Source organism: Kurthia sp. 11kri321 (assembly GCF_001534765.1).
GTDB classification, from domain to species: Bacteria; Bacillota; Bacilli; order Bacillales_A; family Planococcaceae; genus Kurthia; species Kurthia gibsonii.
The window spans coordinates 1805933-2036618 of record NZ_CP013217.1 but is presented as its reverse complement, the minus strand read 5'-3'; the positions used below and the strand labels follow the sequence as shown (position 1 = coordinate 2036618).

215 protein-coding genes, 1 other RNA gene and 3 riboswitches (2 of these 219 cut by a window edge) are annotated in these 230686 nt (G+C 36.2%); of the genes, 170 read left to right on the top strand and 46 right to left on the bottom strand.

Annotated features, from left to right (window positions below):
• The 25 genes from ASO14_RS10315 to ASO14_RS10195 form a co-directional block, all read left to right on the top strand.
• A protein-coding gene (locus ASO14_RS10315; RefSeq protein ID WP_068454717.1) for a DNA translocase FtsK crosses the window boundary here: on the top strand, positions 1 to 139 show its 3' end. It extends 2222 nt beyond the left edge of the window; the window shows 139 of its 2361 coding nt (coding positions 2223-2361); the start codon falls outside the window, past its left edge; its stop codon occupies positions 137 to 139.
• 339 nt (positions 140 to 478) lie between these two features.
• Complete coding sequence (locus ASO14_RS10310) at positions 479 to 1207, top strand: GntR family transcriptional regulator (protein ID WP_068454714.1); 729 nt, start codon at positions 479 to 481, stop codon at positions 1205 to 1207.
• Between the two features lie 61 nt (positions 1208 to 1268).
• On the top strand, positions 1269 to 2333 hold the full coding sequence (locus ASO14_RS10305) for a BMP family lipoprotein (RefSeq protein ID WP_068454711.1): 1065 nt from the start codon (positions 1269 to 1271) through the stop codon (positions 2331 to 2333).
• 159 nt (positions 2334 to 2492) lie between these two features.
• Positions 2493 to 4031 carry an ABC transporter ATP-binding protein gene (locus ASO14_RS10300; protein ID WP_068454708.1) on the top strand — a complete coding sequence of 513 codons (1539 nt, stop codon included), beginning with the start codon at positions 2493 to 2495 and terminating at the stop codon, positions 4029 to 4031.
• Positions 4031 to 5098 (top strand): ABC transporter permease, encoded by a 1068-nt coding sequence (locus tag ASO14_RS10295; protein ID WP_068454704.1) that lies wholly within the window; start codon positions 4031 to 4033, stop codon positions 5096 to 5098. The genes ASO14_RS10300 and ASO14_RS10295 overlap by 1 nt, the downstream gene beginning before the upstream one ends.
• Position 5099: 1 nt before the next feature.
• Positions 5100 to 6059, top strand: coding sequence for an ABC transporter permease (locus tag ASO14_RS10290; protein WP_068454702.1), 960 nt, complete (start codon positions 5100 to 5102; stop codon positions 6057 to 6059).
• 221 nt (positions 6060 to 6280) lie between these two features.
• Positions 6281 to 7546, top strand: coding sequence for an EF-P 5-aminopentanol modification-associated protein YfmF (yfmF, locus tag ASO14_RS10285; RefSeq protein ID WP_068454699.1), 1266 nt, complete (start codon positions 6281 to 6283; stop codon positions 7544 to 7546).
• Positions 7547 to 8845 (top strand): EF-P 5-aminopentanol modification-associated protein YfmH, encoded by a 1299-nt coding sequence (gene yfmH / locus ASO14_RS10280; RefSeq protein ID WP_068454695.1) that lies wholly within the window; start codon positions 7547 to 7549, stop codon positions 8843 to 8845.
• Positions 8846 to 8849: 4 nt separating this feature from the next.
• Complete coding sequence (gene ymfI / locus ASO14_RS10275) at positions 8850 to 9578, top strand: elongation factor P 5-aminopentanone reductase (protein WP_068454692.1); 729 nt, start codon at positions 8850 to 8852, stop codon at positions 9576 to 9578.
• 194 nt (positions 9579 to 9772) lie between these two features.
• On the top strand, positions 9773 to 10570 hold the full coding sequence (locus ASO14_RS10270; RefSeq protein WP_068457490.1) for a DUF3388 domain-containing protein: 798 nt from the start codon (positions 9773 to 9775) through the stop codon (positions 10568 to 10570).
• Positions 10571 to 10591: 21 nt separating this feature from the next.
• Complete coding sequence (locus tag ASO14_RS10265) at positions 10592 to 11500, top strand: helix-turn-helix domain-containing protein (RefSeq protein ID WP_068454688.1); 909 nt, start codon at positions 10592 to 10594, stop codon at positions 11498 to 11500.
• An 89-nt stretch (positions 11501 to 11589) separates the two neighbouring features.
• Complete coding sequence (gene pgsA, locus ASO14_RS10260; RefSeq protein WP_068454685.1) at positions 11590 to 12168, top strand: CDP-diacylglycerol--glycerol-3-phosphate 3-phosphatidyltransferase; 579 nt, start codon at positions 11590 to 11592, stop codon at positions 12166 to 12168.
• Positions 12169 to 12273: 105 nt separating this feature from the next.
• Positions 12274 to 13530 carry a competence/damage-inducible protein A gene (locus tag ASO14_RS10255; protein WP_068454681.1) on the top strand — a complete coding sequence of 419 codons (1257 nt, stop codon included), beginning with the start codon at positions 12274 to 12276 and terminating at the stop codon, positions 13528 to 13530.
• 159 nt (positions 13531 to 13689) lie between these two features.
• Positions 13690 to 14754, top strand: coding sequence for a recombinase RecA (gene recA / locus ASO14_RS10250; RefSeq protein WP_068454680.1), 1065 nt, complete (start codon positions 13690 to 13692; stop codon positions 14752 to 14754).
• Positions 14755 to 15132: 378 nt separating this feature from the next.
• Complete coding sequence (gene rny, locus ASO14_RS10245; RefSeq protein WP_068454677.1) at positions 15133 to 16689, top strand: ribonuclease Y; 1557 nt, start codon at positions 15133 to 15135, stop codon at positions 16687 to 16689.
• Positions 16690 to 16770: 81 nt separating this feature from the next.
• A complete protein-coding gene (locus tag ASO14_RS10240; RefSeq protein WP_068454674.1) occupies positions 16771 to 17568 on the top strand; it encodes a TIGR00282 family metallophosphoesterase in 798 nt (265 codons plus the stop codon).
• A 392-nt stretch (positions 17569 to 17960) separates the two neighbouring features.
• The gene (locus ASO14_RS10235) at positions 17961 to 18629 is read left to right on the top strand and encodes a response regulator transcription factor (protein ID WP_068454670.1); all 669 of its coding nucleotides are present in this window, start codon (positions 17961 to 17963) and stop codon (positions 18627 to 18629) included.
• Entirely contained in the window at positions 18619 to 19662 is a 1044-nt protein-coding gene (locus ASO14_RS10230; protein WP_068454667.1) for a sensor histidine kinase, read from the top strand. Before ASO14_RS10235 ends, ASO14_RS10230 begins: the two co-directional genes overlap by 11 nt.
• 51 nt (positions 19663 to 19713) lie before the next feature.
• The gene (locus ASO14_RS10225; protein WP_068454664.1) at positions 19714 to 21180 is read left to right on the top strand and encodes a multicopper oxidase family protein; all 1467 of its coding nucleotides are present in this window, start codon (positions 19714 to 19716) and stop codon (positions 21178 to 21180) included.
• 570 nt (positions 21181 to 21750) lie between these two features.
• Complete coding sequence (locus ASO14_RS10220; protein WP_068454661.1) at positions 21751 to 23499, top strand: 2-oxoacid:acceptor oxidoreductase subunit alpha; 1749 nt, start codon at positions 21751 to 21753, stop codon at positions 23497 to 23499.
• Positions 23500 to 24366, top strand: coding sequence for a 2-oxoacid:ferredoxin oxidoreductase subunit beta (locus ASO14_RS10215; RefSeq protein WP_068454657.1), 867 nt, complete (start codon positions 23500 to 23502; stop codon positions 24364 to 24366). It begins immediately after the preceding gene.
• Positions 24367 to 24480: 114 nt separating this feature from the next.
• On the top strand, positions 24481 to 24771 hold the full coding sequence (locus ASO14_RS10210) for a hypothetical protein (RefSeq protein ID WP_068454654.1): 291 nt from the start codon (positions 24481 to 24483) through the stop codon (positions 24769 to 24771).
• 119 nt (positions 24772 to 24890) lie between these two features.
• Complete coding sequence (gene miaB, locus ASO14_RS10205; RefSeq protein ID WP_068454651.1) at positions 24891 to 26429, top strand: tRNA (N6-isopentenyl adenosine(37)-C2)-methylthiotransferase MiaB; 1539 nt, start codon at positions 24891 to 24893, stop codon at positions 26427 to 26429.
• 1 nt (position 26430) lies between these two features.
• Positions 26431 to 26784: a YlbF/YmcA family competence regulator gene (locus tag ASO14_RS10200; protein WP_068454649.1), complete on the top strand. Its 354-nt coding sequence runs from the start codon at positions 26431 to 26433 to the stop codon at positions 26782 to 26784.
• Positions 26785 to 26856: 72 nt separating this feature from the next.
• Entirely contained in the window at positions 26857 to 27597 is a 741-nt protein-coding gene (locus tag ASO14_RS10195) for an alpha/beta fold hydrolase (RefSeq protein WP_068454646.1), read from the top strand.
• Between the two features lie 61 nt (positions 27598 to 27658).
• Here ASO14_RS10195 and ASO14_RS10190 read toward each other — a convergent pair whose 3' ends face one another.
• Entirely contained in the window at positions 27659 to 27925 is a 267-nt protein-coding gene (locus ASO14_RS10190) for a TIGR03643 family protein (protein ID WP_068454643.1), read from the bottom strand.
• Positions 27926 to 28003: 78 nt separating this feature from the next.
• Between ASO14_RS10190 and ASO14_RS10185 the strand changes: the two genes are divergently transcribed.
• On the top strand, positions 28004 to 29443 hold the full coding sequence (locus ASO14_RS10185; RefSeq protein WP_068454641.1) for a DASH family cryptochrome: 1440 nt from the start codon (positions 28004 to 28006) through the stop codon (positions 29441 to 29443).
• A 132-nt stretch (positions 29444 to 29575) separates the two neighbouring features.
• Here ASO14_RS10185 and ASO14_RS10180 read toward each other — a convergent pair whose 3' ends face one another.
• Together ASO14_RS10180 and ASO14_RS10175 are read right to left on the bottom strand one after the other, a co-directional pair.
• Positions 29576 to 30997, bottom strand: coding sequence for a cryptochrome/photolyase family protein (locus tag ASO14_RS10180; protein WP_068454637.1), 1422 nt, complete (start codon positions 30995 to 30997; stop codon positions 29576 to 29578).
• 75 nt (positions 30998 to 31072) lie between these two features.
• On the bottom strand, positions 31073 to 32512 hold the full coding sequence (locus ASO14_RS10175; protein ID WP_068454635.1) for an MFS transporter: 1440 nt from the start codon (positions 32510 to 32512) through the stop codon (positions 31073 to 31075).
• A gap of 140 nt (positions 32513 to 32652) precedes the next feature.
• Between ASO14_RS10175 and mutS the strand changes: the two genes are divergently transcribed.
• The 7 genes from mutS to ASO14_RS10140 all read left to right on the top strand — a co-directional run bounded on the left by mutS (position 32653) and on the right by ASO14_RS10140 (position 41370).
• Entirely contained in the window at positions 32653 to 35268 is a 2616-nt protein-coding gene (gene mutS / locus ASO14_RS10170; protein ID WP_156422370.1) for a DNA mismatch repair protein MutS, read from the top strand.
• Between the two features lie 18 nt (positions 35269 to 35286).
• Entirely contained in the window at positions 35287 to 37137 is a 1851-nt protein-coding gene (gene mutL, locus ASO14_RS10165; RefSeq protein ID WP_068454629.1) for a DNA mismatch repair endonuclease MutL, read from the top strand.
• 19 nt (positions 37138 to 37156) lie between these two features.
• Positions 37157 to 38821 carry a glycerol-3-phosphate dehydrogenase/oxidase gene (locus ASO14_RS10160; RefSeq protein WP_068454626.1) on the top strand — a complete coding sequence of 555 codons (1665 nt, stop codon included), beginning with the start codon at positions 37157 to 37159 and terminating at the stop codon, positions 38819 to 38821.
• A complete protein-coding gene (locus tag ASO14_RS10155; protein WP_231726950.1) occupies positions 38814 to 39758 on the top strand; it encodes an alpha/beta fold hydrolase in 945 nt (314 codons plus the stop codon). The genes ASO14_RS10160 and ASO14_RS10155 overlap by 8 nt, the downstream gene beginning before the upstream one ends.
• Positions 39736 to 40674: a tRNA (adenosine(37)-N6)-dimethylallyltransferase MiaA gene (gene miaA / locus ASO14_RS10150; RefSeq protein WP_068454623.1), complete on the top strand. Its 939-nt coding sequence runs from the start codon at positions 39736 to 39738 to the stop codon at positions 40672 to 40674. Before ASO14_RS10155 ends, miaA begins: the two co-directional genes overlap by 23 nt.
• A 35-nt stretch (positions 40675 to 40709) precedes the next feature.
• Entirely contained in the window at positions 40710 to 40940 is a 231-nt protein-coding gene (hfq, locus tag ASO14_RS10145) for an RNA chaperone Hfq (protein WP_068454620.1), read from the top strand.
• 130 nt (positions 40941 to 41070) lie between these two features.
• Positions 41071 to 41370 (top strand): rhodanese-like domain-containing protein, encoded by a 300-nt coding sequence (locus tag ASO14_RS10140; RefSeq protein WP_068454617.1) that lies wholly within the window; start codon positions 41071 to 41073, stop codon positions 41368 to 41370.
• 110 nt (positions 41371 to 41480) lie between these two features.
• Here the strand turns inward: ASO14_RS10140 and ASO14_RS10135 are convergent, their stop codons facing one another.
• Entirely contained in the window at positions 41481 to 42839 is a 1359-nt protein-coding gene (locus ASO14_RS10135; RefSeq protein WP_068454614.1) for a zinc ribbon domain-containing protein, read from the bottom strand.
• Positions 42826 to 44241: a zinc ribbon domain-containing protein gene (locus tag ASO14_RS10130; protein ID WP_068454612.1), complete on the bottom strand. Its 1416-nt coding sequence runs from the start codon at positions 44239 to 44241 to the stop codon at positions 42826 to 42828. The genes ASO14_RS10135 and ASO14_RS10130 overlap by 14 nt, the downstream gene beginning before the upstream one ends.
• A gap of 124 nt (positions 44242 to 44365) precedes the next feature.
• Here ASO14_RS10130 and ASO14_RS10125 point away from each other — a divergent pair, with 124 nt between their 5' ends.
• Positions 44366 to 45889 (top strand): hypothetical protein, encoded by a 1524-nt coding sequence (locus ASO14_RS10125; protein ID WP_068454609.1) that lies wholly within the window; start codon positions 44366 to 44368, stop codon positions 45887 to 45889.
• 72 nt (positions 45890 to 45961) lie between these two features.
• Positions 45962 to 47212 carry a methionine gamma-lyase family protein gene (locus tag ASO14_RS10120; RefSeq protein WP_068454606.1) on the top strand — a complete coding sequence of 417 codons (1251 nt, stop codon included), beginning with the start codon at positions 45962 to 45964 and terminating at the stop codon, positions 47210 to 47212.
• A gap of 146 nt (positions 47213 to 47358) precedes the next feature.
• On the opposite strand, the gene ASO14_RS10115 is transcribed toward ASO14_RS10120, so the two are convergent.
• Positions 47359 to 48138 carry a MerR family transcriptional regulator gene (locus ASO14_RS10115; protein WP_068454603.1) on the bottom strand — a complete coding sequence of 260 codons (780 nt, stop codon included), beginning with the start codon at positions 48136 to 48138 and terminating at the stop codon, positions 47359 to 47361.
• 106 nt (positions 48139 to 48244) lie between these two features.
• Here ASO14_RS10115 and ASO14_RS10110 point away from each other — a divergent pair, with 106 nt between their 5' ends.
• The 3 genes from ASO14_RS10110 to glnA all read left to right on the top strand — a co-directional run bounded on the left by ASO14_RS10110 (position 48245) and on the right by glnA (position 50862).
• Entirely contained in the window at positions 48245 to 48892 is a 648-nt protein-coding gene (locus tag ASO14_RS10110) for a DUF4097 family beta strand repeat-containing protein (RefSeq protein ID WP_068454600.1), read from the top strand.
• A gap of 206 nt (positions 48893 to 49098) precedes the next feature.
• Positions 49099 to 49476, top strand: a complete 378-nt coding sequence (locus ASO14_RS10105; RefSeq protein WP_068454597.1) for a MerR family transcriptional regulator — start codon at positions 49099 to 49101, stop codon at positions 49474 to 49476.
• 51 nt (positions 49477 to 49527) lie between these two features.
• Complete coding sequence (gene glnA / locus ASO14_RS10100; protein WP_068454595.1) at positions 49528 to 50862, top strand: type I glutamate--ammonia ligase; 1335 nt, start codon at positions 49528 to 49530, stop codon at positions 50860 to 50862.
• A gap of 106 nt (positions 50863 to 50968) precedes the next feature.
• On the opposite strand, the gene ASO14_RS10095 is transcribed toward glnA, so the two are convergent.
• Positions 50969 to 51484, bottom strand: a complete 516-nt coding sequence (locus ASO14_RS10095; protein WP_068454592.1) for a DUF4352 domain-containing protein — start codon at positions 51482 to 51484, stop codon at positions 50969 to 50971.
• Positions 51485 to 51590: 106 nt separating this feature from the next.
• Between ASO14_RS10095 and ASO14_RS10090 the strand changes: the two genes are divergently transcribed.
• From ASO14_RS10090 to ASO14_RS10040, 11 genes are all read left to right on the top strand, one after another.
• Positions 51591 to 52136 carry a hypothetical protein gene (locus ASO14_RS10090; protein ID WP_068454590.1) on the top strand — a complete coding sequence of 182 codons (546 nt, stop codon included), beginning with the start codon at positions 51591 to 51593 and terminating at the stop codon, positions 52134 to 52136.
• Positions 52137 to 52270: 134 nt separating this feature from the next.
• A complete protein-coding gene (locus tag ASO14_RS10085; protein WP_068454587.1) occupies positions 52271 to 53089 on the top strand; it encodes an ABC transporter ATP-binding protein in 819 nt (272 codons plus the stop codon).
• Positions 53090 to 53104: 15 nt separating this feature from the next.
• Positions 53105 to 54013: an iron-hydroxamate ABC transporter substrate-binding protein gene (locus ASO14_RS10080; RefSeq protein ID WP_068454583.1), complete on the top strand. Its 909-nt coding sequence runs from the start codon at positions 53105 to 53107 to the stop codon at positions 54011 to 54013.
• 70 nt (positions 54014 to 54083) lie between these two features.
• Complete coding sequence (locus ASO14_RS10075) at positions 54084 to 55088, top strand: FecCD family ABC transporter permease (RefSeq protein ID WP_068454581.1); 1005 nt, start codon at positions 54084 to 54086, stop codon at positions 55086 to 55088.
• 28 nt (positions 55089 to 55116) lie between these two features.
• The gene (locus ASO14_RS10070) at positions 55117 to 56082 is read left to right on the top strand and encodes a FecCD family ABC transporter permease (protein ID WP_068457485.1); all 966 of its coding nucleotides are present in this window, start codon (positions 55117 to 55119) and stop codon (positions 56080 to 56082) included.
• 37 nt (positions 56083 to 56119) lie between these two features.
• A complete protein-coding gene (locus ASO14_RS10065) occupies positions 56120 to 57211 on the top strand; it encodes a family 20 glycosylhydrolase (RefSeq protein WP_068454578.1) in 1092 nt (363 codons plus the stop codon).
• 31 nt (positions 57212 to 57242) lie between these two features.
• Entirely contained in the window at positions 57243 to 57719 is a 477-nt protein-coding gene (locus ASO14_RS10060) for a glutathione peroxidase (protein ID WP_068454575.1), read from the top strand.
• 40 nt (positions 57720 to 57759) lie between these two features.
• A riboswitch (cobalamin riboswitch) is annotated at positions 57760 to 57954 on the top strand.
• A gap of 367 nt (positions 57955 to 58321) precedes the next feature.
• Positions 58322 to 58960, top strand: coding sequence for a GntR family transcriptional regulator (locus ASO14_RS10055; RefSeq protein WP_068454572.1), 639 nt, complete (start codon positions 58322 to 58324; stop codon positions 58958 to 58960).
• 201 nt (positions 58961 to 59161) lie between these two features.
• Entirely contained in the window at positions 59162 to 60364 is a 1203-nt protein-coding gene (locus tag ASO14_RS10050; protein ID WP_068454569.1) for a quaternary amine ABC transporter ATP-binding protein, read from the top strand.
• On the top strand, positions 60357 to 61208 hold the full coding sequence (locus ASO14_RS10045; protein WP_068454566.1) for an ABC transporter permease: 852 nt from the start codon (positions 60357 to 60359) through the stop codon (positions 61206 to 61208). The genes ASO14_RS10050 and ASO14_RS10045 overlap by 8 nt, the downstream gene beginning before the upstream one ends.
• Before the next feature lie 10 nt (positions 61209 to 61218).
• The gene (locus ASO14_RS10040) at positions 61219 to 62085 is read left to right on the top strand and encodes a glycine betaine ABC transporter substrate-binding protein (protein WP_082701453.1); all 867 of its coding nucleotides are present in this window, start codon (positions 61219 to 61221) and stop codon (positions 62083 to 62085) included.
• Positions 62086 to 62192: 107 nt separating this feature from the next.
• Here ASO14_RS10040 and ASO14_RS10035 read toward each other — a convergent pair whose 3' ends face one another.
• The 3 genes from ASO14_RS10035 to lexA all read right to left on the bottom strand — a co-directional run bounded on the left by ASO14_RS10035 (position 62193) and on the right by lexA (position 65842).
• Positions 62193 to 62912: a YjgB family protein gene (locus ASO14_RS10035; RefSeq protein ID WP_068454563.1), complete on the bottom strand. Its 720-nt coding sequence runs from the start codon at positions 62910 to 62912 to the stop codon at positions 62193 to 62195.
• Between the two features lie 203 nt (positions 62913 to 63115).
• Entirely contained in the window at positions 63116 to 64888 is a 1773-nt protein-coding gene (locus ASO14_RS10030; protein WP_231726949.1) for a bifunctional metallophosphatase/5'-nucleotidase, read from the bottom strand.
• 306 nt (positions 64889 to 65194) lie between these two features.
• On the bottom strand, positions 65195 to 65842 hold the full coding sequence (gene lexA, locus ASO14_RS10025) for a transcriptional repressor LexA (RefSeq protein ID WP_231727006.1): 648 nt from the start codon (positions 65840 to 65842) through the stop codon (positions 65195 to 65197).
• Positions 65843 to 66002: 160 nt separating this feature from the next.
• Here lexA and yneA point away from each other — a divergent pair, with 160 nt between their 5' ends.
• The 5 genes from yneA to ASO14_RS10000 all read left to right on the top strand — a co-directional run bounded on the left by yneA (position 66003) and on the right by ASO14_RS10000 (position 69929).
• Positions 66003 to 66305: a cell division suppressor protein YneA gene (gene yneA / locus ASO14_RS10020; RefSeq protein ID WP_068454557.1), complete on the top strand. Its 303-nt coding sequence runs from the start codon at positions 66003 to 66005 to the stop codon at positions 66303 to 66305.
• The gene (locus ASO14_RS10015; RefSeq protein ID WP_068454555.1) at positions 66305 to 66964 is read left to right on the top strand and encodes a YneB family resolvase-like protein; all 660 of its coding nucleotides are present in this window, start codon (positions 66305 to 66307) and stop codon (positions 66962 to 66964) included. Before yneA ends, ASO14_RS10015 begins: the two co-directional genes overlap by 1 nt.
• A 140-nt stretch (positions 66965 to 67104) precedes the next feature.
• On the top strand, positions 67105 to 67341 hold the full coding sequence (locus ASO14_RS10010) for a DUF896 domain-containing protein (protein ID WP_068454553.1): 237 nt from the start codon (positions 67105 to 67107) through the stop codon (positions 67339 to 67341).
• A 159-nt stretch (positions 67342 to 67500) separates the two neighbouring features.
• Positions 67501 to 69498 (top strand): transketolase, encoded by a 1998-nt coding sequence (tkt, locus tag ASO14_RS10005; RefSeq protein WP_068454551.1) that lies wholly within the window; start codon positions 67501 to 67503, stop codon positions 69496 to 69498.
• 191 nt (positions 69499 to 69689) lie between these two features.
• Positions 69690 to 69929, top strand: coding sequence for a YneF family protein (locus ASO14_RS10000; protein ID WP_068454549.1), 240 nt, complete (start codon positions 69690 to 69692; stop codon positions 69927 to 69929).
• A 61-nt stretch (positions 69930 to 69990) separates the two neighbouring features.
• Here the strand turns inward: ASO14_RS10000 and ASO14_RS09995 are convergent, their stop codons facing one another.
• The gene (locus ASO14_RS09995; protein WP_082701451.1) at positions 69991 to 70977 is read right to left on the bottom strand and encodes an alpha/beta hydrolase; all 987 of its coding nucleotides are present in this window, start codon (positions 70975 to 70977) and stop codon (positions 69991 to 69993) included.
• A 120-nt stretch (positions 70978 to 71097) separates the two neighbouring features.
• Here ASO14_RS09995 and ASO14_RS09990 point away from each other — a divergent pair, with 120 nt between their 5' ends.
• Positions 71098 to 71346: a YqkE family protein gene (locus ASO14_RS09990; protein WP_068454547.1), complete on the top strand. Its 249-nt coding sequence runs from the start codon at positions 71098 to 71100 to the stop codon at positions 71344 to 71346.
• A 129-nt stretch (positions 71347 to 71475) separates the two neighbouring features.
• Here ASO14_RS09990 and ASO14_RS09985 read toward each other — a convergent pair whose 3' ends face one another.
• On the bottom strand, positions 71476 to 72378 hold the full coding sequence (locus ASO14_RS09985; RefSeq protein ID WP_068454545.1) for an aldo/keto reductase: 903 nt from the start codon (positions 72376 to 72378) through the stop codon (positions 71476 to 71478).
• Positions 72379 to 72454: 76 nt separating this feature from the next.
• Here ASO14_RS09985 and ASO14_RS09980 point away from each other — a divergent pair, with 76 nt between their 5' ends.
• The 7 genes from ASO14_RS09980 (at position 72455) to ASO14_RS09950 (ending at position 79328) form a co-directional block, all read left to right on the top strand.
• On the top strand, positions 72455 to 73009 hold the full coding sequence (locus ASO14_RS09980; RefSeq protein WP_068454544.1) for an NUDIX domain-containing protein: 555 nt from the start codon (positions 72455 to 72457) through the stop codon (positions 73007 to 73009).
• Between the two features lie 198 nt (positions 73010 to 73207).
• Positions 73208 to 73675: a ferric iron uptake transcriptional regulator gene (fur, locus tag ASO14_RS09975; protein ID WP_068454541.1), complete on the top strand. Its 468-nt coding sequence runs from the start codon at positions 73208 to 73210 to the stop codon at positions 73673 to 73675.
• A gap of 117 nt (positions 73676 to 73792) precedes the next feature.
• Complete coding sequence (gene xerD / locus ASO14_RS09970) at positions 73793 to 74698, top strand: site-specific tyrosine recombinase XerD (RefSeq protein ID WP_068454538.1); 906 nt, start codon at positions 73793 to 73795, stop codon at positions 74696 to 74698.
• A 123-nt stretch (positions 74699 to 74821) separates the two neighbouring features.
• A complete protein-coding gene (deoB, locus tag ASO14_RS09965; RefSeq protein ID WP_068454535.1) occupies positions 74822 to 76018 on the top strand; it encodes a phosphopentomutase in 1197 nt (398 codons plus the stop codon).
• A 16-nt stretch (positions 76019 to 76034) separates the two neighbouring features.
• Positions 76035 to 77357: a thymidine phosphorylase gene (locus ASO14_RS09960; protein WP_082701450.1), complete on the top strand. Its 1323-nt coding sequence runs from the start codon at positions 76035 to 76037 to the stop codon at positions 77355 to 77357.
• A gap of 180 nt (positions 77358 to 77537) precedes the next feature.
• Positions 77538 to 78851 carry a diaminopimelate decarboxylase gene (gene lysA, locus ASO14_RS09955; RefSeq protein WP_068454533.1) on the top strand — a complete coding sequence of 438 codons (1314 nt, stop codon included), beginning with the start codon at positions 77538 to 77540 and terminating at the stop codon, positions 78849 to 78851.
• A 105-nt stretch (positions 78852 to 78956) separates the two neighbouring features.
• Entirely contained in the window at positions 78957 to 79328 is a 372-nt protein-coding gene (locus tag ASO14_RS09950) for a GNAT family N-acetyltransferase (RefSeq protein ID WP_068454530.1), read from the top strand.
• A gap of 19 nt (positions 79329 to 79347) precedes the next feature.
• Here the strand turns inward: ASO14_RS09950 and ASO14_RS09945 are convergent, their stop codons facing one another.
• Complete coding sequence (locus ASO14_RS09945; RefSeq protein ID WP_068454526.1) at positions 79348 to 79851, bottom strand: DUF309 domain-containing protein; 504 nt, start codon at positions 79849 to 79851, stop codon at positions 79348 to 79350.
• Positions 79852 to 79905: 54 nt separating this feature from the next.
• On the opposite strand from ASO14_RS09945, the gene ASO14_RS09940 reads away from it, so the two are divergent.
• From ASO14_RS09940 to ASO14_RS09900, 9 genes are all read left to right on the top strand, one after another.
• A complete protein-coding gene (locus ASO14_RS09940; RefSeq protein WP_068454523.1) occupies positions 79906 to 80685 on the top strand; it encodes a segregation/condensation protein A in 780 nt (259 codons plus the stop codon).
• Positions 80657 to 81256, top strand: a complete 600-nt coding sequence (gene scpB, locus ASO14_RS09935) for an SMC-Scp complex subunit ScpB (RefSeq protein ID WP_068454519.1) — start codon at positions 80657 to 80659, stop codon at positions 81254 to 81256. Before ASO14_RS09940 ends, scpB begins: the two co-directional genes overlap by 29 nt.
• Before the next feature lie 42 nt (positions 81257 to 81298).
• Complete coding sequence (locus tag ASO14_RS09930; protein WP_068454516.1) at positions 81299 to 82030, top strand: pseudouridine synthase; 732 nt, start codon at positions 81299 to 81301, stop codon at positions 82028 to 82030.
• A 34-nt stretch (positions 82031 to 82064) separates the two neighbouring features.
• Positions 82065 to 82595: a thiol-disulfide oxidoreductase ResA gene (gene resA / locus ASO14_RS09925; RefSeq protein ID WP_068454513.1), complete on the top strand. Its 531-nt coding sequence runs from the start codon at positions 82065 to 82067 to the stop codon at positions 82593 to 82595.
• Between the two features lie 19 nt (positions 82596 to 82614).
• Entirely contained in the window at positions 82615 to 84255 is a 1641-nt protein-coding gene (gene resB / locus ASO14_RS09920; protein ID WP_068454510.1) for a cytochrome c biogenesis protein ResB, read from the top strand.
• The gene (gene ccsB, locus ASO14_RS09915; RefSeq protein WP_068454507.1) at positions 84252 to 85439 is read left to right on the top strand and encodes a c-type cytochrome biogenesis protein CcsB; all 1188 of its coding nucleotides are present in this window, start codon (positions 84252 to 84254) and stop codon (positions 85437 to 85439) included. The genes resB and ccsB overlap by 4 nt, the downstream gene beginning before the upstream one ends.
• A gap of 274 nt (positions 85440 to 85713) precedes the next feature.
• The gene (locus tag ASO14_RS09910; RefSeq protein WP_068454504.1) at positions 85714 to 86430 is read left to right on the top strand and encodes a response regulator transcription factor; all 717 of its coding nucleotides are present in this window, start codon (positions 85714 to 85716) and stop codon (positions 86428 to 86430) included.
• Positions 86423 to 88204 carry an ATP-binding protein gene (locus tag ASO14_RS09905; protein WP_068454500.1) on the top strand — a complete coding sequence of 594 codons (1782 nt, stop codon included), beginning with the start codon at positions 86423 to 86425 and terminating at the stop codon, positions 88202 to 88204. The genes ASO14_RS09910 and ASO14_RS09905 overlap by 8 nt, the downstream gene beginning before the upstream one ends.
• A gap of 92 nt (positions 88205 to 88296) precedes the next feature.
• Positions 88297 to 88432: riboswitch (FMN riboswitch) on the top strand.
• A 160-nt stretch (positions 88433 to 88592) separates the two neighbouring features.
• Positions 88593 to 89174 (top strand): ECF transporter S component, encoded by a 582-nt coding sequence (locus ASO14_RS09900; RefSeq protein ID WP_068454497.1) that lies wholly within the window; start codon positions 88593 to 88595, stop codon positions 89172 to 89174.
• Between the two features lie 52 nt (positions 89175 to 89226).
• Here ASO14_RS09900 and ASO14_RS09895 read toward each other — a convergent pair whose 3' ends face one another.
• Positions 89227 to 89778 carry a biotin transporter BioY gene (locus ASO14_RS09895; protein ID WP_068454494.1) on the bottom strand — a complete coding sequence of 184 codons (552 nt, stop codon included), beginning with the start codon at positions 89776 to 89778 and terminating at the stop codon, positions 89227 to 89229.
• Between the two features lie 282 nt (positions 89779 to 90060).
• On the opposite strand from ASO14_RS09895, the gene ASO14_RS09890 reads away from it, so the two are divergent.
• Together ASO14_RS09890 and ASO14_RS15045 are read left to right on the top strand one after the other, a co-directional pair.
• Positions 90061 to 90468, top strand: coding sequence for a hypothetical protein (locus ASO14_RS09890; RefSeq protein ID WP_068454491.1), 408 nt, complete (start codon positions 90061 to 90063; stop codon positions 90466 to 90468).
• 68 nt (positions 90469 to 90536) lie between these two features.
• Complete coding sequence (locus tag ASO14_RS15045) at positions 90537 to 90701, top strand: hypothetical protein (RefSeq protein WP_156422369.1); 165 nt, start codon at positions 90537 to 90539, stop codon at positions 90699 to 90701.
• On the opposite strand, the gene ASO14_RS09885 is transcribed toward ASO14_RS15045, so the two are convergent.
• Both ASO14_RS09885 and ASO14_RS09880 read right to left on the bottom strand, forming a co-directional pair.
• Positions 90682 to 91569, bottom strand: coding sequence for a LysR family transcriptional regulator (locus tag ASO14_RS09885; RefSeq protein WP_068454488.1), 888 nt, complete (start codon positions 91567 to 91569; stop codon positions 90682 to 90684). The genes ASO14_RS15045 and ASO14_RS09885 overlap by 20 nt on opposite strands.
• 11 nt (positions 91570 to 91580) lie before the next feature.
• Entirely contained in the window at positions 91581 to 92153 is a 573-nt protein-coding gene (locus tag ASO14_RS09880) for a metallophosphoesterase family protein (protein ID WP_068454485.1), read from the bottom strand.
• Positions 92154 to 92345: 192 nt separating this feature from the next.
• Here ASO14_RS09880 and ASO14_RS09875 point away from each other — a divergent pair, with 192 nt between their 5' ends.
• The 3 genes from ASO14_RS09875 (at position 92346) to ASO14_RS09865 (ending at position 95863) form a co-directional block, all read left to right on the top strand.
• Positions 92346 to 93506, top strand: coding sequence for a C40 family peptidase (locus ASO14_RS09875; protein WP_082701572.1), 1161 nt, complete (start codon positions 92346 to 92348; stop codon positions 93504 to 93506).
• 155 nt (positions 93507 to 93661) lie between these two features.
• Positions 93662 to 94831 carry an MFS transporter gene (locus ASO14_RS09870; RefSeq protein ID WP_068454482.1) on the top strand — a complete coding sequence of 390 codons (1170 nt, stop codon included), beginning with the start codon at positions 93662 to 93664 and terminating at the stop codon, positions 94829 to 94831.
• A 12-nt stretch (positions 94832 to 94843) separates the two neighbouring features.
• The gene (locus tag ASO14_RS09865; RefSeq protein WP_068454479.1) at positions 94844 to 95863 is read left to right on the top strand and encodes an NAD(P)H-dependent flavin oxidoreductase; all 1020 of its coding nucleotides are present in this window, start codon (positions 94844 to 94846) and stop codon (positions 95861 to 95863) included.
• Between the two features lie 100 nt (positions 95864 to 95963).
• Here ASO14_RS09865 and ASO14_RS09860 read toward each other — a convergent pair whose 3' ends face one another.
• From ASO14_RS09860 to ASO14_RS09850, 3 genes are all read right to left on the bottom strand, one after another.
• Positions 95964 to 96746, bottom strand: coding sequence for an enoyl-ACP reductase FabI (locus ASO14_RS09860; protein ID WP_068454476.1), 783 nt, complete (start codon positions 96744 to 96746; stop codon positions 95964 to 95966).
• A 75-nt stretch (positions 96747 to 96821) separates the two neighbouring features.
• The gene (locus ASO14_RS09855; RefSeq protein WP_068454473.1) at positions 96822 to 97025 is read right to left on the bottom strand and encodes a hypothetical protein; all 204 of its coding nucleotides are present in this window, start codon (positions 97023 to 97025) and stop codon (positions 96822 to 96824) included.
• Between the two features lie 140 nt (positions 97026 to 97165).
• Positions 97166 to 97414 carry a ferredoxin gene (locus ASO14_RS09850; RefSeq protein WP_068454470.1) on the bottom strand — a complete coding sequence of 83 codons (249 nt, stop codon included), beginning with the start codon at positions 97412 to 97414 and terminating at the stop codon, positions 97166 to 97168.
• Between the two features lie 105 nt (positions 97415 to 97519).
• Between ASO14_RS09850 and ASO14_RS09845 the strand changes: the two genes are divergently transcribed.
• The 4 genes from ASO14_RS09845 (at position 97520) to ASO14_RS09830 (ending at position 101949) form a co-directional block, all read left to right on the top strand.
• Positions 97520 to 98536, top strand: coding sequence for a YpbB family protein (locus ASO14_RS09845; RefSeq protein ID WP_068454467.1), 1017 nt, complete (start codon positions 97520 to 97522; stop codon positions 98534 to 98536).
• Positions 98537 to 99973 (top strand): RecQ family ATP-dependent DNA helicase, encoded by a 1437-nt coding sequence (locus ASO14_RS09840; protein WP_068454464.1) that lies wholly within the window; start codon positions 98537 to 98539, stop codon positions 99971 to 99973.
• 74 nt (positions 99974 to 100047) lie between these two features.
• Positions 100048 to 100797: a LysM peptidoglycan-binding domain-containing protein gene (locus tag ASO14_RS09835; protein ID WP_068454461.1), complete on the top strand. Its 750-nt coding sequence runs from the start codon at positions 100048 to 100050 to the stop codon at positions 100795 to 100797.
• A gap of 189 nt (positions 100798 to 100986) precedes the next feature.
• Positions 100987 to 101949: a YpdA family putative bacillithiol disulfide reductase gene (locus ASO14_RS09830; RefSeq protein ID WP_068454458.1), complete on the top strand. Its 963-nt coding sequence runs from the start codon at positions 100987 to 100989 to the stop codon at positions 101947 to 101949.
• 53 nt (positions 101950 to 102002) lie between these two features.
• Here ASO14_RS09830 and ASO14_RS09825 read toward each other — a convergent pair whose 3' ends face one another.
• Positions 102003 to 102977 (bottom strand): asparaginase, encoded by a 975-nt coding sequence (locus tag ASO14_RS09825; RefSeq protein WP_068454455.1) that lies wholly within the window; start codon positions 102975 to 102977, stop codon positions 102003 to 102005.
• A 74-nt stretch (positions 102978 to 103051) separates the two neighbouring features.
• Here ASO14_RS09825 and prsW point away from each other — a divergent pair, with 74 nt between their 5' ends.
• The 26 genes from prsW (at position 103052) to ASO14_RS09695 (ending at position 127052) form a co-directional block, all read left to right on the top strand.
• Entirely contained in the window at positions 103052 to 103723 is a 672-nt protein-coding gene (prsW, locus tag ASO14_RS09820; RefSeq protein ID WP_068454452.1) for a glutamic-type intramembrane protease PrsW, read from the top strand.
• Between the two features lie 124 nt (positions 103724 to 103847).
• Positions 103848 to 104504 carry a flagellar brake protein gene (locus ASO14_RS09815; protein WP_068454450.1) on the top strand — a complete coding sequence of 219 codons (657 nt, stop codon included), beginning with the start codon at positions 103848 to 103850 and terminating at the stop codon, positions 104502 to 104504.
• A gap of 121 nt (positions 104505 to 104625) precedes the next feature.
• Positions 104626 to 105300, top strand: a complete 675-nt coding sequence (gene cmk / locus ASO14_RS09810) for a (d)CMP kinase (protein ID WP_197409919.1) — start codon at positions 104626 to 104628, stop codon at positions 105298 to 105300.
• A gap of 1 nt (position 105301) precedes the next feature.
• Positions 105302 to 105901 carry a lysophospholipid acyltransferase family protein gene (locus tag ASO14_RS09805; RefSeq protein ID WP_068454446.1) on the top strand — a complete coding sequence of 200 codons (600 nt, stop codon included), beginning with the start codon at positions 105302 to 105304 and terminating at the stop codon, positions 105899 to 105901.
• 69 nt (positions 105902 to 105970) lie between these two features.
• Complete coding sequence (gene rpsA, locus ASO14_RS09800; RefSeq protein ID WP_068454443.1) at positions 105971 to 107149, top strand: 30S ribosomal protein S1; 1179 nt, start codon at positions 105971 to 105973, stop codon at positions 107147 to 107149.
• A 229-nt stretch (positions 107150 to 107378) separates the two neighbouring features.
• Positions 107379 to 108689 carry a ribosome biogenesis GTPase Der gene (gene der / locus ASO14_RS09795; protein WP_068454440.1) on the top strand — a complete coding sequence of 437 codons (1311 nt, stop codon included), beginning with the start codon at positions 107379 to 107381 and terminating at the stop codon, positions 108687 to 108689.
• Positions 108690 to 108705: 16 nt separating this feature from the next.
• Positions 108706 to 109719 (top strand): NAD(P)H-dependent glycerol-3-phosphate dehydrogenase, encoded by a 1014-nt coding sequence (locus ASO14_RS09790; protein WP_068454437.1) that lies wholly within the window; start codon positions 108706 to 108708, stop codon positions 109717 to 109719.
• A 995-nt stretch (positions 109720 to 110714) separates the two neighbouring features.
• Positions 110715 to 110987, top strand: coding sequence for an HU family DNA-binding protein (locus ASO14_RS09785; RefSeq protein ID WP_068454434.1), 273 nt, complete (start codon positions 110715 to 110717; stop codon positions 110985 to 110987).
• Positions 110988 to 111244: 257 nt separating this feature from the next.
• Positions 111245 to 111772 (top strand): GTP cyclohydrolase I FolE, encoded by a 528-nt coding sequence (gene folE, locus ASO14_RS09780; protein WP_068457466.1) that lies wholly within the window; start codon positions 111245 to 111247, stop codon positions 111770 to 111772.
• 61 nt (positions 111773 to 111833) lie between these two features.
• Positions 111834 to 112055 carry a trp RNA-binding attenuation protein MtrB gene (gene mtrB / locus ASO14_RS09775; RefSeq protein WP_068454431.1) on the top strand — a complete coding sequence of 74 codons (222 nt, stop codon included), beginning with the start codon at positions 111834 to 111836 and terminating at the stop codon, positions 112053 to 112055.
• A 61-nt stretch (positions 112056 to 112116) separates the two neighbouring features.
• Positions 112117 to 112881 (top strand): heptaprenyl diphosphate synthase component 1, encoded by a 765-nt coding sequence (locus ASO14_RS09770; protein WP_068454428.1) that lies wholly within the window; start codon positions 112117 to 112119, stop codon positions 112879 to 112881.
• Between the two features lie 20 nt (positions 112882 to 112901).
• Complete coding sequence (locus ASO14_RS09765) at positions 112902 to 113606, top strand: demethylmenaquinone methyltransferase (protein ID WP_068454425.1); 705 nt, start codon at positions 112902 to 112904, stop codon at positions 113604 to 113606.
• A gap of 20 nt (positions 113607 to 113626) precedes the next feature.
• Entirely contained in the window at positions 113627 to 114601 is a 975-nt protein-coding gene (hepT, locus tag ASO14_RS09760; protein ID WP_068454422.1) for a heptaprenyl diphosphate synthase component II, read from the top strand.
• A gap of 100 nt (positions 114602 to 114701) precedes the next feature.
• Complete coding sequence (ndk, locus tag ASO14_RS09755) at positions 114702 to 115124, top strand: nucleoside-diphosphate kinase (RefSeq protein ID WP_068454418.1); 423 nt, start codon at positions 114702 to 114704, stop codon at positions 115122 to 115124.
• A 248-nt stretch (positions 115125 to 115372) separates the two neighbouring features.
• Complete coding sequence (locus ASO14_RS09750; RefSeq protein WP_068454413.1) at positions 115373 to 116146, top strand: CheR family methyltransferase; 774 nt, start codon at positions 115373 to 115375, stop codon at positions 116144 to 116146.
• 179 nt (positions 116147 to 116325) lie between these two features.
• Positions 116326 to 117507: a chorismate synthase gene (gene aroC / locus ASO14_RS09745; RefSeq protein WP_068454410.1), complete on the top strand. Its 1182-nt coding sequence runs from the start codon at positions 116326 to 116328 to the stop codon at positions 117505 to 117507.
• A gap of 2 nt (positions 117508 to 117509) precedes the next feature.
• Positions 117510 to 118583 (top strand): 3-dehydroquinate synthase, encoded by a 1074-nt coding sequence (aroB, locus tag ASO14_RS09740; protein ID WP_068454407.1) that lies wholly within the window; start codon positions 117510 to 117512, stop codon positions 118581 to 118583.
• Between the two features lie 12 nt (positions 118584 to 118595).
• The gene (gene aroH / locus ASO14_RS09735; RefSeq protein ID WP_068454404.1) at positions 118596 to 118958 is read left to right on the top strand and encodes a chorismate mutase; all 363 of its coding nucleotides are present in this window, start codon (positions 118596 to 118598) and stop codon (positions 118956 to 118958) included.
• 30 nt (positions 118959 to 118988) lie between these two features.
• Entirely contained in the window at positions 118989 to 120089 is a 1101-nt protein-coding gene (gene hisC / locus ASO14_RS09730) for a histidinol-phosphate transaminase (protein WP_068454400.1), read from the top strand.
• The gene (locus ASO14_RS09725; protein WP_068454397.1) at positions 120086 to 121186 is read left to right on the top strand and encodes a prephenate dehydrogenase; all 1101 of its coding nucleotides are present in this window, start codon (positions 120086 to 120088) and stop codon (positions 121184 to 121186) included. The genes hisC and ASO14_RS09725 overlap by 4 nt, the downstream gene beginning before the upstream one ends.
• Before the next feature lie 13 nt (positions 121187 to 121199).
• The gene (gene aroA, locus ASO14_RS09720) at positions 121200 to 122486 is read left to right on the top strand and encodes a 3-phosphoshikimate 1-carboxyvinyltransferase (protein WP_068454394.1); all 1287 of its coding nucleotides are present in this window, start codon (positions 121200 to 121202) and stop codon (positions 122484 to 122486) included.
• 192 nt (positions 122487 to 122678) lie between these two features.
• On the top strand, positions 122679 to 123935 hold the full coding sequence (locus ASO14_RS09715) for a tetratricopeptide repeat protein (RefSeq protein WP_068454391.1): 1257 nt from the start codon (positions 122679 to 122681) through the stop codon (positions 123933 to 123935).
• A 57-nt stretch (positions 123936 to 123992) separates the two neighbouring features.
• Positions 123993 to 124532, top strand: a complete 540-nt coding sequence (locus ASO14_RS09710) for a ReoY family proteolytic degradation factor (RefSeq protein ID WP_068454388.1) — start codon at positions 123993 to 123995, stop codon at positions 124530 to 124532.
• A 120-nt stretch (positions 124533 to 124652) separates the two neighbouring features.
• On the top strand, positions 124653 to 125258 hold the full coding sequence (locus tag ASO14_RS09705; protein WP_068454386.1) for a lipoprotein heptaprenylglyceryl N-acetyltransferase LhaT: 606 nt from the start codon (positions 124653 to 124655) through the stop codon (positions 125256 to 125258).
• Positions 125259 to 125308: 50 nt separating this feature from the next.
• Positions 125309 to 125989: a zinc metallopeptidase gene (locus tag ASO14_RS09700; RefSeq protein WP_087680177.1), complete on the top strand. Its 681-nt coding sequence runs from the start codon at positions 125309 to 125311 to the stop codon at positions 125987 to 125989.
• A 355-nt stretch (positions 125990 to 126344) separates the two neighbouring features.
• Positions 126345 to 127052 (top strand): C40 family peptidase, encoded by a 708-nt coding sequence (locus tag ASO14_RS09695; RefSeq protein ID WP_082701448.1) that lies wholly within the window; start codon positions 126345 to 126347, stop codon positions 127050 to 127052.
• 165 nt (positions 127053 to 127217) lie between these two features.
• Here ASO14_RS09695 and ASO14_RS09690 read toward each other — a convergent pair whose 3' ends face one another.
• Complete coding sequence (locus ASO14_RS09690; RefSeq protein WP_068454381.1) at positions 127218 to 127847, bottom strand: nitroreductase family protein; 630 nt, start codon at positions 127845 to 127847, stop codon at positions 127218 to 127220.
• 135 nt (positions 127848 to 127982) lie between these two features.
• On the opposite strand from ASO14_RS09690, the gene ASO14_RS09685 reads away from it, so the two are divergent.
• Positions 127983 to 128342 carry a winged helix-turn-helix transcriptional regulator gene (locus ASO14_RS09685; RefSeq protein ID WP_068454378.1) on the top strand — a complete coding sequence of 120 codons (360 nt, stop codon included), beginning with the start codon at positions 127983 to 127985 and terminating at the stop codon, positions 128340 to 128342.
• Between the two features lie 64 nt (positions 128343 to 128406).
• On the opposite strand, the gene ASO14_RS09680 is transcribed toward ASO14_RS09685, so the two are convergent.
• Positions 128407 to 129276 (bottom strand): YitT family protein, encoded by an 870-nt coding sequence (locus ASO14_RS09680; protein WP_068454375.1) that lies wholly within the window; start codon positions 129274 to 129276, stop codon positions 128407 to 128409.
• Positions 129277 to 129478: 202 nt separating this feature from the next.
• Between ASO14_RS09680 and dapB the strand changes: the two genes are divergently transcribed.
• The 12 genes from dapB (at position 129479) to ASO14_RS09620 (ending at position 142296) form a co-directional block, all read left to right on the top strand.
• Complete coding sequence (dapB, locus tag ASO14_RS09675; RefSeq protein ID WP_409135919.1) at positions 129479 to 130273, top strand: 4-hydroxy-tetrahydrodipicolinate reductase; 795 nt, start codon at positions 129479 to 129481, stop codon at positions 130271 to 130273.
• Between the two features lie 12 nt (positions 130274 to 130285).
• A complete protein-coding gene (mgsA, locus tag ASO14_RS09670) occupies positions 130286 to 130693 on the top strand; it encodes a methylglyoxal synthase (protein ID WP_068454369.1) in 408 nt (135 codons plus the stop codon).
• 19 nt (positions 130694 to 130712) lie between these two features.
• On the top strand, positions 130713 to 131852 hold the full coding sequence (bshA, locus tag ASO14_RS09665; RefSeq protein ID WP_068454366.1) for an N-acetyl-alpha-D-glucosaminyl L-malate synthase BshA: 1140 nt from the start codon (positions 130713 to 130715) through the stop codon (positions 131850 to 131852).
• Entirely contained in the window at positions 131852 to 133021 is a 1170-nt protein-coding gene (locus ASO14_RS09660; RefSeq protein ID WP_068454363.1) for a CCA tRNA nucleotidyltransferase, read from the top strand. Before bshA ends, ASO14_RS09660 begins: the two co-directional genes overlap by 1 nt.
• Complete coding sequence (locus tag ASO14_RS09655; protein WP_068454361.1) at positions 133005 to 133991, top strand: biotin--[acetyl-CoA-carboxylase] ligase; 987 nt, start codon at positions 133005 to 133007, stop codon at positions 133989 to 133991. The genes ASO14_RS09660 and ASO14_RS09655 overlap by 17 nt, the downstream gene beginning before the upstream one ends.
• Positions 133992 to 134035: 44 nt before the next feature.
• The gene (gene panB / locus ASO14_RS09650) at positions 134036 to 134875 is read left to right on the top strand and encodes a 3-methyl-2-oxobutanoate hydroxymethyltransferase (RefSeq protein WP_068454359.1); all 840 of its coding nucleotides are present in this window, start codon (positions 134036 to 134038) and stop codon (positions 134873 to 134875) included.
• On the top strand, positions 134872 to 135702 hold the full coding sequence (gene panC / locus ASO14_RS09645; protein ID WP_068454357.1) for a pantoate--beta-alanine ligase: 831 nt from the start codon (positions 134872 to 134874) through the stop codon (positions 135700 to 135702). The genes panB and panC overlap by 4 nt, the downstream gene beginning before the upstream one ends.
• A gap of 181 nt (positions 135703 to 135883) precedes the next feature.
• Positions 135884 to 138658, top strand: a complete 2775-nt coding sequence (gene dinG / locus ASO14_RS09640) for an ATP-dependent DNA helicase DinG (RefSeq protein ID WP_068454355.1) — start codon at positions 135884 to 135886, stop codon at positions 138656 to 138658.
• A gap of 30 nt (positions 138659 to 138688) precedes the next feature.
• A complete protein-coding gene (locus ASO14_RS09635; protein WP_068454352.1) occupies positions 138689 to 139171 on the top strand; it encodes a cell wall elongation regulator TseB-like domain-containing protein in 483 nt (160 codons plus the stop codon).
• 108 nt (positions 139172 to 139279) lie between these two features.
• Complete coding sequence (gene asnS / locus ASO14_RS09630) at positions 139280 to 140575, top strand: asparagine--tRNA ligase (RefSeq protein ID WP_068454349.1); 1296 nt, start codon at positions 139280 to 139282, stop codon at positions 140573 to 140575.
• Positions 140576 to 140753: 178 nt separating this feature from the next.
• Positions 140754 to 141683, top strand: a complete 930-nt coding sequence (gene epsC, locus ASO14_RS09625; RefSeq protein ID WP_068454346.1) for a serine O-acetyltransferase EpsC — start codon at positions 140754 to 140756, stop codon at positions 141681 to 141683.
• A 64-nt stretch (positions 141684 to 141747) separates the two neighbouring features.
• A complete protein-coding gene (locus tag ASO14_RS09620) occupies positions 141748 to 142296 on the top strand; it encodes an NUDIX hydrolase (RefSeq protein ID WP_068457463.1) in 549 nt (182 codons plus the stop codon).
• A gap of 112 nt (positions 142297 to 142408) precedes the next feature.
• Here the strand turns inward: ASO14_RS09620 and ASO14_RS09615 are convergent, their stop codons facing one another.
• Positions 142409 to 143512: an ABC transporter ATP-binding protein gene (locus ASO14_RS09615; RefSeq protein WP_068454343.1), complete on the bottom strand. Its 1104-nt coding sequence runs from the start codon at positions 143510 to 143512 to the stop codon at positions 142409 to 142411.
• 510 nt (positions 143513 to 144022) lie between these two features.
• Here ASO14_RS09615 and ahpC point away from each other — a divergent pair.
• Both ahpC and ahpF read left to right on the top strand, forming a co-directional pair.
• Positions 144023 to 144586 (top strand): alkyl hydroperoxide reductase subunit C, encoded by a 564-nt coding sequence (gene ahpC / locus ASO14_RS09610; RefSeq protein ID WP_068454340.1) that lies wholly within the window; start codon positions 144023 to 144025, stop codon positions 144584 to 144586.
• A 276-nt stretch (positions 144587 to 144862) separates the two neighbouring features.
• A complete protein-coding gene (gene ahpF, locus ASO14_RS09605) occupies positions 144863 to 146413 on the top strand; it encodes an alkyl hydroperoxide reductase subunit F (protein WP_068457453.1) in 1551 nt (516 codons plus the stop codon).
• 164 nt (positions 146414 to 146577) lie between these two features.
• Here ahpF and ASO14_RS09600 read toward each other — a convergent pair whose 3' ends face one another.
• The 6 genes from ASO14_RS09600 to ASO14_RS09575 all read right to left on the bottom strand — a co-directional run bounded on the left by ASO14_RS09600 (position 146578) and on the right by ASO14_RS09575 (position 158077).
• The gene (locus ASO14_RS09600; RefSeq protein WP_068454337.1) at positions 146578 to 147171 is read right to left on the bottom strand and encodes a 4'-phosphopantetheinyl transferase family protein; all 594 of its coding nucleotides are present in this window, start codon (positions 147169 to 147171) and stop codon (positions 146578 to 146580) included.
• The gene (locus ASO14_RS09595; RefSeq protein WP_068454334.1) at positions 147168 to 150671 is read right to left on the bottom strand and encodes a non-ribosomal peptide synthetase family protein; all 3504 of its coding nucleotides are present in this window, start codon (positions 150669 to 150671) and stop codon (positions 147168 to 147170) included. Before ASO14_RS09595 ends, ASO14_RS09600 begins: the two co-directional genes overlap by 4 nt.
• An 85-nt stretch (positions 150672 to 150756) precedes the next feature.
• Entirely contained in the window at positions 150757 to 152487 is a 1731-nt protein-coding gene (locus tag ASO14_RS09590; RefSeq protein ID WP_068454331.1) for a methyl-accepting chemotaxis protein, read from the bottom strand.
• Between the two features lie 337 nt (positions 152488 to 152824).
• Positions 152825 to 154042, bottom strand: coding sequence for a HAMP domain-containing protein (locus ASO14_RS09585; protein ID WP_165442681.1), 1218 nt, complete (start codon positions 154040 to 154042; stop codon positions 152825 to 152827).
• A gap of 281 nt (positions 154043 to 154323) precedes the next feature.
• Positions 154324 to 156627 carry a 5-methyltetrahydropteroyltriglutamate--homocysteine S-methyltransferase gene (gene metE, locus ASO14_RS09580; protein WP_068454324.1) on the bottom strand — a complete coding sequence of 768 codons (2304 nt, stop codon included), beginning with the start codon at positions 156625 to 156627 and terminating at the stop codon, positions 154324 to 154326.
• A gap of 152 nt (positions 156628 to 156779) precedes the next feature.
• A riboswitch (cobalamin riboswitch) is annotated at positions 156780 to 156959 on the bottom strand.
• Between the two features lie 536 nt (positions 156960 to 157495).
• A complete protein-coding gene (locus ASO14_RS09575) occupies positions 157496 to 158077 on the bottom strand; it encodes a TetR/AcrR family transcriptional regulator (protein ID WP_068454321.1) in 582 nt (193 codons plus the stop codon).
• A 224-nt stretch (positions 158078 to 158301) separates the two neighbouring features.
• Between ASO14_RS09575 and ASO14_RS09570 the strand changes: the two genes are divergently transcribed.
• The 7 genes from ASO14_RS09570 (at position 158302) to ASO14_RS09540 (ending at position 164122) form a co-directional block, all read left to right on the top strand.
• Complete coding sequence (locus ASO14_RS09570) at positions 158302 to 159036, top strand: glucose 1-dehydrogenase (protein ID WP_068454318.1); 735 nt, start codon at positions 158302 to 158304, stop codon at positions 159034 to 159036.
• 204 nt (positions 159037 to 159240) lie between these two features.
• A complete protein-coding gene (locus ASO14_RS09565) occupies positions 159241 to 160209 on the top strand; it encodes a LacI family DNA-binding transcriptional regulator (protein WP_068454315.1) in 969 nt (322 codons plus the stop codon).
• Positions 160210 to 160211: 2 nt separating this feature from the next.
• Positions 160212 to 161090: a ribokinase gene (rbsK, locus tag ASO14_RS09560; RefSeq protein WP_068454312.1), complete on the top strand. Its 879-nt coding sequence runs from the start codon at positions 160212 to 160214 to the stop codon at positions 161088 to 161090.
• Positions 161091 to 161220: 130 nt separating this feature from the next.
• The gene (locus ASO14_RS09555; RefSeq protein WP_082701444.1) at positions 161221 to 162093 is read left to right on the top strand and encodes a G5 domain-containing protein; all 873 of its coding nucleotides are present in this window, start codon (positions 161221 to 161223) and stop codon (positions 162091 to 162093) included.
• Between the two features lie 303 nt (positions 162094 to 162396).
• On the top strand, positions 162397 to 163119 hold the full coding sequence (locus tag ASO14_RS09550; RefSeq protein ID WP_082701443.1) for a DnaD domain-containing protein: 723 nt from the start codon (positions 162397 to 162399) through the stop codon (positions 163117 to 163119).
• Positions 163120 to 163121: 2 nt separating this feature from the next.
• Complete coding sequence (gene nth, locus ASO14_RS09545; RefSeq protein ID WP_068454306.1) at positions 163122 to 163781, top strand: endonuclease III; 660 nt, start codon at positions 163122 to 163124, stop codon at positions 163779 to 163781.
• Positions 163778 to 164122 carry a YpoC family protein gene (locus tag ASO14_RS09540; protein ID WP_068454303.1) on the top strand — a complete coding sequence of 115 codons (345 nt, stop codon included), beginning with the start codon at positions 163778 to 163780 and terminating at the stop codon, positions 164120 to 164122. The genes nth and ASO14_RS09540 overlap by 4 nt, the downstream gene beginning before the upstream one ends.
• Before the next feature lie 201 nt (positions 164123 to 164323).
• On the opposite strand, the gene ASO14_RS09535 is transcribed toward ASO14_RS09540, so the two are convergent.
• On the bottom strand, positions 164324 to 166930 hold the full coding sequence (locus ASO14_RS09535; RefSeq protein WP_068454300.1) for a transglycosylase domain-containing protein: 2607 nt from the start codon (positions 166928 to 166930) through the stop codon (positions 164324 to 164326).
• 28 nt (positions 166931 to 166958) lie between these two features.
• Positions 166959 to 167573 (bottom strand): Holliday junction resolvase RecU, encoded by a 615-nt coding sequence (recU, locus tag ASO14_RS09530; protein WP_068454296.1) that lies wholly within the window; start codon positions 167571 to 167573, stop codon positions 166959 to 166961.
• Between the two features lie 210 nt (positions 167574 to 167783).
• Here recU and ASO14_RS09525 point away from each other — a divergent pair, with 210 nt between their 5' ends.
• The 9 genes from ASO14_RS09525 (at position 167784) to ASO14_RS09485 (ending at position 178224) form a co-directional block, all read left to right on the top strand.
• Complete coding sequence (locus ASO14_RS09525; RefSeq protein WP_068454292.1) at positions 167784 to 168161, top strand: YppE family protein; 378 nt, start codon at positions 167784 to 167786, stop codon at positions 168159 to 168161.
• The gene (locus ASO14_RS09520) at positions 168136 to 170487 is read left to right on the top strand and encodes a DEAD/DEAH box helicase (protein WP_082701442.1); all 2352 of its coding nucleotides are present in this window, start codon (positions 168136 to 168138) and stop codon (positions 170485 to 170487) included. Before ASO14_RS09525 ends, ASO14_RS09520 begins: the two co-directional genes overlap by 26 nt.
• Complete coding sequence (locus tag ASO14_RS09515) at positions 170444 to 171670, top strand: ribonuclease H-like domain-containing protein (protein WP_231726948.1); 1227 nt, start codon at positions 170444 to 170446, stop codon at positions 171668 to 171670. Before ASO14_RS09520 ends, ASO14_RS09515 begins: the two co-directional genes overlap by 44 nt.
• 77 nt (positions 171671 to 171747) lie before the next feature.
• The gene (gene gpsB, locus ASO14_RS09510; RefSeq protein WP_068454286.1) at positions 171748 to 172065 is read left to right on the top strand and encodes a cell division regulator GpsB; all 318 of its coding nucleotides are present in this window, start codon (positions 171748 to 171750) and stop codon (positions 172063 to 172065) included.
• A gap of 78 nt (positions 172066 to 172143) precedes the next feature.
• Positions 172144 to 172532, top strand: an RNA gene (gene rnpB, locus ASO14_RS09505) — RNase P RNA component class B.
• 110 nt (positions 172533 to 172642) lie between these two features.
• Positions 172643 to 174376 carry a putative bifunctional diguanylate cyclase/phosphodiesterase gene (locus ASO14_RS09500; RefSeq protein ID WP_068454283.1) on the top strand — a complete coding sequence of 578 codons (1734 nt, stop codon included), beginning with the start codon at positions 172643 to 172645 and terminating at the stop codon, positions 174374 to 174376.
• A 2-nt stretch (positions 174377 to 174378) separates the two neighbouring features.
• Positions 174379 to 175515, top strand: coding sequence for a THUMP domain-containing class I SAM-dependent RNA methyltransferase (locus tag ASO14_RS09495; RefSeq protein ID WP_068454280.1), 1137 nt, complete (start codon positions 174379 to 174381; stop codon positions 175513 to 175515).
• A gap of 72 nt (positions 175516 to 175587) precedes the next feature.
• Positions 175588 to 177492: an ATP-dependent DNA helicase gene (locus tag ASO14_RS09490; RefSeq protein ID WP_068454277.1), complete on the top strand. Its 1905-nt coding sequence runs from the start codon at positions 175588 to 175590 to the stop codon at positions 177490 to 177492.
• Between the two features lie 183 nt (positions 177493 to 177675).
• Entirely contained in the window at positions 177676 to 178224 is a 549-nt protein-coding gene (locus ASO14_RS09485) for a dihydrofolate reductase family protein (protein ID WP_068454274.1), read from the top strand.
• Between the two features lie 30 nt (positions 178225 to 178254).
• On the opposite strand, the gene ASO14_RS09480 is transcribed toward ASO14_RS09485, so the two are convergent.
• The 4 genes from ASO14_RS09480 to ASO14_RS09465 form a co-directional block, all read right to left on the bottom strand.
• Entirely contained in the window at positions 178255 to 178893 is a 639-nt protein-coding gene (locus ASO14_RS09480) for a hypothetical protein (RefSeq protein ID WP_068454271.1), read from the bottom strand.
• Positions 178894 to 179423: 530 nt separating this feature from the next.
• Entirely contained in the window at positions 179424 to 181067 is a 1644-nt protein-coding gene (locus ASO14_RS09475; RefSeq protein ID WP_068454268.1) for a b(o/a)3-type cytochrome-c oxidase subunit 1, read from the bottom strand.
• Entirely contained in the window at positions 181064 to 181546 is a 483-nt protein-coding gene (locus tag ASO14_RS09470) for a cytochrome c oxidase subunit II (RefSeq protein ID WP_068454265.1), read from the bottom strand. Before ASO14_RS09470 ends, ASO14_RS09475 begins: the two co-directional genes overlap by 4 nt.
• Before the next feature lie 437 nt (positions 181547 to 181983).
• Positions 181984 to 182439 (bottom strand): chemotaxis protein CheX, encoded by a 456-nt coding sequence (locus ASO14_RS09465; protein ID WP_068454262.1) that lies wholly within the window; start codon positions 182437 to 182439, stop codon positions 181984 to 181986.
• 501 nt (positions 182440 to 182940) lie between these two features.
• Here ASO14_RS09465 and ASO14_RS09460 point away from each other — a divergent pair.
• The 4 genes from ASO14_RS09460 to ASO14_RS09445 all read left to right on the top strand — a co-directional run bounded on the left by ASO14_RS09460 (position 182941) and on the right by ASO14_RS09445 (position 189194).
• Positions 182941 to 186555 (top strand): dynamin family protein, encoded by a 3615-nt coding sequence (locus ASO14_RS09460; RefSeq protein WP_068454259.1) that lies wholly within the window; start codon positions 182941 to 182943, stop codon positions 186553 to 186555.
• A gap of 80 nt (positions 186556 to 186635) precedes the next feature.
• Positions 186636 to 187619 (top strand): CAP domain-containing protein, encoded by a 984-nt coding sequence (locus tag ASO14_RS09455; RefSeq protein ID WP_068454257.1) that lies wholly within the window; start codon positions 186636 to 186638, stop codon positions 187617 to 187619.
• 12 nt (positions 187620 to 187631) lie between these two features.
• Positions 187632 to 188447 (top strand): sulfurtransferase, encoded by an 816-nt coding sequence (locus tag ASO14_RS09450; protein ID WP_068454254.1) that lies wholly within the window; start codon positions 187632 to 187634, stop codon positions 188445 to 188447.
• Positions 188448 to 188519: 72 nt separating this feature from the next.
• Positions 188520 to 189194, top strand: a complete 675-nt coding sequence (locus ASO14_RS09445) for a TerC family protein (RefSeq protein WP_068454251.1) — start codon at positions 188520 to 188522, stop codon at positions 189192 to 189194.
• An 89-nt stretch (positions 189195 to 189283) separates the two neighbouring features.
• Here the strand turns inward: ASO14_RS09445 and ASO14_RS09440 are convergent, their stop codons facing one another.
• Complete coding sequence (locus ASO14_RS09440; RefSeq protein WP_068454248.1) at positions 189284 to 190582, bottom strand: helix-turn-helix domain-containing protein; 1299 nt, start codon at positions 190580 to 190582, stop codon at positions 189284 to 189286.
• 307 nt (positions 190583 to 190889) lie between these two features.
• Here ASO14_RS09440 and ASO14_RS09435 point away from each other — a divergent pair, with 307 nt between their 5' ends.
• The 4 genes from ASO14_RS09435 to ASO14_RS09420 all read left to right on the top strand — a co-directional run bounded on the left by ASO14_RS09435 (position 190890) and on the right by ASO14_RS09420 (position 195375).
• Positions 190890 to 192119, top strand: a complete 1230-nt coding sequence (locus ASO14_RS09435) for an MFS transporter (RefSeq protein ID WP_068454245.1) — start codon at positions 190890 to 190892, stop codon at positions 192117 to 192119.
• 15 nt (positions 192120 to 192134) lie between these two features.
• A complete protein-coding gene (locus tag ASO14_RS09430; protein WP_197409918.1) occupies positions 192135 to 193550 on the top strand; it encodes a M20 family metallopeptidase in 1416 nt (471 codons plus the stop codon).
• A gap of 173 nt (positions 193551 to 193723) precedes the next feature.
• On the top strand, positions 193724 to 194839 hold the full coding sequence (locus tag ASO14_RS09425; RefSeq protein WP_068454242.1) for a YhgE/Pip domain-containing protein: 1116 nt from the start codon (positions 193724 to 193726) through the stop codon (positions 194837 to 194839).
• An 8-nt stretch (positions 194840 to 194847) separates the two neighbouring features.
• Positions 194848 to 195375 (top strand): TetR/AcrR family transcriptional regulator, encoded by a 528-nt coding sequence (locus ASO14_RS09420; RefSeq protein ID WP_068454239.1) that lies wholly within the window; start codon positions 194848 to 194850, stop codon positions 195373 to 195375.
• 50 nt (positions 195376 to 195425) lie between these two features.
• Here ASO14_RS09420 and pepF read toward each other — a convergent pair whose 3' ends face one another.
• The 3 genes from pepF to gdhA all read right to left on the bottom strand — a co-directional run bounded on the left by pepF (position 195426) and on the right by gdhA (position 199951).
• On the bottom strand, positions 195426 to 197234 hold the full coding sequence (gene pepF, locus ASO14_RS09415) for an oligoendopeptidase F (protein ID WP_068454236.1): 1809 nt from the start codon (positions 197232 to 197234) through the stop codon (positions 195426 to 195428).
• Positions 197235 to 197358: 124 nt separating this feature from the next.
• Complete coding sequence (locus ASO14_RS09410) at positions 197359 to 198048, bottom strand: phosphoribosylaminoimidazolesuccinocarboxamide synthase (RefSeq protein ID WP_068454233.1); 690 nt, start codon at positions 198046 to 198048, stop codon at positions 197359 to 197361.
• Positions 198049 to 198583: 535 nt separating this feature from the next.
• Positions 198584 to 199951, bottom strand: a complete 1368-nt coding sequence (gene gdhA / locus ASO14_RS09405) for an NADP-specific glutamate dehydrogenase (RefSeq protein WP_068454229.1) — start codon at positions 199949 to 199951, stop codon at positions 198584 to 198586.
• Between the two features lie 194 nt (positions 199952 to 200145).
• Between gdhA and ASO14_RS09400 the strand changes: the two genes are divergently transcribed.
• Complete coding sequence (locus tag ASO14_RS09400; RefSeq protein ID WP_068454226.1) at positions 200146 to 200604, top strand: YaiI/YqxD family protein; 459 nt, start codon at positions 200146 to 200148, stop codon at positions 200602 to 200604.
• A 567-nt stretch (positions 200605 to 201171) separates the two neighbouring features.
• Here ASO14_RS09400 and ASO14_RS09395 read toward each other — a convergent pair.
• On the bottom strand, positions 201172 to 201999 hold the full coding sequence (locus ASO14_RS09395) for a squalene/phytoene synthase family protein (protein WP_197409917.1): 828 nt from the start codon (positions 201997 to 201999) through the stop codon (positions 201172 to 201174).
• Positions 202000 to 202216: 217 nt separating this feature from the next.
• On the opposite strand from ASO14_RS09395, the gene coaW reads away from it, so the two are divergent.
• From coaW to ASO14_RS09380, 3 genes are all read left to right on the top strand, one after another.
• Entirely contained in the window at positions 202217 to 203059 is an 843-nt protein-coding gene (gene coaW, locus ASO14_RS09390) for a type II pantothenate kinase (RefSeq protein ID WP_068454221.1), read from the top strand.
• A gap of 107 nt (positions 203060 to 203166) precedes the next feature.
• Complete coding sequence (locus tag ASO14_RS09385; RefSeq protein ID WP_068454217.1) at positions 203167 to 203565, top strand: MarR family winged helix-turn-helix transcriptional regulator; 399 nt, start codon at positions 203167 to 203169, stop codon at positions 203563 to 203565.
• A gap of 63 nt (positions 203566 to 203628) precedes the next feature.
• Positions 203629 to 204762: an MFS transporter gene (locus ASO14_RS09380; protein WP_068457445.1), complete on the top strand. Its 1134-nt coding sequence runs from the start codon at positions 203629 to 203631 to the stop codon at positions 204760 to 204762.
• A gap of 27 nt (positions 204763 to 204789) precedes the next feature.
• On the opposite strand, the gene ASO14_RS09375 is transcribed toward ASO14_RS09380, so the two are convergent.
• Positions 204790 to 205188, bottom strand: a complete 399-nt coding sequence (locus tag ASO14_RS09375; protein ID WP_068454214.1) for a reverse transcriptase-like protein — start codon at positions 205186 to 205188, stop codon at positions 204790 to 204792.
• 114 nt (positions 205189 to 205302) lie between these two features.
• Between ASO14_RS09375 and ASO14_RS09370 the strand changes: the two genes are divergently transcribed.
• From ASO14_RS09370 to ASO14_RS09360, 3 genes are all read left to right on the top strand, one after another.
• Positions 205303 to 205497 carry a zinc-finger domain-containing protein gene (locus ASO14_RS09370; RefSeq protein WP_068457441.1) on the top strand — a complete coding sequence of 65 codons (195 nt, stop codon included), beginning with the start codon at positions 205303 to 205305 and terminating at the stop codon, positions 205495 to 205497.
• Positions 205498 to 205737: 240 nt separating this feature from the next.
• Positions 205738 to 207099, top strand: a complete 1362-nt coding sequence (locus ASO14_RS09365; protein ID WP_068454211.1) for an aspartate kinase — start codon at positions 205738 to 205740, stop codon at positions 207097 to 207099.
• A 191-nt stretch (positions 207100 to 207290) separates the two neighbouring features.
• Complete coding sequence (locus ASO14_RS09360; protein ID WP_068454208.1) at positions 207291 to 208634, top strand: hemolysin family protein; 1344 nt, start codon at positions 207291 to 207293, stop codon at positions 208632 to 208634.
• Between the two features lie 114 nt (positions 208635 to 208748).
• Here the strand turns inward: ASO14_RS09360 and ASO14_RS09355 are convergent, their stop codons facing one another.
• Positions 208749 to 208955, bottom strand: a complete 207-nt coding sequence (locus ASO14_RS09355) for a cold-shock protein (RefSeq protein ID WP_068454205.1) — start codon at positions 208953 to 208955, stop codon at positions 208749 to 208751.
• Positions 208956 to 209188: 233 nt separating this feature from the next.
• On the opposite strand from ASO14_RS09355, the gene ASO14_RS09350 reads away from it, so the two are divergent.
• The 6 genes from ASO14_RS09350 to ASO14_RS09330 all read left to right on the top strand — a co-directional run bounded on the left by ASO14_RS09350 (position 209189) and on the right by ASO14_RS09330 (position 214348).
• Positions 209189 to 210868, top strand: a complete 1680-nt coding sequence (locus ASO14_RS09350; protein ID WP_068454202.1) for a formate--tetrahydrofolate ligase — start codon at positions 209189 to 209191, stop codon at positions 210866 to 210868.
• Positions 210869 to 211034: 166 nt separating this feature from the next.
• Positions 211035 to 211913, top strand: a complete 879-nt coding sequence (locus tag ASO14_RS09345) for a helix-turn-helix domain-containing protein (RefSeq protein WP_068454199.1) — start codon at positions 211035 to 211037, stop codon at positions 211911 to 211913.
• Between the two features lie 491 nt (positions 211914 to 212404).
• On the top strand, positions 212405 to 212887 hold the full coding sequence (locus ASO14_RS09340; RefSeq protein WP_068454196.1) for a GNAT family N-acetyltransferase: 483 nt from the start codon (positions 212405 to 212407) through the stop codon (positions 212885 to 212887).
• Positions 212888 to 212898: 11 nt separating this feature from the next.
• Entirely contained in the window at positions 212899 to 213186 is a 288-nt protein-coding gene (locus ASO14_RS09335) for a P-loop NTPase family protein (RefSeq protein WP_068454193.1), read from the top strand.
• Positions 213187 to 213234: 48 nt separating this feature from the next.
• On the top strand, positions 213235 to 213405 hold the full coding sequence (locus tag ASO14_RS15040) for a P-loop NTPase family protein (RefSeq protein WP_156422364.1): 171 nt from the start codon (positions 213235 to 213237) through the stop codon (positions 213403 to 213405).
• A 64-nt stretch (positions 213406 to 213469) separates the two neighbouring features.
• On the top strand, positions 213470 to 214348 hold the full coding sequence (locus tag ASO14_RS09330; protein ID WP_068454190.1) for a patatin-like phospholipase family protein: 879 nt from the start codon (positions 213470 to 213472) through the stop codon (positions 214346 to 214348).
• Between the two features lie 3 nt (positions 214349 to 214351).
• Here ASO14_RS09330 and ASO14_RS09325 read toward each other — a convergent pair whose 3' ends face one another.
• A complete protein-coding gene (locus ASO14_RS09325) occupies positions 214352 to 215737 on the bottom strand; it encodes an aminotransferase-like domain-containing protein (protein WP_068454186.1) in 1386 nt (461 codons plus the stop codon).
• 131 nt (positions 215738 to 215868) lie between these two features.
• Here ASO14_RS09325 and ASO14_RS09320 point away from each other — a divergent pair, with 131 nt between their 5' ends.
• The gene (locus ASO14_RS09320; RefSeq protein WP_068454183.1) at positions 215869 to 217257 is read left to right on the top strand and encodes a right-handed parallel beta-helix repeat-containing protein; all 1389 of its coding nucleotides are present in this window, start codon (positions 215869 to 215871) and stop codon (positions 217255 to 217257) included.
• 54 nt (positions 217258 to 217311) lie between these two features.
• On the opposite strand, the gene ASO14_RS09315 is transcribed toward ASO14_RS09320, so the two are convergent.
• Complete coding sequence (locus ASO14_RS09315; protein ID WP_068454180.1) at positions 217312 to 218613, bottom strand: aminotransferase class I/II-fold pyridoxal phosphate-dependent enzyme; 1302 nt, start codon at positions 218611 to 218613, stop codon at positions 217312 to 217314.
• Between the two features lie 188 nt (positions 218614 to 218801).
• Between ASO14_RS09315 and ASO14_RS09310 the strand changes: the two genes are divergently transcribed.
• The 4 genes from ASO14_RS09310 to ASO14_RS09295 all read left to right on the top strand — a co-directional run bounded on the left by ASO14_RS09310 (position 218802) and on the right by ASO14_RS09295 (position 222790).
• On the top strand, positions 218802 to 219431 hold the full coding sequence (locus ASO14_RS09310; RefSeq protein ID WP_068454168.1) for an HD domain-containing protein: 630 nt from the start codon (positions 218802 to 218804) through the stop codon (positions 219429 to 219431).
• A complete protein-coding gene (locus ASO14_RS09305; RefSeq protein WP_068454165.1) occupies positions 219428 to 221317 on the top strand; it encodes an ABC-F family ATP-binding cassette domain-containing protein in 1890 nt (629 codons plus the stop codon). The genes ASO14_RS09310 and ASO14_RS09305 overlap by 4 nt, the downstream gene beginning before the upstream one ends.
• A gap of 15 nt (positions 221318 to 221332) precedes the next feature.
• Complete coding sequence (locus ASO14_RS09300) at positions 221333 to 222463, top strand: conserved virulence factor C family protein (protein WP_068454162.1); 1131 nt, start codon at positions 221333 to 221335, stop codon at positions 222461 to 222463.
• Positions 222464 to 222574: 111 nt separating this feature from the next.
• Positions 222575 to 222790: a hypothetical protein gene (locus tag ASO14_RS09295; protein ID WP_131004899.1), complete on the top strand. Its 216-nt coding sequence runs from the start codon at positions 222575 to 222577 to the stop codon at positions 222788 to 222790.
• 225 nt (positions 222791 to 223015) lie between these two features.
• On the opposite strand, the gene ASO14_RS09290 is transcribed toward ASO14_RS09295, so the two are convergent.
• Together ASO14_RS09290 and ASO14_RS09285 are read right to left on the bottom strand one after the other, a co-directional pair.
• The gene (locus tag ASO14_RS09290; protein ID WP_068454156.1) at positions 223016 to 223297 is read right to left on the bottom strand and encodes a hypothetical protein; all 282 of its coding nucleotides are present in this window, start codon (positions 223295 to 223297) and stop codon (positions 223016 to 223018) included.
• A gap of 283 nt (positions 223298 to 223580) precedes the next feature.
• A complete protein-coding gene (locus ASO14_RS09285; RefSeq protein ID WP_082701441.1) occupies positions 223581 to 224222 on the bottom strand; it encodes an HAD family hydrolase in 642 nt (213 codons plus the stop codon).
• Between the two features lie 355 nt (positions 224223 to 224577).
• Between ASO14_RS09285 and ASO14_RS09280 the strand changes: the two genes are divergently transcribed.
• From ASO14_RS09280 to ASO14_RS09250, 7 genes are all read left to right on the top strand, one after another.
• Positions 224578 to 225138 (top strand): GNAT family N-acetyltransferase, encoded by a 561-nt coding sequence (locus ASO14_RS09280; RefSeq protein WP_068454153.1) that lies wholly within the window; start codon positions 224578 to 224580, stop codon positions 225136 to 225138.
• Positions 225139 to 225228: 90 nt separating this feature from the next.
• Entirely contained in the window at positions 225229 to 226401 is a 1173-nt protein-coding gene (locus tag ASO14_RS09275) for a hypothetical protein (RefSeq protein WP_068454150.1), read from the top strand.
• 63 nt (positions 226402 to 226464) lie between these two features.
• On the top strand, positions 226465 to 227049 hold the full coding sequence (locus ASO14_RS09270) for a hypothetical protein (protein ID WP_068454147.1): 585 nt from the start codon (positions 226465 to 226467) through the stop codon (positions 227047 to 227049).
• A gap of 65 nt (positions 227050 to 227114) precedes the next feature.
• Positions 227115 to 228305: a DUF4272 domain-containing protein gene (locus ASO14_RS09265; protein WP_068454144.1), complete on the top strand. Its 1191-nt coding sequence runs from the start codon at positions 227115 to 227117 to the stop codon at positions 228303 to 228305.
• A gap of 292 nt (positions 228306 to 228597) precedes the next feature.
• Entirely contained in the window at positions 228598 to 229602 is a 1005-nt protein-coding gene (locus tag ASO14_RS09260) for an ABC transporter ATP-binding protein (RefSeq protein WP_068454142.1), read from the top strand.
• The gene (locus tag ASO14_RS09255; RefSeq protein ID WP_068454139.1) at positions 229595 to 230587 is read left to right on the top strand and encodes an ABC transporter ATP-binding protein; all 993 of its coding nucleotides are present in this window, start codon (positions 229595 to 229597) and stop codon (positions 230585 to 230587) included. Before ASO14_RS09260 ends, ASO14_RS09255 begins: the two co-directional genes overlap by 8 nt.
• Positions 230588 to 230608: 21 nt before the next feature.
• Positions 230609 to 230686, top strand: the 5' portion of a protein-coding gene (locus ASO14_RS09250) for an ABC transporter substrate-binding protein (protein WP_068454136.1). It continues 1515 nt past the right edge of the window; the window shows 78 of its 1593 coding nt (coding positions 1-78); the start codon lies at positions 230609 to 230611; the stop codon falls past the right edge of the window.

The following is a 230686-nucleotide window of genomic DNA, read 5'->3' as shown; positions in this document are numbered from 1 at the left end:
AAGCGTCTCATTCCTACAACGTAAATTAAAAGTAGGTTATGCACGTGCAGCACGTATCATGGATCAAATGGAAGAGCGAGGCATCGTTGGACCAGCTGAAAAAAGTAAGCCGAGACAAGTATTGCAAAATCGATATTAATACAGATATTTGTATGTAATATGCGAGATGTATGGTTAAGGAAAATAAAAAATCAAAAAATCGAGTAAGTATTTTCGAGCATAAACGGAACTTTAAGCAAGGAAACGCGTAGTGAGAGTGAGTAGTATAGATGTATAAAAAGTGAATTATAAATAACTAAAAATATACATCTGTGACAAATAAATAGTAAAACCATGACAGTTTTAAGAAAAAAACGACTGTTTTAACACAGATTTTTTTGAAATCTATTTATTTCATGTTTTAAAAATGGTATAGTAATGTCTGATTAGCAGGAATGTTTTACGTCTGATGTCTGATGTCTAATTGGTGGTGATTTGAATGTCTATAAAATCAGATCATCGTCATTTGTATCTACAAGTGATTGATCACTTGAAGGCTGATATAGAAAATGGAGTTTTTAAAGAGAATGAAAAACTACCATCTGAATTTGAGCTTTCAAAATCACTTGGAGTCAGTCGTGCAACACTCCGTGAAGCACTGAGACTGTTGGAAGAGGAAAATATCATTGTTCGTCGACACGGAGTTGGTACGTTCGTCAATCCTAAGCCAGTATTCACTTCCGGCATTGAACAACTTAGAAGTATTTCATCCATGATTCAAGATGCAGGAATGGAACCAGGGACCATTTATTTGAATTCAACAAAGACCCTTTCGAATGAAGAAGATATTAAACGCTTTCAATGCGATGAAGGTGATTATGTATTAACGATTAAACGTGTTCGTACTGCAAATGACGAGCCAGTCGTTTACTGTGTAGATCAAGTACCTAGTCAACATATGCCTAGGGATTTTGAGAACCGACATGATTCTTCCATTTTTTCAGCTTTAGAAGAAACAGGGGAAATTCATGTAGCCTATGCGGTAACATATATTAACCCAGTCGGAGCACATCCAGAAGTATCTGCAATACTCAAGAGTGGACAAGACGTTCCACTGCTCTTATTAACACAGCTCCATTACGATGATAACGATCGTGTGGTACTGTATTCTAAAAACTACTTTAGAGCTGATAAATTCAGTTTCCACGTAGTTCGAAAACGCGTTTAACATCAACTATTCGTTCCTGCTATCGAAAATACAACTAATTACTTTTTGGGAGGACACCAAAATGAAAAAGCGTAACTTAGGTTTAGCATTAACAGCTGTTTTAGCTTCAAGTACTTTATTAGCTGCTTGTGGTTCAGATGATGCAAAAAAAGGCGATACAAAAAAAGAGGACAAAGACAACTTCACAGTTGCTATGGTAACTGATACAGGCGGTATTGACGATAAGTCATTCAACCAATCTACTTGGGATGGTATCCAAGAGTACGGTAAAGAAAACGGCCTAACAAAAGGTGACGGTGGAATTGACTACCTACAATCGAACCAAGATTCAGAATTTACTACAAATCTTCAAAAATTAGTTCGTCGTGACTTCGACTTAATTTTCGCTGTAGGTTATAAACTACACGATTCAGTATCACAAGTTGCAAAACAACAAAAAGATTCTAAATTTGCAATCATTGATGAAGTTGTTGAAGGTCAAGATAACGTAGCATCAATTATGTTTAAAGCAAACGAAGCTTCATTCTTAGCAGGTGTTGCAGCAGCATTACAAACAAAAACAGATAAAGTTGGATTCATCGGCGGTATTAAGAGTGAAGTAATCGACGGTTTCCAAGCTGGTTTTGAAGCTGGTGTTAAAGCAGCTAACCCGAAAGTAAAAGTTGACGTTCAATACGCTGGTTCATTCGGTGATGCAGCAAAAGGTCAAACAATTGCAAAACGTATGTATGATTCAGGTGCAGATATTATCTTCCACGCAGCTGGTGGTACAGGTACAGGTCTATTCACTGAAGCAAAAGAACGTAAGAAAAAAGATCCTAATGCAGACGTATGGGCAATCGGTGTAGACCGTGACCAATACGACGAAGGTAAAGTTGGCGACAAAAACATCGTATTAACTTCAGTGTTAAAACGTGTTGATATCGCTGCAAAAGACGTTTCTAACTTAGGTAAAGACGGTAAATTCCCTGGCGGTAAAACAATCACTTACGGTCTAAAAGACGATGGTGTTGGTTTAGCTGATTCTCACGGTGCAATCACTGCAGAAACACAAAAGAAAATTGACGAATATAAAGAAAAAATCATCAAAGGCGAAATCACAGTTCCTGAAAAACCAGGTAAATAATTTTGCATTACTGCATCATGGAGGAATACTCCTCCATGATGTTTTTAACATTAAAATTAATAGAGGGAAAAATATACTTTTCTGTATTTTTCGTTGTGTTAATTTTTTAACCTTTGTTAACTTATTTATTACTATATAGAGCCTGAAGGAGTGAGCACATTGGAATATGTGATTGAGATGCTGGGAATTCGCAAGCAGTTTGGGGATTTCGTTGCAAATGATGATATCACCCTTCAACTGCAAAAAGGTGAGATCCATGCCTTACTTGGTGAGAATGGAGCAGGTAAATCAACTTTGATGAACGTACTTTTTGGTTTATACCAACCAGAAGCGGGCCAAATCAAAGTAAACGGTAAAGAAGTTCAAATTACCGACCCGAATAAAGCTAATGAACTTGGCATCGGGATGGTTCACCAACACTTTATGTTAGTTGAAAATTTTACGGTGACGGAAAACATCATTTTAGGTAGTGAACCTACGAAGATGGGGTTAATCAATATTCGCAAAGCTGCGAAAAAAGTAAAAGCCCTATCGGAGCAATATGGATTGAATGTTGATCCATACGCAAAAATTGAAGATATTTCGGTTGGTATGCAACAACGTGTTGAGATTTTAAAAACGTTGTATCGTGGCGCTGAGATGTTAATCTTTGATGAACCAACCGCTTCTCTTACACCACAAGAGATTGAAGAGTTGATTCAAATCATGAAGCGTTTAATCGCTGAAGGTAAGTCAATTATCTTAATCACACATAAATTAAAAGAAATCATGGAAGTATCAGATCGCGTAACGATTATTCGTAAAGGTAAGGGAATTGGAACAGTAACAACTGCTGAGACGAACCCAGACCAATTAGCTGAGATGATGGTTGGACGACAAGTTGTTTTCAAAACTGAAAAAACACCTGCACATCCAAAAGAAGTGATTTTACAAGTGGAAAATTTAACTGTAACTGATAACCGTAATATTGAGCGCGTTAAAAACTTAAACTTATCCGTTCGAGCTGGGGAAATTGTGGGGATTGCCGGAATTGATGGAAATGGTCAATCTGAGCTAATCGAAGCAATTACCGGTCTTCGCAAGGTATCAAGTGGTAAAGTTACCTTAAAAGGAAAAGATTTAACGAATTTAAAACCGCGTAAAATTACTGAAACGGGTGTTGGACATATTCCACAAGATCGTCATAAACATGGTCTTGTACTTGATTATCCAATTAGCTATAACATTGCATTACAAACATACTATCAAAAGCCAATTTCGAAAGCCGGCATTATTGATTACAAAGAAGTAAACAAGTTAGCAAAAGCAATTATCGAAGAATATGATGTGCGTACACCAAGTCCTTCAACAGAAGCACGTGCGTTATCTGGTGGTAACCAACAAAAAGCAATTATTGGTCGTGAAGTAAATCGTGACCCAGAATTATTAATTGCGGCACTACCAACGCGTGGTCTAGATGTAGGTGCGATTGAATTTATTCACAGACGTTTAATTGAACAACGTGATAAAGGAAAAGCAGTATTACTTATTTCATTTGAATTAGATGAGGTTATGAACGTATCGGATAGCATTGCAGTTATTCATGATGGTTCAATCATCGATACAGTAAAACCACAAGAAACAACAGAACAAAAGCTTGGTTTATTAATGGCTGGTCAGTCACTACATGCTGAGCAAGATAAGGTAGGTGACGAATAATGTCTAGTCGTTTTACTGCGATTATGATTCCAATTATCTCGATTATTTTAGGTTTAATCGTTGGGGCAATCGTTATGGCTTCTACAGGCTTTAACCCAGTCGACGGTTACCTAGCATTATGGGAAGGTATTTTTGGTGACACATATAACATGGGTGAAACTGTTCGTACAATCATCCCATATGTATTTGCCGGTTTAGCGGTTGCATTTGCATTCCGTACAGGTATGTTCAACATCGGTGTTGAAGGTCAATTAATCATGGGTTGGTTAGCAGCAGCATATGTAGGGTATGCATTCAACTTACCAACAGGTTTACATGCAGTTGTGGCTATCTTAGCAGCAGCAGTAGCAGGTGGTTTATGGGCATTCATTCCAGGTCTATTAAAAGCAAAATTACAAGTGCATGAAGTAATCGTAACAATTATGATGAACTACATCGCACTTCATGTAGTCAATGCGGCGATTAGTGCAATGTCAAATGGTGGCGAAAAGACGCCAGATATTCATGATTCAGCTCGTATTTCTTCTGAATTTTTATCAAGTATTACACAATATTCACGTTTACACTGGGGCTTCATTGTCGCAATTTTAGCCGTTATTATTATGTGGTTCATTCTAGAAAAAACAAAGACAGGTTACGAATTAAAAGCAGTTGGATTCAACAAGAATGCTTCTGAATATGCAGGTATGAATGTAAGTCGTAATATCATCATGGCAATGGTTATCTCAGGTGCCTTTGCTGGTTTAGGTGGAGCGATGGAAGCGCTAGGTACATTCGGAAATATCTCACGTATGACAGCCTTCACAGGAATTGGATTTGACGGGATCGCGGTTGCATTATTAGGTGCAAACCAACCATTCGGTGTATTGCTTGGCGCAATCTTATTCGGTGGTTTGAAAAATGGTGGTACAAACATGCCAAGTGCAGCAGGTATCCCAGACGAAATCGTAACAATTGTTATTGCATTAATTATTTTCTTCGTAGCTTCAGGCTACATCATCCAATTAGCTTTATCTAAAATTGCAAAAAATAAAGCTGCTAAGAAGACTGTAAAGGAGGAGAAATAATATGAGCTTTTTAGATGTGTTGGAGTTCATTATTCCTTCTGCGATTCTATATGCTTCTCCATTAATTATCACAGCAATCGGTGGCGTATTCACTGAGCGTTCTGGTGTTGTAAATATCGGTCTTGAAGGTATTATGGTAATCGGAGCATTTATCAGTATTGTGTTCAACTTAAGTTTTGCAGATCAACTAGGTACGTGGACCCCGTGGGTAGGTCTACTTGTAGCAATGGTTGTTGGTTTACTTTTCTCATTAATTTTAGCAGTCGCAGCTGTATCACTTCGAGCTGACCAGACCGTATCTGGGGTAGCGCTGAATATGCTAGCTTTAGCAGTTGCAGTGTTTTCAACAAAATTAATTTATGAAAAAGGTCAAACAGATTCGATTAGTCAACGTTTTTCACGTTTTGATATCCCAGTATTAAGCGATATCCCTGTTTTAGGGAAGATGTTCTTTACAGACGTATATGGTACATCGATTTTAGCAATCGTCGTAGCGATTCTAGCATGGTTTGTTCTATTTAAAACACCATTTGGTTTACGTATTCGTTCTGTAGGTGAACATCCAATGGCAGCAGATACAATGGGTGTTAAAGTAACACGTATTCGTTACTATGCGGTTATGATTTCAGGCGCATTAGGTGGTATTGGCGGTGCGATTTATGCACAAGCAATCACTGGTAACTTTGCAGCTAACACTATTAGTGGTCAAGGTTTCATCGCGATTGCAGCGATGATCTTTGGTAAGTGGCATCCACTAGGTGCATTAGGAGCAGCTCTATTCTTCGGTTTAGCGCAATCACTAAGTATTGTTGGAACGTCGATTCCATATGTAAGAGATGTACCAGAAGTAGTATTATTCATCCTTCCATACGTATTAACAATCTTAGCTTTAGCTGGATTCGTTGGAAAAGCGACAGCACCAAAAGCATCAGGTAAGCCTTACATTAAAGGTAAAAGATAATAGTTGAATGACTAATTATTCTATGAAGCGTAACGATTCAAGACGAGTCGTTACGCTTTATTTTGTTTTAAAATAAAAATCATCCATAATATTTTCCTATTTAATATGAAAGGCTTACAATAAACATTATATAACTATATTTTTAAATACAATTAGTTGCCAAATAGGGAATTAGACAGGTATGATGAAAATAGCGCTTTATTTACGACAGGAGGGTTTTTATGTTTAACACAACCGAAATTGCTAAAGGTGTTAACGTTTTTACGAGAAAGACAGACCAATTTAAAACGGTGAATTTTTCAATTAAATTTAAAAAAGAATTATCAACAAAAGATACAGCCGTACGAACGGTTTTAACAAATGTTTTACAACATAGTAATGCGGTATATCAAACTGCTGCATCACTTCGTATGTATTTAGATGATTTATATGGAACGGTCATGTATTTAGATACAACGAAAAAAGGTAACGAACAAATTGTTTTATTGAATGTAGAAACTGTAAACGATCACTATTTAAAAAGTGGTGACGTATTAAATAAAGTACTAGATTTAGTGCATACAGTATTGTTTAAACCAAACTTTACAAACGATTTATTCCAATCGAGTATTGTAGAGCGTGAAAAGGCGATGGTTATTGATCGTATTCAGTCTATTTTCGATGAAAAATCACGCTATGCACAAACGCAATTACAAAAAATCTTCCGTCCAAATCACCCAGCTTCTATTTCAGTAAACGGAACAGTCGCGGATGTAGAGGCGATTACACCTCAAACTTTGAAAGATGCGTATGAAGCGATGCTTCAATATGATGATGTGGATATTTTCGTTGTAGGTGATATCAATGAAGAACAGATGGTGGCGTCATTAAAAGAAGCGTTACCTCTTGTTGACCGCCCAAACCCATATGAAAAGGTAACATTCAAAGATACAGAGCCACTAACAGATTATAAAAAAGAACAGGTAGAAATGCGTCAGGCGAAACTTCATATTGGCTATAAAGCACCTGTACGTTTTGACAATCCGAAATTCTTTACAATGCAAATTTTTAACGGTATTTTCGGTGGCTATCCACATTCAAAGTTATTTATGAATGTACGTGAAAAAGAAAGCCTAGCATACTACTGTGGAAGTTCGTATGTGTCACAGTATGGTGTATTATATGTGACGTCAGGAATTGAAGCAGAGAATGAGGAAAAGGCAGTTCGTTTAATTGATGAGCAATTACAAGCGATTCAACAAGGGGATATTTCAGATATGGAATTGAATCAAACGAAAGCCATGTTAAAAAACCAATTAAAAGAGGCATTGGATTCTGCACGTGGACAGATTGAAGTATTTGATCAATATCGTGAGTTACCAATTCCATTTACTGTAGAGGCATTAAGTGAGCAGTGGGATGCTGTTACAAAAGAAGACGTACAAGAAATAGCAAACCAAGTTGAAAAACAAACGGTATTCTTCTTAACAGGAATGGAGGAAGCATAGATGGAAAAAGTACAATTTGAACAATTAGGTGAAGAACTTTATTATGAAAAGTTAGACAATGGCTTAGACGTATATATTTTACCGAAAAAAGGCTTCTCAAAGACTTTTGTAACCTTTACAACGAAGTATGGTTCAGTTGACCGTACCTTTGTGCCACTAGGCGAAACAGAGCCTGTAACTGTACCAGATGGCATTGCGCATTTTTTAGAGCATAAAATGTTCGAAAAAGAAGATGGTGATGTATTTCAAAAGTTCTCGCAATATGGAGCATCAGCAAATGCTTTTACATCATTTACGCGTACAGCGTATTTATTCTCAGCAACGAATCATATTTACGAAAGTACAACTACTTTATTAGACTTTGTTCAGCAACCATACTTTACAGAGCAAACGGTCAATAAGGAAAAAGGGATTATTGGTCAGGAAATTACGATGTATGACGACCAACCAGACTGGCGTGCATACTTCGGTTCGATTGAAAATCTATATAAAAATCATCCTGTGAAAATTGATATTGCTGGTACGATTGAAACGATTGATGAGATTACAGCTGAACATTTATATACGTGTTACAACACATTCTATCATCCTTCAAATATGCTGTTATTCGTCATTGGCTCAGTAGAACCTGAAAAAATGATGGCGCATATTCGTGAGAACCAAGCACAAAAAACATTTGCAGAAGCGACACCGATTCAACGCATCGAAGTTGATGAGCCATTAGAAGTGAACTGTGTAGCAAATGAGTTACGTATGGATATTCAAAAACCAAAAGCATATGTATCGTTCAAAGCGCGTGAAACACATTTACAAGGGCGCGAAATGTTAAAACAAGAGTTAGCCATTCAATTAGCTTTAGACCTCATGTACGGACGTTCATCAGCGTTTTATGAAGAAATGTATGAAAAAGGATGGATTGACGAATCTTATTCATATGATTTCTCTTTAGAAAAAGGGTTTGGCTTTGCGATGGTTGGGTCAGATACGAATCATCCAGTTGAATTAGAGAATGCCATTAAAACAGTTATGAATGAGTCAGAAGTGGCACTACCGTTCGATGCAGAAAAGTTAGAACGTGTAAAACGACGCAAAATCGGTTTCTTCTTACGTGCGATGAATTCAATTGAGTTTATTGCGAATCAATTCACACGTTATAAATTTAATGATATGAATTTATTCGATGCAGTTCCAGTTATTGAAGAATTAACAATGGAAGATGTCGAACAAGCAATGAAATCCATTCAAGGCATTACACAACAGTCGACATTTACAGTGAAACCATTGAAAGAAGCGAAATAAAAGAATGAAGAAGTTTAGTTTAATACTTGGGTCTTCAGGTGCAATTGGTTCAGCGATTGCACAAAAGTTAGCCGCAGATGGTTGGTCGCTCTATTTACAATATAATTCGCAAGTAGAACCAGTTAAAGCATTGCTAAAAGAATTAGAAATGATGTATCCACAACAAGAATTTTTAATTATACAAGCTAATTTACTAGAAGAAGGTGCAGCTGAACGGATTGCACAATCTGTTTTTTCGCTGCAATCCATTGTCGTAGCAAGTGGCCAATCTCTTTATAAATTAGTAGAAGATACAACACCAGAAGATATGCAAGCACTTTGGCGTGTACATGTTCAAACGCCAATCGAATTAATTACAAAATTAGGGTATAAGTTAAGACAACATGAAACATCCTACGTTACGATGATTGGTTCAATTTGGGGCGAAGCGGGTGGTGCTGGTGAAGTACTTTACTCTACAGTAAAAGGTGCCGTTCACGCATTTGTGAAAGCTTATGCGCAAGAAGTAGCGTATAACGGAATTCATGTAAATGCTGTAGCACCTGGACTTATTGATACGAAGATGAATGGACATTTGTCGCATGAAGAACTAGCGAGTGTATTAGCAGAGATTCCGATGGAACGTGCTGGAAAGCCAGAAGAAGTAGCCGATTTAGTTCAGTTTTTACAATCAGGAAAAGCAGATTATATGACGGGACAAGTATTACGTTTGAATGGTGGCTGGTATATTTAATATTTCCTGGGGAATGATTTTTTGTTTTTTTACGATAATAAATAAGTCATTTGTTTATTTTTCAAAATAAAGGATAAAAAAACAGTGAATTCATTGTACACATTCCCCATTTCCCCTTTAAATGTAAGCGAAAATCAGCTATCATGGAACATAGAAATGTTTTATTCGTTGTATAAGAGAAGGGATCGTTGTATGTGAAAGAATGGTATTTTGAATACGAAATTCAAGTCAATCGTCCAGGGTTATTAGGAGATATTTCTTCATTGTTAGGTATGCTGCGAGTAAATATTGTTACAATCAATGGTGTAGACCAAGTACGTCGAGGCATGTTACTACGTGCAGAAAAAGAAGAACAAATCGAACGCTTTATGAATATCGTTTCCATTATGGAGATGATTAAAGTAACAAAGTTTAGACCACCAACAACGCGTGATCGTTTAGCGATTCGTCATGGGCGTTATATTCAACGAGAAGCAGACGAAAAGAAAACGTTTCGCTTTGTACGCGATGAACTAGGTATTTTAGTGGACTTCATGGCTGAGATTTTTAAAAAAGAAGGACATAAATTAATTGGTATTCGTGGTATGCCGCGTGTCGGTAAAACGGAATCAATTGTAGCTGCAAGTGTTTGTGCGAACAAAAAGTGGTTATTTGTATCTTCAACAATGATTAAACAAACAGCTCGTAATCGATTACATGGAGATGAGTACGGCGATCAAAATATTTTTGTGTTAGATGGTGCTGTAACACGTCGTTCAAACGATGAACGTCATCATCAGCTTGTACGAGAAATCATGAAGTTACCGACAATTAAAGTCGTGGAGCATCCGGACATCTTCGTACAACATTCGGAATACACAATTGATGATTTCGATTATATGATTGAATTAAGACATCATCCAGATGAAGAAATCACATATGAATTATTGGAACGTGAAAATAGTTTTCAAGATTCAGACGGTTTTGGCGGTTTTGGAGGATTTAATTTTTAAGAGATAGGTAGGTGTGTAAAATTGACTGAATTAGGTGCGCGCTTGAAAGAAGCGAGAATAGCTAAAGGTTATAGTCTGGATGATTTACAAGAAAAAACAAAGATTCAAAAAAGATATCTTTCTGCAATTGAAGAAGGTAATTACGGCGTGATGCCAGGTACGTTCTATGTAAGAGCGTTCATTAAACAATATGCAGAAGCAGTCGATTTAGATGCAACGGAACTTTTGGAAACGTATAAAACGGAGCTCCCTACTAACAAGACTGCAGAAACACTAGGTTCAGGTGTATCAATACAAAAAGGGGACCAAGTGTCTGGAAATAAACGTCGCTCGAATGTTGCACGTTCTTCAGGTCCAAATAAGAAATTTGGAGATGTAATGCCCAAATTTGTTGTTGCTCTATTTATCGTTGTGATTATTGCTGGTTTTGCATTCTTAATGTTAAAACAACCGAGTAATACCGTCGAAGAGCCAAAAGAGACACCAAAAACACAAGAAAATACAAATGTAGATACAAGTAAAAATAATGCAACAGATGCTACAGACAAAAAAGAAGAAACTAAAAAAGAAGAAACGAAAAAAGAAGAGCAACCAAAACAGAAATTATCAGATGGTGAAGTAAGTGCTGATAATATTACAACAACATATACTTTATCAGGTACGAAGAAGTTTAGTATTCGCGTGGACGTAACAGGTGAAAACTGGGTGGGCATTACAGATGAAAATGGAACAACACTTGGAGAATCTGGTATGTTCGCAGCAGGCGACCAAATTAAAGAGAATGCAAAAGGTAAGAAAAGTGTTCGTATTCGACTTGGAGCAGCTGCAAATGGTAAAGTATTTGTAAATGGTGAAGAAGTGAAGTTTGTTACATCACCATCGGAACAACCGACACAAAATATTGTAATCAAATTGGCTGAAGAAGAGTAACAGCGAATAACAGGAGCCTAGTATGATAGAACTATGCTCCTGTTGTTGTGCTTATAAAACGAACGTCAGCGTTAAGAAGGGTGAAAAATATGAACATTCCTAATAGAATTACACTATCCCGCATCGCCTTAATACCTGTATTTGTCATCTTAATGGTCGTGAATTTTGGGTGGGGGAATATGACACTATTAGGTGCTACATTACCAGTAGAACATTTTGTAGGTGCAATGATTTTCATTGTGGCTTCATTAACAGACTGGATTGATGGTCACTATGCACGCAAACATAATTTAGTTACAAATATGGGTAAGTTTTTAGACCCATTGGCTGATAAGCTACTTGTATCAGCAGCTTTTATTTTACTTGTAGAGTTAGACAAGGCACCAGCATGGATTATTATTATCATTATTAGTCGTGAATTTGCAGTAACAGGTTTACGTTTAATTTGTGCAGAACAAGGTGAAGTTGTGGCAGCCAACCAATTGGGCAAAATCAAAACGTGGGCACAGATTTTAGCGATTGTATTATTATTGCTAAATAATATGATTTTTGACATGTGGCATATACCAGCTGATATCATCATGTTATGGGTAGCTCTTGTATTTACTGTTTGGTCAGGAATCGAGTATTTCTGGTTGAATCGTCGCGTGCTATTAGAATCAAAATAAATTATGTATGACTCATTTTGTGACGAATTTTCACAACCTTTTAAAAGGCGCTTTTGCGAATGAGTCTTTTTTTGTCGATTAACTATGGAAATGGGAGTGTATGAAATGAATGCAGAAATTATTGCAGTAGGGTCAGAATTATTATTAGGACAAATTGTAAATACGAATGCTCGTTTTATCTCGAGTCAATTATCAGAGTTAGGCATTAATGTGTTTTATCATACTGTTGTAGGTGATAACCCAAAACGTTTAGAAGAAGTAATTGAACATGCTGAAAAACGCGCAGATTTAATTGTTTTTTCAGGAGGACTTGGGCCAACGAAAGATGATTTAACAAAAGAAACGATTGCAAAACATTTAGGCGTACCACTTGAACAAAATGATGATGCGATGGAATACATTACGACTTTCTTTGAAAAGCGTAATCGCAAAATGACAGAGAACAATCGTAAGCAAGCTCTTGTATTAAAGGGTTGTGAAGTACTGCGAAATGAAAATGGTATGGCTCCGGGGATGCTTTTTGAAAATGATACACATACGTACATTTTATTACCAGGACCACCAAAAGAGATGCAACCAATGTTTCAATTCGAAGCGAAACCAAAGTTAGCAAAACGTGTATCTGATGGTGGGTTAATCGTGTCACATGTACTGCGTTTTTACGGTATTGGCGAAGCGGAGTTAGAAGATCGCGTACAGCATTTATTAGATGCACAAACAAATCCAACAATTGCCCCATTAGCAGGTGATGGGGAAGTAACACTTCGTATTACAGCAAAAGCAGATACAGAAGAAGAAGCTTGGGGACTGATTACACCAACACGCCAAGAAATTTTAGATTTAGTAGGCGAGTATTTATATGGTGTAAATGATGACTCGCTTTCTTCTAAATTGGCAGACATGTTAATCGAAAATAAGATTACGATTTCTGCTGCTGAGAGCTTAACAGCTGGTTTATTCCAATCAGAACTAGCTGCTAACCCAGGAATTAGTGAAGTCTTATATGGTGGTATGGTCACATATAATGAAGATGTGAAAGTGAATCAACTAGGCGTATCGCGTGAGTTAATCGATAAATATTCTGTTGTCAGTGCGGAATGTGCAGCAGAAATGGCTGTTCGTATTAAAGAGAAGTTTGGGACGGATTTAGGGGTTGGTTTAACAGGCGCAGCTGGTCCAGCAGAACATGGTGGGCGTGCAGTTGGCACAGTATGGATTGGGATTGCGTATGGTCAAGATGAGCCACTTACGTATCAATTGAATTTACAAGGTATGCGTAATACGAATCGAATTCGCGCCGTTAAAACGGCAATTCACCATATTATTCAATTATTAAGTTCAAAAGGCTACCGTAAAATCTAATAATAAAAATGAGAATGTATATGTTTTTTGAAAATATATATTAAAAATAGCTTAAAATAAAAAAACGAATAAATGTTCCCTTTTTACTTGAGCTTTTCTCAAAAATAAAGTATAGTTATGATATAAAAAGAGAACGTACTTTCTGGAGGAGGAAATGATTTGAACGAACGTAAAGCGGCATTAGATAATGCTTTAAAGCAAATCGAAAAACAATTTGGTAAAGGATCTGTTATGAAGTTAGGCGAACAGGCAGACCGCAAAATCCAAACATCACCAAGTGGCTCTTTAGCACTTGATACAGCACTTGGGGTAGGTGGCTATCCTAAAGGACGTGTAGTAGAGATTTATGGGCCTGAGAGTTCAGGTAAAACAACAGTAACACTACATGCAATTGCTGAAATTCAAAAAGCAGGCGGTCAAGCAGCTTTCATTGATGCAGAGCATGCGCTAGATCCTGTATATGCACAAAAATTAGGTGTTAATATTGATGAATTATTACTTTCACAACCTGATACAGGTGAACAAGCACTTGAAATTACAGAAGCGCTTGTACGTAGTGGCGCAATTGACATTATTGTTATTGACTCTGTAGCAGCACTTGTACCAAAAGCTGAAATTGAAGGCGAGATGGGTGACTCACACATGGGTCTACAAGCGCGTTTAATGTCTCAAGCTTTACGTAAATTATCAGGTATTATTAATAAATCAAACTGTATCGCAATCTTCATTAACCAAGTACGTGAAAAAATTGGTGTTATGTTCGGTAACCCTGAAACAACAACAGGTGGACGTGCATTAAAATTCTATTCTTCTGTACGTTTAGAAGTTCGTCGTGCTGAATCAATTAAGCAAGGTAATGATATCGTTGGTAACCGTACAAAAATTAAAGTTGTTAAAAACAAAGTAGCTCCACCATTTAAAACAGCTGAAGTAGATATTATGTACGGTGAAGGGATTTCAAAAGAAGGCGAAATCATTGATATTGGTGTTGAAAAAGAGATTGTTCAAAAATCAGGTTCTTGGTATGCATATGGCGATGAGCGTTTAGGTCAAGGTCGTGAAAATGCAAAAGAATTCTTAAAAGAAAATCCAGAAGTTCAAGCTGAAATCGCACAAAAAATCCGCGAAAAATCAGGTATTGCAACAACTGAGTTCGTAGCAGCTCCTGAAGAAGATGAAGTAATGGATGAAGAGTTAACACTATTATTAGACGAAGAAAAATAATAATTAGATTGTATGAAAAGAATTGTGTCATTATGGCACAATTCTTTTTTATATTTAATTTATGTGAAAAGAAAATAAATACGAATAAACGGATAATTGTACATACCTTAAAAAAACTTTGATGTTAAAAAATGTATGTGAATAAGTAGCTAAATATCTCTATAAAAGTCTTATAAAGCGAGAGATGAAAAGGGTTAGAAGCCAGTGAATAAAAGGCTTACAATAACTGTGAAACCTTGACATCGTTACATGACATCTATACAATTAAGGATGTATTCTTTTAAATTTCTAAAATCGAAATGAAATAGGCAGTATATTGTCAAAACAATTCACAGCCGACTAAAAATCACAAACATTAGAGCTAGAGGAGGTGTTCGAATGAGTAGTTACATCATCCCCGCTTTGATTGGTCTGATCGTCGGTGCCGTTGTTAGCTATGTCATAATTAAACGAGTGAATGATTCAAAAGTGACTGGTGCAAAAAGCTCCGCAGAACTAATCGTTGAAGAAGCGAAACGAGAAGCGGAAGCCTTGAAAAAGGAAGCTATCCTAGAAGCAAAAGATGAAACTCACGTACTTCGAACTGAAGCAGAGAATGACATTCGTGATCGTCGTTCTGAACTTCAGAAACAAGAGAACCGTTTATTACAAAAAGAAGAAAATCTAGATCGTAAAGATGACGCTCTTAATAAAAGGGAAGCTGGTTTAGAACGCAAAGAAAGCGGTCTAGCTGATCGACAACAGCATATTGAACAGATGGAAAGCAAAGTGGATGAACTTCTACAAAAGCAGGAGTCAGAGTTAGAGCGAATTTCGGCATTAACACGTGATGAAGCACGTACGATCATCTTAAAAGAAGTAGAAGATGAACTGACAACAGATGTTGCAGTGATGACGAAAGAAGCAGAACTTCGTGCAAAAGAAGAATCGAACAAAAGAGCACGTGAAATTTTATCACTTGCGGTACAACGCTTTGCTGCAGATCATGTCGCAGAAACGACAGTATCTGTTGTAAACTTACCAAATGATGAAATGAAGGGCCGTATTATTGGTCGTGAAGGTCGAAATATTCGAACACTCGAAACATTAACAGGTATTGATTTAATTATTGATGATACACCTGAAGCGGTTATTTTATCAGGCTTTGATCCAATTCGTCGTGAAACAGCACGTTTAGCACTTGAAAAATTAGTACAAGACGGTCGTATTCACCCAGCACGAATTGAAGAAATGGTCGAAAAATCACGTCGTGAAGTAGATGAACAAATTCGCGAAACAGGCGAACAAACAACATTTGAATTAGGTATTCATAATTTACATCCAGATTTAATGAAAATTTTAGGACGTATGAAATATCGTACAAGTTACGGTCAAAATGTGTTGAAACACTCAATCGAGGTAGCACATTTAGCAGGCTTGCTTGCAGCTGAACTTGGTGAAGATGTGACGCTTGCGAAGCGTGCAGGTTTATTACATGATATCGGTAAAGCAATTGACCACGAAGTAGAAGGTAGTCACGTTGAGATTGGCGTAGAGCTTGCGACAAAATATAAAGAACATCCTGTTGTCATTAACAGTATTGCTTCTCACCACGGTGATACAGAAGCAACATCAGTTATTGCGGTATTAGTAGCAGCAGCAGATGCTCTATCAGCAGCTCGCCCAGGTGCTCGTAGTGAAACACTTGAAAACTATATTCGTCGTTTAGAGAAGTTAGAGGAAATCTCAGAGTCTTATGAAGGCGTTGAAAAATCATTTGCGATTCAAGCAGGTCGTGAAGTACGTATTATCGTTCGTCCGGATGCAGTAGATGATTTAACAGCCCATCGTTTAGCGAGAGATATTCGTAAGCGTATTGAAGAAGAACTGGATTATCCAGGGCATATTAAAGTAACGGTAATCCGTGAAACACGTGCAGTAGAATACGCAAAATAACTATAAAATAAGAGGAGAGGGTATTTCTTAAAGTGATTACTTCTAAGAAACCCTCTTTTTTTCATAGAAAAGGGAGTTCAAATGAAAGTATTATTTATTGGTGACATTGTAGGCGATTTAGGAATTGATGCGGTTGAAAAGTATTTACCGCGTTTAAAGAAGAAATATCAAATTGATGTAGTTATTGCAAATGGTGAAAATGCAGCGAAGGGTCGCGGTATTACAAAGCGTATTTATCAAGACTTATTAATGATGGGTGTTGATGTAATTACAATGGGGAATCATACATGGGATCAGCGCGAGATCTATGATTTCATCGATGATACGGATTATTTAATTCGTCCAGCTAATTTCTCAAAGGAAGCACCAGGTAAAGGAATGACAACGATTACGAAAAATGGACAGGCAATCTCTGTAATCAATTTACATGGTCGTGTATTCTTACCGGCACATGATGAACCATTTGCGATGGCGGAAGAATTAATTGCAGAAGCGAAGAAACAGTCACCGATTGTTTTCGTTGATTTCCATGCAGAAACAACATCTGAAAAAATTGCACTCGGTTGGCACTTAGCAGGACAAGCGTCTGTTGTTGTCGGTACACATACACATGTACAAACAGCTGACGAACGTATTTTACCAGGTGGCACAGCATATATTTCAGATGTAGGTATGACAGGGCCGTATGATGAAGTGCTAGGTATGAAAAAAGAAAGTGTCATCTATCGTTTTAAAACGAATATGCCCGTACGCTTTGAAGTACCAGAAAGAGGCGCGGAAGTACTCAGTGCATTCTTTGTAGAGATTGATGATAAGAATGGTCAAGCAACGCACTGTGAGCGTATTTTAATTAATAAGGATCATCCGTTTAAAGGCTAATGAAATGACCGGATTCTTAATATAGGTAATAGGCTTGAACATAAGTATAAAAACACAATATTATATTCACGAAAAAACGAAATTGCGCTATTGCGTGGTTTCGTTTTTTCGTTACGAACACTTAAAAAGAAATGTTTTGTCCGAGTCTGTTTTGAAAATATATTGAACTTAAATTCGTATATTTTCTATTCAAAATACTTTTTACGACAAGCTATTTTGTCCAATGTATGTTTAATACGATTCAGAGTTAAATTTTATGAAGAACAATTTTGTTAAATAAAGTATTATGTTACATCCTATTAATATGAAATATCTTCCTTTTTCCTGAGAAATAAATAGCGTATAGTATAGATATAATTGTAATGAAGCTAGAAAAGCAGGTGAATGGAACGATGAATGTATTAATTGTAGATGATGAAGAAAAAATTACAGAAATTTTAGCTTTGTATTTTAAGAAAAATGGTGACACTCCTTATATTTCTCATACAGGTGAAAAGGCAATTCAAATTATAGAAGAAACATCGATAGACCTTATTATTTTAGATTTGATGTTACCAGATATGGATGGAGAAGATATTTGTGAGTATGTCAAACGGTATTATAATATTCCGATAATCATGTTAACTGCCAAAATAGCAATTGATGATAAATTAAAAGGTTTTCGCATGGGTGCAGATGATTATGTTGTGAAACCTTTTCATCCAAAAGAAGTGGTCGTGAGAGCAGAGAGATTACGACCAAATCAATCTCAAAAAGAAATACTTCAATTTGGAGATATAAAAATATATACAAATGAAAACAACATATGTTTAAAAGGTAAAACTATACACTTAACACAACATGAATTTATCATTATATGCTTATTAATTGAAAATCCAAGACAGGTGTTTAGTCGAGAAGATTTAATTAACAAAATAGAGGGGATTGATTCAGAAACGAATCCACGAGTTATTGATCAACATATTAAGAATATAAGAAAAAAAGTGGGCGCTGATGTAATTCAAACGGTTTTTGGTCTGGGTTATAAAATGAATGAAAAGGTTATGAAAAATGAAATTTAATATAAAAATAGCGTTTATTGTTGCTGCCTTTACAATGAGTATGTTGTTCATTATTACAGTGATTTTATTATATAAAGGTCATGAGCACTTAATGATGCTCAACATTACAAACTCCCAAGAAGTAATTCATCATTTCGATTTAGCGTTAAGAGAAACAGCACTTTGGTCTATTGCACTCTTATTAATCGTGATTATGATTTCAAGCCTATTAATTGCAAGAATTTTGACCAAGCCCATACATGAAATGAATAAATTTGCTCTGTCATTAGTAAAAGGAAAGCGAAATTTAAAAATCAACTATACAATTGATGACCAAATCGGACAACTAGGACAATCTCTATTAAAGTTAGACCAGACGTTAACAGTTTATGAGAGACGTCGAAAAGAGATGACGCAAGAACTTGCTCATGAGATTAGGAATCCGTTGGCATCTGTGAAAAGTTATCTAAGTGCATTTCAAGACGGTATCTTGAATCCGACTACTAAAAATTTACAAGCTTGTACAGAGGAAATGGACCGATTAATCACTTTGATTGGTGAGTTAGATACATTAAATGATATTAATCATCCGACATTTAAAATTTCGAAAAATGACTGTAATATAGCTAAACTCATTGAAAAAGCTGTTACAGGAGTAGCAAGTGAATTATTAGAAAAAGAAATTCATTTAAAATTAGAAGTAGATGAAACAATCTATGCAGAAGTTGATGAGTTAAGAATTAACCAAGTTCTCCATAATATTATTAAAAATGCCATGTATCATGTGAGCAAAGAAGGAACCATTAAAATTACATTATTTCGTGAGGAAACGCATTTTTGCATTTTGATTTATGATAACGGTGTAGGCATGGATTTAGAAATAAAGAATCGAATTTTTGAATGGAATTATAGAGGGAAAAATGCATATGAAGGTAGAGGGATTGGTATGACCATCACGAAAAAATTAGTTGAAGCACATGGAGGAGAAATTACAGTTAAAAGTAACTTAAACGAAGGTACAACGTTTCATATACAAATACCGTTTTCTACATAATTTCTACATAACTATTCTGTATGATTATTTATACAGAAAGGACGTGTTTATATGAAGAAAATGAGAATAGTAGGTATTTTGATTCTTTTAGGGTTACTGACTGCTTGCAGTATGGATAATCGTAATAATTCTTCTATGAATAGTACAGAGATGAATCATTCAAATCATCGCATGGACGAGGAGATGGGTCACGAGACAACTGCTAATTTAAAAAGTAGTAAGGGCGAACATGAATTAACGTTTCCAAAAGTACTAAAACCCGATAGCCTGACAGATAATGCGGTTGTATATACCATAAAAGCGCAACAAGGAAAAACAAAATTTTTGAATGGGTTTGAAACGGAAACATATGGATATAATGGTCGTTTTCTTGGACCCGTCGTACGGATGGAAAAAGGAATGAATGTTACAATCCATTTAGTTAATGAGTTGAAAGAAGATACTACTTTTCATTGGCATGGACTCGAAGTACCAGGGAATGAAGATGGTGGACCGCACAAGGTGTTAAAAGCAGGGGAAAAAGAAACCATTCAATTCAACGTAAAACAGGATGCTGCTACACTCTGGTTTCATCCACATCCAATGCATCAAACTGCAAAACAAGTATTTAAAGGTTTGACGGGATTACTTTATATTGACGATAAAAATCTAAATTTACCAGATCGCTATGGTGTAGATGATTTGCCGATTATTTTACAAGATAAAAAATTTACTGATGAAAATCAACTTGATTATGACCAAGTAATGAATGCAGATGGTACAACAGGAGATATTTTGTTAATTAATGGTGTCATTGATCCAAAACTAACTGTCGATAGAAAAAAAGTTCGTCTACGAATTTTAAACGGTTCAAATGCGAGAAACTATATACTACGCTTTAACAATGATATGGAATTTCAACAGATTGCAAGTGATGGGGGTTTACTGAATAGACCATATAATACTAAGACGATTCAGCTTTCCCCCTCAGAACGAGCAGAAATAATTGTAGATTTTACGAAAGTAAAAACAAATGAGGTAACACTCATAAATGAAGATGGTGTCAATGTTTTGCCAATTCATGTAAAAGAAGAAAAATTACCTTCTAAACAAATAAAACAGAACTTAAATCAACTTCAAGTGTCAGATGAAATAAAAAATAAAAAAGTTACAAAGAAAATCAAATTGGCTGGTATGATGCAGCATGTAACGATTAACAATAAAAAATTTGATCCTAATCGCATTGATTTTACCCAAAAGCAAAATAAAATGGAAGTTTGGGAAATCGAAAACGTAAAAGACGCTATGGGTGGAATGAGACATCCTTTCCATATTCATGGGACACAGTTTCAAGTCGTATCAATTGATGGTAAAGAACCACCTGCCAATTTATCAGGTTTGAAAGATACAATTTCATTAGAGCCTGGGCAAAAGGCAAAAATAGCAGTTAAATTCAAAGGAAAAGGTATATATATGTATCATTGTCATATTCTTGAACATGAAGATAATGGCATGATGGGGCAAATTGAAGTGAATTAATAGTCATATAGATGAGTGAAGTAAAGAGGCTGGGACAGAACAAAATAATATGGCTCAAATGCGAATAATCAAATCAATTGAATGCGTAGAAAACGACTCCTGCGGGAATAGCATGAGCTGAAAACCCCACAGGAACGTAGTGACGAGGAGTTTGAAGCCATGCCCGCGGAAAGCGTTTTTCGAAGCGAAAATTGATCTGAACGAACAAATCCCGTATGATTTTTAAAAATCATACGGGATTTGTTATGTTGAAAATACTTTTGTCTCAGGCTCTTTACTTTCTATTTTTTCGTCCAAATGAATAAATAACCATTTTTAAACGAACTTTATCTTTTTAATATTATAAAACGTTCGTTTTTATGTTTCTTTTATTGGTTTAAAAGGCGTATAAAAATACGATTTCAGCAGAAAAGACCGAAATGTTTTGAATTCTGTCAATTTTTATTCCGTCAAAGGTCTGAAATTCCTAAAAAAGTATGATTAACAATAGTGAAACGATAGCCTTCATGATAAACTGATGAAGTAGAAATGAATTTAAAAAATAACCTGTTTTTAAGGAGATGTTTATATATGTTACATCAGCTTTCATGGAAAGTCGGTGGGCAACAAGGGGAAGGTATTGAAAGTACCGGCGAAATGTTCTCTACTGCCATGAACCGTCTAGGATACCACTTATACGGATACCGTCACTTTTCTTCACGTATTAAAGGTGGTCACACAAACAATAAAATCAATGTTCGTACAACAGCCGTTCATACAATTCCAGATGATTTGAATATTTTAGTTGCATTCGATCAAGAAACAATCGACGTCAACTATAAGGAATTAGATGAAACAGGTGTTATTTTAGCGGACGCAAAATTCAAGCCAGTGAATCCAGAAGATTCAAAAGCAACATTATATATTGTACCGTTCACAGAGATAGCAAAAGAACTAGGTACAACATTAATGAAAAACATGGTAGCGATCGGTGCAACTGCGGCATTAATGAACTTAAAGGATGAAGTATTCCAAAGTGTTGTAAGTGAAATCTTCGGACGTAAAGGTGAAGAAGTTGTCGCGAAAAACATGGAAGCAATCGCACAGGGACATCAAATTATGCACGACTTACTTGTGGAAGCAGGTTTAGAAGAAGGTCAATTTGAATTAGCACCTGGTGATGGAAAACATCGTATGTTTATGATTGGGAATGAAGCATTAGCGATGGGGGCGCTTGCAGCAGGCGTTCGACTAATGGCAGCATATCCAATTACACCAGCAACAGAAATTATGGAATATCTAACGAAGAAGTTACCAAAATTCGGTGGCGCTGTTATTCAAACAGAAGATGAGATTGCAGCAGCAACAATGGCAATCGGCGCAAACTACGGTGGTATTCGTGCATTCACAGCATCAGCTGGCCCTGGTCTTTCATTAATGGTGGAAGCACTTGGTCTTGCAGGTATGACAGAAACACCGCTTGTTGTAGTAGACACACAACGTGGTGGTCCATCAACAGGTTTACCAACAAAACAAGAACAATCGGACTTAATGGCGATGTTATATGGTACGCATGGTGAAATTCCAAAAGTAGTCATCGCACCATCAACAGGTGAAGAAGCTTTCTATGATATGATCCAAGCATTCAATATCGCAGAAGAGTTACAATTACCTGTTATTGTCTTATCAGATTTACAATTATCACTTGGTAAACAAACAGTTGAACCATTTGACTTTAATAAAATTGAAATTAAGCGTGGTAAACTGAACTTAGGTGAGTTACCAGAAGCAGAAGATAAAGCATACTTCAAACGTTATGAAGTAACAGAAGACGGCGTATCACCTCGTGTTGTACCAGGTCAAAAACATGGTATTCACCATGTAACAGGTGTAGAACATAGTGAGATTGGTACACCATCTGAATCAGCATCAAATCGTCAAACACAAATGGATAAACGTATGCGCAAGTTAGAGCATGTACACTTTGATACACCTGTATTTACAGATGCACCGCATGACGAAGCAGATGTATTAATCCTCGGTTTCGGTTCAACAAAAGGTGCAATCGAAGAAGTGCGTCCATTATTAGACGAAGCAGGAATTAAAGCGAATCATGCACATATTCGTCTGATTCATCCGTTCCCAACAGAAGAATTACAACCACTTGTTGACGGTGCGAAAAAAGTAATCGTTGTAGAAAATAATGCAACAGGTCAATTAGCAAGTATCTTAAAAATGAACATGGGTGCACATCATAAAGTAGTCAACTTAGTGAAATATGATGGTACACCATTCTTACCACTAGAGCTTTTAAATCGCGTAAAGGAGTTGCTAAAATAAATGGGAACATTTAAAGATTTTCGTAATACAATCAAACCAAACTGGTGCCCAGGATGTGGCGATTTCTCTGTACAAGCAGCGATTCAACGTGCCGCAGCAAACCGCGGTATTGAACCACATGAATTAGCAGTAGTTTCAGGAATTGGCTGTTCAGGTCGTTTATCGGGTTACATTAATGCATTTGGTTTACATGGTATTCATGGTCGTGCATTACCAATCGCACAAGGTTTAAAAATGGCAAATCGCGATTTAAATGTTATCGCAACAGGCGGTGACGGTGACGGTTTCGCAATTGGTATGGGACATACTGTACACTCAATTCGTCGTAATATCGATGTCACATATGTTGTTATGGATAACCAAATCTATGGTTTAACAAAAGGGCAAACGTCACCACGTTCAGCTGCTGGTTTTGTCACAAAATCAACACCAGGTGGCGCAATTGAACCATCATTAAAACCATTAGAAGTAGCTTTATCTTCAGGAGCAACATTTGTCGCACAAAGCTTCTCTACAGATTTAAAAGAATTAACAGCGATTATTGAAGCAGGTATGGCACATAAAGGTTTTGCGTTCATCAACGTATTCAGCCCATGTGTAACATATAATAAAGTAAACACATATGACTGGTTCAAAGAGAACTTAACGAAGTTAGCTGATATCGAAGGCTATGACCCTTCAGACCGTCAAATGGCGATGAAAACAGTTATGGAGCATGAAAGCCTTGTAACAGGAATCATCTACCAAGATACAGAAACAACTTCTTACCAAGACAAAGTAATCGGCTATGATGAAGCACCACTTCACGAAGCAGATATTAACTTAAAAGAAACAGACTTAGACAGCTTAATGAAGGAATTCATGTAAGTAACAGTTTTACAGAAACATCACATGCCTATTGCATGTGATGTTTTTTGGTTGAAATTGGAACTTTCATACAATCACTCCGTATAACTAAAGATAAAAGGAGTGATCGAATCAATGAACAGATGGTTAATCGAAACGTATTATAAACTGTACACAAAACTGCATTTATTAGGTATGGCAGTATTAGTTGAAGTCTTTTTAGCATTAGATGTATCACTATTTTTAGCTTTTCCTCAGTTACTCATTATGTTCGCTATGATTGCTTTATATCGGAAATTTAGTGAAGCTATGCTAGAAAAAGCATATGAATGGGCAGGGAAATACCGTCCACTCTTTTACATCATGTTATTTCTGATTGCTTCCAACTACGCATTTTATACAGGAATCAATCTCGACGTATTTTAATGGATGAAATCAGTGAGTATTCGTTCGATTTTTGGTATGATAGATTAGATATGTTCAAATTGAAAGAACATCTAACTGATGGAAAGATCAGTGCGTAGATGAGGGGAGTTATACCGAAGATGAACGAAGAACAACGATTACAAGGCCAACAAGTGAAGCCTTTTAAACCATTACAACCAGTGAAAGAAAAAGATTATAGTCAATTTTTCCAAAAGACACCTTCTTTAAAAGACGCGAAAAAGCGTGGTAAAGAAGAAATTGAATATCATGCAGATTTCAAAATTGATGAGCGTTTTGCGGAGATGGGTAGAGGACGTAAATTCTATATTCGCACATATGGCTGTCAAATGAATGAACATGATACAGAAGTAATGGCAGGTATTTTTGAGCAATTAGGCTACGAAGCGACAGATGAAGTGACAGAGGCGAATGTCATTTTAATGAATACATGTGCAATTCGTGAAAATGCTGAAAATAAAGTGTTTGGTGAACTAGGACACTTCAAGCCTTTAAAATTACAAAATCCAGATTTATTAATCGGTGTTTGTGGCTGCATGTCGCAAGAAGAAGCCGTTGTTAATAAAATTTTAAAAACATATGATCAAGTAGATATGGTATTTGGTACACATAATATTCACCGTCTACCAGAAATTTTAAATGAAGCGTACTTATCAAAAGAGACAGTCATTGATGTATGGTCTAAAGAAGGCGATGTCATCGAAAACTTACCGAAAGTGCGTAAAGGACAAACAAAAGCTTGGGTTAATATTATGTATGGCTGTGATAAATTCTGCACATATTGTATCGTTCCTTACACACGCGGGAAAGAGCGTAGTCGCTTACCACAAGACATTATTCAAGAAGTACGTGAGTTAGCAGCAGCAGGATATCAAGAGATTACATTACTTGGACAAAACGTGAATGCATACGGTAAAGACTTACCTGATTCATCTATTGGTTTAGGCGATTTAATGGATGAACTGCGTAAGATTGATATTCCGCGTATTCGTTTTACAACAAGTCACCCACGTGATTTCGATGATTATTTAATCGAAGTATTAGCGAAAAAAGGAAACTTAGTTGAACATATTCACCTACCTGTTCAATCAGGTTCAAGCGATATGTTAAAAATTATGGCACGTAAATATACGCGCGAAAGCTATTTAGAATTAGTGCGTAAAATTCGTACAGCAATTCCAGATGTCGCATTAACAACAGATATTATTGTTGGTTTCCCGAATGAAACAGAAGAACAATTTGAAGAAACATTATCTCTTTATAGAGAAGTAGGCTTTGAAATGGCATTCACATATATTTATTCACCACGTGAAGGTACACCGGCAGCGAAAATGACGGATAATGTACCAGCAGAAGTGAAGAAACAACGTCTACATCGCTTGAATGAAGTTGTTGCTGAATATTCAGCAAAAGCGTTGAAAAAGTTAGAAGGCGAAATTGTTGAAGTACTTGTCGAAGGTGAAAGTAAACGAAATGATCAAGTATTAGCAGGTTATACACGTAAAAACCGTTTAGTGAATTTTGTTGCACCGAAAGAAGTCATTGGACAATATGTACATGTACGTATTACAGAAGCAAAAACACACTCATTAGCAGGAGAATTCGTTGAGGTTGTGTCAAAAACCGCTGAGGTGAAATAATATGAGCCACACAAAAGAAGAAGTATTAGCAAAAGCACGTCAAATTGCACAGATGATGGAAGAAACAGAAGAAGTTGAATTTTTCAAACGTGCAGAAAAGCAAATTGATGCCAATGGTAAAGTAAGTGAAATTATTGCACAGATGAAAGCTTTACAGAAGCAAGCAGTCAACTTACAACATTTTGGTAAGAAGCAAGCTTTAGCAGAAGTAGAAGCAAAAATTGAAGCATTAGAAAGTACATTATATGCGATGCCAATTGTTGAAGAATTTCAAGTTGTGCAGCAAGAAGTGAATGAATTGTTGCAAATGGTTTCGCAAACAATCGTTCAACGAGTTGATGAAACAACAAAATAATTAAATTACCAAACAATACCATGTTTTAGAAAGCTCTTTTTTGGAAATTAAATGAAAAAGGAGATGTTTCTATTGTTAGCATATAAAAAACAAGGAACTGGTCCAGCAATTGTTTTTGTACATGGATTTTTAAGCGGCGGTCATAGTTTTGATTTTATTATTGAAGACTTAGCTGCAACACATACTGTATATGTTGTTGATTTACCAGGTATTGGCGAGAGTCAAATTGAAAAATCAGATTATCAAGTTGAAGATTATGCAAAAGAAGTAGCCGAAGTATTAGAGAAAGAAGGTGTAGAGGAAGCTATCTGGGTAGGGCATTCAATGGGTGGCTACGTTGCCTTAGCAGCTGTAGATGAAAAGATTGCACCTGTTTCACAACTTGTTCTATTATTCTCATCAGATTTAGCTGATGGAGAAGAAGCGCGTGAAAAGCGTGAAAAACAAAAAGGTGAGATTCGTGAAAAAGGAGTCGACGTCTTTGTTGATTCTATGATTGAAAATTTCTTCCCAGAAGGTTCTTCAGAAGAGTCAATTGATTACATGCGAAAAGTGGCGAAGTATGCGACACCTGAAGGGATGGTCTATCAATTAACAGCGATGCAGCAAAGACCTGAACGTACAACGGTTATTACTGAAGGGTCGATACCTGTTGCAATCATTGAAGGGACAAATGATTCAATTATGAAACCAATTGAAACGGATGGACCGAATGTACAAAAAGTGCGTATTCCAACAGGACATATGGGCATGGTTGAAAAGCCAGCGCTTGTCATTGATGCGATTCGTATGGTTTTGACAAAAGATGATTAGAATAAGATAGACACACTAAAATTCCGTATGATTTTTCGAAATCATACGGAATTTTCTATGTCTAAAAAGTATATGTTTTTTGCATTGGTGAACGGAAGCGTTTTGTATCTGGTGTGCGAAAAGCTACGTGTTTTGGCTTTCGGTTATGCATGCGTTTACGCCACATTTTAAATGAAGAAGCTTTCATCTCTTTACGCATGAGTTGGACGACATCTTTTTCCTTTAAACCGAATTGAATTTCAATCGCTTCAAAAGGTGTACGATCTTCCCATGCCATCTCAATAATACGGTCAATTTCATCTACTGTTAATGGTTGACTTGTCGTCATATTCATTCTCCTTTAGACGTGAAGTTATTTGAGCATATTGTATAATGAAGAAGAATGAAAGTACAGGGAGATGAATTTATGGATTATTCAGTTGTATGGTTTCGCCATGATTTGCGTGTGACAGATCACGAACCACTCGTACAAGCAGTTGCTTCAGGTCTTGAAGTGATGGGTGTCTATTGTTTTGATCCACGTGAATTTACAAAAACGAAATATGGATTTTTAAAAACTGGTGTACACCGTGCGCAGTTTTTACGAGAAAGTATCGCTGATTTACAAAATAGTTTAGCAAAACTTGGCTACCCACTACACATTGAAATAGGCGAGCCAGAAGTCGTGCTAAAAAAGTTAGCTAAAGTGCATACGATTAAAAAAATATTTTATTCTGTTGAAGTAGCAAGTGAAGAAATGGCAGTAGAAAATGCAGTGAAAAAACAATTACCTCACGTGACATTCCATGCGTATGATACGCATAATTTAATTCATCCAGCCGATTTGCCTTTTTCAATTTCACAGTTACCAGACGTATTTACGCAGTTCCGAAAAATAGTAGAGAAGCAGTGTGTTGTGCGTACGCCACTCGACTGTCCAAAAGGTTCTACTAAAGAAGTTGAGAAAATACCAATCCCAACATTACAGGAATTAGGGATTCACGAAACACCACCTGCACAACCAATTGAACATGGTGGCGAGCAAGCAGGGCTACAACGCATTCAATCTTATTTCTTTGATCAAGATGCATTATGTGTCTATAAAGAAACACGTAACGGCATGTTACGTCGCGATGATTCATCCAAACTTTCCTCTTACTTAGCATATGGTTGTTTATCACCACGAACGATTTATGCAGAAATTCAGCGCTATGAAAAATCCCGTATAAAGAATCGCTCAACATATTGGCTATTCTTTGAATTATTATGGCGCGATTATTTCTCTCTTGTTCATCGTAAATATGGCAATCGTTTATTTCAAGCAGGTGGAATTGATGATTTAGCCATTCCTTGGTCACAAGATGAAGGTTTATTTGAAAAATGGTTACAAGGTGAAACAGGTTATCCGTTAGTAGATGCCAATATGAAAGAACTACAACAAACAGGATATATGTCGAATCGAGGTCGTCAAAATGTCGCAAGCTTCTTAACGAAAAATTTAGGAATCGACTGGCGTATGGGAGCAGCTTGGTTTGAATCACAGCTCATTGATTATGATGTGTCAAGTAACTATGGTAATTGGTGTTATGTTGCGGGCGTGGGGAATGATGCACGCGAGTTCCGTGTATTCAATGTAGCAAAACAAGGAAAAGATTATGATCCAAAAGCGCAATACGCGAAACGATGGTTACCAATTTTGAAAGACGTTCCAGCGCATCGAGTTTACACAACAGAGCCTTTAACAGATGATGAGCAAAAGCAGTATGGTGTGATATTAGGCATCGATTATGCAGCACCAATCGTTGACTTATTTTCCTCTGCAAATGAACAAAAACAGAAGTACTTACGTGCAGTGAAAAAAGATTAGTTATACGTAAACTATAGATTTTACATCATCTATTATTATATGATGAACAAAAGTTCAGCTTATTATAAACCAATATCGGAGACATAAAAAAGTCCTGCCACATCAATGAATGCGGAAGGACTTTTTCTCATATTATTTACTTTTCTTAATCACATCATACGCTTCAAGCGCACGCTTTCGTCCTGCTTTATGATCAACAATCGGGAATGGATAATTACGTCCAAGTTCCACGCCAGCTTCTTCTAGTACACGCTCAGGTGCTTCGAATGGTGCGTGAATATATTTGTCTGGTACATTTTCTAGTTCGGGTAACCATTTACGAATATAATCGCCTTTTCCATCAAATTTTTCTGATTGTAAAATCGGATTAAAGACGCGGAAGTAAGGAGCAGCATCTGCGCCACAACCAGCAACCCACTGCCATCCCATGCCATTATTCGCTATATTAAAGTCTACAAGCGTCTCTTTAAACCATTCATATCCTTTTTGCCATTCAATCAATAGATGTTTGACTAAGAAAGATGCACTAACCATTCGCACACGATTGTGCATAAAGCCTGTCGCATATAATTCACGCATGCCCGCATCAATTAATGGATAGCCTGTTTGTCCTTTTTGCCATTCCACAAATGCTTGGTCATTATTTAACCAAGGGAATGCTTCGAATTCTTTTCTTAGCGGGACAGCATCTAAATCAGGGTTGTAATGCAGTTGATAATACGAGAATTCCCGCCATACGAGTTGGCGTAAGAAACTATCAATTTCATCGCTTTTTGCTGTATATTGTTCAGATTGCATCATACTACGACCTGAAGCCCATAAAGCACGTGCGCTAATACTACCGCAAGCAAGATGTGGTGAGAGTAAAGATGTACTCATTTTTGCAGGGAAATCGCGATCTTCTGCATAGTTTGCAATTGGTTCTTCTCTAAAATGAAGCCATTGGTCAATCGCAGCACGCTCACCAATCTTCCAATGCGCAAGTACATCATCATACCAATTAACAGAGTCGAGTAGACCAAGGTCATCTACAGAGAGTGAAGGCGCTGATTCACCTTGCTCAATTGTTTCAGGCTCTGGTAGAGAAGAAGGAATATGTTCACCGCGATATCGTTTCCAAAATGGTGTAAACACTTGATAATGTTCTTTTTTGCCGTTCACGATTTCTTCAGGTTGTAATAAGAGCGTTCCTTCAAATTCATGCACGTGTACGCCTTTTTGTTCAAGTGCTTGACGTAATTTTTGCAGTACCTCGATACGTTCTTTTTCATATGAACGATGCCAATGAACTGCATCGCATTTCAGTTCATCTATTAACTTTAGCACCTCATCAACGAAGTCACCTTGTCGTAAAATAAGCGTTTGATTTTTTTTCTTTAAGGATTGTTGTAAATCAAGTAGTGCATGGTGTCGCCACACATCTGAAGCTGTTGGACGACTTTTTAGTGGTTGAGCAATATAAGCAGTCGCTACACGACCGTTTTCTGCGGCATGAAAAAGCGCAGGATGGTCATGTAGACGAAGGTCTTGTTGAAAAAGCACCAATGTAAACATCTCAGATCATCTCCTACATAAATTCAATCTAACTTATCGTATAATGCACTATAAGACTTGTCAAAAATAGTGAATTTAACCTTTTCTCTCACGTAAAAAAAATACGACGATACTAAAAGCAAGTAGTGAAACACCTGTAAATAAAAATCCTGGTTGATTAATTAAGTCGAGTGAACCAAGTACAAAAGAGCCAGCAACGGTTCCGATGGAGAAGAACGCATAAAAATAGCCGTAAGCTTTTCCTCGAATCTCTTTTTCAGTTGCTTCAGCAAGTAATTTATTAATGGCTGGGAATGTAAATGAAAAACCAATTCCATAAAGCGATAGTACACCATATAGTGGAATCGTCGTCGTCGCTTCACCTAATAAGATTTGACTGACACCAAGTAAGACAATTCCGATTAATAAAGACGTAGATGCTGATAGATAATCGAAAATTCGATTGAGCGGTGTAATGAAAATGATGACAGCAACAATCCCGAACATACTTAATAAAGTTCCCGACATGCGTGAAGTATAACCTAACTCTTGTACATAAATAGGTAATAAATAAGCAAGGCTACCTTGTGAAAACATTAAAAAGAATGCACCGACATAAGACTGAACGAGCTTTTTAGACCAAATAAGTGGGACACGTTCTTTCATTACATTTTGACTGCGCTGCTGTTTTGTTCGTTGTAAAAATAACAGTGCAATTAATAGAAGTGCTCCAATTCCACCAACGATACTTAAGACGTTTGGAACAGACATTTTCGTCGCTAAAATACCACCTGTTGCAGGTCCGATAATCGCTGCAAGTCCGACGAATGCACCTGTAAATGCACTACCACTACCTTGTGTATCTTCTCTGCGTAAATTCGCGAGTAACGCAAAGGCAGCGGGAGTAATAAAGCCACTACTAAAGCCATGAAGTGAGCGAACGATTAATAACATGGTTGGATCTTCAATGAATTGATAACTAAAAAGAGATGCGACAGATAAAAGCAGTCCGAGCATGAGCATTTTATATGCGCCAATTTTATCTGTAAAAACACCTGAAAAAATATTACCGAATGTATTCGTAAATGAGTACAGACCCACAACAATCCCGACAACGAATGTCGAAGCGCCGAGTGAAAGTGCATATGTACTCATAACAGGTAGTTGTACAAATAAATCAAAGAATGAGAAGAAGATAATCCCATACACAATCCAAATTCTTTGGAATGGTTGCGTCGTTGTTGTGTGTTCCATCTTTTTTAATTGCCGGTCGAGCGCAAAGTTTCCAAGCGGGATAAAAGCAGCAAGGAATGATAAGAACGTCCAATGACCGCGCCATTGAATACGTATTTGAACATATAAAATCGCTAAACAGTAGAGAATGAAAATTCCACCGTGAAGCGCACCATTGATCGTAACAAATTGTGGATGGTCCCATATATATTTGAGCGGCATGGAGATGCAAAGTAAAACAAGTAAAGACAAACCGTCAAGAATGCCCATGATACGTAAAATTCTAATTGGATGAGCTTGCATAAAGAGACTCCTTTGTTCATAGTAATCTAATTCTAAGTGTAACATATTCAAAGCCTGAAACAATTCAATTGCTTAGAACGATTTATGAACATATTTTTGTTATAATAGAATGAAATGAAAAGCACGAATGTGAGGTTTTAATAATGGCATATACGCCCATGATTCAACAATATTTAGCTGTAAAAGCAGATTATAAAGATGCCTTTCTTTTTTATCGTTTAGGTGATTTTTACGAGATGTTTTTTGATGATGCAACACGTGCATCACAAATTTTAGAGATTACATTAACAAGCCGCGATGCAGGAATGAAAGAACGTATTCCAATGTGTGGTGTACCCCACCATTCGGCTAAGAATTATATTGATACATTAATTCAAAAAGGATATAAAGTAGCGATTTGTGAGCAAACAGAAGATCCAAAGCAGGCAAAAGGTGTTGTAAAGCGAGAAGTTGTACAAGTGGTTACACCAGGTACTGTAATGGAAGGGAAAAATGTTGACCAGAAGAGTAATGTGTACATTGCAGCCGTTGAACAACTAGCGCAACAATATGGTTTTGTATATTTAGATTTATCGACAGGGGAAGCAGTTGCTACATATATTGATGGTGACGTGAAGGATGTATTCCAACAACTCCAATCACTCCAAATTCGTGAAGTTGTCGTTAGTCCTGAACTATATGATGAATGGTTGGAGTTAGCAGACCGTTATGCGATTGTTTTATCCATTGCTGAAAAACAAGTTGCTGATGCCAAAGAATATATAGAAGATATTCCAACGCATTTACATGCAGTAGCCAAGCGTTTACTCCATTATTTAGAGGAAACACAATTGCGCGCTCTATCACATATTCAGCCATTTACGTTTATTGAAGTGCAGTCGATTTTAAAAATTGATGCCAATTCAAAACGTAATTTAGAGTTGATTCAAACGTTGCGTGGTGAGCTAAAAGGCTCGTTATTATGGCTTTTAGATGAGACGGTCACAGCGATGGGTGGACGTAAACTCAAACAATGGATTCACCAACCATTAGCGAACCGTACTGCGATTGAGAAAAGACTGCAAACTGTTTCTCATTTAATGGACAGTTACTTTATTCGTCTAGAATTACAAACCTTATTAAAAGAAGTGTATGATTTAGAGCGTTTAGCAGGACGTATTGCGTTCGGTAGTGTGGGTGGACGTGATTTAGCACAGCTACGTGCATCACTGCGCCAAATTCCGTTCATTCGTGAACAATTAGAAGAATCAGGGCATGAGCAACTGATTACACTTAGTCGTCAAATGGATGATTGCCAAGACATCGAAGCCTTCTTAAGCCAAGCCATTACAGATCATCCGCCGATTTCGATTAAAGAAGGCGATGTCATTCGAGAAGGATATAACGCGCAATTAGACGATTATCGCTACGCTTCTCGTAACGGAAAAGATTGGATTGCCCAATTAGAACAAAAAGAACGTGAACGAACAGGTGTTAAAAATTTAAAAATTGGTTATAATCGCGTCTTTGGTTATTACATTGAAATGACAAAATCGAATGTCCATTTAGCTGATTTAACACGCTATGAACGTAAGCAAACATTAGCAAATGCTGAGCGATTTATTACAGAAGAATTAAAAGAAAAAGAGGCAATCATTTTAAATGCGGAAGAAAAAAGTTTAGAGTTAGAATATACATTATTCACTGAAATACGTGAAAAAATTAAACCATTTATTCCGCGTATTCAGCAACTCGCTTCTCAAATTAGTGAACTCGATGTATTCGCAAGCTTTGCGACGGTGGCAGAGAACTATCAGTTTGTACAACCAACATTCCATGATGAGCAAGCATTAAAAATTGTGAATGGTCGTCACCCAGTCGTTGAAAAAATGATGAATAAATCACTCTATGTACCGAATGATTGTATCTTAACAACGGATGAAAATATGTTGTTAATTACAGGACCGAATATGTCTGGTAAATCAACTTTCATGCGTCAAGTGGCATTGATTACAATCATGGCGCAAATGGGCTGTTATGTGCCAGCAGATGAAGCGGTATTACCTGTAACCGACCAAATCTTTACACGTATTGGTGCAGCGGATGATTTAGCAGGCGGGCAAAGTACATTCATGGTAGAGATGATGGAATCACAACATGCGATCATGCATGCGACAGAGCGTAGTTTATTACTGTTTGATGAGATTGGTCGTGGCACATCCACATATGATGGGATGTCTTTAGCACAAGCAATGATGGAATATATTCATAATGAAATCGGAGCGAACACGTTATTTTCAACACATTATCACGAACTAACAACACTTGAACAAGCACTACCTCGTTTACGTAATGTCCATGTAGCTGCCACAGAGCAAGACGGCAAAGTCGTATTTTTACACAAAGTAAAAGAAGGACCTGCTGACCAATCATATGGTATTCACGTAGCTGAACTGGCTGAATTACCAAAAGCAATTATTTCACGTTCACGTGAGTTACTTGCGAATTTTGAGTCAAATACTCAAAGTGGCGAAGTGCAAGTGATTGAAAAAATTGTAGAGAAGATTGTCGAAGTACCAGTTGAAGTGCCTGTAAAAGAGCAGGTCAAAGAAAGTTCAGATCAACTTTCATTCTTTGAAGCGCAGGAAGTTGTACCAGCATTAACACAAGAAGAACAAGAAGCGTTAAATAAGCTTCGTTCACTGAATGTATCTGGTACAACACCGATGGATGCACTGCAACTTGTGTATCAACTACAGCAAACATTATTAAAATAAAAAAAGGAGGTCTTTTGCATGGGGCAAATTCAAATAATGGATGATTTTTTATCAAATAAAATTGCAGCGGGTGAAGTAGTAGAGAGACCAACATCTGTTGTCAAAGAGCTTGTTGAAAATGCCATCGATGCAGGTAGTACCTCCATTGAAGTCATTTTAGAAGAAGCAGGCCTAACATCCATTCAAGTCATCGATAATGGGCATGGTATGGACGAGGAAGATGCGCTCATCTCATTCCAACGTCATGCGACAAGTAAGATTCATCATGAACACGACTTGTTTCGTATTCGTACATTAGGTTTTAGGGGAGAGGCACTCGCGTCCATTTCATCTGTTTCAAAAGTGCATCTCATGACTTCAAATGGTGAAACAGGTTTAGAAGTGTATTTAGAAGGTGGACATGTGAAAGAGAAAAAGCCAGGACCACTTCGTCGTGGAACGGACTTGCAAGTGAAGCAACTTTTTTATAATACACCCGCACGTTTAAAATATATGAAAACCATTCAAACAGAGTTGGGACATACAATTGATTTGATGAACCGTTTAGCGCTCTGCTATCCGAATATCGCATTTAAATTGCGTCATCACGATCATATGCTACTTCAAACAAATGGTCGTGGCGATTTACAACATGTTTTGGCGGCAATTTACGGTGTATCCAACGCGAAAAAAATGGTCGCATTTGAAGGTGAGTCACAGGACTATAAGATTTACGGTTTTACAACAATCCCGGAAATTACGCGCGCATCTAAAAATTATATGTCCATCTTTGTGAATGGGCGTTGGGTGAAGCATTATACAATTCAAAAAGCGATTTTAGAAGCATACCATACGTATTTACCCATTGGACGTGCGCCGATTACGGTTATTCATATTGAAGGGGACCCTCACTTAACAGATGTGAATGTGCATCCAGCAAAGCAACAAATTCGTCTTAGTAAAGAAGGCGAATTGATGCAGTTAATTGAAAAAACAATCCATGAAGCCATTCGTTCACATATGCATGTACCTGAAATTGCTAAGCCGAAAAAGAAGTTAGCTCCTTCAACAGAACAAGTGAATTTTTGGAAACAAATAGACTATGCGAATACAAAAATCGAACAGTTTGGTGAGTTGCCAAGAAAAGCACAGCAAGTCCAAGAGAAAGTTGAAGAGCCTTTTGTTGATTCAGTAAGTTTGGACGCCACAGAAACGTGGGAAGATATAATAGATACACCTTTTGAAAACCTCGATGTAAAAGAGGTTGAAAAAGATGAATTGGTGGAAAAAGAAGTAGAGAAAGAACCTTTTCCAGAATTAGAAATGATTGGACAAATTCATGGGACGTATATTGTGGCACAAAGTGAAGATGGTTTTTACTTAATTGACCAACATGCAGCGCAGGAGCGTATTAAGTATGAATTCTTCAAGGAAAAAGTAGGTGAAGTTCATGCAAATGAGCGTCAAGCACTTTTACTACCACTGACTTTTCATTATTCAGCAGATGAGGCACTTACGCTTCGTTCTGCGAAAGATGAACTCGAACAAGTTGGCGTATTTTTAGAAGAATTTGGTCAACATTCATTTGTGGTAAGAGAATATCCCACATGGTTTCCAAAAGATTTAGAACAAGAGATTATTGAAGATTTAATTGAACAAGTATTAAATGAAGGCAAAGCAAATGTAAAAAAGTTAAGAGAAGATGCAGCAATTATGATGAGTTGTAAAAAATCCATTAAAGCGAATCATTATCTCAATCACGCACAAATGGTCCGATTAATTGCTGACCTAAAACAATGCCATCAACCATTCACTTGCCCTCATGGCCGACCTGTAATTGTCCATTTTAGAACGTATGAAATCGAAAAGATGTTTAAACGTGTGATGTAATTAAAAGGAGGACGACAGAATGTTTTCAGCAGCTCGTAGACAAGATCAAATTGATCAATTGAACCGACAAAGTTTTGATGTAGTTATTATTGGTGGAGGAATCACAGGAGCAGGTATTGCACTGGATGCCATATCACGTGGTTTAAGTGTAGCAATTATTGATATGCAAGATTTTGCAGGAGGAACATCGAGTCGTTCAACGAAGTTAGTACATGGAGGACTTCGTTATTTAAAACAAGCACAAGTAGGAATTGTAGCAGAAGTGGGGCGTGAACGAAAAATCGTTTATGAAAATGGTGTGCATATTACAACACCACTTGGCATGCTACTCCCTTTCTATAAAGGTGGGCAATTTGGTCCTACAACAACTTCAATTGGACTGAAGGTTTATGATAGTTTAGCAGGTGTAAAAAAGTCAGAGCGTCGCGTTATGCTTAGTCCAGAAGAAACGCTTCAAAAAGAACCACTTTTAAAGAAAGATGGCTTACGCGGTGGTGGTTTATATGTAGAGTACCGTACAGATGATGCACGTCTAACAATTGAAGTATTAAAAAGAGCTGTTGAGCTAGGTGCAGTGGCTTTGAATTATGTAAAAGCTTTATCATTCATTTACGATGACAATAAAAAAGTAGCAGGTATTTATGCAATTGATCAAATAACAAAGCGTGAAATAACAATTCGTGGAAAAGCAGTTGTCAATGCAGCGGGCCCATGGGTGAATGAAGTAATGGAACGTGATCCATTAGCATCAAGTAAAAAAGCACTGTTACGTACAAAAGGTGTTCATATCGTAATTGATCAATCTATTTTCCCATTAAAACAATCTGTGTATTTTGATACGGAAGATGGACGTATGATTTTTGCCATTCCACGAGAAGGAAAAGCCTACGTAGGGACAACTGATACGATTTATCATGATGATCCAGTTGAGCCCGTCGCTACAAGTGAAGATGTAGCCTATATTTTAGACGCAGTTCACTATATATTCCCAGATGTTGATGTTTCATTCAAAGACGTAGAATCTACTTGGTCTGGGGTACGTCCGTTAATTTATGAAAAAGGTAAAGATCCTTCTGAAGTATCACGAAAAGATGAAGTATGGGAGTCTGAATCGGGTCTCTTAACAATGGCAGGCGGAAAGTTAACAGGTTACCGTCGAATGGCGGAAGAAGTAGTAGACCGTTTGGCGAAACGTAAAGAGTTTAGAGGTACAGGTCCTTGTGTTACGAAAGAGTTATCTTTATCAGGTGCAACTATGCTAACACCAGAAAATTTTGACGCATATGTCGCGTTTAAAGGCGATGAAGGTGTGCAGTATGGCTTGACGAAAAAAGTTGCAGAAGAACTTGTACACAAATATGGTACAAACATTGAAGACATCTACCGTATTTTACGTGTAACCAAAAATGACTACAAAGACCGCGGTCTACCTGTCGATTTATATTTAGAAGTGATTTATGGTATGCAGTTTGAAATGGCTTATACACCAGCCGATGTATTCATTCGTCGTACAGGTAAATTGTATTTCGATATTCAACAAGTGCGTAAGTATAAAGATGAAGTCATCTCTTTAATGAGTGATTACTTGGAATATACAGATCATGAAAAAGTACTTCATCAACAAGAGTTAGAACAACTTCTTGAAGATGCGACGCATTTTGCAAAGGAAGGTTCACATGGATAAAATACAAAAAGAAATTCGCGTACAACATGACCATATCATTGTAGCGAATGTCTACATGCCCGAAAAAGAAATACGCGGGCATGTACATATTTTTCATGGTATGGCGGAACACCAAGAACGTTATGAAAAGTTCGCCCGCTTTTTAAATGAACATGGATACGTCGTATCTACCCATGACCATCGTGGACATGGTCAGACAGCTAGTAAAAATAATGCGCCTTATGGTTTCTTTGCCGAAGAAGATGGTTTTGAAGTTGTCGTACAAGATGCTCATGATGTCATTCAAGCGATTCGACAAGAGCATGATTGGCCAATGCCAATTTTAATTGGTCATAGTATGGGGTCGTTTATTTTAAGACGTTATATCGAATTTTATAGTCATGAAGTGAAAAAAGTAATTTTGATTGGTACAGGTGCTTTTTCTTCATTACATCGTGTGGGGCTTTATACTGCTCGTTTATTAGCAAGTCAAAAAGGCAAAATGAAGCCCGCAAAATTACTTGAACAGATGTCGTTCGGTTCGTATAATGCCAAAGTAGAAAATAGTAAGACATCTTCGGATTGGCTCTCAACAGATTCAAGAGAAGTGCGAAAATATATTGAAGATGACTTATGTGGATTCACATGCACCAATCAATTTTATGTCGATTTATTAACGGGGCTTGCGACATTATCAAAAGAAGCCGAAGTGAATCGAATTCGTAAAGACTTACCAATTCTACTGATTAGCGGTAAAGAAGACCCTGTTGGTGATTATGGTAAAGGCGTATGGCGCGTTGCACGCCAATACTATCATGCTGGTTTTACACATGTGACTGTACACTTATTCGAACATAAGCGACATGAGATTTTAAATGAACAAAATAATACAATGGTTTATAAAACAATATTAAAATGGTTGGAGAAAAAAAGTCATGAACGAGCAACAGCAGTATGATGTATTGGCGATTGTGGGGCCTACAGCAGTAGGGAAAACAGCGCTTAGCATCGAACTTGCCAAACAATTAAATGGTGAGATTATTAACGGTGATTCCATGCAAGTCTATAAAGATTTAGATATTGGAACTGCTAAAATACGAGAAGATGAAAAAGAGGGGATCGTGCATCATCTCATTGATATTAAAGAGGCAACAGATGAATTTTCAGTTGCAGAATACCAGCAGTTAGTACGTGAAAAAATTGAAGAAATTCAACACCGAGGTAAGATGCCTATTATCGTTGGTGGAACAGGTTTATATGTGCAATCGGTGTTATATGATTTCCGTTTTACCGATGAGAAGATTGATGATACTGCTCGTAAAGCCTATTACGAGGAGCTTGAAAAAGTAGGTCCTGAGAAGATGCATGAAAAATTGATGGCTGTTGATCCTGAAACAGCGAAAACCATTCATCCGAATAATACGCGTCGTGTTATTCGTGCGCTTGAAATGGCGGAACATAGTGAGCAAAAGAAGTCAGATGAAGCGTCGAAACAAGGGAATAAACCACTATATCATCATTTTATTATTGGTTTAAATATGGACCGCGATACACTCTATGAACGCATTAATCTTCGTGTGGATATCATGCTAGAGCAAGGTTTAGAAGAAGAAGTACGAGGACTTTATGAGCGCGGTGTACGCGATTGTCAATCGATTAAAGCGATTGGCTATAAAGAACTCTATCAATATTTTGATGGGAGTGTGACGAAAGAAGAAGCGATAGAGAATTTAAAGCAAAATTCACGTCGCTACGCAAAACGTCAATTAACGTACTTCCGAAATAAGTTGGATGTGAACTGGTTTGATGCGAAAGAAGAAAAAAGTAGTTTAGTTAGTAATATTTTGAAAAAAACAGGGTATAAAGATTGGTAGTTAGAAAAGTTTAGCCAAATCTAAGGGGGATCTATATGAAATCGATGAATTTACAAGATTTATATTTAAATCAACTCCGCAAAAACTCTATTTTTTTAACCGTATTCTTATTGAACGGTTTCCAGTTAAAGGGAACGGTTAAATCATTCGATAACTTTACGGTATTACTAGAAGCAGATGGTAAGCAACATTTAATTTTCAAGCATGCCATCTCAACCTTCTCACCTTCAAAATCAGTTGGCTTAGAAGGCCCAACAGAAGAATAAGAGAAAGAGGAATTGTGCAGTCGTACAATTCCTCTTTGTTTTTACTAGAATTTAAGTCAATCGACTATTCAATCGCTATAAAAAACTTTATACTGAAGAAAGGTAAAATCAAAGGAGGATTTTTTAAGACATGAAATCAATTACAACAGATGAAGTACTTGCATTACTAGATGCAAATGAAGATTTACATATTATTGACGTGCGCGAAGATGAAGAAGTGGCAAATGGCATCATTCCAGGTGCGGTTCATATTCCACTAGGTCAAATTCCAGAACGTTTTGAAGAGTTAGATCCAGAAACACCATACATTATTGTTTGCCATGCAGGTGGACGTAGCTTTAGCGCTTGCACATACCTAGAAGGAAAAGGCTATGATGTAACGAACCTTGAAGGCGGTATGAGTGTTTGGGATGGCGAATTAGAGTTCTAATTTAGTTGCATATAAAATGGCTGGGATATACGTGTAAAAATACTCCCCCATATGAGCATAAGAAAAACTGGAATCACGCTTTGACGTGGTTCCAGTTTGTTTTTTTGTGCTTAAAAATAAAAATCTTTTTTTGCTTGTACGCGCTTCTTTTTACTTTCATCGAAGTACGAATACCATGTGACGTAATGGAAATCTCGTTGGTTTTCATCCTTCTTTACATGTTTAACTTTCTCGACTTTCTCAATTTTCAATGTAGGAAGAATGGTATCTAATTGAATTTCATTTGAGTCGAATCCTACTACACCACCAGGATGCAAAATCATATACGTTTGTAATTCCTGTTGGGATAATTGATCTAGATGTATTCCGCTTTGTAGATACATTTTTGTGAGGTCATGTGAGCTAGAAGCGACTTCCTTTACATCAAATTTTTTAGTTTGTTGATTATAGTCGAATCGAACGCCCAACATTTTCTCGTTCTTTAACGACATATACAAACAGATGCCTGTAATCTCATTTTGATCATTGTAGTAAAGCATTTTCGTCGTTTCTTCTAAGTTATGAATCGGTACCTTTTGTTTTGCCGTTTTGTTATATGCTTTGAGATGATTTTTTAGTTCTTTTAGTTGTTTAGGAGTTACCAAGTAGTTCCCGTAAAAAAATGCATCTTCTTTATGCAATTGACTCTGTGTTTTTCGTACATCTTTCCAAGGATAATGGATTGTATAAATGAATTCATTATCGTCGTATACAGGTAGTGCTACCGCATGATTCGATACAAATTCAGTCAGAGGTGCGGTCTTTTTGCCAAGTGTAATCTCTGTTTGTAATAACGGAACTTCTCTCTCTGGTAAAAGATAATTTGCAGAAATAGTAGAAGACAGTTCGGTTTGCGCTGCTGAAATTTCTCGACTCATCGTCTTTTTTTCATCTAAATACGTTGGTGCAATATTCACATCGATTTTATAAATACCTGGAATTAAATTATTTATATCGGTATTTTTAATCGAAAGTTCAATATTTGCTGTTGGTTGAACGAGAGCCGTCTTTTTCGCACGTATTTGATAAGGTTTGAAGTAAGAATTATTTTTCACCGCTTTAAAATACGGCAATACATATACCTCTCCCTTTTTCTTCACAAGTTCAATTAATGCATTCACTTCTTCTTCTGAAATAGATGTGCCATCATGATGTGTTATGATCTTTTGTAGTTCACCTTCATCTCGTTCATCGAGTGCCTGTTCAAAGCGTTCAACCATTTTATCTTTTGAATGATTCGCACGATTTGCAGAAACGATTAAAAAAGTACTCGATAGTGCAAGACATAGACCAGTAAAAATCATTGTAAAAAGTAAAATTCTTTTAGTATAAGGAGAATGTACTTTTTCACCACATACGTTACATCGCAATGTATTGTTTGGTAGTTCATGTAGACATTTAGGACAATGTGTAGGTTTATTCTTTAACAATTTCAGCTACCTCCCAGCTATAGTCTCTTTTTTTAAGGTCAACTTTTAATTGTAAATTATATGAAGATAGGTGCAAGATGACGCGATTTTCATTTTTTACGTCAATGGATTTAATTTTTTGTTGTGGATAGTTGAATAAATAAGCATATTCGGATGAAATTTCGGCAAATAACGCGTTTTGTAGATGCATGTTAAAAAGTGCTTTTAAATCTTCTTGCGATAAGTAAAGTGGGTTTAAAGTTAAATAGCGCATCCACTTATTTGCTTTTTCATCACTTTCAAATACAGCGTGATTGTTTTGATAATAGGATAAATTGTGTAATTCAAAATGATGTTTAGATGACTTAAATAAGAAATGTGCTGTTAGATGCGTTTTTTTTGCATCATTTACATAATACTGTGCAATTACACCATTCAATTCATTTTTCTTGTTCAGAGCAGGTATGACGGAAATAAGAGAAAAATCTTCATTTATAATGGGAATCCTATTCATTTTCTTTTTGAAAGACATAGTTGTAAATGCTTGTTCATCTTTTAACAAAGCTTTTTTTAGTGTTGCCTCTAGTTGTTTTTGTTGTTTCACTGTTAAAAATCTTAGGTTTATAAAATCAGTAAACTGCTCTATACTCGATTCCTTCTGATGTAAATCTCCCCAAGGTGCATGAAAAGTATATTCCACTCGAAATGGTTCTTGTGCATAAACTGAAATGGGGCTATTCATCATTAAGTGAGAAAGTGATGTTTGTACATTTTGCTTTTTGACAGTTATAAACGGTAAAATCGATTCAAAAATAGAATTAAATTTGAATGAAACCGTTGTTTCTGTGATTTCAGGTATCGTATCTGGACTTGATAGTGGAGCACTTACAACTGTGCTTGAAGGAAAAGAATCAGATAGCATTGTTACGCGAACTGGGTAGACTCCTGGGATTAATGGTTCTTTTACTTGATGAAAAGCATAGCTCATGTTACGTCTCTTTTTGATTAATGAAACAGAAGGTGCCGTTACGCGATAGGGTTTTATATGTGAATTTGTTTTAATAGGGCGAAATAAAGCGACTGTTTGCACTTCACCAAGCGTTGAAATTAATTGGATGAGTGCTTTTGCTTCATGTGCTTGAACTTTTGTTTGATCTTCATGAATTAATAATTTTTGTAAAGTACGTTCATCTCGTTCGCTAATCGCTTTTTCAAACTGCGACATGACATTTTCTTTTGAATAATTCGCTCGTTGCAATGAAAAAAATAAAAAAGAAGTAGAGCAGAGTAAACATAAACAAATAAAAGCGGTTGTAATACGAATGATTTTCTTTTTATTTATGGGTTGTTTCGTATGACAAATTGGACATGTTTTTTTATTTTTTTGAAGTATATGTAAACATTTCACGCAAATTTTTTCCATAATCATCCACTCCTTCTAATTAGAAGTATAGCGAATTCAAATTTCCTTTACAATCAATGTTTTACAAAAATCGGTTACGGGAAAAGTTCAAAGACATAAATGAAATAGTAGGAGGAGATAACTTTTGAAACAACCTAAGATGGTACTCCTATTTACGCTCTTTTTTTGTTGTTCTATTTTTTATGTACAGCAAACAAAAGCAGCAAGTGAACCTGTTGTTCGTGCTAATGAAATCGAACGGGGCATTTGGCAAGTCGACACACCACGACCTACAGCTAAACAATTAATGAAATTATATGCAATTGAAGTAATTGGAAGTACAAAACGTGTCATTGTAGATGATGCCTCAGTTAATTATCATCAAACAGGAACGTACACAATTCGTTTTTTAATAGATGGTCAAGTTCTTGCGACTGTGCCGATGATTATACAAGAACAAACACCTCTCCCAGTCCCTTATGATTTGTTATTCGAACGTGACCTTGATGAAAAAGAGTCACTCAAAACATTTATGATGACGGCACTTTTTGGTGAAAAAATGGCTGATTATACACTTGAATGGCTTGCACAACCACCTGTATTGAATGAAGTTGGAACCTACATAGCGCCACTTCGCCTGATAGATTCCTATGGACGACAAGTACAAAAAACTGCAACGATTCGCGTACTTAACCGGAAAAAGCCACAATTCACAATTGATCGTAAGCATGTTTACTATCATCAAGGAGAGCGCATGACACAAGACCAAGTAATAAAGGATGCAAATATTACAGTACAAGAACGTTCCACTGTAACAGAGGTTCAAATTGATTTATCACAGGTGAATCGTTTTAAAGAGGGACGATATACGGCAATGGTCACAGCAAAAGATACAGCAGGAAATGAAGCAACACCTCAAGAAATGTTCATTCATATCGGGCGAAAAGAGATGAATGAATTACAATATGAGTTAGGCGAGCCAATCTCGATACAGAAATTAAAGCGTGATTTAGCTCCTTTATCAATTCAAGGAATGGACTTAACACAAGTCGACTTTAAAAAAATTGGACATTATGAATTACCTGTCTATTTAAATAACCGCCAAACTAAACAAATTCCTCTCACAATTCTAGATACAACCCCTCCAACTATTTCAATCCAAAAGAAAAAATATGTGTATGAACAAGGTGATGACATAACTGTAGAAAAAATTTTAAAAGACTTACAAGCGACAATTCGTGACTATGACCGAAAGGATTTAACATTAGAATTATCAAAACCAATTGAAGAAATTCGTCGATCAGGGAAGCATAAAATACAACTAATCGGACGTGACAGAAGTGGAAATGAAACCTTTATCCCTGTTCAAGTCGATGTCTTAGAACATGCATGGATTAGTTCGGGACAACGTGGAGATTCGAAAAATACAAACAAATTATTTAAAACAAAAACGATTACAGCTGAAGCGAATCAAGTAGGGCAAGAAACAGAAATTTTAAAAGCGAATCATCATACAACAACGGTGAAAACGAGTGACTCGCCTATTCTGCCCATTAAAAAGTGGCTACCCATTGGAGTTTTTCTTTTATTAATTGGTATGCTCGTATTTCTTCGCACGAAGCGAGTATTTCGAAAAAATACGTTCTTTCATCGTCGCTCTTTAAAATGAGAAACCTGCTTTTTTCAAGTTTCCACATGTGATACTATATGAAAGGAAATAAAGAACGGAGATGAAGCAAATATGGCATTTATGTCAACATTACACACCGATACAATGGAGTTTGCTAAAAAAGTAGAGGCGAAAATCAAACCTCAATTTGAACGAGTAGAAGAATTGGCTTTTTATAATCAACAAAAAGTACTACATGCATTTGCTAAAAATCATGTGAGTGAAAACCACTTTGCAGGAACAACAGGTTATGGTTACGATGACGAAGGTCGCGATAATTTAGAACGTGTTTATGCAGATGTTTTTGGTACAGAAGCAGCGCTCGTACGCCAACAAATTATTTCAGGTACACATGCCATCACATTAAGTTTATTTGGCGTATTACGTCCAGGAGATGAATTAATGTATGTTACAGGGCAACCGTATGATACATTACAATCTATTGTAGATGGCGGTGATCAAGATACAGGGTCATTAAAAGACTTTGGTATTGACTATCAACATATTGATTTAACAGCAGATAACAAAGTAGACTGGACAGCTGTAGAACAAGCTGTATCAAGTAAAACACGCGTTATGGCGATTCAGCGCTCAAAAGGTTATGCAGAACGTCCTTCATTTACAATTGATGAAGTAGGCGAAATCATTCGAAAAATTCGTGCAATTAAAGAAGATGTCATTATTTTCGTCGATAATTGCTACGGTGAATTTGTAGAAGCAATGGAACCAACAGAGTTAGGTGCCGATTTAATGGCAGGTTCATTAATTAAAAATCCTGGCGGTGGCTTAGCAAAAGTGGGTGGCTATATTGCAGGGAAAGCGAAATACGTCGAGCAATGTGCCTACCGTATGACAACACCAGGGATTGGTGCAGAAGCAGGTCCATCATTGAATACATTGACAGATATGTATCAAGGCTTCTTCTTGGCTCCACACGTCGTATCGCAAGCAGTAAAGGGTGCTATTTTTGCAGCAGCTGCATTAGAAGAGATTGGGATGGTAGCGGAACCGAAGTTTGATGCAAAACGTACAGATTTAATTCAATCTGTGCAATTCCAAACACCAGAGCAAATGATTCAGTTCTGTCAAACAGTTCAAAAGAACTCACCTGTCAATGCACAGTTCGCACCAGAGCCAGCATTATTACCAGGTTATACGGATGATGTGATTATGGCAGCAGGAACATTTGTACAAGGTGCCAGTATTGAGTTTTCAGCAGATGGACCGATTCGCGCACCTTATACGGTGTATATGCAAGGTGGATTAACATATGAACATGTAAAATTCGCCATTTTAAGTGCGGTACAGGAATTACAAGCATAAAATAGTGTGTTTAGAGGCTGGGACAGAACAAATCCCGTATGATTTCGAAAAAAATCATACGGGATTTGCTCTGTTTAAATTACTTTTGTCTCGGTCTCTTTTTGTTGTAAAGTTTAATAGTGAGAAATATTTTGATTTAAAACTAGTTATTTTATTAATAGTTGAATTTCATATTTCCAATTTAAAATTCCTGACACTACAATAACTTCAACTATAAATTGAGGTTCTATTTCATATTGTTCTTTTGCTTTCTTAATTAAATTGTTTGTCGCAATTACTTTTTCTTCCTCTGTACAGTGTATACATAGATAAGTTCCGGATGGTAACTTTTTTAGACCTTGTATATTAGCATATTTCTTACATAATGCAAAAAGGCTAGATTTATTATTTTCCTTATATACACCTGCCAAATCTTCAAAAGAAAAATTTTCTTGCATAGAAGAAGGGATTTGATTATAAAAATGGCGCAGATAATCCCATAGATTATCTACAGTAGGTGTTTCTAGATAATCAGACAATAGGATTGTACGTTCAGAAATATCTTTTAAGAAAAAACCGTCAACATCTTTGTTGTTTTTTAGTTTCTTTTTATAATCTGATTTTGCTAATTGAATTTTCGATTTACTAAACTGTAAATCTGCAATTTTTTCTTCTGCCTTTTTTTCTGCCATTTCTAAAAATTGTACAATTTCTTCTAAATTATCGTATTCTAAAACAGTTTTGATTTCTTGAAGAGGTAAATCCATCGTTTGTAAAGCTTTTATAGTTTGAATTCGTACAATATCTTGCGCGGTATAGTAACGATAGTTAGTAAATTCGTCTTTTTTGCTTGGTTTTATTAAACCAATACGATCGTAGTGACGAAGTGTCTCTTTTGTAACATTGACTGATTTAGCAGTTTCACCGATTGAAAAATAGTTACTCAAATTATTCATCTCCTTGACCTTTGTGTAACACAAAGGTTTAAAATCTATTTTAAGTAAAAAATAGTTAGTAATCAAATACTTGTACTTAAATTTATGGAGGGATAGAATGAAGAAAATATTTATTTTTATTTTCACAATAGTTATTTTAGTAGGTTGTTCAAATGGAGAGGATACATTTGAAGAAAAAAATTATACGCCAGATGCAGATGATATAACATCTATTGATGTAAAGGTAATAGATCGAGATATTGAAATCGTATTATCAAAAGATAATGCGATGCATGTTCACTATTTTGAAAGCAAACAAGAAAAATACGCTATATCTACAAAAGATAAAGCATTCACATTAACAACTGATAATCAAAAAAAATGGAGCGATTATATAGGTTTTAAGCCGTCATCTAAATATCGAAAAATTATTATTCAAGTACCTACTAGACTAATAGAAAAAATGCACATATCGACTACAAATGGAGATATTCAAGTACCCCAAATGAATATTCAAGAAATGAGTTTATCTTCAAATGGTGGTAATCTTTTATTTGAAAAACTAAATGTAAGAAAAAAACTTAATCTAGAAAATAAAAATGGTACTGTAAAAGGAAGTATTATTGGTAATGAATCGGATTTTTCTATTCATTCCAAAGTTAAGAAGAGCAAGAGCAATATAAAAAGTAATAATGGAAATAAAGAAAAGCAGCTTCATTTAATAGGGAATAATAGTAAAGTAAATGTTGAATTTACTAAAGAATAAAATAAACTAGCTATTTCATAATTCAAACTTAAAAAAAGACTAAGGTGCAAATAAATATAACCTTAGTCTTTTTTTATAAGAATTTGTATTCATCTATATAAAAGAATGAATTGTTCGAAAAAAGTTATGTTAGTTTTTCTAACATGTAATTGACAATAAAGCTAACATCTAATAAAATAAAAGACATGGAAGGCGTGGTGAAGTACATGAATCGCGAAATCAGACGAACAATGCCGCTGTTGCCAATTAGTATTGTCATGCAATTAACTGATTTAACAGCACGTCAAATTCGTTACTATGAAGAGCATGAATTGGTTCAGCCTGCCCGCACTGAAGGTAATCGCCGTATGTTCTCATTGAATGACGTCGATATACTTTTAGAAATTAAAGATTTATTAGATCAAGGTATTAACATGGCAGGTATTAAAAAAGTATTTGCAATGAAGAATCAACCTTTAGAGCAACAGAAAAAAGATATTACGGATGCCGATTTAAGAAGAATCTTACGAGAAGAAATGCAACAAGCACAGCGTATGCAACGAACATCCATTAGACAAGGTGATTTATCTCGATTCTTCCAATAAGTAAGTCGAGTTTGTCAATAAAAATGAAAACAATTAGGAGTGTGGAGAAACATGGGGAAATATACGAAAGATGATATTCGTCGATTAGTACAAGAAAAAGAAGTGAAATTTATTCGTTTACAATTCACAGACATTTTAGGAACAATCAAAAACGTTGAAATTCCTGTATCACAATTAGAAAAAGCATTAGACAATAAAATGATGTTTGATGGTTCTTCAATTGAAGGGTTTGTACGTATTGAAGAATCAGATATGTATCTATTCCCAGATTTAGATACATTCATGATTTTCCCTTGGACAGTGGACAAAGGTGCTGTATGTCGTTTTATCTGTGATGTTTATAATCCAGATGGTACACCGTTTGCAGGAGACCCACGTAATAACTTACGCCGCATTATTAAACGCATGGAAGACATGGGCTTCACAGATTTCAACTTAGGACCAGAACCAGAATTCTTCCTATTTAAATTAGATGAAAAAGGCGAACCAACTCTAGAGTTAAATGACCACGGCGGTTATTTCGACTTAGCACCAACAGATCTTGGTGAAAACTGTCGTCGTGATATCGTATTAGAATTAGAAGAGATGGGCTTTGAAATTGAAGCTTCTCACCATGAAGTGGCACCAGGGCAACATGAGATTGACTTCAAATATGCGGATGTATTAACAGCTTGTGATAACATTCAAACATTCAAATTAGTTGTAAAAACAATTGCACGTAAACATGGTTTACACGCAACATTCATGCCAAAACCAATCTTTGGTTTAAGTGGTTCAGGTATGCACTGTAACGTTTCACTATTTACAGATGGTAAAAACATGTTCGTAGACGAAGAAGCACCAATGCAATTATCAGAAACAGCAATGCAATTCATGGCTGGCGTATTAAAACACGTTGAAGGTTTTACAGCGGTGACAAACCCAACAGTAAACTCTTACAAACGTCTTGTACCAGGTTATGAAGCACCTTGCTATATCGCATGGTCAGGTCAAAACCGTTCACCATTAGTTCGTATTCCAGCTTCACGTGGTTTATCTACACGTATCGAAGTGCGTTCAGTAGACCCTGCAGCAAACCCATATTTAGCACTTGCTGTTATTTTAGAATCAGGTCTAAACGGAATCGAAAACAAATTAACACCACCACCAGCAGTAGATCGTAACATCTATGTGATGAGTGCAGAAGAACGCGAAGAAGCAGGTATTGGTAACTTACCAGTTAACTTAGATGATGCATTGCAAGCACTTGCTAAAGACCCAGTTGTACAAGGGGCTCTAGGTTCTCACATTTATGAAAACTTTAGAGAAGCAAAAGAAATCGAGTTCGATATGTTCCGTACACAAGTTCACCAATGGGAACGCGATCAATATTTAAAAACGTATTAATTCAGGTAGAACCCAACTCTATCTAACTACAATAAAAGCCGGAATTACGCTGTGACGTGATTCCGGCTTTTTGCTTTGAGCTAAAAAGATAATATTTTTTACCTAATTATTCACTGCTCGCTGTAGAGGTAGGTGCTGGAATATCAAAATGAATTTCTGTTTGGTCTGCTGTAAAATTTGGTTTATATACGAGTTTATATGAACTGGCTGGCTTCACATCAAAATATAATTTGCCATCTGCTTGTTCCCCGCGATTGAGTTCTTCTGATAAAGGCAATTCTTCATAACCATGATAGCCGACTGCTTTTTCACCTTTTGAAACGAGAGCGAAATCATGTCGATCGATAAAAATAGAATCTTTACTATTATTTCGTACGTCCACATCAATCGTCACGATTTTACCTTTTTTCGATTTTGTAAATTGTATGGGATCTGTCTGTTTTGCTTCTGTAATTTTGACAATGACATCATCAATTTTTAATGTATCACCTAATTGATAGGCCTCATCTGTTTTTGTTGAACTGCTTCGCTCCTCACCACTCACTTTTTCAACAGAAGTCTGGCTGCAAGCTGTTAATAGTAAAAGAACTGTAATCGGTAATGTATAAAATGCTTTTTTCATGCCAAGTCCCCTTTCACTCAATTGTCGTCATTAACCATACCCGAATGCGTTTTAATCTATGCACAAGACGGGTATGGAGATTTGAAAAGGGAGTGTGGAAATGTAGATGAAAAAAAGTCTTATTCTATTATTTGTATGTATTTTAGGATTTACGTCATTTCAAATAGAAGGAAGTGCTACGAAAACTAAAAATAGTCCACGAAAAAACTATGTGGTATTCATCGATCAACCAACTCCTTACTATAAAAAAATGAATGGTAAAAAGTTAGGAACTATCCCAGATAGTTTTACAAATAAAAAAGGAGTCTATACACCGAATGTTTTAAAAATAACACACTATGTCAATACGAAATGGGCAAAAATCCATTTTTCAAAAACACTAAATGGAAAAAAGAGTACAGCCTATATTCCAACTAAGTATATACGCGCAAATACATTTTCATTAGAGTATGGAATTATTAAAAATTCTAAAACTGCATTGAAAGCAGGTATTACAAAAAAATCAAAAACCATTCATATCATTCCATACGGAACACGGTTATCCATTATACAAGCACGCACATTAGGAATGCGAACATTTTATCATGTAACATATTATAAAAATGGAAAATCATACAAAGGGTATATAACGGAAAAATCCATCCAATTATAAGGAGGAGAAGGAGATATTGAATGTATCTGTTCAATACTCCTTTTATTTTTTAAAAATAGCAATTGACAATCAACTAAGATAATCTATAATAAAGCAGTAATGATTATCATTCTCATTTGAAAGGAGGCGCACATATGCGATTACAAGTAAATCAAATTCGTGTGGGGTATGACGAAAAAACAATCGTTCATGATTTAACGATTACGATTCCAGATGGAAAAGTAACCACAATTATTGGTGCCAATGGTTGCGGAAAGTCAACCCTTTTAAAAGCGATTACACGTATCATCCCCTATCAATCTGGTGCAGTGATTTTAGACGGTGAAAATATTCAAAAGACGAATACAAAAAAGCTAGCGCAAGAATTAGCGATTTTACCGCAAAGTCCTGAAAGTGCTAGCGGATTATTAGTTGAAGAGCTCGTATCCTATGGACGTTATCCATATCAAAAAGGATTTGGAAATCTAACAGAAAAAGATCGTAGCGTGATTGAATGGGCACTTCAAGCAACTAATACAGCGATGTTTCGAAAACAGACTGTGGACGCACTCTCTGGTGGGCAAAGACAACGTGTATGGATTGCGATGGCACTCGCACAAGAAACCGACATCATCTTTTTAGATGAGCCAACTACCTACTTAGATATGGCACATCAGTTAGAAGTACTTGAATTGCTTCAGGAATTAAATGAAAAAGAAGGACGTACAATCGTCATGGTATTACATGATCTCAATCAAGCTGCACGCTTTTCAGATTATATGATTGCTTTGAATCAAGGGCACTTAATCAAAGAAGGAACGCCTGAAGAAGTCATGACGCACGATACATTAGAGCGTGTATTCCAAATTGATGCTGTTATTGGTGAAGATCCACGTACGAAAAAGCCAATGTGTGTCACTTATAATCTAATTGAAACGACAGTGGACGAAAAAATCCCATCTATTCAACGATAAAAAAGGAGCTTATTTATGAAAAAATTAATAATTGCATTCATTGCATTAATGGTTTTAGCATTAGCTGCATGTGGTGGAAAAGAAGAAACAAAAGATAAAAAAGAAGATTCAGGTACATTCACGTATAAAGCTGTAAATGGTGATATTAAGGTACCAAAAAATCCGAAGCGTGTAGTAGTTCTAGCAGGCTATACAGGTGATTTAATTAAATTAGGTATTCCAGTTGTAGGAGCAGATCAGTGGTCAATGGATAACCCACAATTTAAAGATGCTTTAAAAGATGCGAAATTAATTTCCGATGAGGACGTTGAAAAAATTGCAGAATTAAAACCAGACTTAATCATCGGATATGATACAGTTAAAAATAAAGAGAAAATCGAAAAAATCGCGCCAACTGTATTATTCACATATAATGCATACGATTATTTACAACAAGCTGTAGAAATCGGTAAAGTAGTCAATAAAGAAAAAGAAGCACAAGCATGGGTGGATGACTTTAAAACACGTGCAGCAGATACTGGAAAAGAAATTAAAGCAAAAATTGGTGAAGATGCTACAGTATCGGTCATCGAATCATTCGGTAAAGAAATCTACGTTTACGGTAATAACTGGGGACGTGGTACAGAAATTTTATATCAAGCAATGAAATTAAACATGCCAGAAGCTGTTAAAAAAGATGCTTTAAAACAGGGGTATTATGCTGTATCAAGTGAAGTATTAAAAAAATATGCAGGCGATTACATGATTTTATCTGTATTCGGTGATCAAGATCCAGCATTCACAAAAACAAAATACTATAAAGAAATTCCAGCCGTTAAAAATAATCGCGTATTCCGTGTCAATGCAAATGAATTTTATTTCAATGACATGATGACACTTGATTTCCAATTAGATTTCTTTAAAAAGTCATTTTTAGGAAAGTAAAATGATGATAATAAAAAGAGGTTATCCATAGCTGGGTAACCTTTTTTACATAGAAAGGACGGAGGAAAATATGCTGAAATTATTTCGATCATGGTCACTTTGGCTCCAATTGCTTATCGCCTTCGTACTCTTACTCATTACTATATTTTTTGCGATTTCACTCGGAGCGGCCGTCATACCACTTCAAGATGTATGGCATGCAATTTGGTCGAGTGAGGGTGGCGAGAAAATTGATATTTTACGAGAAATACGATTCCCTCGTGTGGTTGCAGCAGTCTTTGTAGGGGCGGCTTTAGCAGTAGCAGGTGCAATTATGCAAGGTGTAACACGTAATCCATTAGCAGACCCAGGTTTACTGGGGCTTACTTCAGGAGCAAATGCCGCATTAGCCATTGGTCTCGTTCTTGTTCCAAAACTCGATTATATGGGTTCTGTTATTGCCTGTTTAATCGGCGCTGCTGTTGGTATGGGGATTGTGTACGGTATTAGTGCCACAAGTAGAAAAGGAATGTCTCCTTTAAAATTAGTATTAGCAGGGGCTGCTGTTTCGATGTTTTTACAAGCAGTAGCAGATGGTACAGGTCTATTATTCAAAATTTCAAAGAATGTTTCGATGTGGACATCAGGTGGTTTACAAGGTATTACATGGAGTGCTTATATCGTTATGCCACTTATCATCATTGCATTAATCGGTAGTATTCTTATTAGTCGACAACTAACGATTCTAAGTTTAAATGAAGAACTAGCTGTAGGACTTGGACAAAAAACGATGCAAATTAAGACGATTATGTTCATCATTGTCGTGTTACTAGCAGGGAGTGCGGTTGCGTTAATCGGTAACTTAGCCTTCGTCGGTTTAATGATTCCGCATATTGTTCGTACATTCGTTGGTGGTGATTACCGAGCAGTTATTCCAATGTCGATGATTGTAGGCGGTATGTTTATGGTCATCGTTGATTTGATTGGACGCACGATGAATGCACCATATGAAACACCTGTTGTGGCACTCGTTGCTGTGATTGGTCTACCATTCTTCTTAATTTTAGTGAAGAGGGGAGGACGTTTCTTTGCTTAAAAAGAGTACGTATACATTTTATTTAGCGATGGGTGTCTTTTTAGTTATTTGTTGTGCTTTTTTAGGGTTATCTGTTGGTTATTCTTCAATGGGTTTTCGAAGTGTGATTGCTACATTCTTCGGTTACGGTGAAGTGTCAGATGAATTTATTTTATTCTCTATTCGTTTACCACGTATTTTAATTTTAATTTTAGCAGGTGTTGCGTTAGCAGTGGCTGGTGCAGTACTTCAAACATTGACAAAGAACGACCTAGCAGACCCTGGGATTATCGGGATTAATGCAGGTGCAGGTGTTGGAATTACGGTACTTTACTTATTTGCAAAAGGAGAGCTAACGAATTTTTCATATGCATTACCGATTGTTGGGTTTGTCAGTGCGATTATAACAGCTCTCCTCATCTATAGTTTTTCTTATGAACGAAATCGTGGGATTCAACCATTCCGATTAATTCTTGTCGGTGTTGGATTTGCAGCGGCTTTATCGGGCATCATGGTCATGCTGATTTCTTCAGCAAATCGCTCAGATGTCGACTTTATTGCAGGGTGGTTAGCAGGGAATGTTTGGGGAGCCGATTGGCCGTTTGTATGGGCTCTACTTCCATGGGTACTCATTCTCGTTCCATTTACTATAATGCGTTCGAACCATTTGAACATTTTAGGGCTAAGTGAGCCGATGGCAGTAGGATTAGGTGCTTCATTGAACAAACAGCGTATGTACTTCTTATTATTAGCAGTTGGTCTAGCAGCAGCTGCAGTATCTGTGACAGGCGGAATTGGCTTTATCGGTTTAATGGCCCCTCATATTGCCCGTTCACTTGTTGGACCACGCCATCAACGTTTTTTACCGATGACGATTGTCATTGGCCCGATTCTCTTATTAGTGGCAGATGCGATTGGTCGCTCGATTTTAACAGAATCGAGTATTCCAGTTGGGATTGTTGTCGCTATTATTGGTGCACCATACTTCTTATATTTATTAAAAAAACAAGTATAATAGATAGTAGAAGTAAGGAAACATCAGGAGGATTTTTATGAAAAAGTGGCTATTTGGTTTATCTATTTGTATGCTTATAGGCTTAACAGGGTGTAGTGAACAAAATGTAGCACAGGCGCAGGAGCAAAAATACGGTATGAATTTAGACGTAGCGCGTCGATCTTATACAGTTGATGTCTTAAAAAAATATATAGATGATGTGAAAAAATCAGGCGGGAACTATGTACATCTTCATTTAACCGATGATGAAAACTATGCATTAGAGAGTCGACTTTTAGGACAGCCAGCAAAGAAATCATGGCAGCAAAAAGACGGACTCTATCGCAATCCATTAACGAAGCAAACCTTTTTATCGATGAAGCAGATGCGCTCTTTAGAAGCGTATGCGGCGAAGAAGAAGATTGAATTAATCCCCGAGATTGATACACCTAGTCATATGGGAGCTATTTTAAAACTGTATGAAAAAGCGAATCCGAAGGCAGCGAAAAAGTTGGTGCGTGATGAGTGGAATCAAATTGCACCGAATCAGTCGAGTATAAGATTCGTACAAGCATTATATCGTGAAGTTTTACAAGCTTTACCGAAAACAAAAACGATGCATATTGGTGGAGACGAGATTGCCTATGATGAAGAAGATCATGTGAAATACATCCATTACTTCAATCAAATGAATCGTTATTTGCAAAAGAAGCATGTGCGTACATGGATTTGGAATGATTCTTTATTGAAGGCAGATTTAAAAAAGTTAAATCAAACGATTGCGATTACATTTTGGAGTTGGACGGGTGAACCCGAAAGTACAACTGAAAAGAAGTATCGTGAAAAAGTTCGTCCCAGTGCGCCACAGTTAATAAAAGCAGGACACACAGTGTATAATTATAATGATTACTACTTATATGTAGATTTTACATCAAAAGGTTCAATTCGTTCGGATCTGCAGTATATGAAACGAGATATTAAAAAGAACTGGACGTTAGGGAGATGGAATTCATCTCATCAGCAAACTACGTCAAAAATTTCTGGTGCAGCCATCTCTATATGGGGAGAGGGTTCAAAGAAATATACAGCCGACCAAGTTTACAACTATACAAAAGAATTGTTTCCGATAATGATGAAAAAGGTAAAGTAGTAGTAATACATTATTTTTGAGGGGTGTTTCGATGTCTATTTATGATTTAGACGTTACATTAGAAGATGGAAAAACGTATTCAATGAAAGAGTACGAAGGAAAAGTATTATTGATTGTGAATACAGCATCAAAATGTGGTTTTACACCGCAATTCAAAGAACTCGAAGAATTGTATCAAAAGTATAAAGACAAAGGATTAGTCGTACTCGGCTTCCCATCAAATCAGTTCAAGCAAGAATTAGATTCAGGTGAAGCGGCAGCAGAACAGTGTCGTTTACAATATGGTGTTACGTTCCCGATGCATGAATTAGTTCATGTAAATGGTAAAGATGAGCATCCATTATTCACGTATTTAAAAGAACATTCAAAAGGGTTTTTAGGTAGTAGCATTAAGTGGAATTTCACAAAGTTCCTTGTAGATCGCGACGGTCATGTCGTGGCGCGCTATGCATCGAAAGATAAGCCAAGTCAGTTTGAGGAAGATATTGTCAAATATTTAGAAATTTGATTGACAATTTAGACATTTTAAGATAATATATAAATTGTAAATCAATAGTGCTTGAATTGGTGTGAGGGAATCCTTGAATTCGCCTCGCTTAAAAGGGAAGCTGGTGTGACTCCAGCGCTGTCCCGCAACTGTAAATGTGAGTGTAGTAAGCATATCCACTGTCTTTAAATAGATGGGAAGGGGCTGTTACACAGTGACCATGAGCCAGGAGACCTGCCAATTCTACTGTGCATCTTTATTTACCTACGAGGATAGGTTGATGTTAGCTACTTATGTTTTTAGTAGATGACAGCTTTCCTGTGGGGGAAGCTGTTTTTTGTGCTCTCGTTACGATTCCCATTCAATGATTCAATACGACTATTTAGAACTCCCCAACTTCCGAATAGTATAATACAAAATTTGTTTCGTTACGGGACCTAACAGAACTAAACTCTAGAGAAGAAGGAATTGCGTGTTTATACGTGATTCCTTCTTTTTAATACAGTAAAATGTTTCGTTTACTTTAAAAATGTATAAATTATTTGTAAAGATATAGAAAAGCAATGTATTTAGTGCTACTATATGGACTATATATTTTGAGATGGAGAGTGAGGTTTCGGTAAATGACCGAACATGAGAAAAAAACAAAAATAAAGCAGGCGCGTTATCAAATTATTGCGGCTGACCTTGCCTCTAAGATTGTAGATCGAGAATATGAGGTTGGGCAAAAGCTATATGCACGTTCCTCATTAGCGAGTAAATATGGTGTTTCATCTGAAACGGCGCGCCGTGCCATTGCAGTACTACAAGATTTAGGAATCGTTCAAGCTACAAAGGGGAGTGGCGTCTTCATCAAGTCTTATGAAGAAGCTGCAAAATTTGTACATCAATTAAAAGATGTGCAATCAGTCAATGAAATTCAGCATGATGTCTTTCAATCCATCGCCAAACAAAAAGAAGAATTAGAGCGCTTGGAACAACTGTCACAAGAGTTAGTGTCGCGAACAAATCGTTTTCATTCGCTCAATCCATTTGCACCATTCAACGTGACTGTAACATCGGAATGCCTGTATTTAGATATGACCATTCAAGAATTAAATTTCTGGCAAAATACGACAGCTACAATTGTCGGGATTCGTCGCGGTGAAACGATTTTATTATCACCTGGACCATATGCATCAATTAAAGAAAATGATGTACTATACTTTATTGGAAATGAAGCATCTTTCGATATTGTAAAAAATTTTTTATACAAAGGATAAATCGACTTTTTAAAAGGTATATAAACCTTGTTGTGACAAGGATTCATAAACATAAAATAATGATAGGAAATGCCATGTTTCTCCCAGGGGAAACATGGCATTTTGATGCTTACATTTGACATAAGTAACAACTTTTTGTTAGGGTTAAGTTGTTACTTATTTTGTAACAAACTGATATCGCAACGAATTGAGGTGTAGCTCTTGGCTAAAATAAGAGTGGAAAACGTAAGTAAAATTTTCGGAAAAAAAATTACACAAGCAGAAGAGCTTGTAAAGAAGGGAAAAAGTAAATCAACTATTTTAAAAGAAACAGGTGCAACTGTTGGTGTTTATGATGCAAGCTTTGAAGTAAAAGAAGGTGAAATCTTCGTTATTATGGGTTTATCAGGTAGTGGTAAATCAACACTTGTACGATTACTTAATCGTTTAATCGAACCAACAACAGGGCAAATTTACATTAACGATGCAGATGTATCGAAAATGAATAAAACACAATTACGACAAGTGCGAAGAAATTCAATTAATATGGTCTTTCAGAATTTTGGGTTATTCCCACATCAAACGATTTTAAAAAATACCGAATATGGATTAAAGGTTCGAGGGGTTCCAAAGGAAGAGCGTAAAGTCAAAGCTGAAAAAGCACTTGAGAACGCGGGACTCATTGATTTCAAAGATCAATATCCAAAGCAATTATCCGGTGGTATGCAGCAACGTGTAGGTCTTGCACGGGCACTCGCAAACGATGCCGAAATTGTTCTAATGGATGAAGCCTTTTCAGCCCTCGACCCTTTAATACGGAAAGAGATGCAAGATGAGTTGTTAGAACTTCAACAAAATATGAAGAAGACAATTATCTTTATTACGCATGATTTGAATGAAGCACTACGCATTGGTGACCGAATCGCCATTATGAAAGATGGACAAATCATTCAAATCGGTACGGGTGAAGAAATTCTAACAAATCCAGCTGATGAATATGTAAGTAGCTTCATTGAAGACATCGACCGTTCTAAAGTATTAACAGCTGAAAACATCATGGTGAAACCAGTAACGATTAATCCGGCACATGATGGACCAAAAATGGCATTAAAACGTATGAAAGATGAACAAGTGAGTATGGTATTAGCAGTGACACCGCCAAAACAATTAGTTGGCTACATAACTGCAGACGACGCATTACGTTGTGCAAAAGAAGGCCAAACAAATTTAATCAATTGTGTACAACAAGATATTTTAACAGTGCCACACGATTTACTATTAGAAGAAGTGTTGCCAATTATTTCAGACTCAAAAACACCAGTAGCTGTTATGAAAAATGATCAGCTAGTTGGGGTTCTTATTCGCGGTGTAGTGATTGAAGCTCTCGCAAAAGAAACATCTGCGGAGGTGACGGCACATGAATAATTTACTCGATCAAATTCCGATGATGCCACTTGCAAAATGGACGAATAATGCAATGGATTATATTACGGAACACGGACAAGGTTTCTTTGATGCAATTCAAGAGAATACAGAAAGCATGATGCTTGCCGTTACAGATTTCTTACTTATGGTTCCAGCAATTGTATTTATTTTATTAGTTGCAGTATTAGCATTTTTTGCAACGAAGAAAAAACTCGGTTTAACGATTTTCGCAGTACTTGGTTTACTGTTTATTTATAACCAAGGATTATGGAGTGACTTAATGAATACGGTCACGCTTGTACTATTTGCGAGTTTAATTTCGATTATTATCGGGATTCCTGTTGGTATTTGTATGTCAAAAAGTAGAGTATTTGAAAGTATTATGAAGCCGGTTTTAGACTTCATGCAAACAATGCCAGGTTTTGTGTACTTAATTCCAGCTGTTGCATTCTTCGGTATTGGTTTAGTACCAGGGGTGTTTGCTTCCATTATTTTCTCAATCCCACCAACGATTCGTTTTACGAATTTAGGGATTCAGCAAGTACCAAAAGAATTAATTGAGGCATCAGAATCTTTCGGTAGTACAGGACCACAGAAATTATTCAACGTAGAACTACCATTAGCAAAATCAACAATTATGGCTGGTGTAAACCAAACGGTTATGCTATCGCTATCAATGGTTGTTATTGCATCGATGATTGGTGCAGAAGGTTTAGGTCAAAAAGTATTAACAGCTGTACAAAGAGCAGACGTTGGACCAGGTTTTGTAGCTGGTTTAGCACTTGTTATTTTTGCAATCTTAATTGATCGTTTAACACAAAGTTTCAATACTAAAAAAGGGTAGGGTGAATTAGATGAAATTTTCAAAAACAATGAAAGCAGCAGGACTAGCTTTAGGTCTTGGTCTATCAGCAGTCCTTGCTGGATGCGGTAACTCTTCAAGTTCAGATAAGTCAGATCCAACTGTTGAACTTGCATATGTAGAATGGGATACAGAAGTAGCTTCAACAAATGTTATTGCTGAAGTTTTAAAAGAAGAAGGCATTAAAGTCAAAACAACTTCACTTGATAATGCAGTGATGTGGGAAGCTGTCGCAAATAACAAAGCAGATGCAATGGTAGCTGGATGGCTACCACATACACATGGTGCGCAATATGATAAGTATAAAGACCAAGTAGAGGATTTAGGTGTTAACTTAAAAGGTGCTAAAATTGGTTTAGTTGTACCAGATTATATGAAGGTTGATTCAATTGAAGATTTAAAAGACCAAGCGAAAAAAGAAATCACAGGTATTGAGCCAGGAGCAGGCATCATGGGTGCTACAGAAAAGGCTTTAAAAGATTATAAAAACTTAAGTGATTGGAAACTAAAACAATCTTCTTCAGGTGCGATGACTGTAGCACTTGGTCAAGCTATCAAGAAGAAAGAAGATATCGTTATTACAGGATGGGCACCACACTGGATGTTCCAAAAATATGATTTAAAATTCTTAAAAGATACGAAAAAAGTATATGGTGGCGAAGAACAAATTCATACATTCGCTTCTAAAAAGCTAAAAGAGAAATCACCAGATGCTTATAAAATTTTGAAAAACTTTAACTGGACAACAGATGATATCGAATCAGTTATGTTAGATATTCATGATGGTACACCACCAGAACAAGCTGCAAAAACTTGGATTAAAGAAAACCAAACAAAAGTAGCAGAGTGGACAAAATAATCGTGTAATAAATAAATCCTATGTAGTGAACATATGAAAGTTCACGCATAGGATTTTTTACATTAAAAAACGAGGTCTACGCACGGTAAGACCTCGTTTTTAATCAATTAACCACGTCCGCCCATTGGCTCTGAAGCACGTTGATTAAATATGGAAATATGATCTAATTTTTTTGTTTTTGTTGGACCAACAAATTTCAGCGTATTTTTTCCGACTTTATAATTTAAAATCGTATCTTTACCATTATAGGTTGTTGATGAGGGCTTACCACCAATAGCTATAATATCTGAAAATGTAATATCCGATAGTTTAAATGAACTGTCAGGTGCTACGAAAGTACGCACATCATAAACACGATCTCCGCGCCCAATGGCAAAAGCATAGGTTACTTTTCCTTTCTTTTTATATTCAATATAATTCGTATTATTAGAGAATGTTGTAGCGGGTTTTCCCCATTTCTTTGTAATGTCTTCATAAACCGATTTTCCACTCTCAAATGGAACACCTTCTGTCATACCATTTTTCGCTGTTTTGAATTGGTTTTGTAAAAAATCACGTAAGATAGGTTTTACCGTGTCTTTTGATTTTGTTTCGATTTTTTTAGAAGAAGTAGATGTTACAGTAGTGTCTTCTTTTTTACTAGCCTCTGTTTGTACATCTTCTGTTTGTACATCTTCTGCTTGTACATCTTCTGTTTTCGCTGTCGTGTTTTCAGCTGCCTGTGTTTTCGGCACTTCCTTTTCAGGAGTTGCTTCTGGCTCTCCGCAAGCAACAAGTAGCAGTGAAGAAGCTGCAAGTAAACTAGCTAGTTTTGTATAAGTTTTCATCGAATCTCCTCCTTTTAATCGTTTATATTCTCTATTAAATTATACCAAATAAAAAGAATACAACTACTACAAATAGCAGCAAAAATTGTTAAGAAGTTTCAATATTTGTTATCTTTTTGTTATATTCATAAAATAAAGAGATAGAATGGTCAAAGTATAAAACCCGAAATTGCAATATATGGCGCAATTTCGGGTTTTAAAATTTATTGTACTTCTTTTAAACGAGGTTCTACAACAGAAGAAGCATCTACTGTTTTTAAGTTTGTAATATATTGAATGAATGCATCTGTATCTAAACCAAGATCATCAATTACTTTTGCTTCTTTAAATGTAGGGAATTGGTCACCGCCACCTACTAAGAAGTCATTGATTACTGCTTTATATGTTTTCGCTTCATCAATCTTTTCGCCATTTACGAATACATCAACTACTGCTTTATCTTTATATGTGTATGTTAAACCAGAAACTTCTAAACCATATCCACCTGTAAATTGATTATTAATTGCAGATTTAACTTGAGCGCCTGTTAATTCAACGATTTTTAAAATGTTACCGAAAGGTTGAACGCCTTGTGCAGCGCCACGTGAAATTACAAATGAATCGCCAGAAGCAGTTGCATCTAAGTCAGAGCGAACGCCACCAGAGTTTGTGAAAGCAAAGTCAACTGAAGCATCTTTTGCTTTTGCAAATGCTAACTGTCCATCTGTTACAAGATTCCCTACAGGTGAGCCGCCTAGTGGGTAGGCTACACGTTCACGTGAGATTTTTGCTGCATTCATATTTGCGATTGGTTGGTCCATCACTTTCCCAACAATACCTTTTGCTTCTTGAATAATACCATTTACTTTTTTAGATACTTTATTTTTCATAATTGTTGTTTCTGTTTGTGTGTAGTTATATTTAATTTTAGCTGCTGGTGTCTTCATAAAGTCTTTTGTTTTTGAACTTAGTGTACCTGTTACAACTGAATAAGCAGATGCATAGTTATAGGCTTCAACTACACGAACACCTTTGTACGTTCCGTTAGCATAGCCATGATTATGACCAGCAAAAACAACATCAATTGAGTTCGATGGATCAAGTTTGTTTGCTGTTTTTAACATATCAATTACATCGCCTGTTAAACGTGAATTTTCTTGTGTTTCAATAGAAGAATTTGCTTCTTTATCGACTTCGACAGACGAGTGAGCGACAACGGCGATTGCTTTTACGCCTTGTTTACGTAATTCTTTTGTATATTTTGCAACAGCTTGACCAGGGTCCACTACATCAATATCTTTTGTATGTTGTGCTAAAACGACTTCTTTAATACGTGGTGTTACAATGCCGATGAAGCCGACTTTTACACCGCCGATTGTTTTAACTGTATAAGGTTTGAAGCCTTTAACTAATTTTTTTGTCTTTTTATCAACTACATTTGCTGAAAGAATCTCCATTTTAGAAGTTGTTTGTTTATAATCTTTTACGAATTCATAGTTTTGTGTTACACCTTTGATGGGTTTTTTACCTTTCCAAATACGTTGGAATTCGTCTAAACCTTCATCGAATTCATGGTTTCCAAGTGCCCCAATCGAGAAATTCATTGCATTTAAAATATTCATTGTTGGTTCATCTTGTAAAAGACTTGAGATAGCAGGAGAGCCACCTACTGTATCACCAGCATGAATTGAAAGTGAATTAGAAGTTGTTGATTTCAACTTATTTGCTTTTGCAAAAGCAGCTTTTTCTTGCTCAAAGTTATACGCTAAAGAAGCCATCCCACCGACTGGCGTACCTACACTATCTTTTTTGTTATTCCCGTCAATATAACCATGTAAGTCGTTCATACTTAAAAGTTGTACAGGGATTTTTTTCTCTACTACTTTTTTACTTGTTGTTTTAGCTGTTGCATTGATTCCTGCACCGAAAGAAAATGGTACGGCAGTTAGTAATGCAGCAACGCTTAATGAAGTAATAATCTTCGATTTAAACATCATTTCGCCACCCCTTAAAATAGAATTGTTTCCTCCTAAATATAAGAATTACATCCTGAAATAGCAATATATTATTGAATTATTCTATTTAACAGAAAATAAAGATTATTTAGATATTGTCATAAAAATACAATAAGTATAAATTGAAAATAATCTAAAAGTAATAAGTCAGACATTAGACGTTAGTCATTTGAACATCTACTAGCAAGTGATTAATTAAGAAGTCTATAGTAAAAAAATAAATTTAAACAAAATAAAAAAACTAGTAATGAATGTGGAAAAACACATCCTTTACTAGTTGAAATGTATTTAAAATGAATGAATATTTCTGTATAGCCCGACTACTTTACCTAAAATCGATACATTTTGAACAATAATTGGTTCCATTGAAGAATTCTCAGGTTGCAAACGGAAATAGCCGTCTTCTTTATAGAAACGTTTTACCGTTGCTTCGTCGTCTTCAGTCATTGCCACAACGATCTCACCGTTATTTGCAGAAGACTGTTGTTTCACAATGACATAGTCGCCATCTAGAATACCTGCTTCAATCATCGACTCACCCATAATTTCTAGCATAAAAATATGGTCATCAGATGTACCATATGTATGTGGAATTGGGAAGTACTCTTCAATATTTTCAATTGCTGTGATGGGCATACCTGCTGTTACTTTACCAAGAAGTGGAACATGCATCACACCTTGTTTTGTAGCCGTAGTCGATTCAAAGGGATTTAAAATTTCAATTGCACGAGGTTTCGTTTTATCACGACGGATATAACCCTTACTTTCTAAACGTTCTAAATGCCCATGTACAGTTGAACTGGAAGCTAATCCAACAGCCAATCCAATCTCACGCACAGAAGGCGGATAACCCTTACTTTGTACCTCATCTTTAATAAAATTTAAAATCGCTTCTTGACGCTTTGAAAGTTTTGTTTTTTTCAATGCAGTATTCACAACCTTCACCTCAACTTCCTACTATATTTTGTATTTTGAGTATAACATCGTAGAAAATCAAATGCAAACAATTGTTCTGAAAAAACCGTTGACAAAAACAAGTGTTCGAGTTTATGATGGGAACAAACATTCTAGTAAAAAGTTGGAAGGGGAAATTCAGATGAAGTGGATCAAAAATAATGTGATGGTGATTTGTTTTTCGGTAGTTGTATTATTGTTTGTTGGTAATGTTGTGCGTGATACAATAGCGAAGACGCATGTAACTGAAATTCGAATTACAGAAGGTGATACATTATGGTCTTTAGCTCAAAAATATAGCGGAGATATGAAACCACAAAAATGGATGAACCAAGTTATTAATGAAAACAATTTAGTTGATGGGCAAATTATGGCGGGAGAGAAATTAACCGTACCGATTACCAATCATGAATTACAACAAATAGAATTAGCGAGTGATCAATAATGAAATCAAAAAAAGCTGTGGCTTACTGTCGCGTAAGTACAGAAAAAGAAACACAAGACCAGTCTTTAGAGAGACAAAGAATTGAATTAACTGCCTATGCTAAAGAAAAAGGGTACACATTAGATTGTATTTTTGAAGACCGCCATAGTGGTTATGATATTGAGCGTGAAGGATTATTAGAATTGTTAGATTTCTTAAAACAATATCCGCAATCTGCTCTATTTATTCAAGATGAGACACGTATTGGACGTGGGAATGGTCGAATGGCTGTTTTACATCTTTTACAAAAATACGATACAACGATTTATTCTATGTCATCAGATGGTGAAATGAAATTAAACGATATGGATTCGATGTTACTGGAGATTTTAGCAATTGTAGAGGAGTACCAACGCAAAATACATAATGCAAAAATCAAACGAGGGATGCGTCGTGCTGTTGAAAATGGCTATCGTCCAGAATTAAATATTAGTAATCGTGGTAATCCAGAAGGACGCGAAAGAATTGATGTGCCACTTGACCAGATTGTTGCATTAAGAAAAAAAGGGCTTACTTATGAAGAAATAGCTGCTACGTTAAAGATTGCCGGTTTTCATGTGAGTAAAGCAACTGTGCATCGTCGTTATACAGAGTATGTGCAAGAACAACAAAATCAATAGAATTTTTTCTTTAAAATGTCTTTTTAAGTCTTTAAATCGTTATTTTTAAGCTTTTTTCAGGATTTTTGAGCTGAATACTTGCTAAATTGCTGTATTTTTCATACCTTTAATGTAGTGACTAGGTCGAAAGGATGAAAATTATGCTATCAAAAGAAAAACTAGCGCGTATTAGTGAATTATCAAAAAAGAAAAAAGCAGGTACATTAACTGTTGAAGAAGCAAAAGAACAGACGGCACTGCGCCAAGAATATTTAGATACATTCCGTAAAACAATGCGTAATACGATCGAAAACGTTCGTATTTTCGATCCAAATGGTGAAGAAGTAACGCCAGATAAAATTCGTGAAAAGCAAAAAACAAACGGACGTCTAAATTAACAAGTAAAAACGCACACAATTATGACGAAAATCCACAATTGTGTGCGTTTTTTCATGGATAATCGTCTAACGTCAATTATAACCATTGTTTTATAGTCGATTCTTGACTAAACTAGAGATAGTAATACATTTTGTATAGAAGAAAGGATGTCAACTTTAATGACGCAACAAGCAGATCAGTTAGCAATTAATGCGATTCGTACTTTATCAATTGATGCAATTGAAAAAGCAAATTCAGGACACCCAGGTTTACCAATGGGCGCAGCACCAATGGCGTACACGCTATGGACAAAACAACTACAACATAATCCTCAAAATCCATCATGGTTCAACCGTGATCGTTTTATCCTTTCAGCGGGTCATGGCTCAATGCTTTTATATAGCCTACTTCACTTAGGTGGTTACGGCTTACCAATGGAAGAAATTAAAAACTTCCGTCAATGGGGTTCTTTGACACCAGGTCACCCTGAATTTGGACATACAGTCGGTGTAGAAGCTACTACAGGTCCATTAGGTCAAGGTATTTCAATGGCAGTAGGTATGGCAATGGCTGAATCTCATTTAGCAGCAGTATATAACAAACCAGAACACAATATTATCAATCACTATACATACGTGTTATGTGGTGATGGTGATTTAATGGAAGGTGTTTCTGCCGAAGCTGCGTCATTAGCAGGTCATCTACAATTAGAAAAATTAATCGTATTATACGATAGTAACGATATTTCATTAGATGGTGATTTAAACAAATCATTCTCAGATGATACAGCTGCACGTTATAAATCATATGGTTGGAACTACTTATTAGTAGAAGACGGTACAGATGTGGCAGCAATCAATCAAGCAATCGAAAATGCAAAAACATCAAATAAACCAACATTAATTGAGATTAAAACAATTATTGGTCATGGTTCACCGAATAAATCGGGTAAATCAGATTCTCACGGTGCACCATTAGGTACAGAAGAAGTTGCATTAACAAAAGCGAATTACGACTGGACATATGAGCCATTCGAAATTCCAGAAGAAGTATATGAAACATTCAAGGAAGCAGCTGAAACACATGGTGTAAAAGCAGAAGCAGCTTGGAATGATGCGTTTGCAGCATATAAAGTAGAATTCCCAGAATTAGCAGCTCAATTAGAGAAAGCAATCAAAGGTGAATTCCCTGAAAACTTCGATGCAGAATTCCCAGTATATGAAGCAGGTAAATCAGTTGCGACACGTTCATCTTCTGGTGATATGATTAATGCAATTGCTAAAACTGTTCCTTCATTCTTCGGTGGTAGTGCCGATTTAGCTGGTTCAAACAAAACAACAATCAAAGGTGCTGGTGATTTCTCAGCACATGACCGCGCTGGTCGTAACATTTGGTTTGGTGTACGTGAATTTGCAATGGGCGCAGCATTAAACGGTATGGCACTTCATGGTGGATTGAACGTCTTCGGTGGTACGTTCTTCGTATTCTCTGATTATGTACGTCCAGCAGTTCGTCTGTCTGCATTAATGGGATTACCTGTAACATATGTATTCACACATGACTCAGTAGCTGTTGGTGAAGATGGTCCAACACACGAACCAATCGAGCATTTAGCCGCTTTACGTGCAATGCCGAATTTATCAGTAATTCGTCCAGCAGATGCAAATGAATCAGTAGCAGCTTGGAAGTTAGCATTAACTTCTAAAAACCGTCCAACTGCACTTGTTTTATCACGTCAAAACCTACCTGTTCTTGATGTAGATCAAACTGTATTACATGCAGGTGTTGAAAAAGGTGCTTACGTTGTAGCGAAAGCTTCAAAAGAAGTAGCAGATGCATTATTAATCGCAACAGGTTCAGAAGTGCAACTAGCAGTAGCTGCAAAAGAAGCATTAGCAAAAGAAGGTATTGAAGTATCTGTTATCTCAATGCCTGATACAGCACGCTTTGATGAGCAAGATGCTGCATACAAAGAATCTGTATTACCAAAAGCAGTAACAAAACGACTTGCAATCGAAATGGCTTCATCATTCGGTTGGCATAAATATACTGGTTTCGAAGGTGATGTTCTTGCAATCGATACATTCGGCGCAAGTGCACCTGGAGATACAGTGATTGAAAAATACGGTTTCACAGTTGAAAATGTTGTTGCGAAAGTGAAAGCATTATTTAATTAATCCGTACACAATAAAATCCCGAAATGTTTGACGTTTCGGGGTTTTTTTATTCAACAAACGATTTCTCATATGTAGCATAATTAATTAATTTTTTATGAAATCTACGACAAATGTAGATAGGCTATGTTTTTTATTGTATAATCCTTCATGGAGAGTATTATCTCGTATGTGAAAATAGAGGAGGAACACAAGTGAGTACAGGTCTTGCCATTACATTCATCATCCTTGCGTTAATCGTTGGTCTTGTGGGTGGATTTTTCATCGCACGCCAATACATGATGAAGTATTTAAAAGAAAACCCGCCAATCAACGAAGATATGCTTCGTATGATGATGACTCAAATGGGACGCAAACCATCTGAGAAACAGGTTCGCCAAGTGATGAGCCAAATGAGTAAAGCAACAGATAAAATGGATAAAAAGAAGAAATAATTTATTCGTTAAGATAAACCAAAAAAGTGAGGCCTCATTAGTAGGTCTCACTTTTTGTATGTTATGCAGGTTGAATAATACGTGTGCGACGTTTCTTCTGTGGGAATTGATAATCTTGTGGTAAATAACTAATATGAAAGTCTACTAAAAATTTAATAATTTCTTTTTCATAATCAAAAGGTTGTTCATTAAATGATTGCGCATGCTCACCTTTTTCGAATAACACAAGTCGTGTATTTTCAGGTTTTGCCGCATGTAGCGCTTCTGACATTGTATGTGGAATATACGTATCTTCTAAACTATGAATATATAAAATCGGTTTTGAAATCTTTTGAACAGCTTCAATCGGTGCGACTTCACGCAGTGTATAACCATCACGTTTTTGAATAAAGAAGTCAGCTAATTTTACCGCGTAAGCAGTTTTAATCGGTGTATCGCGCATGAGTACATGGTGGAGTTGTTTTTCAAATGTTGAGAATGCGCAATCTGCAATAATAAAATCAAATAATGTATCATCTAATCCACCATATTGAAGAGTTGTAGCAGCACCCATTGATTCACCTTGAATTCCTAACAGCGCATCATGTGTCATCTGTGAACGAACAGCTTCTACAACAGCTTGTAAATCATACTTTTCATAAAAGCCATAACTTGTCGTTTTGCCATCTGTTTTTCCGTGGCGCCGTTGATCGTAAACAATAATATTATAACCGAGACGAGCAAATACTTGTGCGTATTTTAAGGAATTGATATGTGTTTCAGTTACTCCGTGTAAAATAATGATTGTATTAAGACTTGTCGTACTCTGAATTTTATGGCATGTAATGGGGTAACCATTTGGTGATTGTACAATGAAACTTTCTTTAGCTACATGTGTAAACCAGTCTTCATCAAGCCGATTGGATTGTACTTCGCGATTCCAGATGAACTGCTCATCTTTTTGTTTCATATACATAACACGATTGGAAATGGTATAGCCAAGGGCAGCGATGGAAGCGCTCGCAGCACTTGCAACTACAGAAGCAAGTAAAGGCCATTTCTTTTTCAAATTCATCACCTCATGTTCATCATAATTAAATATATTAAAAAAATCCATAGCCATTTCAAAACCTTACAAATGATTTACTTTCTGCTAAAATAAATATAAATCAAATACGAGGTGACAGAAATGGCGAAAAAGAAAAAACAAATGACTCAACCGAAGTCGACTTCAGATGACGGATTGACATTAAAAGATCAATTAAATGCAGATGTCTTAAGTCAATTAAAGTTAGCGAAACAAAGCTTAGTTGCACAAGAAAAAGAACAAGAAGAAGAGCGTCGTGCAAAAGCGCTATTTGAGAAAAAACAACGCGAGAAAAATATGAGTTTTGAAGAATTGTTAGAACAATACGGCGATCAAGGTTCAAAATTTTAATCGTACATTTTTAAAACAGACACTATCAGTGCAATTCCCATAAATAAGAGAATCTAAACAAAAAACTGAAGCCGCGACACAGCGCGATTTCAGTTTTTTTAATCTTTATATATTTTTTCAGCCATACATTTATTTCATACGATGTTCTTCGTATCGATTTGCTTTTGTCATGTTCATCCATTGTTCTAAAACATCCTGTGAAGCAGGATGATGATAAGCGTCGATAATTTCATATAATTGTGGCAAACTGCTAACACCTAAAACTGTACTCGCAATGACATCTTGTTTTAAATTATAGCCAATGGCACCGTTTAACATATAATCTGTAGATTGTTCAAGTTGTTTCAGTGTATGTGCTAATTCTTCTTTTGAATAGTCTAGAAAACCATTGTCTGTCATTCGTTGTTCCCATTCATTTGTTAAAAGACCTTTCGCAATTGTACCACGTGAAATAACCGATATACGTCGTTCTTTCATCCACTCAAACCATTCCTCAGGACGACGGTCTAATGCGCTATATTGCATCATGATAGCGCTTGGACGACCCATTGTTGCCATTTGTTCAATAACATTTGGGCGAATAGAAGAAATACCATATTGACGAATGACGCCTTCACGTTTTAAATCCTCAAATGCTTCTGCAATTTCTTCGAAGTTATCTTCTAATGTTCCACCATGTAGCTGATATAAATCGATATAGTCTGTACCTAAACGGACGAGGCTTTTCTTAACGGCCTCCATGATATATTTTTTTGACGCATCCCAATGCCAGCTGTCACCAGAAGCATCCCATACGTTTCCGACCTTTGTTGAAATGATAACATCTTGGCGTTTTTTACGTAAAATATCTCCTACAATAATTTCGTTACGTCCATGATTATATAAGTCTGCTGTATCAAAAAAGTTAATGCCAGCGTCTACTGCTGCGTCAATGATATTACGCGCCTCTTGTAATTCCATCGGTAGTGACATGCAACCTAAACTTAATTCTGACACGCGTAAATCACTTGGACCTAAGTTTCTATACTCCATATATAACGCCTCCTCATACTTAATGGTACAATGTAAGTGGAAAAATAATCAATCTTAAAAGCATGGAGTGAATAAGATGAACAAAAAATTTGAAGAAGTAACGATTTCATCTGAAACAATTTATGAAGGACGCATTATTGATGTAAAAAAAGATCAAGTACGTCTGCCAAATGGAAAAAATGGAACGCGCGAATTAGTGAAACACCCTGGAGCAGTAGGTATTATTCCAATTACAGCAGATGATCGTTTAATTGTTGTTGAACAATATCGCAAGCCTTTAGAGCGTAGTATTGTTGAAATTCCAGCTGGTAAACTAGAGCCGGGTGAAGAACCAGCCATAACAGCAGTTCGAGAATTAGAAGAAGAAACTGGGTATGGCGCGCATGACTTTACGTATCTTCAAACGATTGCAACATCACCAGGCTTTGCAGATGAAGTCATTCACCTCTATATTGCAAAAGACTTATATAAAATCGAGCAACCGGCAAGTCCAGATGAAGATGAATTTGTCGAATTAATGGACATTTCTTTAGAAGAAGCAGAAGAAATGATGCAAGATGGTCGAATTTATGATGCGAAAACAGTCATTGCTGTCATGTGGATGCGTCAAAATATGTCGGTAAACAAATAAATTTGTATAGATGAAGTAAAAAAGGTTTTCTTTTTGAGAAAATATGTTTATCATAGTTGCTGTGAACAATATTCTCAATTGACTTGTTATTTAATAATAATTATTATAAAAAGATAGTCATTCCATTTAAATTCCACTATTTGTTGTCAATCAAACATGGGTTTTGGTATAATGTGAATAGTTTAGGAGGGCGTCACTATGGAAAGCCGTATAGATCGAATAAAGAAGCAATTGCATGGTGCGAGCTATAAACTGACGCCACAACGTGAGGCGACAGTGCGCGTACTACTAGAGAACGAAGAAGATCATCTGAGTGCTGAAGATGTCTATTTATTAGTAAAAGAAAAAGCGCCAGAGATTGGTTTAGCAACAGTGTATCGTACACTTGAGTTGTTAACAGAATTAAAAATTGTCGATAAAATTAATTTTGGTGATGGTGTATCACGCTACGATTTACGCCAAGAAGGTGCTGCACATTTCCACCACCATCTTGTATGTATCGAGTGTGGTGCAGTCGATGAAATCCAAGAAGATTTATTAGAAGATGTGGAAGCAATTGTTGAAAAGCGTTGGAATTTCCAAGTGAAAGACCACCGTTTAACATTCCACGGGATTTGCTGGCGTTGTTCAAGTAAAAAAGATCAATCACCAAATGACCAAAACTAGAAGGGTTGTCCCTAAAGTTTAAAAAGCAGCTTAAATCAATTACTTGATTCTAAACTGCGCGCTTAAACTGATGTGGACAGCCTTTTTTCTATCTTGAATAGAGAAGGAGAGAAAACGATGAATCCAGAAGTACGAGATGCAGTAGAAGAATACATACACTTTTTACGTGTAGAGAGACAACTTGCGCAGAATACATTAACATCGTATGACAAAGATATTCGGGCATATGTCCATTCGATTTTTGAAAAGCAACAATTAGCAACTTTTGATGAAATTGAGCGGTATCATATTTTACAACATTTAAAAGTACTGCAAGAAGACGGGAAAACAGCGCGTACGATTTCACGACATATTTCATCTATTCGTTCATTCCATCAGTTTTTATTGCGTGAAAAACGCTGTCAACAAGACCCGACAGTTCATTTGGAGATGCCGAAATTAGAACAGAAGTTACCACAGATTCTATCAATTGAAGAAGTCGACAGATTGATGGAAGCGCCGAATACACAAAAGCCAGCAGGTAAAAGAGACCGCGCAATGTTAGAGCTTTTATACGCTACAGGTATGCGCATAAGTGAATGTATTGAGTTGAATGTAGAAGATGTCCATCTTTCTATGGGGTTCATTCGTGTATTTGGCAAGGGAGGAAAGGAACGTATTATTCCACTTGGACGAGCAGCGATTGAAACATGTACGGTTTACATTAATCAAGCTAGACGTGAATTAGAAAGTACAAAAGGACGAAGTGAAGCGTTATTTTTGAATCAGAGAGGGAACAGATTAACAAGGCAGGGCGTATGGAAATTGTTAAAAGGCTATGCACAAAAAGCACATATTCAGCATGAATTAACACCACATATTTTACGACATTCATTTGCGACTCATCTAATTGAGAATGGCGCAGATTTGCGTGCTGTACAAGAATTATTAGGTCATGCGGATATTTCAACAACACAAATTTATACGCATGTCAGTAAAACACGTCTATCTGATGTCTATAAACAATACCATCCGCGTGCATAAATTTTAAAATGTCAGATGTCTGACGTTTATTTTTCTAAAAAATTTGTTAAAATAAAGAAGAACAATCAACGACTGACTTTTTTCGGGAATCAGTAATGAAATCGATTGTAGGAGGAACTAAAAATGAAACCATTTAAACGTATACATTTAATTGTGATGGACTCAGTAGGTATTGGTGAGGCACCAGATGCAGCTGCTTTTAACGATGTAGGTGCAGATACACTTGGACATATTGCAGAGGAAATGAACGGGCTGAATATGCCACATATGGAGAGCTTAGGCTATTCAAATATTCGTCGTATGATTGACTTAGAGCCACTTAAAGGCATTCAAGAAGTTGAAAAACCAAAAGCTTACTATGGTCGCATGCAAGAAGCCTCTGTAGGAAAAGATACAATGACAGGTCACTGGGAGATTATGGGTTTAAATATCGACAAACCTTTTAAAGTTTATCCAGAAGGCTTCCCACAAGAATTATTAGATGAGTTAGAAGAAAAAACAGGTCGTAAAGTATTATGTAATCAACCATACAGTGGTACAGCAGTTATTGAGGACTTTGGTAAAGAACATATGGAGACGGGCGCTCTGATTGTTTATACATCAGCAGATCCAGTATTACAAATTGCAGCACATGAAGATATTGTGCCGCTAGAAGAACTATATAAAATTTGTGAAATTGCACGTGAGATTACAAAACGCCCTGAGTACTTAGTCGGTCGTGTCATTGCGCGTCCATTCGTAGGCGAGCCAGGAAACTTTACACGTACTGCAAATCGTCACGACTATGCCCTAACACCATTCGGTCGTACAGTAATGAATGAGATGAAGGATGCGGGGCTTGATGTCATCGCGATCGGTAAAATCTCAGATATTTATAACGGTGAAGGTGTAACGGAAGCGATTCGTACGAAAAGTAATATGGACGGAATGGATCAATTAGTCAATGTCATGAAACGTGATTTCCACGGACTATCATTCGTCAACTTAGTAGATTTTGATGCAAACTTTGGTCACCGTCGTGACCCACAAGGTTATGGTGAAGCACTAGAAGCGTTTGATGCGCGCTTACCAGAAGTATTTGAAAATATGCATGAAGATGATTTACTACTAATTACAGCAGACCACGGGAATGATCCAACATTTGAAGGAACAGACCATACGCGTGAATATGTGCCTTTAATTGCGTACTCACCACGCTTTAAAGAAGGTAAAGCGCTTGACCACATGCAAACTTTTGCAAGTCTTGGTGCGACAGTTGCAGATAATTTTGATGTGAAGTTACCAGAGTACGGTGAAAGTTTCTTATCCCAATTGAAATAAGGAAGGACAGACGTATATGCATATTTTAGATGTCATTGAAAAAAAGAAAAACAATCAACCTTTAACAAAAGAAGATATTCAATTTTTTATTGATGGTTATGTCAATGATACAATTGAAGATTATCAAGCATCTGCTTTACTAATGGCAATTCGTATTAATGGTTTAGATTTTGAGGAAACATTAGCATTAACGAATGCGATGCTACATTCAGGTGACATTATTGATCTATCTGCTATTGATGGTTATAAAGTCGATAAACATTCAACAGGTGGCGTTGGCGATAAGGTGACACTAATTGTTGCGCCGATTGTTGCCGCATTAGGTGTAAAAGTAGCGAAGTTATCGGGTCGCGGTCTTGGTATTACGGGCGGTACACTTGATAAATTAGAAGCGATTGATGGTGTAAGTATTGATTTAACAGAAGAACAATTTTTAAATCAAGTGAATGAGATTGGTTTTGCGTTAGCAGGACAAACACAAAACTTAGTACCAGCAGACAAAAAGCTCTATGCATTACGTGATGTGACAGGTACAGTCGATTCACTGCCACTGATTGCAAGTTCTATCATGAGTAAAAAGTTAGCAAGTGGTGCTGATGGTATGGTACTTGATGTGAAGTATGGTTCAGGTGCATTTTGTAAAACGAAAGAAGTCGCAACTGAGTTAGCTAAAATTATGATTCAAATTGCAGAAGGCTCGGATAAATCAATCGTGACGGTATTATCTTCAATGGATAATCCATTAGGTCGTGCAATTGGGAATAAAAACGAAGTAAAAGAAGCATATGATTTATTAAAAAATCCAGATGAAGCAGATCCAAATCTTTTAAATACAAGTATTGAAGTATCTGCTTATATGTATGAAATCGCAACGAAGAAAACACATGAAGAAGCAAAGCAAGCTGTACTCGATGTGCTACATTCAGGTGAACCAGTGAAGAAGTTTGAAGAGATGGTGAGAGCGCAGCGCTTGAACGATTCAAATGAAGAAATTGATTTGAACTTTGAACCAGCATATCGTGTAGCTGTAAAAGCGCCGAAAGAAGCGCATGGCTATATTGAAAAAATTGATGCACAAACAATTGGACAAATTTCATTAGATTTAGGTGCAGGTCGTCATACAAAAGCAGATGAGCTCGATTACTTTGCAGGTGTAGAATTACACAAAGTAAAAGGTGACGCTGTAAAGCCAGATGATGTCGTGATGGAACTGTATGCAAGTAAACCAATTGATGAAGCATTTGCAGTGCGTGCACAACAGGCAATCACGTATAGTGAGCAGCCAGTCGATGCAATTGATGCGAAAAGTGTTTTGAAAAGTAAAGATTTAAGTCAATAATTGAAAACATCTTGAGGTTTAAAAAATCTCAAGATGTTTTTTTGTCTTTTAAGAAGAATTTTAAAATAAAAACGTTTTCATAGAAAAACAATGATTGGCACAATTCCCCATCCTATGATAAAGTTTTTAATAAAGAAAATTCCGACCATTCACACAATGGCGGGTTCAGGGGGATTTGACATGCATTTATATGGCACACAAGCAGTAAATGAAAAAGGGCATTTAACAATTGGGGGAGTCGATACAACAGAACTAGCCGCTACATACGGAACACCACAATTTGTATACGATCTAGCGCTATTTAGAGAACGTGCGCGTGGTTTTGTAGATACATTTGAAAAAGCAGGTGTGAAAGCACAGGTAGCCTATGCTTCAAAAGCTTTCTCATCAGTAGCGATTTATCAAGTGGCTGCACAGGAAGGTTTATCGGTGGATGTCGTGTCAGGTGGAGAACTATATACAGCTTTAAAAGCTGGATTCCCAAGTGCTAAAATCCATTTCCATGGCAATAACAAATCACTAGAGGAATTACATCAAGCATTCGATTCAAAAATCGGTTGTATCGTCATTGATAACTTCTATGAAATTGAACAATTAAAAGAATTAGCAACAGTAAAGCAACAGAAGATGGATGTATTAATTCGTGTAACACCAGGTGTTGAAGCACATACACATGATTTTATTACAACAGGTCAAGCTGATTCGAAATTCGGATTTGACTTAAGTAATGGTCAAGCAGATGAAGCTTTTCAACAGCTTTATCAACATGACTTCCTTCAATTAAAAGGCATGCACTGTCATATTGGCTCGCAAATCTTTGAAACAGAAGCATTTAGCTTAGCTGCACAAAAAGTAGTAGCGAAAATGGCTGAGTGGGAAAAAACAACAGGATTCAAAGCGACAGTATTAAATCTTGGTGGTGGATTCGGTATTCGTTACACAGAAGAAGATGCACCTCTTGAGCCAGCTGTTTATGTAGATGATATGATTCAAGCTGTGAAAAAAGAAGCAGCGGCACACGAAGTCGCTTTACCTGAAATTTGGATCGAACCAGGTCGTTCATTAGTAGGAGATGCTGGAACGACACTTTACACAATTGGTTCAAGTAAAGTAGTACCAGATGTACGCAACTATATCGCAATCGATGGTGGCATGAGTGATAACATTCGTCCAGCATTATATGATGCAAAATATGAAGGTGTACTTGCAAATAAGATGAATGAAAAAGCAGATACGGTTTATACAATTGCAGGAAAGTTATGTGAATCAGGCGATAAAATTATCGAAGATTTAAAATTACCAAAAGCAGAAGCACATGATTTACTTGCGACATTCTGTACAGGTGCTTATGGTTATGCGATGGCAAGTAATTATAATCGTATGCCGCGTCCAGCAGTTGTTTTCGTTGAAAATGGCCAACATCAATTAGTTGTAAAAAGAGAAACAATGGAAGATTTAGTGAAATTAGATTTACCATTCACGCTAGGTGAATAATTCTGTTTTATCCTAAAAAATGGCAAAAAAGTTGCGAGATAGTAAAATTTCGTGTAGTATAGCCAAGTATATAGTTTAGGTTTAAAAAAAGAGGGATTATAATCTATGTTAAATCGATATAAAAAAACATACGAAAAAATCGCAATGGGGCTACTTTCTTTTATGCCAGATGAAAAAGATTTAAAAGTATTGCAACAAACGATTCAAAAGTATGATACCGAACAAGATTGGGAATTATATTTGTATAAGCTAGATGCCGACTATATTGGTTTAATCGGTGTGGAACGATTCGATACAGAATTGATTGTCCGTCATATCTCAGTTGACCCTTCTCATAGAGGAGAAGGAATTGGGACAACGATGGTACAAGAGTTAGCAGAGCAAAATCCTACTTGTCGTGTAAGTGCTTGTCAATTGACTAAGCCATTTATCGAAAAATGTCTTCATACAAAAGAAGAAGCAGACATTCACGTATAATGTCTGCTTCTTTTCATGTTTAGCGTTGTTTTGTAGCGAGTGCCAACTCACGCGCTTCAATGACTTCTGTTCGGTCACGTAAGCAGTGTTTATTCAGTAAATAGTCTGGGTCAATTACAGGAAGCTGTTCTATCTCATTTTGAACCATTTCTTTTAATAGATGATCGGTTATACCAATTGAAAAAGTTTCAAAACGAGCACCTTCAGTAATAGCAAGTCTTGTCTGTTCAATTTGATGTAGCAAGTCATCATAGTCGATTTTTTCAGCGAAAGGCGTAGTTCGTGCTGCATGCAATAACGCATGACTTCGTACCAATAACGTTTTCGCACCGCGGCTATTTCCTCGGCGCCAATGATATAAACCCGTCGCAAGTTGAATATAACCTACAAGTGGATGTTTACGCTCTCTTTCTGCAATCTCCTTCCAATAATCTTCTAATACTTCATGGCATTCAAAAAAATCTTGATTCCCGTTGAAATATGTGAGAAATTGGACGAATGCAGGATGGTTCATCGGGTGCATTTTATTCACCTTTCCTCTATACTAAATTTGATATGAATGTTAGGTGGTTATCATATGTCTTATGAAGTGAAAGTAGAGGCCTTTGAAGGACCTCTCGATTTATTATTACACTTAATTCATCGTTTGGAAATTGATATATATGATATTCCAATGCGTGAGATTACAGCTCAGTATATGGAACATATTCGTGCAATGCAAGTACTTGAATTAAATGAAGCAAGTGAATATTTAGTGATGGCAGCAACATTGCTTGAAATTAAAAGTAAAATGCTCTTGCCTGTTCATGAAGGTGAACTTGATGAAATTGATATCGACGATGATTTTACCGATCCTCGTGACGAATTAGTGGCAAAACTGATTGAATATCGCAAATATAAGGAAGCTGCTTTAAAATTAAAAGAAAAAGAAGAAGAACGCGTTCAAATTTATACGCGTCCACCAAGTGACCTATCCGACTATATGCAAGATGAACAGATGCAATTATTTGATACAAGTGTGAACGTTTATGATTTAGTCGCGGCTTTTCAAAAAATGTTACGTCGAAAACGTTTAAAAGCACCACTAAGTACACGAGTAGCTAAACAAGGTGTATCGATTCGACAACAAATGCAGTCGATTGTGGAACGACTAAAACAAGCAAAACAACCGCTTGATTTTTATGATTTATTTGAATCAGATGATAAACCGACGCTTGTTTTAACGTTTTTATCACTACTTGAATTAATGAAGCGTCAAATGGTCATGGTGGAACAACAACAAAATTTTGAACAACTATTTGTCATTTTAAAAGAAGGAGATGTCGATGATGCAACATTCGAATCCATTGATGAGTAAAATTGAAAGTCTTCTCTTTGTCATTGGTGAAGATGGCTTAACTATTTCACAACTAAGCCAATTAACAGAGTCGACAGAACAAGAATTAACAGAAGCACTTCAATTCATGATGAATCAATATGAATTAGATGCTTCAAGAGGAATTACATTAAAAGAGATTGCAGGTACATATCAACTCGTATCGAAGCTTGAAAATGTCGAAGTGATTGAAAAGTTGGTTGAAAATCCACCAGCACAATCACTTTCGCAAGCAGCGCTCGAAGTGTTAGCGATTGTTGCTTATAAACAGCCCATTCCTCGCGTTGAAGTAGAAGAATTACGTGGTGTAAAGTGTGAACGTGCACTGCACACGCTTAATCAAAAAGGACTTATTCAAGAAGTAGGTCGTGTCGAGGGAACAGGTCGCGCCATTTTATATGGTACGACGAAAGAGTTCCTAAATTACTTTGGTCTAAAAAATATAGAGGAATTACCTCCTTTAGAAGAACAAGATCAACTACCGGAAGATGGACAAGATTTATTCATGTCAAAATTCCAAGAAGCTTTTTTAGAAGAAGAAAATCAATCATAAAATATAAACAAAATCAGGATGAATTCCTATGAGGTGAATAGAATGGAAAGACTACAAAAAGTAATTGCACACGCAGGTGTTGCATCAAGAAGAAAAGCAGAACAACTAATTTTAGAAGGTAAAGTAAAAGTGAACGGTGTCGTTGTACGTGAACTAGGTACAAAAGTGACAAGCTCAGACCAAGTAGAAGTTGAAAACGTAAAAATCGAATCAGAGAAAAAAGTATATTATTTACTATATAAACCACGTGGTGTCATCTCAGCTGTATCAGATGATCGTGGCCGTAAAACAGTTGTCGATTTATTCCCAGAAGTAGAAGAACGTATCTTCCCAGTCGGTCGTCTAGATTACGATACATCGGGTGTTCTGTTATTAACGAATGATGGGGATTTTGCGAATAAATTAACGCACCCTCGTTATAACATTGATAAGACATATGTAGCAAAAATTAAAGGTGTTTTACGTCGCGAAGAAATTCGCCAATTAGAAAAAGGCGTGATGCTAGAAGATGGGAAAACAGCTCCTGCTCGCGTACGTGTTATTTCTTCAGATGTAAAATTAGATAAATCAATTGTCGCAATTACAATCCACGAAGGACGCAACCGTCAAGTTCGTCGTATGTTTGAAGCAGTAGGGCACCCTGTAAGTAAATTAAAGCGTGAAGAATTTGCATTCTTAACACCAATTGGTCTAAATGCAGGGGAATCACGTGAATTAACAGCACATGAAGTAAAGCAACTTCGCGTGTTAGCTGAAACAGGTAAAATCGGGTAATCATCAATTCGTCTATAAGGAGGTAATGGAATAAATGCAACGAAAGAGAAAAAGATTATTCATTCGTTCCATTATTTTAGCCGTCCTCGTAGCAGCAATTGGTTATACAGTGTATGTCACCGCTACGGGTGGTTCAAAAAAAGTCGTCAAAGAAGGCGACCAAGCACCAAACTTCGTATTAACAGATTTAAACGGGAAAAAACATCAACTGTCTGATTATAAAGGGCAGGGCGTTCTTCTGAATTTTTGGGGAACGTGGTGTCCTCCTTGTAAAAAAGAAATGCCTGCTTTAAATGAAGCGTATAAAGCATTTGAAGATAAGGGTGTCCAAGTAATTAGTATTAATATTGCGCAATCTGATTTTGAAGTACGTGATTTTGTGTCTTCTTATGGACTGGATTTTCCAATGACGATTGATCAGACAAAATCCGTTATGCGTGCGTACAATGTAGACCAATTACCTGCTACATTTTTAATTGATTCTAAGGGGAAAATTAAGCGCATTCTAACATATGGAATTACAGAAAAAGAATTTAAACAGTATATGGAGAGCATTCAACCTTAAATAAGGGAGTTTTCTAAATATGAAAAAAATTGTGTGTGCGTGTGGTTATGAAAATCCAGAAGGGACACATCTCTGTGCACAGTGCGGTAGACCGCTAACAAAAGAAGATGAAGAAAAAAAGGTCGTTGATATGCGTTATGATGGAACAGCCATTCGTTCTAAAACGTATAAAACATCTTTTATAGATCGAATTTGGAATTTCTTTTCAAGCGTCAAAGTAGGCGTATCGCTCATCGTTATTACGCTCGTTCTTGCTGCCATTGGTACATTTTTACCGCAAATCATGTTTGTATCCGTCCCACCAGGTATGGAAACAATCGATGTTTATGAAGAAAAGTATGGTTTTTTCGGTAAAATCTATTATGTATTAGGATTTTCAAATATTTATGCTTCTTGGTGGTTCCAAACAATTGTCGGGATGTTAGCTGTCTCGATTATTATCGCTAGTCTTGATCGTGGTATTCCACTTTATAAAGCTCTAAAACACCAACGTGTGCGTCGCCATGCGTCGTTTATGAAGCGTCAGCGCCTTGTATCTGAAACAGGAGAAGATGAAAAGCAAGCTGTTGAAACATTTGAATTAGCAGAGCAAACGCTAAAATCAATGCGCTATCATGTTAGAAGAGAACAAGGTGCATTACTGGCTGAAAAAGGACGTTTTTCTCGTTTTGGACCGTATATCAATCATGTTGGGTTAATTATTTTCATAACAGGTGTCATGTTACGCTTGATGCCTGGTTTTTATGTAGATGAAAGCCTCTGGGTGCGTGAAGGTGAAACAACTGCCATTCCAGGTGTAGAAGGTTATTACATAAAAAATAATCAATTTATTTTAGAAACATATGATGAAAAAGATTTAAAAGGACAAGATTCTGAGCGAGTAGAACAAGCGATTAATACACGCGCTAAAAACTATCAGACAGATGTGACCTTGTATAAAGAAGATGGTACACCTTTAGCTGGTGATACAGCCGATTTACAAAAAATCGGTCAATATAGCATTCAAGTAAACAAACCATTAAAATATGATGATTTTGCTCTATATCAAACAGACTTCAAACAAGATGAATTGAAGACGATGACGTTTGATTTAGTTAATAAAACAAGTGAAAAATCTTTAGGACAAATTACGATTGATTTACGTAACCCGAAAAAAGAATATGTAATTAACAAACAAACAAAAGTAGAACTACAAAAATACTATCCAGATTTTACGGAATTTAAAGATGGTGAACCTCAAACAGCTTCATCTATTCCAAACAATCCAGCTTTTATTTTTAAGATGGTAACACCTGAACAGCCAAAGGGTGAAACAAGTTTTGTAGCAATTCGCCAAACATTAGAGCCATTTGGAGAAACGACATATAAAATGAAGTTCCAATCTGTTGAAACGCGAGATGCTTCGAATCTAACCGTTCGAAAAGATAAAACATTACCGATTTTGTTAGTCGGAGGTATTATTTTTATGATTGGTGTAACAATGGGTTCTTATTGGAGTCATCGTCGTATCTGGTTGCAACGAACAGAAGATGGTCGTGTGTTACTTGCAGCGCATACGAATAAAAATTGGTTTAGCATGAAAAAAGACGTAAGTGAAGTATGCACATCTGCGCATTTAACAGACTATCATGATCAGCTAGAGGAGAGAGAGAAACAATGAATCTATTAGATCTTAGTGGGACATTACTATTAATCGCTTTCATCGCTTATTTACTTGCTATTTTATTATTTGGTGGTGCGATTCGCCATAAACAACGCGATGTTTCTACCTCAAATAAACATTGGGGTAATGCTGCGATGGTTGTAACGATCATGGGGTTTATAAGCAATGTAGGGTATTTTATTACACGTTGGGTTTATGCAGAACATGCGCCTGTTAGTAATATGTTCGAATTCGCTACAGCCTTTGGTATGTTTATTGTTGGTGCGTTTTTAATTATGTATTGGATGTACCGTTTAGCAACACTTGGTATCGTAGCTCTATCAATTGCAGTGCTGCTCATCGCATTTGCAAGTATGTTCCCAAGTGACGTGACGCCTTTAATTCCAGCATTAAAATCATATTGGTTAACCATTCATGTTATTACGACGGTAATTGGCGAAGCTATCTTAGCGATGAGTGCTATAGCAGGTCTCGTTTACTTACTTAAAACAGTATCATTTAAAAAGCCAGGTAAGGAGCGTTTCTGGTTAGAAGTTGTGATGTATAGTTTAGTAGTCGTGATTGGTTTTGTTGTTGTAACCGCAACTTTTAGTAGTATGCACTATGAGGCGAAGTTTAGTTATATCGACAAAGAGCAACAACAAGCGGAAATTACGTATAACACACCACCGCTATTCGGTATGCATGAAAGTAAGGCATTAAAGCCTGAGCACATGCAACCACTTATGGACATGCCCGCTAGCATTAATGCGAAAAAGTTAACAACCGTCGTTTGGTCATTTATTGTCGGTACGATTTTATATGGATTATTGCGTTTATTCTGCCGAAAACCTTTGGCGCAAGTCGTACAACCACTTGTGAAACAGACGAATATTACGCTGATGGATGAAATCGGCTACCGAGCTGTATTAATCGGATTCCCTGTTTTCACGCTAGGTGCACTTGTCTTTGCAATGATTTGGGCACAAGAGGCGTGGACGCGTTTCTGGGCGTGGGATCCAAAAGAAGTTTGGGCGCTCATTACATGGTTGTTCTATGCGGCTTTCTTACACCTTCGTCTATCGAAAGGGTGGGAAGGGAAAAAATCTGCTTGGTTAGCTGTGATTGGTTTTGCAATTATTATGTTTAACTTTGTCGCAGTGAATTTAATTATTGCAGGCTTGCATTCATACGCAGAATAGTAAAAATAAAAGAGAGTAGTATTCGCTTCGAGAGGAGAGAAGCTGCTCTTTTTTACTCGAAAAGTAACTGTGGCATAATCAGAAAAAGTCATTTAAAATAGAATTTGTATGGTAAAAAAAGGATGATTTATTCCGTTTTCCTGTTTAATTTGAACAAACGGTGGATAAAAGCGTCAAAATCGTGTCAATCCTGTGTACACTAGATGTGGTTTCCTTTTCATTTATATGACGGGGTTGTACAATAAGACTATAAGAGTCCGGGGAGGAATTATTTGTGAGTGAACAAATTTCAATTTTAGTTGTAGATGATGAAGATCGTATTCGTCGTCTCATTCGAATGTACTTAGAACGTGAAGGATACTTAGTAGAAGAAGCAGAGAATGGTGTAGAAGCCGTAGAGAAAGCTTTAGAAAATGACTACCACTGTATCATTTTAGATATCATGATGCCAGAGATGGACGGCTTACAAGCGGCAGAAAATATTCGTGAGAAAAAGACAACACCAATTGTCTTATTAACAGCAAAAGGCGAAGAAGCGAATCGTGTACAAGGGTTTGAAATTGGTGCAGATGACTATATTGTAAAACCATTTAGTCCACGTGAAGTTGTATTGCGTATTAAAGCGATTTTACGTCGCTCAGCTGCTTACTCACCTATTTCATCTACATCGGCTTCAAAAGATTTAGTAGTCTTCCCGCATCTAACAATTGACCATGATGCGCACCGCGTTTCAGCAGATGGGGAAGAAGTGAACTTAACGCCGAAAGAATACGAATTACTTTATTTCTTAGCGAAGTCACCAGATAAAGTATTTGACCGTGAGCAGCTATTAAAAGAAGTATGGCATTATGATTTCTTCGGTGATTTACGTACAGTAGATACGCATGTAAAGCGTTTACGTGAAAAGTTAAATCGCGTATCAGAAGATGCGGCGAAGATGATTGTAACGGTTTGGGGCGTAGGTTATAAATTCGAGGTCGTAAATGACTAGAATATGGAATAGTGTTGTCGGGAAGCTATGGGTAACCATATTGCTTCTCGTTTCATTTGTACTGTTTATTTTCACAGTACTCATGCTCGAATTTTTATCGAATTTTAATACACAACAAGCAGAAAAAACATTACGCCAAGAAGCTACAACCATTGCACGAATTGTGAATGAACATGATTCGCTCGCTGCTACAGAATCCATTATTAACGATATTTTAGGAGAAGAAACGAATGCTTTAATTTCTTCTAAGCAAGGGAAGATTCAATATTCACTTCAAGAAGGGTTAAACCAAAAAGAAATTCGTGAAAAAATCATTCAAAATCATGCTTTTGACAAGGTCTATGAATCAGATGAACCGATTGTAAAAGAGATGTTATTACCATCTACAACAGATAAAGAACATATGGAGAATTATATTGTACTCGCGTCGCCGATTAATGTAGACCAAAAAGTGCATGGTGCAGTTTTCATCTATCAAAGCCCAGATGCTGTTCATCGTACGACAAAAGAGACAACAAAAATCGTCTTTTTATCTGCTGCAATTGCTTTAGTGTTAACGACATTCTTTGCGTTCTTCTTATCAAGTCGTATTACTTCACCGCTTCGTAAAATGCGTGAAGCTGCATTTGAAGTCGCAAAAGGCAAGTTCGATTCAAAAGTACCTGTATTGAGTCGTGATGAGATTGGACAGCTTGCAACAGCCTTCAATCAAATGGGTAGACAGTTAAAGCACCATGTGGAAGTCATTAATCAAGAGAAAGAACAGTTATCAAGTATTTTAACGTCTATGACAGATGCAGTAATTACGTTTAATCGTGATCGTACGATTTTGTTAAGTAATCCACCAGCAGAGTTGTTATTACAAAAATGGTTCTTATCGAAAGAAGATCAGTCAAAACCATTGCCAATAGCTATCTATCATATGCTAGAACATGTACTTGATTTAGAAGAAGAACTAGAGGAAGAATTAGAAATTGATGGTGCATATTATGTCATTTCAATCAGTCCTTTATATAGCGCTGAATCAGTACGTGGTGCAGTAGCTGTTTTACGAGATAAGACAGAAGAACACCGCCTTGATAAATTACGTTCAGACTTTATTGCGAATGTATCACATGAACTACGCACGCCGATTTCGATGCTTCAAGGATATAGTGAAGCGATTTTAGATGGTGTTGTATCATCTGAAGAAGAACGAAATGAAATGATGCGTATTATTTATGATGAATCACAGCGTATGAGCCGATTAGTAACCGATTTACTCGATTTAGCGCGTATGGAATCTGGGAAGATGCGTTTATATCTTGATGACTTAAGTATTAATCAAGTATTTGAACGTATGACACAGAAGTTCGTACAGCGCGGGAAAGAAAAAGGAATCGAAGTAAGTTATGAAACAGAGTTCTCAGATGATGCGCGCGTTCAGATTGATGAAGACCGCATCGAACAAGTTGTAACGAATTTAGTGGATAACGCAATTCGTCATACAGCAAGTGGCGGCCATGTAAAAGTGCTAGCAGACCAATATGCAGGACAAGTGCGCATTCGTATTCAAGACGATGGTGCTGGTATTCCGAAAGAAGACCTTGCATATGTCTTTGAACGCTTTTATAAAGCAGATAAAGCACGAACAAGAGGTAAGGGTGGCACAGGTTTAGGTTTAGCTATTGCGAGTAATATTATTAATGCACATCGAGGTCGTATTACAGTAGAAAGTGAAGTAGATGTAGGTACAACCTTTACATTCTTCCTACCACTACCAGATGAAATTTAATGAATAAAGAAAAAGTCTTGAATTCGAGAGAAACTTCTCTTTACAATTCAAGACTTTTTTTGTATGATGAATGTGTGAAAAAAATAAATACGGTTCATCTTCGGGGCAGGGTGTAATTCCCGACCGGCGGTAATGAAGTGTTTAACATTTCTCAGCCCGCGAACCTTAACAGGTTGATTTGGTGCAACTCCAAAGCCGACAGTATAGTCTGGATGGGAGAAGGTGAAGGTACAGCGTTGTGTTCAAAAAAAATGAGTGAACAACGTTTATTTAATGTTGCCTAATTCTCCCGCGTAGAAGTACTTCTACGTGGGATTTCTATTTTAAATAAGCACACGCAGCCTTACCTCTTTTTGAAGTGATCCGCAACAAAAGGAGAAAACAGAATATGAAGAACAAGAAGTTACGTCGCATGATTGCAATTGGGATGCTAAGTAGTATTGCATTTTTACTACACTTAATTAATTTCCCAATTCCGCCATTCCCGAATTTTTTAGAGGTAGATTTCGGTGATATCCCAGCGTTAGTCGCAATGATTATTATGGGACCACTTGCAGGGATTTTAGTCGAGTTACTAAAGAATGTCATTGACTGGGTATACACAGGCAGTCCAACGGGTGTACCAGTAGGGCATATGGCAAACTTTGTAACAGGCTTATTATTTATCCTTCCAACGTACTTTGTTTATAAAAAATTAAGTACAAAAAAAGGATTGGGAATTGGTCTTGTTGTAGGTACAATCTCTATGGCAGTAGGTATGAGTGTATTAAATTACTTCGTCTTTATGCCAATGTATAATTACTTCTTAAACATGCCTGTTGAAACAGGGGCTGCATTACGTGCTACAATCGTAGCGGGTGTGCTACCATTCAATATTATTAAAGGTGTTCTTGTAACAATTGTCTTCCTACTATTATTTAATGTAATGGGTAAGTGGATGACGAAAGAACGCAGAAGTTTCCAAGCATAACGATAAAAAAGCTTTGGCATTTTCTTAAATGCCAAAGCTTTTTGTATGAGTTTTAATGTTGTACACGTAGTAATTGCGCATGTAATAAGCGATTTCGTACAACAATACCTGCTAATGCAGATAAAATGGCTTTAATCACACCAACAAGTAAGAATGGATAGACACCACCCATAAATGCACCAGTCCAAGATAAATCAGCACTGAATTTTAGCCAGATTGTACCGAAAGCAAGTGTTACAATCATTCCGATAATATTAGCAATGATTGCTTGTACCTTTGTAAAACCGAATCTTTCAAGGTATAAACCGATTGCTACAGCTGCTGGTAAGAAGCCGATAATATAGCCACCAGTTGGTCCTGCAACAACGCCTAGACCACCTGACATACCACTGAAGACTGGAATCCCAATTGCGCCTAGTAATATGTAAATAAACACAGATAGTGAGCCATAACGAAGTCCTAGAATTGTAACAGCTAAACCAATTGCAAATGTTTGTCCTGTAATTGGAATGAGTGGCAGTGGAATCGTAACCTGTGCAAAAATCCCGATAATTGCTGCGAATAATGCGGAAAGAATCCACATCTTCAATTGTTCATTTCTCATAAAAATCCCCTTTGTGTAAACTTATTTTAAAAGTAGTTAACCAAAATATAATGAAAAAATGAAAAAAGGTCAACACTTTTTTTCGTGACAACAACGTAAAGTATGCGACGAATATGACAGAAAAATATCATTTTAAAGTAACAACTTACAATAAATGTCAGAGAATTTGCAAAAAGATTAGAAATATGTATAATAAGACAAAGACGATTGAACAAATTAAAAAATAAGAAATTTGCTTCAATATGAGAAAAAATGACTGATAAAATAGAGAGGGGAAGCTTTGTGACCGAAAGGAAACTACTCAGTGCTTTCATTACATCTCTTGCTGCGTTTTTTATATTACCGATGCTATATAGTAATCAGCAAGATGATTTTTTGACTTCGGCATTAAACATTAGTATGTATTCATTTCCTTTGATTTTTACATATGGATTGATCATATCCTATGTATCGGACTTTTTTGCTTCATCCAAACGAAATATTTCAGGTGTATCTTTTTTATTCCATTCTTTACTAGGTTCAACAGTAGCTGTACCGATTTTTATTTATAGTTGGATGAATGATGAAGTCGAAACGGCGATGCAACCAGAAATTTGGACAGCAGGCTTTACATTAGGCGCGGTATTTTTCACAGCCGATGTTTCGTTAAAGTATTTAGGGAAGTATTTAGTATTAAATAGAGGAGCTTAGTTCATTCGAATGAATTGGGCTTTACGTAATTTGAAACATACATAACTAAAAGTATAGAAGTATAACATATGAAAACAGGTTGGGATATACGTGTAAAAAACATTATCCCACATAAGCATAAGAAAAACTGGAATCGCGCTGTGGCGCGGTTCCAGTTTTTCATTGCGAACGCTAAAAAGGAAAGTGAAATATTTGCTCAGCCTTTTCTTACGATTATTGGGAAGGTGATTTAAAGTAGTCAAAGATAAACTGTTGGAATTTTTGAGCAGCAGGTGATAAATAACGTCCTTCAGACCAAGCCATACCAATAATACGCTCAGCATTGACATCTGTTAGTGGGATTTTGGTAATACGTTTTTGATTAATTTCATCACCTTCAGGCAGAATTGATACACCGAGTCCAGCAGCTACAAAACCAGCAACGGTTGCTACTTCATCGCCTTCGAATGTAATACGTGGTTCAATATTTTTCTCTTGGAATAATTCATCCATTTGAATACGAAGAGCATAACCTTTTTTTAATAAGATGAAAGATTCTTGACCAAGTTCTGTTAATGTAATCGACTCTTTATTTGCTAGCTCATGGCTGCTTGGTACAATCGCAACTAATTGCTCCCGCCATAACTCCCGCCATTCAATTGGCTTCTCTACTTCCATTTCTGCAAGTAAACAAAGATCTAAATCACCAGACTTCAATTCGAGTAATTGTAAATGCGTATGGTTTTGTTTTAAAGAGAAGTGGATTTGTTCATTTTTTTTACGGAAATGTCGAATTAAATCAGGTACCACATTCGTTCCGAGGGTGTGCAAAAAACCGAGTGATACTTCACCATGATTGGGGTCAACAATTTGTTGAATCTCCTGTAAACCAGCCTGATATTCTCGCATAATATTATGTACACGTTTTACAAATAGTTCGCCGTAGCGATTGAGGCGAATTGAGCGTCCTTGACGTTCGAATAACGGGACCCCAAGCTCGTCTTCTAATCTGGCAATAGAGCGACTAAGAGCAGGTTGAGAAATGGATAATTGTTCTGCTGCTTTTGTCATATGCTGAATTTTTGCGAGCATTTGAAAATACTCCAGTTGTTGCCATTCCATCTGTTTTCCCCCTAAACTTTCATAAATGTAATCGTTCTTTGATCCGCGTCATATAAACACCATTCGCGATGAAAGATGACAGAACCGACATTGATGGCATAACGTTTTTTTGTTAAATGAATAGGTTCATTCCATTTGAAAGGTTGTGTAATTCCCTTATGGAAAAGTGCAGAATGATGACTATGCCCCAAAAAAGTAAGTGGCTCACTATTTTTTTTAATGACAGGTGTAACATCATCTAACCATTCAAATTGATGCCCGTGAATTAATAGAGCGCCTTCAATCTCCATTGTTTCAGGTAAAGATTCAAAAAGTGTTTGCCCAGTTACTTGCATGATGCGCAATTCTTGGTTTCCGATAATAGAAGGGAAATCAAGTAGTTGAATGAAATCATATGGTAATTTAGCAGCCACATGTAAAGGAAGTGACTGTTTTTTATGTGCCTTCTTTTTACTAATCGTACATTCAAATAAATCACCCAAGCCGATACGAATAGCAGAAGAAGCTGTTGCATCAATATGTTCTAAAACGGATTGTGTATCCTCTTTATGGGAATGTAAATCCCCTAATAAAGCATATTTCATAAAATAACTCCTTTTAATCCTCAATTAATAATAGTTTACCAAATAATTAGGTCACTTTATATAAACATGTATTTTTAAAAAAGCATAATATGGGTAAATGAGTAAAAAATAGTATAAAGAACTTGTATCAATGATATGATAGAAGTCATTCTATGGGGAAAAGGACGTGTATCTGTGAAAGATTTAAATAGAATGAAGCAATCAATAGTACTCGCTATTGGTATTCTTTTAGCGAGCGCCTCTTTTACACCAATAATATTAGTACATGCGAAAATGACTTCACAAGAATTAATACAGAAAAAGTTAATAATCGATAAGAAAATTATACAACTAGAACGTGAAACAGAAAGACTCCAAGCGAATCTACAATATAAAATCAAAGAATTTCGTCAAACACAATCGGATATTGCAGATACAGAAAAAGAGTTAAAAGAAGTAGGAGGACGTATGCAAGATCGCTCAAAAATAATTGATGAGCGCATGGTTGCCTATCAAAGTCAAAAATCAACGATTAATTTATACGTCGATGTGTTATTAGAGTCAGAGAGCTTATCTGATTTATTAACAAAATCAATATCAATTAAAACATTATTAGATGCAGATCGTTCATTACTAAATCAACAAACAGAAGATCGAGATGAATTAAAGACATTGCAAATAACGCTACAAATGAAAAAAGAAAAGTTGCAAAAACAATTTCAAGCGATGCAAGAACAAGAAAAAGATTTAGAAGTGAAAAAAGTAGAAAATAATGCTAAATCTTTAAAATTAAAAGAACAAATTGCAACAAAGAAGAAAAAAGAGAAATTAGAACGTGAACGAATCGTCAAAGAAAAAGAAGCAGCTCGTTTGAAAGCTTTAGCAGAAAAAGAATTTTTAGCACAACAAGTAGCTGGAGAGTCAGAAGAAGTAGGAGCAGCGATGAATGCAGGGAATGGTACAAATGGAGCGAAGGTAACAGATGCGAACCAGCAAGTACCTACTGTCGAAGGTTCAGCAAAAGTTAAGACAATTATAGAAGAAGCAAGTAAATATCTAGGAACATCTTATGTATGGGGAGGTTCTAATCCAGCAACGGGCTTTGATTGTTCAGGTTTAACCCATTGGTCATTTAAAAAAGCAGGTATATCTATTCCTAGAACTTCTGCAGCACAGTATTTAGCATCTAAAAAAGTTAGTGCCACAGAAGCACGAGCAGGAGATTTAATCTTCTTTAGTTATGGAAGCGGCGTAGCGCATGTAGGGATTTATCTAGGGGATGGACGCATGTTAAATGCTCAAAATAACGGTGTCGTTGTTGAGTCATTAGATTGGTGGAATCAATATTTAGTAGGATATGGACGCTTCATATAAACGATTTATCAAAATCTAGAATTGCCTTAGCAAGAATAGATTTTGATAAATTTTTCATGGTACACTAGTATAGGCAATTATGTACATAGAATAAGGTATTTTCATAATTGTGTAAAATGGTTACAATAAAATACACAGAAGGGAGCTTTTCTTGTTTGAATAATAAACTAAATCCAAAGATTTGGTTTGTATTATCAAACTTATTGATTGTTTTTTTAGGAATTGGATTAATTGTTCCAGTTATGCCGACGATTATGCGTGAAATGGGATTAGACGGAAAAACAATGGGATATCTCGTTGCCGCTTTTTCATTGACGCAATTACTCGTTTCACCTATTGCTGGAAAATGGGTAGATCGTTTTGGGCGTAAACGCATGATTGTTATCGGGATGTTCATCTTCGGATTATCTGAGTTACTATTTGCAGTAGGTCATGTTGTTGAGTTGCTTTATTTATCACGTTTTATTGGTGGGATAAGTGCTGCTTTTGTCATGCCAGCCATTACAGCATATGTAGCCGATGTTACAGATATCAAACAACGTCCAAGAGCGATGGGCTATGTATCAGCCGCAATTAATACAGGATTTATCTTAGGGCCAGGAATTGGCGGTTTTTTAGCGGAAATTAATATTCGCGCACCATTCTTCACAGCAGCTCTTTTAGGGTTTATTGGTGCTGTTTTTTCGATTCTGTTTTTAAAAGAACCAGAACGAGAACAAGTGCACTCTGAAAAACCAATAAAAACAGAAGCAACAAGTTTGAAAATTTTACTACAACCAATTTTCTTTATACCTTTTTTAATTATTTTTATTTCTTCTTTTGGACTTTCGGCATACGAAACTATCTATGGGTTATTTTTAGATCGACAATTCCAATTCACAGCGAAAGATATTGCGATCTTATTAATTTTGAGTGGTGTACTTGGTACGGTATTCCAAGTCTTTTTATTCGACAGTTTAACACGGAAATTAGGAGAAATTAATTTAATTCGTATCTGTATTTTTGTAGCCGCAATAATGATGATTTTTATGATGAATGTATCATCATTTATATCAATTTTACTTGTGACATTAATGGTCTTTTTGACTTTCGATTTAATTCGTCCGGCCTTAACAACATATTTATCTAAAGTTGCTGGTCAACAACAGGGATACATTAGTGGATTAAATTCGTCATTTACAAGTGTAGGGAACATTATTGGACCAATTATTGCAGGTGCATTATTTGATTACCAAGCATATTCACCCTATGTTTTTTCGATGGCTGTGCTGTTAATTAGTTTAGTAATCGCTATGTTTTGGAGACAACCAAAAAAGTTATTGTAGGGGGCGTGTAACATGCATTTACACAAAAAACTTTCAATGAACTACCCAATTATACAAGCACCAATGGCTGGTGTGACAACACCTGAAATGGTCATCGCAAGTCTAGAGACAGGAATTTTAGGCTCGATTGGTGCAGGGTATATGTCTGCAGATGCAACACGAGATTTTATTCGCCAAGTAAAAAAATATTCATCTAAACCATTTTTAATTAATCTTTTTGCACATGAAGTACCACCAGTTGTACAACACGAGATTACCATTGCAAAACAAGCATTGATTGATGCGAAAATTGACAATCAAATTAAAAGGGATGAGGTGAAATTGTCTAAATCCCAATATGATGAGCAATTAGCTGTTGTTTTGGAAGAAGGTGTTGCCGCTTGTTCGTTTACATTTGGCGTACCTACACCTTTACAAATTCGTCTTTTAAGAGAAAAAGGTATTCTCGTTTTCATTACAGCTACTTCACTTGAAGAAGTTCATGTAGCGAGTCAATTGGGTGTAGACGGTATATTCTTGCAAGGAATGGAAGCAGGAGGTCATCGTGGTTCGTTTATTGAGCCATTTCAGTATATACCGTTAAAAGATTTATTTACACAGGCAAAAGATATAACGAATATTCCGTTAATTGTTGCAGGTGGGATTGCAACAAAAGAACAAATGGATTGGTATTTAAAACAAGGGGCAGAAGCGATTACATTAGGAACTGCTCTATTAGTAAGTGACGAAAGTGGCGCTCCTTCAGCACATAAAGAACGTATTTTATGTGCTGAAACAGATGAAACCGTTCTCACAAAAATGTTTTCTGGAAAACCAGCTCGAGGTATTATGAATGGTTTTATTGAAAAGATGGAAATGATGCCTGTTGCTCCTTTTCCATATCAAAATGATTTAACAAAAGGGATTCGTGCAAGAGCAGCTTTTGCAAATAATTCCGAGAATATGTCTTTATGGGCAGGAACAAATTTACACCATGCAACGAAAGGAACAATTCGAGAGATTATTGAACGATTTGTTCATGCAGATTTATAAAATAAAGCGAGAATCGTACGTGAACAGTACGTTTCTCTTTTTTTATGTATGAAGCATAAAAAAAGAAGCAGGAATAAGATCCCTACTTCTTCGCTTATTATTAAATACCTAGAATATTATAGCCAGAATCTACATAAATAACTTCGCCTGTTACACCGCTTGAAAGTTGGCTTAACATAACAATTGTCATATTCGCTACTTCTTCTTGTGTAATGTTGCGACGCATTGGTGCAGCTTCTTCGATTTTATTTAGAATTTGATTAAATGATGGAACAGCTTTCGCTGAAATTGTTTTGATTGGTCCTGCTGAAATGGCATTTACACGAATGTTGTCTTGACCGATATCTGCTGCTAGATAACGTACAGATGCTTCAAGAGCTGCTTTTGCGATACCCATTACATTGTAGCCTTCTAACACACGGTCAGCGCCTAAGTAACTCATCGTTACAATCGAACCGTTCTCTGTCATATAAGGATGTGCAGCTTTTGCAACAGCGATTAATGAATAAGCACTTGTATCTTGTGCGAAAGCATAACCATCACGAGATGTTTCAAGGAAGCGGTTTTTTAAATCCTCTGTTAAAGATGAAGCAACAGAGTGTACGATACCATGAATAACACCACGTTTTTTACCGATTTCATCAAATGCTTGTTGGATACTCTCATCACTGTTAACATCACATTGAATGACATCATAAGTAGACGCATCAACATCTGCTAATAGCTTTTGTAATTTTGCTAGTGAACGATCTTTACGGTATGTAAATGTAACGTGTGCACCAATTGAGAATAATGATTTTGCAATACCCCATGCAATACTACGGTCGTTGGCAACACCCATTACGACGATATTTTTATCTTTAAAGTTTAATAAATTTTCCATAATAGCCCCCTACATATAGTTACTATTAGTACCTGATACTAAAATTTTAACGTACTCATAGCGCGAATGCAACTATTATTTTGCAACAAAGCCAAATACATTTTTAATAAGATGAACAGAGGCAAGGCTTAAAATGCTCGCTACTATGAGTAATAATACATGTCGAACATTCTCAGAGAAAAAATAAAGAGGCGTAAAATGTGTCATAAATTGAGCGTATGCAGCACCTAAAATAATAAATAACACGAGTTGAATGGAATAGTTGATAAAATATTTCATTTTAAACCTCCTTATAATCATAGCAGTATGTATATAACACGATACCCATTTAAAGTAAGTATAAACTAAATTGAGAGAAAATTGAAACATTTAATAACAAAAGAAAAGAGACTAAAGCAAAGGCTCAGTCTCTTATCGTATTATTCGTATTTTAATGCATCGCCGTCGAAAGTTTCATCGGCAACCTTAATTGAGTCAGTTGGACAACCTTCAAACGCGTCCTCCATGTCCTCCATTAAGTCTTCTGGTACTTCAGTTGTCCCTGTGTTATTATCTAAAATAACGAAGGCAATACCTTCATCATCGTAGTCATAAATATCAGGTGCAGCAGCGCCACAAGCGCCACAAGCGATACAAGTATCTTGGTCTACAATTGTAAACTTAGCCATATATTTTACCTCTCCTTTTGTGTCGTTCCCAATAGCTTCATTCTTATTCTAAAGTGCTTTGCATTTCATTTCAACCATAATCAACGAAACGAGGAGGAATTTGGCTTGTTTTTTGAACAATTATTATTACATATACTTCAAAAGTATGATGGACAACGAACAGTGTTTTCTGCATATCATTTATTAAAAGGGAAAAAGTCAGGTCAAACTATTCAAGATGTAGGGTTATTTCAATTACAGCCATACTTTAATTTATTCCCTCGTTTAACAAAAGAGAAATTTTATACACAAATTCAACATCTAGAACAAAAAAATAAAATTACGATTTCAGAAGATGAACATGTACACGTTCTAGTTGCACCTCACCTCACATTTGATGGTTTAGATGGTTGGCATTTACGCGGTGGTGAACATGTTTTTTTTGACCGATTCCAATTAGTTGTGCAAACGATTTCTAATCTACGTATGCAAGAGTCGCGCTTTTTACCGATTGTACGAGATGAACGTGTGCAACAGTTTGTTCGTCAGTATTTGACGTGGCTACATTATCAAGAAGAAAAGCAACAACATGCTTTTATTGAAGCTTTCCATCAATTGCTAGAAGAACTTCCTGTGACTGAACAAGAAAAAAATATCTTCATGTATCGCTTGAGCGGGTTTCAACAAATTGGTTGGACATGGCAACAATTAAAAGAACAAACGAATAGTTCGGAACTTGATTTACAATTACAATATGTACATACACTCCATCATATGATTCGTTTTATTGAAGAACATGTTATCGCTTTGTTTGAACCACTTTTATATCAAGTGCGTGTACAAACAGTGTTAACAGCTTCTACACAACAAACAGCTAATTTATTGATGCAGGGAATGAACATGGAACAAATTGCACAGATTAGACGTTTGAAGATGAGTACAATTGAAGATCATATTGCAGAAATTGCAATGAATGTGCAAACTTTTCCGATTGAGCAATTTGTACCAAATGAGATGCGTTTAGCAATTGAAGCAGTTGTATCTGAAGTAGGGAGTAAAAAACTTAGACCAATCAAAGAAAAGATACCAGAAGCGAGTTATTTTCAAATTCGCTTAGTTTTAGCATGGGCAGGGGGTGTTTAAATGTTAGAAAAAGCATTAAAAAAATACTTTCATTACGATACATTTCGTCCAGGTCAAAGAGAAGTGATTGAAGCTGTTTTACAAGAAAAGGATGTGATTGCACTTCTTCCAACAGGGAGTGGAAAATCACTATGTTATCAATTGAGTGGTTATCTTTTAAATGGAGCGGTAGTCATCGTTTCGCCATTACTATCACTCATGCAAGATCAAGTAGAGCAGATGAAGCGGTTTGGTGAAAAACGCGTAGTTGCCATCAATTCATTTTTACAAGGCGAACAACGTGAACGTGTGTTAGCGAATTTACAAGCGTATCGCTATATTTTTGTATCGCCTGAAATGTTAGGACAAAAAAGTTTTAAGCGAGCTCTTTCGCGTGTTCATATTGCATTAATTGCAGTAGACGAAGCACACTGTATTTCTCAGTGGGGGTTTGATTTTCGACCAGAATATTTAAATATTGGTGATACTATTCGTACATTTTCACGTGTACCAGTTTTAGCATTAACAGCTACTGCAACGAATCGTGTGAAAGAAGATATTCGAAAATATTTACATATGGAAAATCCTTATGAATGGATTTCAGCTGTGGATCGCCCGAATATTTGCTACCAAGTAGTACCTATTCAAAAACATTATGAGAAAATAGGTTGGTTAGTTGCGCATGTACAACATACGACTTCACCTGGCATTATTTATACACAATCACGTAAGAAAACAGAAGAATATGCAGAAGCTTTACGTGAATCTGGCGTGCGTGTAGCAGCCTATCATGCAGGGATACAACAAGATGAACGGCAATTGATACAACATCAATTTATTGCAGGTGAGCTTGATTGGATTGTTGCGACGAATGCTTTTGGTATGGGTGTTCATAAAGAAAATATTCGTCAAATTATTCATGACCATCTACCAAGTTCGATGGGGAATTATTTACAAGAAGTAGGTAGAGCTGGACGAGATGGTGAACAGTCTTTTGCAACATTATTATTTACAGAAGAAGATGATCGTATTACAAAATCAGTGAGTGTAATGGATTACCCTCAAGAATTTCATATTGATGAATATGAGCGGTTAGCGAATCAAGGCGTTAATCCTTTTATTATGGTAGAAGAAAGTAGAATCACTGAAACAAGTTATCGTATTTTACATTATTGGATGCATAAATTACCAAAAATAGAGGTAATAGAACAAATAAATCAAATGAAATTTGAAAAAGTGAAAGAAGTCGACCAATTGCAACAAATTTTAACAGGGAAAGACTGTATAAGAGAAGAAATTAGCCGATATTTTGAACAGGAACTCCTAACGAAGCCTGTGTTATGTTGTTCCGTATGTGGTCTACCAGAAGACGTAATACCGAAGAAGCGATTAATAAAAGAAGCATCAGCTCAACTTTTTTCATGGCAAGAACGTTTTAAACAAATATTTCCAAATTAAATTGAGATTCATTTACTTTTATTAAAATTTTAGTCATAATAGTATTATGATTATATAGAAAAAGGGGGATACACATGTCTCAAAATGATTATAAAGAGCGCGTAGAGGCGCATCGCCAATCCATCCAAGTAGAAGGTAATGGGACAAGTGAGAAGCCTACACGCATGTCACGTAAGCAGCAAAGAGAAGCAAAGGGTGGTGGGAAACCGCCGAAAAAAAATAAGAATAATTCTCTTTTGACAGTGTTAGCAGTTGTCTTTGTTATGATTCCAGCCGCTATTTTAATTTATACATTCGTTATTAAATCGGATACACCTACTAAAGAAGCTCCGAAAGCAGCAGGCACTGAACATGTAGAGATTGAAACAAATCAAAATGACGAAAAAGACACAAAAGAAACACAGAAAAAAGAAACACAAACAAAAGATTCAACAGCTAAAGCTGATGATGTAACAAAAGAAGAAAAGCAAGCAGCAAAAGAAAAAGAACAACAAAAGCTAGCAGAGGAAAAGGCAGCAAAAGAAAAAGAAGCGAAACAAAAGGCTGAACGAGAAAAAGTAGAGCAAGAAAAACGAGCTGCTGAGAAGAAAAAAGAAGAAGAGAAAAAGAAACAACCAGTTGAAACTGTAAAACCTTCTTCAGCTTATACAGCAGCAATTCAAGGCGGATATTTACACAATGCTGTAGAAGGCGACACGATTCAAAGTATTTCAATTAAATACTATGGTAGTGAAGCATATGTGAATCAAATTAAACAACTAAATGGAATTACGGCGGATCGCGTACCAGCAGGGACAAAAGTAGCTTTAATTAAAACACAATAAAAATAATCGTTCTTATATTTCAAAAGTCATAGGTGTCACATAATATGGAGAGGAATCGTTTTGTAAAATGATTCCTCTTTTATTTTGGTGGAAAAGGGAAGAGTACACGTAATTCAAATACTGTTTTTTAAAAAAGAGAAGCGTATAATATGATAGAAGAGTTTTTTAGAAATAAAAGGAGTGACAGATATGCGTCGAGAAGAAGCTATTATTGTTGGAGGAGGTCCTTGTGGATTATCAGCAGCAATTGCTTTGCAAAACATTGGTTTGAAGCCGATTGTAATTGAAAAGGGGAATATTGTGAATTCAATTTATAATTATCCCACCCACCAAACATTTTTTAGTTCAAGTGAAAAATTAGCCATTGGCGACGTTCCTTTTATCGTAGAAGCACAAAAACCTAAAAGAAATGAAGCGCTTGTCTACTATCGTGAAGTGGTTAAAATGAAAAATTTAGATATTCATCGTTTTGAAGAAGTACGTCATGTAGAAAAAGACGGTGAGGAGTTTGTTGTCGAGACATCAAAAGAAGTGTACCGCACACCATATGTAGTCATCGCGACAGGGTACTACGACCATCCAAACTATATGAATATCCCTGGTGAAGAATTACCAAAAGTGATGCATTACTTTAAAGAAGGGCATCCCTATTTTGATACAGATGTATTAATTATTGGCGGTAAAAACTCTGCGATTGATGCAGCGCTTGCACTTCATAAAGCAGGTGCGCGTGTAACAGTTGCTTATCGTGGCAGTGTTTATTCGCCAAGTATTAAACCGTGGGTGTTACCTGACTTTGATGCACTCGTACGTACAGGTGAAATTATCATGCATTTTAATACAGTTGTAACAGAAATTCGTCCGCATGAAGTCGTTCTTGTTGAAGAAGGTGTAGAAAAAACAATTGAAAATGATTTTGTTTTCGCTATGACTGGATATCATCCGGACCATCGTTTTATTAAAGAGATGGGTGTTGAACAAGATGTAGCGACAGGACGACCTGTTTTTGATGCTGAAACGATGGAAACGAATGTACCAGGACTTTTCATTGCAGGTGTTATTGCTGCTGGAAATAACGCGAATGAAATCTTTATTGAAAATGGACGATTCCATGGAGAGCAGATTGCCAAATGTATTGAACAAAAAAAGTAAAATCTTAAAAAAGAGGGAACGCTTAACTGGCTGTTCCCTCTTTTCATATTTTATTAGTTTCGATAGAAAAACTCAGCAATTGAGATTTTAGGGTTTTGTTCATTTAATGCGACCAATAATTTTAAACGCGCTTTTTGCCCGTTAATCCCATTTGTATAGATAGCGCCTAAATCCTCAAGCATCTTCCCACCGCCTACATAACCATAAACACCTTGAGCAATCCCATTAAAGCAACGTGACACAATGACAACAGGAATACCGTCATCTAATAGTTTTTGAATACTGGGTACAATCGAAGGTGGAACATTTCCTTGCCCAAAACCTTCGATAACTAAGCCATCGTATTTAGCTAATCGAATGGCTTCAACGATATCTGCTTCCATTCCTGCATATGTTTTGAGTAATGCAACACGTTTTTTAAAATCATGCACTTCTGCAAATTCGCGAAGAACAGGTGAATGATGAAAATGAATATTTTTGTTTGTAATCAGACCGATTGGGCCATATTGAGGTGATTGGAAAGTAGCAACATTACTTGTCGATGTTTTTGTAACATTTGCTGCAGCATGAATTTCATCATTCATGACAACTAAAACACCTAATCCATGTGCTTTTTCTTCACTAGCAACACGAATAGCAGCTACTAAATTATAAATACCATCTGAACCAATTTCATTAGATGAACGCATTGCACCTGTTAAAATAATGGGGATGTCCGTATGAATAGTTAAATCTAAGAAATAAGCTGTTTCTTCTAATGTATCAGTACCATGTGTAATGACAATACCATCATAAGCTGCTTTTTTTAGTTGTTCTTCAATTATTTTACGTAGTGTCAACATGTGCTCAGGGGTCATATGTGGAGAAGGAAGATTGAAGGCATCAATCTCTGTAATATGTGCAAACTGTTCTAATTTTTCACGCTCTTTTGTTAAGGGATTGACTTCATCAGGGACAACCGCACCATTTTCTTCAACATGCATTGAAATTGTACCACCTGTATGAATTAATAAAATTTGTTTTTTCAATATGAATACCTCCTATTAATATCGCGTTCGCTAATGCTATAATAAGCAGTAATAAAGGTGAGAGGAGCTTAATTATGTTCATCTTATTATCTGTTGCGATTGCACCAGGACTTGCTTTGTTTAGCTTTTTTTATTTACGCAATCAAATGGCAACAGAACCTAGAAAAACATTGCTACAGTCATTTATCTATGGCGCAATTTTAACATTTCCAATCATGTTTTTACAGTATGTATTTAAAGAAGAACAAGTCTTTCAACATATAATTGTGCAAGATGTCTTTTTTACAGGCGTTATTGAAGAATTTTTTAAGTGGATTTTTCTGATTTTAGTTATTTATCATCATGTTGAATTTGACGACCCCTATGATGGCGTATTGTACGGGGCAGCTGTATCTTTAGGTTTTGCAACGGTTGAAAATGTGATTTATTTAATGTCTTATGGCATGGACACAGCGTTTTTACGCGCAATTTTACCTGTTTCAAGTCATGCTCTATTTGGGGTTGTGATGGGTTATTATCTCGGTAAAGCAAAATTCCAGTCTTCTCAAGCGAGTTTACGATACAGGGCACTTGCCTTATTTGCCCCGATGACCTTACATATTTTATACAATGCGATTTTCATTTCTCAAAATCACTGGGTATACTATATGGTTCCATTTATGCTGTTTTTATGGTGGTTTAGTTTACGAAAAGTAAAGCAAGCACATAAAGCGCTGGTTCAATTATTGATTCAAAAAGCGAATTAGTTCAAAGGTTGTGTATCTGTATTATGATATGTGTAAATTGAAATATTTTTTTGAAAGAATTGTGGAAAAAGTTGTGTTATAATGCCATAATATACATATAATTAAACAGATATGGGTGAAAAGTATGGAGATTAAATTAGGTACAAACTTACTGTTAGCGCCTTATGATGAAGAAACAGATGAAAAGTTTAAATGTAAAGTAGTTGATCAACAAGGAGATATCTTATTTATCGATTATCCTGTTAGCACACTGACACATCGTACAGCTTTTTTAATGGAAGGAACTCGTTTTCGTGCATCTTATATTGATGAAGCGAAGATTGGGTTCAGTTTTAAAACAACAATTATGGGACGCGAAAAGGGAAATATTCCAACATTAAAGCTTGCTCTTCCATCAGATGAAGAATTTGAAAAAGTACAAAGGCGAGAATATGTACGCGTCGAGACACCAGTTGATGTTGCAATCTATCGTAATGAACATTATAGTCAATATGTATCAGAAGATATTAGTGCAGGTGGATTAGCGATTATTGCTTCACAAGCAGATCAATTTAAGCCATTAGAACAAGTTGAGCTTACGATTGCACTTCCCTTTGAAAACCGAGAAGAAGGTGTAAAATACGTACAGACTTCAGCTGAAGTAATTCGTGTCATTGATCAAGAAGGTGTTATTATTGTACCGCTTAAATTTATGAATACAGACGAAATTGACAAGCAGCATATCTTACGTTTTTGTTTTGAACGTCAGTTGTTAATTCGAAAAAAAGAAACAAAAATTTAATTTTAAAAATGACATTTCATGGACAAATTCGTCGTGTTGAAATGTCATTTTTTCATGTTCTCAAGTGGTACAGTTACGCATTTTTTATGGTACAATGTTACGAAAGAAAGGGTTGAACAAAGTGACAAAGAAAATTCAAATTGCAATCGATGGACCAGCTGGAGCTGGTAAAAGTACAATCGCAAAAATTGCGGCTGAAAAATTAGGTTATACGTATATTGATACAGGTGCGATGTATCGTGCTTTAACATATAAAGCATTACAACATCAAATTGATTTATCAAGTGAAGAAGCAGTAACAACATTACTAAAACAAACAGTAATCGAACTACAACCGTCTCCAAATGGCCAACTTGTATTTTTAGATGGGCAAAACGTATCAAGTGAAATTCGCTCAAATGAAGTAACAAGTCAAGTTTCAACTGTTGCAGCTCATGGCACAATGCGTGAAATTATGGTTGAACGTCAATATGAGATGGCTGAAAAAGGCGGCGTCATTATGGACGGTCGTGATATTGGAACAGCTGTATTACCGAATGCAGAGTTAAAAGTATTCATGTCTGCAACAGTAGAAGAACGTGCGCGTCGACGTTATGAAGATAATAAACAACGTGGTATTGACTCGTCATTTGAAGCGTTAAAAGAAGAAATCGCACTTCGTGACAAGATGGATAGTGAACGAGAAGCTTCTCCGCTTGTACAAGCAGAAGATGCTATTTATTTAGATACGACAGAATTATCAATTGATGAAGCGGCAAACGCAATTTTAAAATTAGCGAGTGAAAGGATGGCATAAGATGGACTTTTACCATTTTGCACGATCAGTTGTTTATGCAGCATTAAAACCACTCTACCGTATTCAAATTATCGGACAAGAAAATTTCCCTAAAGAGGGTGGTGTCCTACTTTGTTCAAATCACATTGACGAATTAGACCCACCAGTTGTTGGTGTAACAGCTCCTCGACCAGTTAATTTTATGGCGAAAGAAGAATTGTTTAAACTACCAATCCTTAAGGGTATATTACCAAAGGTACACGCTTTCCCTGTAAAACGTGGTTTAAGTGACCGTCAAGCATTACGAACAGCAATCTCTTTATTAAAAGAGGGGCAAGTTGTCGGTTTATTCCCAGAAGGAACGCGAAACCGCACAGGACAATTAGGAAAAGGTTTCTCAGGTGCAGGCTTTTTTGCACTACGTGGTGGTGATGCGGTCGTCATGCCATGTGCAGTTATTGGACCTTATAAGATGTTCCGTAAAGTAACGGTAGTTTATGGTCAACCAATCGATATGACACCTTATCGTGAAAATAAGGCAAAACCTGAGGAAGTAACTGAAGTAATTATGGCGAGTATTCAAAAATTGTTAGATGAATATCACCCAGATAATAAAAAATAAAGGGTAATTTTTGTCTTTCTGTTAGAAATCTACTAAAATAAAGGTAACTGAGGCGAAGGAGGATTACATATGTCTGAAGAGATGAATGTGAATGAATTACCAGAAATTCAAGAAGGTACGGTTGTAAAGGTAAAAGTTGAAACGGTTGAAGATAATCGTGTCATTGTTTCGATTCCAAATGCAAAGTACGATGGTATTATCCCTATTAGCGAGTTATCCAGTTTACATGTGGAAAAGGCATCAGACGCTGTATCAGTAGGTGATGAATTTGAAGCTGTAGTTACAAAAGTGGAAGACCCAGCGACAGATGCAGATGAAAAAACAGGTAACTATGTTTTATCAAAAAGAAAAGTAGACGCAGAACATGCGTGGGAAAAACTTGAAAAGCAATTTGAAGCGGGAGAAATTCTTGAAGCAGAAGTAAAAGATGTTGTTAAAGGTGGCCTAGTTGTTGATTTAGGCGTTCGCGGTTTTGTACCGGCTTCTTTAGTAGAAGATCACTTTGTTGAATCATTTGAAGACTACAAAGGAAAAATGATTTCATTTAAGATTGTTGAAATGGACCGAGAAAAAAATCGTTTAATCTTATCACATCGCGCAGTTGTTCAAGAACAAAAAGAAGAACAAAAAGGCGAAATTATTCAAAACTTACAAGCTGGCGATGTCGTAGATGGTGTCGTACAACGTCTTGCAACATTTGGTGCGTTTGTTGATTTAGGTGGCGTAGATGGTCTTGTACACATCTCACAACTATCATATGAACATATCGAAAATGTGGAAGATGTACTAGAAGAAGGTCAAAAAGTAAAAGTGAAAATCTTAGCTGTTGACCCAGACGAAGGACGCATCTCATTATCAATTAAAGATACACTACCAGGACCATGGGAAAATATTCAAGAAAAAGTACAGAAAGATGCCATTCTTGACGGTGTTGTACGTCGTCTTGTAACTTTTGGTGCATTTGTTGAAATTTTACCTGGTATTGAAGGGCTTGTGCATATCTCACAAATTTCTCATAAGCATATCAACACACCGCATGAGGCTTTAAAAGAAGGTCAAGATGTGCAAGTGAAGGTACTTGAAGTGAATGAGAATGAAAAACGTATTGCATTGAGCATTAAAGCGTTACTTGAAGATGATACAGTAGTTGAAGAAGTAGTTGAGTATGAACTACCTGAACAAGAAACTGGCTTCTCATTCGGGGATTTACTAGGTGATAAATTAAAAGACTTCAATAAAAAAGACTAATAATAGAGCGTGTATAACATCCTATAAAGAGATGTTATGCACGCTTCTTTTTATCATGTAATGAGATATGAAAAAGCAGAAAGTTCCTTTATATACGGTTTTCCTTTTCATAGTGCTTTATTTTTGATAAAATAGAAGCACTGTAAACAATGAGTGGTTAGGTGATGGAACCCCCATCATCTTTTTTATTGTATAATAAGTAATTTTGAAAGTGGAAGGATGAAACAAAATGACGAAACCAGTTATAGCAATCGTCGGCCGTCCTAATGTCGGAAAATCGACAATCTTTAACCGAATTGTAGGCGAGCGTATATCAATCGTTGAAGATGTTGCGGGCGTAACACGTGACCGTATCTATAGTTCAGCGGATTGGTTAACACATGAATTTAATATTATTGACACAGGCGGTATTGATATTGGTGATGAACCATTCTTAGATCAAATCCGTGAACAAGCTGAAATTGCCATGGATGAAGCAGACGTGATTATCTTTATGACAAATGGTCGTGAAGGTGTAACATTAGCAGATGAGCAAGTAGCGAAAATTTTATATAAAACAAAAAAACCAGTTGTCTTAGCGGTTAACAAAATTGATAACCCTGATATGAGAGATATGATTTATGATTTCTATTCATTAGGGTTTGGCGATCCATTCCCAATCTCTGGTTCACACGGTTTAGGACTGGGTGATTTATTAGATGAAGCAGCAAAACATTTCCCAGAACAAGATGAAGTAGAGTATGACGAAAATGTCATTAAATTCTCTTTAATCGGTCGTCCAAATGTAGGGAAATCATCTTTAGTAAATGCATTCTTAGGTGATGATCGTGTTATCGTAAGTGACGTTGCAGGCACAACACGTGACGCAATTGATTCAGAATACGAATACGACGGTCAAGAGTATGTCATCATTGATACTGCAGGTATGCGTAAGAAAGGTAAAGTGTACGAGAGCACAGAAAAGTATAGTGTATTACGTGCATTACGTGCAATCGAACGTTCCGACGTTGTTTTAGTCGTTTTAAACGGTGAAGAAGGTATTCAAGAACAAGATAAAAAGATTGCTGGTTACGCGCATCAAGCAGGTAAAGCAGTCATCATTGTTATGAATAAATGGGATGCTGTTGATAAAGACGAAAAGACAATGAACGAAAAAACAAAAGAAATTCGTGAGCAATTCCAATTCTTGGATTATGCACCGATTGTTTTCACATCTGCTAAAACAGGTAAACGCGTACACAATTTACTACCTGTAATTAATCGTGTAAGTGAAAATCATGCAATGCGTATTCAATCAAGTATTCTAAATGAAGTTATTTCAGATGCAGTTGCACGTAACCCTGCTCCAACGGATAAAGGGCGTCGTCTACGCATTTACTATGCAACACAAGTGGCAATCAAGCCACCGACATTCGTTGTGTTCGTAAATGATCCAGAATTAATGCACTTCACATACGAACGTTTCTTAGAGAATCGTATTCGTGATACGTTTGAATTTGAAGGTACGCCAATTCGAATTATTACTAGAGCGCGCGATTAGAGGAGGAAATGGACAGATGAGTAAAGTTACAGTATTTGGAGCTGGCTCATGGGGAACAGCATTAGCGACTGTTCTTGCCGAAAATGGACATGATACATTATTATGGTCTCATCGAGAGGACCAAGCACAAGAAATTCAACAGCAACATACAAATGAAAAGTATTTGCCAGGAACAGTATTACCGCAAAATCTTTGTGCAACTTCAGATGTAGCATCTGCAGTGGAGCATGCTGAAGTTATTGTGATGGCTGTGCCTACTAAGGGAATTCGTGAAACGTGCCAAAAAATTATGAAGACGTTAAACCGTCAAATTATTTTTGTACATGTTTCAAAAGGAATTGAACCAGATTCATTAATTCGTATTTCTGAAATTATGAAAGAAGAATTAGCAGAAGAAGTTGTAAAAGATATTGTGGTCTTATCTGGACCAAGTCATGCGGAAGAAGTTGTTAAAAAACATCCAACAACAGTTGCATCTTCTTGTGAAAACTTGGAATCAGCTGTCGTTGTACAAGATTTATTTATGAATCATTATTTCCGTGTTTACACGAATGAAGATGTTGTTGGTGTAGAACTAGGTGGCGCATTAAAGAATGTTATTGCTCTTGCGGCAGGTGTTTCAGATGGTATTGGCTTTGGTGACAATGCAAAAGCTGCACTCATTACACGTGGTTTAGCTGAAATTTCACGTTTAGGTATTAAAATGGGTGCAAATCCAATGACATTCATGGGCTTAGCTGGTATGGGTGACTTAATTGTAACGTGTACTTCTGTTCATTCTCGTAACTGGCGAGCAGGTAATTTATTAGGTAAAGGTTTGAAACTAGAAGAAGTATTAGAGCAAATGGGTATGGTTGTAGAAGGCGTTCGTACAACAAAAGCAGCACACCAACTTGCTGATAAATACGAAGTTTCAATGCCGATTGTTCAAGCCTTATACGCAGTATTATTTGAAGATCAATCTGCAAAAGAGATGGTTGAGAAACTTATGTTGCGTATGAAAAAGTCAGAAATGGACGGACAATACTAAAAAATTTCTACTATTATATAGTAATTTACAAATTAACACATAATGTTACAAGTTATATGTAATGTTATGTGTTTTTTAGATTTTAAATTCCTTTTTAAAAAGTACCTAAGATATTTGTATTCAAATATCTTAGGTACTTTTGTGCAAATGATATAAAAACTTATCATTTCAGAAAAAAATTTTAACGAAAAAAATAGCAATATTACAAAGAAAATAAGCTGTAGAAAATATATAATTTTAAAAAAAGGGGTATTTTTTTATAGTTATCTTAAGAGAAAATATATACTTAGAAAATAAAAAGAAGTGGAAAAAGCTTTAAAAGATAACTCTTTTTTTGAGATAAAAAGTCTATTTACTTACAAAAAATAAAAAGAAATATATGTATTTAAAACGCATATTCGAGTGTATGAAAGTGATTAAGAGAAAGAATAATTTTTTGAGAAATTCACTTTGTTGTATTTAAGAAAAAATAATCTTTTCTAATATATATACATTTCTATAAAAGAAATAAAAATATACAAGTTAAAATGGTATGAAAAGGTATTTTTTGCGCTTTAAACCCTTGCAAAATCAATATTTTCAAATAGAAATAAAAAAATAAAGTAAATGTGTTTAAAAGTTCTAAAGAACGGTAATCTATAAGGTGTGGAACGGTAATATGTGGTAAATGTTGGTGTAGCAATGTTTTAGAAAAAAATAAAATTATTTTTATTCATATATTTGAATAAAAAACCGATTTATTGAAACTTTAATTTTTTTCTGAAAAATGATGTGGTTTGTAAAATAAAGTTATTTTTGTTTCAATGAATGTTATGAGAAGTTATTTTATGCTTATTTGAAATCTATATTTACTTTGAACTGGCATGAAGTAACTAAATAGTTTACAGTTGATAAAAGTTGGTAAAAGAAGTATAAATATTATTGCGAAGTAAATCGTGTTTATGATACTCTTTTACATGATTTAAAACAAAAGTCTTTGAGAGGAGGTGAATGGTGTGAACAAAACAGAATTAGTAAACTCAGTAGCAGAAGCTGCAGAACTTTCTAAGAAGGATGCTGCGAAAGCAGTTGAATCTGTATTTGAAACAATCCAAGAGGCTCTAGCTAAAGGTGATAAAGTACAGTTAATCGGTTTCGGTAACTTCGAAGTTCGTGAACGTGCTGCTCGTAAAGGACGTAACCCTCAAACAGGTGAAGAAATCCAAATCGATGCAAGTAAAGTACCTGCTTTCAAACCAGGTAAAGCACTTAAAGACGCGATTAAATAATCGAATCGAATGCGGTACATAAGAGTAGTTAATCTTTTGATTAGCTGCTCTTTTTGTATGCACTTTTATACAAATCGAAAAAATTGCATATTTTCACAGAAATAATAAGTCTTAGCCCTTTGCCTTGCATGGTCGTATATGCTAACATCAAAAAGAGAATTTAACAGGCAGATTGATTAAGTGATAATGGGGGAGTAATTTTGACAAAGGAAATCAGTTCACAAGTTGACATAAATAAAATTCAAACAGCTGTAAAAATGATTTTAGAAGCTGTAGGAGAAAATCCGTCACGCGAAGGATTACTTGATACACCAAAACGTGTAGCTAAAATGTATGCAGAAATGTTTGAAGGTTTACATAAAGATCCAAAAGAGTATTTTGAAACGGTATTTCATGAAGGACATGATGAAGTCGTTCTTGTAAAAGATATTCCATTCTTTTCAATGTGCGAACATCATCTTGTACCGTTCTATGGTAAAGCACATGTAGCATACATACCAAAAGACGGTGTTGTAGCTGGATTGAGTAAATTAGCGCGTACCGTTGAAACAGTCGCACGTCGCCCACAACTACAAGAACGTATTACAGATACAGTTGCACAAACACTGATGGATATGCTATCTCCACAAGGTGTATATGTAGTCGTAGAAGCAGAGCATATGTGTATGACGATGCGTGGCATTAAAAAGCCGGGTGCTAAAACGATTACATCCGTTGCTAAAGGTGTATTTGAGGAAGATTCTGTAAAAAGAAATGAAATTCTCTCGTTCATTCAAATGCCTTAATTTTAATAGGCTTTTGTGGTATGATAGAATGAGAAAATTCGAATGATAGGAGAGCTGTCTTATGTCTCAAAATGATTTTATTGTAATTAAAGCAGAAGAAGATGGTGTACACGTAATAGGCCTTACACGAGGCGATGACACAAAATTCCATCATTCTGAAAAATTAGATCAAGGCGAAGTTATGATTGCGCAATTTACCGAACATACATCTGCGATGAAAATTCGTGGTAAAGCGATTATTCAATCTGCAAATGGTACAATTGAAAGTGACGCAAAGAAGTAACAAGTATTAAACATCGTGTTGATTGAAACATCAGGAAATGAATTGAATGGAGATTTTTTTTATGAATGCAGCTAACATGGAGCAACTTGTAACAGAATTAAAAGATGAAATTTACAATAAATTGCATCATAGAACCCTCCTAGCATATACAGGTCAGCCACCAATTTGGGATGATCAATTGTTTTATTTATTGCTACCAAGAGTAAACGGTGAACAGTGGACGAAACAACATCAAGTAGCTGCTCAAAGTGTTGCCATGATTCAGACGGCTTTAACAACGCATGATTTGGTAAAAGAACAACAAGCGACGTCAAAAGCACAACAATTGATGGTATTAGCTGGAGATTACTATAGTGGCATGTACTATGACACCTTAGCAAAACTACCAGATATTCAGTTTGTACAAAAATTATCAAATGCCGTAGCAGAAATCAGTGAGCAAAAAACCGCATTCTATGAACCGAAAGAGTGTACACTAGAAGAGTTGCTCCTTCGCTATGAAACCATCGTTAGTAGAGCAGTAGAACAATTTATGGGGCATTTTGGCTTTACAGTATATATTGAATTGATGAAAAAGGGCATGTTACTCAGTCGTTTATCAGCAGAACTCAAAAAAGTAATAAATGATACAAGTACAATACGTCTTTTTCGTGTGATTTCAGAAAGATTTTCTTCAAAGGATGAAGCCATCCAAGCAATCCAACAAGAAATTACCACACGAGCTACAAAGCTAACAGAAGAAATTCATACTATGGGATTTTTAACGAATGTTGCAAAAACTGCCATTTTAAGTCGAATTGAGGCGCTTAATCACAGTGCAACGTAGGAAGAGGGAAGGTTGAAAAATTGGCACAATCAAAATCAGAACGCGTACATGAAGTCTTTGAGAATATTTCAGGTGACTATGACAAAATGAACTCGGTGATTAGTTTCCAGATGCACAAAAGCTGGCGTAAAGATACGATGCAGCAAATGAACATCCAACCAGGAACTAAAGCATTAGATGTTTGTTGCGGTACAGCAGATTGGACAATTGCGCTTGGTGAGGCAGTTGGTAAAGATGGCGATGTTATTGGTTTAGACTTTAGTCAAAATATGCTGAATGTCGGCATCGATAAAACAAAAGATATGGACAATGTGAATTTAATTCAAGGGAACGCAATGGAACTACCTTTTGAAGATAATTCGTTTGACTATGTAACAATTGGATTTGGTTTACGTAATGTACCGGATTATATGCAAGTATTACGTGAAATGAATCGTGTTGCAAAACCAGGCGCAAAAATCGTTTGTCTTGAAACGTCACAATCAGAGATCCCTGTCTACAAACAGCTATTTAAATTTTACTTTAAATATATTATGCCGATCTTTGGTAAATTATTAGCTAAAAGTTACAAAGAGTATTCTTGGTTACAAGAGTCGGCAGATACGTTCCCAGGACGTAAAGAGTTGAAAAAAATGTTTGAACAAGCAGGTATGGTGAATGTATCTTATACCTCTTATAGCGGTGGGGCAGCTGCAACACATATTGGCTATAAAAAAGAAAAATAGGCGGGAGAAGGTTTATTCACGTGGAAAAGATGAAGCTAAAGATGCTCTACTCTGGTATGAAATCAGAGATTGACATCATCGAAAAAGAATTAGAAACGGCGCTGAATTCCTCTTCACACTTTTTGAATGAAGCTTCTTTGCATCTTTTAAAAGCTGGGGGAAAACGCATTCGCCCAGTTTTTGTTTTGCTCGCTGCAAAATTTGGACAATATGATATTCAACAAATCAAAAATGTTGCTGTGCCACTCGAATTAATTCATATGGCATCACTTGTTCATGATGATGTAATTGATAATGCGGAATTACGTAGAGGTCGCGAAACAGTAAAAGCACAGTATAATAACCGAGTAGCAATGTATGCAGGCGATTTTATTTTTGCAAAAGCATTAGAATATATGACGCAAATAAAAAAACAACAAGCGCATCAAGTATTATCAAATACAATGGTTGAGATTTGTGTGGGAGAAATTATTCAAATTGAAGATAAACAGGTACTCAAGCAAAACTTACGTGATTACTTCCGTCGGATTAAGCGTAAAACAGCTGTTTTAATTTCTTCAAGTTGTGAGCTAGGAGCAATCGCTTCAGGCGCATCGCCAGAAGTTGTACGTCATATGCGCCGTTTTGGATATTATGTAGGGATGTCATTCCAAATTATTGATGATATTTTAGATTTTACGGCAACGGATAAGCAGCTAGGTAAACCAGCAGGAAGCGATTTAATGCAAGGGAACGTTACATTACCAGCGTTATATGCTTTAGAAGATGACCAAATTCGTCCAATGATTGAAAAAGTGATTGAAGGGCCGATTACTGAAGGCGAACGTCAACAACTATTGAAGGCGATTCGAAAATCTGACGCAATTCAAAAAGCAAATCATATAAGTGATTTATATTTACAGAAGGCGTTAAAAGAAGTAGACAAGTTACCGAATCATCCAGTGAATAAATCACTTGTAGATATTGCAAATTTCATGGGGAAACGTAAATTTTAACCAAATTGTCATAGTATTTGTTGAACATTATGGCATTCAATGATAGAATTTTACGGTAGGTAAAATACCTGTAGATATTATTAAGGAGTGTAATTTAAACATGGCTATCCAACAAACATTTTTAATGGTTAAACCTGACGGCGTAAAACGTCAAGTAGTAGGTGATATCGTAGACCGCTTCGAACGTCGTGGCTTCGAATTAAAAGGCGCTAAACTAATGAACATCACAAAAGAATTAGCAGAAAAACACTATGCAGAGCATGCAGAACGTCCATTCTTTGGTGAATTAGTAGAATTCATCACTTCTGGTCCTGTATTCGCAATGGTATGGGAAGGCGAGAACGTAATCGCTTTAGCTCGTCTTATGATGGGTGCTACAAACCCAGCTGAATCTGCTCCAGGAACAATCCGTGGTGACTACGCTACAACTGTAGCTGAAAACATCATTCACGGTTCTGATTCTTTAGCATCTGCTGAACGCGAAATCGGTCTATTCTTCGGTGAAGAAGGTTTAGTAAAATAATTTTCATCTCGTAGATGAAAATTATAAGTAAAGTAAAAACATCTTTACTAACCGTAAAAATGATTTGATACTTTGAATGAAAGAGTTGCACATCTGTGTGGCTCTTTTTTTATTGTGCTTCAGATTATGTCCGTTTTTTAAAAATAAATGAATGAAAGCGCTCTGATAAACATCTTTTCACGTTACACTATTTCAGAATATGAAAAAATGTTTTATAATGGTAAGTATGAATAGAGGGAGGAAAAGGTATGACAGATTATGAAATGTTCGTTGAACGTGTAAAGACGAAAACCGGCATTGATTTAGCTCTTTACAAAGAGGCACAAATGAAACGACGCTTAACGTCTTTATATGAGAAAAAAGGTTTTAGTAATTTTGTAGACTTTTTCAAAGAGATGGATGTTAATCGTGAACTTATGGACGAATTTTTAGATCGTATGACGATTAATGTATCTGAATTTTATCGTAATGGTAAACGATGGGAAGTTTTGGAGAAAAAGATTTTACCACGTCTCTTGAAAGCAAGCCCACGCTTAAAAGTATGGAGTGCAGCTTGTTCAACAGGTGAAGAACCGTATTCACTTGCGATGGTACTATCAAATCATCAGCCATTATCTCAAGTATCTATTTCAGCTACAGATTTAGATGAGAATGCAATTGCTAAAGCAAAAGCAGCCATCTATCCGGAGCGCTCCCTTGCCGAAGTTCCAGCACAAATGAAACAAAAATATTTTGAGCAAGAAGGTTCTTTTTATAAAGTAACGCCTGATATTAAAAGAACGGTTACATTTAAAAAACATAACTTATTAAATGATCGATATGAACAAAATCATGATTTAATCGTTTGTCGTAATGTCATGATTTATTTTACAGAAGAAGCGAAAGATCAAATTTATCATAACTTCAGTAAAGCTTTGAAACCAGGCGGTGTACTATTTGTTGGAAGCACTGAACAAATTTTTAATCCAGCACAATATGATTTTGAAGTAGAAGATACATTTTTCTATCGTAAAAAAGGTTAACTATAAGAGGAATGCGCTTTTCGCATATGTGAAAAGCGGTTTTTTATAAATAAAAATAAATTCAAAAAACATCAAAATTTCAGTTAATTTATTTTTATTATAAAATCAACTGAAATTTATAAAAATATATGTTATAGTGAAAAACATATACTTTAGCGATGTGAAGGGGGAAAGCGTAAATGAGATACTTAACAGCGGGTGAATCACATGGCCCACAATTAACAACAATTATTGAAGGACTTCCTTCATTACTACCAATTACAGCAGAACAGATTAATCATGAACTGAAAAGACGCCAAGGAGGACATGGTCGAGGTCGACGTATGCAAATCGAAACCGATACGGTAGAAATTACATCAGGTATTCGTCATGGTAAAACGCTCGGCTCACCTGTTGCGCTTGTGGTAACGAATGATGATTGGAAACACTGGACAAAAATTATGGGTGCAGAGCCACTTCCAGAAGATGTTGACCCGAATGAGATCAAACGTCAAATCTCGCGTCCACGTCCAGGACATGCCGATTTAGTAGGCGGTATGAAATATGGTCACCGCGACTTACGAAACGTCTTAGAACGCTCATCAGCACGTGAAACAACTGTACGTGTAGCTGTTGGTGCAGTAGCTAAAATTCTTTTAGAACAATTAGATATTCGTATCGTAGCGCATGTTGTAGAAATCGGTGGTATTACAATCGACCGACAAGCAGTTGAAGGAAAATCAGTAGAAGAAATTCGTACAATCGTAGAAGAAGATCCATGTTACTGCGTGGACCCAGAAGCTTCAGCAAAAATGGTTGCACTAATCGATGAAACGAAAAAAGCAGGCGATACAATTGGTGGCGTTGTTGAAGTCATCGTAGAAGGTATGCCAGCAGGTGTCGGTTCATATGTACATTACGACCGCAAGTTAGATGGTAAACTGGCACAAGCGATGCTTAGTATCAATGCTTTTAAGGGTGTTGAATTTGGTATTGGCTTTGATGCAGCACATGTACCTGGGTCACAAGTCCATGATGAAATCATTTGGGATGAGGAGCAAGGTTATACACGCCGCACAAATCGCCTAGGCGGTTTAGAAGGCGGTATGTCTACAGGTATGCCAATTGTTGTACGTGGCGTTATGAAGCCGATTCCAACACTTTATAAGCCATTACAAAGTGTGGATATCGAAACAAAAGAGGCATTTAAGGCTTCTGTAGAACGTTCAGACGCATGTGCAGTACCAGCTGCATCAGTCGTAGCAGAACATGCGATTGCTTTTGAAATTGCGAATGCAATTTTAGACCAATTCCATGCAGACCAGTTACCACAACTGCAACAACAAATCGAGCAAATGAAACAACAAGCGAAGGAGTTTTAATGATGCGTATTCCCGTACAAACACCATCTCACGCCTATGAAGTCGTGATTGGTTCACATCATTTAACAGAAGCTATTACATCACTTGCTAGCAAAATCGAAACAGCCGATCAATTGGTTGTATTTACAGATGAACACGTTTGGGCGCTTCATGGAGAACATTTTTCAAAAGCTTTTCCACATCCATTCAAATTGCATATTTTAGCTGCAGGTGAAGCATGCAAGACATTTGACAGTTATTACGCAGCGCAAACATTCCTTTTAGAACAAAAATGCACACGTAAATCAATGCTTTTTGCATTCGGTGGTGGAGCAGTAGGCGATTTAACTGGTTTTGTAGCAGCTACTTTTATGCGTGGTATCCCATTTGTTCAAATTCCAACAACTATTTTGGCGCATGACTCAGCTGTAGGTGGAAAAACAGCCATCAATCATCCACTAGGTAAAAATATGATTGGTGCGTTTTATCAACCTGAAGCTGTTTTATATGATATTGCATTTTTAGCTTCATTACCTGAAAAAGAAGTACGTTCAGGTATGGCAGAAGCGATTAAACATGCCCTCATCTCGGATGAACAGTGGTATGAAGAATTTTTAACGCAAGATATTCAGCGTTTATCAGAAGAGCAATTAGCGCACTATTTAGAGCGTGGAATCACAGTAAAGGCAGACATTGTTTCACAAGATGAACAAGAACATTCCGTACGTAAATACTTAAACTTCGGTCATACGTATGGTCATGCAATTGAAGCTGCTTCTGGATTTGGAAAGTTAGCACATGGTGAGGCGATTATGATTGGTATGGTCTATGCCTTATTGTTAAGTGAAAAGTATGGTCAACTAAATCGTGCGAATACGTTAGAGTTCTTAGCTTTCGCTCAAAAGAATGGCTATACATTCAAACCAGTACATGATTTTACGTTTGATACGTTATTACCATACTTAATGACAGATAAAAAAGCAGAGTACGGTATTTTACAATTCGTTCTATTAGATGAAATTGGTAAGCCGTTTGTTCAAAAAGTAACAGTAGAAGAGTGTCGCGAAATCGATACACTACTACGCACAATTGTTTAGGAGGTGTCCCATATGATTCGAGGTATTCGAGGTGCAACAACGATTACAGTAAATGATGCTGTACAAGTAGAGATTGAAACAACGAGATTATTAAAAGAAATCATTGAGCGCAATGAAGTAAAAGCAGAAGATGTATCATCCGTTATTGCAACAACGACGCCAGATATTACATCTGCTTTTCCAGCAAAAACTGTACGCACGTATGAGGGATGGGATTATGTTCCAGTTATGTGTATGCACGAAATGAATGTCGCGGGTGCGTTACCACTTTGTATCCGTCTACTTGTGAATGTAGAAACGCAAAAAGCACAGAAAGAAATTGCCCATGTCTATTTGAATGAGGCAATGAAATTAAGACCAGACTTAGTAAAATAATGAGATGAGGAAGAAAGAGGCGACTTAACGATGAAGTGGAAAGAATCAGTAAAAGGGTTGAAAGCATACCAACCTGGAAAATCAATTGAAGCAGTGAAGAAAGAATTCGGGTTATCGGAGATTGTAAAATTAGCATCGAATGAAAATCCATTAGGATGCTCACCAAAAGTAACGGCTTATTTAGAGAATGCAGTGCATAACTTTGCATTATATCCAGACGGTTATGGTACAGCGATGCGTGAAGCAGTTGCAAAACATTTAGGTGTAAACGGTGACGAATTGATTTTTGGTAACGGCTCAGATGAACTGATTAGTATCGTGACACGCGCGTTACTTCAACCAGGTGTAAATACAGTTATGGCAACACCAACATTCTCACAATATAAATTAAATGCACTGATTGAAGGTGCGGAAATTCGTGAAATTCCATTGAAGAATCGCACACATGATTTAGATGCGATGCTTGATGCAATTGACGAAAATACAGCAGTTGTATGGGTATGTAGCCCGAACAATCCAACAGGTGTGGTCATTGAAGATGCACCACTACAAGCATTCCTGAAAAAAGTACCGAAAGATGTACTTGTCGTTTTAGATGAAGCATACTTTGAATATGTAACAAATTCAAATTGCACAGATTCACTACCATTATTAAAACAATACGACAACTTAATCATTATGCGTACGTTCTCAAAAGCATACGGTTTAGCAGCTTTCCGTGTAGGCTACGGTATTGCCAATAAAGAATTGATTGCGCGACTTGATCCTGTGCGTGGTCCATTTAATAATACGGTATTAAGTCAGGCGATTGTTCCGGTAGCAATAGCGGATCAAGCATATATTGAGTCATGTCGTGAAATCAATGAAGCCGGTAAAAAACAATATATTGCATTTTGTGAAAAACACCAATTAGATTATTACCCAACCGATACAAACTTCATCTTATTTGAAGTGAAGATGGATAGTGATGTCGTATTCCAAGAGTTAATGTCACGAGGTTATATTATTCGTAGTGGTAATCCACTGGGTGTTCCAAACTATATTCGTGTGACAATTGGCACGAAAGAACAAAATGAAGGCTTACTCGCACAGCTAGAAGAAGTGTTACAAAAACATGGGGTATTCGCTTGAGTAAAAAGCGAATTCTCATCGTAGGCTTAGGCTTAATTGGCGGTTCGATTGCGCTTGCTTTACAACGCTCTCCAGAACATGAAATTATCGGTTATGATGCAAATGCCGATACACTTCAAAGTGCGAAAGTATTAGGCGTTATTCATAAAGCAGCAACACATCCGAAAGAAGCCGTAAAAGAAGCCGACTTTGTCATTTTTGCAACACCTGTGAATGCAACACTTCAATGGATGAAAGAACTTCAAACATGGACTGTACCATCACATACAATTGTGACAGATACAGGAAGTACAAAAGCTATCATTATGGAAGAAGCGCAACATTTAGCTGAAAAAGGTATTACGTTCATTGGTGGGCATCCAATGGCAGGTTCACATAAAAGTGGTGTTCTAGCAGCTAAACCAATTTTATTTGAAAATGCATATTATATGTTGACACCTTTGGGAAGTACAAAGGAAGAACAAGTGAAAGCTTTAGAAGGAATTTTAAAACTAACAAATGCCAAACTCATGGTTGTTCCTGCTGAAGAACATGATCATATGACGTCGGTTGTTAGTCATTTCCCGCATATTGTGGCAGCGTCACTTGTGCATCAACTAGCAAATGAAAATGCAGAGCATCCATTCACGAAACGATTGGCAGCAGGTGGATTTAGAGATATTACACGTATTGCTAGTTCCAATCCAACAATGTGGCAAGATATTACGGTGCAAAATCGCGCGCAAATACAAGACCAATTAGCAAAATGGCAACAAGAGATGTCACGTGTGCAATCGATTTTAGAAAAAGGTACCGAACAAGACATTTATCAATTTTTTGAAGAAGCAAAACAATTTCGTGATGCATTACCTGATACATCAGGTGCATTATTTACAACATATGATTTATATATTGATGTACCAGATTATCCTGGTAGTATCGCTGAAATTACAGGTTATTTTGCAGAAGAAAAAATCAGTATTACAAATATTCGAATTGTCGAGACAAGGGAAGACGTTTTCGGTATTTTAGTTGTAAGTTTCCAATCAAGTGGAGATCGTAAGCGAGCAGCAGAATGCATTCGTACACGTAGTCCATATGAATTTTATATTTCGTAAAGGAGAGATGACGATGCAAAAAATCGTTCAATTACAAGGGCAATCATTAAAAGGAACGATTACGGTTCCAGGCGATAAATCCATTTCACACCGTTCCATTATGTTCGGAAGTATGGCAAAAGGTAAAACAACAGTTACAGGTTTTTTACCAGGCGAAGATTGTCTTCGTACAATTGAAGCCTTTAAACAAATGGGTGTTAAAATTGAACAACAAGGTACAGATGTGACGATTGAAAGTGAAGGTATGGACGCATTCCAAGAGCCGATGGATATTTTGTACATGGGGAACTCTGGCACAACGACACGTCTATTACTTGGTTTACTCGCTGGTTCACACGTACACGTAGTATTATCTGGTGACGAATCGATTGCCAAACGTCCAATGAAGCGTGTCATTAATCCTTTACGCGAAATGGGTGCACATATTACAGGACGAGAAGATGGACAATTTACACCAATCGCAGTGAAAGGTACGACATTACAAGCGATTGATTACACATTGCCTGTAGCGAGTGCGCAAGTTAAATCTGCAGTGTTATTAGCAGGTCTAAATGCAGAAGGAACAACAATTGTTCGCGAAAAAGAAGCAACACGTGACCATACGGAATTAATGCTACGTCAATTCGGTGTAAATATTGATACAACAGATGGTGTGATTTCGTTAGCAGGTGGACAAAAATTAACAGCGAGTCATGTCGCTGTACCGGGCGATATTTCTTCAGCTGCCTTTTTCCTTGTAGCAGGTGCCATTACAAAGGGTAGTGAAATTACTCTTGAAAATGTAGGTCTTAATAAGACACGTACAGGTATCATCGAAGTGTTAGAAGCAATGGGTGCAAATCTAGAAATTCAACCGTATGACCATGAGCATGCTGAGCCAGCAGGTCGTGTCATTATTCGTACATCAGAGTTAAAGGGTACGACCATTGGTGGGAATTTAATTCCGCGGCTAATTGATGAAATTCCAATTATTGCTTTACTTGCGACACAAGCTGAAGGAACAATGATTATTCGTGATGCAGAGGAATTAAAAGTGAAAGAGACGAATCGTTTAGATGCAGTTGTTGCGGAATTATCAAAGCTGGGTGCGAATATTACAGCAACAGAAGACGGCATGATTATTGAAGGTCCTACACAGTTACATGGTGCGGCATTAAAGACATATGGCGATCACCGCATGGGTATGATGAATGCCATCGCATCACTCATTACAGAAGGTGCTGTGACATTAGATGACGCTGATTGTATTGCGGTATCTTACCCAACATTCTTTGAAGATTTAGACAGTCTAATGAAATAGTTCATAAAACAAGCTATCATGATGCAGTTTTTATCAGGATAGTTTGTTTTTATTTTAAACAGAGAAATAAGAAGGGAATCAGTCATATTTTACCTGTAATTTTCTTCGATATTTCAAGCGTTTTTCCTTGTATATCCTACTTTCCTCATGTAGCATAAAGATGAAAATAATTTAGAAATAGGTGGATGACAGATGACAATCCAACAACAAATGGTTGAAGCAATGGAGCAAGGTGACCTTAATCAAATTCATGCACTAATGGAAGAATTCAAGTTACATGTCGATCCAGATATGCAATATGAAGTTGCTGGTTACTTGATGAATTTAGGTTTTATTCATGAAGCAGCAAGTGTGTTAGAGCATCTACAATTTTTATTCCCAGAAGAAAATCAAATTAAGGTTGATCGTGCCTCGTTATTGATGGAAACTAATCAAGAAGATGAAGCATTGGACTTATTCTTATCGATTCCACAAGATGCAGAAGAATATCCACAAGTATTATTGGCGCTTGCTGATTATTATCAAATGCAAGGTTTATATGAAGTAGCAGAAAAACATATGAATGAAGCGCTTGAGTTATTACCAGATGAACCACTTCTTCAGTTTGCAAAAGCAGAGTTATTAATGGAGATGGGACGTCTAAGTGAAGCGGCTCGTTTATATGAGAATTTATATAAAAATCAAAAAGAAATTGCAGGCGTTCGTCTAGTTGAACGTATTGCAGAAGTTCATCGTACGGGTGCAGCTTTTGAAGATGCCTACCATTATTATTTAGAGGCATTAAAAGAGAGTACATCGCCTGATTTATTATTTGGTGCGGCTTATAGTGCTTTTCAATTAGAGATGTACGAAGCGGCAGCACGTTATGGTGAAGATTTACGTGCGTTAGATCCAGATTACTTTGCCGGTTATCTATTATTGGCGCAAAGTTATGCCATGATGGAAGACAATGTCAAAGCTTTAGAAGTAATTAAAGAGGGTATTAAACGAGATGAGTATGACAAGGAATTATTCTTGTTTGCTGGTAAAATGGCAATCAAAAATAAATTGCCAGAGGAAGCAGAAGCATTTCTTCGTCAAGCGATTGCACTTGACCCAGAATATATGGAAGCAGTGCATACACTCGTATCAATCCTATCATCGGAAGAGCGCGATGAAGAAGTTGTTGAACTCATTGAAGGTCTATCGAAAGACGACTTTGAATGGACAGCACTTTCAATTTTTGCGGCGCTTGCCTATGATCGTTTAGAAATGTATGAAGAAGCTTACACACATTACCGTCAAGCATTCGAAGATTATAAAGAAGATGTAGACTTCTTAGAGAAATATGTTTATTTCTTAATCGAGGACGGGAAAAGACAAGAAGCCTTACAGATTGTAGCACTTTTACGTGACTTACAACCTGAAGAGCCGCAATGGATTGATTTACAAGCAAGCTTTGACGCTTAAGTTACACCCGGTTCAGCAAGTGATTGGAAAGAATTACTTACTAAAGGAGGGGTATTTATGAAGGCATCTGTGACAAATGTAGAGAAAAAGGCATTTATTAAATGGTTCTTAAAGCGTTACGATATGAAACGAAGAGAATGTGTTTGGATTCTTAATTATATTGTAGGGCATGATGACTTATTAGAAAGAATTCATTTCGTAGAAGAAGCGCATTTTTGTCCAAGAGCAATGGTCATGTCGACAATCGATTCATCTGGAATCCCATTCCGTTTTTATAAAGGAAATTTAATGACGGCTGATGCAGAAAAGTCATTTCATGATTTAAGATTGAATTCGGAAGAAGATATGTACATTCAGCTAAACTTCCCTAAAATACCACCTAATCCGGCTTACTTAGCTGTTTTAGAAGAGAATCCGTATATTCCGAAGTATTTACAATCGAATTACGGTGATCGTGAAGTTGCTGAAAAATTACTCGATGTAAGCATGAAAAATTTCCAAAAGAAAATGTTATTACAACAAATTGATGAAGCAATTGATAATCGCGATAAAGAACGTTTTTTACAATTGTCGGATCAGTTGAACCAATTACAGTAAATAGAAAAAAGGGCTTTGATTTTCGCAAATCAAAGCCCTTTTTCTGAGAAAAAGAAACGATAGTAGACCATTTAAAAACTTCTACTATATAATGGATAGAGATAGAGGTGGGGGGATTTCATGCGCTACATATGGGCGAGATTATGGACGATTTTAATATCAAAAACATTTTTAATCATGTTATTAATCGTCAATCTATTAGGTTCTATTTATGGATACATTTGGTACGGAGATCAGTTGGCTGAAGCAAAGCTAATCTTTTTAATATTTATACCAGATAGTCCAACAGCTACATTATTCTTTTCAATTGCGATTATTGGTTGGTTGTTAAAAAAACATTGGCGTTTATTTGAAGCGTTAGCACTCGTGACGCTTGTAAAATACGGTGTATGGGCTGTGGTCATGAATTTAATGGTCTTAAACGAGTTAGGGTCACTCGGGTTTGCTGGTTGGATGCTTGTAGTTAGTCATGGTTTAATGGCTGTCCAAGGCTTGCTTTATATGCCGATGTATGACTTTAAAAGTGTTCATATCATCATCACAGCAATTTGGACATTACATGATGTCGTGATTGACTATGTCTTTAACCAAATGCCTTGGTACCATATGTTAAATCAATATATGACAGGAATTGGATACTTTACATTTTGGTTGTCAATTGTGTGTCTAATCATTGCAATCTTTGCAATGAAAAAGAGGTTTTCAGTTGCCCCAAATTTTGTTTGACCTTAAAATAAAACTATGAACGAACTAGGAGGATGGTTAGATTGTCAATTATGATGTATATCATCTACTTTGCTGTTTTGATGTTATTACCACTGTATGCACAACGTAAAGTAAAGAAAACATATACACGCTATTCACAAGAATATTCAACATCAGGAATGACGGGTGCCGAAGTTGCTCGTAAAATTTTAGACCAAAATGGATTAGGAAATGTAAAAGTTGAGCCAGTCGATGGTTTTTTGTCAGATCATTATGATCCATCTACAAAAGTAGTGCGTTTATCAACGCATAACTTCTATGAAACATCGATTGCAGGTACAGCAGTTGCAGCCCATGAATGTGGCCACGCTATTCAAGATGCGGAAGCATATTCATTCTTAACATGGCGCTCAAAATTAGTTCCAGCAGCGAATATTTCATCAAACGCTTCATGGATTTTCATTATGATTGGTATGATTGCAACATTTAAACCATTAATGTTAGTAGGTATTATCTTATTAGCAATTGGTGTACTTTTCCAAGTAGTAACATTACCAGTTGAGTTTGATGCTTCTAAGCGTGCGATGCGCCAAATTGATCAATTGGGCATCATTAACAATGAAGAATATCCAAAAGCGAAAAAAGTATTAACAGCAGCAGCATTAACATATGTTGCAGCAGCAGCGACAGCGGTCATGGAACTTGCACGACTTGTATTAATTTATACAGGTATGGGGAATCGCGAAGATTAGTAACACAAAAACACCTTGTATTGTTACATTGACGTAACATACGAGGTGTTTTTTTATGTCATTTTTTTAAAAAAAGAAGAAAAATAAGAGAATGAAATTATTTTACAAGAAAGAAGCGTTAAGAAATAAATGCTGAATCGTTGATTTAATAAGATTCTGCTAAATATAAGTCAAGCTCGTAATAATTTGTAATATATCTGTAACTTAGTTGACGCTAGACTGTAAGCTAACTCGTGTAAAGTTAGTCTCAGTTAAAAAAGTTCGTACATAATAACAAATGACATATAACAAATGACATATAACAAACGACATATAAATCAATCAAATTAAAAAACGTGGGAGTGTTCATAAATTCATGAAGAAACATAAATTACTGACATCAATCTTAACAGGTGCATTAGCTTTAACAGTAGGTTTTACAGGGGTAGCTACTGAACAACAAGCATCTGCAGCTTCATCAAAAACAACAAAAGTTTCTAAAAATTACTATACAAAAGCCGCATTAAACATGCGTACAGGCCCTACTACAAAAGCAAAACGCGTTCTAACTATTCCAAAAGGTAAAAAAGTATATGCATACCAACGTAAAACTGTTTCAGGTACTTGGTATAAAGTAAAATACAATGGTAAAGTAGGCTGGGTGTCAGGTAAATATCTTTCTTCAAAAAAAGCAAAGAAAACGGTGAAAAAAGCATCTGCAGCTTCTGGTAATGCGATTATTAATGCAGGTCGTAAATATGTAGGTACACCATATGTATGGGGTGGATCACGTCCAGGTGGATTTGACTGCTCTGGTTTCACATCTTATGTATATAAACAAGCAGGTATGAAATCATTACCACGTACAAGTAGAGCACAAAAAGCTTCTGTTAAACGTGTAAGTTCACCAAAAGTAGGGGATTTAATCTTCTTCTCAGCAACTCCAGGTGGTTCATATATATCACATGTAGGAATTTACGCAGGTAACAATCAAGTATTACACGCAGCTGGTAATAGTGTGAAGTTCCAATCATTAAGCGGTTACTGGAATCAACGTGTAGTAAGCTATGGTACAACACGTTAATTTAAATTAAATAGATGAATTACATATGTGAGAAACTATTTTCATATAAGTAAGGAGTTTCAATAAAAAAGGCTTGATTCGCTTTCATGTGAATCAAGTCTTTTTGTATGGTATATAAAAAGGCTGTAGTGTCTAAAATAGCACTACAGTCTCTTAATTTAATGATTATACAAAGCGTACTACATCTTCAACAGATAAACGAGAAGTACCACGTGCTGGGCCTGTTCCTTTACCAATTGCGATTAGAACGATTGGGAATTCATTTTCTGGTAAGTTATATGATTTTGCAAATTCATCTTTATTGAATCCACCCATTACAACTGTATCTAGTCCACGATCTTTTGCAGCTAATAAAAGTTGCATTGACACTAATCCAGCATCGTACATAGCTACTGAATGACGCGCAGCTACAGGAATACCGCTGTAAAGTGTTTCAGCATTTTCTGTTAGTTTTTCAGCCACTTCTGGATCCATAACGCCAGCATCTACACTTAGTTGGTGAATTTTACGTGCATTTTTATGGAAGTCAGTATCACCTAAAACCGCGATGATTGCTGGAGCTGTTTCAACTTGTTCTTGATTGAATGCCATTGTACGTAATTCTTTTTTCTTTTGTTCATCTGTAATAACGATGAAGCGCCAAGGTTGTTGGTTTGAAGAAGAAGGTGCAGTCATTGCATCTGTTAATAGCTCTGAAATTTCTTCTTTTGTTAATTTATATTCAGAATCGTATTTACGAATCGATTTACGTGCATACATGTTTTCAATTACAGCTGATTTTGTTGTTGTTGACATAATAAAAATTCCTCCTATATTTAACTAACTTAAAGTAAGTTAATGGGTATATAAAACATCTTACTTTAAGTTAGTTTTTATGTCAATCATTATTTCATTTGTGGTACAATAATAAATGTAAAGGAGCGATTCGATATGACACAGCCTATCTATTCAGAGCAAGTTTGTCAAAATTATCATCAAGCAATTGAATTTATCGGTAAGAAATGGATTGGGGCAATTTTATATAGTTTAGTTGATGGTCCATTACGCTACAATGAAATTCATGCGCGAATCGAAGGCATTTCGGATCGTTTATTAACACAACGTTTAAACGAATTAATCGATGCCGATATGATTGAAAAAGAATATATTAATGATTCTGTTAAAAAAACAAAATACCGTTTAACCGAAAATGGTCAAGCTTTTAAAGAAGTGATTCACTCGATTCAGAAGTGGGTTCATACATGCCAAAAAACAAATCAGTGTAAAGAACCGACATCACCTAACATATAGTCTCATTCATTACGCACAAAAAAAAGAGAACTCCGCTATAGTAGCAAGAGTTCTCTTTTTGTTTTTAATGATGAAGTGGATTGCGCTCGTCATCTAATGTGAAGCCCATTCCAGACACTTCATGCACTTCGGATATGGAGACAAATGCATAGGGGTCAACCGAATTGACGAGACTTTTTAATTTGAATAATTCGTTTTTAGATACGACACAATATACAATTTTACGTTGCTCTTTCGTATAAAAACCTTCACCTTCTAAATACGTTACGCCACGTTCCATCTGTGTTGTAATTTTTGAAGCCACTTCTTCATAATGGTCTGAGATAATAAGCGCACCACGTGCTGCATACATCCCCTCTTGTACAAAGTCAATTACGCGTGCCGCAATGAAAACAGCTACTAATGTGTACATGGTTGTACGAATATCTAAGAATGTTAATGCAGAAATCGCAATAACGAGTGCATCAAGTAAGAACATCGTCTTACCCATCGGCCAACCGAAATATTTATCCGCAAGACGTGCAATGATATCAGAACCACCTGTTGTACCTCCGAAGCGGAAGATGATGCCAAGCCCTCCACCTAAAAATACACCAGCAAATAGAGCAGCAAGTAATAAATCGTCATTTAGTGGGATATGAACATTGACGATTTGGAATACTTTAATGAAGACAGATACACTCACTGTACCAATAATCGTATAAGCGAATGCACGTTTACCAAGAATTTTCCAGCCGATAAAGAACATGGGAATGTTCAATACTAAGTTCATTAGTGCAGGGTCCCATTTAAAGAGGAAATAAAGAATCAATGTAATCCCTGTAAAACCACCTTCACCTAGCTTATTTTCTAATGTGAAATTCACAAGACCAAAACTAAAAATCGCTGCACCAAGTAAAATAAACAGCGTATTTTTCACTTTAACTAAACCCAAAAAAAGACCTCCAATCGAATGAAATATGCGAAAATGAAGTTTTCTGTCTTACTATTTTTTTCGCATATTGTATAATGTGTAATAGTGATGAAATCAATTCAAACAATAAATGGATGGATAGATTTACATTATCATGTATTTTAACTGTTTTTACAATAAAAAGATAATATAGGGGTTACAAAATAGGGGAGGAATGACACACATGATTACAGTAGCAATAGCAGGACCAAGAGGACGTATGGGACAAGAAGCGGTACATACCGTTATAAGCAGAGAAGATTTTCAATTAGTAGGGGTACTCGATCATAAAGAAATTGCAGAAAATCTACAACAATATCCACAATTTCCAGATACATATGATGTACCCGTATTTATGGATTTACAGACATTATTTAATGAAGTAAAACCAGATGTAATAATTGATTTAACAACACCAGAAGCTGTTTATGAACATACAAAATTAGCTTTAAAGCATGGTGTACGACCTGTAATTGGTACGACTGGATTTACAGATGAGCAATTACAAGAGTTAACGGATTATGCAAAACAGCATGGAATTGGAGCTATTATTGCACCAAACTTCGCAGTAGGTGCTGTATTGATGATGAAATTTGCAGCGATGGCAGCTCAGTATATGCCAGATGTTGAGATTATTGAATTACACCATGATCAAAAATTAGATGCGCCATCAGGTACAGCGATTAAAACAGCGCAACTGATTCAAGAGAATCGTCCTTCACATAAGCAAGGACATCTAGACGAAAAAGAGACGATTCCAGGAGCTCGTGGTGCAGATTTTGATGGTATGCGCATTCATAGTGTTCGTTTACCGGGTCTTGTAGCGCATCAAGAAGTATTATTTGGTGGCGAGGGTCAAATGCTAACAATTCGTCATGATTCATATAATCGCGCATCATTTATGTCAGGTGTAAAGTTATGTGTTGAAAAAGTGATGACATTAGATCATCTTGTATATGGTTTAGAAAATATTTTGTAAGGAGAGATTGACATGAAAATCGCATTAATTGCACACGATCAAAAGAAAGAAGATATGGTAGAGTTTGCAATCGCATATAAGCCCATTTTAGAACAGCATGAATTATTCGCAACGGGTACAACAGGGCAACGTATTATCGATGCTACTTCCTTATCTGTTACGCGTTTTCGTTCGGGGCCACTCGGCGGAGATCAACAAATCGGCGCAATGATTGCGAATAATGATATGGATATGGTCATTTTTTTCCGCGATCCACTTACAGCCCAACCACATGAACCAGATATTTCAGCTTTGATGCGTTTAAGTGATGTATATCATGTACCACTTGCGACAAACATGGGGACAGCAGAAGTGCTATTAAAAGGATTAGAACATGGTTTTATTGATTTCCGATTATTAGCGGAAAGACGTTCTAAATAAAGAAAGTGATGTGCTCATTATGAAAAAGTTGAAAATCGGGATTACATGCTATCCAACAGTAGGTGGATCAGGCGTTATGGCCACGGAGTTAGGGAAGATGCTTGCAGAACGTGGTCATGAAATTCATTTTATTACGTCAAGCATGCCTTTTCGTTTAAATAAAGTGTATCCGAATATTTTTTTCCATGAAGTAGAGGTTAATAATTACTCTGTTTTTCAATATCCACCCTATGACATTGCACTAGCAAGTCGTATGGCAGATGTTATTCGTGAAGAGCAGTTAGATGTATTACATGTACATTATGCGATTCCACATGCTGTTTGTGCAGTTCTTGGACGCGATATGGCGGGACAAGCAGGGAAGCGTGTAGGAATTGTGACCACACTTCATGGAACGGATATTACAGTTCTAGGTGACGATGCACTACTAACAACGGCAATTCGTTATGGTATTGAAAAATCGGATGTTGTGACAGCTGTATCGACATCTTTAAAAGATCAAACAATGGAATTAATTCAGCCGAATCAAACGATTGAAACGGTTTATAATTTTGTGGATGAACGAGAATATTATCAACGAGACGGACGTGAATTACGTGAAGCATTTGGTATTGAGCCAGATGAAAAAGTGATGGTGCATGTATCGAATTTCCGTAAGGTGAAGCACGTGCCAGATGTGATTGAGACATTCATCAAAACACGTAAATATGTAAAATCTAAATTATTATTAATTGGTGATGGTCCTGAAAAACATGAAGCGATGCAACTTGCAAAACAAACACCATATAGTGAAGATATTTTATTTTTAGGGAAGCAAGAGAATTTAGCAGAGCTATATGCAATGGCTGACTTAAAACTACTTATGTCTGAAAAAGAAGCGTTTGGACTAGTGTTATTAGAAGCAATGGCTTGTGGTGTTCCAGGAATCGGTACACGCATTGGTGGAATTCCAGAAGTCATCTGTCATGAAAAAAATGGCTATATTGTTGAATTAGGTGATACAGATCAAGCTGCTCACCATGCGATTAGTTTATTATTAGATGATGAAAAATTACAGTTGTTTAGAAAACAAGCAATTCAAAGTGTACAAGATCGATTCCACTCGGAAAAAATTGTTGAGCAGTATGAAGCGCTATATGAAAAGGTGGTTCAAAAGTGATGAAGCATCTTGCATGGCAGTCGGCACATGACGTCATGGAAACATTAGAACAGCATGGTCATGAAGCGGTTATTGTAGGCGGTGCTGTAAGGGATTATTTATTAGATAAACCAGCGAATGATGTAGATGTAGCAACGAGTGCAATGCCGCTTGAAGTAAAGGCATTATTTGAAAAAACAGTAGATGTAGGAATTGCCCATGGTACGATTCTTGTGTTAGATTTTGAAGAACCTATTGAGGTAACGACGTTTCGTACAGAAGGAACTTATACAGACCGTCGTCGACCAGATGAAGTAACATTCGTTCGTTCATTAGCAGAAGATTTAAAAAGACGTGATTTTACGATTAATGCAATGGCACTTAGACGTTCTGGAGAGTTAGTAGACTTATACCGAGGTCAAGAAGATTTACAACAGCAAATTATTCGTGCAGTGGGCGAACCGTATGCACGTTTTTCAGAAGATGCATTACGCATTATTCGAGGTGTACGCTTTGTAGCTCAATTAGGATTTACATTGGAACAAGAGACACTTATCGCTATGCAAAAAACGTCGCATTATTTAGGTGAGATTGCTATTGAACGTGTGAAAGCTGAATGGGATAAGATTTTTGTGAGTCGTGCACCGGAAAAAGCGATGTATTATATGCAAGAATATAATCTTGGCGAAGCGATTCCGGGTGCTTTTGAAGCATATACTAAATGGCAGAACTATGCTGCGAAAGATGCAAAATGGGGCTGGACATATTGGTGTATTTTAACGAATGACTTGACTTTACTTCAACAGTATCGTTGCTCAAATGATGAAAAGTCATTTGTGAAGCAAGCGAAAGCTTGCTACGATATTTTGCTTCAGCATCAACCAACTAAGTTTGAGCTTTTTCAATATGATTTGAAGTATTGGAAATGTGCATATGAGCTTCTTGCGTTGCAAAATGTAACAAAAGTTATAAGTTATCCAGAATTAGTAAAAGAAAAGCAAGATTTACCGATTCAACATGTACAGGAGATTGCTGTTACAGGAAAACATCTCATGACCTGGACGAATCAAAAAGGCGGCCCATGGTTACGTGAAGTATTAGATGAGATTGTGAAGCGTGTTGTGAACGGTCAGTTAGAAAATAATGAACAAACAATAAAGGAATGGTTGCAAAATGAATGGTTCGTATAAATATAAAATTCTAAAAAAATTACAACAGTCCACTCCATCTCCTGTTTCAGGTCAACAACTTGCAGATGATTTCGGTTTATCGCGTACAGCCATTTGGAAGTACATTAAACAATTAGAAGAAGAGGGTTATACGTTTGAGACCATTCGAAAAAAAGGTTATATTTTGACGTCGCAACCGAATAGCATCGATCCAGCAAAAATTAAAGCGGCACTTGAAACAACTACGTTTGGTGAAACGATTATTTTTGAAGAAACACTTCCTTCTACACAGCCAGTAGCACATCAGTTGGCACAGGAAGGCGCTAAAGCAGGAACCGTTGTCATCTGTGAGGAACAAACACTCGGTCGTGGACGTATGCAAAGACCGTGGCAATCTCAAAAAGGAAAAGGAATTTGGATGAGTGTCATTTTACGTCCAGATGTGCCACCTTATGAGGCACCACAATTTACATTAGTAGCTGCTGTAGCAATCGCAAAAGGGATTGAAGATGTAGCAGGTATTCGTCCTCAAATTAAGTGGCCGAATGATTTATTAATCGATGGTTTTAAAATTACAGGGATTTTAACGGAGTTACAGGCAGACCCTGACCGTGTGAATGCATTAATCATGGGTATTGGTATTAATGTCAACCACACAATGGATGATTTCCCAGAAGAAATTCATGGTATTGCGACTTCTTTAAAATTACAAACAGGACGAGAAATCGACCGTGCTGTATTAATTGCACGTATTTTATATTATTTAGAGTATTATTCGAATCAATACGTTAAAGAAGGGTTCCTACCAATTAAAAAAGAATGGGAAAGCTATTCTTGTACCATTGGTCAAACGATTAAAGTAACAACATTGACAGAAGTCTTCTATGGTAAGGCTGTTGCAATTACGAATGATGGTGTATTAAAAGTACAATTACCAGACGGTGAAACGAAAAGTGTGTATTCAGCTGATATTGAATTAAAAAAAGATTAATGTAAGTTACAGTGTCATCGTTCAACACATTTAGGAGGGTAACAATGAAAAGCGTTGCAGATTTTCCAAAAATGAAAGAAAAACAGGACAAGATTGTGATGATTACAGCCTACGACTATCCATCGGCTAAATTAGCCGAAGAGCAAGAAGTCGATATGATTTTAGTAGGTGATTCTTTAGGAATGGTTGTTTTAGGATATGACTCGACTGTTCAAGTGACAGTAGAAGATATGATTCATCATGGTAAAGCAGTTCGCCGAGGTGCTAAAGATACATTTATGGTTGTTGATTTACCATTTGGTAGCTATCATGGCGATCCGTACGAGGCATTAAAAGTAGCTGTACGTGTTTTCCAAGAAACAGGTGCGAACGCATTAAAAGTCGAGGGTGCAGGGAATCTACTGCCAACGATTCAGTTAATGATTGAAGCAGGGATTCCAGTTGTAGGACATTTAGGGCTGCAACCACAACAAGCAGCTGTATTGGGTGGTTATAAAGTACAGGGGAAAACACAAGAAGATGCAAAAAAAATTTTGCGTGATGCAAAAGCGCTCGAAGAAATAGGTGTCTGTGCGATTGTGTTTGAATGTATTCCGAAGCAAATGATGTTTGAAATTAATCAGCAGCTACATGTACCGACGATTGGAATCGGTGCAGGAAATGAAGCGGATGGTCAAGTGCTCGTATTCCATGATGCACTACATTATGGGCACCATCATATTCCTAAATTTGTACAACAATTTGCAGATGTCGGTGCTGAAATTGAGCTAGGTATTGCCAAGTATAAAAAAGCAGTAAAAACAGGTGTTTTTCCAAGTGATGAGCAAAGTTTTCATTTGAAAGAAAACCAATCGATTTCATTATATGGAGGCAAAAAAGGATGAAAATTATTGAAACCGTAGCGGAACTAAAAGAAGTACTTCAACCTTTTGCAATTCATTCCATTGGATTAGTACCAACGATGGGGGCTTTGCATGAAGGGCATGCTACGTTGATTCAACAAGCGCGACAAGAAAATGATGTCGTAGTCGTAAGTATTTTTGTAAACCCTACGCAATTTGGTCCAAATGAAGATTTCGATCGCTATCCACGTGATTTAGATGGAGACGTTAAGAAGTGTGAAGATTGGCAAGTAGATTTTATCTTTGCGCCTTCCGTCGAAGAAATTTATGGAAGTCATGGCGGCATTACATATGATGCAGGTCCTGCTTCACGTATTTTATGTGGTGCAAGTCGACCAGGTCACTTTAATGGTGTTCTACAAATTGTTTCAAAATTATTCATGCTCGTTCAACCGACACGTGCCTATTTTGGTCAAAAAGATGCGCAACAACTCGCATTGATTGAAACGCTCGTACGTGATTATTACTTCCCGCTCGAAATTGTACCTGTTCCAATTGTACGTGAAGAAGATGGGCTAGCTAAAAGCTCACGTAATGTTTTTTTAACGCCAGAAGAACGTCAAGAAGCGGTTGTCTTATCGCAAGCACTAACACTTGCAAAGGCACGCTTACAAGACGGTGAAGAAGCAGCGATTGTCTTAGAGCAAGCACGTAAAAAAATCGAAGAAACTTCTGCAAAAGTAGAGTATCTTGAATATCTTGCCTACCCAGATTTGCAACGAGCTCCTAAAGCTGATGAACGAAAAATTTTAATGGCAGCGATTCGCTTTTCAAATGTCCGTTTGATTGATAATGAATTATTTGACTAACAGAATAGACAAAGGGTTCTCGCAAATGAATGTGAGAGCCTTTTTCTATGAAGTTCGCAATAGAAAATAAAGGTTCTACTTACCCACAGCTATCTTAAGTATGATAAAATCGTCTGTATGAAATAAAGGACGTACTATTGAAAGATGTCTATAATAAAATGATTTGAAAGACGTGAAGAACATGGAGAGTCAAATGTATGCAGTTGTTGATTTAGAAACGACTGGGCATTCATCAAAGCAAGGCGATCGTATTATCCAAATCGCTATTGTATTTATGAGAGATTGGCAAATTGAAAAGACCTATACCTCTTTCGTCAATCCTAAACGAAAAATACCGCATTTCATTCAAGATTTAACGCATATAAAAGAAGAAGATGTTAAGCATGCACAACCTTTTGAAGCGATTGCCCATGAAGTATATGACATGCTCCAGGATTGTGTGTTTGTCGCACACAATATCGACTTCGATTTACCATTTTTACAAGAAGAATTTAAGCGCTGTGGTTTACCAAAATGGTTTGGTAAAAGTATGGATACAGTAGAGTTGGCAAAAATACTCTATCCAACGGCTTATAGTTATAAACTTTCAGAAATTGCTCTTGAATTAAATATTGGTTTAGAGAACGCACATCGCGCAGATGATGATGCGATGGCAACAGCGCGATTATTGAAGAAGTGTTTTGAACAGTTAATGTCTTTGCCGCTTGAAACGATTCAGCATCTACATACGCGTTCGTTTAAATTGAAATCAGGTTTAGCACATTTATTTTTTGAGGCACTCCAAATAAAAAGAACGAAATCTTCTCAATTACAGCACCATTTCTTATATCGTGGGGTTCCGATTTTACAACCTCAACAACAAAAAATTGATGCGGAGCCTGTAATTTATCCAGCAAGTACAGAAGCAAAGACACAACTTTTCTCAAAAGTGATGACACACTTTGAGGTGAGAGAAGGTCAATTTAATATGATGGATACGGTGTGGAATAGCCTACAACATCGTACCGAAATTTTAACAGAAGCATCTACGGGTATTGGTAAGACATTAGCATATTTGATTCCAAGTATTGTTTTTGCAAAGCAGCAAAAACAACCAGTTGTTATTAGTACGTATACATCTCATTTACTCGACCAACTCATTCAAGAGGAACTACCAAAAGCGAAAGAATTATTGGGTTGTGATGTTCGAATTGCTGTTTTAAAAGGTATGGAACATTATATTGATCTCGACCGTTTTATTGAATCGCTTGTGATTACAGAAGATAGTTATGATGAGAATTTTGTGAAAATGCAAGTACTCGTTTGGCTCGCTATCTCTTCAACAGGTGATTTGAATGAAGTGAATGTTTCGGGTGGAGGACGTACTGTACTCGACCGAATTCGTCGTACAAGTACAACTGCAGAAACAAAGCAACAAAATGCATTTGATTTTTATTTGGAAGCGATGAAATCATGTGAAGAAGCTGAACTAATTATTACAAATCATGCGATGTTATTGGCTGATTTAGAACGTGAAACACCAATTGTGCAGCAAGTCGGCGGATTTATCTTGGATGAAGGACATCAGATGATTCAAGCAGCGACAATGCGAGAAGAAAAAGTATTTGCATATCGTCGTTTTAAATATTGCTTTGGTCAGATTGGTCATTTTGAAGATCGTGCGCTACACCATGCATTTTATCGTTTACTACAACAAGCAGATCGTGTGCCACTTCGCTATTTATCCAAGCTTGAAAATCAATTCTTTGACATGATTGATGTTTTCGAGCATGCGATGAATCATCTCGTAAGTCGTATGAATTTATCTGCGTCTCATGGTGGATCACAAAAAAAGACAATTCTTTTAAATACACTCACATTGAAGCAACCTTTATTAGAAGAAGTCGGTCATATGATTGAACAGTGGTTACAGTTAGCGCATGAGGTTACGCGTATTTTTAAAAGTTACCAAGATGATTTAGAACCTTCTAAACGTGTATGGCTGACAGATTGGGAATATTGGTTACGTGATTTACAACAATTACTTGAACAATGGCGCGCGATTTTCAATGTACATGAGCAAAATCGAACGTCTTGGATTGAAGCAGATCGTAGAAGTTTGCCAAATAGCATTCAAATTTACGACCGTCCGATTCAAATTGCCGACCATATTACGCAAGCATTTGATCAATTTAGAGGAAGAGACGGAATTATTTGGGCATCCGGTACACTAACTGTACCAGGAAATCCACGCTTTATTGCGGATCAGCTAGGATTATCAAGAGAAGTAGCTCTTTATCAATTCCAAGCACCAGCACATTATTATAAAGGTGCTAACATGTATATTGTGGACGATATGCCAGATATTCAACAAGTGCCACAATCTGCTTATATTGAGGCAGTAGCAGAAGCAGTGACACAAGCTGTACTTGCTACGGAAGGACGTTGTTTCGTTCTTTTCACATCGCAAGATATGCTACGTAAAACCGTCGATTTAATTCAAGAAATTGGTGCATTAGAGGATTACATGATTTTTGCACAGGGTATCTCAACAGGGAGTCGTATGCGTTTATTAAAGATGTTCCAGCGTTTTGAGCGCTCGGTTTTATTTGGAACAAATAGCTTTTGGGAAGGTGTCGACGTACCAGGAGACGCATTATCAGCTGTCATTGTCGTTCGTTTACCATTCTCAGCGCCAGAAGAACCACTCTTTAAAGCAAAAGCAGATAAAATGCAACAGCAAGGTTTAAATGCCTTTTATAAACTATCCCTACCCGAAGCAATCCTACGTTTTAAGCAAGGTTTCGGACGATTAATTCGATCCTCTCAAGATAAAGGTGCATTCATCGTATTAGATCGTCGAATCGAAACGAAATCATATGGACCCGATTTTTTACGTGCATTACCAAATGTGGAAGTTCGCCATGTATCACTAAGTGAACTAGTCTTCGATTTAGAAGATTGGTATAATAAATAAGCAAAAACAATTAAAGGTTTAGGTGATGGAATGAAAAGTTGGATTAAATTCTTCGCCATCTTCTTCGTCATGTTAGCAGTTGTATTAACAGTACTTGTAACAATTAAAGCGTATGCCCCTTACCATAGTGCTACACAAGAAGCGAAAGATGTTGTGTTGAAGGAACGATTATTAAAAACAGTTGATAAATCTTATGTATATAACAGTACAAACCACTATGTTACGGTTATTGGTAAAAATGATAAGAACCAATCAACAGCCGTGGTTTTGAATCAAGATCAATCAAAAGTTAAAAAAGAAGTCATTGAATTGTCAAAAGGTGTTACAGAAAAAGAAGCGATTAAGATAGCTACTGAAGGACAAAAAGTAAAAAAAGTGCTTCATGTCCATTTAGGTATTGAAAAGCCAGGTCCCGTTTGGGAAGTAGCATTCGAAAATAACCGAGATGAGCTCAATTATGTTTATGTGGTATTTGAAACAGGTCAATGGTGGAAAAAAATCACGAATTTATAATATTTCGAAAATAGAAATGCTCTCGTTTTTTGTATATAATAAAAGAGAATAAATCAAGAAGTAGATAGGCAACTATTTACTTAATCACAGATGTGATGGAGGATTCCCATGAAAAAAATTACAATTCAAGAAATGCCAAAACATGTTGGCGAAACAGTAAAAATTGGCGCTTGGCTTGCAAATAAGCGTTCAAGCGGTAAGATTGCTTTCTTACAATTACGTGATGGTACAGGATTTGTACAAGGCGTTGTTGTAAAAGCAGAAGTTTCTGAAGAAATGTTTGCAACAGCAAAAGGTCTTCATCAAGAAACTTCATTATATGTAATCGGTGAAGTAACAGAAGATACACGTTCATCATTCGGTTATGAATTACAAGTGAAGGACATCGAAGTGATTTCAGAATCACACGACTATCCAATCACACCAAAAGAGCATGGTACAGAGTTCTTAATGGACAACCGTCACTTATGGTTACGTTCAAAAAAACAACATGCAAAAATGAAAGTGCGTAACGAATTAATTCGTGCAACATACGAATTCTTTAATGACAATGGCTTCGTTAAAATGGATCCACCAATTTTAACAGCTTCAGCACCTGAAGGTACGTCAGAACTATTCCATACAAAATACTTTGATGAAGATGCATTCTTATCACAATCAGGTCAATTATATGCAGAAGCAGCAGCAATGGCATTAGGGAAAGTATTCTCATTCGGTCCAACATTCCGTGCTGAGAAATCAAAAACACGTCGTCACCTAATCGAGTTCTGGATGATTGAACCAGAAATGGCTTTTGTGGAACATGATGAGAGCTTAGAAGTACAAGAACAATTTGTATCGTATATCGTGCAATCTGTATTGAAAAACTGCAAACTAGAATTAGAAATTTTAGGTCGCGACCTTTCAAAATTAGAAAAAGTAAAAGCGCCATTCCCACGTATTTCATATGATGAAGCCATTGAATTCCTTCATAAAGAAGGTTTTGATGATATTAAATGGGGCGATGATTTCGGAGCGCCACATGAAACAGCGATTGCAAATCACTTTGATTTACCTGTTTTCATTACATGCTATCCAAAAGATATTAAACCATTCTACATGCAACCACATCCAGACCGCGATGATGTCGTGCTATGTGCCGATTTAATCGCTCCAGAAGGTTATGGTGAAATTATCGGTGGTTCTGAGCGTATTTGGGATTATGATTTATTAAAACAACGTATCCAAGAACATGGCTTAGATGAAGAAGCATACAACTGGTATTTAGAACTTCGTAAATACGGTTCTGTACCACACTCAGGTTTCGGTTTAGGGCTAGAACGTACAGTATCTTGGGTAACAGGTGCTGAACACGTGCGTGAAACCATTCCATTCCCACGTTTATTAAATCGTATTTACCCATAATAGAAGACGAAAGTTCATGTGATGTTAAGTCATATGAGCTTTTTCTTTTGAGAATTAAAGTATGCTATAAAAATAAAAAACAATTTAGTTGGAACACTGTACATTGTGCGTTAAAATAGAACAAAGATGAGTGAGCGTAATGAATACGCTTTAGAGTAGATGAGGAGGATTTTGTATTATGGAATTAAATGATTGGTTAAATACAAAGGTACCTGAAATTTCAAATGACTTGATTGAAATCAATCAAGACTATTTTGATTTAGAAAATTCAATTGGTTTTAAAGGACGCGACCGCATTTATCGTGTCATTGAAAGTTTCCGCATTGCGTTATTCCCAGGAATCTATGATCAAAAACCGATTGATGAAGTGCGTCTGAATGTCGCAATTAGTAATAATTTACGAAAAGCAGCGCTTGATTTACGTGATATTTTAGAAAAAGCGCTATTTTATAATAAAGAAGATGAAGATGTATGCGAAAACGTTGCACGTGAACGAGCAGATCAAATTGTTATTCAGTTGATGAACAAGTTTCCGGAAATTCGTCGTACATTACAGACAGATATTCAAGCAGCTTATAATGGCGACCCTGCTGCAACATCAACAGAAGAAATTCTACTGAGTTACCCATCTATTCAAGCGATTTGCATTCATCGTATTGCGCATGAACTATATAAATTAGATGTGAAAATTATTCCACGTATTATGTCAGAGTATGCACATGAATTAACAGGAATCGATATTCATCCAGGCGCATCCATTGGCGATTCATTCTTCATCGATCATGGTACAGGTGTTGTAATTGGTGAAACATGTACAATAGGTAACAATGTTAAAATCTATCAAGGTGTAACATTAGGTGCGCTTAGCTTCCCACTAGACGATGAAGGCAATCCAATTAAAGGAATTAAACGTCATCCTGACATCGAAGATAATGTCGTGATTTATGCGGGTGCAACGATTTTAGGTGGCAAAACAAAAATTGGTCATGATACCGTACTAGGCAGTAACATTTGGTTAACACATTCTGTTGTGCCACATTCGCGCGTATACCATTCACAACCTTCACCAAGTATTAACCAATCTGTAAATATTGAATATGAAATTTAAAAAAAGTAAGGAGGGGTAGTTCAGCTACCATACCTCCTTCTTTTTTATGAAAGGAAGTCAACTAATGAATTGGCAAGAAAAGCTATTACAATACCAACCTGTGAATGAACAAGAGGAGCGAGACTTAGCATCATTTCGCTATGCATTCACACACTTTCCAGATGTTTTAACACGTCAAAACCCAATTGCACATATGACAGTTTCAGCTTTTGTCGTGAATCAAGCACGTACACATGTATTAATGGTCTATCATAATATTTATCAATCATGGGCATGGACAGGAGGACATGCGGATGGTGAATCAGATTTTTTAGCTGTGGCATTAAGAGAAGTGCAAGAAGAAACAGGGGTAGAAGCAAAACCTGTTCAACAAGAGCCTATTTCGATTGAGCAACTAACGGTTTTAGGACATGTGAAAAAAGGGCAGTATGTATCAGAGCATTTACATATGAACGTCACGTATCTAGTTGAAGCAGATGACCAAGCGGCACTTGTTGTGTGTGAAGAGGAAAATAGTGATGTGGCGTGGATTGCATTTGATGAATTGAGTACATATTGTAAAGAAGAACATATGCTACCGATTTATAATAAAATCATTGCACAAATGAAGTAAAATAAGAAACAGACTAGGCATAAAAAAACTGGAACCGTGTTGTGGTGCGGTTCCAGTTTTTTCGTTGCGATAAAAAGGGAAGTGAAATGTTTGTGCCAGCCTGTTAAAAAAATTATTCAGCTGTAATGCGCATTTCTGTTGTCGCGTCAAAGAAGTGTGCTTTTTGTAATTGAATCGCAAGTGATAATGTTTGTCCAGATGACAGCTGTTCATTTGCGTCAATACGTGCGATAAAGTTTTGTTCTTCTAGTTGCGCATAAATCATAAATTCCGCACCCATTAATTCGGCTACATCAATCTTCACTTGAACTGTATGTTCTGGTAGTTGTTCTAGCATATTTTCTTCGTTATGAAAATCTTCTGGACGAATTCCTAAAATAATTTCTTGCTCGTTATAACCTTTGTCGTGTAGCAAAGTACGCTGTTCTGCAGTCAATGGTAGCTGTAATGTGCCCACTTGTACAAAATCACCTTGAATACGCGCTTTGAAAAAGTTCATAGCTGGTGAGCCAATAAAGCCAGCAACAAAGACATTCACAGGTTTTTCATATACTTCTTTTGGTGAACCCACTTGTTGAATGAGACCGTCTTTCATTACAACAAGACGTGTTGCCATCGTCATCGCTTCTGTTTGATCATGCGTTACATAAATTGTAGTGGTTTGTAAACGCTGATGTAACTTAATAATTTCTGCACGCATTTGTACACGTAATTTAGCATCTAAGTTCGATAAGGGTTCATCCATTAAAAATACTTTTGCATCGCGTACAATCGCACGACCAAGTGCCACACGTTGACGCTGACCTCCTGATAATGCTTTTGGTTTTCGTTCTAAATATTCTTCTAACCCTAAAATCTTCGCTGTTTCAGATACGCGACGTTTAATTTCTTCTTTTGGTAGTTTGCGCAGTTTTAAGCCAAATGCCATATTTTCATAAACCGTCATATGTGGATAGAGCGCATAGTTTTGGAACACCATCGCAATATCGCGATCTTTTGGTGGTAAATCATTTACACGTTCCCCATCAATGTAAAAGTCACCTTTTGAAATTTCTTCTAATCCTGCAATCATCCGAAGTGTTGTCGATTTTCCACAGCCAGATGGCCCAACAAAAACAATAAACTCCTTATCTTGAATTGCTAAATTGAAGTCCGTTACAGCCGTTACCTTCTTATCGTAAATTTTATAAATATTTTGTAATGTTAATTCAGCCATCATAGATCTCCTCTATGTTTAAATTCTATACATTTCGTATTCTATTATAGTCAAAGTACCTTTGAAATAGCAGTAATTTTAATTACGACATTTTTTTATTCTCAATTAAACGAGTAAAAGCTTTTAATTGAGATGGAAGTGTGCAAAAGTACATAAAATATAGGTTACATTAGTTAGTGAATGAGAATGTGTAAAATACGTCTAAAATATGACAATTTATAAGGATATAGAAGATGTATATAAAACTTTGGAAAATGCGTAAAATCAAGTATGTTCACTATTTCACTAGTAGCTTACGTGAAAAGTCTCACAAAGTTGTTCAGAGTGGGAAATGACTGTAAACACTTGGTTTTACTATATTCTTGGACAATGAATGAATAAATTTGTTAAGATATATGTATAAGGGTTGACATTGAAAGCCTTTTGTATGATAATTTTAATGTAAACAATAATAATTCTAATTAAGGATTTATTATTAATAATTGATTATATATCTAGGAGGAATTGAATATGTCATTAGTAAATAAAGAAATCGCACCATTCACTGCACAAGCATTCCAAAACGGTGAATTCAAAACAGTATCAGAAGAAACTTTAAAAGGTAAATGGGCTGTAGTATGCTTCTACCCAGCTGACTTTACATTCGTTTGCCCAACTGAACTAGAAGATTTACAAGCTGTATACGGCGAATTAAAATCTCTAGGTGCTGAAGTATATTCTGTATCAACTGATACACACTTCACCCATAAAGCTTGGCACGATCATTCAGAAGCGATTTCTAAAATCGAATACACAATGATTGGTGACCCAACACACACAATTTCTCGCAACTTCGACGTATTAGACGAAGAAGCAGGTCTTGCACAACGCGCTACTTTCTTAATCGATCCAGACGGTGTAGTACAAACTATGGAAATCAACAATGATGGTATCGGTCGTAACGCTTCTCAATTAATCGACAAGATTAAAGCAGCTAACTACGTACGTAACCACCCAGGTGAAGTATGCCCAGCGAAATGGAAAGAAGGCGAAGAAACATTAACGCCTAGCCTAGACCTAGTAGGTAAAATCTAATTTAACGCCACTGTAGTCATATAGGGCACTAGACAAGCGACAAACATCAGTCTACAGATTGGTATTTGTCGCTCTGTTTTTAGCAAAATTGCATAAATGTACGGAAAAATGAATCGTTTTATGGTTTGGCATCACTCTCTTACCTACCTGAAACGAAATGAAGAGGTGAAAATACTGCTGTGAAAGAGGGCATTCAACGTATATAGTTCCATCACTTTTGTGCAAAAAAATGATGGAAACATATAATTAGAAGTGAAAAAAGCAGCAGTTTCAATTATGTTATTAGACGATCAAATTAAAACACAACTAAAGCAATACCTTGCCATGTTAGAAGGAGACTTAGTTTTAAAAGTACATGTGGGCGAAGATGAAACATCAAAAAATATGTTAGAACTTGTTCAAACATTAGATGATATGTCACCACGTATTACAATTGAACATGCAGAATTAGAACGTACACCGAGTTTCAGCGTTAATCGTGTAGGTGAAGATACAGGTGTTATTTTTGCAGGTTTACCACTTGGTCATGAGTTCACGTCGCTTGTACTGGCGTTATTACAAGTAAGTGGCCGTGCACCAAAAATTGATGAATCAACAGTAAAACGTATTCAAGCGATTAAAGAGCCAATGAACTTTGAAACATATGTTAGTTTAACATGTCATAACTGTCCTGACGTTGTACAAGCGTTAAATATTATGTCTGTATTAAATCCAAATATTACACATACAATGATTGAAGGCGGCGCTTTCAAATCAGAAGTAGAAGAAAAAGAAATCATGGCTGTACCAGCAGTTTACCGTGATAAGGATTTCTTTGAAGGTGGTCGTATGACATTAGATGATATTCTAGATAAATTAGGTTCTACAGTTGATGCTGCCGAATTCAATGATAAAGAACCATTTGACGTGTTAGTAGTAGGTGGAGGTCCAGCAGGTGCAAGTGCAGCAGTTTATGCAGCACGTAAAGGTGTGCGTACGGGAATTGTTGCAGAACGCTTCGGTGGACAAGTAAATGATACAATGTCGATTGAAAATATTATCGGTATAAAAGCAACAGAAGGTCCAAAATTTGTTGCAAGTCTTGAAGCACATGTATTAGATTATCCAGTTGATGTGATGAAAGCACAACGTGTGAAAAATATTGAGAAGAAACAATTAATCGAAGTTGAATTAGAAAATGGTGCAGTTTTAAAAAGTAAAACTGTTATTCTATCAACAGGTGCTCGCTACCGTCAATTAGGCGTAAAGGGTGAGCAAGAATTTAAAAATAAAGGTGTAGCATATTGTCCACACTGTGATGGCCCATTATTCAAAGGTAAAGATGTAGCAGTAGTAGGCGGCGGTAACTCAGGTGTTGAAGCAGCAATCGATTTAGCTGGAATTGTGAACCATGTAACACTTCTACAAAACACAGGTGAGTTAATTGCAGATACAGTTCTACAAGAACGTTTACGTAGTTTACCAAATGTAACAATTATCACGAATGCTTTAACATCTGAAATTACAGGTGATCGTACAGTGAATGGTATTGAATATATCGATGCTGTAACGAAAGAAAAACATCATGTAGCACTTGATGGTGTATTCATTCAAATTGGTTTATTACCAAATACAGAATTCCTAGAAGGTTCTGTTCAATTGAATGAACGTGGAGAGATTGTTACAGATCGTAATGGAGCAACAGATATCGATGGTGTGTTTGCAGCAGGTGACTGTGCAAATAGTGCCTATAAACAAATCGTTATCTCAATTGGTGCAGGTGCAACAGCGGCATTGAGTGCATTTGATTACCTAATTCGTCATACAGAAGAGTTAGTAGAAGTATAATACTTTTCCATATTTAAGCATTAGAAAATAGGCTGGACATAAGTGTAAAAAATACTATCCTATATGAGCATAAAAAAACTGGAATCGTGCTGTGGCGCGATTCCAGTTTTTTGTTGCGAACGCTAAAAAGAGAAGTGAAATGTTATGTTCTAGCCTAGTTTATATTATAAATATTTCTCTTCTACTAGAATTAATTTACTTACCTTTTCTTGTGAAGAAACAAATGCATACGATAATTCACCGTATTTTTCTGTTTTCACAAAACAATGTTCTTTTTGAATTGTCCACTGGTCATTCTTTTTTTTACATTGAATTTTTTGTGGATCAATTCCACGAAATCCTAGTGAACGCCATTTAGAATAAGCCTCTTTAATTAACCAAAGTTGTTGAGCTTCTTGTTTGAAAATTTTTTGTTCGTATGAACTCATAAAGTACTCAGTTCCTTCTAAAAGAGGTTGTTGTAACTCTAAATCTACCCCGATTTTACAATTAGAGTAGGCAACCATCACATATCCTTCGCAATGTGAAATACTGACATAATAAGGACTGTCAGGTAAATAAGGTTGCCCATCTTTCGTTTGTCCAATACCATCGACACCTAGATATTTTTTAATTATAATACGTGCAATCAAAGATTCATATGCACGCTTAAAAGAAGTAAACTTGCGTACATAAGAACGTTCATCAGCCGTTAATAATGGAAAAAAACTTCTGAAAATCGATTTATTGTATGAAATAGGGGTTAATAGTATTTTCATTTTTTTATCTCCGGAAAATAGTGTTGCTGAATTGCTTGTTGAATCATATGTTCAAAGAATGTTTCATCAGGTTTAGGACAAACTAATTGGTTTTGTGTCATAAACAATTCGGATTGTGGACATGCATATAATAGGGATGAATTTTTTGCGCCATCACCTTCTAAGCCAGCCATAGCCAGAGCAAGACCTTCAGCATCTTTTTTAGAATCATCATATAAGAAGTTAATAAACTCTTGTTCATCTACAAGTTCGATTGTATAACCGAATTTTCTAAAGTGTTGTAAAACATCTTTGAATGAAATCAGCGTTGTATTGCAAATGTTGTAAATTCCACCGATTGTATCGTTTGAAAGAGCGATATTTGTAATTAAAGAACTTGCGTAATCAACCATTGTAAAGTCCATCATGGAGTTTACATTCGGTGCTTTTTCTAATAAAATAAATGATTTAAACATACGATATACAGCATTTGAATCAATATTTTTTTGGAATATTCCTGTAGTTGATTGGCAAGAAATATTACCAGGACGATAAATTGTAACAGGAAGACCTTCTGTATGAGCTTGTTGTAACAATTTTTCAGATGCTAACTTACTATTTGTATAAAGACTTTCAACATCAGGGGCATCTAAAATGGAGTCTTTTGTTAAGAAATCGTCCCATTTACCTTCAGATGCTAAATCTTCTTGAATACCTAATGTCGAAACATAATGGAAGCGAATCTCTGTACATTGTTTTGCGAAATCAATTAAATAGGCAGTGCTATCAATATTTGTCTTTTTAAAGTGCTCTGCATCACCAAAGTGACGTACGTCTGCTCCACAGTGAATAAGTGCTTGTACATTTGTTTGTAACCACATAAGATCTTCAGAACTTGCGCCTAAGTTAGGTTGTGTGAAGTCACCTAAAATAATACGTAAAGAAGTATTTCGTAAAAGTTCTTCCATTGGTTGGCTTGGTTCATAATAGCGTAACTGCTCAAGGATACGTTTTAAACCATGCTCTTTTGATGTTGCACGCACAAGTACGGAAACTTCCGTAACCTCAGGATGTTTTAATAGGTCGATTAGTAAGTGTGCACCTAGATAGCCTGTAGCACCTGTTAATAAGATCGATTGCTGTGTAATCGGTTTGAAAACAGTCATGCTGTGTAATGATTTTGGATGCTCAAACAGTTCTTTTTGTTTCGTCTCTTTTACAACTTCTTCTTGAGTTTCAGCAGTACGTACATAATTAGCAAGTGCTTGAACTGTACGATATTCAAAGAAATCATTAATTTTCAACATAGGGAATTGCTTTTTCAATTGTGTTAAGATTGCTAAAACTTTTAATGAATGACCACCAATTTCAAAGAAATCTTCATTTGTGCCAATGTCTTGTTGTAATAATACATCTTGCCATGCTTTTAAAATGATAGCTTCTTCATCATTTACTGGAGCTAATTGATTCTCTGTATGCTTCACTTGAACTTGCACATCTAATTCACGCTCTTTTAAAGCAGTACGATTAATTTTTCCACTTGGTAATAGAGGGAATTCTTCAAGCTCAATCACATAAGCAGGCAACATATATGCTGGAACTTGTTGTTTTAAAGCATCTACTACCTGTTCAGTTGAATAAGTAACCCCATCTTTTACCTGATAGTATGCCACGATGGATAGATCACCTTGAATCTCTTTTGCGATTATCGCACCATCTGTAATTTCAGGTATTGCAAGAAGATGTTCTTCGATTTCTCCCAGTTCAACACGATATCCACGTATTTTAACTTGCGTATCTTTTCTTCCAACAAATTCAATTTGACCATTCGGTAGTAAACGTACTAAATCGCCACTTCGATACATTCTATTTTCACTATGAGGTGTCATTACAAATACTTCATCTGTTTTTTCAGGAAGATGTAAGTAGCCTTCAGCTAGAGCAGTTGTCTCAATATATAGTTCACCTGTAACGCCTATTGGACAATAAGCCATCCCATCATTTAAGACATGTACACGATAATTCGGTAAAGGCGTTCCAATTGGGATTGTCATCAGATCCTTTGGTAACAGTGTGTCGATTGTATAAGTCGTCGTTAAAACAGAACATTCTGTAGGGCCATATACATTTTTTAAAGGAATAAGACCGAATTTTTCTTGGAAAAGTCGAACCGTATCTAAAGGAAGTGTTTCACCACCTACACCAAAACATTGTAGACGTTGTAATTTTTCGATGTCTTCTTCAGTCGCAAATAGAAGATACTGTTTTAAAGCACTCATTGGAACCATCATGATATAGTCAATGCGATGTTCATGAATTGCTTCTGCAAATAAAGAAATATCGAGTCGCTCTTCTTTGGATAACATATACAGTGTATTCCCGTGGAAAATCATCGGACATAATTCAAGTAAAGATGCATCAAATGTGAGTGTATAAAATTGAGTTAAAATATGATGCTCCGAAAATCCATAGGTTTCTTTTTCAGCATAAGCAAATGTTGCGATACTTTTATGTGGTATTTTCACACCCTTTGGTCTACCGGTAGAGCCAGAAGTGTAGATAATATAGGCGAGATCAGTTGGTTTGACCGTTGGCTTTTTCACAAGTGTTTTTTCTTCGATTTGAGTATACAGTGCCATTGGAATTTGTTCATCCCAAGTAATTGCTTTTTCAGTAGTAATCACATCTGTTAATACGAATTTTGCTTGTGTGTCTTTTAAGATGTACTCATTTCGTTCGTCAGGATTATCAGGACTAAGTGGTACATAAATGGCTCCAGCTTTCATTACGCCTAACATAGAAATAATCGCTTCCATGCTGCGTTGCATATAAACTGCAACATAATCACCTACTTGAATCCCTTTCTCTATTAATAGTTGAGCAATACTATCTGCTTGTATTTGAATCTCTGAAAAAGTAAGTGTTTTTGTTGCATCTTGTAAAGCAACTTTTTGTGGATACTTTTGTGCCGTCTGATCAAATACATCGTGCATTGTTTGATCGATTGGTGTATCTCGTTCTGTCTGGTTTAATTTTTGATAAAGCTGATGTTCCCATGCAGTCATAAGATTGATTTGAGCAATTTTAATATTCGGATTCTCTAAAATCGCTGCCAAAATAATAGTGTAATACTGTTCATAACGTTCGAAATTTTTTTCGTTTAAAAAGCATGTGTAACTTTCAAAATGATAATTATTTGAAGAAAAGACCAATTTTAAGTCGTTTGACAGATGTTCAGTAGATTCTAAAACAACTTGTTTATAAATTTCATCAGCTGTTGAATCTTGAGAAAAAGCCATATGAACCACAGATTGTTTTTGGTCTAATTCAATTGCAAGTTCAATAGAGTCTTCATTTGTTAAGCGGTTCATCCAAATACCAAAAGCTGTAATATGCCATTGGATTGAATAATCTAAATTTTTTTTAGCAGATTGATACGTCGAGACATCTGAACGAAAAGATGTATCAATAGGGAATAGAGAATTTTGCGTGATTTTCAAATCTTGTTGTAAAGTAACCAAGTTAATAAACCTCCAATTTTTCATAATTCATACAGTTATATTGTGAAAAAGGGTGAGAGATCTTTCAATCTCTCACCATGTTTTGTTAGCTTTTCACATCAGAAACTAATTGTTCTAATTCAGATACGATATCATTCATTGTTTTTGTTGACTCAACAATTTTACTAAATGAAACTTGTTGATTACGAATGTTGTGTTTGATTTTTTGACTTGCATCACTATTTTCAGTTGATGTATGTGCAAGTTGTTCAAAAATTGCAGCTACTTCCTCGTTTTCAGCAGCGATTTCTTCAATTGCGGCTGATACTTCCTGGATACTACTTGAAACATGTGATGTTTGTGACAGAATATCTTGGAAAATGGCGCCCATATTTCCAACTAATAATGAACTTTCAGAAACAAGAGCAGCTTCTGTACGGAATGATTGTACAGCTTTTTCTGTTTCTACTTGTACATCTTGGATGAGTGTCTCAATTTGTTTAGCTGATTTTGAAGATTGTTCAGCTAATTTACGGACTTCGTCTGCCACTACAGCAAACCCCTTACCATGTTCACCGGCACGTGCAGCTTCAATTGCAGCATTTAATGATAATAAATTCGTTTGATCCGCAATATCTGTAATTAATTGAACAATACTGCTAATTTCTAATGAACGATTTTTAAGTGATGAGACATTACTCTCAGAACGTTGAGAAGAATCTTTTAGTTTTACCATTTGATTTTTCAACACATTAATTGCTTCTGTACCTGCTTTTGCATGGTCTTCTGTTGTGAGGGATAACTCTGTTACGTTCATAACATTATTTGTAATGGAGTCTACAGAACGAGAAAGTTCTTGAATTGAAGTCAGAACTTCAGTAGTAGATTCGTTTTGATTTTGTAATCGACCTGTAATTTTATCTGTGTAGTTTGTAATTTCTTCTAATGTTTGATTCACTTCATCAGCTTCTTTATAAAGGCTATTTGCTTGAATACTAGAAGCAGTTGATGATGAACGAATGGAATCTAACATACCACCAATTGTTTCACTCATTGTATTGAATTGCTTCGATAATTGTCCTAATTCATCATTTCCTTCTTTTAAACGAACAGAATAGTCACCTTCACTTACAAGAGCCATACTTTCTTTCATCTCTGTAATAGGACGGAATAGCTTGCTCATAAATGCGTATTGAATAGCACATACGAGTAATAGTAGTCCAATTAAAATGAAAATGGTTGTTTTGATTTTTTTATATTCACCATTTAAATAAGAACTTGCATCAAAATCGACCCCGTAATACGCAAACATTTCACCATTCTCATCAAAAAGTGGCTTTAAAACCGTCATCCATGTACCAAAATCATCAGAATAAATATCTGAAATTGTTTGTTGTTTTGTTTTTTTCATGTCGGCAATTGCGTCTGCAATCACTTTTGGTTGTGTATAGATATCGCCAATATGTAAATCTGACTTATCGAAATCATCCATTAAGAAGGTGGGGCCAGATATAACACTAGTACCCGCTCCATTCTCCAATTCCACTCCAAAAATATAACCTTGTGCAACTTGAGGTTGATATTGAGCTAGACGATCAAAGTGAGCCACTATTTCTTTTTGAATATTTTCGTCTTTAGTTTGAACTAATTTTTCTACATCTTCTGTTTTAATATCTTGTGACCAAGCTTTTACTGTATCTTTTGATACATTTGTAAGTCGATCGACAGTCGCATTCATACTCATAAAATAGTTAATAGTTGTCAAAATAATAGCTACTAAAATCGTAATAATTGAAGCGAATAAAATATTTTTCATTTTTAAAGATAATTTTCTCATGTTTACTCCTTTTTTGCATACATTTTATTGTAGTACTAATATAACATTACGGTCACTAAAAGTTAATACTTTATGCTCATTTGGAAAATTCGAAAAAAAATAAAAAATGGTATTTGTATAATTTAATGGATTTAAAAAGCATTATAATTATTTTTTTGGTGTAAAAATAAGTGTTTTTTAATATAAAACAAGGAAGAAAAATCCATTAAAACAATAAAAAAACAATGAAAATTTTTTAACGTAAGTAAATAAAATGATTTTTTTAGTTAAAAAAACACAAAAAAAGAACTTTCCTCTAATTAATGAGTCAAAGTTCTGTAAGTGAAAAATTAATATTTTAAGATAGTTGATTAGATATTTCAAAAAAGTTTTTATAAATCGCTGTATAAATTTTTTGAGAGAGTACTGGGTTATGAATAATTGCAATAATACCCTTGTATAGAACATCTTGGTTAGGTTTTTCTATATGAATCAATTCAGATAGAATTTCTTTTTCTGTAGTATTCATCCGTCCTCTTAAATTCATGCTATTTAACCATGTAGAGAGTGATAAAATCATATATGGATTAGCTAATTTAGCGATTTTTTGATGTTGTTCTTCTTTTAATAGTACTCGTCTAATATATGGGTTTAAATCTTTTTCGTTTTCTAAGAAAGAATGAATATCCATAGATAATAACATAGATTGTTTTGATAGTTGACCAAGGTTTGTTGGCTCCATACCATATAAATTTACAGGTTTTTTCTGTTGTTCGTCGAGTTGTGTTAATAAGATGTTTAGCTGTTTGGATAACTTGCCCAATTCATCTTCACTTTCCTTTAAACGAACAGAATAATCCCCTTTGTTCAAACGAGCGATTTTCTTTTGCATAATCGTAATCGGTCTAAATAGTCGATTCATAAAGATAAGCTGTATTAAACAAACAACAAGTAAAAGAACAACTAAAATAATAATCGTTGTTTTAATTTTATTATATTCGCCTAAAAGATATGCATTAGCATCAAAGTCTATTCCGTAATAGGCGAACATTTCACCATCTTTATTAAATAAAGGCTTTAAGACCGTAATCCATGTACCAAAACGATCGGTATAAATTTTAGAGTATGTTTGTTTTTTCGTTATTTTCATCTCAGCAATGGCATCGGCAATGACTTGTGGTTGTGTATAAAAGTCACCAATTAATAAGTCCGATTTTTCAAAGGCTTCCATGAGGAATGTTGGGCCTGAGATGACACTTGTTTGACTCCCATTACGCAACTCGACACCAAATAAATAGCCTTGAGCAACTTGCGGTTGGTAATTGGCTAATTTATCAAATTTTGCAATCATTTTTTTTTGTAGTTCTTCATCTTGTGTTGCAACAAGTTTTTCGACATCCGATGTTAATACTTCTTTTGACCATGCTTTCATCGTACGTTCTGAATCTGTAGAGAGACGACTCACTGTTGCATTCATATTCATGTAGTAGTTAATGGAAGTAATGATTAAAGAGACTAAAATCGTAATAATCGATGCAAATAAAATACTTTTAGATTTTAATGACAAATATTTCATTGAATCTCCCTTGTCTCGTGGAATAATAATATACATAACCATACCACTTTATACTAAAGAAGTTAATACTTTCGGTTCAATTTTCACTAATTAAAATAAAACAAAAAGTGTACAAATAAAATGATTAGCATGGTACATATTACTTTACGAAATTGATAGGATTTGATGCATACAAAAGATTTATAAGCATAAAAAGTAAAAACCCTTAGAATAATACATAATTCAATCATTCTAAGGGTTCTTTAGTTTTAAATTATTTTATATTAAAAATTTGAGGTGAGTTAAAGTGAAATAGGCTGTTTTTTAATCTGGCTTCTTAATTGCTTTGCAGCACTTACCATATTTTTTAGTGCGTCAACGGTTTCTTTTTCGCGACGTGTTTTAAGTCCGCAGTCTGGATTAATCCAAAATCTTTCTTTTGGAATGATATTCAAACTATCTTCTAAAATCGTATACATTTCTTCTACACTCGGTACCCGTGGACTATGAATATCATATACACCTAAACCAATACCATATGGATAAGGTGTATGTTGCAATGAGTGAATTAATTCACCGTGACTACGTGAAGTTTCTAGTGAAATAACATCTGCATCTAGTGCAACAATCGGTTCAATAAAATCATTAAATTCACAATAGCACATGTGTGTATGAATTTGCGTACTTGGTTGAACGGCAGCTGTAGCTAATTTAAATGCATTAATTGACCAATCTAGGTAATCTTGTTGACGCGACTGTCGTAATGGTAAACCTTCTCGTAAGGCAGGTTCATCGACTTGAATGATTTGGATACCACTTTCTTCGAGTGCAAGAATCTCTTTTTTAAGTGCAAGTGCAATTTGGATAGCGACTTTACTACGTTCGATGTCATCACGTACAAATGACCAATTTAAAATGGTGACCGGTCCTGTTAACATTCCTTTGACTAAACGATCTGTTTGTTCTTGAGCATCTATTGTTTCTTTAACAGTCATCGGTTCAAGCCATTCAATATCGCCATAAATAATAGGGGGTTTTACACAACGCGAACCGTAAGATACAACCCAAGCTTTTTTAGTAAATGCAAAACCAGCTAGTTTTTCTCCGAAATATTCCACCATATCTGTTCGTTCAAATTCACCATGAACTAATACATCTAAATCTAAATCTTCTTGAATTTTAATCCAGCGATTTGTTTCTGCACGTAATTGAGTTTCATAAAGCTCTGTTGAAATTTCTTTTTTACGCCATTGCGAACGTATTTTTTTGATTTTTTCTGATTGTGGAAAGCTTCCAATAGTTGTTGTTGGAAAATCAGGTAAGTGTAATCTGTTTTTTTGTGTAATAATACGTTCTTCGAAAAGCTGTGAACGATTAAAATCTTTCTTGTTAAGTTGTTTGATTTCTTGTGCAACAGTCGAGTTATTCCGAGATACATCGGTAGCAAGTTTTTCAATAACCATTAAATTTTCTTTTATTATAGATGGGGTTTCAAAAGATTGATTACGAATATAATAAGTGATATGACGCAATTCATCTAATTTTTCATCTGCAAATGCAAGTGCATTATATAAGACAGTTGGCAATGCTTTTTCAGCAGCGGTTGTGACAGGTGAATGTTGCAAATTACAAGAAGGTTGTAGCCACAATGCTTTTGGCGAAACTAATTGTAAGATAGCTTCAACTTTTTGTGTGACCTCTTTTAAAGGGCTGACCCAAATATCACGACCATTAATAATACCAGCAGCTAATACTTTATTTCCTGGGAAACTGTATTGCTTGATTGCTTGTAAATTATCTTTGTATCCATGAACAAAATCCAATCCAATACCTGCTACAGGTAGTTGTACAATTCTTTCGTATTGTGGAATTGCTTCAAAATAAGTGGAAATCATTAAATTCGCACCTGGTACATGATCAGCTAATTGTTGATAAATCACATCAATTAATTGTAGTTGTTCTTCGTCTAACTCTTGCGTGAACATTGGTTCTTCAAGTTGAATCCATTCAGCTCCTGCATCTACAAGTTGTTGAATTACTTGTTCGTAAAGTGGTAATAGTTGCAAAATAAAAGATGCGACTGTTTTTTCACAATAGCCTTTTGTTAGCTGAATAAAAGAGTATGGACCAATAAATGTTGGTTTTGGAGTTGTTGATAATACAGATTTTGCTTCATTGAATAAATCAAGTAAGTAGTTGTATCCTAATGATAGTTTTTGTTGTTCGTATTCTGGAACGATGTAATGATAGTTCGTATTAAACCATTTCGTCATTTCGCACGCAATTGTTGTGTCTGAGCCACGTGCCATCGCATAATATGTTTTCAATGAAGGTTCTGATTCTAATGTATGATATCTCTCGGGAATTAGGCGGAACATAAAAGCTAAATCTAACATACGATCATAATAAGTAAAGTCCCCGACTGTTATTTGTTCAATTCCTTTATCTTGTTGTTTTAGTAAATTTGCTATGCGTTGATTTTTTAATTCTTTTTCAAATTGACTTTCTGAAAGTTGTTGATTCCAAAATTGTTCTACTGTTCTTTTCCATTCGCGGTTTTCACCAATATATGGATATCCAATCGTTGTACTTGATACAGTTGTCATTATAAAAACCTCCTTTTGAATTTACATAAACCAAAATAAAAAGACTATTTCTTAAAGGAAATAGTCTGAAGCGTTATCTATGCATACTGAAAAAGAGGAATAATTTCCCCGTCTATGCGCACAGAACACCACCTATCTCCACGTAGGTATTTGGTGTGTACTAGAAGATGGCTGGTCTCCTGACTTATGTTCAACATTTTTCAAGCCTTCCCATTAAAGAACAGTGGCGTTGTTTGAAAAACTCCCAATTACAGTTGCGGGACAGTGGCGAATTTACATCGCTCTTCCCATTTAAACTTATTTTCATAAGTACCATTTCTTACACGTTATGTAATTAGAGATTACTATAACATAAAAATATTAGAATAAAAAGAAAAAGAGGAATATTCAGAAAAATATACAACTATTTCATCTGAGAGATTTAATTATTAGAAAGAAGTTAGGAAATAAAAAAGTAATGTATCTTAAACATGAAGAAGTGAACCAATAGGAACGTGTAGAAAACCACCTTCAGCAAAAATAGCTTGAGCTGAAAATTTTATAGGAAAGTAGTGATTAGAAGTTTGAATTTATATCCACATGCTACTGACTTAATGTAACGGAGAAAAAGAAGAATTCTGTACGGTTTTCAGGTAGCACTTCAGTTTGAAGAGGATGAGACATAACTGTGAAAATATCATCTTATATGAGCATGAAAAATCGGAATCGCGCTATGGCGAGGTTCCGGTTTTTCGTTGCGAACTCTAAAAGAGAAAAATGAAATGTTTTTTCTCATCCTCTTTTCTTCTGATGAATATTTAGTCATTTAAAAACTACATCCCAATTTTTAGACATATCTAAAAATTGGAGATGTAGTTCAATCATACTTTTATAAGACTTCAGCTTCTTGAAACACCTTGCTTTGCAAATAGGTTAGTTTTTTTGCCATGACTTCCGGTTTCTCTTTGAAATCTTGATTCATCCAATAAATAAAAAAGCCAAGACTTGCATATGTTGAGTAGTAACTAAGAGCAGGTACCTCAATCGGTAAGTCATCTTTTAGTGCAATCTCTTTACCGGTTAGTTGTACGAGGCTGTCACAAAAACGATTTTGAGAACCAGGCAGCATCTCTCCTTTAATAATGAGAGAGAAAATGAATTGATTTTGATAAATATATTCAAAAATAGCTAAGTGGAGTCGCTCATCTGTAGATGAAATTTTCCCCAGTGCTTGGTAACTCTCTCTAAAGTAGGTTAGTAGTTCTGTAAGATAATCATCAAAGATTGTGCAAAGAAGGTCATCTAAATCTTTATAGTGAGAGTAGAATGTAACACGATTACATGTAGCTTGCTGTGCAACTTCCGTTACTGAAAGTGAACGTAAATCATGTCCTTCTTTTAAAAGATGGATGAGTGCAGCTTTTAATTTTTTCTGTGTGCGTAAAATTCTACGATCTTGTGAAGAAGACATCAAATCATTCCTTTCATAATGTCATTATGCCATTATTTCCATTTAACAGAAAGTTTATAATTACCTAAATTAAGCTATGTGTGAACAAGTTGTGTTATAATTAATTTAAAATTAAATAGTTTATTATTAAAATATTTAGCGCTTTTCTATTGACAGTATGCATGAAAGTTTGTTAATTTACAAGTGTAGTTTATTTCTGAAAGATTTTAAGGAGGAGTTTTATAATGGCTCGTTTAGAAGGTAAAGTAGCAATTATTACAGGTTCAGCTCAAGGTATGGGAGCTGCACACGCAAAAAAATTCATCGAAGAGGGCGCTAAAGTCGTTCTTACGGACTTAAATGAAGAAAAAGGTAACGCATTTGCTGCAGAACTTGGCGAAAACGCTATTTTCGTAAAACAAAACGTTGCAAACGAAGAAGATTGGAAAAACGTTGTAGCGAAAGCTGAAGAAGCATTCGGTCCAGTAAACGTACTAGTAAACAATGCTGGTATCACTATGGCTAAATCAATCACTGATACTTCAGTAGAAGATTACCGTAAAATCGTTGAAATCAACCAAGTTTCTGTATTCTTAGGTATCAAATCAGTTGTTTCTTCAATGGAAAAAGCTGGTCAAGGTACAATCGTAAACATTTCTTCACTTAATGGTTTAGTTGGTGGCGCTGTAGGTTACACTGATACTAAATTTGCTGTACGTGGTATTACAAAAGCAGCAGCTCTTGAGTTAGCTCCTAAAAACATCCGCGTAAACTCTGTACACCCAGGTGTAATTGCTACACCAATGGTTGTTCAAGAAGATACTAAAGCAGCAGTTGAAGCATTCTCTAAAATGATTCCTATGGGTCGCGTAGCTGAGCCAGAAGAAGTTTCTAACTTAGTTCTTTACTTAGCTTCTGAAGAATCAAGCTACTCAACTGGTTCAGAATTCATCGTTGATGGCGGTATGTCAGCACGTTAATTCGTTTTACCAAACATTTATAGCTTCTATTGATTTTCTCCTATTGTATCTTGGGGTATTAGCAGGTAGAGAATCTTTAAAAGGAAGGATTGCGCATTGGCGTAGTCCTTCTTTTTATATAAAAATAGGTGTTTGACATGAGGATAAGAAGTCGTTATATTTATGTGGAACCGGTACCATATGAGTTTCAGAGGAGATGAAAAGATGCCGACAATTCGAGATGTAGCAAAAGAAGCGGGTGTATCTTCATCTACTGTTTCACGTTATCTAAATAAAAACGGGTATGTGAGTGAAGAGGCAAAAAAGTCGATTCACGCAGCAATCGAATTACTGCGTTATCGACCTAATGAAATGGCACGTTCACTTGCGACGAAGAAAAGCCAAATGGTGGCTTTGCTTGTGCCAGATATTACAAATCCTTTTTTTACAGAGTTAGCAAAAGAAATTGAAGAACAAGCCTATCAATACGGCTTTACAATGATTCTTTGTAATATTGGAAATGAACATGAAAAAGAAAAACAAATCATTGAACAATTGCAACAGCAGTATATTGCAGGATTATTTATTGCGACAAAGCAAATAGAAGCGAGTTACTATGAAAAGTTGCAAATTCCCATGGTCGCTGTAGACCGCGTTTTATCAGAGAAGATTCCGACAATCAAGACGGATCACTTCCTCGGAGGTCAAATAGCTTGCCAACACTTGATGGCTTGTGGCGTAGAGAATGTACTATGTATTCGAGCATCGAGTGAAGAGGATGTTGCAAATGAACGAATAGCAGGCTTTTATTCTTGCGCACAAACATTACAAATTGAAGAAGTGATTAGTGCATATGAAGTGGAAGCGACAAAAATTTTGGTGCTTGAAAAACTACAAAATCGAACATATGAAGCAATCTTTGCAAGTAGCGATGCGATGGCAATTGGCACGTTAAAAGCGATTCAACAAATGAATTTACGTATTCCAGAAGATATTCAGTTGATTGGTTATGATGGTATTCGAATGACAGAATGGACGACACCTACGATTACAACGATTGCACAACAAATTACGCAAATTGGACAAAGGGCTGTTCGCTGTTTATGGAAGCAAATGCAAAATGAAGATATTCTAGAACGTCACCAACTTGTAGCACCTATTTTAATAAAAAGAAATTCAACTAAAGGAGAATAAATATGATAACAGTCATTGGTAGTATTAATATGGATATTGTTGTAGAAACAAATCTATTTCCGAAACAAGGAGAAACCGTTTTAGGGGAGAGTTTTCACACTGTTCCAGGAGGTAAAGGAGCAAATCAAGCTGTTGCAGCGGCTCGATTAGGTGCGCATGTACATATGGTAGGTGCACTAGGTAATGATGCATTTGGACAAGTGTTACGAAACTTATTAAAAGTAGAAAGCGTACAAGATCAGTTTGTAGAGACGACATCCACTGCTACAGGAATTGCCAATATTATTTTATTCGAACAAGATAATCGAATTATTGTAGTACCAGGTGCAAACCACGATGTTACAAAGGAGTCAATTGATGCAGCGTGTGAGCAAATTGCCAAGAGTGAGTTAGTCATTATGCAATTAGAAATTCCACAAGAAACGGTAGAATACGCACTTGATGTGTGCCAAGAATTAGGTGTAAAAGTACTGTTAAATCCAGCGCCAGCAGAGAATTTTAAAGAAGAGTGGATGGACCGTGTCGCATACTTCACGCCAAATGAAACAGAATGTGCAGATATTTTTAAAGACGATGTAGAAAATGCGCTTGAACGTTATCCGAATCGTCTGATTGTGACACTAGGAGCGGATGGTGCACGTTATTATGATGGTGAAAAACATGTGATTGTGAAAGGTTTTAAAACAGTACCAAAGGATACAACAGGTGCGGGGGATACATTTAATGGTGCTTTTGCTTATGCTCTAACTACAGGTGTAGGAATCACAGAAGCAGTTAAATTTGCGAATATCGCTGCTTCTTTATCTGTTGAAAAGTTTGGCGCACAAGGCGGTATGCCAAAGGTGGAAGCAGTGCAAGCCCGCTTAAAAGAAGCAAGATAGATGAGAAGTGATGAGGATTAACCTCGTCACTTTTTTATATTAAAAAATAAAATCTATATTCTTATGATAATAAAGTTATAATATTTTGTTGAATCTTTTGTTATATAATAATTGTCAGAGGTGATGATAAATGGAATACAAAAAAGTTTGTTTAATTAAGAAAATTATACTATTTTTAATGCTAGGAGTAATAACGTTGTCAGCCTTCGCTACAACAGCAAGTGCAGAGTTAAATGATGATTCAGCACATAACGCAAAATATAAGTGTACGTTAGTCATTGATAAACAAACAAACGATACAACATATGCTAAATGGGGCGTGAATTATAAAAAAGGCAAAACATTTAAATATGCTCTTGGTAAAGGTGAGGTTTGTGTTCAAGGGAAACAAGGTGCTGTAAAGGGATATTATTATAAAGATAAATATGAACATTATGGAAATGTTGTAGCAATTTATAATAATTTTGTTAAGTACTCAGGTGAAAAAACGTACTTACCATCTTTGGGTTTAAAAATTAACGGAAAAAAAGTGGATGGTTTTATCTTAACCTCATACATTACAGATTCAGCTGCTAAAATCACAGGCAAGAAAATGCATGTAGTTTATACGCAAAATTTGCGCTCTAAACCAGCAGTTTCAAGTAAGAAATTGAAGAAGGTTTATCAAGATAAAAGCGTTGTGAAGGTGAAGAAAGTAAGTGGTTCATGGGCGTATGTTTACTCTTACTCCACAAAATCATACGGTTGGATGCCACGTAAGTATTTAATCAGCAGTTTTACAGCTAATCGCATTGTTGAGAAAACCGTAAAGCCGAAAGTTGAATATGTACCTTCAAATGAAATTCCAAAAGGCACTAAAAAGATATGGCAAAAAGGTAAATCAAGTAAATATACGTATATTTACAAAGATAAATATTCAAATGGAAAACTATTAAGTTCGAAATTATATAAAAAATATATTGATATTGAAGGATATTCTACAATTTATGAATTGGGGGTTTAATTTAAGGATGAATAGATTATTAACTACTCTCGTATTATTCGGGTGTAGTTTTTTTCTGTGGTCACAAAGTGTTCTAGCTGTAATTCCAAAAGAAGAACGCGAAACACATTATGATATACAATGTAATATTACAATTGACGCAAATCGACATGATTATGCTCAAAAAAATAATTTGAGCTGATTTATCGTTTGAGCTTATTAATACGAAAAAAGCACAAACCATGCAATTTCATGTTCATACCTTTTACTTCAGTGTTATAATGTACGTTGAAACTTTTGAAAAAGAGAGGAGTCAACAATCAAATGCAAAATGAACAAATGAGGCTCCAAGCGTGGGTTGAAAGTGGGCAAGTTGCTGTACCACAGTTATTTTTTAAGCATTATAAAAATCTTTCATTAACAGATGAAGAAGCATTGTTGTTACTACAACTTCATTCCTTTATAGAGCAAGGTGTTGATTTCCCGTCACATACTGATTTAGCACAACGAATGAATGTAAAAGAACAACAAATTATGTTTTGTCTACAAGGGCTTTTACAAAAAGGTTTGATTCAAATCGAACAAAAGACAAACCAGGATCATATTTTATATGAAAAAATAAATTTATTTCCACTTTGGATGCGTCTATTAGATTGCGAACAAAATACGCAACAGCAAATCGAAGTGAGTCAGGAACAAATGGAGGAAGGGCAGTTATTCCAAATGTTTGAGCAGGAGCTAGGTCGTCTATTATCACCGATTGAGATTGAAACGATTTCGATGTGGATTGATCAAGATGGACATACACCTGATTTAATTCGTCAAGCTTTAAAAGAAGCCGTACTAAGTGATAAAGTAAGTTTGAAATATATGGATCGTATTCTTTTTGAATGGAAAAAGAAAAATATTACAACGACGAAAGCGGCTTTGCGACACGCAAAAGAGTATCGTGAACATACAATTAAAACACCGACTAGAATCGATGAAGATGTACAGCCAGTCGTGAAAAAAGCGCCGTTTTATAATTGGTTAGAGGAGAGAGAATAGCGATGTTAACAAAAAAACAATGGCTTGAATGTTTGGATAAAATGGACGACATGTATCCAGATGCACATTGTGAATTAGTGCATGAAAATCCATTTGAATTAACAATAGCGACGTTATTATCTGCACAATGTACGGATGTTTTAGTAAATAAAGTGACGAAAACATTATTTCAGAAATATAAAAAACCAGAAGATTATTTAGCTGTGCCTCTAGAAGAACTAGAACAAGATATCCGTTCTATTGGTTTATATCGTGCAAAAGCTAAAAATATTCAAAAGTTATGTCAGCGATTACTAGAGGTATATAATGGAGAAATTCCAGACCAGAGAGAAGAACTGGTGACATTGCCAGGTGTTGGACGAAAAACAGCGAATGTTGTATTGTCTGTTGCGTTTGGAGTTCCAGCAATGGCTGTAGATACACATGTAGAGCGTGTAACCAAACGACTTGGTTTATGTCGTTGGAAAGATAGTGTGTTACAAGTCGAAGAAACGATTATGAAAAAAACACCGATTGAACGTTGGAATAAAGCGCATCATCAACTTATATTCTTTGGACGTTATCATTGTAAATCGCAACGTCCAGGTTGTCATGCATGTCCATTATTTGATGTGTGTCGAGAAGGTCAAAAACGTTTTAAAAAGGGGTTAGTGGAACAATGATTCAATGCAATCAAGAAAAAATTCAAAAAGAACAAGTGGATACATGGTTCAATGAATGGAAGTCACTAGCCGAAAAGATTCATGAAGCACATGATCGACGTGATCACTCAGCAGGAGATTATATGGAACAAGGCATTAACCTATATGAAATGTTCATTTTACAAGCTTCGAATCAAACACATTTTGATGAAAAAGAAGAATATGAAATTTTGCCAATTAATGCAGGAGAGCGATTAGCTTTTATTAAAAGGAGACCTGGACAATACGCATGTTATCGTCAATTAGATGAATTATTTCAGGAAACGAAAAAGCGCTGTGCACGTTTACGCTTAAAGAAATAGATGAGCGATTAAAACTTCGACAAATCATAATTTGTCGAAGTTTTTGTATATACAAAAAGAGAATGAGATAAAACATTTCATTTTCTTTTTTAGCGTTCGCAACGAAAAACCGGAACCGCGCCACAGCGCGATTCCGGTTTTTATTATGCTCATATGAGACGGTGTTTTTACACATATGTCTCATCCTCTTTTGTTTAGATATTAATTTCCGTTACCTTGATCATTTTCAGTGGCTGGTTCATCTGTTTCGGGTTGGTCAGGTTCAGTAGGTTTTTCAGGTTTAGTTGTATTTCCGTTATTGTTATCATTCTGATTTCCATTGCTGTTATTCCCATTGTTTCCATTATTATTCCCGTTATTATTGTCATTCTGATTGTCACCTTGGTTATCACCAGGTTGATTTGTTTCAGGCTGATCGGTTTCAGGTGTTTCACCAGGTTGGTCTGTTTCAGGTTGATCTGGCTCATCTACTGCTGGTTCTTCAGGCTCTTCAGCAATTTTTACAGTAGCAGAAGCACTAGCACTTTCTTTGCCATCCACAACTGCTACAACACTAAAGGTTAGAGAAGTAGCGCCTCCAGGAACACGATAAGAAGCTTTTGTATCGCCTGTTGTTGTAATGGTTTTGCCATCTACAGACACACGATATTTAGCACCATCTGTATCACTTTTATTCCAAGATAAAGATACAGTTTTTGAATCTGCATCATACGTTGCACTTAAACCTGTTGGAGCAGAAACTTTCTCGTCTTTTTCTTCTTCTTTTTCCACAGGTGCTTGTGTGCCACGAACATATAACTCAGAACCTGAAGAGATAACAGAGCTTGGTTGTTTAAAGTTCGGTGTATTTTTACCTGCAGAAATTTGGCTCATAATGATACGGAATAAATTTTGAGCTAGTTGTCGTTCTTGAGGGGATACAATCCCTTGTTTACGACTAGAATAGCCTGTCCATACAGACATCGAGTAGCGCGTTGTGTAGCCAGAGAACCATGAATCTGGTACAGCATTACTTGGTAATCCGTATTCTTGTAACTGTTCACTTGTGTAGTTAGTTGTCCCTGTTTTACCCGCGATATCTAGTCCTGGTACAGCTGCAGCACCACCAGATGCACCAGATTTTGAACTTACAACGTCACGCATCATATCTGTTAGCATATAAGCTGTATAGTCACTCATTGCAGCTTGTGGTTCAGGTGTATATGTTTTCGCTGTGTTACCATCGCGGTAAACAATCTTTTTAATTGAATAGGCTTTTGTGTAAATTCCGTTATTTCCAAATGAAGCATAGATTGCTGACATATCGATTGGTGAAAGGTTTACTGAACCACCACCGATTGCATCAGATTCATATAAATCATCAGGTTTTAAGCCAAAACCACTAATGAATTCTTTTACTTTAGAAGTACCTACTTCTTTAAAGGCTTTAATCGCTGGGATATTACGTGAGTTGTATAGTGCTTCACGCATCGTTAATGCACCTTTAAACTGGTTATCGTAGTTGTTGATTGCTTGTGATGTTCCAGAGTAGTTCATTGGTTCATCGACAAGTGTATGGCCTGTACTCCATTTTAAATATTCAATCGCTGGACCGTAATCCATGATTGGTTTCATTGTTGAACCAGGTTGACGTGTTTTCAGAGCTTGTGCATAGTTGAAGCCACGTTCTGGACCGTAATCACGAGAACCGCCAACTGCAGCGATAGCTCCTGTTTCCGTATCAACAACCGAAATCCCTGTTTGAATATCTTTTGTTGGGAAGTTTGCATCATTGTTAATTGTTTTCTCAACAACTTTTTGTGCCTCAGGATCAAGTGTTGTATAAATACTAATACCATCTTCTAGCGCTTTTTCATCGCCGTTTTCAGCTAATTCTTTTAATACGACATCGATGAAGGCATCATATTTTGAACTATTGTTCGCAATACGTTTGCTCTCTGGAAGTAGCCCTTGTTTTACACTAACTTTCATTGCAGCTTCCATTTCATCTTTTGTAATTTTTTTATTGTTATACATTAATTTTAAAACGGTATTACGACGTTTTTCAGCTAAGTCTGGATTTTTAAATGCATTATAGTTATTTGGTGATTGTGGCATACCAGCTAATAAAGCCATCTGTGGTAATGTTAATTGATCAATATCTTTACCGTAGAAATACTTAGCTGCTGTACCAAAACCATAAATACGTCCACTCATTAATACTTTATTAAAGTACATTTCAAAAATTTCATCTTTTGTATACTCACGTTCTAATTGAAGTGATAAATACGCTTCTTGTGCTTTACGTTTAATCGTTTTTCCGTTATTAAAGAATGAGTTTTTAATAACCTGTTGTGTAATTGTACTCGCACCTTGTGAACCAAAACCATCGCGGAAATTGGCTAGTACAGCTCCACCTAAACGGTAAAAGTCAATACCATGATGGTCGTAAAAACGCGCATCTTCTGTAGAAAGAATCGCATCTTGCATTTGTTTCGGGATATCTTCAAACTTTACATGTTCTCGTTCTTCCGTTCCCATTGTATAGAATTCTTTTCCGTTCTTATCGTAGAACTTCGAAGATACAGGATCTTTTAATGTTTCTTCATCTAATTTAGGTGCTGTTGCTGCATAATAAGCAAACAAGCCCCCGCCTAGTAGTAATCCAATTACACCTAAAGCCACAACAGCTAATACAATTCGTTTTAGCCATGACTTTTTAGGCTTTGCTGATTTCACTTTTTTAGAAGATGAACGACCTCTACTTTTTCTTTGTTCATTTTCTAATCGTTTTCGTTCTTCTCGTGAATTATATCGTCTATTATCCACAAAAATCTCCTCTCTTTCTCACTTCCTATTATAAAGGAAGTAAAACTGTTACAGCCTTTAAATAATCAAGCTGTGGACTGTAACTTTCTTTTATTTCAATTGCATCTTGTTCGAAAACATCGAATGGAATCGATTTACGCCCACCTTTTTCCATCTCTGCCCATGCAGCGTTCAAAATAGAAAATGGCAATACAAAAGATCGATTTAAAATGGAAAAGCGAATGAGTAAAAAACAAATCCCACCTTGAGCTGTTGCTGCACGCATATGCGTCACTTGGTGTAGATGCACATTTTTCAGCGGGAAAGATGTTTTATTTTTTGTTTCTTTCGCATCAAAATCGATATAATGACCTTTATATACACCATTATAATCCGTTGTAGAAGGGGTTCTGAAATAAGCTTCACGTATTACAGCAGCACTTCTCGACGGATATTCTACATTGACGATTTGAATAGGAACAGGTTTCTTATGGATGACTGCTTCTTTAACGGTTAAATAATAAGCATTTGCTTCATCAATCATATCTTCTAATGTTTTCCCACGATTACTAAAAGTTAGGTCTTTTTTGACTTGTTTTTTAGAAGATGCTTTCTTTTCTGTCGCAGGTACATATTTTTTGCCATTAGGATATCGAATCGCCAAAAGATTCACCTCGTTCTTTACAAACATTGAGAAGTTCACAATGCGTAAATTTAAAACACTACCCAAAGATAGTAGCAATAACAAGCATATTTTGCAAATGGTAAAGTGAGATAAATGAACGAAAAAGGAATGTTCGTTCGCCTACGTTAGTAGTGTAAAGCGTATGAATTTGTTAAAATAGAAAGAAGATGCGAGAAGGAGATAAAACAAATGCTAAAAGAATTAACAACAACACTTTATTTAGAGTGTGATCGAAGCTATGAACGTTTTATGAATATACGCGAACAACAGCAAGATGCTGATTTTTATACAGAAGTAAAGCCTTATGCAGATGAAGTCCATGCAAAGCTAAAAAAGTGGAAGGAGTTATCTAAACAATTTATAGAAACAAATCATCCAAAGTATTTACATATGTCGCAAGTTGAACATGCGAGTGATGCAATGGAACAATTTGTCGTTCAATCTTTTTATGTGAAAACGAGTAAAAAAAGATTCATTCAATCGATTCAATCGACGAAATTTACATTTGAAACGTATTTGCGCACATTGGAGGAGGTGCAACATGATTCGAGAAAGAAAGACAGTTAAAGAACTAATTGAACAATGGCAGTCTGATCCGAAGATGCAAAATCGTGTACAACATGTGCGTGTCTTACCAGAACGACCAGCAAGCTATGCGACATTTCCTAAACAATTACATCCATCTATAAAAAAAGCGCTGCAATCAAGAGGGATTGAACAGCTCTATACCCATCAACGTGAGGCTTTCGATTATGCAAAGGAAGGAAAGTCTTTTACAGCTGTCACACCAACAGCTTCAGGAAAGTCGCTTTGTTATCATTTACCTGTGTTACAACGAATCTTGGAAGACTCAAAAACACGCGCGCTTTACTTGTTTCCAACGAAAGCATTAGCACAAGACCAAAAGTCAGAAATGAATGCGATGATTGAAGCAATGGATGAAGAAATTTTAAGTTACACATATGATGGTGATACATCACCTAGTATTCGACAAAAGGTGAGAAAAGCAGGGCAAATCGTCATGACGAATCCAGACATGTTGCATTCGGGGATTTTACCGCATCATACAAAATGGGTTTCGCTTTTTGAAAACCTTCAATTTATTGTCATTGATGAACTACACACGTATAAAGGGGTATTCGGTTCGCACGTTGCGCATGTACTAAGGCGATTAAAGCGAATTTGTGATTATTATGGAAGTAACCCAATCTTTATTTGCACTTCCGCAACAATTCAAAATCCAAAAGAATTAGCAGAGAATCTCACGAATACAAAACATCAGCTGATTGCGAATAATGGTGCACCAGCTGGAAAGAAAACATTCCTATTCTATAACCCACCAATTGTTAACGAGACATTCGGTGTTAGACGAAGTGCGATTTTAGAAGTAAAGGATTTAGCACGTAAATTATATGAATCTGAAATTCAAACAATTATTTTTGCAAAAAGTCGTGTACGTGTGGAGATGCTTGTAACGTATTTAAAATCATTAACAGCACAAAATATTCAAGATGAATCCGTGCGGGGTTACCGAGGTGGCTACTTACCTTCTGAGAGACGGAAGATTGAAAAAGGATTACGAGATGGGACAATCCAAACGGTTATCTCGACGAATGCATTGGAACTAGGTGTTGATATTGGTCAATTACAGGCATGTATTATGACAGGGTATCCAGGGAATATTGCAAGTGCTTGGCAACAGGCAGGACGAGCTGGACGTAGGCAAGATGATGCACTCATTATTTATGTGGCACAGTCGACAGCGCTCGACCAATATATTATTCAACACCCAGATTATTTACTCGGTAATAAACCAGAAGAAGCGCGTGTGTATCCAGAGAATATGCTGATTTTAATGGATCATTTAAAATGTGCGGCATTTGAATTACCTTTTAAACAAGGGGAAAACTATGCAGAATTTGATGTAGATGATTTATTGGAATATTTAGCTGAGGAGAAAATTTTACTAAAGACAACCGATACATGGCACTGGATGACAGACAGATTCCCAGCGCATGATATTAGTTTACGCTCGGCATCACAAGAAAATGTTGTGATTATTGATCAAACGATAAAAGGGAATACAACAGTAATTGGTGAGATGGACCGCTATAGTGCGATGACATTATTACATGAAGAAGCCATCTATATACACCAAGGTACACAATATCAAGTTGAAAAGCTTGATTGGGAAGAAAAGAAAGCCTATGTAACAGAAGTGGATGTAAATTATTTTACAGATGCGAATTTAGCAGTAGAATTAAAAGTGATTTCAGAAGATCGCGTGCGTCAGCTAGGAAAAGCAAATGTAGCATTTGGTGATTTAATGACATTAGCGAATGCAACCATCTTTAAGAAAATTCGATTTAATACACATGATAATATTGGTTCAGGTCCAATTCATCTACCGCCAGAAGAACTGCATACATCAGGCACATGGTTACATTTCAAACAGCCAGATGATTGGACAGACGATGATTTAAATAGTGCGATGCTAGGTGTTGCCTACGCAATGAACAGCTTTATTCCACTGTATATTCAGTCAGACCGTTCGGACGTACATGTTGTACCGCAAGTGAAAGCTATTCATAATGGTGAACCAACTTTCTTCATTTATGATCGTTATCCAGGCGGTATTGGACTGAGTGAGCGTATTTATGATTTATGGGAACAATTAATTCGACATGTGTATGAACATGTCGAGGGATGTTCATGTCAAATTGGCTGTCCAGCATGTATTGGTGCTCAAGATCAAACGGGAAATACAAAAGATCAAGTACTTCATTTTTTACAATCATTTTTATTAGAGGAATTGATGGACGATGTCTTACGAGAAGAAGATTTTGCAAATGAAGCAAATGTTAAAAAAGGGTACGAAAACAGCGAAGACTGAAAAAACACCTTATCAAAAACCTCTTCCGCCTTTTTATACAGAAAAGTGGGAGAAAGCTGGTTTAAGTCGGATTGAAAATGACTTTGGGACGGTTTTTTTACGAGAAACACATTATGCGTTTAATCACCAGCATGGTAAGTATCGGCTTGGTCAATTTTATGAAGCACTTGAAGCGTGGGAAGTCTATGAACAAGAACATCCTTTAAAAATGACATCAGATGAAAAAATCGTATTTTATGACACAGAAACAACGGGCTTGAAAGGTGTTGGAACACATATCTTTTTAAATGGGTTACTTGAAGAAACTTCTGATGGGTTTGTGCTGAAACAATATATTTTAGCAGACCCAGCGAATGAAGCGGCTTTTTTATTCGAATCGAAGTTTTGGCAAGCAAACCAAACGATTGTAACATATAATGGGAAGAGTTTCGACTGGCCACAATTACAAACGCGTTGGACATTAAATCGAGAACATTTGCCACCATTACGTGAGCATCAGCAAATTGATTTGTTTCACAGTTCAAAACGTATTTGGAAAAACGATTTAAGTCGAATGAAATTGACAACGGTTGAACAACAAAAACTTGGTTTTCAGCGCATTGACGATTTACCTGGTCATTTAGCACCAATGGTCTATTTAGATGCAGTTCGAAGTGGTGACCATGACATGCTTTTTCAAGTGTTACGTCATAATGAATATGATTTACTATCATTAATTACACTATTTATTCAAGCGACAGAACTCGTATTCTCAGAAGCAAATCAAGAACGTGCAATTGTGCATACAAATATCGGGAAATGGTATCATGATTTAAAACAACTTGATTCAAGTCAGAGCTTATTGGAAAATATTACAGAGAATTATGCAACAAATGAAGCGGCAGAAGCGTACTATTTATTAGCTCTTCAGCAAAAAAAGCAAAAAAAATACGCCGAAGCGGCTGAAAGTTATGAAAAAGCTTTGCCATATTTAGAAGAGCGTCAGTGGATTGAAGCGTCCCTTGGACTCGCAAAATTATATGAACACCAACTACATGATTTAGAAGAAGCCGAAAAACATACGCTCAACGCATTATTTCGAGTAAGACAGTCTTTATTATTTAAAAAAGATGTGCAACAACGAAAAAAAGAAGCGATTGAAAAGCGATTTTTGCGTATTCGAAAAAAACAAGGTATGAAATAGAGAAACCCCCTTATTTATCCATGACTTCAAAGAAGTATATGCTATAATGGAATTACTTATTACAAGTTGAAAGGATTATGATGATGGACATTAAATTATCAGCTAAAAAGATTTTAGATAAAGATTTTAAAACAGGTATTCGAGGATATAGTCAAGATGAGGTCGATCAATTTTTAGATGAAATCATTATGGACTATGAAAACTTTGAAAAAGTATTATTGAAAAAACAAGAAGAAATTAATTTATTAAAACAAGAGCTTGAACAAGCCGAAAGTACAAGAAGAAATTCACCTACAACAGTTGCACCATCTGGTATGGGCGCAACAAATTATGATATCTTAAAGCGCATTGCGAATCTTGAAAAACATGTATTCGGGGATAAATTATATGATTAATGCGTGATTTCCTTAAAAACATAGTTTAAATATTGAATTATGCTGTTTTTGCGCATATAATGTAAATAGCATCAATAAGCGAATGAGTAATCGCTGCAACGCTTTGACGTTGTTGAGGAAAGTCCATGCTCACACGATTCTGAGATGAACGTAGTGTTCGTGCTTCGCGAAATCATAAGCGGAGGTAGCAGCAATGCTAACGGCGAAAGGAAAACCTAAGTTTTCGGATATGGTTGAAACTTTCTGAAAGTGCCACAGTGACGAAGTCGTATAGGAAACTTTACGAGTGGAACGAGGTAAACCCCACGAGTGAGCAACCCAAATTATGGTAGGGGCGTTCTCCTGAAAGAAATGAATGGATGGAGAGATAGGTATGCTTGCATATCTATAGATAGATGATTACTACCCGAGTAGTACGAGGCTTTTAGCTGTTTGAGTACGAAGGGCACAAAACATGGCTTACAGTTCCTTATGATGTTCTTATAACATGATTAGTCAGGCTCTCCGATTTTATAGTTGGAGAGCCTTTCTTACTAAAATACATAGATAGATTTCATATATGGATGCGGGGATCAGGATGAAAAAAAAAGACTGTTTATATAGCGAAAAATTAGATGGTAATAGTCCAATCTGCCCTGAAACAATGTGGGCATTATTTGACCATTTATCAGAAGGTGTCATGATTACAGATGCAGATAAAGTGATACTTGCCATTAATCCAGCTTTTGAATTTGTAACAGGCTATAGTGCAGGGGAAGCATTAGGGAGCAAACCGCACTTGCTGCAGTCGGGAATACATGCGAAAAGTTTTTACGATAAGATGTGGAAAGAGATTTATGCAACAGGTAAATGGTCAGGAGAAATTTGGAATCGTCGCAAAACAGGTGATGTCTATCCCGAATGGTTGACAATTATTGCAATTAAAAATGATGATGGGGATACAACACATTATTGTGGTATTTTTGAAGACCTTTCGGAAAAGAAAATTGCAGAGCGTGAAATTCAAATTCAAATGAATACAGATACATTAACGGGTTCTGAAAATAGCTATTCATTTATGAACCGCATGAATGTGCTCTTAGAAGCTTCTGAAAAGAAAAATTTTGAACATGCATTGCTATTTTTAGACATGGACCGTTTTAGTCATATTAATGAATTAGGTCATTCGATTGGTGATAAATTATTAACGGAAGTTGTACAAAGGTTGACACCGTTTATTCGCAATAAGGATATACTAGCGCGTTATGGCGGTGATGAATTTGTTATTACTTTGGCACACATTCACCATCCGAAAGAAGCAGTTCAACTAGCAAGTAAGATTATTGAAACATTTGAAGAACCGTTTTTAATTGATGAACATATACTCTACACAACGGCCACAATCGGGATTAGTTTGTATCCAGAAGATGGACATAATACTGAAATTCTGATTAACAAAGCAGTGAAGGCAATGGAATATGCGAAGAAGAATGGGCGTAATCAATTTGCTTTTTATTTTGACGAACTGAATATTGGAACGAATCGCGGTTTATTAATTGATCATGAATTACGTAGAGCAATTAAAAATAAAGAGTTTGTTTTACATTATCAACCGAAAATTGATTTAACGACAAATACAATCATTGGTTTTGAAGCATTGGTTCGCTGGTATAACGAGACCCTTGGCTTTGTACCGCCAAATGATTTTATTCCGTATGCAGAAGAAGTGGGACTTATTATTCCTTTAAGTGAGGTCATCATTGAAAAAGCGTGCCTAGATTGGTTAACCTTAGAACGTGCAGGTTACGGTCATATTCCAATCGCTATTAATATTTCAAGTATTCACTTCCATCAACCAAACTTTATTGAATCGATTCAAGAAATTTTACAACGCAATAATTGCTCTCCAAGAAATTTTGAAATTGAATTAACGGAAAGAACAGTAATGAATAATGAAAAAGAAACGATTCGTCGACTAATTCAGTTGAAGCAATTAGGTTTTAAATTGTCGATTGATGACTTTGGCACGGGGTATTCATCATTGTCATATTTAGTACAGTTCCCATTAAACCATTTGAAAATTGATCGTAGCTTTATTCAATTAATTGGTTCTGTTAATGAGAAGCAGGCAGTTGTTGATGCCATTATTCAAATGGCACATCGTTTGCATATGAAAGTCATTGCAGAAGGTGTGGAACAAAAAGAACAAGTGGAATTGCTAAGAAATATGGGCTGTGATATGATTCAAGGATATTATTATTCTAAACCGTTGCCATTAGAAGAGGCGATTGATTACGTAGAATTTTGGAAATTGGAGATAGAAGGGAAATAAGCATGACAAAATTTAATTTAGTAGCTACAGCAGCTATGGGACTTGAAGCCATTGTAGCAGATGAACTAAAAGCCTTAGGATATGAAACACGTACAGAAAACGGAAAAGTGTATTTTGAAGGAGAAGAGCGTGATATTGCACGTACTAATTTGTGGTTACGCGTAGCAGATCGTGTAAAAATCGTTGTAGGTTCTTTCCCAGCAAGAACATTTGATCAATTATTTGAAGGTGTTAAAGCATTACCTTGGGAAAAAATTATGCCAGTTGATGCAGAGTTCCCTGTAACAGGTAAGTCTGTAAAATCAAAATTATATAGTGTGCCAGATTGCCAATCAATTACGAAAAAAGCAATTGTTGAGCGCATGAAAAAAGTACATGGCCGTTTAGGTATGCTAGAAGAAACAGGACCGAAATTCAAAATTGAAGTATCAATCTTAAAAGATGTGGCGACACTAACAATTGATACATCAGGTGCTGGTCTTCATAAACGTGGGTACAGAACAGAACAAGGTGAAGCACCACTAAAAGAAACATTGGCTGCAGCACTTGTATATATTTCAAAATGGACACCAAATCGTCCGTTTGTAGATCCTTTCTGCGGTTCAGGTACTATTGCACTGGAAGCAGCGATGATTGGACAAAACATTGCACCAGGTTATAATCGTGAATTTATTAGCGAAGAATGGCCATTTATGAAACAAGAGATTTGGGATGAAGTACGTGATGAGGCAGACCAAGCTGCAAATTACGACCAACCACTTCAAATTTCAGGTTCAGATATTGATCACCGCATGGTTGAAATTGCAAAACGTAATGCACTTGAAGCAGGTTTTGGCGAATTGATTGACTTTAAACAAATGCAAGTGTTAGACTTTACAACACACGCTGAAGATGGAGTTATGATTGGAAATCCACCTTATGGTGAACGTATTGGTGAAGTGGAAGCAATCGAACAAATGATTAGTGATATTGGTCATATGATGAAAGCTTATCCCACATGGTCTGTTTATATGCTATCTTCGATGGAGAATTTTGAAGAGCTATATGGTCGACGTGCAACAAAAAAACGTAAATTGTTCAATGGTTTCATTCGAACAGATTATTATCAATTCTGGGGACGCAAATCACAGAAGAAATAAAAACAAGAGAGGTTGTCTATTTAGACAGCCTCCCTTTGTGTTGAAACATAGTAGATGAGAGGGGTAGATAGTATGCGACAATCACTACCATTTGAATTATCAAAAGAACAATCATTCTTTGATTCTTTAGGCGACTGGATGGGTGACGTATTATACGATGAACTTCCGGAAAAAGGATTGGAATGTCGTGATGAGCAGATTTTTATGGCTTATCAAATAGAAAAAGTATTACGTGAAAAGTCTATTTTATTCGCGGAAGCAGGTGTAGGTACAGGGAAAACCATTGCGTACTTATTACCAGCTATTACGTATGCTCGTTATACAGGTAAACCTGCATTAATTGCATGCGCAGATGAGACGCTAATTGACCAATTGGTTAAAGAAGGCGGAGATATTTATAAACTGCAAAAATTATTAGATTTAAATATTGATGTACGCTTGGCAAAATCGCGTGACCAATATTTATGTCTAAAACGTTATGAAGAAGCAGAGCAATTCATGGACGGGGAATATCTAGATGAGATTGCTGTGTCGATTCCAGAAGGCGTGTATGGTGCTGGTGGATTAGGACTTTATGGCGCACGCAGTGATTACCCGAATATTTCAGATGAAGAATGGCAGCATGTGAATTATAACTATATCCAACAATGTCAGGTTTGTGATGTCCGTAATCGTTGTGGTCAAACATTACATCGTGCACATTACCGTGAAGCGACGGATTTAATTATTTGCTCACAAGATTTCTTAATGGAACATACGGCAACGAAAGAGTCGCGTGAACGTGAAGGGCAATTACCGTTACTACCAGAAGTATCGATGATTGTATTAGATGAAGGACATCTTCTTGAATATGCCGCGCAAAAGGCAATGACGAACAAAATTCAAGATTACACAATCGTGAAATTATTAGATCGTTTAATGGTTGATGGACTACGTGAAAAAACATTATTACTGATGGAAAAATTACAAGATGGTCATGAACTATTCTTTGACCAATTACGTGATGATGTGATTGATACGGATGATGAGCGTAAACGAATTCAAAAAAGTCCAACGCTAATGAAATTAGGTCAAAAAGTGATTGAAACAATTGGCGAGTTAATGGAAGAATTCGTCTTTGAATCAGAAATGTATGTTATTCCGGAATATGAGCTACGCATGGCAGAAGAGTTCTTAGACCAATACGAAGCAGCAATGCGCATCTTTGTGTCGCAAAGTAATGCGATTGACTGGTTAGAAGAAACGGATGGCGAAGAAACATTAGTCATCATGCCACATTTAATTACAGAAGTATTAGAGAAAAAACTATTCTCTAAAAAAATTCCATATGTCTTTTCTTCAGCTACTCTATCCATTAATAAAGACTTTAGTTATATTGCGTATAGCTTAGGAATTAAAAAATACAACTCATTCTCTGTAGAATCACCATTTGATTATGAAGAAGTAATGAAGATTCATGTTCATGAACTTGAACAAGCTGAAAAAGCGACGCGCGTTGCCTCTTTATTAGAAGAATCAACAGAGCAAACTTTATTATTATTCAAATCAAAACAAGCGATGCAAGCATTTAAAGATGTTTTAACAGATGAACAAAAAGCAACAATTGGTTTTGAAGGTGATCGCGAGCTATCTTCATTAGTACGTGATTTCCAAGCAGGTAAATTACACACGCTAAGTTCATACCATTTATGGGAGGGACTCGACTTACCAGAAGAAGCATTAACACGTGTGATAATTGTGGACTTACCATTCCCACCAAGTGATCCATTATTTGATGCGAAGCGTTCATTCGCAGATGATCCATATGTTGAAGTGGAGTTACCATTCATGCTTCTTCGCTTACAACAAGGTATGGGCCGTTTAATTCGTACAACAAATGATCATGGTACAATTCATATTTTAATGAATGAAGAGGAATTGAAAAACCTACCTGAGATTGAACCGATTTTTGCAGTAAAACCGACTTTTGAAAAATAGAAAAAAGGCTTTGACATGTACTAACTTGTCAAAGCCTTTTTCTATGTTACAACATGTGTGAATGAATATGCATTTTAAAAGTGAAAAATATTTATTTTTAAATTTGTGTGATTTCTGTTTGCTTTTTAAGGTTTTATTACTTTATAATAGAAAACCCAAGTAGTTAAGAAAAGAGTGATGGGTATGGGAAATCGAAAAGTACGTCTTTTTATTGCGTCAAGTTTAGATGGCTATATCGCAACAAAAGAAGAGTCACTTGATTGGCTAGAACAGGTGGAAGGCAAAGGAGATAATGGGTACTCACAATTTTATGAAACAGTCGATACCGTTATTTTAGGCAAAAAGACATTTGACTGGTTAATCAGTCAACGATTATCTGAATGGCCTTATGCCGAAAAACAGTGTTATGTTTATACGCATCAACAGCTTCAAGATATGCAAGATATTCACTTTACAAAAGAGCCTGTAGCATCACTTATTCATACATTACGACAACAGCCAGGTCAAGATATTTGGGTTGTCGGTGGGGGAGAACTCATCTATTCTTTTTTAGAGCAACACTTAATCGATGAGATTATTGTTACAATGGCGCCAATTTTATTAGGAGAAGGAATTCCTCTTTTTAAACCAGGTTTCTCACCCGTAGAATTAACATTGCAGCAAACAAAAACATATGGTCAGTTTGTAGAATTACATTACATTGTAAAAAAGTATAAAAAAAGAGCGCTATAAAGTGCGCTCAAACAAAGTAGAATAACTAAGTTACATATAGACTTCTTTATACGAATTAAGATCTTCCAATAAATTTGTTTCTTGGAAAACTTCAAGTGAGTATTGTGTCTTTTCTGTAATTGGTAATTCTACGAAAATATTCATATCAAAATAAATTGGTAGTTCTTTAGAAGAATGTAAAATCGATTGTGCAGCACATTCTAGGCAATTCCCCACTTCTAAATGGTCGTCAATAAATGTAGCCAAATCGATTGTTTCACGATTATTTTTTGCGTCAAATAGAATTTCTAAATCGCCATCAATCATAACGGATACCATTTCTGTTAATAAAAGAGCGTTCATAAAAGAGCTGCCCTTCTCAACACGATTGATATCGTGAATAATGTGGAAAGTTGGATGTTCGTAAATAGCTTTTAAAATTTCTGCAAGTACTTCATTTGAAAAATCTACCTTCTCGCTAAACTGAACGACTTCGTAAGGCTGTTCAATCATAAACCAGATATCTCTATATAAGGTAGGGTAGTATGCACTTGTTTCGGTCTTCTTTTTTAAAATTTCTTCTAATAATGGAACCTCAACAATATTCATATAAAAGAGTTCTTGATAATAATCGCTTACACAAAGAGAGCTATTATTCATCTTCTTATATTCATGGATCGTTGTTTGCATGTAAATCTCCCCTTTTAAAAAAATTGGTTAATACTCTGATGGTGATTCTCAAAAGATGATATTTTGAGGTGCAAAGTATTTCAACTTCACATTGTCCAAAAAAAATAATGGACTTGTTTGGCTAGGCTATTTCGAAAAGTTTCTCACATGACAAAAGATGACGACAAAATAAATAAGTTATCTATATTTTGAGTTCCCTGTGAAATACATGCTATGTATGAGTTTGCTGTGCGTTTTCTGATGAAGAATCTTTGCCTATAAGTACATACTAGAAAAAAGCAATGCAATCAATAGAGAACTGCCATTATACAAATAACGTTAATATTTAGTGAATTATCTCTTTAAAATTTTACTAAAAAATTACCAAAAAATAGATATTATACCTATTTGAATTAGCATTTTTTGTCATAAAAACAGCGGAAATACAACAAATTCGCGCTTTTATATTCACTAAATCGTAACATAAGTCTAAAGGTAAATCATGAAAAAATCAAACTTATATTAGAATATCATTCGAACGAGCTAGAAAATTACCACAATTTATATCCCTTTGAACCAAGTGGTGCATTTGAAATAATATCGTAAATTGGGTATGAATAAGCAATTAATAATAGCGCAATTAAAATGATAATCCATAGTTTAAAGTTCTCTAAAATAGCCGGTGTTTTTTGTGCATGATCAGCAACTTCTGCTACTGGGAATGGCTCAAAACCTTTCGGTGTAAAGAAAAGCATTTGAACAAGTATATACATAAATAATAAAATAGCAATAAACAGAATAGTTCCACCAACAGCTTGTGCGATTTGGTAGCCAATCCATGTTTGTGCAATTTCAGCACCCCCATATTCTGAGAATGCAGAGCGTCTTGGTGCGCCAAGCAAACCAGCAATATGCATCGAACCTGACATAATCAACATACCAATTGCCCATAAAACCGTTTGGATTAGACCAAGTTGGTTTATTTTTTTTGTTAATTGTCGACCTGTTAAATGTGGAATTAAGAAATAAGAGGCACCAAAGAATGTCAGTGTGACCGTTGTAGCAATTGTTAAATGAAAATGCCCTGTCACCCAAATGGTATTATGAATTAATTGGTTCATTTGATAAGATGCATTAACAATTCCTCCAGCACCGCCCGGAATAAAGGCAAGCATACCGATAAAAGGTGCTAAGAAACGAGCATCCGACCAAGGTAACTTTTTTAACCATCCAAAGAGTCCTTTACTCCCTAACTCACGACCACGCAGTTCAAATGTAGCGAATAGTGAAAAAGCAGTAAGTAAAGAGGGAATGACAACCATCATCGTTAAAATAACTTGTAAAAACTTCCATGAACCACCGATACCAGGTTCAGTTAATTGATGGTGTAAGCCAACCGGTACAGAAAACAATACGAATAAGATGAACGAAAGTCTGGCAAGTGCATCCGAAAAAATCTTTCCACCGATGATTTTTGGCACGGCGATATACCAAACCATGTAGGCAGGTAAGAGCCAAAAATATACAAGTGCATGACCAAATGACCAGAAAAGTGTACGTGATAATAACACATCTACACGTTCCACCCAACCAAGTGACCATGGAAGTAATTGAACTAATAATTCAGTTGTGACACCAATTGTAGCAATAAACCACATTAAATTGTTACATACGACCATAAAGCTGAGTAGCGGTGTAATCTGTTTTGGATTTTCTTTTTTCCATTGTATGTAACGACGGGCTTGTGCAAATGCTGCAATCCAAGAGCCAATCATGACAAGTGAAAGTCCAGCATAAAAAATCCAATGTGCTTGTAGTGGCGCATAAAATGTATAAAGTACAGATGCCTCATTTAATAAAACCATTGTAGCAGCCATAACTGTCCCAGTAGACATTACCCCGAAACCAATCCAGCCTAAACATCTTTCTTTAAAAGAAAATGTTCCTGTTACACGACTCATAGCGGCTGTTTGAAAACCAAAAATGAAGAAGGTTGTAAAGACAAGTGCTAGAAGAACGCCATGTACAGTTAATACTTGATAATAGCCAATAGAGTAGGGAAGTTCGAGTGCGCCACTTCTCACGAATACTTGTATTAAACCGGCAATCCCACCAATTAATAAAGCAGTAAAAGCGAAAAGAAGGTAGGCGAGTGCTAGCTTACGATCGCGTAAATCGATTTGTAAAGATTTCATTTAGAATCCACCACCTTTAATGTTGCATGCATTTCAGCATGTCCCATTCCACAGTATTCATTACAAACAACTAAAAACTCGCCCTTTTTATTGACGGTAGTTGTATATTCAGAAATATGTCCGGGCTCTAACATCATATTAATATTTGTTTTAGCAATTTCAAATCCATGCACAACATCTTTAGAGGTCGCAATAAACTTCACTTTAGAATTCACAGGAATTTTGATTTCCGATGGTTCATATAAAAAGGCAGATGCTACCACCACTACTTCATAATCCCAATCCTTTCCTGCTACTTTATGGACACCTGGCTTATTAAATGGTGCGATTTCACTCACTTTTTCAGGATTAATTGTTTTTTGTGAATTAGGTGTTTCATGACTATTATTTAATGCCATTAGACCAGTAATTAATAGAAAAACAATTAATGAGCCAATACCAAACATGAGCCAATATTTTTCATACTTATGCAAATGCATGGGGGTAAACCTCCTCTAGTTAGAAACGATTCATAAAAATAGCGAAGCATACAAACCAAATGATGATTATGATGATACCGACTGTCATAGAGAGATAAAAAGTTCCTTTTAATTTTGAATCGGATGTGTTTTTTTCTTTATGCATAAAAATCTCCTTTCTATGTATGCTTATCCATAGTTTAGTCAAAACGACATAATATAGATGTGATTTTTATCACATCAAAATAAGAGAATGTGAAGTAAATGTGAAATTGTTTTGAAAAACGTAATAATTCAGTATGTAAAAAATAGAGATATTTATTATAATTAATATTAAAATGTTAATTCGTTTATCGAAATAAAAGAATAGACCTACAAAATAAGACAAAAGGACTTGTACAAAATATGTACAAGTCCTTTTAAGGAAATGAAATTTCATTGCTCTCATGTATGTAGACTTAAGAAGCTTCAATAGATAAAAGCATTGTTACATGACCAATCTCTTCCATTGAGATTGGCAAAGTGAATGTTTGTGTAGATATTGGTAAATGTGTCTCACTTACCATGACAGTTGGGGTAGTAATGTCTAACTGAATATTATGTTCAGCACTATAAATACATAATTTACCAGCAACCATATTTCCAAATTCTCCAACGAACGATTCTAAAAGTTCGCCATCAATCTGAAACCCATATAATGACTCACATAGTTTTTGAAATGAATTGTGATTGCTGTCAATAATCATACGTGCTTTTACATCACCAATTACATTGATCAAAACACTATATTCTAGATGCATATTAGGTGCAGTAAATGAAGAGGGAGACTGAATTGTAACTTGCTTTGGTGAAATTTCTTTGAAAGCGTGAATGATGCCGTTAAATAGTACTTGGTATTGAGCCGAAATACTCATACATACTCCCCTTTCTTCATGACTTTTAATCTATGATACACCGTTAGTTTAAAGAATACAATAAGAGAATTAATTGAGAAACTATTTCAATTAGATTGACAAAATAAAAAAAACTCGTTATGATAATGATAATCAATGACAATTAGAATTTAAAAATAAAAAATTATATTATCAAAAAGGGAGCGGTCATCATGCTTTTCGCACTTGTTGGAATGACAATCGTCGCTTGTGGTGTCACAGTTAAATACGTTTTATCAGAAACAACCGCACATTTGAAATAAATAAAATGATACTTTTGTTGCCGAATAGCTCGCTTAGAGTTATTCGGTTTTTATATTTTTAAATAAATTTAATTTTTTCACGTAAAAAAATAACATAGAAGAAACGTAAAAATAAATAACTAAAATCTTCTGATTTGGAGCAATTTTTGTTTTTCCTTTTACAGACACATGATAGAATGGGATGAGTAACTACATATAGAAAAAGGAGATCGAGCCTTTCATGACTGTTTTTGAAGAAAAAATCCAATTATTATTGAAGAAAACTGCGTTACAGTACATGGTCTATAAAAAAAACGAAGACCATGAACGACTAGCAAAAACACAGCTTTTTGCTGAGAAGTTAATTAAGAAAGAATATGCAATTGGTTTTGCAGGTCATTTTTCTGCTGGTAAGTCGAGTATGATTAATGCTCTTACAGGTGACCAACTACTACCATCTAGCCCAATTCCGACAAGTGCTAATGTAGTTAAAGTGCATAAGTCAGAAGAAGATTATGCAATTGCTTATTTAGTAGGAGAAGATCCTGTTCGCTTTAACTCAGATTATGATATTAAAACTGTAAAAGAATTTGCAAAGAATGGTGCGTTAGTATCACAAATCGAGATTGGACATAGCCAGTCTGTATTACCGATGGGTGTTACAGTGATGGATACACCTGGAGTCGATTCAACAGATGATGCACACCGTATGTCAACAGAATCAGCACTTCACTTAGCGGATATTGTTTTTTACGTGATGGATTATAATCATGTGCAATCAGAATTGAACTTCCAATTTACGAAAACATTAATGAAGCATAATCCGAATGTGTATTTAATCGTGAACCAAGTAGATAAACATAAAGAACAAGAATTATCATTTGAAGAATTCAAACAATCGGTTGCAGATTCATTTGCAAACTGGGGTGTTTATCCAAAAGGTATTTTCTTTACATCATTAAAAGCGAAAGATTTAGCTTATAACGATTTTGACCATATAAAAGAAATTGTTATGAACAGTATGGATGGTTGGCAAGAGCAATTAATAGAAAATGCTGAAAATACATTAGCACAAATGCATGATGAACATGGACAATTTTTAGAACAAAATAAACAAAGTATTATGGAAAGCAATGAAGATTTACTATCTCAAAATGATTGGGCACGTAAGTTAGATATTTTAGATGAGTACCAATCTGTAGAACGTCAACTTGAGTTATATTCAGTTGAGAAATGGGAAATGTCTTTCAATAATCAACGTGATGAATTACTTGAAAACGCTGTCTTAATGCCATTTGAATTACGTGATCGTTTAGCAAGCTATGCGGAATGTATGCAAAAAGACTTTAAAGTAGGTATGTTCTTTGCGGCGAAAAAGACGGAAGCAGAGCGCGCTCGTAGACGTGAAGACCTATATGATCGCTATAAATCAGTTGTTCAAAACCAAATTACAGGTCATATGTTGAACTTAATGAAGAGCTCTTTAAGAGAAGTTGGTGCTTTAACAGATGAATTATCACTTGAAATTGATGAATTCAAATTAGATATCCCATTCTCTGTTATTGAAGATGAGATGCGCATTGATGCAGTAGCAGGAGATGCCTTATTGAACTTTGCAAATCGTGTTGTTTCGGCTACACGTATGTGGTTCAAACGTGCAACAGATGACTGGAAGCGCGAGAAAATGGCGTATATTCAAGAATTATCTCTTGTAAAAGTAGAACCTCTGAAAAAGAAAAAAGCAGCGATGACTGAAAAAGTAGCAATCATCAATGATGTACTTCATATTGAAGAACAACAAAAATACTTTGAAGTTCAGAAAAATGTTGATGTGCGTACATTGAATAAAGAAGCAGATGGCTATATGGAGCGCTGGATTAAAGGGGAAAAAGAAGCGCGTGAACATATGCGTGTATTCGATCCATCTATGATTGCTGTGGAAGAAAAACAAGAAGAAGAACAAGTGGATGACGATACATCACAATCTACGTATAATGTCCAGCTAGACCAAGCAATTCAAAAAGCATTAAAAACAGCACATGCAGTAGAACCGATTGCTGGTTTCCAAGAAGTATCAAACTACTTGAAAAATAAAGTCGCGCGTTTAGAAGAAAAAGACTTTACGATTGCTTTATTTGGTGCATTTAGTGCAGGGAAATCTTCTTTCTCAAATGCTTTAATGGGTCAAAAAGTGTTACCTGTATCACCGAACCCAACAACAGCAGCGATTAATAAGATTCGTCCAGTATCACCAGACCACCCACATGAAACAGCAGATGTAAAATTAAAAACAGTCGAACAAATGACTGAAGATATTGTCGCTTCTTACGGTGCAATTGGTGTTCATGTTACATCTTTAGATGATGCCTATGCAAAAGCACAAAAAGCGCTTGATGTGGAATTAACAGATGAGCGTTTGCATGTTCATAAATCATTTGTACGTGCATTTGCACAAAGTTATGAAGAATTTAAAGATGTATTAGGCACAACGATTCGTACAGAGCGTGAAGAATTTGAACGCTTCGTTGCACAAGAAAACCGTAGTTGTTTCGTAGATTCAATTGATTTCTACTTCGACTGTGAATTAACACGTCTAGGCGTTACATTAGTTGATACACCAGGAGCAGACTCAATTAACGCGCGTCATACAGGTGTTGCATTTGAATACATTCGTAATGCAGATGCGATTCTATTCATTACGTACTATAACCATGCTTTTGCAAAAGCAGACCGTGAATTCTTAATTCAATTAGGTCGTGTAAAAGATGCCTTCGAACTAGATAAGATGTTCTTCGTCGTAAATGCGATTGATTTAGCAGCAGATGAAGAAGAAGCAGAAGATGTAAAAGCGTATGTACGCAACGAATTATTACGTTTTGGTATCCGTAAACCACGTCTATTTGGTGTGAGTAGTCTACTTGCTTTACAAGAAAAAGTGGAACAGACAGAACTTGCTTCTGGTATGCCTGCTTTTGAGGAAAGTTTCCATCACTTCTTATCAGAAGAATTAATGGCTCTTGCAGTTCAAGCTTTAGTAGAGGAAACAGATAAGACGACAGAGCGTTTATCATCACTGATTCGTCAAACAGAGGAAAACTTATCACGTAAAGATGAGCGTCTAAAAGAATTAGACCAAATTGAACAATTTGTTCGCTCGTCTATGGAAAAAACGGCAGCTGCTGTAATTGAACGTGATGTGGCACAAGAGCAAAAAGAGTTACTGTACTATGTATTACAACGTGTATATTTCCGTTATACAGATTTCTTTAAAGAATCGTATAACCCAACGGTATTTAATACAAAATCAACATCAGATGCACTTGAGTTTGCACTCACTGAATTAATGCAAAGCCTAGGATTCGACTTTGAACAAGAGATGCGTGTAACAAACTTCCGAATTTCAAAAATGATTGTGACAAAAATTTCAGAACGTTATACAGCAGATGTTCGTCGTTTACGTGATGTCAACGAAAGCTTCAGCTTTACACCATTCGAAGTGGAAGATCCTGCAATTTTAGATTATACAGGTCCATTTAAAGACCCATTCAAATATAAAGCGGTCAATAAATATTATAAAAATCAAAAAGCCTTCTTTGAGAATAATGATCGTATTTTATTACGTGATGCACTTGAAGAAATCTCAAAACCAGATGCACAAGCTTATTTAGATGAGCAGTCTGCACGTATGACTACTTGGGCAGAAGAACAAATTCAAGCAATTGCGGAGCAATTGAAACAACATATTGAAAATCAAGCACTTGAACAGCTTGATACAGAACGTTCGCTGCTTCAAGAAGATAGTAAACTAGCGGAATGGAAATCAATCTTTGAAGAGCTTGTAGAAGCAACAGTATAAATAAAAGAAGAACGCATGCGACTATAAAGCATCCATTGATTCCACAATTTCGTCTAATGATAATAGATTGAGGTGATCAAATGAGAAAATTATTCGCATGGGTTCTCTTTTTTGTCTTAATTTTAGGTTCCTATCAAGCCATTCAATATGCGCTTGATCGACCTGAATTGTCGAGAATGTTTTCAGAAGTAAAAGAAACAGTAGATCAATCTATTGATACTTTCTCAGATAAAAAAGAGGAAAAAGCGAAAGATATTGTGTTGAAGGATACAACAGGTAAACAAAAAGGAACATTTACCAATGAATACGGTGAACAATGGCAAATGACGCATAATGGCTATGAGCAATTCACACTTGAATCGTCGAATGGAAAGGGTGGTTATATTGCAGGGAAAGGGCGTAACTTGTTTAAAACAACGATTGGCGAGACGACATATGGAGAAGTGCAAAAACAGTACGGTGCACCTTTAGAAGAAATTCGTAAAGGTAATAAGATCTTTAAAATGAATGATGATAATAAAAAAGAGATGTTATTGTATGAAATAGATGGATACTATGTGACGTTTTTCTTTGATGTTCATAACGCAAATCGCTTACGCGCCATTCAATATATTCCATATAATGTGGAACAGAAAAAAGAAGGATTCTATGGTCCTTCATCGAATGCTTTACGTACGGGGTTTGAACAGTTGATGATTGAACTGATGAACCAAGCACGTGTAGAACATGGATTAAAGCCACTTATTTATGACAAGGGATTAACAGCTCAAGCACGCGCACATAGTCAAGATATGATTGACCAAAACTATTTTTCACACACAGGAAGTAATGGAAGCACACCTGAATCACGTATGAAAAATGCGGGTTATTTGAACGAGCATTTCTATGCAGAGAATTTAGCTTATGGGCAGTACAGTAGTATTTTTGCTCATGAAGGTTTGATGAATAGTTTAGGGCATCGTAAAAATATCTTAAACAAAGATTTGACACATGCAGGTGTGGGTGTTGCATTTGATGCTGAAAATGTTCCGTACTACACGATTAATTTTTATACACCATTTTAAGGGGGACTCTGTATGGGACACGTATTTATTCAAGCAAAGGATATACCAACAAATGAACAAGCTGTATGGATTGACGCACGCTATGACTTAGCAGATAGCGCATATGGTCGCGTACAATATGATATAGCGCACATTGTTGGTGCAATACACTGGGATTTAACGAAAGATTTATCCGACATGACAAAAGAAAAAAGCGGACGTCATCCGATGCCAACTAAAGAACAATTACACGACCTATTTGAACGAACTGGTATCACATATGAAACACCTGTCTACATCTATGATGGTGGCGGTGAACCGTTTGCTACGAGAGCTTATTGGTTATTACAATATGGTGGTTTTACAAATGCGCGCGTCATTGCAGATGGTCTAGAAGGCTTAAAGCAAGTAGGTTTTGAGACAACAACCGTTGAACCGAATCCAGTGCGTTCTAATTTGAATATTGATTGGCAAGATCAAATTTATGTAGATCGTGCCTATGTTAAAGAAGTAACAGAAGGTAAGCACGATAAAGTATTAATTGATGCACGTGCTCATCGTCGCTATATTGGTGAAATCGAACCACTTGACCCTATTGCAGGACACATTCCAACTGCACGAAATTTTGATTGGGAACAGCTAAAAAAGGGGAATACGTTATTTATAAATGACGAAATAAAAAAAGTTGCTTCCAAAGATGAAAACATTATTGTGTATTGTGGTAGTGGTGTATCTGCGTCGCCACTTTACGCGGTATTAAAAGAATTAGGATACGAACATGTTCAACTTTATACAGGAAGTTATAGTGATTGGGTGATGCATTATCCAATTGCGACAGGAGAAGAATAGTCGATTTTTTCCTTTTTAAAACGCTAAAATAGGCGTACAATAAAGGAAGTAACTGTAGAAAGAAGGAACAACATGGATATCGAATTTCTATCCAAAATTTTATCCATCATCTTACTTGATTTAGTATTAAGTGGGGATAATGCGGTTGTTATTGCGCTCGCAACACGAAAGTTGAAGCCTGAACAACGGAAAAAAGCAATATTGATTGGTACAGGTGGAGCAATTGCTTTACGTGTTATTTTAACAGTCATTGCTGTTCAATTATTAGCGATTTCATTTGTTAAAGTAGTTGGTGGTTTATTACTATTCTATATTGCATGGGATTTACTGAAGTCAAACGGAGAAGATGCAGATGTAGAAAGCGGAAGTACGTTATTCGCAGCTGTACGCACAATTATCGTAGCTGACTTCGTTATGAGTTTAGATAATGTTCTTGCGATTGCAGGTGTAGCAGATGGGCATGTTGGTTTAGCAGCACTTGGACTATTAATTAGTATTCCGATTATCATTTTTGGTAGCCAATTAATCATTAAACTGATGAATAAATTCCCGCTACTTATTTGGCTAGGGGCGCTCTTAATTGCCTATACAGCAGGCAGTATGGTAGTTAGCGATCGTTATGGTAAGTATCTAGTTGACTGGACATTCCCAGCGATGGCACAATTAATCCCGATTATTTTCTGTATTTTATTAGTATTCATTGGTGTTTGGACAAAACGTGTACAAACAAGAAAATACCGTTCATAAAAAAACTTGAGTCACTTATACGTGGCTCAAGTTTTTTTGTGTAATTACTTATAAATGGTGATTTATCAACGAACGAATTCCGCGCATAGTTAATCATTCAACTGCAATTGATAAATTTTACGTGGTCGTCCTGTTTGACGTGGACTTTCTTCTGCAACTACTTTAGCAAGCCCCGTCATTTCGAGTTCATTTAATATACGACGTGCACTACGCGGTGTCATTTGTAAGTATTGAGCAAGTTCATTAGCAGAAAATTGTTCTGTACCACGCTTATGAATAATCGATGATAATTTTTGCAAAGTAACGGCACTCAATGAAGTTTTTTGACGGATTGCTTCAATTTGTTGTGATGAATAAGAATAGGTGAGTTGCTGAGCTTCTCCGAGAGGTCCTGTCATACTTCGATCATCAAAGCACACCATCCAAGAACCTTTTCCATTCGTTCGACTTTGCATGAGTGCATGCCACGCATTCACTTCTGCCTCCTGTGCAGAACGCCCGATACCAATACCGCATGTTAAATCTTCTAATTGTTGTACAGGTAGTGAGGACACTTCAGCTTTTTGTGAAAAGTTTTCTGTAGCATCTTGTAAAAAGCCACGTGTAGAAAAAATAGCATAACGTCCGAAACCAATCGTCAAAATCGACCCTTGTACTTGTTTGACGTAGGGCATTAATTGTTGCATAAATTGACGTTCAACATCATGTAAATGCTGTGTTGTAAGAGCGGTTGTATCTTGTTCGTGCATCACAACATCGTACTCGATAATTTGTACCGCAATTTGTGATTTTTTAAATTGTAATGTTTCATATACACGACGCATTTCAGAAACAGCTGATTCCATCGAGATTTCTGTAGGGAAAATACGATAAGCCGGAATGCCTTCTTCACGCAAAATTGCATCGATTGGATGACCTGTAATGGCTACTTTTGATAATCCTTGTTCAAAACAAGTACGATGGAATTGGATTAATGGTTCAAAATCGAATGTATCAGATTTTACACGTGGCGCATGTTCGGTCATACCTACTTGTTGAAGAGCGATGAGTACATCTTCCTTTGTAATCGCATCAAAACTAATTTGGTCAGCTGTAACACCATGGGTATACGCAATTTTTAAAAGTAAGCTGTAGAGCGCTGTTCCATGAATTTGAATATGTAAAATGGGTGCTTCCAGTTTGCCCCATTCTTGAACGATTTTATATGTAATGGGTCCCGTACAAAGCCAAAGATCCATCTGTGATTTTTGTGGTAAGACGTATTTTTCTAAATCTTGTTCGTCAATACATGTGAATGTGGAACAGGTGAAGTCATTTATTTTGTGTAAATATTCACGAACAATTTGTAATGAATCGTGTGGACCGATTAATCCTACTTTTATAGACAAAATCGACACATCCTTTCTTTCTATTAGTATAACAAGTAAATGAATGGATATACAAAAAATAATTTATGATAGAATATTTATACACTTTTATGTACTTTTATGATATATTATGGACTAGACCTAAATAAGACCGTTTTAACTAAAAATTAAAAATGCTATGAAAACAGAAAAATAAGATTTAACAGAATATTTATACACATACGAGAAGTTTTATGCTATATTATGGACAAGTCCTAAAGTTATCCGAAACTGATGGACAATTATTTGGGGAGAGAAATGCAACAAGAACAACATTGGGGGCTAGAGTATGAGCAACAGCAAAAGACATTTTATTTTTTCACTTTTATTTTTAGGATGGATTATTGACTCCTTAACACTGTTTGGAATGAACATTGCCATCATTCCAATTAGTAAAGAACTCGGTCTAACCGAAACACAGAGCGGTATGATCATTAGTAGTTTTTGGTTAAGTAGTGCCTGTATGACTTTAATTGCAGGTTGGGTATCTGACAAATTCGGCTCAAGAAAAGTCATTGTGATAGCATTAACGATTATTTCATTATTTTCACTATTAACAGGTATGGTTGGTTCATTCGCAAGTATTTTAATCATTCGTCTTGTACTTGGTTTAGGTGATGGTGGTTTACCAACAGGTAGTGGTGTAGCCATTACAGAAATTTATAAAAAAGGTGTACGTGCGCGTGCAAAGTCATTTTTACTTGCAGCACAATTAGGTGGAAGTGTATTAGCACTTTACTTAACAGCACTCATCTCAGATGTGTATGGTTGGCGTGTGATGTTCTATATCATTGGTGGTGGAGGATTACTCGTTACGATTCTATTAGCGATTTTCTATCATCCGCCACAAATTCAAAGAGAATTAGCTCAAAAAGCAGCGACACCTAAATTGCCACTTCGTGAATTGTATAAACAAAAGATGCTATGGATTATTGTCGTGATGTATTTTGGTTCAAGTATCGCACAGTGGGGCTTTTCTTCTTGGATGCCATCTTATTTAGAAAGTGCACGTCATCTGAATTTACAAGAAGTAGGTTCGATCTCAATGATTCCACAAGCTTTTGGTTTAGCTTCAGCGATGATTACAGGTTATTTAATTGATAAACAGTTAGCAGGAAAAGAGAAGTTTATTATTTTATTCGGTGCGATTATGGCAAGTGCTTGCTTAATTTTCATGTATAACGCACAAAGTATTCAAGCAGCTGTCGCATTCCAATGTTTATATTCATTAGGCGGTTCAGCAATCAGTATGACCGTTTTATCGATTCCACTAAAATACGTATCGGAACGAATTGTTGGTTCGTTCATGGGGACGATGTATTTTGTAGGGGGATTAGCAGGTTTTATCGCACCAACAGTAATGGGCGCTTTAGTGGATGCTTTCCATACATTTGAGTATGCATTCTTCTTCTTAATTGGTGCATTACTTGTCACTGCATGTTGCTCATTATTCTTTACACTTCGTTCAAGTAATGAAGTATTTGAAGTTCAATCGAAAACAACAGTTCAACAATCATAGAAAGAAGGTTTTTTCATGGGAATTCATGAATTTGTATCCGAAATTATCGAACAAAATAAAGATACACTTGTAGATGTCAGTAACCAAGTATGGCGTTTTGCTGAAACAGGCTTTCAAGAGAAAAAATCAGCACAACTACTTGTTCAAACATTAAAGAATGAAGGTTTTACAGTAGAAGAAGGCGTAGCAGAAATTGATACAGCTTTCATCGGAAGTTACGGTAGCGGTAAGCCAGTCATTGCATTTTTAGGAGAGTTTGATGCATTATCAGGGCTTAGTCAAGAAGGTGGTCAAGTGAATTATGCGCCTGTTGAAAAGAACGGGAATGGACATGGTTGTGGACATAACCTTCTTGGAACAGGTTCACTTGCAGCAGCTCTTGCAGTTCGTGATTATTTAAAAGAAAATAAGTTGTCAGGCACAGTACGTTACTATGGTTGCCCAGGTGAAGAAATTGGTGGCGGTAAGACATTTATGGTACGTGAGGGATTGTTTGATGATGTTGATTTTGCCCTAACATGGCATCCAGGATCACGTAACGAAATTATGTCGATGGCTTCGCTTGCTTGTTATGAAGTGTACTTCAAATTTAAAGGTGCGAGTGCTCACGCAGCAGGAAGTCCACATTTAGGACGTAGTGCGCTTGATGCAGTGGAACTGATGAATGTCGGCGTCAACTATTTACGTGAACATATTATTCCTGAAGCACGTGTTCATTATGCGATTACAAACACAGGTGGCTTTGCACCGAATGTTGTGCAATCGGAAGCAGAGGTATTATATTTTGTACGTGCACCGCGTGTATCTCAAACAGAGTCCATTTACCAACGTGTCTGTGATGTGGCGAGAGGTGCTGCATTAATGACAGGTACGGAAGTGGAGATTGATTTAGCTTCAGCATTATCAAATGTCATTCCGAATACGGTTTTAGAAGAAACGATGTATGCGCAGTTCGAACAACTAGGCGTGCCAACACATACAGAAGAAGAACAACAATTCGCACAGGCGATTCGTCAAACTTTAGCAGAAGCAGATAAAAAGGTAGAAGAAGAAGTAGACCGTCGTTTAGCAGGTAAAGATTTAGCAGATGTTATTAGTCCATACACACCAGCGAGTAATGTATTCCCAGGTTCAACAGATGTCGGTGATGTGAGCTGGATTGTTCCAACAGCGCAGTGTATGACAGCATGTGAAGTGCTAGGTACAACACTTCATACATGGCAAATTGTTGCGACAGGTACAACATCGATTGCACATAAAGGAATGATGCATGCAGGTAAAGTGATGGCAGCAACAGCACTCCAATTACTGCATAATCCAGAACTTGTGGAGCAAGCAAAAGCTGAGTTAGTGGAACGTAAAAATGGTGAGGAATATATGTGTCCACTACCAAAAGATGTGAAGCAGTATCAAGTAAGAGATTATATGTAAATTGAGAGAAGGGGATTGCCTTTATGCAGTCCTCTTTATTTTGATATAAAATGAGACATTTTTGATCGTGTGTCTCACTACGCGACATTAGAGAAAAATTACTTCTTTTCGCATGATTTGATTGTTGTTATAGTTTTTTCTTGCAACAAGTTCAGAAGAGAAGGAGTATACATATGAAAGGGATACAACACTTTGTTTTTAGTAAAATAGGTATTTCAATTATCCTCGTCGCATTTGTTTATCAACTAATTATGATGGGGATTTTATTACCAGGATATGCAGCGGTTCCAAATAATTTAGATCAGCTCCAGGTCACTGTTTTAAATGAAGATCCAAAACAAGGAAAAGAGATTGCACAGCAATTGAAAAAAGCATTACCGTATGAACAAATGTCATTTTCAAATATAAAACAAGCGAAGAAGGCATTGAAAGAGAGAGAAATTCAATTAATTATTGAAATTCCAAAGAACTTTACAACGCAATTGCAAGATTCTAAAAAACGAGCGAATATACAGTTTTATACGAATGAAGCAAATGCCCCACTTGTAAAAGAAGCGATGCAGCAAACGACACATCAAGTGGAAAATACATTGAAACAACAAGTGAGAAGTAAACAACTTCAAGCAATGAAACAATCAAAAGAAGAAATCACACAATTTGAAAATAAATTAGCTGTAAAAGTTACACCGATTTATACAATGCGTGAAGGCATGCAAAATCAGCTTGGACCATTATTTTTAGTGTTAGCAAATATCGTTAGTTCGATGGTAGTTTCCATGCTTTTAGCAAAAGGTTTTAAAGCGCTGCAGTTCAAAATTGGGCGTTTACAAAGTTTTATGGGCATGCAAATTGTTATCGTGTTAGCTGCGATTATTGCACCTCTTGCGGGCATGTTCATATTTACGATTTTAGAGCAATATAATATTACGACATTATTCGAAGTCTGGTTCACACATATACTTGTATTTACAGCTTCTCTAGAAATTTTCACGATTTCTTCATTTGTCATTGGGCGCTTTGCGTTATTTGCAAATCTTGCTTTCATGTTTACGCAAATTATTGCAGGCGGTGGTATTATTCCAAGAGAAGCGATGTATGGCTATTATCGCTTAATGAGTAATATTTCACCTATGTATTATGGAATTCAAGCGGACTATACATTGTTAGTAGGGGGAACAGAACTCGCATCGTATTGGTATGGATTACTCGCAATAATTATCGTAGTAGGCATTATATCAACATTTATCTTCTGTACACCACGTTCTAAAAAAACACAGGAGGCAAAGTAGGTGAAGAAGTGAATTATACAAAAGAACGAACAAGACAGTTAATTATGCAAGCAACGAAACAACTGCTAGAGAAACAATATTTTGAGTCGATTACGGTTCGGGATATTTGTGCATGTACGAAAATACACCGTAGTACATTTTATCGTCATTACGAAGATAAATATCAATTATTAGTAGATTTACTAAATTATTATGCAATCGAAATTAATGAATATACAGAGAAATGCGCAACACAAGAAGAAATTTACCGTGCAGCACTGGATTTTGTAGATGAACGTAGAAAAGTTTTTAGGCATATGTTAAGGAATCGTAATGAAGCATTAAAAACTTTTACAGAATCATATAGTAAAGCGATGTTAGCTGCTGCATATAAAGGTGATACACCACGCGCAAAACATATACGTACAACAACCTATCCACAAATCATTTGTGATTTCTATAGTAATGGACTAATTACGGTTATAATGAAATGGCTGAATGACGATTATCCATTATCTAAAGAGGGTTTTATTGAAGCGTTAATTGAGACAATTTAATAATCTAAAGAAAAAATCGTGCAGATGAGGGCACGATTTTTTTCTTTTTATTAATCACCAATTTGTTCAGTTAGTTCTTCTAATTGTGTAATTAAGTCACCAATAAAGGCGATTGTATCTTGTAGTGGTTGGTCTGTTGTTAAGTCAATACCAGCCATTTTTGCTAAATCAACAGGTGATTTTGTACCGCCTGCTTCTAATGTGCGAATCCAATCTTGTACCGCAGTGTCACCTTCTTTTAGAATACGTTGTGATACTTGTGTTGAGATTGTTAAGCCAGCGCTATATGTGTAAGGGTATAAGCCCATGTAATAGTGTGGTTGGCGCATCCATGTAAGTTCGGCACCGTCATTAATATCAACCGCATCACCCCAGAATTCTTCTAAAACCGAGCGTTTTAAGTCATTTAAAATCGAAGCAGATAGCGATTGACCTGCATCAATTTTTTCATATACTTTACGCTGGAATGCAGCTTCTAGTAAATGCGTTACAAAATTATGATAGTATGTGCGTGCAACAATTGTTGAGATTACCCAGCGTTTGAAACGTGGATCTTCTGAGTTTTGTAGCAGGTGATTCGCCATTAACATTTCGTTCATAGTTGATGGTGCTTCGACAAAGTAAGTCGATGATTCACTATTTAATAGTGATTGTTCACGCTGTGCATATCGGAAGTGTCCAGCATGACCTAATTCATGTGCTAGAACGAATACTTCATTCATACGACTTGTCCAAGAGATTAAAATGTATGAATGTGAACTATATGGACTTGCACAGAATGCACCTGTTGATTTTCCTTCATTTTGCGCAAAGTCAATCCAGCGCTGCTCGAAAGAATCGTCAATCATTTGAAGATAATCTTCACCCATTACACCAAGTGCCTTCTTCAAGTATTCTTTTGATTCTGGAATCGTAATACTTGGTTCATAAGATGGATCTAATGAAATTTTCAGGTCAGCGAAAGTCATATTTTCTAAGCCATGTACTTTTTGAAGTAATTTTGCATAACGACGCATATGCGGTGCAAGTTCTTTCATCGTTACATCAATTTGACGGTTATAAAGCGTGCGGTCAACTTCCTGCTCATCAAGTAAATAATCAATAACTGAATCATAGCCACGTAATTCAGCCATTGTCTTTTCAGTTTGTACATGTGTTTGATATGTCTTGGCAGTTGTGTGTAAGTAGTGACGCAGTTGTTTTGAAAAAGCGTCAAATGCTGCGCGACGAACAGCCGTATTACTTTCTAACTCCCAATCACCTTCAAATAAATTATAATTTAGCGGATAATTTTCACCCTCTACTGTGAAGTCAGGGAATTTTAAATCGACTAATTTCGTTGTGTTGTATAGACCATAAGCTGCTTGAAATGTACCTGACAGAGAAGCTAGAACACGTTCTGTTTCAGGGCTTAGTTGATGTGCTTTTTGGTCGATTAAACGTTTAATATAATGCGCATAGTCAGGCGCAAGTTGTTTTGCTTCTTCTAAAACTTCATTTGATAAAGCAAGTAAATCACTCATCACAAATGATAATTTTGCATCGATTTTTGCCGCAATTGTTGAAAAGTCACTTGCACGAATTGCAGCTGCTTCATTTGTTTGATCTGTTTCAACATCTAGCTCGGCATAAGAGCCGATAATGAATAAGTCAGCTAAAACTTTTTCATAATCAACAAATAATGTCGATAAATCTTCTGCTTTTTGAATATGATCTGTCCATTTTGCTACAAAAGCATCAACATCTTGTTGGATTTTTGTAATGGCAGCATCGTATGCAGCGTCATCTTGGATTAAATAACGTAAGTCCCATTTTTCTTGTTCTGGAACATCTTGACGAAGTGGAAAACTTTCGTACATAAAAAAACCCCCTTGATTCTTCGGTATTCGAAGTAATGACTTTAGTATATAATACTTCGAATAATTCGACAATTATTGTTCGAAAAAAAGACCCTATCTCTGAGTTGAGACAGGGCAATACGTATTATTCAGGAGCTAACATAATCTTTTCAAGTTCAAGAGGCTCGATATATTCAGTTCCACGGAACGCACGCATGTTACCACCTGAAATTTCATCAATTAATAAAATTTCATTTGTTTTCGCATCGCGACCAAATTCAAGTTTAATATCATATAACTCAAGATCTTTTTTAGCTAGTTCGTCTTTAACGAAAGAAGCAATTTTTTGTGTTGCTTCTTTTAGCGTCGCATACTCATCATTTGTTAAGATACCAAGTTGTGCAAGTGCATCTTCTGAAATGGGTGGATCTAAACGGTCATCATCTTTAATCGTTACTTCTACGAAAGCATCAAGAGGTTGCCCTTCTTCCACATATGCACCGTAACGCTTTAAGAAACTACCAACTGAGCGGAAACGACAGATAACTTCAAGACCTTTTCCAAAAACAGTTGCAGGTTTTACCGTCATTGTTGCCTCATCCATATTTGAAGAAACGAAGTGTGTTGGTACACCCATCTCATTTAATTTTTCATAGAAAAATGTTGTTAAACGTAACCCAGCAAGACCTGCACCATCAATTGTTAAACCAACTGTGTTAGCACCTGGATCGAATACACCGTTTTCACCTGTAACATCATCTTTGAATTTTAATAAAAAGTGACCATCTTCTAATTCGAAAACATTCTTTGTTTTACCTTCGTACTTCAAAATCATGATAAATCCTCCTAATGTTCGTTTATTATCTCTAAAAATCTTTTTAAAACGTATTATGTTCGTTTTTAACGCTTTTAAAACGATTATTTATAGTTATATTATAATTTATAATTCGTATTTTGTGAAGGGTGCATACCCATTTATTTCCGAATGTCCCGATTGGATGAGCGAGTGACCCAAATAGATGGGTGAATGACCCGATTGGTAGAGCGAATGCCCCAATCACTTCGACGAGTGACCCGTTTCGCCACCCGAATGTTCGATTTCACCCAATCATAGTGAAATGAAGTCCTCTTGAATTACTCAAAAGCCTTGAAGAAAGTGCAGAAAGTGAGTAATTAAGATTTTTTAGGCGAGTGCCCCAATTTTGCCTCGAATGTCCTGTTTGAACGGGTGAATGTCCCGAACTGAGGAGTGAGTGACCCATTTCGCCGCTCGAATGTTCGAATTCGTCCTAGACAAGATAACTTAAGACACCCAAAATCATAAAAAAAACAGAAATCGGCATGAACGATTTCTGTTTTTTTCTTTATAATTAGATAACACCTTGTGCGATCATCGCGTCAGCTACTTTTAAGAAACCAGCGATATTTGCGCCGATTAAAAGGTTGTTTTCGTGACCGAATTCTTTTGCAGCTTCACGACTATTTTTATAAATGTTACGCATAATTTCATGTAATTTTGCATCAACTTCTTCAAATGTCCAGAACATGCGCATGCTGTTTTGGGCCATTTCAAGAGCAGATACCGCTACACCACCAGCATTTGCAGCTTTTGCAGGAGCAAATAATACATTGTTTTCAAAATATAAATCAATTGCTTCCAATGTTGAAGGCATATTGGCACCTTCGCCGACAGCTTTAACACCGTTTGCGATTAATGTTTTCGCAGCATCTGCATCAATTTCATTTTGTGTTGCGCATGGAAGAGCGATATCACAAGGAATTGACCAAATGTTTTCGCATCCTTCTACATAAGTTGCTTCTGGATGTGCGTCGATATATTCTTTAATACGACCACCGCGAACTTCTTTAATATCTTTCACTGTATCTAACTTGATGCCAGAAGGGTCATGAATATAACCATCTGAATCTGAGCAGGCTACCACAAGTGCGCCGAGTTGTTGTGCTTTTTCAATTGCGTATGTTGATACATTACCTGAACCAGATACGACAACTGTTTGGTTTTCAAATGTTGCATTGATTTCTTTTAACATTTCTTGTACAAAGTAAACTGTACCATAACCTGTTGCTTCTTTGCGTGCAAGAGAACCGCCAAAACGAGGTAATTTGCCTGTAATTACGCCTGGTAGATAAGAAGCTTTAATACGATTGTATTGTCCGAATAAGAAACCAATTTCGCGTGCGCCAACACCAATATCGCCTGCAGGAACATCTTCGTGTGGTCCAATATATTTGTGTAATTCTGTCATAAACGCTTGGCAGAAGCGCATGATTTCTGAATCAGATTTTCCTTTTGGATCGAAGTCCGATCCACCTTTAGCACCGCCAATCGGTTGGCCTGTTAAAGAGTTTTTGAAAATTTGTTCGAAACCTAGGAATTTAATGATGCTTTCGTTTACAGAAGGATGGAAACGTAATCCACCTTTGTAAGGTCCAATCGCTGAACTGTATTGTACACGGAAACCACGATTTACTTGTACTTTACCATTATCATCTTCCCAAGCAACGCGGAATTTTACAACACGTTCTGGCTCGATAATACGCTCAAGTAAACTTGCTTCCATATATTCTGGACGTTTTGCAAAAACAGGTGCTAAAGAATAGATGATTTCTTTCACTGCTTGTAAAAATTCTGGTTCATGTGCATGTGTTGCTTCTAAGTTTTTATAAACTTCATCGATATAATGCATTGCTACTTGTTCTGGATTCATTGTTACCATAAATTTAAAACCCCCATGTGTTATTCTTGTATTGGCATAACTATAACGAAATTTTTAAAATTTTTCAATTGTCCGATTTTTATAATTATGCAATATTAATGTATTTTTATTCATTAAAGCGTTACCGGATGAATATGCCAAAAAGAGATTGATTTCATCTCTTTTTGTAATTTAAAAGGAAAGGAAGGATTTTTTTGTTAAAAGTACATATCGACGCAGATGGTTGTCCAGTTGTTTTATCGACAGTCAACATCGCTCAAAAATCTCAAATAACCCCCATCATTTACTGTGATACATCGCATGAAATTCGTGTGGAAGGAGTGGAGACAAAAATCGTGTCAAAAGGCATGGATGCTGTAGATTTCGCTATTTTAAATGTCGTGTCAAAAGGCGATATTGTCGTAACACAGGACTATGGATTAGCTGCAATGGTACTTGCGAAAGGTGCTTATTGTATCGACCAAAACGGACGTGAATTCACGAACGAAAACATCGACCAACTATTATTTACACGTCATGTTGGACAAAAGATTCGACAAGCGGGAGGGCGCACGAAAGGACCGAAAAAACGTCAAAAGGATGCAAATGAAATATACGAAAAAAAATTTAAACAACTTTGTGAACGAGCAAGAATAGATGCTGAAAAAGCATAATTGATATCAAAAAGAGATAAGACTAATCGAAAGGGGATATATATTTATGCATTTTCACTTCTGAAAAATATATTCGGTCAAAAGACTAAGAGGTGTTGAATAGGAATCGCTGCCGTTGAAAGGGACAAATCCACGCGTGAAAGGGAATCGCTGCTGTTGAAAGGGACAAAACTGTGCGTGAAAGGGAATCGCTGCTGTTGAAAGGGACAAATCCACGCGTGAAAGGGAATCACTGCCGTTGAAAGGGACAAATCCACGCGCGAAAGGGAATCATCACAGTTGAAAGGGACAAATCCACGCGCGAAAGGGAATCGCTGCCTTTGAAAGGGACAAATCCACGCGCGAAAGGGAATCGCTGCCTTTGAAAGGGACAAATCCACGCGCGAAAGGGAATCATCACCGTTGAAAGGGACAAACTCGCGCGCGAAAGGGAATCGTCGCCATTGAAAGGGAATCACTGCCGTTGAAAGGGACAAACTCACGCGCGAAAGGGAATTATCACCATTAAAAGGGAGTCCAATCACACAAAAGCCTGATGCAAATTTCGCATCAGGCTTTTGATTTTCTTTATTTAGTTGATTCATCAAGTGCGGCAACAGTTTGTTCTACTTCTTGACGGGACATTTTTACGTGTCCTTTTTTCATTGCATCGAGTGTTTTATGTGCAAGTGCTAATGGAATTTTACAGAACATGAGGATACTGCGTTTTTTGATTGAGCGATTGTATGCGTCACCTTTCGCTAAGTTTTCTTCTGCGTAAGCGAATAGGTCATCACGCGTCCAACCTTCTGGCATGAAGCTTACACCGCGCTCAGCATCTTCATCTTGATTGCGTAGAATGTTCACTGCTTGTAAGCCGCGACCATAGCCAATTGCTAAATCACGATCTGTTTCGATACCTGCTCCCCATAACCAAATATCCGAAAGCATTGTGCCAACAAGACCAGCTACATAGTATGTGTAATCGTCTAAATCTTCTTTTGTTTTACAAATCCAGTTTTTACGAGCCCATTTTGCCATACCAGAAGCCATCTCACTTGTGGAAGCGGCTACTTGTGGGCGAATACCCTCTGGTGTTAAAGTTAACCAGTCATTTAAACGTAATGATACTTCGGGTAATAGATGGCGGTAATCTTGAATAACTGCTTCATATGCTTGTTCATCAAATGAAGGTTGTAATAAAAGTGCCGCTGTTGCATCAAGCATTTGTGCTTTTGCTTCGTTCTCGATTTCTTCGTGATCTTCAATTTCATCAATTGCGCGCATACATAGGTAAGCCATCGCTACCGTTGTTTTTAAATCTTTCTCTAAAAAAGTAATTGGAATAAAAAAAGTACGGCTTGTTGCTTTTAAAATGGCCATTGCTTCTTTATACATTTTCTTTGTGTCAGTCAAAGTATAGACCTCCATTTAATATAAGTAGATAGTTTCTATTCTATCGTACTTCAGGTAGAAGGAAAATAAAAATTAAAAGTACATGGGAAAGCTTCTCAATTTTTTGTTTGTAATGTGTTTTTTTGTTGTGTATTCTATATGAGAACGGATTCATACTTTAAAATGAATCAAACTAGTTAAAAGATGTACATAATTTACGTACGCTAAGGAGATTATTATGGTAAGAGCAATCGGTATTGATGCGGGTGGTACATTAACAAAAATCGCCTACATAAACGAGGAACAACAATTAATCTTAAAACACGAACCATCGACAAATTTACAAGAAGTTGCGGCATTTATCGATGCACATCCAGAAGTTGAAAAAGTAGGTTTAACAGGTGGACGTGCAGAGCAGTTACGACAGCTCGTCACAGCAGAAAAAGAATTTGCTTATGTTGTGGAATTTGAAGCGACACTAAAAGGAGTTCGATTCTTATTAGAGCGTGAAAATATCGACTTAAAGCGAGCGATTATTACAAATATCGGTTCAGGAACGTCGGTTCATTATATGAACGATGATACGTATAAGCGAGTAAGCGGTACAGGAATTGGTGGTGGTACACTAATTGGCTTGAGTGCTTTATTAACAGGTGTTTTTAACTATAATGAAATGAGTGAGTTGGCTCAGCAAGGGAGTCGAAAGTCGATTGATTTAATGGTAGCAGATATTTTTAAAGGACAAGAAATTCCAGCACCTCTTCATCCAGATTTAACTGCGAGTAACTTTGGGAAAGTTGGGATCGATTTACGTTCAGATTATAAACAAGAAGATGTGCTCGCAACTGTTGCCCGTTTAGTGGGAGAAGTGATTACAACATTAAGTATTCAATTAGCACAACAATATGAAGTAGACGATATTATTTATATCGGTACGACGCTAAAAGATCATCCGGTTTTACGCGAAGTAATTGCAGATTATACTGTAATTAAACAAAAGAATCCGATTTTCTTAGACGATCAAGGTTATAGTGGTGCAATTGGTGCTTTAAATAAAATGCGTACGTTAGAGCAGCAGTAACATACTGCTGTTTTTTAAAAACAATCAAACAATTATTTACATAGGTAAATAAATACCGTACAATAAAGTAGATGTTTACCTAAGTAAATTTATCTTTGGAGGTCAAAATGAATTTATTATTCCATGAACTATTACAAAAAACACGCGAATTTACAAATGGGATGAATGGTGTCTTAAAACAACATGGTATCTACAGCAGTCAATGGACAGTACTTTTCATCGTAGAACAACGCGGTGAGATGTCACTCACATCGATTTGGAAATACTTAAATGTAGAAGCACCAACCATTACAAGAACAGTTGCACGTTTGGAACAACTAGGGCTTCTTCAACGAAAAAAAGGAGACGATTTACGTGAAAAAATCGTTTCACTAACAGAAGAAGGAAAGAAAAAATTCGAAGAAGTAAAAGTAACAGTTTCAGCATACGAAGATCAATTTGCGAAAGGTCTAACAGAAGAAGAGCAAGAACAATTGAAGGGATTGCTCAGAAAGATGAAAGGATGACCTTTTTTGAGCCAGAATCAGAAAATCTGGACTAAGCAATTTCTTAGTTTATTTTTTACAAATATGAGTGTATTTTTTGTTTTTTATGGGTTAGTCAATGTGCTACCGATTTATGTAACAAGTGAATTAAAGCGTGGGAGTGAAGATGCGGGATTACTATTAACCATCTTTTTACTCTCTGCCATTGTTGCAAGACCGTTCATCGGTAAGATTTTAGATGTGGTCGGAAAACGAAAAATGCTCGTCATGAGCATGGTCGGTTACTTTGTAACGACGATTTTATACGTTTTTATTAAACCTTTTTTACTTTTATTAGTATTACGATTCATTCAAGGGATTTTCTTTAGTGTGTTAACCACTGTAAATAATGCGATTGCAGCTGACACAGTTCCGATGGAAAAACGAGGTCGAGGTCTAGGGTATTTTGCAATGTCACAAAATTTAGCCATTGTTTTAGGACCTTTTGTAGCGCTTCTACTCATTCAATATGTATCGTTTGATGCTTTATTTTGGGTGATGTCAGCTATTTTACTTATTGGAAGTGCGCTTGTTCTTACACTTCGTATAACAGAGCATGAATTCCCAGAAGGAAAGCCAAAATTAACATTTAAAATGAGCGACTTAATTGAAAAAGGTGCTGTTCCATTTGCATTAATCGGTTTATTCGTAGCTTTTTCTTATTCAGGTGTTCTATCGTTTTTAGCTGTTTATGCTCAAGAAAAAGGTGTGTTGGCAGTTGCAAGTTTCTTCTATGTCGTCTTTGCAGCAGCAATGCTCTTATCAAGACCATTTACAGGTAGAATGTTTGATACAAAAGGGCCGAACAGTATTATCATGCCTGGTTTTATCTTATTTGCAATCGGTCTACTATTCATGGCTTGGATGCCAAATGCGTTCGTCTTTTTACTAGCAGGCGCATTAATCGGATTAGGATACGGAGCGCTTGTCCCAAGTTTTCAAACACTTAGTGTCCAAAAGTCACCAGCTAGAAGAACGAGCTATGCAACAGCTACATTCTTTACATTTTTTGATATTGGGATTGCACTAGGTTCCTTTATTTTAGGTTCTGTAGCAGCACATAAAGGCTATGCGATGATTTATCTTGTAGCAGGTGTAGTGATTCTGATTGTAGGTATTTTCTATATTTTAAACACATTACGTAAAGGTAGAATAGCGACTAAACAGCAGCATGTATAACTGAAAAAAGAGAGGCTAGTATAGATGCTAGTCTCTCTTTTCGTTTGTGTTCATTAGTATAGCTTCACGCGCTAATCGGTCAGCTGCTTTGTTTTGATCGTCAGGAATCCATTTAATGAAAAATAAATCGAAGCTATCAATTAATGGGAGTGCTTCATCTATAAAGTGCGCATAATGTTTTGCATATCGCTTTTCAATAGAAGAAACGACGATTTTCGAATCAGAGCGAACAGATACGATAGAAGAACCTAATTTTTGTGCTTCCTTCAATCCACGAATGAGTGCATGAAATTCAGCAGTATGATTATCCATCATACCGACTGGTTCACTAATTCGTATTTGATGTCCTTCTCCTTTAATGAAAATACCGATGCCACTCGAACCTGGATTACCAGCGCTTGCACCGTCAATATAGACTTCTAACATAGACGATTGCCTCCTCAATTTCTTTACTTGCAAGAAAGGTTCTATTAATAGTAGAATAGACGAATGCCTAAAAAAAAGCTAGATGGATGAGAAAAAGAGGTGACGTATTACATGATCGATTTCACAACCATTGTACAAGATATTGATGCGTTAAACGAAAAGTATTGTGAAGGCTGTTTTGTAAAACAACAACTTCGTAAAGATCGTGGAAAAGCTGCAGCACATCGTTTTTGTATTGAATCATGTACAATTGGTGAGCAACTTCAGTTTTTGGGACAGGAATTATTAAAAACATCTAAGCGTGCTTAGAATAGTAACTCATATAAATAAAAAGTTCGGTTTGGAAAGAGAAATTGTGTTCATACGCAGTTTCTCTTTTTATATTTGTCTATTTTCTTTAAAAAATTTAGAATATTCTTCTATTTTTAAAAATTTCGTGATAAAGTACGTAATAATATTGACTTGAAAACAAATAATTTGTACACTGTGAAGAAACATTTGTTTTTCTTGTAAGTACAAAACAACTAAAATAGATTGGGATGGATAAAGATGAAAGTATGTAAATTTGGCGGCACATCTGTAGCAAGTGCAGAACAAATCAAAAAAGTAGCAAATATTATTCAAGCAGATCCAACACGTCGTATTGTGGTCGTTTCTGCACCAGGTAAACGTACATCGGAAGATATTAAAGTAACCGACTTATTAATCGATTTAGCGCATACGGTCATCGCTAAAAAGCCTTATGAAGAAAAAATTGCAGCAGTTGTATCACGTTATGAAGATAATGCGATTGGTTTAGGTTTGGATCACGAAATTTGTGACATTATTGAGTTAGATTTAAAAGCACGCTGTGAACAAGCTATACATTTAACAGATGAAATGTTAATGGACTCCTTAAAAGCAAGTGGAGAAGATAATAATGCCAAAATGGTCGCTGCTTATTTTAACAGCATTGGCATCCCAACACGCTATGTAAGTCCAAAAGAAGGGCTAGTAGTGAATGATGTGCCAGAACGTACAATGGCAATTGCAGAAGCTTATGAACAATTAGCTTCATTAAAAGATAGTGATGAAATTATTCTATTCCCTGGTTTCTTCGGTTATACAAAGTCAGGTTTATTACGCACATTCGATCGTGGAGGCTCGGATATTACAGGTGCGATTCTTGCGGCAGCAGTTGGCGCTGATTTATACGAGAACTTTACAGATGTAGATTGTGTATTCAGTGCGAATCCGAAAGTAGTCAACAATCCAGCGGAAATTACAGAAATTACGTATCGCGAAATGCGTGAATTATCGTATGCAGGTTTCTCTGTATTCCATGACGAAGCATTGATGCCTGTCGTAAAACAAGGGATTCCTGTAAATATTAAAAATACAAATAATCCAAGTGCTCCTGGGACACGTATTGTAGCAAAGCGTGAAGAAAGTAAACGGCCTGTTACGGGTATTTCAGCTGATTCAGGCTTCTCGATTTTATATGTATCAAAATATTTAATGAACCGTGAAATTGGTTTCGGACGTAAATTACTACAAATTTTAGAAGAAGAAGATATTTCATACGAACATACACCATCTGGTTTAGATGATATCTCGGTTATTATTCGCAGCTATCAATTAGACGATGAAAAAGAAGCGCGTATTTTAGATCGTGTTACGAATGAATTACATGCAGATGATGTGAATTTCCGTCATGGCTTCTCAATGATTGTGGTTGTAGGTGAAGGTATGAAGTATAAAACAGGTTTAGCTGCTAGTGCAGCAACAGCAATTGCACGTACAGGAGCGAATATCGAAATGATTAACCAGGGTTCTTCAGAAGTATCATTATCATTTGGTGTATTACGTCAATATGAAGATGTGATTTTAAAAGAGTTATACAATGAATTTTTCACAGCTGTAACTGCTTGAAAGAATCCACATATTCGCAATTAGTGATTAATTCCATAAAAGGATTTAAAAAAATGAATGTAAAATTTATAAAATTCATACTTATAAATTGCTTTTTGGAGTAAAAATCGTATAAATTTAAAGTATATTAAATTTGGGAGGTGAATTCTTTACAATACCCGAAAGTACGAACCGTATTGTAAAGGACATATTTGGACGTCGAGATAGCCATAAAACTTGTGTTATTTATTTTATTAATCGCATTTACCGCATTCTTTGTAGCAACAGAGTTTGCGATTGTAAAAGTGCGTACAACACGAATTGATCAGTTAATAAGTGAAGGAAATCAAAAAGCGGTGCGCGCGAAAACAGTTATTACTCATTTAGATGAGTATCTGTCTGCGTGTCAGCTTGGGATTACAATTACAGCGCTTGGACTTGGTTGGGTAGGGGAGTCAACAGTGGCAACATTGTTACATCCACTATTTGAATTAGTAGGACTTGAAGGAAAAGCTATTACTGTTGTTTCTTTCGTGATTGCATTCTCTGTTGTGACATTTTTACACGTTGTTGTCGGTGAATTAGCACCGAAAACACTCGCTATTCAAAAAGCAGAAATGGTAACATTACGTTTTTCAGGACCGTTAATTCTGTTCTATAAAATCATGTATTTACCAATTCGATTATTAAATGGTTCAGCAAGATTACTTGCACGTTTATTTGGATTAAAAATGATGTCAGAAAATGAAGAAGTGCATAGCGAAGAAGAGCTACGTATGATTATGTCAGATAGTTTAAAGGGTGGCGAAATCAATACTTCAGAGTATCACTACATGAATCGTATCTTTGAGTTTGATGATCGAATCGCAAAAGAAGTCATGGTTCCGCGTACAGAGCTAAGTAGCTTTGAAAAATCAACGAAAATCCATGAAATTTTTGAGCGTATGAATATTGAACAATATACACGTTATCCAGTGTATGATGGCGATAAAGACCATATTATTGGTGTAGTAAACATGAAACAGATTTTAACTGAGATGGTGAGAGACGAATCTGTTCGTGACGAAGAAGTAAGTAAATTTGTACAACCTGTTATTCAAGTCATTGAAACATTCCCAATTAGTAAGCTACTTATTAAGTTTCAGATGGAAAGAATTCATATGGCCATCTTATTAGATGAATATGGGGGCACTTCTGGCCTCGTCACAATTGAAGATATTATAGAAGAAATTGTTGGCGAAATTCGTGATGAATTTGATGCGGATGAATTACCGGAGCATCATAAATTAGGCGAAGGACACTACAATGTTAGCGGGAAACTTTTATTAGATGAAGTGAATCAATTGCTTGATTTAGACATGGAAGATGAAGATGTTGATACAATCGGTGGTTGGTTCATGGCGAATAATGATGATATTGAAGTTGGTTCACAAGTACGCTATGAGAATTGTGTGTTTACAGCAACAGAAATTAATAATCATCAAATCGTTCGTTTAGATATTTTAAAAGAAGAACCGAAAGAAGAAACTTCTATGGATGAAAAAGAAATAGAATAATGAGAATGAGAGAAGTAGGGCAATCCTGCTTCTCTTTTTTATAACCAAAAATAAAAATCCAAACTCGTATCATATACAGAGCGTGGATTTTTATTTACATGATGCATCATCTATTTATGGGTGAATTACAACCACATGTGAGGCTTGTGGTCCTCGGTTGCCTTCTACAATTTCAAATTCAACGAGCTGATTGTCTTCTAAATTTTTAAATCCGTCTCCGACAATCCCTGTAAAATGAACAAAGACATCATCGCCATTTTCCGATTCGATAAAACCATATCCTTTTACCGTATCAAACCACTTAACTTTGCCTCTATGCATGAGAATCCCTCCAAGTATCATCTACCTATAAATGAAGCAATTTGTCTTTACAGGTGAATAAACTATAGCATGAATTTTAAAAAAATGTCAATTATTCAGATATTCTGAACTAAAAGTCACATATTTTGTAAAAAACTTCAAATGTTTTTAAAAAAAGTACTTTTTAGAATTGAAAGAGTATTTCATTTTGTAGTAATGTAAAGATAATCATCTGATAGATAGGAGACGGAATCATGTCACATACAACGAAGCCGAAAACCGATTTAGAAATTGCACTTGAATCACCAATGCAACATATTACAGCAATTGCTGAAAAAGCAGGTATTCCAGAAGATGCACTTGAGCTATACGGGAAGTACAAAGCGAAGATTGATACAACACAGTTGAATCATTTAACAGCTGATGCAAAGGTCGTACTTGTTACAGCGATTAATCCAACAGCAGCAGGAGAAGGGAAATCAACTGTAACAGTAGGTCTCTCTGACGCTCTAAACCAATTGAATGAGCGCGTAATGGTTGCATTACGTGAACCATCTTTAGGACCTGTTATGGGTGTTAAGGGCGGTGCTACAGGTGGTGGCTATGCACAAGTATTACCGATGGACGATATTAACTTGCATTTTACAGGTGATTTACACGCAATCACAACAGCAAATAATGCACTAGCAGCTTTTATTGATAATCATATCCACCGAGGAAATGAATTAAACATTGATCCACGTCGTATTATTTGGAAACGTGTTCTTGATATGAATGACCGTTCGTTGCGTCATGTCATGATTGGTTTAGGCGGGCCAGCACAAGGTGTTCCACGTGAGGATGGTTTTGATATTACGGTCGCTTCTGAGATTATGGCCATTTTCTGTTTAGCAAAAGACTATCAAGATTTGAAAAAACGTCTATCTGAAATTGTGATTGGTTACACATATGATAAAGAACCAGTCTTCGTCAAAGATTTAGCAGTGGAAGGCGCGTTAACACTATTATTAAAAGATGCATTCAAGCCGAACCTTGTACAAACGATTGAAGGTACACCAGCGATTATTCATGGTGGTCCATTCGCAAACATTGCACATGGTTGTAATTCGATTCAAGCGACACATACAGCGCGTAAATTAGCTGATATTGTTGTGACAGAAGCAGGTTTTGGTGCGGACTTGGGTGCCGAAAAATTCATGGATATTAAATCTGTACAAGGTGACCTTCATCCAGATGCGGTTGTTATTGTCGCAACGGTTCGTGCATTAAAAATGCATGGTGGTATGGATAAAAAATCACTTCAACAAGAGAATGTAGGAGCCTTAACAATAGGTATTCAAAACCTTGAAAAGCATATTCAAACAGTGCGCGAATTCGGAATTGAGCCTGTTGTGGCACTCAATCGTTTTATTACCGATACAGAAGCAGAACTTCAAACAGTCATTGCATGGTGTGAGGCACAAGGAGTCGAAGTAGCCTTAACGAATGTATGGGAACAGGGCGGTGCAGGTGGTTTAGAGCTTGCGAAAAAAGTATTAGAAGTATTAAACCGTCCAAACCAGTTCAGCCCATTATATGATGTAAAAGATTCGATTGAACAAAAAGTAACGACAATTGTTCAACGTGTATATGGTGGTAAAGGCGTTCAATTTACAGATCAAGCGAAAAAACAAATGAAAGAAATTGAAAAATATGGTTGGGATCAATTAGGGATTTGTATGGCAAAAACACAATATTCTTTAACAGATCAACCTAATTTATTAGGTCGTCCAACAGACTTTACCGTGACAATTCGTGAGATTATTCCGAAGTTAGGTGCGAAATTCTTAGTATGTTTAACAGGTGATGTTATGACGATGCCTGGACTACCAAAAGAACCAGCAGCCCTTCGTATGGATATTGATGAACAGGGTCGCCCTGTAGGATTATTTTAATTAAGTAAACTGCACTACTATTGCTAGTGATATTTAGCAACTGTGGTGCATTTTTTTGTTTATAGCTATTTCTACACCATTAAATTCCTTTTTTATAGGGGAATGACTTAAAATATATTAAGATAGAATAGTAAGGGCGTATATTAGAAGAAAAGAGGTTATATAGATGGGGGAAATATTAGGACAAAAAGTAGTCGAAATGCGAAAGCTAAGACACATCACACAACAAGATTTATGCAAAGGTATTTGCTCACAAGGGACAATCAGTTTGATTGAAAAAGGAAAGATGCTTCCAGGTATCGATATTTTAATTGCGCTTTCATTACGTTTAAATGTACCGATTACATATTTTGTAGAAGCAGTATACTTAGAAAACACGGCTATTGAGATGGAATTACTTGAAAAAGTAGAGGTTTTACTAAGAGAGAGAGCTTTTGAAGAAATTTATCAAATTGCGGAAAATGAATCAAATGCAGTATCTCAAAATGGTTGGTATCGTTATTATTTTAGATGGTTATTCCATTTGAGTAGTTATTTTACAAAAAGAATTTCTGTAGAAGAAGCAATTATGTATATTACAGAATTGGAAAGAGAAGCACCAAAACAAGAGTTAAATAAAAATTATTTATCAACGCGTATTCAAAATTCACTTGCAGTATTATATGCAGAGAAAAAAGATTATACGAAATCGATTTTTTATTTTAAAAAAATGGATTTAGATATTATACAAACAAAAGCGACATTTGATTTTCATGCTTTCAAATTAAAAGTTATTTATAATAGAATGAAAACATTATACGATATGGAAAAATATGATGAAGCGATGAGTGAAGCTAAGTTAGGCATCGAAGAAGCAATTAAAGAAGATCGTATGGTATATATGGGGAATTTTTATTATTATTTAGGACAATGTTACGAAAAATTAGGCTATGAAGATGTAGAGATTTCCAAACAGTATCATAAAGCGCAGCTCTTTTTTGAATTGTTGGGAAAAGATTATTTATTATCCATTCTAAAAGATTTAAAAGGAAAATGGTGTTATTAATACAGATTAAAAAACGTCATCAGGTGAGAGGTTGATGACGTTTTTTGATAATGTCCTATTTATTTTTAATCGGCATGTATGGAGAACATTAAGTTTAGAAGTCGTATGGTAAATCAAGTGGCATCACTGAGAAGTCTGCTGTTAATGTGAACACTGCTGCTAAGAAAAGTACAGAAACAATTGTACGTTTTACATTTTTCATATGTAATTCCTCCCTTGCTATTTTTTAATAGTATAGCGAATAAAAAGAAAAAAATGTGCGAATATTAAGATGCTAATATTTTTCGAGTTTATTAGCATCTTAATATTCATTTGTTGTCTTTAGCTTTATTATTTCCTGTATTTTGTTCATACTAATAAAGTAGTTAAGTAGAAAAAATAGTTAAATAAGTTAATATTCAGTTAATTAATATTCTTATTGTAGCAATATAAAATGATTTTTAGTATTCTATGAACCATATAAATATTTAAAAATCACATGGGGGTATTTCATGCAAATTCGAAAGATGGTGGAAACAGATATTGACATGGTTTGTCAAATCGCACAAAAAAACAATCAAATTGTAAATCAACATGTTATACCAGTAGCGATGCAGCAAGATTTTTTACAGCTGGTGTATCAGCCTACAAGAATTAAACAACGAATGAAAAATTCATTATTCTTTGTGTTGGAAGTGAATGGGCAAATAACAGGATTTGCTCATTTTTCATATGTGAATAAACAAGGGAATAGTGAACTACTTGCGATGTATGTTGAAAAAGAATATCAAAGACGAAGGTTGGGCACACAATTATTACAAATTGCTAAAGAAGAGTTACATGGAATCGAAAGCATGACGGTTCATGTAGAAGCTTCTCAAGTAGGTGCTATTTCTTTTTTACAAGCTAATAGCTTTCGATGTGAGGCCACTGTACTCGAACAGGTGGAAGGTATTTTACTTCGAACGAAAAGATTGAAGTGGTGTATAAATTAATGGAGGTATGTATGCGGCATCAGCGAATTTTGATTATCGGTTGTAGTGGTTCAGGCAAGTCTTATTTTAGTAGAGAATTACACAAAGTCACTCAGCTTCCACTTGTTCATTTAGATCAATTGTATTGGAAAAAAGGTTGGGAAAAAAGAGGGAAAGCACTATTTTTAAAAGACTTACAATCTCATTTACAGCAGTCAAGTTGGATTATTGATGGGAATTTTGATTCGACATTGCCGCTTCGCATGCAATATGCAGACTTAGTAATTTGTTTAGATGTTCCAAGAATACAAGGTTTATAAGGAGTTACGACACGTTGGTTCAAACACTTTGGCCGAACGCGTGTAGACATGGCAGTAGGATGTCCCGAAAAAATTGATATGGAATTTTTACAGTTTGTATGGACGTATCAAGAGAAAATACGACCACATATTTTACAACAGTTACGCGAAAGTTCAGTGGATACGATCATCTTCAAAAGTCGTAAAAGTGCAAAGGCTTGGCTGAAAAATTTGACATAAAAAGGTTATCTTTTGCTTTTTAGGTGTATACTAATCATACGGATTGAAAAAGGAAGTGTGACGAATGAACGAGATACGCCCAACAGATGTTAGTTTACTTTTAGAAGGTGGTACATTTCGTACGATTTATACAGGCGGTATTTTAGATTATTTAATCGACCAAAATATTCAGATGCCTTATATTTTAGGAATTTCAGCAGGTGCGATTAATGCAGCTTCGTATGTTTCAAAACAAAAAGAAAGAACATTACGTATTTTTACGAATTATCGCCATGATAAACGATATATGGGTGTTCGTAATTTTTTTAAGGAGAAAAGTTTATTTGGTTTAGATTTTGCCTATAATATTTTACCGAATCAACTAGATTTATTTGATTGGGATACATTTTATGATTTTAATGGCACGATTAAATTTGGTGTAACAAATGCTTATACAGGTGAAGTAAAGTATATGAATGCACTTGATATGGATCGTGAGTGTACGATGTTACGTGCAACGTGTGCGATTCCCTTTATCTTTCCTGAAATTAAGATTAATGATGTACCTTATTTCGATGGTGGGCTTTCTGAACCTATTCCCATTCACCAAGCGATTGCGGATGGCTATGAGAGACATGTGATTATACTCACACGACCAAAAGGTTATCGGAAAACATTAGATCGAAAAACTAAATGGGCGATGCAATTTTTACGAAAAAAATATCCTAAGTTAGTGGATGCGATGGAACAACGTGTCAATCATTATAATGCAGATTTAGAGTTATGCGAACAATTAGAGGAAGAAGGAAAAGCTTTCATATTCCGACCCCCGTATCCATTGAATAGTTTTGAAAAGAATATTTCAACAATTAAAGATAGTTATCAAATGGGCTATGAATTAGCAGCAAAGCGCGCAATCGCACTAGAACATTTCTTAATACAAAATGGTACACCTTTTGACTAGTCATTAGGTGTACCATTTTATATATAAACGATTAATAGCGTCGGTCATTTCGTTACGTGTTAATTGTCCAAAACCTAAAATAAGAGTCGGAGTTTTGGGGGTTTGTCCTTCTAAGTAGTAGGGTGAAATAGGGTATACTTTTACGCCAATTTCTAAAGCACTTTGAATTAATTCTTCTTCAGACATGCCATTATTAAGTTGTAAAAGTAAGGATTGACCAGCTTCTTCACCAAAAATACGCGCTCTTTCTGGAAAAGTAGTTTGAATTTTTGCAGTGAGCACTTGCATCTTTTGATTATAGATTTGTTTCATATATTCTACATGTTCTAAAAAGTATCCTTTATTAATAAAATGCCCTATAGCTGTTTGGAGAATAGGGGAGGAGTTTTGAGTGAGATGTTTTGTGAACTGTGTATATTTCTCAATGAGTTTGTTAGGAAGAACCATATAAGCAACTTTAGCTGATGGTAAAAAAGAGTAAGCGAATGAGTTAATGTAAATAACATGTGTACTATCGACAGAAGCCATTGGATAAACATTGCGAACATCATACCGAAAGGCAGTTTCACGATCATCCTCAATAAATAAACAATCATTTTTTTTAGCCCACTGATGTAGTTTTGCTCTTTTTTCAATAGGTAAATTATATCCTAGAGGTTGTTGGTAAGAGAGTGTGACATAAAAAAGAGTGCGCTCATCTTTTAAACTATTCACATCATGACCATCTTCTAACGATACGGGACATGTAGAGAGATGATAATCTAATTCTTTAAAGATGGAAAAAGCTTCGTAATTTCCTGGATTTTCAATTTTAAAAGAGTTGTAATATCCACCTTTTTTTAAAAATGTTCCAAGTTGTAGCAAAAGAGCAGGCACATTACTACTAATAAAAATATTCGCTGGAGATGCCTCGATATTTCGATTCTTTTTTAAATGTGTACATATAGCTTCTCTTAAAAGATATTCACCATCATGATGACTAAATTGAAATAAAGAAGATAGATTTGAGGATTCAAGTAAACATTCTTGCCAACGACTTAAAGGAAAGTACTGTTTATCAACAGTGGTAGGAGAAAAATCAAAAATGGCTACTTCTTCATCAATGACATAATCACTTTTATACCCACTACTATGCTCTTTATCTACACGTTCAAAATGAGGTACTATAAATATATCGTCCTGTTTTTTTAGATAACCTTCAACTTCTAATTGTCGATAGGCGCTCATTACATCGGAATAAGATTGTTTAATTTGAATAGCTAGATCTCGTGGTGTTGGGAAAATTTTTATGTCTTCAAATTCTTTGTTTCGAATAATATTTTTTAAGTGGATGTAGATTTGTTCATCAATTGGTGAAAAATTATTAATTGGAAATTTAAAAACATTCACGTAATCCCCCCTTTTTGCTTGAATCCATTATCTTCTACTCTATACCCATTTCACATGAAAACAATGAATGTTCGTTACGTTTTTTTATAAGTTCGTTATACTAGAGGTGAATTGAAAGTAGGTGGCAATAGATGAAAAAAATAATAGTGTTATTCTGTTTTTTGATGGCAACTTCTTTTGTATCCATTGCATGTGAGGCAAAAGAGGTCAAAACGATTTACGTAGCAACGAATGGACAAGATACATGGAGTGGTACGAAAGAGAAGCCTTTGAAAACATTAAAAAAAGCAGCTACAAAAGCGACAGCAGGAATGACGATTATCATTCGAAAAGGAACGTATAAAGAACCACTCATTATTCAACATAGTGGCACGAAACAAAAGCCAATTCGCTTCCAAGCAGCTCCACACGAAAAAGTAGTGATTAGTGGAGAAAATGTAAAGTCTGTGAACGGTGAAAAAGCTTTAATTCATATTAAAAGCAAACAATATATTACAGTTAAAGGATTAACCCTTCAAAATGTTACAACGAAAAAAACGAATGAAACACCAATGGGGATTTATGTGACAGGTTCAAGTAGAGCAATTCGTCTACAACAAAATCACATACACCATATTCAAACGAATGCTAAAAACGGCAATGCACATGGGATTGCTGTGTATGGTACAGGTGCGATGAAAGATATTCGAATCCAGCAAAATATAGTTGAAAATCTAAAATTAGGTGCAAGTGAAGCAGTTGTTTTGAACGGGAATATTGATGGTTTTGATATCTCGAAAAATATAGTACGTCGAAACGATAATATTGGAATTGATGTTATTGGATATGAAGGTGTAGCGACGAATAAAAAATACGATTATGTTCGAAATGGTACGATTACAGCCAATACAGTCTCAGATATTTCATCTTATGGAAATCCAGCCTACGGTAAAAATTATGCGGCAGGTGGTATTTATATAGATGGTGCAAAAAATGTACGTATTGCAAACAACCGTGTTTATCAGAATGATTTAGGTATTGAGGCGACATCAGAACATCGCGGAAAATATGCAGAAAATATTACGATTGAGCATAACACGATATATTATAATCGTTATACAGGTATTTCGGTTGGTGGATATGATGTAAAAAGGGGCGGTACGAAATATTCGATAATTCGTTTGAATACGCTTTATCAAAACGATACGAAAAACTTATATGGTGGTCAGTTGTTGCTACAACATTATGTAGAAAACAATCGAATCGAACGAAATGTTATGACGCCAAGTCGTTCACGCTTATTCATTGTGAATGATGCGAAGACAAATAAGAAAAATCTATTGAAACGAAATATTTATGACCAAACGGATCAAAAGAATGGATTATGGATGTGGAAAACAAAAGAGTATGATCGATTTTTAGATTTCCAAAAAGCAACGAAAAGTCAGGATTCACTTTATACGAAAGTGCAATATCGTAATGTGAAAAAGCAGGATTTTCGATTAGTAAAAGGTTCAAAAGCTGAAAAATGGATTCAGTAAACAAAAGTAAACGAGAGCTTTGGCATAGGGTAATGCTAAAGCTCTCGTTTTTAATTAACCTTGTTTTTCAACGTCTTTTACAGCGTCGTAAATTAAGTGGAACATCTCTTCGATATCTTCTTCTTCGATACAAGAGAAGGCAACGCGAAGATCTGTATCACTTAATGAGATTGTACCAACACCGTATTTTTCAAGTGCAACTTGTCGTACTTGTTCAGCGTTTGTTGTTTTTAATTTTAAGCACATGAAGTAACCAGAGTTGAATGGATAGTAATCCCATGCATCTTCAAATTTAGATGAATCAAGCACTTCTTTTACTTTGTTCGCACGATTTTTCATAATGTCGAATTTTTCTTGTCGTTGAGTCACGAATTCAGGACTCTTTAGTGCATCGAGTAAGAATGTTTGAGATGGGTGTGGACCTGAAGAAATTGTCGCACGAATGATGCCAATGGCTTTTTCTTCAAGTGCTTTTAATAACGCTTCTGATTTATTACCGAATGTAATGAAACCAACGCGGAATCCCCATACATATTCTTCTTTTGTTGCACCGTCTACTTTTACAGCAAGAACGCGCTCATGAATATTTGATAACGCACCGAATAGTGACTCCGTTAAAGAATCTTCAAAGAATAGTGAGAAGTAAGCATCATCTGTAATCGCTACAACATTTACTCCTGCATTTGCACCATCAAGAATCGCTTGAACGATTGAAGCACCTTCTTGTGCATTTGGCGTATAACCTGTTGGGTTGTTCGGGAAGTTTAATAGTACGATTGCTTTACCATGACCTTTTTGTGCAAGAATCGCTTCACGTAAGCCGTCCGCATTGAAAAGACCGTTCTCATCGTATAGTGGATATGTTGTGATTGTTGTACCACGACGAATATTGAAGACCATATCGTAGTTTTCCCAGTTTTGATCTGGAATGATTAATGTATCGCCTTTGTCAGCAAATAAGTCAGCTGTAATACTTAAGCCATGCGTTAAGGCATTCGTAACGATTGGGTTACTGAATGTTTGACCTTCAAGAGCAGGGTTATCAACTAACATCTTTTTACGCCATTCTTTACGAAGTTCTGGTTTACCAGCAGGTGGTGCATACGGATATAAATCAGACGGATTGTATGCAGAAAGCTTATCTTGAATAACTTTCAGATGCATCGGTTTACCTTTTTCAATCGCTGTACCAATGGTTGCGTTAAATTTGAACGCTTTATTTTTTGCCTCAGCTGATTGACTTAAAATCCCTTCAGTTGGGAAGTACATCTGTTTACCAAGATCCGATAACATCTCAAATACATGTGGATTTTCGTTTTGAATGATCTGGTTTAATTCAGTTGCTAATTTGTGCATGTTTTTCGCCTCTTTTTATCATATTTTGAAGGAGAATTGAACTCCTGTTAGAGAAAAAAATAACAATGAATGAAATCTCTAACTTCATTCTAGTAGATTATGAGAGTTTTGGAAATAGAGAATACAATGATTCTTTTCTATATTGTGTATTTATCGTTATAATAGATAGAGGTCAAGGAGGAATACAGATGAATCGTATTGAACAGTGTGAACAATTAGTCGAAAAAATTTACAATCAATTTGACGCAAGTCATGATTTTCAACATATCCAGCGCGTACAAATGAATGCGCGTGCCATTTTAGCAGAAGAACCAACTGCAAATCGTGATATTGTTGAATTAGCGGTATTACTACATGATGTAAGTGACCCAAAATATACAACAGATAAAGAAAATGAACGTGTCATTTTAGATGCGCTACAAGTAACAGAAGAAGAACGTCTACATATCCAAGATGTCATTGCTTCTGTATCGTTCCGTGGTGGGAATGAGCAACCGACGAAAACAATTGAAGCAAAAATTGTCCAAGATGCAGACCGTTTAGATGCATTAGGCGCAGTAGGAATTGCGCGTACATTCGCATTTGGTGGTGCAAAAGGACGCGCACTCTATGATGATGCAGAAGAAGTGCGCATGAATATGTCTGAAGAAACATATCGCTCGAAATCAACAGCCAGCGTTACACACTTTTATGAAAAATTATTCTTATTAAAAGATTTAATGAAAACAAATAAAGGGAAGGAACTAGCGCAAGCACGCCATGAATTTATGGAGCAGTTCATTCACCAATTACAGTTAGAAAGAGATGGGAAGTTATGAGTCATTTAATCGTTTCCAATTTAACGAAAACAGTCGGTGAAAAAACACTCTTTAAAAATATTGAATTTACGATTGTGGAAGGGGAGCGCGCTGGATTAATCGGGATTAATGGTACAGGGAAGTCAACACTTCTTGCGATTTTAGCAGGTATTCAAGATGCCGATTCTATCCATTTAGACCATCCGAATAAATACCGTGTGGCCTATTTACCACAGGACCCTCAGTTTGAAAAAGGGCTAACCGTACTTGATGCAGTATTTGAAGGAGATTCACCAAGTATTACATTGAATCGTCAGTATGAGGAAGTGGTGCGTGCTTTATCAGCAGATCCAACTTCTGAAAGTCTACAACAGCAGATGTTCCAATTACAGCAACAGATGAATCAGATAGATGCTTGGGACGTCAATGCACTCGCTAAAACAGCTTTAACTAAATTAGGCATTGGCCAATTTGATGCAGAAGTAGCTTCTCTTTCAGGTGGTCAGCAAAAGCGTGTAGCGCTAGCTCGCACGTTAATTGAACCAGCCGACCTGTATTTACTCGATGAGCCAACGAACCATTTAGATGTCGAGTCGACAGAATGGTTAACCGATATGGTCAAACGTCTGAAAGGCTCTGTTATTGTGATTACCCATGATCGTTACTTCCTAGACGCTGTATCCACGCATATCTATGAAATTGCCGATCAAACTTTATATAAGCATAGTGGGAACTATGGTGATTTCTTAGAAGCAAAAGCGATGCGCCAAGAGATGCAACAAGCAACTGATGCGAAACAACAAAACCGTTACCGTTCGGAGTTAAAATGGATTCGACGTGGTGCAAAAGCACGTTCTACAAAACAAAAAGCACGTATTCAACGTTTTGAAGAATTATCAGATTCCCTTCAAAAAGATAATAGCCAAACATCACTTGAGATGGGACTAGCTACTTCACGACTAGGTAAAAAAGTTATCGAAGGTGAAGGCGTTTCGAAAGCATTCGACGAACGTGTTATTTTAGAAAACTTCTCCTTCTTATTACAACAAGGTGACCGTATCGGCATTATTGGACCGAACGGTGCTGGGAAGTCAACATTACTTAATTTATTAGCTGGTGTTTTACAACCAGATGCAGGTCAGATTGAAGTCGGTTCAACGGTAAAAATCGCACATTTTACACAGCACTTACCACAGATGAATACGAATGAACGTATGATTGAATATGTACGTGAATCAGCGAATGATATTGTGGATGTAGCAGGTGAACACCATTCAGCAGCACAAATGTTAGAACGCTTCTTATTCCCACTGCATACACATGGTACACAGATTGGTAAACTTTCAGGCGGTGAGCGTAAGCGTTTATATCTATTAAAATTATTGATGGAGCAACCGAACGTTCTTTTACTAGATGAACCGACAAATGATTTAGATATTGATACATTGTCTGTACTTGAAGACTTTATCGAACATTTTGCAGGTGTCATCGTGACGATTTCCCATGACCGTTTCTTCTTAGATCGTATTGCGAAAAAGTTGTGGGTTTTAGATGGTGAGGGACATGTTGAGGAAAGTCTCGACATTTATACAGACTTTTTAGCAAAACAAGAGGAACAACAAAAGCTTGAAAAAGAAGTCAAAGTCGAAAAGCCAAAAGTCGAAAAAGTTCGTACAGAGAAAAAGAAACTATCTTTCAAAGAACAAAAAGAATGGGAAACGATTGAAGCAGATATTGAAAAAATTGAGCTGGCGATTATGGAACGAGAAGAAGGAATCGCAACAGCAGGTTCAGACTTTACGCGTCTACAGCAATTAACGAATGAATTAGACGAATTGAATGCACAATATGAGCATTTGATTGAACGTTTTGATTATCTAAGTGCTATTGTAGAAGGGAAAGCGTAACAAGGAGGAAATCGTATGCAAATTAAATCAATCGAACCAACACCGAGTCCAAATACGATGAAGGTGATTTTAGATCAAGAACTACCATTTGGTACGGCTCATAATTACCGACCAGATGCTGCTGAAGATGCACCAACAGAAATCCAACAAATTTTAGCGATTGAAGGTGTAAAAGGTGTATACCATGTTGCAGACTTTTTAGCAGTTGAACGAAATGCTAAATATGATTGGGTAACGATTTTGGCATCGGTTCGTCAAGTATTTGGTGAAGAAGCAGGAGAAGCAGCGCAACAGGGGAAAGAACAAGATCATTACGGGGAAGCGTATGTACACATTCAAATGTTCAAAGGCATTCCACTTCAAGTGAAAGTATTTGATTCAACTGAGGAACAGCGCTTTGCACTTGATCAGCGCTATGTGAATGCGTTCCAAGAAGTTCTTGGTACTTCGGATGACGATGACTTTATTTTACAACGTAAATGGGTTGATTATGGTGTTCGCTATGGTCAACTTGATGAAATCGGTCAAAGTATTGTTGCGGAAATTGAAGCGACTTATCCAGCAGAGCGCTTGCAAGAACTTGTACAGGCAGCAACTGAACAGCGTGAACAAGTTCAATTAGATAAAAAACGCATTACAGTTGCCGATTTAGCACATGAAGATTGGGAAGTGCGTTTTAAATTACTCGATCAAATTCCTGACCCAACAGTAGAAGATCTACCGATGTTGGCGAAAGCATTAGAAGATGAAAAGATGTCCATTCGCCGACTTGCGACAGTGTATCTTGGCATGATTGAAGATGTAGCGGTTGTACCCTACTTAGAACGTGCATTACAAGATAAAAGTGCCTCGGTTCGTCGAACTGCGGGAGATTGTATGAGCGATTTAAGCTTGGTAGAATTCGAGCCTGCAATGATTGAATCATTATCGGATAAAAATAAATTAGTACGTTGGCGTGCAGCTATGTTCCTTTATGAAAGTGGGACGGAAAAAGCATTACCTGCATTAGAAGCAGCACAAGATGATTCAGAATTCGAAGTAAGTTTACAAGTGAAAATGGCAATCGAGCGTATTTCACAGGGAGAATCTGCTAAAGGTTCCATGTGGAGACAGATGACGGAAATGCGTAAACAATCGAAAGATTAATTAGAAGGTCGAACACACTAAAAATTTACTGTGTTCGACTTTTATTTTTGGGGTATAGTGTTTAAATATGTATTAAAAATGACGATAATAGTCATGATAGAGGTGATTAACGTGATTTGTGGAAAATGTCAGGCGAATAAAGAAGCGGTGCTTATTACACAACAATATCAACTACAACAGTCTCTTGTAACTATTCATTATATTCCAGCGACTCGTTGCAATTGCCAAACTTATATTTCAACTACAGTGCAACAAGAAATTCAAGCGTATTTAACGGAAAATGCTAATTTAACTCAACCAAAAGTTTTAGCCTATTCTGAAGTGTAACAGTAATTTGAAACAATGAAGTTTGTTAAAAACGACAATAGCGTGTGTGAATAAGTTATATAGTTCATATGTACATCAAAAAAATTGGGACATACGTGTAAAAATACTATCCCACATGAGCATAAGAAAAACTGGAATCGCGTTGTTGTGCGGTTCCAGTTTTTCGTTGCGAACGCTAAAAAAGAAAGTGAAATGTTTTGTCCTAGACTATATTTTTTTAGTTTATTAAGAACGTTTTAAGGAAGAAGTAACAATTGCATGTTTTACTTGTGGTTTAATTGTATTTTGTTTTTCAGTAGCTTCACGATAAATCGTGAAAGCAGATTTTCTTTTTGTGCGCATTAAAAGTAAAATACCGCTAAATAATCCATAAGCGATATAAAGTCCACCAAGTGTATAAAGGGCGTAGGGGATGATTGCATTTGAAAATGGAGCGAAATAACCAACAACAATAATAGTTGCACCGACTAAGTAATAGAAGAGAATCGTATTTACATCTTTCATCATGTCTTTTCCCTCATTTCAATACGTGATTAGTATGTAGTATTCCTACTTTTAACATATTCAAAACATATCGAGTAAATAATGTTATTTTATTGGGAAAAGGGTATAGTTCCAAATAAGGTTATCATTCGAAGGTGTTTGTCTAAAATAGATGTCATCTTTAGTAAAGTATTTGCGTTCAGAATATAAAAAAGACTCTGTTGTAGATGACTTAACAATGAAAGTGATTTATATACAAACAAAAGTACAAACAAGATAAGGATACAACAAGATTTTTAGGACGTGACTAGAAGCGTGTGATTAGTTCAGTCGGTTCATCTATACACCAATCGGGGTGTTCTTGTAATAAAGCTTCTTTTGAATGGCTACCCCATGTAACAGCGCACGTATGAACCCCAGCAGCCTTCCCCATTTGTAAATCAAAAATAGCGTCACCAATCATAACCGTATTCTCCAATTGAATTGTATGCTCTTTTTGAATTTGAAAAATACCAGCGGGGTCTGGCTTGTAGTGCGTTACGCGGTCAGAACCAATTGCGTCTTCAAAAAAAGTATGGATTTTTAAAATTTCTAAGTTGCGCTTTAAAACAGCAGTTTTCTTACTCGATAAAACAAAACAGTGTTTCTTTTGCTCTTGTAATATTTGCAGTACCTCTTCAATCTTCGGGAAAATACGTAATGTATCTTGTTCAATCTGTTGATAGATACTCCTAAATGTTGCTAATAATTCGTCTAAAGCAGTGGAATCAACTATTTCATCAATCATGAGTGGGAAAGACTTTTCAATCGGTACACCCATATAATATGTAATTTGTTCTGCAGTAGGCACCTTATACTTGTGATTTTGAAAAGCTTGTTGTGTGGCTATAATACTACATTGTTCTGAGTCAGCTAATGTTCCATCAAAATCGAAAATATAATTTTTCATTTCTAACATCTCCATTCCTATTTTTTCCATGTTAACAAAGTATATGAGCATAAAGTTTGAACATTTTGTGACAATTACGTATAATAGATATATCAAAGAAAAAAGGAGCTTGCAGATGAACAGAGATTTAGAAGACAGTATTTTACCATACAATTCCACGCAAGTTTTGAGGAGTGTATGGAGTATGTCATTCGAAAAGATAGATTCAATTAAAACGATGTAGTGTTTTACAAAAGAACGATTGAAAAAATTTTGTATAGAAAAATACATAAACATACCATTCGTGCATCTTTTGTAAATTCACATACCGCCAAATCATCAGCAAGCACATATTTTACGATTTGGAGGGATTAAGATGCAAAAAGTATACTTACAAAAATTAGACATTTTCTATGCAGAAAGAATGTCACAACTAATTAGCGAACCAGCAGTAAGAGAACCACTCGGCTTAACAGAAAACGAAACATCTGTTGCGTCAATGATGGACTTCATTCGTGAAATGCAGTTAGAAGAAATGATGGGAAATCATGTTGCACGTATGATTATGAATGAGGATTTTGAGTTGATTGGTGTCATTACATTACACAATATAAATGAAGAGATGCAAACAAGTCATATGAGTACTTGGATTGGTGAACCATACTGGGGAAAAGAGTACAATCGCTTAGCAAAAGAGAAGATGTTTTATCATGCTTTTATGGAACGTCATTTACGTACAGTATTTGCAGGTGCGCGTGTTGAGAATTTCCGATCACGTAAAGCACAACGTAAGCTACCTTATATGCGTTGTAATGTAGAGCGTATATATCCAGAAGAGTTACTGCGATTAGAACGTCGCGAACAAGCATATTGTATTCTTAATGCAGTTGAACGAACAGATTTTTTAAACTGGTACTATCAGCGTGTGGCAATCTAGTTGGAATGTCACACTTTTCAGATTCCCTTTACTTCAATGTAATTCCTATTATAAAATGGAGAGAGCGTTGCAATGAACAGGGAGGATTTTATGAAGATGAAAAAAATTGCAGCCATTATTGTAGGAAGTATTCTATTTCTATCAGTGGCTGTTTTTATAATGCTCAAGCTTATGAATCCAACAATTGGCAAAGAAGCAAACGAAAAAGAATATGAAGGGCAACAATTTTTAAAAGAGCAAAAATTAGGATTTTATATTTCAAATGAAGCAAAATCATTAGAAGAGGATAAGACAAAGGGATATGTTTTATTTCTGGACAAAAATAATGATATAACAGAACGTGAAATTCAACCAGTTGAATACGGTGGTATTACTTTTGCAAATAATCGTATGATGGTAGAAGAATCGAATCAAATGACTTTGACCGAATATATTACGAAAAAGACAACATTTGAAAAGCCAGATTATCGCGGTATGCATAATGGTTATTTACCAAAAACAGAACAGTACTATAGTTTATATAATAGCGGATTAAGTGAAAAGCATGATTATAAAATGACGGTTCGTTATGCAGGAGAAGATGGTCAATTTAAAAAGTTCATCATTCCCAAATTTGTATCGGCAGCTGGTGAAGAGGGTGACCAAGTAATTGTCCTGACACAAGATTTAATCTCAGGTGCCTTTCAATTACAACAAACACCACTCGAAGAAAAAGCAAAACTACAAAAGATTACAGATTTAAATTTAAAAAGTCCAATGGATTTAGATGCGATTGCACCTATACTTGTTACAAAAAAAGCTTATTATCTTGTCATGTCTCGTTATGTTTCAGAGTCATATGAAGATATTATGGTATATGAAGTGAATCGCAAAACAAAGGATGTTAAAGCAACTGTCTTAGCGAAGTATCGCTCAGAAAAAGAGACAACATCAAGTCTACCACTTAGCTTTAATGATAGTGCGACCACATACAAAGGTGGTTTATATTATTTAAATGGTATGGGACAAGTTTATCGCTATGATCTACAAACGAAACAAATAGAAAAAGTTCTAAAATTAAAAGATCAAGCAAAAGATGCAAATCATATGCAAGCTGTTTTCTATGAAGGTAAATTGCATATCGTATATGTGAAAAATGGTAACACGTATTATGATCAATATCATTTAAAAAAGAAAAAACGCGTGCAACATCAAGAAATTAAAAATATCGAACGCTACTTGAAAAATGGTGCGATGATTTCAGATTTAACCATCATAAAATAGTGAGAATGAGAAATTGTAGAATAGGACAATTTCTCATTTTTCATATAGAAGGGTTTGAAGCAATTGTTTATTTGTATTCATGCACATCATTCAAATCAGAAGTGGATGGACGCCGCATTACCGGGAGAGTCATTACAACATATCGTGATTGAAAATTTACTAGCTTGTACAGAACGTCTGCAAGTAGAAAGAAGGATATTTGAACAGCTAGAAAGTTTATGTGAAAATCAAAAACCAACGGCTATTTTTATTACATGTACGTATTTTGCTGCGCACCTACCAAAAGAATATAAAGTACCGCTCATTCCATTAGATGCTTTATTATTTGAACAATTAGCCACATTACCCGCTATTCAAATCGTCTTTACAAACCCTGCGACAGTTGAACCAACAATGGCTAGATACCAATTATGGCAACCAGAAAATCAGCAAGTAACTGTACATGTAATACCTAACGTATTTCAATATATTGAACAAGAAAAGTGGGAAGAATATACACGTGAAATTACGCAGTTTGTAGCTAATCTACCACAAGAAATTCCGACTGCTTTTGCACAGCTATCAATGGAATGTGCTATTCGTACAGGTGATTACAGTTGCTTGACAGCATTGCCTAAAACCGTTCAAAAATTGAAATCTTTTGCATAGAAACAGAACAAGGAATCATCTATACTAAGGTGGATATAAAAGAATCATAAAGGAGGATGTTCTAATTGTCAGTAAACATCACGCTCTATGCATCATTAGAAAGTCCAACAACGATTTTTGAAAAAATAATGGAACAAAAACAAGATCGTTATATAGTAGAATTTGGGGAAGAAACACTCCAGATTTTTAAAAAAGGTCTATTTAAAAAGAAATTAATTGGACAATTTACACATCGAGTTCGCCAACAAGAAGATGCCAATCAATTTACACAAGGTTTAATCGGATATATTCATCAAGAAATACATGGTGATGAAGCAATTAAACAAAAGCTGCTTATTCAAGGCGAACATACGAATGTGATGCTCGGTTGCATGATTGAAGAAGATGAAGCAGAAGCATTTTTCCCTTCGTATTTTCAATTCATTCAACAGTTGAATGGCTTCATCTATGTACCATCAGGCGATATTATTTCGATTGACGGACAAGAGATTGCAAATGGTGAAGGGCAAATTATCGCTGAAGATTTCACTGTACAAGTAGCAAAACGTGAATTGAAGTCATTATTTGACGTAACAGAAACAGTTGAAAATCAGGGAAGACGTGTAGCCTCGATTGCTAAAATGAAGGCACGACACATTCCTTATACGGAAAATCTCTCGCTATTACCAGACTCAAAACAGGTGCGCATGCGCTCAGTAGAAGAAATTGCGAGACGTGCTGCAGTCGTGTTAATTCTCATTCAATTTGTTCGTGAATTATTAGATGAAAAAGAAGAAACGAATTTAAAAACGTCAAAACGCATTGCAGAAGTCTTTTTAAATCGCTACGGTGTAAAGATGAATTTAACAGCTGAAGAAGAAGTTTTTTTAGCGCAAGAAGATTATACACAACAAGAATTAATTAATAAAATGTGGTTATATGAAGCCGTATGGGTGATGTTATGGAGTATTCATCTAGTTGAAGAATTAGCTGAGCCAACACAGATTTGCGATGTAGAACACACATTAAATCTTTTAATGAATTACACAAATATTGGTGAGTTATTACAAGATGCCGAAGCACGTGACGTAACAGAAGTATTAAATCGTATGGATGAAAACTATTTATATCACTGGGCATGTACAGAAGCGCGTTTACAAGGTGAAGAATCACCAGCTGATTTAGATGATGGTGTCGTACTAGAACGTCAGCGTGCATTTAATTGGATGACACAATTGCATGAAGAACAATGGGATGATGTGACGATTCATTCTTAAGATAAAACAAGGTCTATTTTGTTAGCGAAATAGATCTTGTTTTTATTTTGTTTAAAAAGAAAATCAACAAAATAGATGACTTGTATTGTATAAGTAATCAAGGTTCATTAGTTTTCCTTTTATTTCAAAATAATGAATTTCACGATTTAAAGCGTTGAATTGAAGATAAAATAAAATATATATTGTATAAAAAGCTTTTTATACAATATATTTAAAAAGTTGGCTTTTTTTGTAAAGGTATTGTAAAATAAAAACAAGAATTTTCAGAAAATTAAATCGGGGGCTACTTACTATGAATAATGAACCGAATGAATTGCTTAGAGTCCACAATTTAGAAACGACTTTTTTCACAGATGATGGTGCAGTGCCAGCAGTAGATGGTATTTCATTTACATTGAGAGAAAGAGAGATTCTTGGGATTGTTGGAGAGTCTGGCTCGGGAAAAAGTGTGACATCTCTTTCGATTATGGGATTAATTCCTTCACCACCTGGCAAAATTACAAATGGTGAAATTCAGTTTGGTGGTAGAGATTTAACAAAATTAAAAGAAAAAGAGATGCGAAAGATACGAGGAAATGATATCGCGATGATTTTCCAAGAACCGATGACATCTCTCAACCCATTATTTACAATCGGTAAACAATTAAATGAAGCCATTTTATTACATAATAAGGGATGGTCAAAAAAACAAGCGACTGCACGTGCCATCGAAATGATGAAATTAGTTGGATTACCACGTGCTGAACAATTAATTAAAGAATACCCACATCAACTTTCGGGTGGTATGCGTCAACGTGTCATGATTGCGATGGCGTTAGTTTGTGACCCGCAAATTTTGATTGCGGATGAACCGACAACCGCACTTGATGTAACGATTCAAGCGCAAATTCTCGCGTTAATGCGCGACTTAAATGAACGTCTAAACACAGCAGTTATGCTCATCACCCATGATTTAGGGGTTGTAGCAGAAACATGTGAGCGCGTTATTGTCATGTACGGGGGACAAATTGTTGAAGAAGGTCCTGTAAAAGAGATTTTTGATTCGCCGCAGCATCCTTATACAAAAGGATTAATTCAATCTGTTCCGGATATGCGCTATAAAAAAGAGCGATTGTATTCGATACCGGGAAATGTACCAAAGCCAGGTTCGATTAAAAAAGGCTGTCGTTTTGCAGCACGTTGTGAATATGCATTTGAGCGTTGCTTAAATGAAAATCCACAAATTTATCATACGAATGATCATCATATTTCAAGATGTTTCCTTGCAGAAGAAAAGGAGGTTGCACTGAATGACTGAACCATTATTAAAAGTTAAAGGATTAAAAAAATACTTTCCCATTAAAGCAGGTGTGATTGGTCGTCGTGTTGGAGATGTAAAAGCAGTCGATGATGTTTCTTTTGAAATTATGGAAGGTGAAACACTCGGTATTGTAGGAGAATCCGGGTGTGGAAAATCAACAACTGGTCGCTCCATTATGCGCCTCATTGAGCCAACTGCTGGTGAAGTTTATTTTGAAGGAAAAAATGTTTCGACAATGTCAAAAGAAGAATTACGAAAAGCAAGACGTGACATTCAGATGGTCTTTCAAGATCCGTATGCGTCGCTTAATCCTAGACATAATATTCAGAAAATTTTGGAAGAACCGCTTAAAGTGCATGGCATTGGTAACGACAAAGAGCGAAAAGAAAAGGTCGCAAAATTGCTCGAAATTGTTGGATTGAGTAGCTACCATGCAAGTCGTTATCCACACCAATTTAGTGGTGGACAGCGCCAACGTATTGGGATTGCACGCGCCTTAATGACAAATCCGAAATTGATTATTGCAGATGAACCTGTTTCAGCACTGGATGTATCGATTCAGGCACAAGTATTAAATCTAATGAAAGATTTACAACAAGAATTAAAGCTAACGTATATCTTCATTGCCCATGATTTAGGCGTCGTTCGCCACATAAGTGACCGAGTAGGTGTCATGTACTTGGGTAAAATGATTGAAATTTCTGAAAGTGAAGCGCTATATGAAAAGCCATTACACCCATATACACAAGCTTTACTAGCCGCAGTACCTGTACCTGATCCTGATTTTATGCGAGAAACGCAACTTTTAACAGGCGATATACCGAGCCCAGCGAATCCGCCAACAGGATGTGCGTTCCATACGCGGTGTCCTTTAAAAATGGAGCATTGTGACCAACGTGTTCCATCATTAATCGAAGTTGAACCTGGTCATTCTGTTGCATGCCATCTCTATACAGAGGCATTCAGCAATGATAATAAATAGAAAAGTTTTGGAGGGAATTGTATGAAGAAAAAGAGTTTTGTGTTCGTCCTACTCTTAATTCTCGTTTTATCAACTGCTTTAGCAGCATGTGGCGAGAAA

What these genes read in the sequence shown, in the direction of transcription:
- ASO14_RS10045 (WP_068454566.1), top strand. Translation starts at nt 60,357, where the DNA reads ATGAATAATTTACTCGATCAAATTCCGATGATGCCACTTGCAAAATGG.
- folE (WP_068457466.1), top strand. Translation starts at nt 111,245, where the DNA reads ATGATTTTAGAAGCTGTAGGAGAAAATCCGTCACGCGAAGGATTACTT.
- metE (WP_068454324.1), bottom strand. Translation starts at nt 156,627, where the DNA reads ATGACAACTGTATCAAGTACAACGATTGGATATCCATATATTGGTGAA.
- ASO14_RS09705 (WP_068454386.1), top strand. Translation starts at nt 124,653, where the DNA reads ATGCGCTACATATGGGCGAGATTATGGACGATTTTAATATCAAAAACA.
- xerD (WP_068454538.1), top strand. Translation starts at nt 73,793, where the DNA reads ATGAATCCAGAAGTACGAGATGCAGTAGAAGAATACATACACTTTTTA.
- ASO14_RS09515 (WP_231726948.1), top strand. Translation starts at nt 170,444, where the DNA reads ATGAAGCAAATGTTAAAAAAGGGTACGAAAACAGCGAAGACTGAAAAA.
- ASO14_RS10180 (WP_068454637.1), bottom strand. Translation starts at nt 30,997, where the DNA reads ATGTTTACATTGGTGCTTTTTCAACAAGACCTTCGTCTACATGACCAT.
- ASO14_RS09830 (WP_068454458.1), top strand. Translation starts at nt 100,987, where the DNA reads ATGCGTCGAGAAGAAGCTATTATTGTTGGAGGAGGTCCTTGTGGATTA.
- ASO14_RS10105 (WP_068454597.1), top strand. Translation starts at nt 49,099, where the DNA reads ATGAATCGCGAAATCAGACGAACAATGCCGCTGTTGCCAATTAGTATT.
- mutL (WP_068454629.1), top strand. Translation starts at nt 35,287, where the DNA reads ATGGGGCAAATTCAAATAATGGATGATTTTTTATCAAATAAAATTGCA.
- ASO14_RS09490 (WP_068454277.1), top strand. Translation starts at nt 175,588, where the DNA reads ATGCGACAATCACTACCATTTGAATTATCAAAAGAACAATCATTCTTT.
- aroB (WP_068454407.1), top strand. Translation starts at nt 117,510, where the DNA reads ATGCGTATTCCCGTACAAACACCATCTCACGCCTATGAAGTCGTGATT.
- ASO14_RS10215 (WP_068454657.1), top strand. Translation starts at nt 23,500, where the DNA reads ATGGGAACATTTAAAGATTTTCGTAATACAATCAAACCAAACTGGTGC.
- glnA (WP_068454595.1), top strand. Translation starts at nt 49,528, where the DNA reads ATGGGGAAATATACGAAAGATGATATTCGTCGATTAGTACAAGAAAAA.
- ASO14_RS09835 (WP_068454461.1), top strand. Translation starts at nt 100,048, where the DNA reads ATGTCTCAAAATGATTATAAAGAGCGCGTAGAGGCGCATCGCCAATCC.
- ASO14_RS09555 (WP_082701444.1), top strand. Translation starts at nt 161,221, where the DNA reads ATGGAATACAAAAAAGTTTGTTTAATTAAGAAAATTATACTATTTTTA.
- ASO14_RS09600 (WP_068454337.1), bottom strand. Translation starts at nt 147,171, where the DNA reads ATGAAAATACTATTAACCCCTATTTCATACAATAAATCGATTTTCAGA.
- ASO14_RS10055 (WP_068454572.1), top strand. Translation starts at nt 58,322, where the DNA reads ATGACCGAACATGAGAAAAAAACAAAAATAAAGCAGGCGCGTTATCAA.
- ASO14_RS09575 (WP_068454321.1), bottom strand. Translation starts at nt 158,077, where the DNA reads ATGTCTTCTTCACAAGATCGTAGAATTTTACGCACACAGAAAAAATTA.
- ASO14_RS09895 (WP_068454494.1), bottom strand. Translation starts at nt 89,778, where the DNA reads ATGAGAAATGAACAATTGAAGATGTGGATTCTTTCCGCATTATTCGCA.
- ASO14_RS10185 (WP_068454641.1), top strand. Translation starts at nt 28,004, where the DNA reads ATGGATTATTCAGTTGTATGGTTTCGCCATGATTTGCGTGTGACAGAT.
- ymfI (WP_068454692.1), top strand. Translation starts at nt 8,850, where the DNA reads ATGAAGAAGTTTAGTTTAATACTTGGGTCTTCAGGTGCAATTGGTTCA.
- ASO14_RS09355 (WP_068454205.1), bottom strand. Translation starts at nt 208,955, where the DNA reads ATGCATAGAGGCAAAGTTAAGTGGTTTGATACGGTAAAAGGATATGGT.
- rbsK (WP_068454312.1), top strand. Translation starts at nt 160,212, where the DNA reads ATGATAACAGTCATTGGTAGTATTAATATGGATATTGTTGTAGAAACA.
- ASO14_RS09715 (WP_068454391.1), top strand. Translation starts at nt 122,679, where the DNA reads ATGACAATCCAACAACAAATGGTTGAAGCAATGGAGCAAGGTGACCTT.
- ASO14_RS15045 (WP_156422369.1), top strand. Translation starts at nt 90,537, where the DNA reads ATGAAAACAGGTTGGGATATACGTGTAAAAAACATTATCCCACATAAG.
- ASO14_RS10200 (WP_068454649.1), top strand. Translation starts at nt 26,431, where the DNA reads ATGAGCCACACAAAAGAAGAAGTATTAGCAAAAGCACGTCAAATTGCA.
- ASO14_RS09340 (WP_068454196.1), top strand. Translation starts at nt 212,405, where the DNA reads ATGCAAATTCGAAAGATGGTGGAAACAGATATTGACATGGTTTGTCAA.
- der (WP_068454440.1), top strand. Translation starts at nt 107,379, where the DNA reads ATGACGAAACCAGTTATAGCAATCGTCGGCCGTCCTAATGTCGGAAAA.
- mgsA (WP_068454369.1), top strand. Translation starts at nt 130,286, where the DNA reads ATGAAAATCGCATTAATTGCACACGATCAAAAGAAAGAAGATATGGTA.
- ASO14_RS10220 (WP_068454661.1), top strand. Translation starts at nt 21,751, where the DNA reads ATGTTACATCAGCTTTCATGGAAAGTCGGTGGGCAACAAGGGGAAGGT.
- ASO14_RS09655 (WP_068454361.1), top strand. Translation starts at nt 133,005, where the DNA reads ATGAATGGTTCGTATAAATATAAAATTCTAAAAAAATTACAACAGTCC.
- ASO14_RS09900 (WP_068454497.1), top strand. Translation starts at nt 88,593, where the DNA reads ATGAAGAACAAGAAGTTACGTCGCATGATTGCAATTGGGATGCTAAGT.
- ASO14_RS09685 (WP_068454378.1), top strand. Translation starts at nt 127,983, where the DNA reads ATGACACAGCCTATCTATTCAGAGCAAGTTTGTCAAAATTATCATCAA.
- panC (WP_068454357.1), top strand. Translation starts at nt 134,872, where the DNA reads ATGAAAATTATTGAAACCGTAGCGGAACTAAAAGAAGTACTTCAACCT.
- ASO14_RS09280 (WP_068454153.1), top strand. Translation starts at nt 224,578, where the DNA reads ATGCAAAAAGTATACTTACAAAAATTAGACATTTTCTATGCAGAAAGA.
- ASO14_RS09385 (WP_068454217.1), top strand. Translation starts at nt 203,167, where the DNA reads ATGAATTTATTATTCCATGAACTATTACAAAAAACACGCGAATTTACA.
- hfq (WP_068454620.1), top strand. Translation starts at nt 40,710, where the DNA reads ATGAAATCGATGAATTTACAAGATTTATATTTAAATCAACTCCGCAAA.
- ASO14_RS10210 (WP_068454654.1), top strand. Translation starts at nt 24,481, where the DNA reads ATGAACAGATGGTTAATCGAAACGTATTATAAACTGTACACAAAACTG.
- aroH (WP_068454404.1), top strand. Translation starts at nt 118,596, where the DNA reads ATGATTCGAGGTATTCGAGGTGCAACAACGATTACAGTAAATGATGCT.
- ASO14_RS09590 (WP_068454331.1), bottom strand. Translation starts at nt 152,487, where the DNA reads ATGAGAAAATTATCTTTAAAAATGAAAAATATTTTATTCGCTTCAATT.
- hisC (WP_068454400.1), top strand. Translation starts at nt 118,989, where the DNA reads ATGAAGTGGAAAGAATCAGTAAAAGGGTTGAAAGCATACCAACCTGGA.
- ASO14_RS09275 (WP_068454150.1), top strand. Translation starts at nt 225,229, where the DNA reads ATGAAGATGAAAAAAATTGCAGCCATTATTGTAGGAAGTATTCTATTT.
- ASO14_RS09690 (WP_068454381.1), bottom strand. Translation starts at nt 127,847, where the DNA reads ATGTCAACAACAACAAAATCAGCTGTAATTGAAAACATGTATGCACGT.
- miaB (WP_068454651.1), top strand. Translation starts at nt 24,891, where the DNA reads ATGAACGAAGAACAACGATTACAAGGCCAACAAGTGAAGCCTTTTAAA.
- ASO14_RS09860 (WP_068454476.1), bottom strand. Translation starts at nt 96,746, where the DNA reads ATGGAAAATTTATTAAACTTTAAAGATAAAAATATCGTCGTAATGGGT.
- ASO14_RS09945 (WP_068454526.1), bottom strand. Translation starts at nt 79,851, where the DNA reads ATGCACCCGATGAACCATCCTGCATTCGTCCAATTTCTCACATATTTC.
- ASO14_RS09840 (WP_068454464.1), top strand. Translation starts at nt 98,537, where the DNA reads ATGTTAGAAAAAGCATTAAAAAAATACTTTCATTACGATACATTTCGT.
- ASO14_RS09480 (WP_068454271.1), bottom strand. Translation starts at nt 178,893, where the DNA reads ATGCAAACAACGATCCATGAATATAAGAAGATGAATAATAGCTCTCTT.
- ASO14_RS09465 (WP_068454262.1), bottom strand. Translation starts at nt 182,439, where the DNA reads ATGAGTATTTCGGCTCAATACCAAGTACTATTTAACGGCATCATTCAC.
- ASO14_RS09880 (WP_068454485.1), bottom strand. Translation starts at nt 92,153, where the DNA reads ATGAAATATGCTTTATTAGGGGATTTACATTCCCATAAAGAGGATACA.
- ASO14_RS10310 (WP_068454714.1), top strand. Translation starts at nt 479, where the DNA reads ATGTCTATAAAATCAGATCATCGTCATTTGTATCTACAAGTGATTGAT.
- ASO14_RS09285 (WP_082701441.1), bottom strand. Translation starts at nt 224,222, where the DNA reads ATGAAAAATTATATTTTCGATTTTGATGGAACATTAGCTGACTCAGAA.
- ASO14_RS09950 (WP_068454530.1), top strand. Translation starts at nt 78,957, where the DNA reads ATGTTAAATCGATATAAAAAAACATACGAAAAAATCGCAATGGGGCTA.
- ASO14_RS09525 (WP_068454292.1), top strand. Translation starts at nt 167,784, where the DNA reads ATGCTAAAAGAATTAACAACAACACTTTATTTAGAGTGTGATCGAAGC.
- ASO14_RS10065 (WP_068454578.1), top strand. Translation starts at nt 56,120, where the DNA reads ATGAAAAAGTGGCTATTTGGTTTATCTATTTGTATGCTTATAGGCTTA.
- ccsB (WP_068454507.1), top strand. Translation starts at nt 84,252, where the DNA reads ATGAATCTATTAGATCTTAGTGGGACATTACTATTAATCGCTTTCATC.
- ASO14_RS09345 (WP_068454199.1), top strand. Translation starts at nt 211,035, where the DNA reads ATGGGGGAAATATTAGGACAAAAAGTAGTCGAAATGCGAAAGCTAAGA.
- scpB (WP_068454519.1), top strand. Translation starts at nt 80,657, where the DNA reads ATGCAACATTCGAATCCATTGATGAGTAAAATTGAAAGTCTTCTCTTT.
- ASO14_RS10255 (WP_068454681.1), top strand. Translation starts at nt 12,274, where the DNA reads ATGAATGCAGAAATTATTGCAGTAGGGTCAGAATTATTATTAGGACAA.
- ASO14_RS09380 (WP_068457445.1), top strand. Translation starts at nt 203,629, where the DNA reads ATGAGTGTATTTTTTGTTTTTTATGGGTTAGTCAATGTGCTACCGATT.
- ASO14_RS09520 (WP_082701442.1), top strand. Translation starts at nt 168,136, where the DNA reads ATGATTCGAGAAAGAAAGACAGTTAAAGAACTAATTGAACAATGGCAG.
- ASO14_RS09885 (WP_068454488.1), bottom strand. Translation starts at nt 91,569, where the DNA reads ATGGAATGGCAACAACTGGAGTATTTTCAAATGCTCGCAAAAATTCAG.
- ASO14_RS09980 (WP_068454544.1), top strand. Translation starts at nt 72,455, where the DNA reads ATGAACAAAAAATTTGAAGAAGTAACGATTTCATCTGAAACAATTTAT.
- ASO14_RS09855 (WP_068454473.1), bottom strand. Translation starts at nt 97,025, where the DNA reads ATGAAATATTTTATCAACTATTCCATTCAACTCGTGTTATTTATTATT.
- rny (WP_068454677.1), top strand. Translation starts at nt 15,133, where the DNA reads ATGAGTAGTTACATCATCCCCGCTTTGATTGGTCTGATCGTCGGTGCC.
- yfmH (WP_068454695.1), top strand. Translation starts at nt 7,547, where the DNA reads ATGGAAAAAGTACAATTTGAACAATTAGGTGAAGAACTTTATTATGAA.
- ASO14_RS10230 (WP_068454667.1), top strand. Translation starts at nt 18,619, where the DNA reads ATGAAATTTAATATAAAAATAGCGTTTATTGTTGCTGCCTTTACAATG.
- gpsB (WP_068454286.1), top strand. Translation starts at nt 171,748, where the DNA reads ATGATGATGGACATTAAATTATCAGCTAAAAAGATTTTAGATAAAGAT.
- mtrB (WP_068454431.1), top strand. Translation starts at nt 111,834, where the DNA reads ATGTCTCAAAATGATTTTATTGTAATTAAAGCAGAAGAAGATGGTGTA.
- asnS (WP_068454349.1), top strand. Translation starts at nt 139,280, where the DNA reads ATGAAAAAAATTACAATTCAAGAAATGCCAAAACATGTTGGCGAAACA.
- ndk (WP_068454418.1), top strand. Translation starts at nt 114,702, where the DNA reads ATGGCTATCCAACAAACATTTTTAATGGTTAAACCTGACGGCGTAAAA.
- tkt (WP_068454551.1), top strand. Translation starts at nt 67,501, where the DNA reads ATGACGCAACAAGCAGATCAGTTAGCAATTAATGCGATTCGTACTTTA.
- ASO14_RS09850 (WP_068454470.1), bottom strand. Translation starts at nt 97,414, where the DNA reads ATGGCTAAGTTTACAATTGTAGACCAAGATACTTGTATCGCTTGTGGC.
- miaA (WP_068454623.1), top strand. Translation starts at nt 39,736, where the DNA reads ATGAACGAGCAACAGCAGTATGATGTATTGGCGATTGTGGGGCCTACA.
- ASO14_RS10155 (WP_231726950.1), top strand. Translation starts at nt 38,814, where the DNA reads ATGGATAAAATACAAAAAGAAATTCGCGTACAACATGACCATATCATT.
- ASO14_RS10060 (WP_068454575.1), top strand. Translation starts at nt 57,243, where the DNA reads ATGTCTATTTATGATTTAGACGTTACATTAGAAGATGGAAAAACGTAT.
- prsW (WP_068454452.1), top strand. Translation starts at nt 103,052, where the DNA reads ATGTTCATCTTATTATCTGTTGCGATTGCACCAGGACTTGCTTTGTTT.
- ASO14_RS09485 (WP_068454274.1), top strand. Translation starts at nt 177,676, where the DNA reads ATGGGAAATCGAAAAGTACGTCTTTTTATTGCGTCAAGTTTAGATGGC.
- rpsA (WP_068454443.1), top strand. Translation starts at nt 105,971, where the DNA reads ATGTCTGAAGAGATGAATGTGAATGAATTACCAGAAATTCAAGAAGGT.
- ASO14_RS10235 (WP_068454670.1), top strand. Translation starts at nt 17,961, where the DNA reads ATGAATGTATTAATTGTAGATGATGAAGAAAAAATTACAGAAATTTTA.
- ASO14_RS09615 (WP_068454343.1), bottom strand. Translation starts at nt 143,512, where the DNA reads ATGGCTGAATTAACATTACAAAATATTTATAAAATTTACGATAAGAAG.
- ASO14_RS10240 (WP_068454674.1), top strand. Translation starts at nt 16,771, where the DNA reads ATGAAAGTATTATTTATTGGTGACATTGTAGGCGATTTAGGAATTGAT.
- ASO14_RS10095 (WP_068454592.1), bottom strand. Translation starts at nt 51,484, where the DNA reads ATGAAAAAAGCATTTTATACATTACCGATTACAGTTCTTTTACTATTA.
- ASO14_RS10190 (WP_068454643.1), bottom strand. Translation starts at nt 27,925, where the DNA reads ATGACGACAAGTCAACCATTAACAGTAGATGAAATTGACCGTATTATT.
- ASO14_RS09550 (WP_082701443.1), top strand. Translation starts at nt 162,397, where the DNA reads ATGCAAAATGAACAAATGAGGCTCCAAGCGTGGGTTGAAAGTGGGCAA.
- ASO14_RS09310 (WP_068454168.1), top strand. Translation starts at nt 218,802, where the DNA reads ATGAATCGTATTGAACAGTGTGAACAATTAGTCGAAAAAATTTACAAT.
- ASO14_RS09570 (WP_068454318.1), top strand. Translation starts at nt 158,302, where the DNA reads ATGGCTCGTTTAGAAGGTAAAGTAGCAATTATTACAGGTTCAGCTCAA.
- ASO14_RS10010 (WP_068454553.1), top strand. Translation starts at nt 67,105, where the DNA reads ATGCTATCAAAAGAAAAACTAGCGCGTATTAGTGAATTATCAAAAAAG.
- ASO14_RS09565 (WP_068454315.1), top strand. Translation starts at nt 159,241, where the DNA reads ATGCCGACAATTCGAGATGTAGCAAAAGAAGCGGGTGTATCTTCATCT.
- bshA (WP_068454366.1), top strand. Translation starts at nt 130,713, where the DNA reads ATGAAAAAGTTGAAAATCGGGATTACATGCTATCCAACAGTAGGTGGA.
- ASO14_RS09790 (WP_068454437.1), top strand. Translation starts at nt 108,706, where the DNA reads ATGAGTAAAGTTACAGTATTTGGAGCTGGCTCATGGGGAACAGCATTA.
- aroC (WP_068454410.1), top strand. Translation starts at nt 116,326, where the DNA reads ATGAGATACTTAACAGCGGGTGAATCACATGGCCCACAATTAACAACA.
- ASO14_RS10015 (WP_068454555.1), top strand. Translation starts at nt 66,305, where the DNA reads ATGAAATCAAAAAAAGCTGTGGCTTACTGTCGCGTAAGTACAGAAAAA.
- ahpF (WP_068457453.1), top strand. Translation starts at nt 144,863, where the DNA reads ATGTTATTAGACGATCAAATTAAAACACAACTAAAGCAATACCTTGCC.
- pgsA (WP_068454685.1), top strand. Translation starts at nt 11,590, where the DNA reads ATGAACATTCCTAATAGAATTACACTATCCCGCATCGCCTTAATACCT.
- ASO14_RS15040 (WP_156422364.1), top strand. Translation starts at nt 213,235, where the DNA reads ATGGCAGTAGGATGTCCCGAAAAAATTGATATGGAATTTTTACAGTTT.
- ASO14_RS09320 (WP_068454183.1), top strand. Translation starts at nt 215,869, where the DNA reads ATGAAAAAAATAATAGTGTTATTCTGTTTTTTGATGGCAACTTCTTTT.
- ahpC (WP_068454340.1), top strand. Translation starts at nt 144,023, where the DNA reads ATGTCATTAGTAAATAAAGAAATCGCACCATTCACTGCACAAGCATTC.
- fur (WP_068454541.1), top strand. Translation starts at nt 73,208, where the DNA reads ATGGAAAGCCGTATAGATCGAATAAAGAAGCAATTGCATGGTGCGAGC.
- ASO14_RS09300 (WP_068454162.1), top strand. Translation starts at nt 221,333, where the DNA reads ATGCAAATTAAATCAATCGAACCAACACCGAGTCCAAATACGATGAAG.
- ASO14_RS10090 (WP_068454590.1), top strand. Translation starts at nt 51,591, where the DNA reads ATGAAAAAAAGTCTTATTCTATTATTTGTATGTATTTTAGGATTTACG.
- ASO14_RS09305 (WP_068454165.1), top strand. Translation starts at nt 219,428, where the DNA reads ATGAGTCATTTAATCGTTTCCAATTTAACGAAAACAGTCGGTGAAAAA.
- aroA (WP_068454394.1), top strand. Translation starts at nt 121,200, where the DNA reads ATGCAAAAAATCGTTCAATTACAAGGGCAATCATTAAAAGGAACGATT.
- ASO14_RS09260 (WP_068454142.1), top strand. Translation starts at nt 228,598, where the DNA reads ATGAATAATGAACCGAATGAATTGCTTAGAGTCCACAATTTAGAAACG.
- ASO14_RS10040 (WP_082701453.1), top strand. Translation starts at nt 61,219, where the DNA reads ATGAAATTTTCAAAAACAATGAAAGCAGCAGGACTAGCTTTAGGTCTT.
- ASO14_RS09540 (WP_068454303.1), top strand. Translation starts at nt 163,778, where the DNA reads ATGATTCAATGCAATCAAGAAAAAATTCAAAAAGAACAAGTGGATACA.
- nth (WP_068454306.1), top strand. Translation starts at nt 163,122, where the DNA reads ATGTTAACAAAAAAACAATGGCTTGAATGTTTGGATAAAATGGACGAC.
- ASO14_RS10080 (WP_068454583.1), top strand. Translation starts at nt 53,105, where the DNA reads ATGAAAAAATTAATAATTGCATTCATTGCATTAATGGTTTTAGCATTA.
- ASO14_RS09695 (WP_082701448.1), top strand. Translation starts at nt 126,345, where the DNA reads ATGAAGAAACATAAATTACTGACATCAATCTTAACAGGTGCATTAGCT.
- ASO14_RS09455 (WP_068454257.1), top strand. Translation starts at nt 186,636, where the DNA reads ATGAGAAAATTATTCGCATGGGTTCTCTTTTTTGTCTTAATTTTAGGT.
- ASO14_RS10130 (WP_068454612.1), bottom strand. Translation starts at nt 44,241, where the DNA reads ATGGAAAAAATTTGCGTGAAATGTTTACATATACTTCAAAAAAATAAA.
- yfmF (WP_068454699.1), top strand. Translation starts at nt 6,281, where the DNA reads ATGTTTAACACAACCGAAATTGCTAAAGGTGTTAACGTTTTTACGAGA.
- ASO14_RS09985 (WP_068454545.1), bottom strand. Translation starts at nt 72,378, where the DNA reads ATGGAGTATAGAAACTTAGGTCCAAGTGATTTACGCGTGTCAGAATTA.
- ASO14_RS09750 (WP_068454413.1), top strand. Translation starts at nt 115,373, where the DNA reads ATGACAGATTATGAAATGTTCGTTGAACGTGTAAAGACGAAAACCGGC.
- ASO14_RS09335 (WP_068454193.1), top strand. Translation starts at nt 212,899, where the DNA reads ATGCGGCATCAGCGAATTTTGATTATCGGTTGTAGTGGTTCAGGCAAG.
- ASO14_RS09375 (WP_068454214.1), bottom strand. Translation starts at nt 205,188, where the DNA reads ATGTTAGAAGTCTATATTGACGGTGCAAGCGCTGGTAATCCAGGTTCG.
- ASO14_RS09585 (WP_165442681.1), bottom strand. Translation starts at nt 154,042, where the DNA reads ATGAAATATTTGTCATTAAAATCTAAAAGTATTTTATTTGCATCGATT.
- ASO14_RS09700 (WP_087680177.1), top strand. Translation starts at nt 125,309, where the DNA reads ATGATGTATATCATCTACTTTGCTGTTTTGATGTTATTACCACTGTAT.
- ASO14_RS10225 (WP_068454664.1), top strand. Translation starts at nt 19,714, where the DNA reads ATGAAGAAAATGAGAATAGTAGGTATTTTGATTCTTTTAGGGTTACTG.
- ASO14_RS09435 (WP_068454245.1), top strand. Translation starts at nt 190,890, where the DNA reads ATGAGCAACAGCAAAAGACATTTTATTTTTTCACTTTTATTTTTAGGA.
- ASO14_RS10035 (WP_068454563.1), bottom strand. Translation starts at nt 62,912, where the DNA reads ATGAAAACTTATACAAAACTAGCTAGTTTACTTGCAGCTTCTTCACTG.
- ASO14_RS09815 (WP_068454450.1), top strand. Translation starts at nt 103,848, where the DNA reads ATGGAGATTAAATTAGGTACAAACTTACTGTTAGCGCCTTATGATGAA.
- ASO14_RS10140 (WP_068454617.1), top strand. Translation starts at nt 41,071, where the DNA reads ATGAAATCAATTACAACAGATGAAGTACTTGCATTACTAGATGCAAAT.
- ASO14_RS10120 (WP_068454606.1), top strand. Translation starts at nt 45,962, where the DNA reads ATGGCATTTATGTCAACATTACACACCGATACAATGGAGTTTGCTAAA.
- ASO14_RS10175 (WP_068454635.1), bottom strand. Translation starts at nt 32,512, where the DNA reads ATGCAAGCTCATCCAATTAGAATTTTACGTATCATGGGCATTCTTGAC.
- ASO14_RS09660 (WP_068454363.1), top strand. Translation starts at nt 131,852, where the DNA reads ATGAAGCATCTTGCATGGCAGTCGGCACATGACGTCATGGAAACATTA.
- ASO14_RS10160 (WP_068454626.1), top strand. Translation starts at nt 37,157, where the DNA reads ATGTTTTCAGCAGCTCGTAGACAAGATCAAATTGATCAATTGAACCGA.
- dapB (WP_409135919.1), top strand. Translation starts at nt 129,479, where the DNA reads ATGATTACAGTAGCAATAGCAGGACCAAGAGGACGTATGGGACAAGAA.
- ASO14_RS09930 (WP_068454516.1), top strand. Translation starts at nt 81,299, where the DNA reads ATGGAAAGACTACAAAAAGTAATTGCACACGCAGGTGTTGCATCAAGA.
- panB (WP_068454359.1), top strand. Translation starts at nt 134,036, where the DNA reads ATGAAAAGCGTTGCAGATTTTCCAAAAATGAAAGAAAAACAGGACAAG.
- ASO14_RS10085 (WP_068454587.1), top strand. Translation starts at nt 52,271, where the DNA reads ATGCGATTACAAGTAAATCAAATTCGTGTGGGGTATGACGAAAAAACA.
- resB (WP_068454510.1), top strand. Translation starts at nt 82,615, where the DNA reads ATGAAAAAAATTGTGTGTGCGTGTGGTTATGAAAATCCAGAAGGGACA.
- ASO14_RS09960 (WP_082701450.1), top strand. Translation starts at nt 76,035, where the DNA reads ATGCATATTTTAGATGTCATTGAAAAAAAGAAAAACAATCAACCTTTA.
- ASO14_RS09255 (WP_068454139.1), top strand. Translation starts at nt 229,595, where the DNA reads ATGACTGAACCATTATTAAAAGTTAAAGGATTAAAAAAATACTTTCCC.
- lysA (WP_068454533.1), top strand. Translation starts at nt 77,538, where the DNA reads ATGCATTTATATGGCACACAAGCAGTAAATGAAAAAGGGCATTTAACA.
- ASO14_RS09350 (WP_068454202.1), top strand. Translation starts at nt 209,189, where the DNA reads ATGTCACATACAACGAAGCCGAAAACCGATTTAGAAATTGCACTTGAA.
- ASO14_RS09940 (WP_068454523.1), top strand. Translation starts at nt 79,906, where the DNA reads ATGTCTTATGAAGTGAAAGTAGAGGCCTTTGAAGGACCTCTCGATTTA.
- epsC (WP_068454346.1), top strand. Translation starts at nt 140,754, where the DNA reads ATGGAATTAAATGATTGGTTAAATACAAAGGTACCTGAAATTTCAAAT.
- ASO14_RS09450 (WP_068454254.1), top strand. Translation starts at nt 187,632, where the DNA reads ATGGGACACGTATTTATTCAAGCAAAGGATATACCAACAAATGAACAA.
- ASO14_RS09365 (WP_068454211.1), top strand. Translation starts at nt 205,738, where the DNA reads ATGAAAGTATGTAAATTTGGCGGCACATCTGTAGCAAGTGCAGAACAA.
- ASO14_RS09990 (WP_068454547.1), top strand. Translation starts at nt 71,098, where the DNA reads ATGGCGAAAAAGAAAAAACAAATGACTCAACCGAAGTCGACTTCAGAT.
- gdhA (WP_068454229.1), bottom strand. Translation starts at nt 199,951, where the DNA reads ATGGTAACAATGAATCCAGAACAAGTAGCAATGCATTATATCGATGAA.
- ASO14_RS09875 (WP_082701572.1), top strand. Translation starts at nt 92,346, where the DNA reads ATGAAGCAATCAATAGTACTCGCTATTGGTATTCTTTTAGCGAGCGCC.
- yneA (WP_068454557.1), top strand. Translation starts at nt 66,003, where the DNA reads ATGAAGTGGATCAAAAATAATGTGATGGTGATTTGTTTTTCGGTAGTT.
- ASO14_RS10075 (WP_068454581.1), top strand. Translation starts at nt 54,084, where the DNA reads ATGCTGAAATTATTTCGATCATGGTCACTTTGGCTCCAATTGCTTATC.
- ASO14_RS09470 (WP_068454265.1), bottom strand. Translation starts at nt 181,546, where the DNA reads ATGCATTTGCATAAGTATGAAAAATATTGGCTCATGTTTGGTATTGGC.
- ASO14_RS09805 (WP_068454446.1), top strand. Translation starts at nt 105,302, where the DNA reads ATGGACTTTTACCATTTTGCACGATCAGTTGTTTATGCAGCATTAAAA.
- ASO14_RS10030 (WP_231726949.1), bottom strand. Translation starts at nt 64,888, where the DNA reads ATGATGTTTAAATCGAAGATTATTACTTCATTAAGCGTTGCTGCATTA.
- dinG (WP_068454355.1), top strand. Translation starts at nt 135,884, where the DNA reads ATGGAGAGTCAAATGTATGCAGTTGTTGATTTAGAAACGACTGGGCAT.
- ASO14_RS10290 (WP_068454702.1), top strand. Translation starts at nt 5,100, where the DNA reads ATGAGCTTTTTAGATGTGTTGGAGTTCATTATTCCTTCTGCGATTCTA.
- ASO14_RS09460 (WP_068454259.1), top strand. Translation starts at nt 182,941, where the DNA reads ATGACTGTTTTTGAAGAAAAAATCCAATTATTATTGAAGAAAACTGCG.
- resA (WP_068454513.1), top strand. Translation starts at nt 82,065, where the DNA reads ATGCAACGAAAGAGAAAAAGATTATTCATTCGTTCCATTATTTTAGCC.
- ASO14_RS10110 (WP_068454600.1), top strand. Translation starts at nt 48,245, where the DNA reads ATGAAGAAAATATTTATTTTTATTTTCACAATAGTTATTTTAGTAGGT.
- ASO14_RS09710 (WP_068454388.1), top strand. Translation starts at nt 123,993, where the DNA reads ATGAAGGCATCTGTGACAAATGTAGAGAAAAAGGCATTTATTAAATGG.
- ASO14_RS09770 (WP_068454428.1), top strand. Translation starts at nt 112,117, where the DNA reads ATGAATGCAGCTAACATGGAGCAACTTGTAACAGAATTAAAAGATGAA.
- ASO14_RS09425 (WP_068454242.1), top strand. Translation starts at nt 193,724, where the DNA reads ATGAAAGGGATACAACACTTTGTTTTTAGTAAAATAGGTATTTCAATT.
- ASO14_RS09290 (WP_068454156.1), bottom strand. Translation starts at nt 223,297, where the DNA reads ATGATGAAAGATGTAAATACGATTCTCTTCTATTACTTAGTCGGTGCA.
- ASO14_RS09635 (WP_068454352.1), top strand. Translation starts at nt 138,689, where the DNA reads ATGAAAAGTTGGATTAAATTCTTCGCCATCTTCTTCGTCATGTTAGCA.
- ASO14_RS09865 (WP_068454479.1), top strand. Translation starts at nt 94,844, where the DNA reads ATGCATTTACACAAAAAACTTTCAATGAACTACCCAATTATACAAGCA.
- ASO14_RS09475 (WP_068454268.1), bottom strand. Translation starts at nt 181,067, where the DNA reads ATGAAATCTTTACAAATCGATTTACGCGATCGTAAGCTAGCACTCGCC.
- ASO14_RS09410 (WP_068454233.1), bottom strand. Translation starts at nt 198,048, where the DNA reads ATGATTTTGAAGTACGAAGGTAAAACAAAGAATGTTTTCGAATTAGAA.
- ASO14_RS10070 (WP_068457485.1), top strand. Translation starts at nt 55,117, where the DNA reads ATGGGTGTCTTTTTAGTTATTTGTTGTGCTTTTTTAGGGTTATCTGTT.
- ASO14_RS09330 (WP_068454190.1), top strand. Translation starts at nt 213,470, where the DNA reads ATGAACGAGATACGCCCAACAGATGTTAGTTTACTTTTAGAAGGTGGT.
- ASO14_RS09620 (WP_068457463.1), top strand. Translation starts at nt 141,748, where the DNA reads ATGAATTGGCAAGAAAAGCTATTACAATACCAACCTGTGAATGAACAA.
- ASO14_RS10295 (WP_068454704.1), top strand. Translation starts at nt 4,031, where the DNA reads ATGTCTAGTCGTTTTACTGCGATTATGATTCCAATTATCTCGATTATT.
- ASO14_RS09430 (WP_197409918.1), top strand. Translation starts at nt 192,135, where the DNA reads ATGGGAATTCATGAATTTGTATCCGAAATTATCGAACAAAATAAAGAT.
- ASO14_RS09315 (WP_068454180.1), bottom strand. Translation starts at nt 218,613, where the DNA reads ATGCACAAATTAGCAACTGAATTAAACCAGATCATTCAAAACGAAAAT.
- coaW (WP_068454221.1), top strand. Translation starts at nt 202,217, where the DNA reads ATGGTAAGAGCAATCGGTATTGATGCGGGTGGTACATTAACAAAAATC.
- ASO14_RS10305 (WP_068454711.1), top strand. Translation starts at nt 1,269, where the DNA reads ATGAAAAAGCGTAACTTAGGTTTAGCATTAACAGCTGTTTTAGCTTCA.
- ASO14_RS09500 (WP_068454283.1), top strand. Translation starts at nt 172,643, where the DNA reads ATGAAAAAAAAAGACTGTTTATATAGCGAAAAATTAGATGGTAATAGT.
- deoB (WP_068454535.1), top strand. Translation starts at nt 74,822, where the DNA reads ATGAAACCATTTAAACGTATACATTTAATTGTGATGGACTCAGTAGGT.
- ASO14_RS09445 (WP_068454251.1), top strand. Translation starts at nt 188,520, where the DNA reads ATGGATATCGAATTTCTATCCAAAATTTTATCCATCATCTTACTTGAT.
- ASO14_RS09495 (WP_068454280.1), top strand. Translation starts at nt 174,379, where the DNA reads ATGACAAAATTTAATTTAGTAGCTACAGCAGCTATGGGACTTGAAGCC.
- ASO14_RS09905 (WP_068454500.1), top strand. Translation starts at nt 86,423, where the DNA reads ATGACTAGAATATGGAATAGTGTTGTCGGGAAGCTATGGGTAACCATA.
- pepF (WP_068454236.1), bottom strand. Translation starts at nt 197,234, where the DNA reads ATGTACGAAAGTTTTCCACTTCGTCAAGATGTTCCAGAACAAGAAAAA.